Source organism: Acetobacter garciniae, assembly GCF_017377735.1.
Taxonomy (GTDB): Bacteria; Pseudomonadota; Alphaproteobacteria; order Acetobacterales; family Acetobacteraceae; genus Acetobacter; species Acetobacter garciniae.
The window spans coordinates 56,673-250,908 of sequence record NZ_JAFVMH010000005.1; the positions used below are offsets into that span (position 1 = coordinate 56,673).

179 protein-coding genes, 1 tRNA gene and 2 riboswitches (1 of these 182 running past the window's edge) are annotated in these 194,236 nt (G+C 62.4%); of the genes, 97 read left to right on the forward strand and 83 right to left on the reverse strand.

Features of this window, described 5'->3' with window-relative positions; translation table 11 throughout:
• Positions 1-204: the start of a LysR family transcriptional regulator gene (locus J2D77_RS10800; protein WP_207846307.1), read on the reverse strand. The gene continues 657 nt to the left of window position 1, outside the view; only the first 204 of its 861 coding nucleotides appear in the window; the start codon lies at positions 202-204; its stop codon lies off the left edge, out of view.
• A 75-nt stretch (positions 205-279) separates the two neighbouring features.
• On the opposite strand from J2D77_RS10800, the gene pdxA reads away from it, so the two are divergent.
• The 4 genes from pdxA to J2D77_RS10820 all read left to right on the forward strand — a co-directional run bounded on the left by pdxA (position 280) and on the right by J2D77_RS10820 (position 5,607).
• On the forward strand, positions 280-1,284 hold the full coding sequence (gene pdxA, locus J2D77_RS10805; RefSeq protein ID WP_207846308.1) for a 4-hydroxythreonine-4-phosphate dehydrogenase PdxA: 1,005 nt from the start codon (positions 280-282) through the stop codon (positions 1,282-1,284).
• Positions 1,281-1,961 (forward strand): 4-hydroxythreonine-4-phosphate dehydrogenase, encoded by a 681-nt coding sequence (locus tag J2D77_RS10810; protein WP_207846309.1) that lies wholly within the window; start codon positions 1,281-1,283, stop codon positions 1,959-1,961. The genes pdxA and J2D77_RS10810 overlap by 4 nt, the downstream gene beginning before the upstream one ends.
• Before the next feature lie 226 nt (positions 1,962-2,187).
• Positions 2,188-4,269: a ParB/RepB/Spo0J family partition protein gene (locus J2D77_RS10815; protein ID WP_207846310.1), complete on the forward strand. Its 2,082-nt coding sequence runs from the start codon at positions 2,188-2,190 to the stop codon at positions 4,267-4,269.
• A 135-nt stretch (positions 4,270-4,404) separates the two neighbouring features.
• Positions 4,405-5,607 carry a DUF932 domain-containing protein gene (locus tag J2D77_RS10820; protein ID WP_207846311.1) on the forward strand — a complete coding sequence of 401 codons (1,203 nt, stop codon included), beginning with the start codon at positions 4,405-4,407 and terminating at the stop codon, positions 5,605-5,607.
• Between the two features lie 77 nt (positions 5,608-5,684).
• Here the strand turns inward: J2D77_RS10820 and J2D77_RS10825 are convergent, their stop codons facing one another.
• Positions 5,685-5,960, reverse strand: a complete 276-nt coding sequence (locus tag J2D77_RS10825; RefSeq protein ID WP_062274564.1) for an HU family DNA-binding protein — start codon at positions 5,958-5,960, stop codon at positions 5,685-5,687.
• 92 nt (positions 5,961-6,052) lie between these two features.
• Here J2D77_RS10825 and J2D77_RS10830 point away from each other — a divergent pair, with 92 nt between their 5' ends.
• From J2D77_RS10830 to J2D77_RS10850, 5 genes are all read left to right on the forward strand, one after another.
• The gene (locus J2D77_RS10830; protein WP_207846312.1) at positions 6,053-7,132 is read left to right on the forward strand and encodes a DUF7146 domain-containing protein; all 1,080 of its coding nucleotides are present in this window, start codon (positions 6,053-6,055) and stop codon (positions 7,130-7,132) included.
• A gap of 318 nt (positions 7,133-7,450) precedes the next feature.
• Positions 7,451-8,386 carry a DUF2493 domain-containing protein gene (locus tag J2D77_RS10835; protein WP_207846313.1) on the forward strand — a complete coding sequence of 312 codons (936 nt, stop codon included), beginning with the start codon at positions 7,451-7,453 and terminating at the stop codon, positions 8,384-8,386.
• A gap of 535 nt (positions 8,387-8,921) precedes the next feature.
• Positions 8,922-9,137, forward strand: a complete 216-nt coding sequence (locus tag J2D77_RS10840; protein ID WP_207846314.1) for a hypothetical protein — start codon at positions 8,922-8,924, stop codon at positions 9,135-9,137.
• Between the two features lie 18 nt (positions 9,138-9,155).
• Positions 9,156-9,479: a DUF736 domain-containing protein gene (locus J2D77_RS10845; protein WP_207846315.1), complete on the forward strand. Its 324-nt coding sequence runs from the start codon at positions 9,156-9,158 to the stop codon at positions 9,477-9,479.
• A 343-nt stretch (positions 9,480-9,822) separates the two neighbouring features.
• Positions 9,823-9,978, forward strand: coding sequence for a hypothetical protein (locus tag J2D77_RS10850; RefSeq protein ID WP_207846316.1), 156 nt, complete (start codon positions 9,823-9,825; stop codon positions 9,976-9,978).
• Between the two features lie 27 nt (positions 9,979-10,005).
• On the opposite strand, the gene J2D77_RS10855 is transcribed toward J2D77_RS10850, so the two are convergent.
• Positions 10,006-10,239 (reverse strand): helix-turn-helix domain-containing protein, encoded by a 234-nt coding sequence (locus J2D77_RS10855; RefSeq protein ID WP_207846317.1) that lies wholly within the window; start codon positions 10,237-10,239, stop codon positions 10,006-10,008.
• Between the two features lie 270 nt (positions 10,240-10,509).
• On the opposite strand from J2D77_RS10855, the gene J2D77_RS17300 reads away from it, so the two are divergent.
• The 9 genes from J2D77_RS17300 to J2D77_RS10895 all read left to right on the forward strand — a co-directional run bounded on the left by J2D77_RS17300 (position 10,510) and on the right by J2D77_RS10895 (position 16,871).
• Entirely contained in the window at positions 10,510-10,716 is a 207-nt protein-coding gene (locus J2D77_RS17300) for a transcriptional regulator domain-containing protein (RefSeq protein ID WP_220556068.1), read from the forward strand.
• 58 nt (positions 10,717-10,774) lie between these two features.
• Positions 10,775-11,296 carry a DNA -binding domain-containing protein gene (locus J2D77_RS10860; protein ID WP_331000102.1) on the forward strand — a complete coding sequence of 174 codons (522 nt, stop codon included), beginning with the start codon at positions 10,775-10,777 and terminating at the stop codon, positions 11,294-11,296.
• A 96-nt stretch (positions 11,297-11,392) separates the two neighbouring features.
• Positions 11,393-11,689 carry a helix-turn-helix transcriptional regulator gene (locus tag J2D77_RS10865; protein WP_012553482.1) on the forward strand — a complete coding sequence of 99 codons (297 nt, stop codon included), beginning with the start codon at positions 11,393-11,395 and terminating at the stop codon, positions 11,687-11,689.
• A complete protein-coding gene (locus J2D77_RS10870) occupies positions 11,686-12,759 on the forward strand; it encodes a replication initiator protein A (protein ID WP_207846319.1) in 1,074 nt (357 codons plus the stop codon). Before J2D77_RS10865 ends, J2D77_RS10870 begins: the two co-directional genes overlap by 4 nt.
• Positions 12,756-13,244: a DUF2840 domain-containing protein gene (locus J2D77_RS10875; protein ID WP_207846320.1), complete on the forward strand. Its 489-nt coding sequence runs from the start codon at positions 12,756-12,758 to the stop codon at positions 13,242-13,244. Before J2D77_RS10870 ends, J2D77_RS10875 begins: the two co-directional genes overlap by 4 nt.
• Positions 13,241-13,870 carry a S26 family signal peptidase gene (locus J2D77_RS10880; protein WP_207846321.1) on the forward strand — a complete coding sequence of 210 codons (630 nt, stop codon included), beginning with the start codon at positions 13,241-13,243 and terminating at the stop codon, positions 13,868-13,870. The genes J2D77_RS10875 and J2D77_RS10880 overlap by 4 nt, the downstream gene beginning before the upstream one ends.
• 58 nt (positions 13,871-13,928) lie before the next feature.
• The gene (locus tag J2D77_RS10885; RefSeq protein ID WP_207846322.1) at positions 13,929-14,270 is read left to right on the forward strand and encodes a DUF736 domain-containing protein; all 342 of its coding nucleotides are present in this window, start codon (positions 13,929-13,931) and stop codon (positions 14,268-14,270) included.
• Positions 14,267-14,938, forward strand: a complete 672-nt coding sequence (locus J2D77_RS10890; RefSeq protein ID WP_207846323.1) for a lytic transglycosylase domain-containing protein — start codon at positions 14,267-14,269, stop codon at positions 14,936-14,938. Before J2D77_RS10885 ends, J2D77_RS10890 begins: the two co-directional genes overlap by 4 nt.
• Positions 14,939-15,131: 193 nt before the next feature.
• Positions 15,132-16,871 (forward strand): relaxase/mobilization nuclease domain-containing protein, encoded by a 1,740-nt coding sequence (locus tag J2D77_RS10895; protein WP_207846324.1) that lies wholly within the window; start codon positions 15,132-15,134, stop codon positions 16,869-16,871.
• 23 nt (positions 16,872-16,894) lie between these two features.
• On the opposite strand, the gene J2D77_RS10900 is transcribed toward J2D77_RS10895, so the two are convergent.
• The 3 genes from J2D77_RS10900 to J2D77_RS10910 form a co-directional block, all read right to left on the reverse strand.
• Positions 16,895-17,791: an abortive infection family protein gene (locus J2D77_RS10900; protein WP_110914335.1), complete on the reverse strand. Its 897-nt coding sequence runs from the start codon at positions 17,789-17,791 to the stop codon at positions 16,895-16,897.
• Positions 17,788-18,450: a hypothetical protein gene (locus J2D77_RS10905; protein WP_048851030.1), complete on the reverse strand. Its 663-nt coding sequence runs from the start codon at positions 18,448-18,450 to the stop codon at positions 17,788-17,790. The genes J2D77_RS10900 and J2D77_RS10905 overlap by 4 nt, the downstream gene beginning before the upstream one ends.
• 189 nt (positions 18,451-18,639) lie before the next feature.
• Positions 18,640-18,792 (reverse strand): hypothetical protein, encoded by a 153-nt coding sequence (locus J2D77_RS10910; RefSeq protein WP_007396835.1) that lies wholly within the window; start codon positions 18,790-18,792, stop codon positions 18,640-18,642.
• A gap of 172 nt (positions 18,793-18,964) precedes the next feature.
• Between J2D77_RS10910 and J2D77_RS10915 the strand changes: the two genes are divergently transcribed.
• The 12 genes from J2D77_RS10915 to J2D77_RS10970 all read left to right on the forward strand — a co-directional run bounded on the left by J2D77_RS10915 (position 18,965) and on the right by J2D77_RS10970 (position 30,911).
• A complete protein-coding gene (locus J2D77_RS10915; RefSeq protein WP_207846325.1) occupies positions 18,965-20,965 on the forward strand; it encodes a conjugal transfer protein TraG in 2,001 nt (666 codons plus the stop codon).
• A gap of 7 nt (positions 20,966-20,972) precedes the next feature.
• Positions 20,973-21,404 (forward strand): ribbon-helix-helix protein, CopG family, encoded by a 432-nt coding sequence (locus J2D77_RS10920; RefSeq protein ID WP_207846326.1) that lies wholly within the window; start codon positions 20,973-20,975, stop codon positions 21,402-21,404.
• A gap of 148 nt (positions 21,405-21,552) precedes the next feature.
• Complete coding sequence (gene trbB / locus J2D77_RS10925; RefSeq protein WP_207846327.1) at positions 21,553-22,530, forward strand: P-type conjugative transfer ATPase TrbB; 978 nt, start codon at positions 21,553-21,555, stop codon at positions 22,528-22,530.
• Entirely contained in the window at positions 22,527-22,859 is a 333-nt protein-coding gene (locus J2D77_RS10930) for a TrbC/VirB2 family protein (protein WP_207846328.1), read from the forward strand. The genes trbB and J2D77_RS10930 overlap by 4 nt, the downstream gene beginning before the upstream one ends.
• Positions 22,859-23,137, forward strand: coding sequence for a VirB3 family type IV secretion system protein (locus tag J2D77_RS10935; protein ID WP_007396829.1), 279 nt, complete (start codon positions 22,859-22,861; stop codon positions 23,135-23,137). Before J2D77_RS10930 ends, J2D77_RS10935 begins: the two co-directional genes overlap by 1 nt.
• 13 nt (positions 23,138-23,150) lie before the next feature.
• Positions 23,151-25,592: a conjugal transfer protein TrbE gene (trbE, locus tag J2D77_RS10940; RefSeq protein WP_007396828.1), complete on the forward strand. Its 2,442-nt coding sequence runs from the start codon at positions 23,151-23,153 to the stop codon at positions 25,590-25,592.
• Complete coding sequence (trbJ, locus tag J2D77_RS10945; protein ID WP_039998460.1) at positions 25,589-26,392, forward strand: P-type conjugative transfer protein TrbJ; 804 nt, start codon at positions 25,589-25,591, stop codon at positions 26,390-26,392. The genes trbE and trbJ overlap by 4 nt, the downstream gene beginning before the upstream one ends.
• A gap of 5 nt (positions 26,393-26,397) precedes the next feature.
• Complete coding sequence (gene trbL, locus J2D77_RS10950) at positions 26,398-27,822, forward strand: P-type conjugative transfer protein TrbL (protein ID WP_207846329.1); 1,425 nt, start codon at positions 26,398-26,400, stop codon at positions 27,820-27,822.
• A 5-nt stretch (positions 27,823-27,827) separates the two neighbouring features.
• Complete coding sequence (gene trbF, locus J2D77_RS10955; RefSeq protein ID WP_045543509.1) at positions 27,828-28,511, forward strand: conjugal transfer protein TrbF; 684 nt, start codon at positions 27,828-27,830, stop codon at positions 28,509-28,511.
• Positions 28,508-29,509 carry a P-type conjugative transfer protein TrbG gene (gene trbG / locus J2D77_RS10960; RefSeq protein WP_045543510.1) on the forward strand — a complete coding sequence of 334 codons (1,002 nt, stop codon included), beginning with the start codon at positions 28,508-28,510 and terminating at the stop codon, positions 29,507-29,509. Before trbF ends, trbG begins: the two co-directional genes overlap by 4 nt.
• A complete protein-coding gene (locus J2D77_RS10965; RefSeq protein ID WP_207846330.1) occupies positions 29,506-30,681 on the forward strand; it encodes a TrbI/VirB10 family protein in 1,176 nt (391 codons plus the stop codon). The genes trbG and J2D77_RS10965 overlap by 4 nt, the downstream gene beginning before the upstream one ends.
• A complete protein-coding gene (locus tag J2D77_RS10970; RefSeq protein ID WP_007396822.1) occupies positions 30,678-30,911 on the forward strand; it encodes a DUF2274 domain-containing protein in 234 nt (77 codons plus the stop codon). The genes J2D77_RS10965 and J2D77_RS10970 overlap by 4 nt, the downstream gene beginning before the upstream one ends.
• A gap of 2 nt (positions 30,912-30,913) precedes the next feature.
• Here J2D77_RS10970 and J2D77_RS10975 read toward each other — a convergent pair whose 3' ends face one another.
• The 3 genes from J2D77_RS10975 to J2D77_RS10985 form a co-directional block, all read right to left on the reverse strand.
• The gene (locus tag J2D77_RS10975) at positions 30,914-31,834 is read right to left on the reverse strand and encodes a LysR family transcriptional regulator (RefSeq protein WP_099347859.1); all 921 of its coding nucleotides are present in this window, start codon (positions 31,832-31,834) and stop codon (positions 30,914-30,916) included.
• Positions 31,835-31,997: 163 nt separating this feature from the next.
• A complete protein-coding gene (locus J2D77_RS10980) occupies positions 31,998-32,615 on the reverse strand; it encodes a hypothetical protein (protein WP_207846331.1) in 618 nt (205 codons plus the stop codon).
• On the reverse strand, positions 32,612-34,126 hold the full coding sequence (locus J2D77_RS10985) for an efflux transporter outer membrane subunit (RefSeq protein ID WP_230975727.1): 1,515 nt from the start codon (positions 34,124-34,126) through the stop codon (positions 32,612-32,614). The genes J2D77_RS10980 and J2D77_RS10985 overlap by 4 nt, the downstream gene beginning before the upstream one ends.
• A 118-nt stretch (positions 34,127-34,244) precedes the next feature.
• Here J2D77_RS10985 and J2D77_RS10990 point away from each other — a divergent pair, with 118 nt between their 5' ends.
• The 3 genes from J2D77_RS10990 (at position 34,245) to J2D77_RS11000 (ending at position 39,109) form a co-directional block, all read left to right on the forward strand.
• Positions 34,245-34,853 carry a TetR/AcrR family transcriptional regulator gene (locus tag J2D77_RS10990; RefSeq protein WP_007396818.1) on the forward strand — a complete coding sequence of 203 codons (609 nt, stop codon included), beginning with the start codon at positions 34,245-34,247 and terminating at the stop codon, positions 34,851-34,853.
• Positions 34,854-35,048: 195 nt separating this feature from the next.
• Complete coding sequence (locus J2D77_RS10995) at positions 35,049-36,047, forward strand: efflux RND transporter periplasmic adaptor subunit (RefSeq protein ID WP_207846333.1); 999 nt, start codon at positions 35,049-35,051, stop codon at positions 36,045-36,047.
• Positions 36,044-39,109: an efflux RND transporter permease subunit gene (locus J2D77_RS11000; protein WP_007396816.1), complete on the forward strand. Its 3,066-nt coding sequence runs from the start codon at positions 36,044-36,046 to the stop codon at positions 39,107-39,109. The genes J2D77_RS10995 and J2D77_RS11000 overlap by 4 nt, the downstream gene beginning before the upstream one ends.
• Before the next feature lie 78 nt (positions 39,110-39,187).
• Here J2D77_RS11000 and J2D77_RS11005 read toward each other — a convergent pair whose 3' ends face one another.
• Positions 39,188-39,793 (reverse strand): glutathione S-transferase family protein, encoded by a 606-nt coding sequence (locus J2D77_RS11005; RefSeq protein ID WP_207846464.1) that lies wholly within the window; start codon positions 39,791-39,793, stop codon positions 39,188-39,190.
• 110 nt (positions 39,794-39,903) lie between these two features.
• Here J2D77_RS11005 and J2D77_RS11010 point away from each other — a divergent pair, with 110 nt between their 5' ends.
• From J2D77_RS11010 to J2D77_RS11025, 4 genes are all read left to right on the forward strand, one after another.
• The gene (locus J2D77_RS11010; RefSeq protein ID WP_007396814.1) at positions 39,904-40,458 is read left to right on the forward strand and encodes a TetR/AcrR family transcriptional regulator; all 555 of its coding nucleotides are present in this window, start codon (positions 39,904-39,906) and stop codon (positions 40,456-40,458) included.
• Complete coding sequence (locus tag J2D77_RS11015; RefSeq protein WP_039998457.1) at positions 40,455-40,970, forward strand: GNAT family N-acetyltransferase; 516 nt, start codon at positions 40,455-40,457, stop codon at positions 40,968-40,970. Before J2D77_RS11010 ends, J2D77_RS11015 begins: the two co-directional genes overlap by 4 nt.
• Positions 40,970-41,971: a zinc-binding dehydrogenase gene (locus J2D77_RS11020; protein WP_207846334.1), complete on the forward strand. Its 1,002-nt coding sequence runs from the start codon at positions 40,970-40,972 to the stop codon at positions 41,969-41,971. The genes J2D77_RS11015 and J2D77_RS11020 overlap by 1 nt, the downstream gene beginning before the upstream one ends.
• A 344-nt stretch (positions 41,972-42,315) precedes the next feature.
• Positions 42,316-43,179 carry a hypothetical protein gene (locus J2D77_RS11025; RefSeq protein WP_207846335.1) on the forward strand — a complete coding sequence of 288 codons (864 nt, stop codon included), beginning with the start codon at positions 42,316-42,318 and terminating at the stop codon, positions 43,177-43,179.
• Positions 43,180-43,789: 610 nt separating this feature from the next.
• On the opposite strand, the gene J2D77_RS11030 is transcribed toward J2D77_RS11025, so the two are convergent.
• The 3 genes from J2D77_RS11030 to J2D77_RS11040 form a co-directional block, all read right to left on the reverse strand.
• Positions 43,790-45,334: a class I adenylate-forming enzyme family protein gene (locus J2D77_RS11030; RefSeq protein WP_207846336.1), complete on the reverse strand. Its 1,545-nt coding sequence runs from the start codon at positions 45,332-45,334 to the stop codon at positions 43,790-43,792.
• Between the two features lie 82 nt (positions 45,335-45,416).
• Positions 45,417-45,833, reverse strand: coding sequence for a PaaI family thioesterase (locus J2D77_RS11035; RefSeq protein WP_207846337.1), 417 nt, complete (start codon positions 45,831-45,833; stop codon positions 45,417-45,419).
• Complete coding sequence (locus tag J2D77_RS11040) at positions 45,830-46,843, reverse strand: quinone oxidoreductase family protein (protein WP_207846338.1); 1,014 nt, start codon at positions 46,841-46,843, stop codon at positions 45,830-45,832. The genes J2D77_RS11035 and J2D77_RS11040 overlap by 4 nt, the downstream gene beginning before the upstream one ends.
• A gap of 195 nt (positions 46,844-47,038) precedes the next feature.
• Between J2D77_RS11040 and J2D77_RS11045 the strand changes: the two genes are divergently transcribed.
• The 9 genes from J2D77_RS11045 (at position 47,039) to J2D77_RS11085 (ending at position 57,674) form a co-directional block, all read left to right on the forward strand.
• On the forward strand, positions 47,039-47,767 hold the full coding sequence (locus tag J2D77_RS11045; RefSeq protein ID WP_207846339.1) for a GntR family transcriptional regulator: 729 nt from the start codon (positions 47,039-47,041) through the stop codon (positions 47,765-47,767).
• A gap of 175 nt (positions 47,768-47,942) precedes the next feature.
• A complete protein-coding gene (locus tag J2D77_RS11050; protein WP_207846340.1) occupies positions 47,943-48,836 on the forward strand; it encodes a LysR family transcriptional regulator in 894 nt (297 codons plus the stop codon).
• A gap of 102 nt (positions 48,837-48,938) precedes the next feature.
• Positions 48,939-52,220 (forward strand): ABC transporter permease subunit, encoded by a 3,282-nt coding sequence (locus tag J2D77_RS11055; RefSeq protein ID WP_207846341.1) that lies wholly within the window; start codon positions 48,939-48,941, stop codon positions 52,218-52,220.
• A complete protein-coding gene (locus J2D77_RS11060; protein ID WP_207846342.1) occupies positions 52,217-52,984 on the forward strand; it encodes an ABC transporter ATP-binding protein in 768 nt (255 codons plus the stop codon). The genes J2D77_RS11055 and J2D77_RS11060 overlap by 4 nt, the downstream gene beginning before the upstream one ends.
• Positions 52,981-53,718 (forward strand): ABC transporter ATP-binding protein, encoded by a 738-nt coding sequence (locus J2D77_RS11065; protein ID WP_230975728.1) that lies wholly within the window; start codon positions 52,981-52,983, stop codon positions 53,716-53,718. The genes J2D77_RS11060 and J2D77_RS11065 overlap by 4 nt, the downstream gene beginning before the upstream one ends.
• The gene (locus J2D77_RS11070; protein ID WP_207846343.1) at positions 53,715-54,683 is read left to right on the forward strand and encodes an arginase family protein; all 969 of its coding nucleotides are present in this window, start codon (positions 53,715-53,717) and stop codon (positions 54,681-54,683) included. The genes J2D77_RS11065 and J2D77_RS11070 overlap by 4 nt, the downstream gene beginning before the upstream one ends.
• Positions 54,680-55,825 (forward strand): aromatic ring-hydroxylating oxygenase subunit alpha, encoded by a 1,146-nt coding sequence (locus tag J2D77_RS11075; protein WP_207846344.1) that lies wholly within the window; start codon positions 54,680-54,682, stop codon positions 55,823-55,825. The genes J2D77_RS11070 and J2D77_RS11075 overlap by 4 nt, the downstream gene beginning before the upstream one ends.
• Positions 55,822-56,814 carry an NAD(P)-dependent oxidoreductase gene (locus J2D77_RS11080; protein ID WP_207846345.1) on the forward strand — a complete coding sequence of 331 codons (993 nt, stop codon included), beginning with the start codon at positions 55,822-55,824 and terminating at the stop codon, positions 56,812-56,814. The genes J2D77_RS11075 and J2D77_RS11080 overlap by 4 nt, the downstream gene beginning before the upstream one ends.
• Positions 56,811-57,674 (forward strand): amidohydrolase family protein, encoded by an 864-nt coding sequence (locus J2D77_RS11085; RefSeq protein WP_207846346.1) that lies wholly within the window; start codon positions 56,811-56,813, stop codon positions 57,672-57,674. The genes J2D77_RS11080 and J2D77_RS11085 overlap by 4 nt, the downstream gene beginning before the upstream one ends.
• Before the next feature lie 89 nt (positions 57,675-57,763).
• Here J2D77_RS11085 and J2D77_RS11090 read toward each other — a convergent pair whose 3' ends face one another.
• Positions 57,764-58,657: a LysR family transcriptional regulator gene (locus tag J2D77_RS11090; RefSeq protein ID WP_207846347.1), complete on the reverse strand. Its 894-nt coding sequence runs from the start codon at positions 58,655-58,657 to the stop codon at positions 57,764-57,766.
• Between the two features lie 99 nt (positions 58,658-58,756).
• On the opposite strand from J2D77_RS11090, the gene J2D77_RS11095 reads away from it, so the two are divergent.
• Complete coding sequence (locus J2D77_RS11095; protein ID WP_207846348.1) at positions 58,757-59,698, forward strand: AEC family transporter; 942 nt, start codon at positions 58,757-58,759, stop codon at positions 59,696-59,698.
• A 94-nt stretch (positions 59,699-59,792) separates the two neighbouring features.
• Here J2D77_RS11095 and J2D77_RS11100 read toward each other — a convergent pair whose 3' ends face one another.
• Positions 59,793-60,701, reverse strand: a complete 909-nt coding sequence (locus J2D77_RS11100; protein WP_207846349.1) for a LysR family transcriptional regulator — start codon at positions 60,699-60,701, stop codon at positions 59,793-59,795.
• 101 nt (positions 60,702-60,802) lie between these two features.
• On the opposite strand from J2D77_RS11100, the gene J2D77_RS11105 reads away from it, so the two are divergent.
• The 3 genes from J2D77_RS11105 (at position 60,803) to J2D77_RS11115 (ending at position 62,749) form a co-directional block, all read left to right on the forward strand.
• A complete protein-coding gene (locus tag J2D77_RS11105) occupies positions 60,803-61,564 on the forward strand; it encodes an SDR family NAD(P)-dependent oxidoreductase (protein ID WP_207846350.1) in 762 nt (253 codons plus the stop codon).
• Between the two features lie 42 nt (positions 61,565-61,606).
• A riboswitch (cobalamin riboswitch) is annotated at positions 61,607-61,746 on the forward strand.
• 31 nt (positions 61,747-61,777) lie between these two features.
• Positions 61,778-61,999 (forward strand): CbtB domain-containing protein, encoded by a 222-nt coding sequence (locus tag J2D77_RS11110; protein WP_207846351.1) that lies wholly within the window; start codon positions 61,778-61,780, stop codon positions 61,997-61,999.
• A 15-nt stretch (positions 62,000-62,014) separates the two neighbouring features.
• On the forward strand, positions 62,015-62,749 hold the full coding sequence (locus J2D77_RS11115) for a CbtA family protein (protein ID WP_207846352.1): 735 nt from the start codon (positions 62,015-62,017) through the stop codon (positions 62,747-62,749).
• 21 nt (positions 62,750-62,770) lie between these two features.
• Here the strand turns inward: J2D77_RS11115 and J2D77_RS11120 are convergent, their stop codons facing one another.
• Genes J2D77_RS11120 through cbiE form a run of 9 tightly spaced genes read right to left on the reverse strand, consistent with a single transcriptional unit; the run spans position 62,771 to position 69,719 of the window.
• Entirely contained in the window at positions 62,771-63,316 is a 546-nt protein-coding gene (locus J2D77_RS11120; RefSeq protein ID WP_207846353.1) for a histidine phosphatase family protein, read from the reverse strand.
• Complete coding sequence (locus J2D77_RS11125; RefSeq protein ID WP_207846354.1) at positions 63,313-63,516, reverse strand: hypothetical protein; 204 nt, start codon at positions 63,514-63,516, stop codon at positions 63,313-63,315. Before J2D77_RS11125 ends, J2D77_RS11120 begins: the two co-directional genes overlap by 4 nt.
• On the reverse strand, positions 63,513-64,553 hold the full coding sequence (gene cobD / locus J2D77_RS11130) for a threonine-phosphate decarboxylase CobD (RefSeq protein ID WP_207846355.1): 1,041 nt from the start codon (positions 64,551-64,553) through the stop codon (positions 63,513-63,515). Before cobD ends, J2D77_RS11125 begins: the two co-directional genes overlap by 4 nt.
• A complete protein-coding gene (gene cobF / locus J2D77_RS11135) occupies positions 64,550-65,332 on the reverse strand; it encodes a precorrin-6A synthase (deacetylating) (protein ID WP_207846356.1) in 783 nt (260 codons plus the stop codon). The genes cobD and cobF overlap by 4 nt, the downstream gene beginning before the upstream one ends.
• The gene (cobA, locus tag J2D77_RS11140; protein WP_207846357.1) at positions 65,329-66,066 is read right to left on the reverse strand and encodes a uroporphyrinogen-III C-methyltransferase; all 738 of its coding nucleotides are present in this window, start codon (positions 66,064-66,066) and stop codon (positions 65,329-65,331) included. The genes cobF and cobA overlap by 4 nt, the downstream gene beginning before the upstream one ends.
• The gene (locus J2D77_RS11145; protein WP_207846358.1) at positions 66,063-67,373 is read right to left on the reverse strand and encodes a cobyrinate a,c-diamide synthase; all 1,311 of its coding nucleotides are present in this window, start codon (positions 67,371-67,373) and stop codon (positions 66,063-66,065) included. The genes cobA and J2D77_RS11145 overlap by 4 nt, the downstream gene beginning before the upstream one ends.
• Positions 67,370-68,152: a precorrin-4 C(11)-methyltransferase gene (cobM, locus tag J2D77_RS11150; protein ID WP_207846359.1), complete on the reverse strand. Its 783-nt coding sequence runs from the start codon at positions 68,150-68,152 to the stop codon at positions 67,370-67,372. The genes J2D77_RS11145 and cobM overlap by 4 nt, the downstream gene beginning before the upstream one ends.
• A complete protein-coding gene (locus tag J2D77_RS11155; RefSeq protein ID WP_230975730.1) occupies positions 68,149-68,544 on the reverse strand; it encodes a cobalamin biosynthesis protein in 396 nt (131 codons plus the stop codon). The genes cobM and J2D77_RS11155 overlap by 4 nt, the downstream gene beginning before the upstream one ends.
• Complete coding sequence (gene cbiE, locus J2D77_RS11160; protein ID WP_230975731.1) at positions 68,526-69,719, reverse strand: precorrin-6y C5,15-methyltransferase (decarboxylating) subunit CbiE; 1,194 nt, start codon at positions 69,717-69,719, stop codon at positions 68,526-68,528. Before cbiE ends, J2D77_RS11155 begins: the two co-directional genes overlap by 19 nt.
• 1 nt (position 69,720) lies before the next feature.
• Between cbiE and J2D77_RS11165 the strand changes: the two genes are divergently transcribed.
• Positions 69,721-70,482: a cobalt-precorrin-6A reductase gene (locus J2D77_RS11165; protein WP_207846361.1), complete on the forward strand. Its 762-nt coding sequence runs from the start codon at positions 69,721-69,723 to the stop codon at positions 70,480-70,482.
• Here J2D77_RS11165 and cobJ read toward each other — a convergent pair.
• From cobJ to J2D77_RS11200, 7 genes are read right to left on the reverse strand one after another with little or no spacing between them, the layout of a single operon-like run.
• Positions 70,458-71,192 (reverse strand): precorrin-3B C(17)-methyltransferase, encoded by a 735-nt coding sequence (gene cobJ, locus J2D77_RS11170; RefSeq protein WP_207846362.1) that lies wholly within the window; start codon positions 71,190-71,192, stop codon positions 70,458-70,460. The two genes, J2D77_RS11165 and cobJ, sit on opposite strands and share 25 nt — an antisense overlap.
• Positions 71,189-71,935: a precorrin-2 C(20)-methyltransferase gene (locus tag J2D77_RS11175; protein WP_207846363.1), complete on the reverse strand. Its 747-nt coding sequence runs from the start codon at positions 71,933-71,935 to the stop codon at positions 71,189-71,191. Before J2D77_RS11175 ends, cobJ begins: the two co-directional genes overlap by 4 nt.
• The gene (locus J2D77_RS11180; RefSeq protein ID WP_207846364.1) at positions 71,935-72,564 is read right to left on the reverse strand and encodes a precorrin-8X methylmutase; all 630 of its coding nucleotides are present in this window, start codon (positions 72,562-72,564) and stop codon (positions 71,935-71,937) included. Before J2D77_RS11180 ends, J2D77_RS11175 begins: the two co-directional genes overlap by 1 nt.
• Complete coding sequence (gene cobG, locus J2D77_RS11185) at positions 72,548-73,717, reverse strand: precorrin-3B synthase (RefSeq protein WP_207846365.1); 1,170 nt, start codon at positions 73,715-73,717, stop codon at positions 72,548-72,550. Before cobG ends, J2D77_RS11180 begins: the two co-directional genes overlap by 17 nt.
• Positions 73,714-76,953 carry a cobaltochelatase subunit CobN gene (cobN, locus tag J2D77_RS11190; protein WP_207846366.1) on the reverse strand — a complete coding sequence of 1,080 codons (3,240 nt, stop codon included), beginning with the start codon at positions 76,951-76,953 and terminating at the stop codon, positions 73,714-73,716. The genes cobG and cobN overlap by 4 nt, the downstream gene beginning before the upstream one ends.
• Positions 76,954-76,959: 6 nt before the next feature.
• On the reverse strand, positions 76,960-78,021 hold the full coding sequence (gene cobW / locus J2D77_RS11195; RefSeq protein ID WP_207846367.1) for a cobalamin biosynthesis protein CobW: 1,062 nt from the start codon (positions 78,019-78,021) through the stop codon (positions 76,960-76,962).
• A 1-nt stretch (position 78,022) separates the two neighbouring features.
• Complete coding sequence (locus tag J2D77_RS11200) at positions 78,023-78,379, reverse strand: DUF1636 family protein (RefSeq protein WP_207846368.1); 357 nt, start codon at positions 78,377-78,379, stop codon at positions 78,023-78,025.
• A gap of 106 nt (positions 78,380-78,485) precedes the next feature.
• Positions 78,486-78,710, reverse strand: a riboswitch (cobalamin riboswitch).
• Positions 78,711-78,745: 35 nt separating this feature from the next.
• Here J2D77_RS11200 and cobO point away from each other — a divergent pair.
• Positions 78,746-79,384, forward strand: coding sequence for a cob(I)yrinic acid a,c-diamide adenosyltransferase (cobO, locus tag J2D77_RS11205; protein WP_331000104.1), 639 nt, complete (start codon positions 78,746-78,748; stop codon positions 79,382-79,384).
• A 22-nt stretch (positions 79,385-79,406) separates the two neighbouring features.
• Positions 79,407-80,840 (forward strand): cobyric acid synthase, encoded by a 1,434-nt coding sequence (locus tag J2D77_RS11210; RefSeq protein WP_230975732.1) that lies wholly within the window; start codon positions 79,407-79,409, stop codon positions 80,838-80,840.
• A 37-nt stretch (positions 80,841-80,877) separates the two neighbouring features.
• Here the strand turns inward: J2D77_RS11210 and cbiB are convergent, their stop codons facing one another.
• On the reverse strand, positions 80,878-81,849 hold the full coding sequence (cbiB, locus tag J2D77_RS11215) for an adenosylcobinamide-phosphate synthase CbiB (protein ID WP_331000105.1): 972 nt from the start codon (positions 81,847-81,849) through the stop codon (positions 80,878-80,880).
• 333 nt (positions 81,850-82,182) lie between these two features.
• Here cbiB and J2D77_RS11220 point away from each other — a divergent pair, with 333 nt between their 5' ends.
• From J2D77_RS11220 to J2D77_RS11240, 5 genes are all read left to right on the forward strand, one after another.
• Positions 82,183-83,328, forward strand: coding sequence for an acetate/propionate family kinase (locus tag J2D77_RS11220; protein ID WP_230975733.1), 1,146 nt, complete (start codon positions 82,183-82,185; stop codon positions 83,326-83,328).
• Positions 83,329-83,366: 38 nt separating this feature from the next.
• A complete protein-coding gene (locus tag J2D77_RS11225; protein WP_207846372.1) occupies positions 83,367-85,784 on the forward strand; it encodes a phosphoketolase family protein in 2,418 nt (805 codons plus the stop codon).
• A 315-nt stretch (positions 85,785-86,099) separates the two neighbouring features.
• Complete coding sequence (locus tag J2D77_RS11230) at positions 86,100-89,291, forward strand: efflux RND transporter permease subunit (RefSeq protein ID WP_207846373.1); 3,192 nt, start codon at positions 86,100-86,102, stop codon at positions 89,289-89,291.
• Complete coding sequence (locus tag J2D77_RS11235; protein ID WP_207846374.1) at positions 89,284-90,456, forward strand: efflux RND transporter periplasmic adaptor subunit; 1,173 nt, start codon at positions 89,284-89,286, stop codon at positions 90,454-90,456. Before J2D77_RS11230 ends, J2D77_RS11235 begins: the two co-directional genes overlap by 8 nt.
• A complete protein-coding gene (locus J2D77_RS11240) occupies positions 90,446-91,846 on the forward strand; it encodes an efflux transporter outer membrane subunit (protein WP_207846375.1) in 1,401 nt (466 codons plus the stop codon). Before J2D77_RS11235 ends, J2D77_RS11240 begins: the two co-directional genes overlap by 11 nt.
• Before the next feature lie 21 nt (positions 91,847-91,867).
• On the opposite strand, the gene J2D77_RS11245 is transcribed toward J2D77_RS11240, so the two are convergent.
• The 24 genes from J2D77_RS11245 to J2D77_RS11360 form a co-directional block, all read right to left on the reverse strand.
• A complete protein-coding gene (locus tag J2D77_RS11245; RefSeq protein ID WP_207846376.1) occupies positions 91,868-92,389 on the reverse strand; it encodes a CBS domain-containing protein in 522 nt (173 codons plus the stop codon).
• A gap of 12 nt (positions 92,390-92,401) precedes the next feature.
• The gene (locus J2D77_RS11250) at positions 92,402-94,003 is read right to left on the reverse strand and encodes an NADH-quinone oxidoreductase subunit N (RefSeq protein ID WP_230975734.1); all 1,602 of its coding nucleotides are present in this window, start codon (positions 94,001-94,003) and stop codon (positions 92,402-92,404) included.
• Positions 94,000-95,508, reverse strand: coding sequence for a complex I subunit 4 family protein (locus J2D77_RS11255; RefSeq protein ID WP_207846377.1), 1,509 nt, complete (start codon positions 95,506-95,508; stop codon positions 94,000-94,002). The genes J2D77_RS11250 and J2D77_RS11255 overlap by 4 nt, the downstream gene beginning before the upstream one ends.
• Positions 95,505-97,469: an NADH-quinone oxidoreductase subunit L gene (gene nuoL, locus J2D77_RS11260; RefSeq protein WP_207846378.1), complete on the reverse strand. Its 1,965-nt coding sequence runs from the start codon at positions 97,467-97,469 to the stop codon at positions 95,505-95,507. The genes J2D77_RS11255 and nuoL overlap by 4 nt, the downstream gene beginning before the upstream one ends.
• Positions 97,470-97,474: 5 nt before the next feature.
• A complete protein-coding gene (nuoK, locus tag J2D77_RS11265) occupies positions 97,475-97,831 on the reverse strand; it encodes an NADH-quinone oxidoreductase subunit NuoK (RefSeq protein ID WP_207846379.1) in 357 nt (118 codons plus the stop codon).
• Between the two features lies 1 nt (position 97,832).
• Complete coding sequence (locus tag J2D77_RS11270) at positions 97,833-98,396, reverse strand: NADH-quinone oxidoreductase subunit J family protein (protein WP_207846380.1); 564 nt, start codon at positions 98,394-98,396, stop codon at positions 97,833-97,835.
• Between the two features lie 2 nt (positions 98,397-98,398).
• On the reverse strand, positions 98,399-98,911 hold the full coding sequence (gene nuoI, locus J2D77_RS11275) for an NADH-quinone oxidoreductase subunit NuoI (RefSeq protein ID WP_207846381.1): 513 nt from the start codon (positions 98,909-98,911) through the stop codon (positions 98,399-98,401).
• A gap of 28 nt (positions 98,912-98,939) precedes the next feature.
• The gene (gene nuoH / locus J2D77_RS11280) at positions 98,940-99,896 is read right to left on the reverse strand and encodes an NADH-quinone oxidoreductase subunit NuoH (RefSeq protein WP_207846382.1); all 957 of its coding nucleotides are present in this window, start codon (positions 99,894-99,896) and stop codon (positions 98,940-98,942) included.
• Positions 99,893-102,658 carry an NADH-quinone oxidoreductase subunit NuoG gene (gene nuoG / locus J2D77_RS11285; RefSeq protein ID WP_207846383.1) on the reverse strand — a complete coding sequence of 922 codons (2,766 nt, stop codon included), beginning with the start codon at positions 102,656-102,658 and terminating at the stop codon, positions 99,893-99,895. The genes nuoH and nuoG overlap by 4 nt, the downstream gene beginning before the upstream one ends.
• A gap of 28 nt (positions 102,659-102,686) precedes the next feature.
• Positions 102,687-103,982, reverse strand: a complete 1,296-nt coding sequence (nuoF, locus tag J2D77_RS11290; RefSeq protein ID WP_207846384.1) for an NADH-quinone oxidoreductase subunit NuoF — start codon at positions 103,980-103,982, stop codon at positions 102,687-102,689.
• A complete protein-coding gene (nuoE, locus tag J2D77_RS11295; protein WP_207846385.1) occupies positions 103,982-104,473 on the reverse strand; it encodes an NADH-quinone oxidoreductase subunit NuoE in 492 nt (163 codons plus the stop codon). The genes nuoF and nuoE overlap by 1 nt, the downstream gene beginning before the upstream one ends.
• Positions 104,460-106,229, reverse strand: coding sequence for an NADH-quinone oxidoreductase subunit C/D (gene nuoC, locus J2D77_RS11300; RefSeq protein ID WP_207846386.1), 1,770 nt, complete (start codon positions 106,227-106,229; stop codon positions 104,460-104,462). The genes nuoE and nuoC overlap by 14 nt, the downstream gene beginning before the upstream one ends.
• Positions 106,230-106,233: 4 nt before the next feature.
• Positions 106,234-106,869: an NADH-quinone oxidoreductase subunit B gene (locus J2D77_RS11305; protein ID WP_207846387.1), complete on the reverse strand. Its 636-nt coding sequence runs from the start codon at positions 106,867-106,869 to the stop codon at positions 106,234-106,236.
• Positions 106,866-107,291, reverse strand: coding sequence for an NADH-quinone oxidoreductase subunit A (locus J2D77_RS11310; RefSeq protein WP_207846388.1), 426 nt, complete (start codon positions 107,289-107,291; stop codon positions 106,866-106,868). Before J2D77_RS11310 ends, J2D77_RS11305 begins: the two co-directional genes overlap by 4 nt.
• Before the next feature lie 256 nt (positions 107,292-107,547).
• Complete coding sequence (locus tag J2D77_RS11315) at positions 107,548-108,702, reverse strand: alpha-hydroxy acid oxidase (RefSeq protein WP_207846389.1); 1,155 nt, start codon at positions 108,700-108,702, stop codon at positions 107,548-107,550.
• A gap of 297 nt (positions 108,703-108,999) precedes the next feature.
• Positions 109,000-109,584: a DedA family protein gene (locus J2D77_RS11320; RefSeq protein WP_230975735.1), complete on the reverse strand. Its 585-nt coding sequence runs from the start codon at positions 109,582-109,584 to the stop codon at positions 109,000-109,002.
• A 386-nt stretch (positions 109,585-109,970) separates the two neighbouring features.
• Positions 109,971-110,795: a sulfotransferase family 2 domain-containing protein gene (locus J2D77_RS11325; RefSeq protein WP_331000106.1), complete on the reverse strand. Its 825-nt coding sequence runs from the start codon at positions 110,793-110,795 to the stop codon at positions 109,971-109,973.
• A 120-nt stretch (positions 110,796-110,915) separates the two neighbouring features.
• The gene (locus tag J2D77_RS11330) at positions 110,916-111,368 is read right to left on the reverse strand and encodes a periplasmic heavy metal sensor (protein ID WP_207846392.1); all 453 of its coding nucleotides are present in this window, start codon (positions 111,366-111,368) and stop codon (positions 110,916-110,918) included.
• 5 nt (positions 111,369-111,373) lie between these two features.
• Positions 111,374-111,862, reverse strand: coding sequence for a hypothetical protein (locus J2D77_RS11335; protein ID WP_207846393.1), 489 nt, complete (start codon positions 111,860-111,862; stop codon positions 111,374-111,376).
• 12 nt (positions 111,863-111,874) lie between these two features.
• Positions 111,875-112,450, reverse strand: coding sequence for an RNA polymerase sigma factor (locus J2D77_RS11340; protein WP_230975736.1), 576 nt, complete (start codon positions 112,448-112,450; stop codon positions 111,875-111,877).
• Between the two features lie 230 nt (positions 112,451-112,680).
• Positions 112,681-113,409 carry a pirin family protein gene (locus J2D77_RS11345; RefSeq protein WP_207846395.1) on the reverse strand — a complete coding sequence of 243 codons (729 nt, stop codon included), beginning with the start codon at positions 113,407-113,409 and terminating at the stop codon, positions 112,681-112,683.
• 8 nt (positions 113,410-113,417) lie between these two features.
• Positions 113,418-114,956 carry an efflux transporter outer membrane subunit gene (locus J2D77_RS11350; RefSeq protein ID WP_207846396.1) on the reverse strand — a complete coding sequence of 513 codons (1,539 nt, stop codon included), beginning with the start codon at positions 114,954-114,956 and terminating at the stop codon, positions 113,418-113,420.
• On the reverse strand, positions 114,943-116,019 hold the full coding sequence (locus J2D77_RS11355; RefSeq protein ID WP_207846397.1) for an HlyD family secretion protein: 1,077 nt from the start codon (positions 116,017-116,019) through the stop codon (positions 114,943-114,945). Before J2D77_RS11355 ends, J2D77_RS11350 begins: the two co-directional genes overlap by 14 nt.
• 18 nt (positions 116,020-116,037) lie before the next feature.
• Positions 116,038-117,675, reverse strand: a complete 1,638-nt coding sequence (locus tag J2D77_RS11360) for an MFS transporter (RefSeq protein ID WP_207846398.1) — start codon at positions 117,673-117,675, stop codon at positions 116,038-116,040.
• Between the two features lie 118 nt (positions 117,676-117,793).
• On the opposite strand from J2D77_RS11360, the gene J2D77_RS11365 reads away from it, so the two are divergent.
• Complete coding sequence (locus J2D77_RS11365) at positions 117,794-118,726, forward strand: LysR family transcriptional regulator (protein ID WP_207846399.1); 933 nt, start codon at positions 117,794-117,796, stop codon at positions 118,724-118,726.
• A 288-nt stretch (positions 118,727-119,014) separates the two neighbouring features.
• Entirely contained in the window at positions 119,015-120,310 is a 1,296-nt protein-coding gene (locus J2D77_RS11370) for a PQQ-dependent sugar dehydrogenase (protein WP_230975747.1), read from the forward strand.
• An 80-nt stretch (positions 120,311-120,390) separates the two neighbouring features.
• On the opposite strand, the gene J2D77_RS11375 is transcribed toward J2D77_RS11370, so the two are convergent.
• Together J2D77_RS11375 and J2D77_RS11380 are read right to left on the reverse strand one after the other, a co-directional pair.
• Entirely contained in the window at positions 120,391-120,951 is a 561-nt protein-coding gene (locus tag J2D77_RS11375) for a GlcG/HbpS family heme-binding protein (RefSeq protein ID WP_230975737.1), read from the reverse strand.
• 105 nt (positions 120,952-121,056) lie between these two features.
• A complete protein-coding gene (locus J2D77_RS11380) occupies positions 121,057-122,544 on the reverse strand; it encodes a carbohydrate porin (RefSeq protein WP_207846401.1) in 1,488 nt (495 codons plus the stop codon).
• A gap of 820 nt (positions 122,545-123,364) precedes the next feature.
• On the opposite strand from J2D77_RS11380, the gene J2D77_RS11385 reads away from it, so the two are divergent.
• From J2D77_RS11385 to J2D77_RS11395, 3 genes are read left to right on the forward strand one after another with little or no spacing between them, the layout of a single operon-like run.
• Entirely contained in the window at positions 123,365-123,880 is a 516-nt protein-coding gene (locus J2D77_RS11385) for a sugar dehydrogenase complex small subunit (RefSeq protein ID WP_207846402.1), read from the forward strand.
• Positions 123,881-123,893: 13 nt separating this feature from the next.
• Positions 123,894-125,327 carry a cytochrome c gene (locus J2D77_RS11390; protein ID WP_207846403.1) on the forward strand — a complete coding sequence of 478 codons (1,434 nt, stop codon included), beginning with the start codon at positions 123,894-123,896 and terminating at the stop codon, positions 125,325-125,327.
• A 23-nt stretch (positions 125,328-125,350) separates the two neighbouring features.
• Entirely contained in the window at positions 125,351-126,985 is a 1,635-nt protein-coding gene (locus J2D77_RS11395; RefSeq protein WP_207846404.1) for a GMC family oxidoreductase, read from the forward strand.
• A 121-nt stretch (positions 126,986-127,106) separates the two neighbouring features.
• Here J2D77_RS11395 and J2D77_RS11400 read toward each other — a convergent pair whose 3' ends face one another.
• The 3 genes from J2D77_RS11400 to J2D77_RS11410 are packed head-to-tail and all read right to left on the reverse strand — an operon-like array spanning position 127,107 to position 131,192.
• On the reverse strand, positions 127,107-128,600 hold the full coding sequence (locus J2D77_RS11400; RefSeq protein WP_207846405.1) for a CoA-acylating methylmalonate-semialdehyde dehydrogenase: 1,494 nt from the start codon (positions 128,598-128,600) through the stop codon (positions 127,107-127,109).
• A 37-nt stretch (positions 128,601-128,637) separates the two neighbouring features.
• Entirely contained in the window at positions 128,638-130,014 is a 1,377-nt protein-coding gene (locus tag J2D77_RS11405) for an MFS transporter (RefSeq protein WP_207846406.1), read from the reverse strand.
• 20 nt (positions 130,015-130,034) lie between these two features.
• The gene (locus tag J2D77_RS11410) at positions 130,035-131,192 is read right to left on the reverse strand and encodes an iron-containing alcohol dehydrogenase (protein ID WP_207846407.1); all 1,158 of its coding nucleotides are present in this window, start codon (positions 131,190-131,192) and stop codon (positions 130,035-130,037) included.
• 188 nt (positions 131,193-131,380) lie between these two features.
• On the opposite strand from J2D77_RS11410, the gene J2D77_RS11415 reads away from it, so the two are divergent.
• The 16 genes from J2D77_RS11415 (at position 131,381) to panS (ending at position 149,939) form a co-directional block, all read left to right on the forward strand.
• Positions 131,381-132,340, forward strand: a complete 960-nt coding sequence (locus J2D77_RS11415) for a LysR family transcriptional regulator (RefSeq protein ID WP_207846408.1) — start codon at positions 131,381-131,383, stop codon at positions 132,338-132,340.
• A 335-nt stretch (positions 132,341-132,675) separates the two neighbouring features.
• Positions 132,676-133,782 (forward strand): efflux RND transporter periplasmic adaptor subunit, encoded by a 1,107-nt coding sequence (locus tag J2D77_RS11420; RefSeq protein ID WP_207846409.1) that lies wholly within the window; start codon positions 132,676-132,678, stop codon positions 133,780-133,782.
• Complete coding sequence (locus J2D77_RS11425) at positions 133,775-136,879, forward strand: efflux RND transporter permease subunit (RefSeq protein WP_207846410.1); 3,105 nt, start codon at positions 133,775-133,777, stop codon at positions 136,877-136,879. The genes J2D77_RS11420 and J2D77_RS11425 overlap by 8 nt, the downstream gene beginning before the upstream one ends.
• Before the next feature lie 197 nt (positions 136,880-137,076).
• Positions 137,077-137,937, forward strand: a complete 861-nt coding sequence (locus tag J2D77_RS11430; RefSeq protein WP_230975738.1) for an SDR family NAD(P)-dependent oxidoreductase — start codon at positions 137,077-137,079, stop codon at positions 137,935-137,937.
• Positions 137,938-138,186: 249 nt separating this feature from the next.
• Positions 138,187-138,846, forward strand: coding sequence for a GntR family transcriptional regulator (locus J2D77_RS11435; protein ID WP_207846411.1), 660 nt, complete (start codon positions 138,187-138,189; stop codon positions 138,844-138,846).
• A 191-nt stretch (positions 138,847-139,037) separates the two neighbouring features.
• Positions 139,038-140,213, forward strand: a complete 1,176-nt coding sequence (locus J2D77_RS11440; RefSeq protein ID WP_207846412.1) for an NAD(P)/FAD-dependent oxidoreductase — start codon at positions 139,038-139,040, stop codon at positions 140,211-140,213.
• A gap of 178 nt (positions 140,214-140,391) precedes the next feature.
• Entirely contained in the window at positions 140,392-141,036 is a 645-nt protein-coding gene (pxpB, locus tag J2D77_RS11445; RefSeq protein ID WP_207846413.1) for a 5-oxoprolinase subunit PxpB, read from the forward strand.
• 5 nt (positions 141,037-141,041) lie between these two features.
• Positions 141,042-142,046: a 5-oxoprolinase subunit C family protein gene (locus J2D77_RS11450; protein WP_207846414.1), complete on the forward strand. Its 1,005-nt coding sequence runs from the start codon at positions 141,042-141,044 to the stop codon at positions 142,044-142,046.
• 48 nt (positions 142,047-142,094) lie between these two features.
• Positions 142,095-142,868 carry a LamB/YcsF family protein gene (locus tag J2D77_RS11455; RefSeq protein ID WP_207846415.1) on the forward strand — a complete coding sequence of 258 codons (774 nt, stop codon included), beginning with the start codon at positions 142,095-142,097 and terminating at the stop codon, positions 142,866-142,868.
• 60 nt (positions 142,869-142,928) lie between these two features.
• Positions 142,929-143,411 carry an acetyl-CoA carboxylase biotin carboxyl carrier protein gene (locus J2D77_RS11460; RefSeq protein WP_207846416.1) on the forward strand — a complete coding sequence of 161 codons (483 nt, stop codon included), beginning with the start codon at positions 142,929-142,931 and terminating at the stop codon, positions 143,409-143,411.
• Positions 143,395-144,768: an acetyl-CoA carboxylase biotin carboxylase subunit gene (gene accC / locus J2D77_RS11465; protein ID WP_207846417.1), complete on the forward strand. Its 1,374-nt coding sequence runs from the start codon at positions 143,395-143,397 to the stop codon at positions 144,766-144,768. Before J2D77_RS11460 ends, accC begins: the two co-directional genes overlap by 17 nt.
• Positions 144,758-145,186: an acetyl-CoA carboxylase biotin carboxyl carrier protein subunit gene (locus J2D77_RS11470; protein WP_207846418.1), complete on the forward strand. Its 429-nt coding sequence runs from the start codon at positions 144,758-144,760 to the stop codon at positions 145,184-145,186. The genes accC and J2D77_RS11470 overlap by 11 nt, the downstream gene beginning before the upstream one ends.
• Positions 145,187-145,354: 168 nt before the next feature.
• Positions 145,355-146,095 (forward strand): NAD(P)H-dependent oxidoreductase, encoded by a 741-nt coding sequence (locus J2D77_RS11475; RefSeq protein ID WP_207846419.1) that lies wholly within the window; start codon positions 145,355-145,357, stop codon positions 146,093-146,095.
• A gap of 266 nt (positions 146,096-146,361) precedes the next feature.
• The gene (locus tag J2D77_RS11480) at positions 146,362-147,951 is read left to right on the forward strand and encodes a glycosyltransferase family 39 protein (RefSeq protein WP_207846420.1); all 1,590 of its coding nucleotides are present in this window, start codon (positions 146,362-146,364) and stop codon (positions 147,949-147,951) included.
• Between the two features lie 150 nt (positions 147,952-148,101).
• A complete protein-coding gene (locus tag J2D77_RS11485; protein WP_207846421.1) occupies positions 148,102-148,938 on the forward strand; it encodes a fumarylacetoacetate hydrolase family protein in 837 nt (278 codons plus the stop codon).
• Between the two features lie 86 nt (positions 148,939-149,024).
• A complete protein-coding gene (panS, locus tag J2D77_RS11490) occupies positions 149,025-149,939 on the forward strand; it encodes a ketopantoate/pantoate/pantothenate transporter PanS (RefSeq protein WP_207846422.1) in 915 nt (304 codons plus the stop codon).
• A 68-nt stretch (positions 149,940-150,007) separates the two neighbouring features.
• On the opposite strand, the gene J2D77_RS11495 is transcribed toward panS, so the two are convergent.
• Positions 150,008-150,709, reverse strand: a complete 702-nt coding sequence (locus tag J2D77_RS11495) for a pirin family protein (RefSeq protein ID WP_207846423.1) — start codon at positions 150,707-150,709, stop codon at positions 150,008-150,010.
• Positions 150,710-150,901: 192 nt separating this feature from the next.
• Here J2D77_RS11495 and J2D77_RS11500 point away from each other — a divergent pair, with 192 nt between their 5' ends.
• Entirely contained in the window at positions 150,902-151,843 is a 942-nt protein-coding gene (locus tag J2D77_RS11500) for a LysR family transcriptional regulator (protein WP_207846424.1), read from the forward strand.
• A 22-nt stretch (positions 151,844-151,865) separates the two neighbouring features.
• Here the strand turns inward: J2D77_RS11500 and wrbA are convergent, their stop codons facing one another.
• Positions 151,866-152,462 (reverse strand): NAD(P)H:quinone oxidoreductase, encoded by a 597-nt coding sequence (gene wrbA, locus J2D77_RS11505; protein WP_207846425.1) that lies wholly within the window; start codon positions 152,460-152,462, stop codon positions 151,866-151,868.
• Positions 152,463-152,904: 442 nt separating this feature from the next.
• Between wrbA and J2D77_RS11510 the strand changes: the two genes are divergently transcribed.
• The 6 genes from J2D77_RS11510 to J2D77_RS11535 all read left to right on the forward strand — a co-directional run bounded on the left by J2D77_RS11510 (position 152,905) and on the right by J2D77_RS11535 (position 159,464).
• Positions 152,905-153,606, forward strand: coding sequence for a helix-turn-helix domain-containing protein (locus J2D77_RS11510; protein ID WP_207846426.1), 702 nt, complete (start codon positions 152,905-152,907; stop codon positions 153,604-153,606).
• A gap of 104 nt (positions 153,607-153,710) precedes the next feature.
• Positions 153,711-154,610: a class II glutamine amidotransferase gene (locus J2D77_RS11515; protein ID WP_207846427.1), complete on the forward strand. Its 900-nt coding sequence runs from the start codon at positions 153,711-153,713 to the stop codon at positions 154,608-154,610.
• A gap of 15 nt (positions 154,611-154,625) precedes the next feature.
• Complete coding sequence (locus J2D77_RS11520; protein WP_207846428.1) at positions 154,626-155,303, forward strand: GltB/FmdC/FwdC-like GXGXG domain-containing protein; 678 nt, start codon at positions 154,626-154,628, stop codon at positions 155,301-155,303.
• Positions 155,304-155,310: 7 nt separating this feature from the next.
• Positions 155,311-156,648, forward strand: a complete 1,338-nt coding sequence (locus J2D77_RS11525) for an FMN-binding glutamate synthase family protein (protein ID WP_207846429.1) — start codon at positions 155,311-155,313, stop codon at positions 156,646-156,648.
• Between the two features lie 268 nt (positions 156,649-156,916).
• Entirely contained in the window at positions 156,917-158,236 is a 1,320-nt protein-coding gene (gene glnT, locus J2D77_RS11530; protein ID WP_207846430.1) for a type III glutamate--ammonia ligase, read from the forward strand.
• Between the two features lie 100 nt (positions 158,237-158,336).
• Complete coding sequence (locus J2D77_RS11535; RefSeq protein ID WP_207846431.1) at positions 158,337-159,464, forward strand: THUMP domain-containing class I SAM-dependent RNA methyltransferase; 1,128 nt, start codon at positions 158,337-158,339, stop codon at positions 159,462-159,464.
• Positions 159,465-159,585: 121 nt separating this feature from the next.
• Here J2D77_RS11535 and J2D77_RS11540 read toward each other — a convergent pair whose 3' ends face one another.
• On the reverse strand, positions 159,586-160,752 hold the full coding sequence (locus tag J2D77_RS11540; protein ID WP_207846432.1) for a hypothetical protein: 1,167 nt from the start codon (positions 160,750-160,752) through the stop codon (positions 159,586-159,588).
• A 230-nt stretch (positions 160,753-160,982) separates the two neighbouring features.
• Between J2D77_RS11540 and J2D77_RS11545 the strand changes: the two genes are divergently transcribed.
• Positions 160,983-162,269: a glycosyltransferase family 4 protein gene (locus J2D77_RS11545; RefSeq protein WP_207846433.1), complete on the forward strand. Its 1,287-nt coding sequence runs from the start codon at positions 160,983-160,985 to the stop codon at positions 162,267-162,269.
• On the forward strand, positions 162,266-163,459 hold the full coding sequence (locus tag J2D77_RS17530) for a glycosyltransferase (protein ID WP_207846434.1): 1,194 nt from the start codon (positions 162,266-162,268) through the stop codon (positions 163,457-163,459). Before J2D77_RS11545 ends, J2D77_RS17530 begins: the two co-directional genes overlap by 4 nt.
• 63 nt (positions 163,460-163,522) lie before the next feature.
• On the opposite strand, the gene J2D77_RS11555 is transcribed toward J2D77_RS17530, so the two are convergent.
• The 7 genes from J2D77_RS11555 to J2D77_RS11585 form a co-directional block, all read right to left on the reverse strand.
• Positions 163,523-164,743 carry an LptF/LptG family permease gene (locus J2D77_RS11555; RefSeq protein ID WP_207846435.1) on the reverse strand — a complete coding sequence of 407 codons (1,221 nt, stop codon included), beginning with the start codon at positions 164,741-164,743 and terminating at the stop codon, positions 163,523-163,525.
• A gap of 6 nt (positions 164,744-164,749) precedes the next feature.
• On the reverse strand, positions 164,750-166,021 hold the full coding sequence (locus tag J2D77_RS11560) for an LptF/LptG family permease (protein WP_207846436.1): 1,272 nt from the start codon (positions 166,019-166,021) through the stop codon (positions 164,750-164,752).
• Positions 166,021-166,737 carry an LPS export ABC transporter ATP-binding protein gene (lptB, locus tag J2D77_RS11565; RefSeq protein ID WP_207846437.1) on the reverse strand — a complete coding sequence of 239 codons (717 nt, stop codon included), beginning with the start codon at positions 166,735-166,737 and terminating at the stop codon, positions 166,021-166,023. The genes J2D77_RS11560 and lptB overlap by 1 nt, the downstream gene beginning before the upstream one ends.
• Positions 166,738-166,743: 6 nt before the next feature.
• The gene (locus J2D77_RS11570) at positions 166,744-167,898 is read right to left on the reverse strand and encodes a glycosyltransferase family 4 protein (protein ID WP_230975739.1); all 1,155 of its coding nucleotides are present in this window, start codon (positions 167,896-167,898) and stop codon (positions 166,744-166,746) included.
• A complete protein-coding gene (locus J2D77_RS11575) occupies positions 167,885-169,189 on the reverse strand; it encodes a glycosyltransferase (protein WP_207846438.1) in 1,305 nt (434 codons plus the stop codon). The genes J2D77_RS11570 and J2D77_RS11575 overlap by 14 nt, the downstream gene beginning before the upstream one ends.
• Before the next feature lie 665 nt (positions 169,190-169,854).
• Entirely contained in the window at positions 169,855-170,862 is a 1,008-nt protein-coding gene (locus tag J2D77_RS11580) for an alpha-E domain-containing protein (RefSeq protein WP_207846439.1), read from the reverse strand.
• A complete protein-coding gene (locus J2D77_RS11585) occupies positions 170,859-172,337 on the reverse strand; it encodes a circularly permuted type 2 ATP-grasp protein (RefSeq protein ID WP_207846440.1) in 1,479 nt (492 codons plus the stop codon). The genes J2D77_RS11580 and J2D77_RS11585 overlap by 4 nt, the downstream gene beginning before the upstream one ends.
• A 273-nt stretch (positions 172,338-172,610) precedes the next feature.
• On the opposite strand from J2D77_RS11585, the gene J2D77_RS11590 reads away from it, so the two are divergent.
• On the forward strand, positions 172,611-173,456 hold the full coding sequence (locus J2D77_RS11590) for a transglutaminase family protein (RefSeq protein ID WP_207846441.1): 846 nt from the start codon (positions 172,611-172,613) through the stop codon (positions 173,454-173,456).
• A gap of 78 nt (positions 173,457-173,534) precedes the next feature.
• A complete protein-coding gene (locus J2D77_RS11595) occupies positions 173,535-174,608 on the forward strand; it encodes a zinc-binding metallopeptidase family protein (protein WP_207846442.1) in 1,074 nt (357 codons plus the stop codon).
• Between the two features lie 30 nt (positions 174,609-174,638).
• On the opposite strand, the gene J2D77_RS11600 is transcribed toward J2D77_RS11595, so the two are convergent.
• Genes J2D77_RS11600 through J2D77_RS11610 form a run of 3 tightly spaced genes read right to left on the reverse strand, consistent with a single transcriptional unit; the run spans position 174,639 to position 178,273 of the window.
• Positions 174,639-175,613, reverse strand: coding sequence for an ABC transporter permease (locus J2D77_RS11600; protein ID WP_207846443.1), 975 nt, complete (start codon positions 175,611-175,613; stop codon positions 174,639-174,641).
• 9 nt (positions 175,614-175,622) lie between these two features.
• On the reverse strand, positions 175,623-176,642 hold the full coding sequence (locus tag J2D77_RS11605) for an ABC transporter permease (RefSeq protein ID WP_207846444.1): 1,020 nt from the start codon (positions 176,640-176,642) through the stop codon (positions 175,623-175,625).
• Positions 176,639-178,273: an ABC transporter substrate-binding protein gene (locus tag J2D77_RS11610; protein ID WP_207846445.1), complete on the reverse strand. Its 1,635-nt coding sequence runs from the start codon at positions 178,271-178,273 to the stop codon at positions 176,639-176,641. Before J2D77_RS11610 ends, J2D77_RS11605 begins: the two co-directional genes overlap by 4 nt.
• A 244-nt stretch (positions 178,274-178,517) precedes the next feature.
• On the opposite strand from J2D77_RS11610, the gene J2D77_RS11615 reads away from it, so the two are divergent.
• The 5 genes from J2D77_RS11615 (at position 178,518) to J2D77_RS11635 (ending at position 184,466) form a co-directional block, all read left to right on the forward strand.
• Positions 178,518-178,745: a hypothetical protein gene (locus J2D77_RS11615; RefSeq protein ID WP_207846446.1), complete on the forward strand. Its 228-nt coding sequence runs from the start codon at positions 178,518-178,520 to the stop codon at positions 178,743-178,745.
• A gap of 150 nt (positions 178,746-178,895) precedes the next feature.
• Positions 178,896-180,038 (forward strand): pyridoxal phosphate-dependent aminotransferase, encoded by a 1,143-nt coding sequence (locus J2D77_RS11620; protein WP_207846447.1) that lies wholly within the window; start codon positions 178,896-178,898, stop codon positions 180,036-180,038.
• A 135-nt stretch (positions 180,039-180,173) separates the two neighbouring features.
• Positions 180,174-181,652, forward strand: coding sequence for an IMP dehydrogenase (gene guaB / locus J2D77_RS11625; RefSeq protein WP_207846448.1), 1,479 nt, complete (start codon positions 180,174-180,176; stop codon positions 181,650-181,652).
• 9 nt (positions 181,653-181,661) lie between these two features.
• Complete coding sequence (locus tag J2D77_RS11630; protein ID WP_207846449.1) at positions 181,662-182,960, forward strand: RsmB/NOP family class I SAM-dependent RNA methyltransferase; 1,299 nt, start codon at positions 181,662-181,664, stop codon at positions 182,958-182,960.
• Between the two features lie 111 nt (positions 182,961-183,071).
• Positions 183,072-184,466 (forward strand): MFS transporter, encoded by a 1,395-nt coding sequence (locus tag J2D77_RS11635; protein ID WP_207846450.1) that lies wholly within the window; start codon positions 183,072-183,074, stop codon positions 184,464-184,466.
• Positions 184,467-184,503: 37 nt separating this feature from the next.
• Here the strand turns inward: J2D77_RS11635 and J2D77_RS11640 are convergent, their stop codons facing one another.
• Positions 184,504-185,028 carry a L,D-transpeptidase family protein gene (locus tag J2D77_RS11640; RefSeq protein ID WP_207846451.1) on the reverse strand — a complete coding sequence of 175 codons (525 nt, stop codon included), beginning with the start codon at positions 185,026-185,028 and terminating at the stop codon, positions 184,504-184,506.
• Positions 185,029-185,169: 141 nt separating this feature from the next.
• On the opposite strand from J2D77_RS11640, the gene J2D77_RS11645 reads away from it, so the two are divergent.
• Together J2D77_RS11645 and J2D77_RS11650 are read left to right on the forward strand one after the other, a co-directional pair.
• Entirely contained in the window at positions 185,170-185,883 is a 714-nt protein-coding gene (locus J2D77_RS11645) for a response regulator transcription factor (RefSeq protein WP_207846452.1), read from the forward strand.
• A 399-nt stretch (positions 185,884-186,282) separates the two neighbouring features.
• Positions 186,283-187,158 (forward strand): DMT family transporter, encoded by an 876-nt coding sequence (locus J2D77_RS11650; protein ID WP_207846453.1) that lies wholly within the window; start codon positions 186,283-186,285, stop codon positions 187,156-187,158.
• Between the two features lie 310 nt (positions 187,159-187,468).
• On the opposite strand, the gene J2D77_RS11655 is transcribed toward J2D77_RS11650, so the two are convergent.
• The 8 genes from J2D77_RS11655 to J2D77_RS11690 form a co-directional block, all read right to left on the reverse strand.
• Positions 187,469-187,543, reverse strand: a tRNA-Val gene (locus tag J2D77_RS11655).
• Positions 187,544-187,751: 208 nt separating this feature from the next.
• Complete coding sequence (gene trpS / locus J2D77_RS11660) at positions 187,752-188,747, reverse strand: tryptophan--tRNA ligase (protein ID WP_207846454.1); 996 nt, start codon at positions 188,745-188,747, stop codon at positions 187,752-187,754.
• A 14-nt stretch (positions 188,748-188,761) separates the two neighbouring features.
• The gene (locus J2D77_RS11665) at positions 188,762-189,253 is read right to left on the reverse strand and encodes a c-type cytochrome (RefSeq protein ID WP_207846455.1); all 492 of its coding nucleotides are present in this window, start codon (positions 189,251-189,253) and stop codon (positions 188,762-188,764) included.
• A complete protein-coding gene (locus tag J2D77_RS11670; protein WP_207846456.1) occupies positions 189,243-189,743 on the reverse strand; it encodes an FKBP-type peptidyl-prolyl cis-trans isomerase in 501 nt (166 codons plus the stop codon). Before J2D77_RS11670 ends, J2D77_RS11665 begins: the two co-directional genes overlap by 11 nt.
• A 48-nt stretch (positions 189,744-189,791) precedes the next feature.
• Positions 189,792-191,033 carry an argininosuccinate synthase gene (locus J2D77_RS11675; protein WP_207846457.1) on the reverse strand — a complete coding sequence of 414 codons (1,242 nt, stop codon included), beginning with the start codon at positions 191,031-191,033 and terminating at the stop codon, positions 189,792-189,794.
• Between the two features lie 115 nt (positions 191,034-191,148).
• Positions 191,149-192,369: a 23S rRNA (adenine(2503)-C(2))-methyltransferase RlmN gene (gene rlmN / locus J2D77_RS11680; RefSeq protein ID WP_207846458.1), complete on the reverse strand. Its 1,221-nt coding sequence runs from the start codon at positions 192,367-192,369 to the stop codon at positions 191,149-191,151.
• A 112-nt stretch (positions 192,370-192,481) separates the two neighbouring features.
• On the reverse strand, positions 192,482-193,072 hold the full coding sequence (locus J2D77_RS11685) for a hypothetical protein (RefSeq protein ID WP_207846459.1): 591 nt from the start codon (positions 193,070-193,072) through the stop codon (positions 192,482-192,484).
• Between the two features lie 284 nt (positions 193,073-193,356).
• Positions 193,357-194,094 carry a TlyA family RNA methyltransferase gene (locus tag J2D77_RS11690; protein WP_207846460.1) on the reverse strand — a complete coding sequence of 246 codons (738 nt, stop codon included), beginning with the start codon at positions 194,092-194,094 and terminating at the stop codon, positions 193,357-193,359.
• Positions 194,095-194,236 lie beyond the last annotated feature (142 nt).

Here is a 194,236-nt window from a genome sequence, read left to right on the forward strand (position 1 = left end):
TTCACCATCCCGGGTCGGCCGCACACCGCGGCCCTCGGGTTCCAGCAATTGCAATTTCAAGTTGGCAGCTAGTTTGGACACCCGGCGGCTGATTGCTCCATGCGTGAGAGTCAGTTCCGCGGCAGCTGCTCGCACGGAACCGAGGCGAACTACCGCTTCGAACGCACGCAGATCGTCCAGAGATGGGATGTCGGATCGCTTCATTGGTCAGTTTTTATCACCAGAACAGGTCAGTTTATATCGATTTTCCGTGGCCTCTGTTCCGTTATTGTCACCACCATGAGCGAAACACCTTCCTTCAATCACCAGCCGTTGGCGGTCACAATGGGCGATCCTGCCGGGATTGGCCCGGAAATCGTGGCCCGGATGTTTCTACGGCGACCGGCGCAACGGCGCTGGATCGTCGTCGGCGATCCTCTGGTGATGCGTCATGCGCTGGCCGGGCTCGATCCAGCGGCGCATGTGCGCCGGATCACAACATTGGCCGAAGCCCGCTTCGACGACGACGTGCTGTACGTCCTGGCGTCGTCGGAGTGTGAGTGCCTGCCGCCCGTGGGGCAGATCACCGTCGAAAGTGGCCGCGCAGCCTATGCGGCGATCCTCGCCGCGATCCAATTGGCGAAGAGCGGGACAGTAAGCGCCATCGTCACCGCACCGATCCACAAGGAGGCACTCGCTGCTGCCGGGCTGCACTCCCCCGGCCATACGGAAATTCTCGCCGAACAGGTAGGCGGTGTGAATGTCGCCATGATGCTGGCGAACGAGGACATCCGTGTCGTGCTGGTGACCATTCATTGTTCGCTGCGGGACGCAATCCAGCGTGCCGATTTCTCCGCGCAGATGGCGGCGATCCGCCTAGCCCACGCTGGTGCGCGGGCTCTGGGCATCGAACGACCGCGTGTCGCAGTGGCCGGTCTCAATCCCCATGCCGGAGAAAATGGTCTGTTCGGTCATGAGGAGGCGCACATCATCGCGCCCGCCATTGCGCAGGCGCGGAGCGAGGGCATTGATGCGTCTGGTCCGTGGCCAGGCGACACCGTGTTCATGCAGGCGCGCGAAAAGCGCTTTGATGTCGTGGTTGCGCAGTATCACGATCAGGGGCTGATCCCGGTGAAATATATGGGTCTGGCACAGGGTGTGAACATTACGCTCGGTCTGCCTTTCGTGCGTACGAGTCCCGACCACGGCACTGCTTTTGACATCGCGGGGCGCGGTATCGCCGATCCGTCCAGTCTGGAGGCTGCATTCGATTACGCTCTTCGCCTTACCGGAGCCACGGTATGACCCGCCCTGATTTCATCTTTATGCTAACCCATCACGACCGGACAGTGGAAAATGCGGCCGATCTGGTGGAAATCGTCCATGCCGCTGGCGTCCGTCATATAGGGTTCAAGGATATCGGACTTCCATTTGCGTCTCTCCAGATCCTGGCTGATACGATCAGGCAGTCAGGGGCGACGACCTATCTGGAAGTCGTCTCGCTCGATCGTGAAAGCGAGCTTCGCTCGGTGCAGGCCGGTATTGCTCTGGGTGTTGATTATCTGCTTGGTGGCACTCATGTCGATGATGCGCTGCGACTGCTGAAAGGCACGGATATCCGTTATTACCCTTTTCCAGGCCGGATTAGCGGGCACCCTAGCCATCTCGAAGGGACCGAGGGCGAAATCGTGCGCAGTGCGGTCGATCTTGCCTCCCGGCCCGGCGTGCATGGACTGGATTTGCTGGCTTACCGGTTTGCCGGAGACGTAATCAGCCTGATGCAGAGAGTCCGCGCCGCGGTGACGGACAAACGGATCATCATCGCAGGTTCAATCGATCGGGAGGAACGGATCGGGGCTGCGGTGTCAGCGGGTGCTGACGGTCTTACAGTCGGCACGGCGGCGTTCGACGGTGTGTTCCCGACATCTCATGATCTTAAGGGACAGATCGATTACGTCCAGATGATCCTGTCTCGCCTCTGACACATAGTTTGATTGCAAGAAGGATGGGTTCAAAAGGGAAAAAGACTAATGGGTCCAGATTCCCGCCATTACAGCCATTTTTTGTCGGAAAAGCGTGGAGGGATTGTTTTCGTGGAGGGACTGTTTTGATGTGTAGCCGTTAGAGTCAGAGAGCTGCGCGGATTTTCATGACGGGTTGAGAGGGTGGGAGAGAGTCTCCGGCCCGCCCGTCATGGAGTTTTCCGCCATGGCGATCGCTATTCCCAAAATCAGCCTGAGTTCGTCCCGTGACATCCCGTTCAACCGGCTCGTGCTGTCCCAGTCCAACGTGCGGCGCGTGAAGTCCGGCCTGTCGATCGAGGAACTGGCCCGCGACATCGAGCGCCGCGGACTGTTACAGAGTCTGAATGTCCGCCCCGTTCTCGACGATATCGGGGCCGAGACCGGTACCTATGAAGTGCCCGCCGGCGGTCGACGCTTCCGTGCCCTCGAACTGCTGGTGAAGCAGAAGAAACTGGCGAAGACGGCCCCCGTGCCCTGCGTTGTGCGCGAAGCCGGATCGGCCATTCTTGCCGAGGATGACTCTCTGGCCGAGAACGTCCAGCGGCTGGCCCTGCACCCGCTGGATCAGTTCCGAGCTTTTCGTGACATGCTGGAAAAAGGCATGTCCGAGGAGGAAATTGCCGCCGCGTTCTTTGTCGCACCCGCTGTGGTCAAACAGCGCCTGCGGCTGATGACCGTGTCGGACAGCCTGCTCAATATCTATGAACAGGATGGCATGCGGCTGGAACAGTTGATGGCCTTTTCCATCAGCGATGACCATGCCCGTCAGGAACAGGTCTGGGAGATCGTCGGCCAGAGCCATAACCGCGAGCCCTATGTCATCCGCCGCATGCTGACGGAAAAGACCGTGCGGGCTTCGGACGCCCGTGCCCGTTTCGTAGGGCTGGAGGCCTATATCGTAGCGGGTGGCCACGTCATGCGCGACCTGTTCGAGGCCGATGATGGAGGATGGCTGCAGGATCCCGCCATTCTGGACCGGCTGGTCATGGAAAAGCTGCATACAGCCGCAGAGGATATCCGTGCCGAAGGCTGGAAATGGGTTGAGACGGCCCTGTCTTTTCCATGGGGGCATACCCGGCAGTTCGCGGAAATCGATGGCACGGAAGTGCCACTGACCGAGGACGAAGCGGCCCGTCTCGAAGCTCTGCGTGCCGAGCAGGAAACCATAGAAGCCGAATACGCTCAGGCCGATGAATACCCTGACGAGGTCGATGCACGGCTGGGCGAGATCGAACAGGCCATTCTTACCCTGGAGGAACGGCCTCTGGCGTTCGATCCCGCTGACATGGCGCGGGCAGGCGCCTTCGTCAGCCTCGCCAGCGACGGCACATTGCAGGTGGAGCGGGGCTTCGTGCTGCCCGAGGACATGCCGACCGAGCCCGAAGAGACCGATGATGCCGACGGTGCCGATGGATACGATCATGCTGCGTATGATGGGCGGGATGAACGTCTTGCTGATGATGGCGGCGACGAGGGCGGGGAGGGCAACAGCATCGCTCATGACGTCGAGCCTGAAGAAGAAGACGGGATCAAGCCGCTGCCTGACCGGCTTCTCACCGAACTGACGGCCTGGCGCACGCTAGCCCTGCGGGATGCCTTTGCCAGCAATCCGCATATTGCCCTGACGGAACTGCTGCATACGCTGGTGCGTGATGTTTACTGGCAGACACCGGGGGCCGACTGCCTCGAAGCCTATGTCCGGGAAATTTCTTTGCCGGTCCATTCGCCCGACATGCCGGGCAGTGTTCCAGCCCATGCGCTGCGCCAGCGCAATGAGGGCTGGAAGCACGATCTACCTGAGGACGAGAACGCGCTGTGGCGCTGGATCGACGGGCTGGACGACACCAGCCGCATGGCATTGCTGGCGCACTGTCTGTCCTTCGGGGTTAATGCGCTTTTTGAGCGCATGCCGTCCTATGGAGCGGTGTCCCAGCGCAGCGTGACCGAACGTCTCAAACGGGCAGACCGTCTGGCATCGGCCCTCAGTCTCGATCTGGTCGAGGCGGGCTGGCAGCCGACCGTCGAGAACTATCTCGGCCGGGTGACCAAGGCGCGTATCCTGCAGGCGGTGCGGGAAGCACGCGGCGATGAGGCGGCTGACCGCATTGCCCACCTGAAAAAGCCCGACATGGCACGCGAGGCCGAGCGGCTGCTGGAAGGTTCGGGCTGGCTACCCGAAGCGTTGCGCACGATAGGGCGGCCAGATGACACATCTGCCGATATGACGGTAGCTGCTGAAGGCATCGAGGCCATTGCCGCCGAATAAAACGATGGATTTTGGAATTGTGAGACAGCGGCTTCCGGTGCCCGGAAGCCGCTTTTTCATGTCCGGCACCCCGGAAAGAGGAAGAGGGCGGCTTCGCCTTCTGTGCCGAATAACCGGCATAGAGGAGAGTTTTCCATGACCACGACCACCATCCTGCCCCCTGCGTCCCGTGGCGCCGCGTCCGGTGGCTTCCGGATCGATCCCTCCCGTGGCGGCCGCAATGCCCGCGTGTCTTCGGAGTGGTTCTCGCGCCCCGATGACGAGCGTTACCTGTCCCTGTCCGATTTGCACGCCGCCACACTTGCCCGTGCCGAGCGCGCCACGGCCCGCACGGTGGAAAGCCGTGCCATCCGCGTCGAGGCCAGCCGCGACAATGCCGAACGTCTCACCCTGACCGTGCCGGGGCAGAATGAGCCGATCGCACCCACACACTGGTCGTTCGGCCAGATGTGCAGCCTTGTCGGCGCACCCTCGTCCTACCTGCGCAATCTTCCAGCGCCACTCGCGGCGATCAACCTGCAGCATGGCCTGCTGTCGCATCGGGCTGAGCTGGTGAAAACGCTGGAAACCGAAGACGGGCGCGTCGAGCTGCGCGCCGTAACCGGTCCCGATTACGGCCGCATCTGGGACCACGAACTGGTGGGCGCGGTGCGCAAGATCGCGGGCGATGGTACGGGCGATACCAACTGGAAGGTGCCGGGTGTCATCGACTGGGCGACCATGACCCATAATCCGTACGTGGACATCACCAAGGAAACCACGACGCTCTATGCGTCAGACAGGGATGTGTTTCTGTTCCTTGTAGACGATACACACCCGATCGAGGCCGGACGCCTGCCCGATGGCGACCCCGATCTCTATTTCCGGGGTTTCTATGCCTGGAATTCGGAAGTCGGCAGCAAGAGCCTCGGCATTGCGTCGTTCTATCTGCGTGGAGTGTGCCAGAATCGCATGCTGTGGGGTGTGGAAAATTTCGAACAGATCACGATCCGGCATAGTAAGTTTGCCGCTTCGCGTTTCGTGCATCAGGCGACGCCAGCTCTGCGGAATTTCGTCACGGCCAGTCCGGCCTCGTTCATCTCGGGCATTCAGGCCTCACGTCGTGCTCTGGTGGCGAAGAACGATGATGATCGTGAAACGTTCCTGCGTCGTCGTGGGTTCTCGAAACCGGAAACCACGAAAATTATCGAAACGGTGCTGCACGAGGAAGGGCGCAAGCCCGAGAGCGTGTTCGACTTCGTGCAGGGCATTACCGCACTGGCACGGACGAAGACCAATCAGGACACACGGCTCGATCTGGAGGGAAGGGCGCGCAAGCTGATGGAGAAGGTCGGATGAAGCCGGTCATCAACAGAAACTGGCGCGATGGGGAAGGGGCGGCGGACGAGGTCCGCCGCCTTTCACCTGTCGGCAGGTCAGTCGTTCAGGCTGTCCTTGAGCGCCTTGGCGGGCGTGAAGGCCAGCTTGCGCGAGGCTGCAATCTGGATGGTCGCGCCCGTGGCCGGGTTGCGGCCTTCGCGGGCGGCGACTTCCCTGACCTTGAACTTGCCGAAGTTCGGCAGGGTGATTTCATCACCAGCTTTCGCAGCTTCGGTCATCGCCTCGATCAGGGCGTCCAGTACCTTGCGGGTATCGGTCTTGCTCGTGTCGGTGGTGGTGGCGATATGATCGACCAGATCGGCAATCTTCATGGGACTATCCTTCGTTCTCTGTCGGGCCGAAACCCGCTGCTCCTGCCGTTACGGGGGAATTATGGCGTCTTCAAGCCTGCCGGGAGGGTGCAATGACAGACATGCCGCCATGGGATGCCGCCGATCTGGCCCGCAGGCTGGCGGAGAACGCAGAAGCGGTGTGCCGTCATTACCTCTCCGCCGGGCGGCGGCACGGCGGTTACTGGCTGGTCGGCGACGTCCACAACACGCCGGGACGGTCGCTCTATGTCCGCCTGCATGGTGGTCTGGACGGACGTGGCCGTGCGGGAAAATGGACGGATGGCGCGACAGGGCAGCATGGCGATCTGCTCGACATCATCCGCGAAAGCCTCGGGCTGCTGGATTTTCGTGATGTCGCCGACGAGGCCCGACGCTTTCTCTGCCTGCCGCAACCACAGCCACGACCGGCCTCTGATCGCGGTCGTTCCGATGCGTTCGGGCATGACGCTTCCCCGCAGGCATCAGGAACCGCTGATGCGGCACGAAGGCTCTGGGCGATGTCCGGCCCGATGGCCGGCACGCTGGCGGAAATCTGGCTGCGCCATCGTGATCTTACCCGCCTGACGGACCTGTCCTCGCTGCGTTTTCACCCGGATTGCTACTACCGCACCGATGCTGACAGTCCAACGGAGACCTGGCCTGCCATGATCGCCGCCGTCACCGATCTCGAAGGCCGCGTGACCGGTGTGCATCGCACCTGGCTGGCGCGCGACGGACGCGGCAAGGCGCTTGTCGAAATACCGCGGCGGGCGATGGGCGACCTGCTCGGTAACGCCGTGCGTTTTGGCACGACATCCGACGTGCTGGCGGTAGGCGAGGGGATCGAGACGGTGCTCTCGCTCCACGAAGTCATGCCCGATCTGCCACTGGCCGCCTGTCTGTCCTCGGCGCATCTCGCCGCCATTATGTTTCCGCCCACGCTGCGCCGCCTTTACGTGCTGCGCGATGACGACCCCGCCGGAGACCATGCGGTAGCGGCCCTGATGGCCCGGACGCAGGAGGCCGGGATCGAGTGCCTCGTGCTGTCACCACGTCTGGCGGATTTCAACGATGATCTGCGCTATCTCGGGCGTGGGGCGATGCGGGCAATCCTGCATCCCCAGCTTGCCCCGCAGGACGTAGCGCGGTTCCTGCAACCCGTCGCGCATTGAGGCGGGCCGGGAAGGGGATGTGGGTCATCTTCTTTCCCTGCCGTGTGGGGCTGTCCTGTTTCCGGATGGGGCGCGCCCGCGGCCTTTCTGGAAGGGGAGCGGGCGTCAGCCATGCCGGGCCTGCAATGGCGGAGCCGGCTATTTTCCGCCGCGCGGGACTGCGTCCGCGCTTTGCATCGCGAAGCAAAATAGCCGGCTCCCTGCCATCCTCCACTGCGTTCCGGCCGCGCTCTGCGCGGTTCCGGCCCGGCCTTCGTCTGCCGCTTCCCGCCCCTGGAAAGGCCGCGAGGGGCGCGGCCAGAACCGGAGGACAGGCCCATGACCCGCACACAGGACGATTTCGAACCCGCACACGCCACCTCTTCCACCGCTCATGTGCTGGCCGAACTCCAGCTTTACGGTCACCGTCCTTTCGAGGACGAGCCGGACCCGAGGTCCTTGCCCGACGCCAGCCAGATTGAGGGCGCGGTCGCCGACATCTTCGATGCCCTGTCCGCCACGCTGACCGACACAAGGCTGGAACCCGATCTCGAACCGCTGCTCTGGTCCACGGTCAACGTCTTTCACCGCATGGTCGGGCAGGTGGAGCGCGATCTCGATCGCAACGAGGCGGCGCAGAAGCGCAGCCAGCAGGAACAGGATGGCAGCGAGATCCGTTCGGTGGAACTGGAACGCCTCATCGCCGAGGGACTGACCCTGCTGGAGCGACGCAACGCCTACGAGATATTCCGCGATCTGGCCTGCGACCAGTTTGAACGTCTGACCATGTCGCCCTGGCGGCCACGCTCCGGATCGCTGGTCAGTCGCAGCACCCTGACGGCGTCGATGATCGACAGCCGCGATTTCCTCAACGCCCGCCGCAAGGCCGAAACGGAGCTGCTCGTGCCTCCCGGGGCAAAGGTCGCGGTCACCGGCGGTCTCGATTTCGAGGACCATCACCTGATCTGGAACCGCCTCGACAAGGTGCGCGAGAAGCACCCCGACATGGTGCTGCTGCATGGCGGCTCGCCGAAGGGCGCGGAATTCATCGCCTCCCGCTGGGCCGATCATCGGGAGGTCGCGCAGATCGCCTTCAAGCCCGACTGGAACCGGCACGGCAAGGCCGCCCCGTTCCGGCGCAACGACGCCCTGCTGAAAGTCTTGCCCGTAGGGGTCATGGTGTTTCCGGGATCGGGCATTCAGGACAATCTGGCCGACAAGGCCAAACAGATGGGTATCCCGGTCTGGAGGTTCCGCAAGGACAGTGGCGCGTAAGCGCCATTGTCTCCTTTAACCACATCCCGGCAATGATGATCGCTACTCCCGATTTTTCGCATGGCTCCGATCGATCAGAACTTCCCGTCGGGCTCCCCGTTGCCCGCGCTGCCGGTTGAAGCAAACGGGATTGACCGCGCCCCGGAAGGCCCCGCCCGGAGAGATCGGGTGCGGAGTGTGACCCTTTTCCCCATTCCGGCTGCAGGGACGATGGATGAGGGAGCGGTGGTCCTCTTCCTCGCCGGTGAACAGGTCGAAACAGCCATGGCGAGGCCGGGAACGTCCAGCGGGCAACTGGCTGGCCAGCCTTCGTTGGAACGACGGGTCCAGAGGATGCGGCCCGAACCGTTCGCAGCAGGGACGCGGCAGTCGGGGGCGGGTGTCTGGCCGCGATCCGCGCCACCAGCATGGAAGACGGTCGCACCGGGCGAGCACGATATCCTCCTGTGTCGCACGGTCCCCACCTGTCGGACCGGTCATGTCGGCATCGTCTCTCCATTGGGCTGGCGGGTCCGCACACCATGGCCTCGGTCGGATGGCTGATCTAGCCGAAGACCGGCTACGCCTCGATCGGCTGGCCGCAACGGCGTTCCGGAACTTTCTTCCCCTGACGGCTGCGCCGTCATTCCTCGCGGGACAAGAAAGTTCCGGCCCTGCCGTCCTCCGCTGCGCTGCGGCCCTGAAGGGTGCTCTGCCGCTCGCCTCCGGCTGGTCGATCGCCATCGAGGCCACGGTGGTCGCGGCCCGATAACAGCATGGAGATACGACAATGGCTAACATCGGTTCCTTCAAGAAGGCGGGCGAAGGCTTCGAAGGCGAAATCGTCACCCTGGCCCTGCAGGCCCGCAACGTCCGTCTGGTGGCGGAAACCAACCGGGCCAACGACAACGCCCCCAACTACCGCGTCTACCTCGGACGGGTTGAACTCGGCGCCGCATGGACCCGCCGCTCCAGCGAAGGCCGCACCTATCTGAGCCTGAAGCTGGACGATCCCTCCTTCGCCGCCCCGATCTTCGCCAACCTGTTCACCGACGAGGAAGGGGAGGGCTACACCCTCATCTGGACCCGGCCCCGCAGCCGGAACGGGGAGTAAGCTCCCCACCACCAACCCCGCCCGGTCTCCCCGGGCGGGGCCTTCCGGGGCTTCTTTTCCCACGGGCTCTTCGGGGGCGCGGGCGGCAGCGCTGGTCGCCCGACGTGAGACGCAGGAGGAATAGGGGGCTTTCCCTCAGCCTTCCCATTGTACCATGCGCGAGGGCGAACCGCGTCAAGGACGCGTGGTCCCCCCAATTTTGCCCGACGCCCCCTTCGGGCACGCCGAACAAAATCGGCTCCCCCACGCGCCGGCGAGCCGGTCGCCTGCGGCGATCCCTGACCCGGTCCACCCCGGCATGAGCCGTCCGTCCTGTCTTCAAGAAACGTAAAGGAACAGGACGATGACCACACTACACGACCACATCCAGATGCTGCGCGCCGAACTGACCAGCTTTCACCTGAGCCGCCGCGAGCGGCAGCAGATCGAGCGCGAACTCAAAGAGGTGCTTGCCCGGCAGGGTAACGTCGAAGCAGACACGCCGACACCGCCCCATTGAGGGCGGATAGGGCAGAGTCAAGTATCCCTATTTCTGATCCTCAGCCGGAAGATGATTTTCATCCAGTAATGCTGCCGGTCGCACGCCCAGCGCCTGTGATGCGTGCCATAGCGAGAGAAGTGTCACGTTCTGGCGTCCGGTCTCGATCCAGCTGATATAGGCGCGGTCCACGCCCATCTGCTCTGCCAGGGCTTCCTGGCTGAGACCGGCGGCGCGTCGCAGGCGCCTCACGTTCGCGCCGAAAAGTCCTCGGATGTCCATCCGCAGGATAGGAACGATTTGTGTATTATCGCGCTACGTATTATAATACACGGAACACTCAACGCCTTTCCGTGTGATGCGTCACGGGCATCACGTGATGTCGCGCAAACAGACGTTTCCGGCCCGTCTGGCGTCAATATCCCCCCGATATAGAAATAATCCCGAACTTATAGGATATGTTCGGGATCACCTTCCTGAGTCTTGGGGACTACCCGTTCCGGTTCTGCACCGGATACTGGGTCGAATCCATGACATATCGGGGAGGGGGGTGTGCCGACAAATCGGCCGTGGGATGCTGTACCCTTTCGTCGCGCCTTCGCCGGGCTCGACCCTGCCGGTCTCGCCCAGGAATGGCTGCGGCATAATCCGGCCTATCGACACGATCATGCAGCAATAATTCGGATGGGCAAGGTTGACGCCGAGGCATGGCGCGCTTTTGCCCGTCGCTGGGGGTTGCGTTTTCCCTGTCGACCCTGATCTCCCTGCCTGGCTCGCCCCCGCGTTCTGGGATCCGGACATCGCGCCGGAGGTGGCCGTGCGTGGTGATGGGGGTGACATCCTGTCCCGCCTCGCGCCATACGCGCGGGCACGACATGACGGTCCCGATGGCATCCATCTCGTGCTGGACAGTGCGGCAGGCCCGCTGCGCATCGTCATTGTCGTCGATCGACAGCCCGACGCACCAGGAACCTGGTTCATCATCGATGACAGGCACCTCACGACCCGTCTGGCTTGCGTTGTGCGCTTCGGCCGCCTGCTTGCCGGTCAGACGCCCGGTCCTATTCCCTCTACGCTGCGCCTGAGTCCCCAGCAGAAACTGCGGCAGATTCGCATGCTCTGCATTGCCGAAGGCCGGCGCATGGGGGTGGCGGTCCGACGGATCGCGGCCGGCATCTACGGTGAGCATATCCTGCGCCTGTCCCGTAATGAATGGCGTGCCAGCTCATGGCACCGCGCCTTCTACCGCGATCTCGACAGTGCCGGTTTCTATCTGAACGGCGGCCATATCGCTCTCCTTCAGGGGCGGAAGCAGGGGGGTGACATTTTGGCGGCCTGAACTTTGTCATCCCTCCCCACAGCTCATTCTCCGGCAGCGTCCTCCCATGAGCCGCGACATCCCGCCAGCGGCCCGATACACCGGGAGAAAGACCCCATGCGTGTCCAGCCGACACTGCCACCGCGCTATCTGCGCACTCCGGACGCGGCCAATTTCGTTGGCCTGTCCATCCGCACCCTCGAAAAACACCGGAGTTGCGGTACCGGCCCGCTCTACCGCCAGCTTGGTGGCCGGATCGTCTATGCCGTGGAAGACCTCTGCGCCTGGGCCGACCTGAACGTCCGGCTGTCCACCGGGGATGGTGGCGGCATCCCGATGCCGTCCGATCCCCGCGCCTATATCATCCGCCTGCAGGCGAAGGCCCGCAAGGCGCAGCGGAGTGCCGGACGATGATGCCGGCCGCCGATAGCTGGCGTCAGCCCGACCGCCGCTTCATGGTCACGGGGTCGGCACGGCCCCGCGACATTCGTGATCTGATGGGGCGTCCGTTTTTCGCATTGGGAAAAACGCCGCGCCTTACCCCGATCGATTACCAGGCACGACATATCGCAGTCATGGTTCGGGCTGAAAATGCCGGTGGTATGGCGACCGTCTGGGACGTCGATGTTCTGATCTGGCTGACCGGGCAGATCGTCGATGCGCTGAACCATGGATTGTGGGTGTCACGCCATGTGCGCTTCACGCCCTGGCGTCTGTTTCAGGATCTGGGCTGGGCGACGGGCGCGCATGAGTATGATCGCCTCCATGGCGCGCTCGCGCGTCTGTCGGCGACAACAGTCATAACGAACATCCGCCAGGGCACTGACTGGAGGGAAAGACCGTTCACCTGGATCAGTGATGTCCGGATATCCCATGATGAGGGCGTGGCCCTGACGCTGCCGGACTGGCTGATGGAAGCCGCCTGCGATCGCTCACGCGTGCTGAGCGTTGATCCTGCTTATTTCTGCCTTCGTGGCGGTCTGGAGCGGTGGCTTTACCGCCTGGCGCGTCGGCATGCCGGGCGGCAGAAAGATGGATGGCGCTTCGATCTGGCGGAGTTGCACGCACGCTCAGGCAGTCTGACCCGGCGTCGCGATTTCATCGCGAAAATCCGCGCCATTGTCGTCAGCCAGATCATCCCCGGTTATGCGTTTCGCGTCATTTCTGGCGGAAAACTGGGGATTTTATGCGCTGTTCCAACGAGTCAATCCACCGATGGTATGGATAACGATGTGAAACATGTCGTTGGATCAACGGCGCATCATATCGTGGGAGCGGCGGCGGATTTATCGTGGGATCATTGGCGAAAATCGGCGCAACGTGTTGTTTTCAAAAGCGGAATCAGACCCGTAACTTATATAACTAATATAATAACTTATTATGTAGGGGATTTCGGTCTTTTCGCTCCCCTTCCGACAGCCCAGTCGGGGCATGGAGAAAAGGCTTGGGAAGCGGTCGCGGATCGTCTGGTCGGTGTCCCATGACCGCCCGCTCTTTCCGGTCGGACGACGCTGTGCTGACCACGGTCGAACTGACCTGGATCGAGAAGCGCATCGAACATTGGGTCCGCTTCGGTCACCCTGTCGAGGATCGCATTCTCGACCGTCGGCATAGGCTGATGAGCTTCTCGCCAGACAGCGTGTTCGCCTTCATCCGTTGGGCCGCGAACGATTTTGGTACGGTCGTGTCCTGCATCGACATCGTGCGCGCTGTTGGGGCTCAGGAAACCTGCCAGACGGTGCCCTTTGTGCGCCCCGGCGGCGAGAGCCTGCTGCGGCAGAGCGGCTGGCCGAAGGTAAGGCGCGTGCTGGAGGCCATCGACGGCGTGGAGGCGCTGGGAATTGATCCCGCCGCCGCCTGTCCCGATCACTGGCGACACCTGCATCACCGGCTCACGGCAGCGCAGGAGCCACGTCCCTATACGCGTGAACGGCACGAAGGATGGTTACGCCGGAGGGCCGCGTCATGACCCGGCGCGCATGGTTCTTCACCACGTATTTCGCCGTGCTCGGCGTGGGCGCCTCGCTGGCGTTTCATCCCGCGCCGCGCTGGGTCTGGAACGAGACGGCGAGCGTGCCGGTCGGGCTGTATCGCCTCCAGCCCACGGTTCCGGTCCGCGTCGGCGACATCGTCGCGCTCCGCCTGCCCGAGCGCGAGGCGACGCTGCTGGCGACACGCGGCTACCTGCCGTTCTGTGTGCCGCTGCTCAAGCCTGTGGCAGCACTGGCGGGGCAAAGTGTCTGCCGCATCGGCATCCACGTCACCATCGATGGTAAGGCGGCCGGTGACGCGAAACTCGTCGATCATCGGGGCCGCAAGCTGCCGGTCTGGCAGGGCTGCCAACGTCTCGAACCGGGGCAGGTTTTCGTCATGAACGCCGCTGTGCCAACCAGTCTGGACGGGCGGTATTTCGGTGTCCAGTCGATGGATACCGTCATCGGGCGTGCCGTGCCGGTTCATGTCCGCACGGGTGAGGCGGAGCAACCGCCCCCGCATTTCGATCTCCTCCCGGATCTGCGCGATCCGGTGCGGGAGCGGCCGCTTCTGGGACCGCCCATGATGCCCATGAAACAGAGCGAACCGCCGATCGAATGACGATCGTAAAGCACACGGATTTTCCATCATCCCTATCATTTCCGAAAGGATTTTTCTCATGAGTCAGATCGGATTTTTCACCCGCACCGCTGATGGTTTTGCCGGGCGTGTGCGCACCCTGTCTCTGGACGCCGAACTGACCTTCGTGCCAGCGGAAAACAATGGCACGGAGCATGCGCCGGATTATCGCATCCACTTTGGTGATGGAGAGTCCGGGCCAGAACTGGGCGCGGGATGGAAACGCACCGGGGAGCGTGCCGGCGAGTATGTGTCCGTCGTGCTCGATGATCCCAGTTTCACGCAGCCGATCCGGGCAACACTGTTTCAGGCCGGGCGCGGGGGACGTGAGTGGCAACTGGTGTGGCACCGCCCCGCAAAACGCCCGGGAGGTCGGGAATGAGGCGCCGGTTTTTCGTGTCCGCCGGCATGCTGGCCATGCTCTCGCTGACACTCTCGCCGGCCATCGTCTCGGCGCATGACTTCGATGACCTCGTGCGTCAGGCGGCGGAACGAAACGCGATCCCGTCAGCATGGGTGAGGGCCGTCCTCCATGCCGAAAGTGCCGGCGATCCGCATGCGGTTTCCGGTGCTGGTGCAATGGGTCTGATGCAGCTCATGCCGGGCACCTGGAAGGAGGTCCGACGCACGCTCAATCTGGGCGCCGATCCCTTCGATCCGCACGACAATATCGTGGCCGGAGCAGCCTATCTGCGATGGCTGCACGACCGCTATGGCGATGCGGGATTCCTTGCCGCCTACAACGCCGGTCCCGGTCGTTATGACGAGTATCTGGCGACCGGTCGGCCACTGCCAGGTGAGACGATTTCCTACGTGGAATTCGTCACACAGCTGATGAAAAACCGATCATCTGATCTCCATTTTCCCGTTTCTGTTTTGTCCTTTCCGGCTCGCTCCTGGGTGACGGCCGCGCTCTTCGTCTCTGGCTATCCCGATGCGTTTCGAGCACTCACTGCACGTCATGTCGCTGCTCCCGACAACCTCTTCGCAGGGCATGCCGGGGAGAGGTCCGGCATGGTCCCGCTGCGAGGATCGGATCAGGCCCAGTGAGGCGTGAGAACCCCGGAAAGCCAACAGAAAAGGGAGGGCTGGATAAAAGGCCGCACATCGCGGCTCGGTCGGGGTGGCTGTTTTCCGGGGTTTTTGAAGTCTTGTCGCGAGGTGCATGGATTTTCCGCACCTCGCGGCAAGGTATCATCTCTTTGATCCGGCGCGATCTTTCGCGCGGTGCAGGACATTTTTCATGAACGGAGACGAAGAATTCCGGGTTCGGCCGGGGCGCATCCGCTCCACCCGCGCCCGGCAGGCGCGGCCTTTCGTGACGCAGGTGCTGGCGTCCGTGCAGCGGGCCGGTGGCCGGGTGTCCCGCGCGGGGAAAATCAGTGCCGGGCGTCGCTCCAGTTTCGGGCGGGGCCGGGCCGCCGCTCATGCCGCCAATCGCCTGCTGTCCAGCCGTTCGCGGGGCGTCGTGATCAAGGCCCGTGTCGTACGGCACGCACCGCGCGCGACGCCGCTGGCAGCACACCTGCGGTATCTCCGTCGGGAGGGCGTGACGCGAGACGGGGAGGACGCGCGCCTGTTCGGCAAGGACAGCGACGATATCCGCGCCTCGGACTTCGCCGAACGCTGCGACGGCGATCGTCATCATTTCCGCTTCATCGTCTCGCCAGAGGATGCGCCGGAGATGTCGGACCTGCGGGCTTTTGCACGGGATCTGATGGGGCAGATGGAAACCGATCTTGACACGAAACTGGACTGGGCCGCTGTCGATCACTGGAACACGGCGCACCCCCATCTGCATGTCATCGTCCGGGGTGTGGCAGAGGATGGTTCCGACCTGGTGATCGCGCGTGATTATATCCGTGAAGGCATGCGTGCCCGGGCCCAGGATCTGGTGACGCTGGAACTCGGACCGCGCACGGATCATGATATCCACCAGGCGGTCGAGCGGCAGGTGAACGCCGACCGCTGGACTCAATTGGACCGTCAGCTTCAGAAGGACGCGGGGCAGGATGGCGTCATCGCTCTCGGGCGCGCGCCGGGCGAAACACTGGACGCCTTCGCGACGGTGAAACTGGGTCGCCTGCGCCGCCTGGAAACGATGGGGCTGGCGCATCGGGTCGGACCGGATCGCTGGCGGATGGACGAAAGTGCGGAGGCAACCCTGCGGGAGATCAGCGAGCGCAACGACATCATCAAACGGATCCACCGGGGGCTGGCGGAGCAGAAGATCGATCGTGCCGCGTCATCCTGGGTAATGGCCGCCGAGGATACCACCGATCCTGTCATCGGCCGGCTGGTCGATCGTGGCCTCGACGATGAGCTGCGCGGCACAGCTTATGCGGTCATCGACGGAATTGACGGACGCACGCATCATGTCCGCCTGCCGAACATCGAAGCCGCAGGTGATGGGGCAGTCGGTTCCATCGTGGAACTGCGACATTTCACCGACAAACGGGGACGTGACTGTGTCGCTCTGGCCGTGCGCTCGGACGTCACGCTGGAACGGCAGGTGATGGCGGATGGTGCCACCTGGCTCGATCGGCAGGCGACCGCGCGGGAGCCTCTTGCCCTGGCGTCCACCGGGTTCGGCGCCGATGTCAGAGAGGCGATGGAAAAGCGCACGGATCATCTGATGGAGCAGGGGCTGGCCAGTCGCGACGGCGGAAGCGTCCATTATGCCAGGAACCTGATCGCTACGCTGCGCCAGCGGGAACTGGAGACGCTGGGCCGGAGCCTCGCCAGGAAATCGGGGATGCCGTTCCGGCGGAGCGGGGAAGGCGATCCCGTCACGGGCACCTACCGCCAGCGTTTCAATCTGGCGTCGGGCCGGTTCGCCATGATCGACGACGGGCTGGGCTTCGAACTGGTGCCATGGTCGCCGTCGCTGGAAAAACAGCGCGGGCGGGAGGTGGCGGGCATCATGCGTGGCGATGGGGGGATTGACTGGTCGTTCGCGCGCAAGCGAGGACTCGGATTGTGATGGGCAAATCGGATGACTGATCTTCAGATTTGCTCAGCATGTTGGGGCAGGGCACGATGTTCCTGGCGTTCCCAGGTTTCGATCAGGAACAGTGCCAACGAACTCGCCGCATTGATGGCAAGCCGAGCAATCCGCGCGTCAATGCGCCGGAAACCTTTTTCGCGACCATGCGCATCTCCACCGTGCGTTCGTAATGCGCCAATGCCTTTGGCAACGGAGGTGAGACCACTGAGCGTCTGACGGATGTCCGCTTCTATTTCCGACGGGAGATCGGTACGCCCAGGAGATAGGCCAAGGGGTATCTGCACAGCGCGGATCAGCCCATCAATATCCTTTTTGGGCGGCAGTGGCAGGGCAAGTTCCACGAGGATCGAACGGCACACCGCCTCAATCAGGGAACAGGCCGCTGTAACCGCATCTTCCGGATCGCTTTCCAGATTGGGGAGAGCCCGTGCGATTTCCATCTGGACCGTGTCGAAATCCAGCGTGGCCACTTTCTTGATAAATGGTTCGACAATTCCGCCGGCTCCCTGACGCTCTGTCAGAACAGCCTTCCCGCCGACGATAACGACGGCCAACTGGTCAGCTCCAAGAGCCTTGTTGAGATGCTCGCGTACAGCGGTCGCTCTGTCAGGATGCTCCAGATAGGTGCGGGGGTCACAGACCTGTTCGATAATCCGGGTGAGATAGACCTCAGCGTTACCATCAGGGTGGTTGGCGACCCTGCGGAGGAAGTCAGTTGTGGCCGGAACGCGCGAACTCGCGCCAATACGCATGTCGAGGCCACAGTTGAGAAAGAACTGCTCGATTTGGGGGCCTGAGCGATAGACCCCGATTGGGGGTGTATTATCGTTTCCAGCACCACCCGTGATTGTGTCGACCAAGGCTTTGATGACAAACGGAGAGAACTTGTTGGTCATGGCTTCATCGCGAGCAGGGTGAGAACGGTCTGCTTTCGGTCCATCCAGGCGGCGGCCACCTGACTGCGCCATGCGATCATGTCATGGATCCGTTGATAATCATCGGCGATATTGCGAGTGAAGATTGGTTCGTGATGCGCGATCCGGTTCCTCAGACGTCGAATGATCTGGAGGTCCGCATAGGCCGCTGCCCGCAATTGCGGTATCGTTTGTCCTGATGGGGCTCCGGGGAAACAGTTACGCAAATGTGTGTTCCAGATGCGACTGTCCTGACCAGCAGTGAAAATGTTCTCCCAGAATGCAAACTTTAATTCGGCTATAATTTTGCCGGTGGTAGGCAGTATCGCGGCGCGAGCTTGAAGATCGATCGCCGGGTTATATCGTGCCCGCCCCTTCGGGCGAGGCAGGCTTCGGATGAAACCATTGTTCCATGGCCAGTTGGCACCATGGACGTGCTCAATCGCTTCAGCGATGCCATTGCGGACAGCAACCTCGCAGACCTGAAGCGGGATGATCAGCGCCGATGAAACGTCGAGATTCCACTCATAAAGCGCGAGAGCCTTTTCCCGGTCGTTGCCCATGGCTTGCAGGTATGTTGCAAAGCGTGGTGCGGAAATGACGACGGGCAGATCCTGTATCTCGGCCGGGGAGAAAGGCAATGAGGAGTTCCTGTAGGCACGATATTGACGGTGGCATCAGAGCCACGATATAAGAACGCAGCGGCTTTGAGAACGCGGGCTTATGCCCCCCCTCATCGTCCAAGGATATATTAAGGCCCGCCGAAAGGCGGGCCTTTTTCTTTATATTGCCCGTCAAGCGCCTTGGCCAGAGTGACTATGGCGGGCAGTTCAAAGCGTTGGAAATTCATCGCTCAGGAAGCCGTGCCCTGTGTGCAATGCGTTCACCGCATCAATCACATGGTCGAGCTTCCGCTGTTCCTCCGTGCATTGCTGATCGACGGTATCGTCAGACGGGGGGAAGAGGGGCGATGATCCGGTCATGGCTCGACTCCTTCCGGGGTTATTCTGCGCATGATGTGCGGGTTTGGCTGTAGTCCGCAACGTGCAAGTATTTCTTCGCTCCTGCCCGCTCCTGTACGACGGCCTCCAGTTCGCGCTTGCTTCCCGGAAAATCCCGGTTCTTCGCTGTCTCCCATGACAAGGGGAGGGATCGATGGACCAGCCGGGAACACGTATCCAGTGGGGACAGGCGCTCGTGGTCCTGTCCATGATCGTGCTGTCCTGGTGGACGGCCACTCAATGGACGGCCTGGGAACTGGCGTTCCAACCGGAACTCGGTCAACCGTGGTTCACGGTTCTGCATCGTTGGCCGGTCTACGCTCCGCCGCTTTTTTTCTGGTGGTGGTACGAGTTCGACGCCTACGCGCCGGCGGTCTTCGCGCGCGGCGCTTGGATCGCGGGCTCGGGCGGGGTGCTGGCTTTTGCGGCGGCGGTGGCGCTGTCCGTCCACCGCGCCCGCGAGGCGAAGCGCGCCGCGACCTATGGCTCCGCCCGCTGGGCCGAGGACGAGGAAATCCGCGCGGCCGGGTTGCTGGGCGAGGACGGCGTGGTGCTGGGGAAATACCGCCGGGCCTATCTCCGACACGATGGTCCCGAGCACGTCCTGACTTTCGCGCCGACGCGCACCGGCAAGGGTGTGGGCATGGTGATCCCCACGCTCCTGACCTGGCCGGGTTCGGCCATCATCCATGACATCAAGGGCGAGAACTGGCAGATTACCGCCGGTTTCCGTGCAACCTTCGGGCGGGTGCTGCTGTTCGACCCCACCAATCCGGTGTCCTCGGTCTACAACCCGCTGCTGGAGGTCCGGCGCGGGGCGTCGGAGGTTCGCGACGTGCAGAACATCGCCGACATCCTGGTCGATCCCGAAGGCTCGCTGGAGCGGCGCAACCATTGGGAAAAGACCTCCCACGCCCTGCTGGTCGGCGCGATCCTGCATGTGCTCTATGCCGAGGACGACAAGACGCTCGCCGGGGTGGCGAAATTCCTCTCCGACCCGAAGCGGTCGATCGAGGCGACCCTGTCCGCCATGATGCGGACATCGCATCTTGGGGAGGCGGGGCCACACCCCGTCGTGGCGTCGGCGGCGCGGGAATTGCTGAACAAGTCGGACAATGAGCGCTCCGGCGTGCTCTCGACCGCCATGTCGTTTCTCGGCCTCTACCGCGATCCGGTGGTGGCCACCGTGACCAGTCGTTGCGAATGGCGGATCGGCGATCTGCTGGAGGGCGACCAGCCTGTCTCCCTGTATTTCGTCATCCCGCCCTCGGATATCAGCCGCACCAAGCCACTGATCCGCCTGATCCTCAACCAGATTGGGCGGCGGTTGACGGAGGATCTGTCCGGTCGGGAGGGGCGGCGTCGCCTGCTGCTGATGCTCGACGAGTTTCCCGCCCTTGGACGTCTGGATTTCTTCGAGAGCGCGCTGGCCTTTATGGCGGGCTACGGGATTAAGGCATTCCTGATCGCGCAATCCCTCAACCAGATCGATAAGGCGTACGGTCAGAACAACAGCATTCTGGACAATTGTCATGTCCGGGTCAGTTTCGCCACCAACGATGAGCGCACCGCGAAGCGCGTGTCCGACGGTCTGGGTGTGGCCACCGAGATCCGGTCGCAGAAGAACTATGCCGGGCATCGGCTGTCGCCCTGGCTCGGACATCTCATGGTTTCACGGCAGGAAAGCGCGCGGCCCCTGATGACGGTGGGTGAGGTGATGCAGCTTCCGGCACGGGAGGAAGTGGTCATGGTGGCGGGATGTCCGCCGATCCGTGCGCGGAAGGCGCGGTATTTCCGGGATCGCCGTTTCGTCGAGCGCATCCTGCCGTCGCCCGATCCGGCGCAACTGCCACGGCCGGTCCGGCCTGATGACTGGAGTGGTCGTCCGTCTCCTGCCACCTCGCCACCGGAGCAGACGACGTCATCGGCAGCACCCGAACATCCTGACGATGCCAATAGTGATGAATCCCTCGGCACGGGACGGAAATGGTCGCGCGAGCATGATCCGGCGGAGGTGGGCAAGCACGGGCAACGCACAGTTCCCGATCTGTTTGGCGAGGAACCACCACCGGATCCGGAAGCACGAGACCGCGCCGACCTGACGCGGATTGCCCGGCAGGCCGGGCTCGACCGTGGCAACGATCTCGGGCTGTGAGGGCGTGATGAGGACATCCCCCAAGAAGGCGCGGCTGTCGGTCTATCTGGAACCGAAGCTGCTGGACGCCCTGACAGCCCATGCGGCGCGGCGCGATCTGTCCCTTTCCCTGGTGGCGGAAGCCGCCATCGCATCCTTCCTGTCGCCCGATGCCGATGAGCGGCGGGAGGCGGCAATGAGCCGCAGGCTGGACCGCCTTGACCGGCAGGTTGCCCGCATGGAGCGGGATCTCGGGATCAGCCTTGAGACGCTGGCTCTGTTTATCCGCTACTGGATGACGGTCAGCCCGGCCTTGCCGGAACCAGCGGCCGCTGCGGCACGGGCACAAGGGGCGGAACGGTATGAGGCGTTCGTGGCTGCCCTTGGCCGACGACTCAGCCGGGGGCCACTTTTCCGGCATGAAATCCCGGAGGATGTACCTCCCACATCGGAATCATGATGTCCGCAGCCAGCAAGTAAAAACCGCATCCGTTACGATCCTGTACGATCGCAGGAAAATGCTGTTGAAAACGGGAGAAAACAACACTCTCTAATGATCCCCGTCGTCGTCCGGAGAGGCCGGATGACCCAAACGGACGGGGATTCCCATGGCGGTTACACCGATTGAAAATGGTGCCCGACAACGTGGGATTTCCATGCTGCGTACGGCGATGGGACCGGCGATTGCAGCGCACATGGCAAATCCGGCCGTCGTCGAGGTCATGCTCAACCCCGATGGGCGGCTGTGGATCGACCGGCTGTCCGAGGGCCTGTCCGACACGGGCGACACTGTCACGCCCGCCGACGCCGAGCGCATCGTGCGTCTGGTCGCCCACCATGTCGGAGCCGAGGTGCATGACGGTGCGCCGCGTGTCTCGGCCGAACTCCCGACCGGTGAGCGGTTTGAGGGACTGCTGCCACCTGTGGTGACGGCTCCGTGCTTCGCGATCCGCAAGCCCGCCGTCGCGGTGTTCACCCTCGACGACTATGTCGAGGCCGGGATCATGACTGAGGGGCAAGCACATTTCCTGCGCCAGGCCGTTGCCGAGAGAAAGAACATCCTGGTCGCTGGCGGCACGTCCACCGGCAAGACCACGCTGGTCAACGCCCTGCTGGCCGAGGTCGCGAAAACCGACGACCGGGTCGTGCTGATCGAAGATACGCGCGAACTGCAATGTGCTGCGCCCAACCTTGTCTCGCTCCGTACGCGCGACGGCATCGTGACCCTGTCCGAACTGGTGCGCTCGGCCCTGCGCCTGCGGCCTGATCGTATCCCGATTGGTGAGGTGCGCGGTCCCGAGGCACTGGATCTGCTCAAGGCATGGGGCACAGGCCATCCCGGCGGCATCGGCACGCTGCATGCGGGCACCGCCATAGGTGCCCTGCACCGCATGGAGCAACTGATCCAGGAGATCGTCGTCACCGTACCCCGCGCGCTGATTGCAGAGACGATCGACGTGATCGCCGTCCTGTCTGGACGGGGCGTGCAGCGCCGGTTGTCCGAACTCGCCACGGTGGATGGGCTTGATCCCGCCACAGGCGCCTATCGCATCCATCCCTTCCAGCATCCGGGAGAACCTCAATGACCCATGCCATAATCCGCGTGCGTCGGCACGCGCCTGTCCTTTCCGCCATGCTGCTGCTGTCTATCGCATGGTGTTCCTCGGCCCTGGCGTCCGGGTCGGACATGCCGTGGGAGGAACCGCTCAACCAGATTCTGGAATCGGTGCAGGGACCGGTGGCGCGCATCGTGTCGGTGATCATCATCACCGTGACCGGCCTGACCCTGGCCTTTGGCGAAACATCCGGCGGCTTCCGTCGCCTGATCCAGATCGTCTTCGGCCTGTCCATCGCTTTTGCGGCCAGCTCGTTCTTTCTGTCGTTCTTCTCCTTCTCGGGTGGAGCACTGATCTGATGGCCGCCGGATATGACGATGACGCGGTGCCGGGTTTTCATGTCCCGGTGCATCGCTCCCTGACCGATCCGATCCTGCTGGGTGGCGCACCCCGTACGCTGGCGATCGCCAACGGTACGCTGGGGGCTGCGATCTCGCTGGGGCTGCGGCTCTGGCTGGTTGGAGCCGTGTTCTGGATCGTCGGGCACGGGCTCGCGGTCTGGGGTGCCAAACGCGATCCGCAGTTCGTCGAGGTGGGACGGCGACATCTCCGTTACCCCGCCTGGCTGCGGTCATAGGGAGGGCAGGGCGATGATGTCCCTTGGCGAATATCGCAACCGTGCTGCCCTCCTGTCGGATTTTCTCCCATGGGCCGCGCTCATGGAACAGGGTGTGGTCCTGAACAAGGACGGTTCATTCCAGCGCACGGCAAAAATTCGTGGTCCCGATCTGGACAGTGCCACACCAGCGGAACTGGTTGGAGTCACTGGCAGGCTGAACAATGCCCTGCGCCGTCTGGGCTCGGGCTGGGCGATGTTCGTCGAGGCGCAGCGCGTGCCCGCGACAGTATATCCCGACAGCGATTTTCCCGATGCGGCCAGCCAGATGGTCGATCTCGAACGTCATGAGCAGTTCGAGGATGAGGGCGTGCATTTCGAGAGCCAGTATTTCCTGACGCTGGTCTGGTTGCCGCCTGCGGAATCATCAGGCCGTGCCGAACGGTTTCTCTATGAGGGACGGGAGCGGGAGGGACCGGATCCGCATGGCATGCTCCATACGTTCGTGGACCGCACGGATCGGATGCTTGCCCTGCTGGACGGGTTCATGCCTGAAGCGGCATGGCTCAATGACGGCGAAACGCTAACGTATCTCCATTCCACCATTTCGACACGGAACCAGCGCGTCAGGGTGCCGGAAATTCCCATGCATCTGGATGCGCTGCTGGTGGACCAGCCGCTGTCGGGTGGTCTGGAGCCGAAGCTCGGCGATGCTTATCTGAAAACCCTGACCATTACCGGTTTCCCGTCACGGACCTTCCCCGGAATCCTGGATGACCTGAACCGGCTGGCGATGCCGTATCGCTGGTCCACTCGTGCCATCCTGCTCGACAAGACCGACGCCACGAAGGTGCTGACGAAAATCCGTCGCCAGTGGTTCGCAAAGCGCAAGAGCATTACGGCGATTGTCCGGGAGGTGATGACCAACGAGGCGTCGGTTCTCGTGGATAACGACGCCGCCAACAAGGCGGCGGATGCGGACCTTGCCTTGCAGTCCCTCGGTGCTGATGACGTCGGGCAGGCCTACATCACCGCCACGGTAACAGTCTGGGATGGTTCCGCTTCCATCGCTACAGAAAAGCTCCGTTTGGTCGAAAAGATCATCCAGGGCCGCGATTTCACCTGCATGGCGGAAAGCCTCAATGCGGTGGAAGCGTGGCTGGGTTCTTTGCCCGGTCATGTCTACGCCAATGTGCGCCAGCCACCTGTCTCGACGTTGAATCTTGCGCATATGATCCCGCTTTCCGCCGTGTGGGCGGGACCGGAGCAGGATGGGCATTTCAAGGCGGCACCTCTGTTCTACGGCAAAACGGCCGGTGCCACACCGTTTCGTTTCAGCCTCCACGTTGGTGATGTGGGTCACACGCTGATTGCAGGCCCGACAGGGGCCGGAAAGTCGGTGCTGCTGGCGCTGATGGCGCTCCAGTTCCGCCGCTATACAGGATCGCAGGTGTTCGCTTTCGATTTCGGTGGTTCGATGCGGGCCGCGACGCTGGCGATGGGCGGGGACTGGCACGATCTCGGCGGTGGCCTGACGGATGATGACGGCCACCCCGCCGTTTCGCTCCAGCCGCTGGCAGGGATTGATGATCCCGATGAACGCAAATGGGCTACCGAATGGCTGGGGCAGATCCTTGTCGGCGAGGGGGTGACGCTGACGCCGGACGTCAAAGCCCATCTCTGGTCGGCCCTGAATTCCCTCGCGTCATCGCCCGACCATGAACGCACGATCTCCGGTCTGGTGGCACTCCTCCAGTCCAACGTCCTGAAGCAGGCCCTGGCGCCCTACTGCCTTGGTGGTCCCTATGGCCGCCTGCTCGATGCAGACGCCGAGCGGCTGGGTGAAGCCGACGTGGTGGTGTTCGAGACCGAAGGTCTGATCGGTTCTGGCGCAGCCTCTTCCGTGTTGTCCTACCTGTTCCATCGCATCGAAGGCCGTCTGGATGGTCGCCCAACGCTGCTGGTCATCGACGAGGGCTGGCTGGTGCTGGATGACGGGGATTTCGCCGGCCAGCTACGGGAGTGGCTGAAAACCCTGCGCAAGAAGAATGCGTCGGTGATTTTCGCGACCCAATCCCTGTCCGACATCGCCAACAGTCCGATCGCGCCAGCAGTGGTGGAAAGCTGCCCGACGCGGATCTTCCTGCCGAACGAGCGGGCGATCGAGCCGCAGATCGCCACGATCTATCGGGATTTCGGGCTGAACGAGCGGCAGATCGCCATCATCGCCCGTGCGGCCTCGAAGCGGGAGTATTACTGTCAGGCCCAGCGTGGCAACCGTCTGTTCGAACTGGGGCTCGGGCCGGTAGCACTCGCCCTGTGCGCGGCATCCGGCAAGGACGACCACAAGCTGATCGACGCGGTGCTGGCGGAGCATGGACGGAATGGTTTTCTCCCCGCGTGGTTCGAGGCGCGTGGCGTCATGTGGGCGGCAGATCTGTTGCGCGATGATCGTGGACCAGAGGGCGTGCCATGATTGAAAAATCTTTCCGGCTTTGGGCTGAATTTTTCGGTCGTGCGAGCGAAAAACATTTCCGACGAGGTGTCCTTTTTACCTCTGCAATGCTGGCGGTTGGCGGGACATTCTCTCCCTTGCATCCGGCCCATGCCCAGTGGGCGGTGTATGACGGTGCAAACCACGTCGAGAACGTGCTGATCGCGGCCCGGACCCTCCAGCAGATCGACAACCAGATCACGTCCCTCGCCAATCAGGCGCAGATGCTGGTCAACCAGGGGCGCAATCTCGCGAGCCTGCCACTTTCGACATTGTCGACCCTGCAATCAACGATTTCGCAGACGACGGCACTGCTCGCGCAGGCGCAGAACATCGCCTACAGCGTGCAGTCGGTCGAGCAGCAGTATCAGCAGGCGTACACGTCCGTCTCGGCCGGCATGTCTGACGGCGCCCTGTTCAGCCAGGCACAGACGCGGTGGCAGAATTCCGTCGGCGGGTTTGAGGACGCCCTGAAATTGCAGGCGCGGGTGGTAGGAAACATCCCGAGCGATAGTTCGGCCATGACGCAACTGGTTTCCGCCAGCCAGACTTCCACCGGGGCGTTACAGGCCGCGCAGGCGGGCAATCAGCTTCTGGCCCTGCAATCCCGGCAACTGTCCGACATCCAGGCGGAACTGGCCGCGAACGGGCGTGCCATGGCCCTGCAACAGTCGCGCGATGCCGCGACAGAAGCAGAAAGTGACGCGCAGTATCAGCATTTCTCGCAGCATGACGCCTACGTGCCGGGCACGGTGTCCATGTTCGGCGGCAGTGGGAACTGACGGTCATGGCCACGAACGATGTCGGTGTTATCGACACTTTCCTCAATACCTTCACGACCACGATCGACAGTGGCTTCGGCCTTCTGAAAGGAAATGTCATCTCACTGGCGGGGTCATTATCCGTGCTGGACGTCGCCCTTGCCGGACTGTTCTGGGCCTGGGCGGCTGATGAGGACATCATCCAGCGTCTGGTGAAGAAGACGCTGTATATCGGGTTCTTCGCGTTCCTGATCAACAATTTCGACCATCTTGCGAAGGTGGTGTTCGACAGTTTCGCCGCCATGGGTCTCAGGGCCGGTGGCGGAAGTCTGCCACTTTCGGATTTCCTCCATCCCGGCCGACTGGCCGCGACGGGGTTCGATGCGGCCCAGCCGCTGCTGGAGTCCGTTCATAATCTTCTCGGCCCTGTCGCATTTTTCAAAAACTTCATCCAGATTTTTGTGCTGTGCCTGTCCTGGTTGATCGTGCTGGCAGCGTTCTTCATCCTGGCCGTGCAGCTTTTCGTGGCCCTGATCGAGTTCAAGTTGACCAGCCTCGCTGGTTTCGTGCTGATCCCGTTCGCCCTGTTCAACCGGACGGCGTTTCTGGCCGAGAAGGTGCTGGGCAATGTTGTGTCGTCGGGCGTGAAGGTGATGGTGCTGGCGGTGATCTCCGGCATCGCGTCCGTCCTGTTCCGGCAGTTCAACACCTCCTATGGCGACGCGGTTCCCACGATTGGCCAGGCGGTCTCGGTCGTGCTGGCGTCGGTGTCGATCGTCGGTCTGTCCATCTATGGCGGCAGCATCGCCAACGGGCTGATCTCCGGTGCCCCCCAGCTTGGGGCTGGCGCGGCCGTAGGGACCGGCATGGCCGTCGGTGCCATGGGCGCTGCGGCTGTTGCGGGTGTCGGGGCTGTCGCATCCGGTGGCGCCGCAGCCCTCGGCGCCACGGCTGCCGCCGCACGGGGAGGGGCCGCGATCGCCGGGGCTGCCACGTCCGCCTATTCGGCGGGAGCCGCAGGCGCGTCTGGCGGCGCGGGCAGCATGGCCGCCGGGATCGGAGGCATGGGCCGGGCCGTCGGCGGGAACGTCGCGAATGCCGTCAAAGGGGCGGCATCACGTGCCGGTTCATCCCTCAAAGAAAGCTACGCCGCCGGTGGACGCTGGGCCGCGCGCGGGATGGGCGGTGGAGAGGGTGACGAAACCGGTGGCAGCGGGCCGTCTCCATCGGGTGGGGGTGGTCCAGCTGGTGGCGGCGGCCCCTCGGGAGGTGGCCCTGCCGGTGATGGTCCATCTGGTGGAGATGGTGGCGGTTCTGGTGAACCGCCCCGCTGGGCTCAGAAGATGAAGCGTCGCAATGCCGCCGCCCATGCCGCCGAGGCCGCCCACATCATCCGCTCGGCCGACGGCGGCGGTGGCTCGGCGTCCATTGATCTCTCGGAAAAGGAATGAGGACGATGTTCCGTCGCTCCACCACCCGCTACGGGACCACGCCCGAACCCGTGACGCCCTATCAGAAAGCAGCGCAGGTTTGGGACGAACGGATCGGTTCCGCCCGCGTCCAGGCAAGAAACTGGCGGCTGATGACGTTCGGATCGCTCTTTCTCTCGGCAGGGCTCGGGGCCGGGCTGGTCTGGCAGTCCGCGCGCGGCACCATCACGCCGTGGGTGGTGCAGGTGGACCGGCTGGGGCAGGCGCAGGTCGTGGCCCCCGCGACAGCGGGCTATATGCCCGCCGATCCGCAGATCGCCTGGTATCTGGCGCAGTTCGTCCACGACGTGCGCGCCCTGTCGTCGGACCCTGTGGTAGTCCGGCAGAACTGGCTGCGGTCCTATGATTTCACCACCACGTCGGGCGCGCAGGCGCTGAACGATTATGCCCGCCTCAACGATCCGTTCTCGCGGATCGGGCACGAGCAGGTCGAGGTGGATATCGCCTCGGTGATCCGGGCCTCGCCCGGCAGCTTTCGTGTGGCCTGGAGCGAGCGCCATTACCGCGACGGCGCTTTTGTTGGCACCGAGCGCTGGACCGCCATCGTCTCGGTCGTCCTGCGCACGCCGCGTGACGCCGATCATCTGCGGAAAAATCCTCTGGGTATCTACGTCTCCGCCATCAACTGGTCGAAGGAGCTGGGCCAATGATCCGTCGTGCTCTTCGTTTCCTCCCGCTGTTTGTCCTGCCTCTTGCAGGCTGCGCGCAGCATTACCACCCGCCGATCATCCGCTACGATGATGCCGCTCAGGCCCTGCGCCAGCCCGATCCGCCGAAGCCGGTGCAGGTCGTGGAGGTTCCAAAAATCCTTCCCCTGCCGGGCCAGCTCAAGCCGCTGCCGCCACGACGCACGGCCCATCCGGTGCCCGAAGTCGCCGACCCGACCGTGCGCGTGACGCAGGCCAATCTGGCGGCGCGTATCCAGCCGACGCGGGCCGGTTATGTGAACGCGGTGCAGGTCTATCCCTATTCTGCCGGCGCGCTCTATCAGGTCTATGCCTCGCCCGGTGAGATCACCGATATCATGCTCCAGCAGGGTGAAAAGCTGGTCGGCACCGGGCCGGTGGCCGCTGGCGATACCGTGCGCTGGATCATCGGCGATACCGAGAGCGGGGCGGGGGCCACGAAGCGCATCCATATCCTGGTCAAGCCGACCCGGCCGGACCTGGCTACCAACCTGATCGTCAATACGGATCGGCGCACCTATCTCGCCGAACTGCGCTCCACGCCGGTGACGTATATGGCGTCGGTATCGTGGGACTATCCCGAGGATGATTTGATCGCCCTGCACCGGCAAAACGATGCGGCCGATGACATTGCTCCTGTGGACGTGGGTTTGGATCTCGACGCGCTGAATTTCCGTTACGCCATCCAGCCGGTGAAAGGCGCCACACCGCCCTGGTTACCCAGCCGGGCTTTCGATGATGGGCATAAGGTCTATATCGCTTTCCCATCCGGGATCGGGCAGGGGGAACTGCCCCCGCTCTTTGTGCTGGGGGCCGATGGCGGGCCGGAACTGGTCAATTACCGGGTGCGGCAGAACTGGATGATCGTGGATCGCCTGTTTGCCGCCGCCGAACTGCGGCTGGGCGACAAGCATTCCGAGCAACGGGTGCGCATCGTCCGTACCGACGGACGGCGGACATGACCGGGCAGGCGCCGACAGTGGGCGAAAATCCCGCAGGTGCTGCAACGCCGCCGCCCGATCTGCGTCTGCGGGCCGATCGGCCGCGCGTGGTGCGTCTGTCGCGCACCGTGGTCTGGTCGCTGGGCGGGGTCGGCATGGTCGCGGTGGCCTTCGCGCTGGGTTACGCCCTTCAGGCCAGCCATAGGCCGCCGTCCACGTCGGCCACACAGGATACCGATGTCCGTCCCTCGGCCGACGGGCTGGCGGGGCTGCCCTCCGATTATATCGGCAAGGACGTGCCGAAACTCGGGCCAGCGTTGCCCGGTGATCTCGGGCGCGCCATCCTGCATGCGCAAGGGCAGGGGAAGGCGGCCTCCGGTACCGAAGACCCCCGCGCCGCGCAGGAGGCCGAGGCGGCGATCGCCAGCCGGCTGTTCGTGCAGACGGGGGAGCGCGACCGTGCCAGTGACCAGGCGATGCCACCCGTGCCGGGCGCTCCTGCCTCTCAGGGGCGGGCGTCCACCACGGACGGACCACAGGCTGGAAACATTGCCTTCCTGGAAGGGCAGCCGGATCGCGCGACAACCAGCCCCGATCGCATCATGCCGCTGGTCTCGCCCTATATCCTTCAGGCGGGCACGGTGATCGCTGGCGCGCTGAACACGAAAATCAGCTCCGACCTGCCGGGCCAGATTACCAGCCATGTGACCCAGAACGTCTATGACAGCCCGACCGGGCGCTATCTTCTGATCCCGCAGGGGAGCACGCTGTTTGGGGCCTATAACAGCAGCGTCTCCTTCGGGCAGCAGCGCACCCAGATTATCTGGACCCGGCTGATTTTCCCGAATGGCGAAAGCCTGGTGCTGGAAAAGCTGCCCGGCGGCGACGCCATTGGCCAGTCCGGCCTGTCCGACGAGGTGAACAGTCACTGGGGGCAGTTGTTCAAAGCCGCCCTGGCCACGACCCTGCTCAGCGTGGGCTCCGAAGCCGGGACGTCATGGAACGAGAACAACCTGATGCAGGCGATCCGTTCTGGCGCCAGCAACGGGTTTTCCATGGTCGGTAACCGGCTGATCGATCGCAGTCTGAACGTCCAGCCCACCCTGACCGATCGGCCGGGGCTGCCCTTTACCGTTCTGGTCGGGCACGACCTGCTACTCAAACCCTACCGGGATCAAGGACATATACGATGACGGACCTGAAAATCCGGGAACTTCCCGATGAGAAACCGGTCAGAATGACCGTGGCGCTACCCGCCGACCTCCATCGTGACCTGCTTGCCTATGCGGCACTTCTTTCCGGCAACGATGGGGCGATGGACCCGGCCCGGCTGGTCGCGCCCATGCTTCGGCAGTTCATGATGTCGGACAAGGGATTCGCCAGGGCGCGGAGGCAGGCAAAAGCAGCATCGTCGGAAAAGTAGCCTCACGGCCACGGCTGATGGGCTTCGATATATCGGGCGAAGCTCTGGGCGCAGGGATTCTCATTGTCGGGCCGCCAGACAATGCCGAATTCCAGATGGGAGGAACCGCCTGCGTCACGGATTTCCATGATCGCGATGTCGTGGCCATGCTGATCGCGGATCAGCGGCAGCCACGAGGCCGGAAGTAGCGCGATGCCTTCCTTGTTCTGGACGAGTGCGACAACCCGATTGCTGCCGATATCATGATGACGGATTCTGGGATGGATATCGGTTTCACCGAGTTTTCGCCGGATAAGTTCCTTGAAATCATGACCGGCATTATCACGTCCGATCAGGAATGTTTCATGACGCAGATCTTGCCATGAGATTTCCCGTCGTGTCGCCAGAGGGTGATCGGTGGAGAGCGCCGCCACGATGCGGTCGCTCCAAAGGGGCATGACGCGCAGGACTGGCGTCAGATTGCGACGTGTGACGACCGCGAAATCGATCTGTCCGCGCTGGAGCCGACGCACCAGTCTCTTGCCTGTGCCCTCGGAATAGCGAAAGATGATATCGGGATGCGTAGCACGGAACTCCGCCGTGAAGGCCGAGAGGCGTCCAGGCAGGACGCAGGTCTGGATGCCGATGGAGATCTGGCCATTCTCGCCCTTGCCCGTCCGCCGAGCGCGGGCGTTCATGCCAGCCACGTTATCCAGGATCATCTGGGTCCAGAGGATAAATTCTTCACCGAAGGCTGTCGGGGTAGCACCGGCCGGGGAGCGGGTGAACAGCCTGACATTCAGCCGCTCTTCGAGGTTGTGCAGGGAGCGGCTGACGGCCGATTGCCGGGTGTTCAGGAAACGTGCCGCGCCGTGGATACTGCCTTGCTCGGCGATTGCCCGCACGCATAGGAGTTGCCACAGATCGAACGGTGGGCGCCGCATGGCCCGTCACACCATCTTGCCACGGCATGGTTTCAAAACCGTATTGTCCGTTAATTGTATAAAACGAGCATAGATGGGCAGAATAAACATGGCAGTTTTATCCTGTGATTGGGTATTGTTACGCCTCCGAAAACATAGCTAAATAAAATGACGCTGATAAAACTCATCTTGCGGAGACATTAATGTCTCCGCCCTGTTCAGAAATTTTCTTGATGTGATTTAGCATTCGTAGCCGTAAAATACCACTTACCCACCGGATGCATATCCAATAGGGAAGAAATAGCCGCTTTGTTTTTCTATCTGTGCATTTTATTCGCGTTTCTGTAGTTAGGAGGCACTCGCCTTTTGTAATTGACGTTACCATAATTGATACAAACACTTTATAGAAACCGGGCCGAGTAAAATGGATAAAATCAGAGGGGGATCGCATCACAGGAGATGTATTCGAAGAATCGAATGTGCCTAAAAGGCCGCGTATGATTTCTTTGGAGGGAATTTCGCGAAGGACGATAAAATCTTCAAAATCAAACATATCCGTTGCATCAAATGCTTTCAGACGTCGCGCCGGAAAGCGTAGCGAAAGGAAGAAACGGATAAGAGGGTCGTCCCTCAGCTTGAATGCCAAAGCGATTTTGAACAATGAGTTCTGATCGCTTCTGACCTTGATTGCATGTTGTTCTTTGAAATCATATTCAGGCGACACTTGATCGAGATCGGATGACGTTGTGAGAGTTTCGCCGCGCCGGATAAGAACATTCATGATGCGATCGGTAATATTCACGACTGCCAGCCTCCCCCAAGTGCGCGAAAGCATTCAACTGCGGCGCGATCCTCTTCTGCCCGCATGGATGCCAGTCGATCCTGCGCGTTCAATAAGGTGATGTTTGCTTGAAGGGCATCATTTAGAGCCAGAGTGCCCGCTGTATAGGACTGCCATGTGAGAGCCGCAGCATGGTGCAACGCTTCAACATTATGCATTTGTGACGCGATCGCTTGCCGTGTCTGGGAAAGATGAAAGAATGCATCTTCTACATCTTCTGCTGCGCGTAACATGGTGGCCTGATAGCTGGCGAGCGCCTCTGCGTAACTACCACGAGCACGGGAGACATCGCTGGATATTTTTCCGAAATCGAAAATGCGCCATCGTAATGCTCCTGTCGCAGTCGGCTGGAATCCAGGCGCAGTGAATAGCTGTTGCGGGCTCATACTTTCGAAACCCAGCGCGCCCTGAAGAGATATTTTTGGATAATAATTTGCCAGAGCCTCGCCGATGCGGGCGTTGCTTGCTGCCAGTCTTCTTTCCGAGGCGATAACATCGGGCCGACGCCGGAGAACTTCCAGAGGCTGCGCATTCGCGGATGGTGCGGGAACAGCGGGTAATTCAGCATAAATCCTGAGTTCTACAGCGTATGTTCCGGGCTGTGTTCCCATCAGGACATCAAGTCGGTTTGACTGCGTTTCCTCATCTTTTTCTATATCGATCATGTTTTGCCGGGCGGCCTCGACGACTACTGTAGCAGAGGACAATTCCCGGTCGTCGGCAACATTTCGACTGCGACGCTGCCGGATAAGGTCCATCATCTTCTGGTTGGAGGTGAAAACATCCCTGGCTATGCGTAGCCGGGCCTGATCGCCCCGGATGCGGAGGTATGTATCGGCAGCCTCGGCCGCGAGGCTCAGTCTCGTACCATCACCTTCTGCCTCAGCAGCCTGAAACTCATCCCGTGCGGCTTCGTGTGCTCTTCTCAAACCGCCGGCGATGTCCAGTTCCCAACTTGCCACCCCACCGACGTTGTACTCGCGATAATCCCGATTGAAGTGTGGAATTTCCCGAACAATATGACCGATGAGTCCTTCTTCGGACAATCTTGTCGCCGAAACCTGAGGGGAAAAATCGAGAGTTGGTAACATCTGTGCGGCTGCTGAGCGCGCGATTGCCCGTCCCTGAAGCACTCTCGCATAGGCTGCCTTCAGATCAAGATTCTGGGTAAGCACTCGGGACTCAATTTTATCGAGTTCTGTATCATGAAATGATTTCCACCAAGAAACCGCGTTCTCCGAGGAAGATATCGAGAACGCTGTTTTGCTGACATTGTGGAACGGGATAAGCGATATTTGTGGTGTCCGATAGTTCGGACCGACAGCGCATGCCGTCAGGCATGACATCACTGCGGCGAATACCGACTGTCGAATAATGGCTGCGGCGGGGCGGCGTCTCGCCCCTGGGTAAATAAGGCAACGCGTTCCTTCCTTCAGGGTACGGTTCTGAATCACCTGGGGAACCTCTGTCATGAATTGGTGCAGCCGTATGGAGTGTGGCGTATGACGTGTTCCATAAATCGTCACTCATTGTCAACGTGAGTAGCTCAACGTATGAATTAAGTGTTCCCTTTTTCGACGTGAGGTTCGGATGCAGTCAGCAGGCAAAGGTCAGAGAGGCCCGATAGACCATGAGCGGCGGGAGCAGATTCTCGATGCCGCCAATGAGCATTTCCGCCACTATGGATACAAGAAAACGACTGTCGCTGACCTTGCCAAGGCGATCGGTCTCTCGACTGCATATATCTACAAGTTCTTTGATTCCAAACGGGCTATCGGCGAAGAGATCTGTCGCCAGTGTCACGAGCGGGTGATGGCGGACGTCAAGGATGCCATGGGCTCCGGCAAACCAGCGTCGGAGAGGCTTCGCCTCATCTTTCTGACCCTTGCCCGTGACGGAATCGACCTTCTGTTCAATGACCGGAAAATGCACGACATTGTGCTCGCGGCTCTGGAAGAAGGCTGGTCGACGGCCGCCGACTTCGACGCGGAATTGCTGTCACACGTCAGATCGGTGATTGCCGATGGCAGGGACGCAGGAGAGTTTGAGCGCAAGACTCCACTAGAAGAAGCCTGCCGTGGAGTGGTCCTTGCACTCCAGCCTGTCAGACATCCCGTGCTTCTCGAGTTTAATCATAATACCCTTATTGAGGATGCCTCTCTCCTGGCCGGCCTGGTGCTGAGGAGCCTTTCAGTATAGAATTAACAAGTGACGAATTGACAATATCATCACTCGCGGCGAAGATGGCTCCCACGATGTATCGAGGGAGCAATTTGAATGCCGCCAAGAAGACGGTTTTTCGGGAAGTGGCTGGGCATATTGCTCCTCATGCCCGTAGTTGGTTGCAATAGGCATACGCCGTCAGATCCGCGCACGGCTCCGCGTGCCGTCCTTGTGATTGTTCCCGGCAGCACGACCTTTTCGTCCCCGATATATCCCGCTGTCGTCGCGGCACGCGTGCAGCCCACGCTTGCCTTTCGTGTTGCGGGGAAAATAGTTTCCCGGAAGGTCGACGAGGGTCAGGTCGTACATCGCGGTGATGTACTGATGACCCTCGACAGAACCGATCTTGCGCATGACGTGACCAGCCAGAGCGCTAATGCGGCATCGTTGCGTGCGGCCTGGGAGAATGCAGCGGCTGACGAACGTCGTTATCGGGGTCTGGATCAGACGGGCGCCGTGTCGAAGTCTTTCTACGATGGAATACGCAGTCGTGCCGAAAGTCTCCACGCACAACTCATGGCGGCGGACGCCAATCGCAGGATCGCGACTGACCGGGACGACTATACGGTTTTGAGGGCCGACCATGACGGTACGGTGCTTTCCGTTTTTGCCGAGGCCGGTAATGTTGTATCGGCAGGCCAACAGGTCCTGACCTTCGCATCAGCCGGTCCTCTGGAGGCGTCGGTTGATCTCCCCGAAGACATGAATCTTCCTATCGGCTCTTCAGCGATCGTTTCAGATGCAAAGAGCGATCAGATCATCACGCGCGCCGCGTCGCTCCGCCAGATCGCCGCTATTGAAGATACTGCAACGAGAACGGTGAACGCACGGTACATCATCCCGAATTTTCCGACGAACTTACGGATCGGACAGACGCTCACTGTTACGCTGACATCGTCACTGTCCGACGATATGGTCGTTCCTCTTTCTGCTCTTTTCGATATGGGAAGCGCACCGGGCGTATGGATCATCGAACCATCTAACAAGAAGGTCGCGTTTCACCCGGTGCCTCTCCGGCGTGTTGAAGGCAGCGCGGCTGTTATAATGCCCGATCAGAGAATGCGCGACCTGCGTGCTTCCGGCGAATTACAGGTGGTCGCTGCTGGTGTCCATGACCTCCATGCGGGGGAAGTTGTGACGATCGCGCCTGACCAGGCGCAGATGCAATGAAGGCGTTCAATCTCTCGGCATGGGCGGTTAGGGAACAGGCGATCACGCTGTTCCTGATCGTCGCGCTCGCCCTATCCGGTGCCTATGCTTTCTTTGCACTCGGCCGTGCAGAGGAACCAAGTTTTACCGTCAAGACGCTGACAGCCACTGTTCTATGGCCAGGCGCTACAGCAGAGGAGGTACAGGATCTGGTTGCCGATCCGCTGGAAAAGCGCTTGCAGGAGCTGACCTGGTATGACCGGGTGGAAACAATGGCACGCCCCGGCATGGCGGTCATGATGCTCACCCTCAAGGACAATACACCTCCATCTGCCGTGCCGGAGGAGTTCTATCAGGCGAGGAAGAAACTGGGGGACAGCGCGCATGTGCTTCCACGAGGTGCTATTGGCCCCTTCGTCAACGACGAATATTCCGACGTGGTCTTCACGGTTTATACCCTTGAAGGCAGGGATGTTCCGCTCTTCTTGGTGACCCGTGCTGCGGAGACCGTGAGAGAGAAGCTTCTGCATGTGCCAGGGGTCCAAAAAGTAGCGATTGTCGGGGAGCAGCCGGAGCGGCTGTATATCGATCTCTCACACTCGAAGCTGGCGGAACTCGGCCTGAGCGTAACGGACGTTATCCAGACGCTTCAGGAACGGAATGATGTTGTAGATGGGGGTTTTGTCGAAACCAGTGCCAGTCGGATTTATGTTCGTACGCGGCAACCACTGTCGCGACCGGACATTATCGGAAACACAACGATCAGTGTGGGGGGCCGGACTGTTCGACTGGGTGATATCGCGGCGGTCCACACAGGTTATGAGGAACCACCGGATTTTCTGACCCGTCATAACAACCAGTCCAGCCTGGTTCTCAATGTTGTCATGCGGCCTGGCTGGAATGGCCTGAAGCTCGGTGCTGCGCTGTCTCATGCTGAAGATGGGATCAACCGGAGCCTGCCGGTCGGGATTACGCTCACGCGGATCGTTAATCAGGCGCAAAATATTCACGCGGCCGTCGGCGAGTTCATGTTGAAATTCTTCGTGGCGTTGAGCGTCGTCATGTTGGTCAGCTTTATCAGCCTCGGCTTTCGTGTGGGTCTCGTTGTGGCAGCTGCCGTGCCTCTGACGCTGGCAATCGTCATGATCCTCATGCTTGTAACGGGGCGCGCGCTCGATCGGATCACGCTTGGCGCCCTGATCATCTCACTTGGACTTCTTGTCGATGACGCGATCATTGCTATTGAAATGATGGTCGTGAAGCTTGAGGAGGGCATGAACCGTATTGCGGCCGCGTCCTACGCATGGTCTCACACGGCGGCACCGATGCTCGCGGGAACACTCGTGACGATCATTGGTTTTACACCTATCGGTTTTGCACAATCAGCCGCAGGTGAATACGCAGGAAACATCTTCTGGATCGTCGCGTTCGCTCTCATCACGTCATGGTTTGTCGCCGTTATTTTTACGCCTTATCTGGGTGTCAAATTTCTGCCTGATCTCCGGGCAGCACATGCGCAGCCACCGTATCAATCCGCACGGTATGAGCGTTTCAGGCGGCTGGTCCGCAGCGTAATAACTCATAATAAGGCCGTCTGTGCAGGCGTGGTCTGCCTGTTCGTGCTGGCGTTTGTCGGTATGGGATTTGTGCGGCAGCAGTTTTTTCCCAGTTCGGATCGACCGGAGCTGCTGGCAGAAGTAATAATGCCGAAAGGAGCACCCATCGAAAGCACGGCCGAAGCAGCAAGGAAAGTCAGTGACTGGCTACAGAAGCAGCCTGAAACTCTCAGCGTCACAAGCTATATCGGTGGGGGCGCTCCCCGGTTCTTTCTGGCGTATAATCCGGAACTGCCTGATCCGGCATTTGCAAAAATCGTTATTATGACCGCAAACGCGAAGCAGAGAGACAGGCTGCGCGATAGCTTGCGCCAGGAAGTCGCGAAGGGCCTGGCGCCAGAGGCCAGGGTGCGTGCGACCGAGTTCGTCTTTGGTCCTTATACGCATTTTCCGATCATGTACCGCGTCATGGGGCCGGACGCCCAAACAGTAAGTCATATCGCTCAGCAGGTCAGCGATATTGTCCGGGCCGATCCCGAGACGCGGCAGGTGAATACCGACTGGGGAGAAAAACAGCCATCCCTGCATTTCGTGATGAATCAGAGCAGGCTGGCGCAGTTGAGTCTCTCACCTGACACTGTCTCGCGTCAAACCCGATTTATGTTGCAGGGCATAAGCGCGGCCCAGGCTACCAAGGATATTCGGTCGGTTGATCTGATCGTGCGCTCCGACGGCCAGTCTCGTGCAGACCCGGCCCGGCTTCTCGATCAGGATATCATTGCCGGTGACGGCCGTCGTATCCCGCTGCGGCAGATCGGCATGCTGGAATATCGCAGCGAAGAGCCTGTTCTGTGGCGGCGAGATCGCATTCCGACGATGACCGTGCAGGCGGATATCAATGATCAGCTTCAGCCGCCCGAGGTCGCCGCGCGACTGGACAAAGTGCTGCAGCCTTTGCGAACGACCCTTCCAGAAGGGTATCGTATTGAAACGGGAGGTAATACCGAAGAGTCCGCGAAGGCCAACGCAGCAATGGCACCGATTTTTCCGATCATGATTCTGCTCATGCTCGGGGTTATCGTTGTCGAAACCCGATCTCTATCGGCGATGACGATGGTCTTTCTGACGGCACCTCTCGGCCTCATCGGAATGGTTCCCACGCTTCTCCTGTTTCACCAGCCCTTCGGGTTTAATGCGATCCTTGGCCTCATCGGTCTTTCAGGCATCCTGATGCGCAATACGCTGATTCTGATTGGTCAGATCCACACTAATCTGGCAGACGGCATGGAGTTTTCCGATGCAGTTGTCGAAGCCACGGTACAACGGGCACGCCCTGTCATCCTGACGGCCCTGGCGGCAGTCCTGGCATTCATTCCACTGACTGAGTCGATTTTTTGGGGAGCACTGGCATTTACTCTGATTGGCGGAACTGCCGCCGGTACCGTGCTGACACTCCTTTTTCTGCCAGCATTATATACTCTCTGGCCGAGGAAGTCATTGGGGACGATTCATGCCGAACATGGCTGATATTTCCCGCTTAGATCTTTGCTTTCTGCACATATTGCTGTGATATGACCTCAAAACGGCAGGAACTGCCTTCATGTCTCAGCAATCTCCGTAGAGACCCGGTACGGGGATAAAACCCGGTAGATCGCGGACGCGATCGAGCCAGCGCATAAGAGCCGGGTAGGGGGTAAGGCTGATACCGCCTTCGGGTGCTAGTGCAAGGTAGGGAAAGAGAGCGCAGTCGGCAATTGTAGGCCGGCGGAGCGCAAACCAGTCCTGTGTCTCGACATGCGCATTAAGCACCGGCAGGAGTTTGTCGGTCCAGTGCATGGCAGTGCCCATATCGAGGGGATCACCGAATTTGTGGATCAGACGGGCGGCGTTCGGGCCATTGCGTACCTCGCTCGACGCCACTGAAAGCCATTGTGTGATGGTGGCTTGTGACATGGCGTCTTCAGGCCACCAAGCGCGGTTCGCCAGCCGGGCGGCAAGGTAAACCAGGATGGCCTGGGAGTCCCGAAGTGTGAAGTCACCATCCACCAGAACCGGGACTTCCCCGAACGGGTTCAGTTTCCGGAAATCCGGATCATGGTTCTCACCCGATGCGAGATCGACAGGAACAAGGTCCAGCTTCGTGTTGGTAAGGGCCGCGAAAAGTCGGATCTTGTAGCAGTTTCCGGAGGCGTCCAGATCATAGAGAAGCATCACGGAGTGTCCTGTGGTTGGAAATTAAGAGGGCAGGAGGCGGACAGGACTTGCCCGGCAGCACCATGCGCCCTACTGTGACGAACGACTGTTCGTGAGTCAAAGGCGAAATGAGAGAACCCGTTCCTATCCACCAGATCGTTGTCGAAGCCCGCGAACTGTTTCGCGAATATGGCTACGAAGGGGCATCCATGCGCGATCTGGCCGATCGCGTGGGTCTGCGTCCGCAAAGCCTCTACACGCGCTTTCCGTCGAAGGAATCGCTGGTGCCAGCAGTGCTGGCCCTGACTCTCGACGATACGCTGGTCGATCTTCCGGATCCAGCGGGGGACTGGCGTGCTGCCTGGCGGATGCTGATCGGGAGGATCGCGGAGACGTTCGAGGCACGAGGGCGCTGCGTGGGATTGCATCTCGCGTATGGCGTGACGGCGCAGACACCGGACGCTCGGGACGCGGTGCGGACGTTTTTCGCACGATTGCGCGATGCGATGGCCGGGATTCTGGACGCCGGGGAAGTTTCTGAACCGGTATCCGTCGCGACGGATACACTCGCGCAACTCGAAGGGGCAACGCTCTGGATCACGACCGAGGGCGACATGGAACCGCTCCGGCATGCTGTGGAACGTGCCCTGTGTATTGGTGATCGGGAAGGGAGACCACTGTGATCGAAACCAAAAGATTGTGTCTCTCGCTTCATCAGATGACGGATTTCCACGATCTACATACGATGTGGAGCGATCCGGATGTCGTTCGACACATCAGCTGTGTTCCATCGTCGGAACAGGAGTGCTGGTTTCGCCTTCTTCGCTATCGGGGCCTGTGGGATCTTCTGGGTTATGGATACTGGTGTGTCCGCACGAAAGCGGATGGGCGCTATGTCGGCGATGTCGGCTTCGCCGATTGGAAGCGCGATATCGAGCCATCTCTGGACGCTGCGCCGGAAGCCGGCTGGGTTCTGGCGCGCTGGGCGCATGGCAAGGGATTTGCGACCGAAGCCCTTCAGGCTGCATTGGCATGGATGGACGGGCGCGGCGTGGATCGCACGGTCTGTATCATCGCACCGGAACACGCGACGTCGTGCAGGGTCGCGGAGAAATGCGGATATTTTCTGAAAGGCAGCGCTTGTTTCCGAGCGGAGCAGACGCTGCTTTTACAGCGCAAGAGGGACGATCGGTGATGGACGCTTCCGTAACGACATACCGTGCCTGGAGCTGGCACGCGCCGGGCGAGCCCGAACAGCTTCAACTGGTGGACCGGGCCTTCGTGTCTCCAGGACCGGGTGAGATCGTCGTGCGGAATACCATGATCGCGCTCAATCCCGTTGACTGGAAAGTCATTGCCGCCAGTCCCGACGGATGGAGGCCGGGGCATGTGCCGGGCGTGGACGGTGTCGGAATCATCGCGGAGGTCGGCGACGGCGTGAGTATCCCCCTGGGAACGCGGATCGCATATCATCAGGGGATCGGCAAACCGGGTAGCTTCGCGGAATATACGATCGTGGATGCCGATTGTGCGCTCGTTATTCCCGACGGTGTCAGCGACGAGAGCGCCGCCGGAATTCCGTGTCCGGGGCTGACGGCGTGGCAGGCGCTCGCCAAGGTACCGGATATGCCGAACCGGGATGTACTGGTGACCGGGGCTGGCGGCGCTGTGTCGCTGATCCTGGTGCAACTGGCATTGCGTCGGAACTGGCGTGTCTGGGCGACCGCGTCGCCGGCTCATCACAAACGGCTGCTTGCGTTGGGCGTTGCCGGTACGTTCGATTATCGCGATGAGCGCTGGCGTGCGCAATTGACCGTAGCACTCGGGCCGCGCCGCCTCTTTGCTGTATTCGACACCACGAGCGGGGCGTATGCACGCGGTCTGGCGCCACTGGTGGGGTATAACGGACATCTGGTCTGCATTCAGGATCGGCTGGAATCACCGCCTCTGCCGCCGTTCACGACGGCGCTGTCCCTGCATGAAGTCGCGCTGAACAGCGCGCACGGCCATGCGACGGCGGAGAACTGGCGGGAGTGGCGCCAGGCCGGAGCGCAGTTGCTCGACGCTGTGCGGATTGGTGCCCTCGGTCTCCAGCCGCATATAGTCACCGCGTTCGATGACCTGCCGGCAAGCCTCTCCGCCCTGAAGCACGGGCGCATCAAGGGGAAAAAGATTCTCGTGCGCATTGAGGCTTGAAGCCGTAATACCAGCGTGCCCGTGCCCTCAGTGACGCGCGCGAGTAGAGTTTCCAAACTGTGTGATGACTGACTTCGGGCTGTCAGGGGTTTCGAAGCGTAGACTAATGGCAGCAACGGGTGGGGAACGGATGGTCGGCTCGTCTCTAGAATGGTCAAAAATCTGACATTCGCGATTAATACGCCAGAAAGACATATGGGAATCCATAGGCTCTAACTCAAAACTGAAGGTATATTTAGCATTAAGGGTAGCAGAAACACTACCCTATATAGCCGTTCCGTTGCACAACACTTGACTCTAGCGTGCCCGCATAGACTGTGGCTACCATATTTTGGGATGAAATTATGTTGATAGAAAGTGCGTTTTCAATGTTGCCTGAATTTGTTGCTGGGTTTGGCTTTCAAAAAGTAAAAAGAGAAGCAAACGCAACAGCAAATTTTTCTTTTTCATTACTCAATGCACTACATGCGAAAAACATTTTAGATCCAATACAAAAAATACAAATGGAACATAGTTATCAAACAAGTAAAGTTCCACTTCCCGCAACTGGAGCAAACAGGCATTGTGATATTTTTCTTGATTATGGTGGTTCAAAAATTGGTACCAAAGCACTTGAAAATTATGGCTGGAGGTATCGAAACTTTGTTGAGGCTAAATTTCTTAAATATTACAAAAAAACGAAATCAGGTCAGGATACTACGGTTTCAAAAAATAGCGCTGAAGTAATTGCTGATCTTCTTCGTCTCGTTGCGCTAGTTCCTGAACCACAAGCTTATTTAAATGCACCAGTGGCAAAGACAGCGACTGCCCGTTATTTTCTTGTCCTTTCCGACAACAACCCATCCATATTTATAAATAAACATCTTAAAGATCTTCATGCTGAATTTAAAAATCCCACACACACGAGCAATATTCACATAGATCTAAGCACGAAAAAAGCATCGAAACTATCAGAAAACACTGGGACCAATTTTAAAAATATTGACTTTTTAATTGAAAGAACAAAATGTTTTGTTCATTATCCATTAGATGAAAATTCACCAAATGCCATTTGGATGCTTTTATTACGGATAGATGCTGCAAAAATAACATTAAATACTCCGCGTGGTGCAATCTGGTTTCGTATAAAAGATAATCGAGAAATCGAACAGTCCCGGCCAGATGCATACAAAGACATACGGGATTTTATTGCAACAAATATAAAGTAATATATTTTACGTATTCAACATTCTAAATATTATTTCCACCCATGTCTCGATATTCATATAATTCCCGGTTAAACACAATGGAAACCACAGCGATATTATCTTCGCAATAACTGCGGGAGCCGAGGGCGAACCGGGGCCTCGCACAGCACGGTGGCCGTGGGCACGCCGTCGCGCAGTATCTCGCCTTTCGGCCCCCTCACGACAGGACAGATAACAGCGCAGACCACATTGGGGACAAGCGCACGGACATGGTGTCTCGTGCATAATTTTTATCGGTCGTAACAGCTTCCGACCCGAGGCCGCTTTTCGACTACGGAACAGGAGGCGAAACCGTCCGCTATGAGGGCGGAAGCGGACATAGTTCTGGATGCATAAGCTTTACGCTTTATGAGGGTAGGGGGCATTTATTCAGTAAGAGGTCATGCGTGTGCCGAAAAAAGTTCATTAAAACAGCCTATTAATCCCGCTTTGCTCTCAACTTGCGGTTGCCGCAAGCTGAGAAGCAATCCTGCCCCCGCAACCAAAATCCACAAACAAAATCAATACCTTAAAAGGCCGCGCAAGCGGCCTTTTGGCGTTCTACACCCACAACTGGAATCATATGGGAAGCTCAAGACCATCCGGCGGAGGTTTCCAGTTCTTTTGCTTGGGCAGTCAGCCGATTGCGATCCACTTTATTGGTTCCGGCCCAGGGGAGTTCCGTGACGAACTTGATCCGGCGTGGATGTTGATATGCTGGCCCGTGTTCGAGGGCATACTGTTTGATTTCAGCAACAGACAGGCTTGCGCCCGGATGCAGGACAAGAAATGCGACGGGAACCTGGCTGCGTTCCTCATCGGGGAGGGGTACGACTGCTGCCTGCTGGATAAGGGGATGGGATTCCAGCATCTTCTCAATATCGCCGGGATAGATATTCTCACCCGAGCAGTTGAACATGTCATCCGCGCGGCCAACGAAGAAAAAGAAACCGTTTTCGTCCCGGCGCACTATATCGCCGCTATTGTACCACCCGTCATGCAGAACCTTGACCGTACGGTCCGGCAGGTTATGATAGCCTTGCATGACTGCGGGATTGCGCATTTCCAGCACGCCATGGTCGGGGCCTGGTCCATCCACCAGCCTGACCTCCGCTGTGGGGAGCGGATAGCCGATGGAAAGATGTGGCGTGGGCAGTCCGTCTGGATGCGGGCCAAATACCGCAGGGCCGGCCTCTGTCGTGCCATATCCAAACGTGATCGCGACGTTGGGGAATGTTTCCTGTATTCGTTGCAGCAGGCCGCGCGTCATGGGGGCTGAGGCAAGCGTCATCCGGTGAATGGAAGACAAGTCGCTTGCGGCCAATAAATCCGCTTCTTTTATGACGCGCGCGAGCATTGTCGGAACGGCGCTGACCCAGGTTATGCGGTAGCGGGCGAGGGCGTCGATATAGGCTCGCGCGTCGAAACCTGCCTGCAAGACAACCAGACCATGGGTTGCGAACGTCACCTTGGCAACGAACAGTCCGTTCATGTGGAACAAGGGCTGGGCCAGCAACACACGTTCGGGCTGGTTGCGCCCGGCGTTGCTCAACATGTCCAGCGCCCAGAGCTGGCCTGTATGGCTAAGCCGTACACCCTTGGGCCGTCCTGTGGAGCCGGAAGTGTAGAGCATCTGCCCCGTTTCTTCCGGTGTTGGTACGACCGGATCAAATTCCGCGGGTTGGATAGACGCCATCCAGCCTTCGGGCCCGGTATCGTCGAAATCGACGCTCGGAATTGCTGGGGGTACCAGGGTGCAGTGCGGATCGTCGGTGAACGCCAGCACCACGCCTGCATCGCTGAGGACGTAATCGATTGCCTCCCCCGCCAGCTTTATATTGACCGGAACCACCACCATCCCGGCACGCAGAATGCCGAAATAGGCGATCAGGAATTCTGCCCGGTTCATGGACAGGATTGCGACCGGGTCACCACGTCGCAATCCTCGGTTTACCAGATACTGTGCGACACCATTGGTCAGGCCATCCAATTCGGCGTAGGTGTACGAACGGGGGTGGGAGCCGGCACCCAGATCGATGATTGCAAGTGCTTCAGCATCGCGGGCAGGGTCTGCAATATCCCCGAGATTCCGCCACGTTTGTTGGGATTGCGGTATGGTATCGATCGTTCGGTTCATGGACTGATACTCCCGATGGTCTGGATAATTGTTGATTTGTCGCAAGGCGCGCACGCCGGAAGGGTGATCCGCCCGCAGGATGTCAGGTGCCCATGGCGTAGCTGCCCCGACCAATGGCAACGAGCCTGTCCTGTTCGTCGAACACGTCGACATCCGCGATGCCGACGCTACGTCCCTGCCGCCTGACCCGCGCTACGGCTATGAGAGCCGTATCGATGGCGGGTCGCAGGTAATCGACGCGGAAATTGATCGTCGGCAGCGCGCGGCCGACCAGCATGCCAAGCGCGAAGTCCCCCGCGGTGTCGATCACTGCGGCGATTGGACCACCGTGCCACTGCCCGGTGCCCGCCATGCGCGCGAATTCGGCACGCATGGGACACCGCAGGATTACCTCTCCCTTTTCGAGATCGCAGGACATGACCTGCATGCCGGCAAAATGGATAAAAGGGGACGCATCGAGGATCTCCTGGATATTCGCGGCCGAAAGAGGTTCGGTCATGGCGTGACCACCACCTTGCCAATGACCTTGCGGTCTTCAAGCTGCGCCAGCGCCTGAATGCCCTCGTCCAGCGTATAGGTCCGGTCGATCACGGCCTTCAGCTTGCCGCTACCCACGAGTGCGAGCAGGGTATCGATGTCTTCGCGTTCCCATGCGTTCGAGCCGCGAATCTGCAATTCGAACGTCCAGATGTAACGCAGGTCATCTTCCACCGCGAAGCCGGCCGTGGCGCCGCAGGTAAGCTGCCGCCCACCCAGACGCAGGGTGCGCAATGATTTCTTCCAGGTATCGCCGCCGGTGAAGTTCACCACGACATCAACACCCCCACCTGCCACGCCGCGCATGCGTGCCGCCTTGCCGTGTCGTTCCTGGACGGCTTTGACGATATCGGTCTCTGTATAAAGGATGATTTCATCAGCCCCCAGGGCGCGCAGCCGCTCGCCTTTCTCCGGGGTGCCTGCACATGCGATGACATGACAGCCTGCAAGTTTTGCAAGCTGCACGCAGCAGATCCCGACACCGCCACTGGCACCGAGGATCAGCACCTTCTCCCCCGCCTTGACCTGCCCGATCGTGTACATCATGCGCAATGCGGTGCCATAGGCCACCGGCAATGCCGCGGCCTGTTCGAAAGAGATATTCTCGGGCAGGCGAATGAGCTGGTGCGCCTTGGCACGGCAGAGTTCCGCCATGCCGCCATGCTGGGTTTCGCCCATCAATCCGCCCTCGACCCGGTTGATCGGGTCAACCAGGACGCGATCGCCCACCGCCCAGCCCGTGACACCGTCGCCAATCGCTACCAGTTCGCCGGCGACATCCAGCCCCATGATGCAGGGCATCGGCAGTTTGATCCCGGGCATGCCGCGACGGGTGAAGATGTCATGATAGTTCAACGATGTCGCGCGGACACGAAGGACGACTTCGCCTTCGCCGGGGGTGGGATCCGGAAAATCTCTTTCCAGATGCAGTTTTTCCATTCCGCCATGCTCATGCAACACCAAGGCTTTCATCAAACATCCTCGTCTTCTTGAAAATTCATTCAGGAGTGCGCGTCGCAGCCCGTATGTATCCTATATGACCAATGTAGGGTGCTTACAAGGCGGATATGGAAACATTAGATGGTGAATGTGTGGTTGCCAGGGGGCTGGCGTGTATCCGCATGTCTGCTTGCGGGCAGGGCATTTATCCGCTAAATTGAAAGACCTATGGACAATCATAAAATCATGCCCGAACTCGTCCGGTTGCCGACCACGCAGGGGGAACGCCAAAGCGACAAGGTTTTCGATATCCTGCAAAAAGCGATTACGCGATGCGAATTGCCGCCCGGAGAAATCGTTTCTGAACCGCAGTTGGAACAGAACTACGGATTTGGGCGTGTTCCGCTGCGGCTTGCAATGGACCGGCTTGTGCAACTGGGCCTGGTCAAGCCGTTGCACCGGCGTGGATACGAGGTAGCCCCCATCACGCTGAGCGATGTCCGCCATACGTTTGAACTGCGCCTGATGGTGGAACCCCCGACAACACGCATGGCTACGGGAAAAGTCGATATCGCGGCGCTGCGGGCATTGGGGCCGGAAGAGACCGAGCTTGCAACCCCCACGGACCCGGCGACGCAGGAGCGCGTGATCGAGCGGAACCGCAACTTTCATCTGCTGATCGCGGAAGCCGCAGGCAACCCGAAGGTCGTGACCCTGCTCGGTCATGTGCTGAGCGATATCGACAGGGTTTATTATTTCGGCCTGTTGACCGATTCACGCTTTCTGGACATGCGCGACGATCATTGCAAGCTGATCGAGGCTCTGGCAGCGAACGATGGCGCGAAGGCGGAAAAGATCAGCCGCAAGCACATTGAAACCGGATATGCGATTGTAGTTGACGCCATTGTCAATAGTTCGAGCCTGAGCCGTACCACGGTTCAGGTCATGCGCTCGTAGGACGCCCGACCGGGCGGAAGGCTTGTGCATAATCTGCTTGGTGCTGCCGCGCCTACCCGAATGTCCGCTTTCCGCACGCATTGCCCAAGGACTTGGCAAGGCCTGAACTTGCTGCCAGTTTTTCCACACCTCTCGGGCAATGGGGGGCCGGGCACTTCTTCCTGATCGGTGGGCAATGGATACGAGACATCTCGAAGCGTTCCGGGCGGTATATGAAAACGGCTCGATGAGTGCCGCGGCCGCCGTGCTTCGTAAATCGCAGCCTGCAATCAGCAATCTCATCGCCCGGCTGGAGGATGAAATCGGCGTCAAGCTGTTTCGGCGCACGCGCAGCCGGCTTGAACCCACACCGGAAGCGGCAACGTTCTTTGCCGTCATTACCCGCACGCTCGATGCGATGGAAACGGTTATCTCGGTCTCAAGCAACCTCAAGGGGCTTTCTTCCGCGACCTTGCAGATCGCCAGCCCGCCGGGCCTTGCGACCTATGTGCTTCCTCCCGTCATTGCCGAGGTACTGACGGCCCATAGCGGTGCCACGGCGCGTTTCATTACCCGCTCATCCTACGCTGTGCGCGATCTCGGCCTTATCGGCGCTTTTGACGTGGGGTTCGCAGAACTGCCGATCGATATTCATGTGGCGTCGCTGGAAGTGTTCGAACTGACCTGCCTGTGCGTGATGCGTGCGGACCATCCCCTCGCGCGCGAGACAATGATAACGCCGCAAAAGCTGGATTCGGCGCCCTTCATCACCCTGTTTCCCGAACACATCACCCATGTGGCCATGGCCGAAGCCTTCTTTGCGGCGAAGGCGCGCTGGAACGTCATTGCGGAGGCCGAATTCTTCGGAACGGCCTGTACACTGGTCCAGCAGCTTGGTGCCGTAACCGTGGTCGATCCGCTTACGGCACGGTCGTTCGCGCCTGCGGGGCTGGTCGCTATTCCGTTCGAGCCGAAAATTCCATACCGGTTTGGCATGTTCCAGCCCAATGCGCGGCCCCCATCCCGGATAGGGCTGGATTTCATGGCGCGTTTCCGCGTTGCGATGGAGCGTGTGAACGCGGGTCTATAACCCAGAGTTATAGAGTTGCCCATAATTCCTGTTTGACCAATCTCTGTCTCGGGGCCGTAATGAACCACGTGCTTCAGCGACGGTGGGCAGGCAGGATAGTCGATGTCGATATTCACAAAAACGACCGAAGGGATCGGCATCGTCCTGCTCTGGATCGCCCTTGTGCTGGCCCCCGTCAGGGCTGTGGCGAAGGACACGATCACGATCGGTTTTACCGCCGCACTGTCCGGGGATTCCGCGGCCTTCGGGCTGAATATCCGCAAAGGTCTCGAACTCGCCGTCGAAGACCTGAACCGCAGGGGCGATCATACCTACAGGCTGGTTTCGATGGACGATCGGGGCGAGGCGCGTGAAGGGGCGCTGATCGCCCAGCGCTTCTGCTCGGACCCGACGGTCGATGTGGTGATGGGCTATTCCTCCGCCTCGATAGCCCTTGCCGCGGCACCCATTCTCGATGGCTGCAAGCTGCCGGTCATTGCCTCTGCGGCGACCAGCCCCGCACTTTCGAATATCAGCCCATATTTCCACCGCAACGTGCTGACAGACACGGTGCAGGGCGGGATGATGGGGCAGTATGCCGCCAGGACACTCGGGCTTTCGCGCATCTATGTGCTGAACCAGCAGGACGATTACGGGATCGGTGTTGCGCGCGCCTTCTCCGATGGTGCGCAAAAGGCTGGCGCACAGGTGCTGGGCACGGAATCCTACCTTGTCGGCACAAGAGATTTCCGCACGATGCTGACCCGCGTGCGCATGGCCCGGCCGGATGCGATCTTTATCGGCGGTTACTATACCGAGGCCGCGGGGATCGCCAGGCAGGCCCGCGCGCTCGGCATTCAGGCGCGCTTTCTCTCGACCGACGGCGCGCTCAATACCGAGTTGATGAAGCTTGGCCATGGCGCGGTGGAAGGCATGGTCCTTTATGGCATGTTCGACCCATCCGCCGCCGCGCCCGAGACGGCGCAGTTCGTGCGCGCCTATCGCGCCGCCCATGGTGAGGATCCGGGCGCGTGGTCGGCCCTGGGCTACGATGCCGGCAAGACGCTGGAGGCCGCCGTACGGCTTGCCGCGCAGAATGGGCAGGTGACGCGCGAAAGCCTGAACGCGGCCTTCGCCCAGGTGAAAGCGGTGCCCGGTGCAACCGGCCCGACAACCTTCCAGCCCAGCGGCGACAGGGACGGGGTGCTGCATTTCTTTGCCGTAGACCACGGGCGTTTTGTCTCGCTGGCGGGTGGGGTGGCGCCGCTGGCTCAGCCCCAAGGCGCGTATCCGGCAAAACAGGGTGCGGGGCCGGTGGGTGATACGATCGCCTATTTCGGCCAGCTTCTTGCCAATGCTGTCGTGCTGGGGGCGATCTATGCGCTGACCGCCGTTGCGTTCACGCTGGTTTATGGCGTGGTACGGCTGGTAAATTTCGCGTTCGGCGAGTTGTTCATGCTCGGCGCCTTCGTGACGGTCTCGCTCATGCTGTCCAGGATTCAACTGGTCGGCTTCACGCTGCCCATGCCGGCCCTGCCATTCCTGCTGGCGGCCCTGCTCGCCGTTCCCGTGACGGCGGCCCTTGGCGTGGCGGTCGAGCGCATTGCCTATCGCCCGTTGCGCCGTGCACCGCGTCTGGCGCCACTCATCACCTCCATCGCCGTTTCGATCCTGCTGCAAAGCCTTGCGCAGACCGTGTGGGGCGCGGAGGAACTGCGTTTCCCCGATTTTGCGCTCTCGTCCCTGCCGCCGCTTGTGCTGTTCGGCACCATCTATTTCAGCGTCATGGATCTTGTGGTCATCGGGGCTGCGGTGGCGGCCATGCTGATGCTTGCCCTGTTCATCTCCCGCTCCCGGCTGGGCCGGGCCATGCGCGCCACGGCCGAAGACCAGACGGCGGCACAGCTTGTGGGGATTCCCGTTGACCGGGTGATCGCGGCCGCCTTTGCCATCGGTTCCGGCTTTGCCGCACTTTCGGGCCTGCTCTATGCCCAGACTTATGGTTTCGCCCATTTCAGCATGGGGTTCGCGCCGGGGCTGAAGGCGCTTATTGCCGCGGTCCTGGGTGGTATTGGTTCCTTGCCGGGGGCGGCCCTGGGTGGGCTGGTGCTGGCCGTTGCCGAAACGATCGCAGGCGGCGTGCTGCCCGATGGTGCCGCCTGGAAGGATGCGGTCGGTTTTGTGCTGCTGGTCCTGCTGCTGCTTTTTCGCCCGCAGGGGCTGCTTGGCCGGCGCGAGATGAACACCGCCGGGCGCGGAAGCCTGCTGGACGGAACGGGGGTGGCATTCGGGCCGGTGGCGCGCAGAATCTTCGCCCGGGTCGATGCCGGCATGGCCCGGATCGGCCACAACCCGCGCGGCCTGGCATTGGGCGCCCTGGCCGTTGCTGTCTTGCTGGGGCTGGGCCTGTCTTCGGATTACTGGCTGACCTGCCTGACCATGATCGTGCTTTACGGAACACTGGCCAGCGGGCTGAACCTGATCGTCGGCTTTGCCGGCCTGCTCGATCTCGGTTTTGTGGCATTCTGGGCGGTGGGTTCGTATTTCACCGCCATCCTTTTCGTCTCCGTCCTGGAACATGCGATGGGTGCGGCCCCGAGGCAGATCTGGTGGCTCTTCTATCTCGACCTGCCATTGGGCGGCCTGCTTGCGGCGGGGCTTGCCGTGCTACTGGGCACGCCCACGCTGCGCCTGCGGGGCGATTATCTTGCCATCATGACACTGGGCTTCGGTGAGCTTGTGCGGATCGTGGCCACGAACTGGATCGGGCTGACGAACGGTCCGATGGGTATTCGCGGCATTCCTGCGCCCGCTTTGTTCGGCATGCCGCTTGCTTCCGCCCGGGCGCAGTTCCTGGCGGCCCTGGTCCTGGCGATTATGGTCGTCTTCGTGCTGACACGGCTGGTGCGTTCGTATATCGGCCGCGCCTGGGTCGCCATTCGCGAAGATGAAGACGCCGCCGCGGGCATGGGCATACCCGTGGCGCGCTACAAGCTGTACGCCTATGCCACCAGCGGCTTCATCGGCGGGATCACGGGTGTCTTTTACGCCCATACCCAGCATTACATCAGCCCGCTGAACTTCGACCTGTTCGAGAACATCCTGCTGCTGATGCTGATCGTGCTTGGCGGGATCGGCACCTTTGCCGGGCCTTTCGTGGGCTCCGTGATCTGGTTCCTTTTTCTCCAGTTCAGCCTGGGCATTCCCTTCGTCCAGAACCATCCGGAAACGCGGTTCGCGCTGCTGGGCGTGGTCCTGATCCTGCTGGTGCTGTTCCGCCCGCAGGGCCTGGCTGCGGGGCTGCGGGTGGCACTGATCCTGCCCGGGCTTGGCAGGGAACGGCCCGCATCCGCCGCACCGCTTGCCACGCCCGCTACCGCAGCCAGCACGGAGACAGGCGCATGAGCGCGATCCTGCATGCATGCGGGCTGAAGGTCCGTTTCGGTGGGCTGGAGGCAATCGGCGGGGTGGATCTGTGCGTGCGGGCTGGGGCCATCCACGGGCTGATCGGCCCAAATGGTGCGGGCAAGACGACGCTGCTCAATGCGCTGAGCGGCTTTGTGCGCCTTGCCGCGGGCCAGTTGCGGTTCAACGGACATGAGATCGCGGGCAGGCGGCCGGATGCGATTGCAGCACTCGGCCTGTCCCGCACCTTCCAGAACATCCGCCTTTTCGGCGCCATGACGGTGCTGGAAAGCCTGCTGGTGGGCGCGCATCGCCAGTTCGACATGGGGGCAGGGGCCATTGTGCTGGGTTCGGCCCGCTCGAAAGTGGCGGAGCGGGCCATGATCGGGCGTGCCCATATGCTGCTCGACTTCGTGGGGCTTGGCGCGGATACGGCGGCACGCGTGGCCACCACGCTGTCCTACGGCCAGCAGAGGCGGGTGGAAATCGCACGGGCCCTGATGTCCTCCCCCCAACTGGTGCTGCTCGATGAACCGCTGGCGGGGATGAACGCGCTTGAAAAACAGGAGATCGCAACCCTTGTGCGCAGTGTCCGGGCGCAGGGAACAACATTGCTGCTGATTGAGCATGACATGCAGATCGTGCGCGACCTGTGCGACCACCTGACCGTGCTGGACCACGGAAAGCGCCTTGCCGATGGCCCCCCGCGTGACGTGCTGGCCGATCCGGCCGTGCAGGCCGCCTATCTGGGGCGTGGCCGATGACCGTGCTGCACGACAGTACCGCACCGCTGCTCGACGTGCGCGGGTTGAGCGTATCCTACGGCCCTATCCGGGCTGTGCACGGTATCGATTTCACGGTCGAGCGTGGAACGGTCGTCTCACTCGTCGGGGGTAACGGGGCTGGCAAGTCCACGACGCTGATGGCGATTTCGGGCATCCTGCCCATGGACACAGGCACCGTCCGGTTCGGGGGCGAGGATATTACCAGCCTGCGGCCGGAACTGCGCGTGCGGCGCGGGATCGCGCATGTGCCCGAAGGCCGCCGCGTCTTTGCGGGCATGAGCGTGCGCGAAAACCTGGTCCTTGGTGCCTACTGCCGCCATGACCGGGCGGAGATCGCCAGCGATCTGGATCGGCTGACTGCGCTTTTTCCCGTTCTGGGCAGGCGCATGAACCAGATGGCGGGCACGCTTTCGGGTGGCCAGCAGCAGATGGTCGCCATCGCGCGGGGGCTGATGTCGCGGCCTTCGCTTCTGATCATGGACGAACCGACGATGGGGCTTGCGCCCCAGATGATCGATCTCGTTCTCGACACGGTCAGCGATATCCGTGCGCAGGGCATTACCGTGCTGCTTGTCGAACAGAACGCGGTGGAGGCGCTGCGCCTGTCCGACCGTGTCTACGTGATGCGGCTGGGGCGCATCGTCCATTGCGGTGCGGGTGCGGATATCGATTCCGACCAGTTGAAAGCCTTTTACATGGGAGTTGATGCATGACGGACTCTAATTATTCCGCCCAGCCTGCCGCGCAGGCGCGCATGCGCCAGGGCACGTTCCTTGGGGTGCCGCCTGCAACGCGGGCGACGACCGGGCAGATCGCGATCATGGGCCTGCCTTTCGATTGCGGGACGCATGCCACGCGCATCGGCTCGCGCCAGGGCCCGGCAGCGTTCCGCGCCATGTCCAGCGAGGTGCGCCCGCTCTATCCCCCACTGGCGGATGCCGACCCGCGCGAGGGCCGGCGCGTGGTCGATCTGGGCGACGTGGATGTGGTTGCTTCCGATATCGGCCCGTCCATGGCGGCGATGGAAGCAGCAGTAGCAGAGGTGGTGAACGCCGATGCCGTGCCGCTTTGCGTGGGTGGGGATGGCACCGTCACGTTGCCGGTCCTGCGGGCGCTGGCCAGGCGTTATCCCGACCTTACGCTTATCCATATCGACGCGCATACGGATTCCTATCCGGGTGAGAGCCTGAACACGTCCACCACCTTTACCCTTGCTGCGCTGGAAGGGCTGGTCGATACGAAGCATTCCTTCCATATCGGCGCACGCGGCACGATGTCGGTTGCCGGGGCCTATGACCATACGCGCTCGCTGGGCTTTCGGATGATCACGGGGGATGAAGTGCGCAAGCGCGGGGCAGAGGCCATAGCCGCCGAGATCTGCCAGACGATCGGCGCGCGCCCGGTGCATCTGTCCTTCGACATGGATTATTTCGATCCTTCCGCAGCACCGGGTGTGGCCACACCGACCTGGGGCGGCCCACCCGTGGCGGAGGTGTTCGACCTGCTGCACGGCCTGAACGGCCTGGATTTCGTGGGGGTCGATATCAACACGCTCAGCCCGCCGCACGATACGCAGGGCATGGCGGCGATGCTCGCGGGCCATGTCGCGGTGATCGCCATGCATCTTGTCCAGCTTGGCCAGGCAGCACACCACCCTAACGGAGGGCCCCGCCTGTGAACACCGTGCCGTTCGAGCCGAAACCCTATCACTGGAGCGGGCCGCCGCCGGGTGAGGCGATGAGCGCGCCGCCGCGCTTTTACACCGATCCTGCGATTTTCGAGGCCGAAAAGACGCATATCCATCTCAAGACCTGGTTCTTCGCGGGCCGTGTGGATGAAATTCCCGCAGCGGGGGACTACAAGAGTATCGAGACGGTCGGTGGCCCGGTGCTGCTGGTGCGCGACGAAAAGGGCGTGCCGCGCGCTTTCGCCAATGTCTGCCGCCATCGCTCTTCCACCCTGCTCGATGGATGTGGCCACGCGCGTAGCATCCTGTGCCCCTATCACGCCTGGAGCTACCGGCTGGATGGCGCGCTCATGGGGGCGCCGGGCATGAACGACGCGCCGAATTTCGAAAAGTCGAAATTCGGCCTGACCCCGATCCGCCTGGAAGTCTGGGACGGCGCGATCTTCCTGAACTACGATACCGCCGCCCCGGACCTGCGCAGCTATCTGGGCAATATGCCGGACCTGCTGGGCAGCCACCGCATGGGCGATATGGTCAAGGTATGGGATATCCAGATCGAAATCGGGGCCAACTGGAAGCTCGTGCTCGAAAACGCGATGGAAACCTACCATACCGGCATGGTGCATAGTGAAACGATCGGCGCCCAGCGTTCCATAAGCTTTCCCACGCAGGGCGAATGGCACTGCATACAGGTCCTGTCCGACCGGTCCATTGCGGTGCTGGGCGATACAGAGGCTTTCCCCATGATCGAGGGGCTTTCGGAACAGGCAGGCAAGGGGGCGTTTTTCACGGTTATCGAGCCCACGACACAGTTCGCCTTCGCGCAGGACTGCATGTGGTGGCTGGCTGTGCGACCGCTCGCGGTCGATCGGTCCCTGCTTTCGATCGGCGGCGCCTTTCCGCGGCATTTTCTGGACCTGCCGGATTTCGAACGCCGGGCCGCACCCTATTTCAGCCGGTGGGAAGCCGTGGCGAAGGAGGATGTGGGTATTCTTGAAAAACAGCAGGCCGGGCTGTCTTCCGCCCTGGCGCGCCCAGGGCCCCTCTGCTGGCGTGACGACAAGGTCCTGGCCCTGAACCAGTGGATCAGAAGTCGCCTGCCGTCCGATATTCTTGATGAGGTTATAGCATGATGCGTGTTCTTCTTACCCATAACCGGGACCTGCTCAAGCATTTCTACGGCGAACGTGCCGTGCGTGCCCTCAAGGCGCTCCCGATCGAGCTGGTCATGAACGACAGCGACGAACCCCTGACGGGTGATGCGCTGGTCAAGGCGGCGGAAGGCTGCCAGGTCGTTATTTCCGACCGTCTGGCGGCGGGCCCGCGCGCGGTGATGGAGCAGTTGAAGGATGTAAAGCTGTTCACGCGCTGCGCCGTGGACATGCGCAACATCGATGTGGATGCGGCATCGGATGCGGGCATCCTGGTCTGTAACTGCGGCTCTGGCTATGCGGACGCGGTGGCTGAACATGCCCTGGCCCTCATGCTCGATCTGGCCCGGAACATCACCCATGATGCGGAGCGCTATCACGCGGGGCAGGCCACCCATCCGATGGTGTTCGGTCGCCAGCTTGCCGGGGCCCATGTGGGCGTGATCGGCTATGGGTCGATCGGTCGGCGTATCGTCGAACTGGCGCTGGCCTTCAAGATGAAGGTCTCGGTATATGACCCCTACGCCCGGATCGACAACGGCGCCATAAACCCGGTCGGGCTGGACGAGGTACTGGGAACGCCCGATTTCGTTGTCTGCGCCGCCTATGCCACGCCCCAGACCAATCGGATGATGAATGCCGAAGCATTCGCGAAAATGCGCGCGGATGCCTTTTTCATCAACATATCGCGCGGTATTCTGGTCGATGAGGATGCGCTGGAACATGCCCTGACCAACGGGATTATCGCCGGGGCGGGGCTTGACGTGGGGGATGGCCCGGACCAGCAGCCTTCCCTGCGTCTGGCGCGGCTGCCCAATGTTGTGGCAACCCCGCATTCAGCCGCGCTGATGATCGAGCCGTCGGAGTTCCAGGCCATGGAAACGGTCGAACAGGTCAAGGCGATGCTGGCTGGCAAGCTGCCCATCCATGCGAAAAATCCGCACCGGGTGCGGGGGCTGTTCGAAGCATGAACGGGCTGATCCCTGCGCGCAAACCCGCGTTCCGACCGCCTGCCGGGGCATGTGACTGCCATATGCATATCTACGGGCCGACGGATATCTATCCGCCCGCGCCGGGCTCGCCTTTTCCGCCGGTCAAGGGTGGGGACATCGCCACTTATCTGGAGTTGCGCAAGGTCCTGGGGCTGACCCGTGCGGTGGTGGTCCAGCCATCCGTCTACGGGTTCGACAACAGCGCCACGCTGGATGCCATGGCGGTGATGGGGGACGATGCGCGCGGTGTTGCCGTTGTCCCGCCGGATGTGAGCGATGCCGAACTCGAACGCCTGACGGGGCTGGGCATCCGTGGCATCCGGTTTTTCATGATCGGCGGCGGCGTGCTGGGCTGGGACGACCTGGAACGCCTGGCCGCCCGGACCGCAGCATTCGGATGGCATGTGCAGATGCAGATGGACGGCCGCCACCTGCATGAGGAAGAGGCGCGCCTGGCCGCACTGCCGGGCTCGCTCGTCATTGACCATAACGGCAAGTTCCTTGAACCTGTCAGCCCCGATCATGAAGGGTTCTGCGCGCTCAGGCGGTTGATCGATCGGGGGCGCACCTGGGTGAAGACCTCCGGTGTTTATGAAACATCGCGCGTCGGCGCACCCGATTACGCCGATGTCGCGGTCCTTGCGCGCACGCTGATCGAAACCGTGCCCGATCGCTGCCTGTTCGCAACGAACTGGCCGCACCCTTCCAAACCGAACGCGCTTCCCGACGATGCCCGGTTGCTGGATCTTTTCGCGGGCTGGTGCGGGGATGAAAAGACCGCCGCGACAATCATGGTCGATAACCCGGCCACGGTCTACGGTTTCGCACCATTGCCCTGACCGAGCGTCTTTTTGTGGAACCGCGTGCAAGCCTTCCGGGCGTCATGCCGGTTCCGCAAAGGAATTTGCACGGCATATTGCAGAATATTTCATATGCTTTTTGAAGCATGCTGTATCGCCTTGCCGATCTGCATGAAGGTCGAAACCGCCGGGTTTTTCGAGACGATCGGCGCACACAGGACAACATCCAGTTGGGGTGGGTCGGTCAGGGTACCTGACGTAAGGCCCGCACCCAGCCCGGCACAGAGCGATTCAGGGATCAGTGCTATACCCAGCCCCTTTGCGACAAGCTGGATGATCGTGTGTTGCAGGCGGGGTTCGAACACGACATTCGGCACAATCCCTTTGGCGGAAAAGTAACTGTTGATCGCGGACCGCAGGGCAGGTGCCGTTGCGACGGGTGTTGCAATGATCTTCTCCGCGCGGAGTGCGGCAGGTCCGATCTGCGCGGCCCCGGCGAGAGGATGGTCCGCCCTCATGATGATGCGCAGGCGTTCCCGGGTCAGCAAAACTGTCTGCAAATGCGGCGTATATCCGCAACCGAATGTCACGGCGGCATCCAGTGTGCCACCTACCAGCATCTCGTCGATCTCGGTGGGGGTGCGTTCGTCAAGAACAAGGCGGACATCCGGTCTGGCTTCCGAATAAAGCTGCACCAGTTGGGGCACGACACTATGGGCGGCGTGCATCATGAAACCGAAGCGTAGTTCGCCCTTCATGCCGCTTGCCACCAGCCGCACGTCACGGCAGGCATCCTCGAACTGCGCAAGCACGGTGCGGCAGTCTTTCATGAAATGTTCGCCGGCCGGGGTCAGGGCCACATTGCGCGAGTTTCTTTCAAACAGCTTCACGCCCAGCATGCGCTCGATCATGGCAATCTGCCGGCTGAACGGCGGCTGGCTCATGCTCATCCGTTCGGCCGCCCGACCGAAATGGAGGGTTTCGGCAAGAGCCATGAAGATGTGCATATGCCGTGTGTCCATTTGATACCTTAAAAGTATTGATCATGCACCATTTGAGCATTGGATTATATCGATAGCGTGCAGTAGCGTCACGCTTTTTGCGGATTCCCGAGACATTTGATGTTCACTAACCTTCTGATCGTTCTACCGATTTTTGCCCTTATTCTGACAGGATGGATCGCCCGCAAATCGGGTGCGCTGGGCCCCAACGCCACGCGGGAAGTCAACCGGCTGGTGGTTTATCTCGCGCTGCCGGCGGTGCTGTTCGACATCGTGGCGAACGCAAAAATGTCCGATCTGTGGGAGCCTGGCTTCATTCTGGCCTTCACCATCGGCTGTTTTGTCGTATTCGCAGCAACCCTGTGGTGGCGGTTGTCTTCCGGGCTTCATCTGGCCGATGCCGCCATCGACGGACTGAACGCAAGCTATGCCAATACAGGGTTTGTCGGTTTCCCGCTTGTTCTGTCGCTTGTCGGTGATCGCGGCATGGCGCCAACGCTTATCGCGACCATCGTGACGGTCTGTGTGCTGTTCATGGTCGCCATCGTCCTGATCGAGGCCGGGCTGCAAACCGAAGCCCGGCGGCGCGATATCGTGGCAAAAACCCTGTTCTCTCTGGTCAAGAACCCGTTGCTGGTCGCACCGGCACTGGGTGCCATGGTCATGATATCGGGCGGTCACCTGCCGGGGCCGGTCCATGTCTTCCTCAAGCTTCTCGGGGGGGCGGCTTCCCCCTGCGCCCTGATAGCCCTTGGCCTGTTCCTTGCCGGGAATTCTGCCGGGGCCACACCTGTTCGCCCATCGACCGCCGCCATTCTTGTGGGCCTGAAGCTGGTCGCCCAGCCTTTGGTGACGTGGATCATCGCCGCACCCGTGCTGCATCTGCCACCTGCGACGACACATATTGTCGTGCTTCTTGCCGCCCTCCCGACAGGGACGGGATCTTTCATGCTGGCGGAATTCTACGACCGTGAGGCAGCCCTTACCGGCCGGGCCGTCCTGGCATCCACCGTGTTCTCGATTGCCACGATCTCGCTCTATCTCGCATTTTCACACGCGTAAGGACATTTATCGGCACAGGGCGGCATGCCAGTCCGGTGAGCCGACGCGGCATGGGGACCGGCCATGCCCATGACCACCTGATGCCGCGTCAGTGCTATAGCTCGGGCGCACCGGATTGCAGCCGGGGGCCGATCAGGTCCACCAGCCAGTCCACGAACACCCGCACGCGTGCGGAAAGCTGCCGGTTGCTCGGATAAAGTACTGAAAGTGGGGTGGGCGTGGGTAGAAAATCGGGCAGGACTTCGATCAGCGTGCCGTTCGCCAGATCCTGTGCAAAACCATAACGCGGCGCCTGGGCCAGCCCAAAGCCCAGCCTGGCTGCGGCGGCACTCATATCCGCACCACTCACCAGCAGGCGTGCGGGCAGCGAGACCTCGATGACCTCCTCACCACGCGTAAATTCCAGCGGCAGTGCCTGTCCGGTGCGTGATGACACGAAGCCGATCATCTGGTGGCCTTCAAGCTCGTCAGGCGTGGCTGGTGTTCCGTGCCGTGCCAGGTAGTCCGGGCTGGCGACGGTTACCTCGTCCATAACGCCCAAGGGCCGGACGATCATGTCGCTATCGGGCAGCCTGCCGGCCCGCACGACACAATCCACCCCTTCGCGCACCAGATCGACGAACCGCTCGCCTTCGCCAAGGTGAACCGTCAGTGCCGGATGCCGTGCCAGAAAGTCGGGCAGGGCGGGCAGCACGATCATGCGCGCCATGCGGCCGACCACGTCGGCGCGCAACAGGCCTGCAACGGCACCGCTCGCGCTCCGGTCGGCGTCCTCCAGATCGGCAAGGATCGCCACACAGCGGCGATAATAGGCAGCCCCTTCCACGGTTGGCTGCACATGGCGGGTCGAACGGTGCAGCAGCCTTGTGCCGAGCCGGTGCTCCAGCGCCTTGATCGCGGCGGTTGCGACCGGGCGGGAGACGCCGCAGGCGGCCGCAGCGGCGCTGAAGCTGCCGCGATCGACAATGCGAACGAAGAGATCGAGAGTGGCAAGTCTGTCCATGCGATTATTCCATGACGCAAAACAATGCTGATGGAAATAGCGCCCTTATCGAACAGCCGAGGGTGTGATCAAGATAGGCCCATCATCAGATGGAGAAACCAATGCCTGAATCGAACACCATTGCCATTGTCACCGGTGGAAGCCGCGGACTTGGCCGCGCAACCGTGGAGGCGCTTGCCCGTCGCGGCGTCTCGTCCATCTTCACCTATCACACCAACACATCCGCAGCCGATGAGGTGGTTGAGAATGTCCAGAGCAGCGGCGCCCGCGCGGTGGCGTTGCCACTCGACACCGGCGATACGCATGCCTTTCCTGCCTTTGCCGACGAAGTCCGGCGCGTGCTGCGCGACTGGGGGGCAGAGCGGTTCAATTACCTGGTCAACATGGCGGGCACGTCCCATAGCGGGCAGTTCGGTGCGGTGACGGAGGAGGATTTCGACGCCGCCTACCGTGTCCATGCCAAAGGTCCGTTTTTCCTTACACAGACCCTGCTGCCGCTGATCGCGGATGGTGGCCGGATCGTGAACATCTCCTCCGGCCTGACGCGCTTTGCCTATCCCGGCTGGATTGCCTATGCGGCCATGAAGGGCGCTGTGGAGGTCATGACGCGTTACATGGCCAAGGAACTCGGCCCGCGCGGTATCGCCGTCAACACGGTGGCACCGGGTGCAATCCAGACAGATTTTTCAGGTGGGCTGGTGCGGGACAACCCCGATGTCGCCCGCCATATCGCGGAAGCAACAGCACTGGGGCGTCCCGGCCTTCCGGACGATATCGGCCCGATGATCGCATCGCTCCTGTCCGAGGATAATCGCTGGGTCAACGCGCAGAGGATCGAGGTTTCCGGCGGTCAGGCCATCTGAATACCCCCCATCAGTCCTTAAGCGACTGATGGGCCGCCTGGCCGGCTTTGCAAACACGCCCGCAGCGTGTAGTCTGGCACTATCAGGGAAGTCGGTGAAATGCCGACGCGGTCGCGCCACTGTAATTCCGCCACGCCATGCGTTGCGGTAAGCCAGACCCCTGAATTGCTTTTTGTCCCAATCCGGAACGCGATTTTCCGAGCGGAGCGTGTCATGAACTACAGTTTTTCCCACTCCATTCCCGTAGCGCCAGCACGGCCCGATGCCATTCCCCTGCGCGCGCTTGTGCCCTGGGCGGTCTTCGGCCTGATCCTGTCGGCGCTGCTGCTTTATTTCGTAGGGGCCGAGCAGGGGGCTGTGTCGCTGGTTTCGGGCCATGCGGTTCATGAATTCGTCCATGACGGGCGGCATCTTCTGGGTTTTCCCTGCCACTAGGCGGGAATTTCCTTCATGGCTGGCCGCCTTCTGGCACGTGGCATGATCGCGGGCGTTCTTGCCGCGTGTCTTGCGTTCGTCTTTGCCCGCGTGTTCGGAGAACCGCAGGTTGATCTGGCCATCGCCTTCGAAGCGGCACGCAATGCCGCTGCAGGCATGGCACCCGAACCCGAAATCGTCAGCCGTTCCATGCAGGCATCGTTCGGTCTTTTGACTGCGGCGGTCATGTATGGTGCTGCCTATGGCGGGGTTTTCGCCATTGTGTTCGCCCTGGCCTACGGGCGGGTGGGGCGGCTTTCTGCCCGCGCGCTGGCATTGTTGCTGGCGGGGGCGGGTTTTTTAACCTTTGTGTTGATCCCGGATCTGAAATATCCGCCCAACCCGCCATCCGTGGGGCTGCCCGCCACGATCGGCCTGCGCACGGCGACGTATTTCGAAATGATCGTGCTGTCGGTATGCGTGATGGCGGTGTCCGTTCTGGCAGGGCAACGGCTGGTCCAGCAGTTGGGGCGATGGAACGGCATAGTCTGCGCGGCGGGGCTGTTCGTGGTGCTGACCGCGCTGGTGCAGTGCGGCCTGCCCGATATCAGCGAAGTGCCGGAAGATTTCCCCGCTGTTGTGCTCTGGCGATTTCGTGAAGCAGCCATCGGCATGCAGATCGTCTTGTGGGGCGCCCTGGGGCTGATCTTCGGGCCGCTGGCGGAAACGGCCCTTGCGTCGTCAGGGTCTAGGCGACACCGCCTCGGCTGAGGGCCGCGAAATATGCAGGCGTCAGCCCAGTGGCACGCCTATGGCCGAAACCCGCCAGCCCCCATGGCGGGACATGGCGCTGCGGCTTGCAGGCATGACGTCCAGATGCCGGGTCATCTCCACCCCGCCACCCAGGGCGCGGATCAGCAGCATTCTGACAACCGCCGGGCGGGCAATGACGACAAGGCTTTCCGCGCCATCGGGCAGGTGGTCCAGCCAGCCGCCAATACGCTCGAACGCCGCGCGCATGCTTTCGCCATCGGGCGGGGCGAAATCCGGGTCCTCCACCCAGCGTCGTACAGCGTCAGGCGAAAGATCGCGCAGGTTGTATCCATGCCATTGCCCATGATCGCGTTCGCTCAGATCGGGCGCGATGGTCATGCCCAAGTCGGCGCAGGACCGCGCCAGCGCCGGCCCGATCTCCGGTGCGGCGATAATCGGTCCATTTGGGCCGACGGTGCGGAGCCAGGCCGCAATGGGTGCATCGTCGCTGGCCGTATTGCGCGGCGGGATGGTGCCGCGCCTTGCGTCACCCGGCAGGGTGGAGGCGATGCAGGAAAGCTTCATTCCGCGCTGTCTCTGCCCAGGTCTTTATGGTTGCGGATATGTTTTTCCAGGCAGTGCGGGCACAGGCAACCCGACAGGCCGCCCGTTGGAACCGGCACTTCATGCGGCACGGCCATGCACCAGCAGGTGGCGGAGGCCGTGCAGGCCGTGGGGGTGCCGCAGGCCGTACAAAGGGTTGCCCCATCATCATGGCCGGTCATGGGTTTTCCCCGCGCCAGACATGCAGCGCCTGAGCAAGGCGCGCCCAGCCATGCTCATCACCGGGCAGGCCAAGGCGCAGGGCGTCGGGCAATGCTTCGAACCGCCGGGTGATAATCCCGTGGCGGCAGAGATGGGCCCATAATTCCTGCGCGCCTTCGGTGCGGAGCAGGGTGAAGAGCCGGGCCTGGCCTTCATGATACAGGCCTGATGCTGCCAGCAGGCCGTTCAGGCGGTTTTTTGCGCGGCAGGCGGCCAGACGGGCCTGTTCCAGCCAGCGTGTATCCAGCAAGGCCTGCCGACCGGCGGCAAGGGCAACGGTGCTGACGGGCCATGCGCCAAGCAGGTTGCGTGTTCGCGCCACTAACGCGGGCGACGCCACAAGAAACCCAAGCCTTACGCCCGGCAGGCCATAAGTCTTGCCGAAGGAGCGCAGGACAATCAGGCCCGGATGGGGCAGGGCCGGTATCAGGCTCTGCCCGTCGAAATCGGCATAAGCTTCATCCACGATCAGGTGGTTCCCGTGCGATGCACAGCGTTCGGCAAGCTCGCGCAGGACGGAGTGGGGGATCATGCGCCCGTCCGGGTTATTGGGGTTGCATACGATACACACAGTGCCCGGCACCCTTGCCCGGCGCAGAAGGTCCTGAAGATCGGGGGTGTTCCACACGTCTGCGCCCGCTTGCCGCCATGCGGTTGCGTGCCCCGAATAGGTCGGCCCCAGGATGCAGGCACATGAGGCGGAAACGATACGCGGCAGCAGGGAAATCAGGCTCTGGCTGCCCGGTCCGCTCGCGATCATGTCCGGGTGGGCGGCGTTGTACGCTGCCGCCGCTGCTACGCGCAGGTCGTCTTCCTCATCCGCTTCGGGGAGCCTGGTCAACGCCCCCAGGGACGGCATTTCCAGCGGATAGGCCTGCGGGTTGATACCGGTGGACAGGTCTATAAACGGGCGGGGGGCATGGGGAAAAAGGCGCATGATCGCACGCACCTGTCCGCCATGCGCTTCGGGCCGATCCATTGCCTGCATTATCGTCATGCGTTGTCGTCCTCCTCCGTCATGCTGCCCACATGCCGCCGGAGCAGATAAATGTCCATGATCCAGCCATGGCGGGCCCGGGCCTCGGCCCGGGTGGCGATAATGCGCGGCCCGGTCTGCGCCAGTGGGCCGCAGAGCAGGATCTGCTCGGGCATGCCGACATACGCCCCCCAGTGGATCGTAACACCCTCCGTGGGGATATGCTGGAACGAACAGTCGCCATCGAGCATGACCACGACGGTATCCGTGCCGGGCGGCCAGCCATGCTCGCGCAACTGGCGCCCGGTCGTGACCATAAACGGCGCGCCGATGTCGTTGAGTGCAATGGTATGGGCGGCGGCCAGCATGTTCAGCGACATGATACCGGGAATACTGCGTACGGTTGCGGGGGCGGGGCGCAGCCGCTCGGCAATGCGCAGGGTGCTGTCATACAGGGCGGGATCGCCCCAGACCAGCAGCGCCACCGTGCCGCCCCGGGGCAGGTTGGCACGGATCGCATCTGCCCAGGCCCGGGCGACAGCATCATGCCAGCGTGCGACACCGCTGCGGTAATCGGGGTCGGTGCTGTCGCGCACGGGCATGTCGAATTCCACAATGCGGGTGGCCGCGTTTGTCAGAACCCGCGCGCAGATAGCGCGGCGCAGTTCAGCCAGCTCCGCCTTGTTCGCGCCCTTGCGTGGTATCAGGATCAGCTCCGCGGCATTGAGTTCGCGAACGGCCTGAAGGGTCAGATGCTCGGGATTTCCCGTGCCGATGCCCACCATTACCAGATCGATCATGGGTATGCGCCCTCTCGCGGGTTGCCCAAGGCACCGTAGAGGATCAGCGCAGGTGTGCTGGTATCATGGGTGGCCAGCATGCCCGCCAGTTCGGCGACCGTGCTGCGCACAAGCCGCTGTTCGGGGCGGCTGACCGCTTCGGCCAGCAGGGCGGGCGTGCCGGGGGGTAGTCCGGCGGCGAACAGAAGGGCCGCAAGCCGGGGGAAGGTGCGCTTGCCCATGAACACGACGGTTGTTGCCGCAGGGTCGGCCAAGGCTGCCATGTTCAAATCTTCAGGCAGGTCGCCCGTGACATCGTGACCGGTCACGAACTGGAGCCGCCGGGCGGTCTGGCGGCGGGTGAGGGGAATGCCAGCCGCCGCGGCCGCTGCGCAGGCCGAAGGCACGCCGGGGATGATCTCATAGCCGATGCCAGCCGCGTTCAGGGCGCTGATTTCTTCCTCCAGCCGGCCGAAAATACCGCCATCGCCCGATTTCAGGCGGACGATCCGTGCGCCTGTTTTCGCGTAATCGACCAGCAACCGGCTGATGCTGTCCTGCCGGGGCGAAGGGCGCCCCGCGCGCTTGCCAACGCTGACCAGGTCGGCTTCGGCACGGGCATGGGCAAGGATCGGCCCGGAAGACAGGTCGTCGAACAATATGGCGTCGGCGGCCCGCAGCCGCGCCACGGCCTTGAGCGTGAGCAGTTCCGGATCACCCGGCCCGGAGGATACGAAGGAGACAAAGCCGTTCATGATGCTGGTGCGATCAGGTGGAAGAAAGTGCCGGTGGCCAGCCCCCGCCGTGACCCGGCCTCGGGCACCGCAGCGCCATTGGCGTCGAATGTCTGCGCCAGGGCGTCATCAGGCTGGCTGGCGATGGTGGCATAGTGGAATTCATGCCCGCGCAGCCGACTGCCTGCCGCGTAGCCGGGTATGGGGGCCAGAAGTGTGGCCAGCCGGTAGCCCAGATGCATCCGCCGTGTGGCGAACGAGGTTTCAAGCCCCAGCAGGCCGGCCATGGCGTGGCGTGTTCCTTCCGGGTCGATCAGCCCCGCACCCATGGCCATGTAGCCACCGCATTCGCCATGCACCGGCTTGCTTGCGGCAAAGTGGCGCAACCCGCTGCGAAAACGCGTGGCGGCGGCCAGCCTGCCGGCATGCAGTTCAGGGTAGCCGCCGGGAAGCCAGCAGGCATCCGCACCTGGGTCGGGCGCTTCGTCTGCAAGGGGGGAGAACGGCACGATTTCCGCCCCTGCCGCGCGCCATCCTTCGATCAGATGCGGGTAGATGAACGAAAAAGCCGCATCGCGCGCCAGCGCCACCCGGTTGCCCGGCGGGGCGAGCGCAATCGGCCGGGCCTGCGCGCATACCGTGCCAGCAGCCAGCATCGTCACCGCATCCAGATCGACATGGGCTGCGATAAAGGTGCCAAGTTCGTCCAGCACGGCTGCCAGATGCGGCTGCTCCTCGGCCTGAACAAGGCCCAGATGCCGTTCGGGCAGGGCTATCGTCTGGCGTCGGGGGAGTGCTCCCAGCACCCGCAGCCCCGCTTGCGCCATGCCCGCGCGGATCAGCGCCTCATGGCGGGGGCTGGCCACCCGGTTGAGAATGACACCCCCGAGCCTGACCGTGGCAGAGAATGTCGCGAAACCCTGGGCAATGGCGGCGGCGGACTGGGCCTGTCCGGATACATCCAGCACCAGCACGACGGGCCAGCCGGTCAGGGCCGCAAGGTCGGCGCTTGCGCCGTTGCCTGCTTCACCCGCCGTGGCCACGCCATCGAACAGGCCCATCGAGCCCTCGGCGATCATCAGTTCGGCATCCGCGTGGGTGCCGATAAGCCCCGCGATCCGCTCGGCCGACATGGCCCATGTGTCCAGATTGGCCGAAGAGCGACCGGATGCGGCTTTATGAAATGCCGGGTCGATATAATCCGGCCCGTTCTTGAAGGGCTGCACCGCAACGCCGCGTGCACGCAGGGCGGCAAGCAGCCCAAGGGTGAGCATGGTCTTGCCCGCCCCCGACGCCGGGGCGGAGACGATAAGGCCGGGGGTGCTCATTTTACCTCGGGAAAGCGCGGGGTGGTGCCTAGGGGGCGGAAACGGCGGTCGTAATCCCCGGCATAAAGGCGGCTTTCTTCGAACGCCGTGGCCCCGATCGTGCGGCCGACCAGAATCAGCGCCGTACGTTCCATCTCGGTGGCCAGTGCGGTTTCCAGCGTGGCCAGCGTTGCGCGCACGATGCGCTGGTCCGGCCAGCTTGCGCGCCACACCACCGCTACCGGGCAGTCAGCACCGTAATGGGGGGCCAGTTCGGCCAGGACGTGATCCAGCACATGGATCGACAGATGAATGGCCAATGTCGCACCGGTTGCAGCGAAGGCGGCCAGGGTCTCGCCCGGCGGCATGGAGGTGGCCCGGCCGGAAACACGTGTCAGCACGACTGACTGGGCAACGCCCGGCAGGGTCAGTTCGGTGCCCAGTGCGGCGGCCGCGGCGGCAAAGGACGGCACGCCGGGTGTGATGTCATAGGGAATATCCAGCGCGCGCAGGCGGCGCAGTTGCTCCCCCATGGCGGACCACACCGACAGGTCGCCCGAATGCAGCCGCGCGACATCGTGCCCCGCCGCGTGGGCCGCTATAATTTCGGCCATGATCGCATCAAGTGACAGGGGAGCGGTGTTGATGATCCGTGCCCCCGGCGGGCAGTATTCCAGCAACGCCGCGGGCACCAGAGATCCGGCATAGAGGCAGACCGGGCTTGCCGCAATCAGGTCGCGCCCCCGCAGGGTGATCAGATCGGGCGCACCCGGCCCGGCACCGATGAAGTGAACGGTCATCGTGTGTTTCCTTGTGTATTGCCTTGCGCAATCGCGGCAACGGCCATCCCGTCGGCGGACACCGCACGCGGGGCGAGCAGATGCCCGCCCTCTCCAATCGCGGCCAGTGCCGCTGCTTCGGCAATGCTGCCGGTGCCGAAACCTGCCATGATGCGGGGCGATCGGGTCAGGGTGCGGAAACGCGCCAGCAATGCGGGCTCCAGCGCGTGGACGGGCAGGCCGAGTTCTTCAGCCAGGGCCAGGAATGCCGGGGCCGTGGCCTTGTGCGTGAGTGTCGCCAGCGCATCGAGCCCCACGACCCCGCCCGCTGCCACCAATGCGGCGCGCAGCGATGCGGTGGTGGCGGCCTGACGGAAGCCGAACCCCGCGACCTTCATCGTGTCACGCTCCATTGCACGATCGGGCGTGCGGGGCACCATCCGCGCATGGACCCCAGCGGGGCAGCGCTCGCCAGTTCGATGCGCAGCAGATCACCCCCTTTTTGCCCGTGCCAGAGGCCCAGCAGGGCTTCGGTTTCCAGTGTGACGGCATTGGCGACAATCCGTGCACCGGGCCGCAGCACGGTCCATAAATGCTCCAGCATGGCCGCATTGGCGCCCCCGCCGATAAAAACGGCATCCGCGTCGGGCAGGTCGGCCAAAGCCGCCGGGGCCTCGCCCTCCATGACCCGCAGGCGGTGCTCCAGGCCCAGCGCAGTTGCGTTGGCATGGATAGTCGCCGCACGGTCGGCGCGGATCTCGATTGCAAAAGCCTCGCCGCCGGCCAGGCACCATTCCGCCGAAATCGATCCCGATCCGGCCCCGATATCCCATAAAATCTCGCCAGGGCGCGGGGCCAGGGCAGACAGGCTCAGCGCCCTGACGGGCCGCCTGGTTATCTGCCCGTCATGGACGAAGGTGCTATCGGGCAGGCCCGATGCCCTGCTCAGCCCCGGCGGGCCGGACAGGGTGATGCCAACTGCAACGGGTGCGGCCACATCCGTGAAGGCGAAATCCGCCGCGATAACGCTGCGAATACGTTCACGCGGGCCGCCCAATGCCTCCATGACATGGAGGGTGGAGGCCCCGTAGCCCCGGCCCACCAGCCATTGCGCCAGGCTGCGGGGGGCATCGCCGTCTCGCAGCAGGCAGATCGCGCGGATATCGGGCCCCAACAGGGGCACCAGTCTTTCGAAGGGGGCTGCGTGCAACCCTAGGCAGGTGACCTGTTCAAGCCGCCAGCCCAGCCGGTTCGCTGCCCGCGAAAAAGTGGAGAGTGCAGGCTGGGCGATCCATTCGCCCGGTTCCAGCCGGGCCGCAAGGCTGCTCCCCGCCCCGAACCAGAACGGATCGCCCGATGCCAGCACCACCACCCGGCGCCCGCGTTCGGCCAGTACGGGTTCGAGCGAGAACGGCACCGGCCAGGGGCGGCCCTTTTCCCCCGCATGGACCAGTGCAAGATGGCGCGGGCCGCCGAAAATGACATCGGCCTGCGTCAGCGCGGCGTGGCCTGCGGCCGACAAACCTGCCATACCGTCCTCACCGATACCGATGATCGTAAGCCACGGATCAGGCCGGGAGTGGAGCAAGATGCGCATCCTTCTGCTGGGCGGCACGACCGAAGCCAGCCAGATGGCCCGTGTTCTGGCGGATGCCGGGATGGACGCCGTTTTTTCCTATGCGGGCCGCACCGGCTCTCCCGCGCCGCAGCCTTTGCCGGTCCGTATTGGCGGGTTCGGGGGGGCGGAGGGGCTTGCGGCCTATCTGCGCACGGCACGGATCACCCACGTGATCGACGCCACCCATCCCTTTGCCGCCCGCATGAGCCACAACGCGGTGCGGGCCTGCAAGGCCGTGGGCATTCCCCTGCTCGCGTTCGAGCGCGCACCTTGGCTGCCAGCAAGGGGTGATTGCTGGCATGCCGTGCCCGATATGGCGGGGGCGGTCGCAGCCCTGCCGGCAGCGCCCGCGCGGGTATTCCTTGCAATCGGGCGGCAATCGGTCGCGGCTTTTGCTGCCTGCCCGCAGCATGACTACCTGCTGCGGCTGGTCGATCCACCCGGCACGGCCCTGCCGTTGCCCCGCGCAAATGTGGTTATCGCGCGCGGCCCGTTCACGCGCGAAGGGGATCTCGCCCTCATGCGCGCACACGGCATTACCCATGTCGTGGCGAAGAATGCGGGTGGGGTGGGGGCCCGAGCCAAGCTGGATGCCGCACGCATGCTGGGGGTGCCGGTGATCATGATCGACCGGCCACCCATACCGCCACGCCCCGTTGCCCGGGACACGGGCGAGGTCATGGCCTGGCTTGAAGGCAGTGTGCCGCGTCATAGGGCGTGCCTGGGCGTGTAGACATATGGCCCGACCCGCCGTGTCGCGGCATTGCCGAGCAGGACCACGGTTCGCATGTCGGCCATGTCTGCCCGTGCTTCGGCCAGTGTCGTTACGACCAGTCTTTCATCGGGCGTTGTCACGGCATGGGCGAAGATAATCAGCCGCTCCGCCCCGCATTCCGCGCGCAGGATATCCAGCGCGCGGGCCAGTTGGTGCGGGCGGCTGGCCGAGCGGGGGTTGTAGAACGCCATGGCGAAATCCGCCCGGGCGGCAAGGCGCAGCCTTCGTTCGATTACCTCCCACGGCTTCAGGTTATCCGACAGGTTGATGATGCAGAAATCATGGCCCAGCGGTGCGCCCGCCCGGGCTGCTGCTGCCAGCATGGCGGTAATACCCGGCAGGATACGAATATCGACATGGGCAAGATGGGGGGCCTGTTCCGCTGCCTCGAACACGGCCGAGGCCATGGCGAACACCCCCGGATCGCCCGATGAGACGACAACAACCCGGCACCCCGCCGCCGCCAGTTCCAGCGCATGGGTGGCGCGCGCCAGTTCCACGCGATTATCCGTGGCATGCAGCCTCAGTCCCGCCCGCCCGGGAATGCGCGCGACATAGGGAGTGTAGCCGATCACGTCGGTCGCGTCGGCAAGGGCTGCCGTGACTTCGGGCGTGATCAGCGCTGCATCGCCCGGGCCCAGACCGGCGACGACCAGTGTGCCGGTCATGCTTCCTCTCCCCCGCAGGCTTCGGGGCGGCGGCCCTGCCCATGCACCAGAACGATCGCGAAATAGGGGCAGTCTTCGTCCCCCGCTTCGGCAAGGCGAATGACCCGCTGGCCGGGCATGGTGCCGCGTTCCACCAGCCAGGCATCCTCCAGCCGGCCGGCGCTGCCCAGGGCGCGGCGCACCTTGGGCAGGTTCCTGCCCGTCTTCATGACCACCAGCGCATCGGCCGCACGCATATGCCGCGCCAGTTCGGCCTCCTGCATCGTGCCGGTCAGGATGGTGAGCACATCGTCACCCCAGGTAATGGGAATGCCCGTAGCGTTCCAGCAGCCGGTCATGCCGGTAATGCCGGGCACGATGTCCATCTCCACCCGGCCCTGAAGGCGCGCATGCAGATGCATGAAGGAGCCGTAGAAGAACGGATCGCCCTCGCACAGCACCACCACGTCATGCGTTCGGGCCAGATCGACCAGGCGGTTCGCCCAGTCATCGTAAAACCGGGCCAGCATGTCCCGGTAGGCGGGGCTGTTGACCGGCAGTTCGGTGGTGACGGGATATTCCATCGGATATTCGGTGGCGTCGGGGGCCAGCATTCCCGCCACGATCCGCCGTGCCTGCCCGCCACGCCCGGCCTTGCGGAAATAGGCCACATGGCGGGCCGTGCGGATCAGCCGGTCGGCGCGCACGCTGATCAGTTCGGGATCGCCGGGGCCCAGCCCGGTGCAGATGATCTTGCCGGGCATTATTCGCTCCGGCTGGCCAGCGCATTGATCGCGGCGACCGTCATTGCCGAGCCCCCCAGCCGCCCCAGAACGCTCAGTGCGGGGGCGGGCAGGGACTGCATCAGCGCGGCCTTTGATTCGGCGGCTCCCACAAAGCCGACCGGGCAGCCGATGATTGCGGCGGGTTTCGGGCAGGTGGCGTCTTCAAGCATGGTGAGCAGGTGGAACAGGGCGGTGGGCGCGTTGCCGATGGCCACCACGGCACCACGCAGATAGGGCCGCCACAGTTCAAGGGCCGCAGCCGAACGGGTGGTACCGCGCTCGCGCGCCAGATCGGTCACGCAGGGGTCGTTCAGCGTGCAGATCACGTCATTGTCGGCGGGCAGGCGCGCGCGGGTAATGCCTTCGCTGACCATGCGCGCATCGCACAGGATCGGGGCCCCGCCCTCCAATGCCGCGCGGGCCGTGACCGCCATGCCGGGTGAAAAGGCGATATGCCGTTCAAGACCCACCATCCCCGCCGCATGGATCATCCTGACCGCCACGATCTCCTCCTCCGGGGTGAAACGGGCCAGTTCGGCTTCCGCCCGGATAATGGCGAAGGACTGGCGGTATATGGCCGCACCATCGGTTTCATACAGATAAGGCATCAGGATTTTCCATCAGCATCGTGGGGGAAGCCAGTATTCGTTCGACCGGAAGGAGAGGGGCGATGGGCGCGGCCTTGGCGTTGCCATTCCGGACAAGGCCAAAGCCATGGGCTTGCGCGACCAGGCTCAGCCACGCCCGCTGCGGCTGTGCGCAGCCTTTCGCGCAGCCTGACACATGCAGCACCCTGCCTTTGGGAACATGCGGGGCCAGGGCCCGTGCGAGCGGGCGCGTGGGTTGGTGGGCCTGGGCGCAGTCGGGCAGGCCGGGGCAGGCGACAACCCGCAGCAGCGGATCCTCCGCATGCGTGATGATATCGTCCAGATCCGGTGCGCCAGCCTGCCCTTCAAGCAGCAGCATGCGCCATGGCGTGACGCGCAGGGGGGCGATGTTCGCCAGCGCGAACAGCGTACGTGCCCGCATCTGCCCGAAAGGGAGGCCGATCATGAACCCTGCGGCCGATGGGCCGGGAACCGGGCCCGGCTGCGTGCAGCGTGGTGCGGCATCAACGCCGGTAAAGATGGCGGGCAGCGCCGCCCCCGCTTGCAGACAGGCCTGCATGCGCCCATGCCCCCCGCTGGCTGCGAACCAGCGCGCAAGCTCAAGTGCTACGGGGATTGCGGTTTCCGGCGTGACCCGCGCGCCACTGCTCGTCCCATCGGCCCGGCAGAGCAGGGCCCCGGAGGGATCGCGTTCAAGTCGGATATCGGCGGAAACATCGCGCAGCACGGGGCGTGTGCCCGTATCGACCGCAAAGCCGAATTTGGCGGGCAGGTCGGGCGTGGGCCCGTCCAGCAGGGCGTTCTCCAGGCGTGCGGTCAATTCCACCGTGCCGTCGCCGCCCTGCCAGAAAGGGGTTGTAACGATATTGCGCAGCCCTTCAGCTTCCGGCGTCGGGTCGATAAGGCCCAGTGCCGCAAGGCCGGTAACAAGGGGGGCGTGGGTCGCAGGCGTGACGCCGCGAAGCTGGATATTGCCCCGTGTGGACAACTCGATCATCCCGTTGCCATGCCAGTCGGCCAGACGGGTGATGCCTGCGGCCTGCTCGCGGCTCAGCCGTCCGCCGCGTGGGCGGATACGCACCAGCAGCCCGTCGCCCGATGGCATGGGCCGCCACGCACCCGGGCACCAGCCCTTGACCAGCGGCGCGGTCATGGTGCGTCCCGCAGGCTGGCGGCGATGGCGTTGCGGCGGGTGGTCCACAGCTTTGCGGCATCGAGTGCGCGGAAACGATTGTGCAGGGCAGCCAGGGCGGCGGGGTTCTCGCGCGCCATGAAGGCCACCACGTCGTCACGGCCCAGCGTGGCGTCGTAATAGATGTCGAACAGATGGGCCGGTATATCGCGCGTCAGATGCGCGAATGCGGCAAGGTTGTCGAGTGTCGCGGTAATTTCCGCAGCACCGCGAAAGCCATGGCGCATCATGCCGCGCGCCCAGTCCGGGTTGCCCGCACGGGCGCGAACCACACGGGCAATTTCTTCGCGCAGGCTGCGCGCATGCGGGGCTTCGGGCCGGGTGGCGTCTATGTGATAAAGGGCGGGGGCCGGTGCGCCGATATGGGCAATGGCGGCGGCGGGCCCGGCCTCGTGCGCTGCATAATCGGGTGAGAGCAGCAGGTCGGTTTCGGGTAAGTCCTGCACATGCGCGATACTGTCGGCGGTGCGAAGCCGGGCTTCCAGCGCGCCCCGGTCGCGCCTGATGTCACCTTCCGCTCCGATCGTCCATTCCGAAGCACTGAGCCAGGCCTGCCCTGCCGTATCCCGCCCCTGCTGGCTGTAATCTTCCAGCGCCGCCCCCATGCCAATGCCGTAATGGCCGGGCTGGGGGCCGAAAACCCGTGGTCCACGCATATGATAGGGGTTTTCTTCCGCCGGTTCATGCCGATCGGCCAGGGCTGCGGCGGCGGCTTCGAACATCTGCGCCAGGGTGGGAAAAACATCGCGGAACAGGCCCGATACCCGCAACGTCACATCTATGCGCGGGCGGCCCAGCAAGGCGGGGGGCAGGATTTCGAAACCGCAGACGCGTTCGGATTCCCCATCCCATTGCGGGGCAACCCCTGCCAGATGCAGGGCCATGGCGAATTCCTCACCCGCCGTGCGCATGGTGGCCGATCCCCACAGATCGATGATCAGGCCGCGCGGCCACTCGCCGTGGTCCTGCAAATGACGGCGCAGCAGTTCCTCGGCCAGGCGTACGCCCTGCCCGTGGGCAACCCGGCTCGGCACGGCGCGGGGATCGACCGCGTAGAGATTGCGCCCCGTCGGCAGCACGTCGGCCCGGCCACGCAGGGGCGAACCCGCGGGCCCGGGCGGGACATGCCGGCCGGATAGTGCTGTCAACAGGCCTTCACGCTCGCCCGCACCCTGGCCGTATATATGCAGCCCGTCACCGAACTGGCTTTCCTTGATATCGCAGACAAAGCGGTCGATCCGCACAATGGCCTCGGCCGCACTTGTGTCCTGCCCAATGCCCAGATCCTGCTCGACCCCGGCGGCCCGGGCCTCGGCACGGATTGCGCCGATCAGGCGGGTGCGGCGGCCGGGGTCAAGGCCCTCGGCAGTGGAGTATTCATCCAGCAGTTGCTCCAGCCGCAGCATTTCCCTGGGTACCGCGCTGCGGCGTTGCGGCGGGGGCAGATGCCCCAGCGTGACCGCGCCAATCCGGCGCTTGGCCTGCGCGGCCTCCCCCGGATCGTTCACGATGAATGGATATATAACGGGCGTGCCGCCCAACAGCGCATCGGGCCAGCAGGTGGCGGACAGGGCAACCGCCTTGCCGGGCAGCCATTCCAGCGTGCCATGTGCGCCGACATGCACCAGCCCGTGAAACTGCTGCGTCCTGAGCCACAGATAAAAGGCGACATAGCCGTGGCGCGGCGTGCCGGACAGGTCATGGTAATCGGCCTCGCGCTGGTCTGGCGTGCCGCGTTCGGGCTGCAAGGCGACCAGAACCGCCCCGCACCGGATTGCGGGAAAATGGAATGCACCATCGCGCACGGTCGGATCGCTCGCCGGATCGCCCCATGCGTCGTGCAACGCTTTGCGCAATTCGGGCGCCAGGCTGGCAAGGGCAGCGCGATAGGACGCCAGCGGCCAGCTTTGCCGACTGTTCAGCAATGCCTCGGCCAAAGGCCGGTCGGGGGGCGGGACAGCATAGCCCGCCCGGCCCAGATCGGTCAGGATCGCATCGGTCGAGGCCAGCCCGTCCAGCCCTACGGCATGGGCCATCTGGTCGGGGCGGCCGGGATAGGTCGAGAGGATAACCGCCAGTTTGCGTTGCGGCGCTGGTGTGGCGTCCAGGCGGTGCCATGCGGCCACCCGGTCCGCCACGGCCGTAATGCGCCCCCCGTCCGCCCGGTGCATCAGCCGCGAAAACTGCAATGCCGGGTCACGCTCCTCCGCCGATTTGAAGCTGACCACACCCGCGAAGACGCGCCCGTCCACCTCAGGCAGGACGACATGCATGGCCAGGTCAGCGGGGGAGAGACCCCGTTCTGATTCCGCCCAGTCATTTCGCCGCGCCGTGGACAGGGCGACCTGAAATACCGGGCAGGCGGTCGCGTCGAGCGGGGAAGTGCCGTCTTCCCCCCTGGCGGAGAACGCGGTGGCGTTGATCACGACGGACGCATCGGCCTCGCGCAGGGCCGTGCGAACCCAGCGCGCCGCATCCGGGGCCTTGAGCGATGGCGCGAACAGCCCTGCGGCGCGAAAGCCGCGTTCACGCATGGCGCGGATCAGCGCATCGATCGGATCGGTATCCGCCGCTGTCAGATAGGCGCGGTAGAAGGTGATCACGGCCAGCGGCGCATCGCCCTGCGGTGCGGCACCGATCGGGCCTGTATCCGGGTCGTACCAGCCCTGTTCGGGAATGGTTTTCAACCCGATGACGGGGGTCGCATTCAGCCCGGACGCCAGGGCCAGTTGCGCCAGCGCGGCCCGTGCCGCCACCGCGCCACCGCCGTCGCACAGGGCGGCAAGCCGTTGCAGCGTTGATTCCGGCACGGTGGACAGGGCGGCAAGCTTTGGGTCTTCTCGCCCGTCGGCCGGCAGCACGGCAAGTGCGATACCCTTTTGGCGCGCCAGATCTTCCACCTGTGTCAGCCCGTAGGCCCAGTAGCCCACGCCGCCGATCAGCCGGATCAGGATACCTTTTGCATGGGCCAGTGTGGCTTCCACATAGGTATCGACCGAGAGCGGATGCCCCAGTGCCGCCAGATTGGCCAGGCGCAGGCCGGGCAGCGTGCCCCCGGCCCCGTGCCACCCCGCAGCAAACGCGCCAAGGTCGCTGTCGGAAAAGGACAGCACGACCAGTTCGGCCGGGCTCTGGCCCAGGTCGACCGGTGTCTGTGTCCCTTCCAGACCGTGGCTTTCGCGGAAGATGACATGCATGGCAGCCTATCCCCGCGGCGCTACCTGGCCTGCCAGCGCGGCATGGATGGCCGTTGCATCGATATGGTCGTGTTCGGCAATGACTACCAGCCGGGTCTGGCGCGGCTGGGTGCCCCAGGGGCGGTCGTACTGGGTGCGCACCCGCTCCCCCACGGCCTGAAGCAGCAGGCGCATCGGTTTGCCCCTGATGGCGACATAGCCTTTCACGCGCAGGATATGCTGTTCGCGGGCAAGCGTGCGGATTGCCGCAACCAGCCTGTCAGGGTCCGCGATTTCGGGCAGGTCTATGACCATGCTGTCGAAATCTTCATGCTCGTGCTCGTCATGCCCGTCATGATGCGACGGGCGGGCGGCAAGGTCGTCTTCCGCCGCAGCCCCCAGCCCGAGCACGATCTGCGGGTCGATCACGCCGTCGCGCATGGGCAGGACCGGCAGGGGGCGGGGCGCGATTTCGGTAACGATGGTGCGCGCATGCTCAAGCCCGGCTTTGTTCACCAGGTCGGTCTTGGACAGCAGCACGATATCCGCACAGGAAAGCTGGTCCTCGAACACTTCGGCCAGCGGTGTGTCGTGATCCAGGCTGTCATCGGCCAGGCGCTGCGCGTCCACCGCCCCCGGATCGGAGGCGAAGCGCCCTTGCGCCACGGCTTCGGCATCGGCCAGGGTGATGACGCCGTCCACCGTGATGCGTGAGCGGATACTTGGCCAGTCAAAGGCCTTGAGCAGCGGCTTGGGCAACGCCAGGCCCGATGTTTCGATCAGGATGTGCTCGGGCCGCTGGGGCAGGGCCATCAGCCGTTCGACGGTGGGGATGAAATCGTCCGCCACGGTGCAGCAGATGCAGCCATTGGCCAGTTCCACAATGTTTTCCGCCGGGCAGTTTTCATCCGCGCAGGATTTGAGAATATCACCATCCACCCCCAGCGTGCCGAATTCATTGACCAGCACCGCCAGGCGTCGCCCCTGCGGGTTGGCCATGAGATGGCGGATGAGTGTCGTCTTGCCAGCGCCCAGAAAGCCGGTGATGACCGTGACGGGAATTTTGTCCAGATCGGTGCGGATGGTCATGTCAGCGCTCCTGCGGGGGGAGGCGCGCAAGGCTCTGCCTGCGGAAAATCTGCGGGCGTTCGCGCCAGGGCACCAGCCCGTCGGTGGTGGCGGCATAGGCGGCGGCCCCTTCAATAATGGGGGTCACGTCATCCACGCCCAGGCGGCCGTAGACATAGCTCCAGCAACCGGGTGCACTCAGGGCGACAGCACAGCCATTGGAGCACGCGGACAGGCATTCCACGGGGGCAATGGCAACGCCTTCGGGCGGCGGTGCCGACATAAGCGCTGCATAGAGGCGCGCACCCGCTACGGGCTTTCCCTCCACGGGCGTTTCACCCGCGCGGCAGGTCGTACAGACGAAAAGTGTCGCGTTCATATCCCCAGGCCCTGTTCCGCAACTGGGGTACCCGCGGCCAGACTCCTGTGCCGCAGATGGGGGGCAGGCAGGAGCGTACAGCCGGTCGCAGCGCACCCCGGCTGCCCGTTGTCTCTGTCTGCTGGCAGGTCTCCCGGCTCGCGGATTCAGGGTTTCCCCAACGATCGCTCCCCTTCCCGACAATGCGTCAGTGGCATGGGCGATCTATCCGGTGACGGTCGCGGGGGCGGCTGTGCCTGGGGCTGCCCCTGCGGGCGGGCTCCATCACATTCCCTCTTAGCCGCTCCATAGATTGGGTCTATAGAACGGAACCAACTCACCTGCTGTTGCGGCAACGCGCCCCGCATGTCAAGCGAAGGAGCTATTGTGACCCCTGCTGCCGATTGCCATGGAACCGGACCGGATGACGCCGTTCGCCATGCCGAAAAAATGGCCCGCAAAAAGGCCGCGCGCGACAGGATCATGGAGTCCAAGCAGGCCGACAAGGGGCTGGTGATCGTCCATACCGGGGCGGGGAAGGGGAAATCGTCTTCGGGGTTTGGCATGATCCTGCGCTGCATCGCCCATGGCATGCCCTGTGCCGTGGTCCAGTTCATCAAGGGAGCGTGGGATACGGGGGAGCGGCGCCTGATCGAGGCGAATTTTGCCGATCTGTGCCAGTTCCATGCAATGGGCGAGGGCTTTACGTGGGAAACGCAGGACAAGGCGCGCGATATCGCCGCTGCGCGCAAGGGGTGGGAAAAAGCCAGGGAGCTTATCCGCAACCCCGATATCCGCATGGTGCTGCTGGACGAGATCAATATCGCCCTGCGCTATGATTATCTCGACATAGGTGAGGTGCTGGACTTTCTGCGCGCGGAAAAACCGCCTCTGACCCATGTCGTGCTGACCGGGCGCAACGCAAGGCCGGAACTGATCGAATACGCCGATCTGGTGACGGAGATGACATTGGTCAAACACCCCTTTCGTGCCGGGATCAAGGCGCAGGCCGGTGTCGAATTCTAGGGGGCGGACAATGCGCGCCCTGATGATACAGGGCACCGGCTCGAATGTGGGCAAGTCGCTGCTGGTGGCGGGGTTGTGCCGCGCGGCCCTGCGGCGCGGGCTGTCGGTCGCACCGTTCAAGCCGCAGAACATGTCGAACAATGCGGCCGTAACCGAGGACGGCGGAGAGATCGGCCGCGCGCAGGCGCTCCAGGCTCTGGCCTGTGGCCGCGTGCCCCATACGGACATGAACCCCGTCCTGCTCAAGCCGGAATCCGATACCGGCGCGCAGGTGATCGTGCAGGGGCGATGTGTGGCCACGACGCGGGCGCGCGACTATGCCCGGCTCAAGCCGCGACTGCTGGCCTCCGTTCTGGAAAGTTTCGCACGGCTGCGGCAGGGGGCGGATATTGTCATTGTCGAAGGCGCAGGCAGCCCGGCCGAGGTCAATCTGCGGGCGGGCGATATCGCCAATATGGGGTTCGCGCGGGCGGCGGATGTGCCGGTCGTCCTTGTAGGGGATATCGATCGGGGCGGCGTGATTGCCCAGATCGTGGGAACACAGGTCGTGCTGGACAGGGCTGACGCCGCGCAGATATCAGGGTTCCTGATCAACCGTTTTCGCGGCGATCCGTCGCTGTTTGACGATGGCTATGCCCTGATCGGGCAGCGTACCGGCTGGCGCGGCTTCGGCGTGGTGCCCTATTTTGCCGATGCGGCATTCCTGCCTGCGGAAGATGCGATAGACCTGCGCCAGATGGGTGGCGCGGGCGGGTTGCGGGTGGCGGTGCCGGTTCTCTCCCGTATCGCCAATTTCGATGATCTTGATCCCCTGGCACAGGAACCCGCTGTCTCGCTGCGCATGATCGGCCCCGGGCAGGCCATTCCCGGCGATACAGACCTGGTCATTCTGCCGGGCACCAAGTCGACTATCGCGGACCTGGCCTGGCTGCGCGCCCAGGGGTGGGATGTGGATATCCAGGCCCATGTGCGGCGTGGCGGTCATGTGCTGGGCCTATGCGGCGGCTACCAGATGCTGGGCCGAACCATCAGCGATCCGCAGGGGCTGGAGGGCGCGCGGGGCGATGTTCCCGGCCTGGGTCTGCTCGACCTTGTCACGACCATGAAGCCGAACAAGCGTCTCTCCCGCGTGGAGGGGGGGCATGCGGCCAGTGGCATGGGGCTGACGGGGTATGAAATCCATATCGGCGAGACCACGGGCCCGGCCCGTTCCCGCCCGTTTGCCCATGTCGCGGGGGTGCCGGAAGGCGCGGTGTCCCCCAACGGGCGTATCATGGGCACCTACCTGCACGGTATCTTCGCGGGCGATGCCTTTCGCGGGGCGTTTCTGCGCCAGCTTGGGGCCGCTCCCTCGGCCCTGGCCTATGGTGAGAGGGTAGAGACGGTTCTCGATGCATTGGCCGACCACCTTGAAGCCCATTGCGATGTGGCGGGGCTGCTGGCTTTGGCACGATAGGAAGGTGGAAAAGGCGACCCAAAACTTTTACCCGGATCTATCCGCCCAGCAGGATGATGAAGGCCATGACGGCTGCCAGCATCACCATGGCCCGGCGGTACAGGGCCAGCCCCCGGGCAAGGTCGCGGGGTTGCGGGTCCGGTGCTTCGCCGTTGAGCCACGGTTCCTCGGCCACCCGCCCCGCATAGGTCCGGGGCCCGGAAAGGCGAATGCCCAGTGCTCCGGCAAAGGCGGATTCCGGCCAACCTGCATTGGGTGAGCGGTGCGCATGCGCGTCGCGCAGCATGATCCGTAGCACTGCCGCGGGGCGGGGAGAGGCAAGGGCGAACAGCAGGCCGGTCAGCCGCGCGGGAACAAGATTGGCCACATCGTCGATCCGGGCGGCCGCCCAGCCAAAGGCCTCGTGACGGGGGGTGCGATGGCCGATCATGGAATCCATCGTGTTGATTGCCTTGTAGGCGGCAATGCCGGGCAGGCCCAGCAGCATGCCCCATATCAACGGGGCGACGATACCGTCGGATGTGTTTTCGGCAAGGCTTTCCGCCGCTGCCCGGGCGATACCGGGCCCGTCCAGCAAGTCCGGGTTGCGGCCGACGATCATCGAGACCGCCCGGCGCGCACCGGCAAGATCACCCACGGCCAGCGGTCTGGCGACGGCAGCGACATGATCGTGCAGTGAGCGTGCAGCCACAAGCGGCCACGCGAGGATACCGGTCAGGATCACACCCGCCCGATTGTCGGGCAGCAGGTGGGATATCGCGAATGCCAGTCCCACCGTCAGGGCGATGACGGCCCCGGCAAGGACGATACCGGCCAAGCGGCGCGAGCCATAGGAAATATCCGCGCGGTTGAGCCGTCGATCGCCCGCATCGATCAGCGCGCCCAGCCATGTCACCGGATGGCCGATGCGTGCGTACAGCGCGTTCGGCCAGCCGAATGCGGCGTCCAGCATCAGCGCGATCAGCATGGCCGCCGTTGTCGCGCCAGTCAGCATGAGTGGGGCCGGCAAGTGCGGGCCTGATATGCGGCTGTTCGTCGTTTGCTCTGCAGAGTGCCGCCCATTCCAGACCTTTTCTCTCGCTCGTCTTGTCAGTCCGTGCCGCGTGGGCGGCCTTGCGGAACTTAACCCTATGCCACCGGTTATGAACATAACCCGGTAATCATGTCGTCAGATAGACAGGATGACGCGTGAACGCTCCATCGCCGCATAGCGCGCAAGCCATGGCGGGGCCGAGATATGAAACCGCTCCTGCCTGCCTTCGCCGGAATATCTCCGGACTCTGCAACGGAGCTTGCGCCCGTATCAGGCGGGATACTGGTTCTGAATGCGGGTTCATCCGGCATGAAGTTTGCCGTGTTTGCCGCCGGAGGTGCCAAGGCTGAGCGGCTGGTCCGGGGTGAGGTCGAATGTCTTGGCGAACGGCCCCGTCTGCAGGCGCGCGATCCGCAGGGGCGGGTGCTGATGGAGCGCGAATTCACCCTGACCCCGCCTGAGGAAATACGGGCCAGCGCCGTGCAGATCCTGATGGACTGGCTGGATACGCATGCGGATATCGGCGACATACGCGCTGTCGGTCATCGGGTCGTGCATGGCGGGCCGGATTTCGCCCGGCCTGTACTCATCGATGACGCCACGCTCATGCGTCTTGAAGACCTGACACCCCTGGCCCCCATGCACCAGCCCGCTTGCCTTGCCCCGGTGCATGCGTTGCGCCGGGCGCGGCCCGCTTTGCCACAGGTCGCGTGTTTCGACACGGCTTTTCACCGCACCATGCCCGCTGTGGCCCAGATGCTCCCCCTTCCGCATCGCTATGGCGCCAAAGGCATCCGACGCTACGGGTTCCACGGTCTTTCCTACGAACATATCGCACGCAGCCTGAACCAGCCCGATCGCGACTGGCCAGGTGCCCGGATCGTGGCGGCCCATATCGGCAATGGGGCCAGCCTGTGCGCGCTGCACCATGGGGTCAGCATGGACACGACCATGGGGTTTTCGGTGCTGGACGGGCTGGTCATGGGCACGCGCAGCGGCACAATCGACCCAGGCGTGCTGCTTTACATGCTGAACGAGGAACGCCTCACCCCGACCGAGGTGGAAGATATCCTGTACCATCGGGCGGGACTTCTGGGGGTGTCGGGGCGTTCTGGGGATATGCGCGTTCTGCGTGCGCATATGCACGATCCGGCCGTGCGCATGGCACTGGATCTTGCGGTTTATCGTTTTGCACAGCAGGTAGGGGCCATGGTCGCGGTTCTCGATGGCGTGGACGGGATCGTTTTCACCGGCGGGATCGGGGAACATGACGCGGCCTTCCGGCGTGATGTCTGTACCCGGCTTGCCTGGCTGGGTGTCGCACTGGATGGCGCCGCCAATGAAACGCACCGCCCGCTGGTTTCAACGCCCGACAGCGCGGTGCAGGTGCATGTCATCGCCGCGGACGAGGAAGCATCCATCCACCGGCATGTTCTTGCCTGTATCGCGCAATGACGCCATGCCAGGGCGTGGCGGGATCGAGGTTTTCAGTCATGACCCTATCAGCACAGCGACTTTCCGAACACCAGCTCGCCCTTTTCAATAAATGGTGGCAGGCCGCGAACTATCTGTCCGTGGCGCAGATCTACCTGCTGGCCAATCCGCTCCTGCGCCAGAAGCTGAAGCTGGAGCACACGAAGCCGCGCCTGCTGGGCCATTGGGGCACCACGCCGGGGCTGAATTTCATTTACCTGCATCTCAACCGGATTATTCGCGAACGGGCCAGAAGTATTCTGTTCATCGCAGGGCCGGGCCACGGGGCGCCGGGGGTGGTGGCCAGCACGTATCTTGAAGGCACCTATACCGAGTATTTTCCCGACGTCACGCAGGATCTTGAAGGTCTGGCCCGACTGGTCAAGCAGTTTTCCTTTCCCGGCGGTATTCCAAGCCATGCGGCCCCGACCACGCCCGGTGCCATCCACGAAGGGGGCGAACTGGGCTATTCGCTTTCGCATGCTTATGGCGCGGTCTTCGATAATCCGGAACTGGTCGCCGCCTGCGTGATCGGGGATGGCGAGGCCGAAACAGGGCCGCTGGCGGCAGCGTGGCATAGCAACAAGTTCCTCAACCCCGCGACCGATGGCGCGGTTCTGCCCATTTTGCACCTGAACGGCTACAAGATCGCCAACCCCACGGTTCTGGCCCGTATTCCCTCCGCCGAACTGCTCAGCCTGTTTCGGGGCTACGGCTACGCCCCCATCCTGGTGGAAGGGCACGAGCCCGACCCCATGCACCAGGCCATGGCGGCCGCCATGGATGAGGCATTCGATGCCATTGCCGCCATCCAGCAAAAGGCCCGCCGGAACGGGCCCCTTCCACGCCCGACATGGCCCATGATCATCCTGCGCAGCCCCAAGGGGTGGACCGGCCCCAAGACGGTGGACGGCCTGCGGACAGAGGATTACTGGCGTTCCCATCAGGTTCCGTTCTGCGACCTGACAAAGCCCGCCCATCTGGCCCTGCTGGAGGACTGGCTGCGCAGTTACGAACCGGAAACCCTGTTTGACGAAAACGGAACATTGCGGGGCGATATCCGGGCCCTGGCCCCCGTGGGTGATCTGCGCATGAGTGCCAACCCGCATGCGAATGGCGGCGTGTTGAAGCGACCGCTGCGCCTGCCGGACATTGCCGCGCATGCGGTGCAGGTCACGGCACCCGGGGCGGTGGCCGCCGAAAGCACGCGCATTCTGGGAACATGGCTGCGCGATGTCATGCGCGACAATCTTGCCAGCCGCAATTTCCGGATCTGGTCGCCCGATGAGAACAATTCCAACCGCCTCGACGCCGTGCTTGATGTCACGCAACGGGCCTGGGTGGCCGAAACTTATGAGTATGACGACCATCTTTCGCCCGATGGGCATGTCATGGAAATTCTGAGCGAGCATACCTGCCAGGGATGGCTGGAAGGTTATCTGCTGACAGGGCGGCACGGTTTCTTCTCATGCTACGAGGCATTCGTTCCCATTGTGGATTCAATGGTCAACCAGCACGCAAAATGGCTGAAAACCGCCAGGGAAGTGCCGTGGCGGCGGCCTATTGCCTCGCTCAACTACCTTCTGACATCGCATGTCTGGCGGCAGGATCATAACGGCTTCAGCCATCAGGACCCGGGCTTTATCGACCATGTCATCAACAAGAAAGCCGATATCGCGCGTGTTTACCTGCCGCCTGATGCGAACACGCTGCTCTGTGTCGCAAGACACTGCCTTGAAAGCTGGAACAGGATCAATGTCATTGTGGCGGGCAAGCAGCCCGAACCGCAATGGCTGGGCATGGATGCCGCTATCAGGCACTGCAAGCAGGGGATCGGCATATGGGAATGGGCCAGCAGCGACAAGGGGAGCGAGCCAGACCTGGTCATGGCCTGCGCAGGCGACGTGCCGACCATGGAAACGCTCGCCGCCGTCTCGATCCTGCGCTGCCATGTGCCGCACGTGAAAATTCGCGTGGTCAATGTGGTGGACCTGCTCACGCTGGCATCGCAGGACCAGCATCCCCACGGGCTGGAAGATCCCGCCTTCGACAGCCTTTTCACCATAGGCACGCCGGTAATCTTCGCCTTCCACGGCTATCCGCAGCTTGTTCACAAGCTGATCTACAAGCGGGCAAACGCGATGAACTTCCACGTACACGGTTTTCAGGAAGAAGGCACGACCACGACACCTTTCGACATGACGGTGCTCAACCATCTGGATCGGTACCATCTGGTGCTCAATGCCATCCGCCAGGTGCCGACACTTGCCGCCCGGGCCGCCTATGCCGCCCAGGCCATGCGCGACAAGCTTGTGGAACACAGACGCTACGTGGACACATACGGGCAGGACATGCCCGAAATCCGCGACTGGACATGGACCCCCATGGGCGATGCACCCGCTGAAGCCGCCCCACCCGATCGCCATCCCATACAGTAGGTCCCGCACCATAACGGTGCACTTTCATATCTCCCGAAGAAGGCAAGCCCCCGGCAGGCTTGGACCGTGGGCCTGAATAGGGCCCTGTCAGCGCTTTTTAAGCGGGGCCTGTCAGCCGATTGCCCGTCTGGTGCGTTAAGGAGAAATCCGGCCGGGAAATGCGTTCTCCAGCCCGGCCCGTCAGGGATCACGATCATGACAATGCGCCGCGTCTTCGGGAGTCCAGTCCACCGTGTTCCGGTCTTTGCCCCCATAAGAGGGCATGCGGGGCTTATGACTGCCGCGCGCCCTGCCTGCGCGCATTAGTCGGCACACATGAACGCGATTGTTCGTCTCGCGCTGGCCCGTCCCTATACGTTTGTGGTGATGGCGCTCCTGATTGCCATTGTCGGCGTGCTGAGCGCCATCCGCACGCCTGAGGATATCTTTCCTGATATCGGCATACCCGTCATTGCCGTGGCGTGGACCTACAGCAACCTTTCGCCGCAGGACATGTCAGGGCGGATCGAACTGCCCTTCCAGCGCGTGCTGACCACGACCGTGAACAATATCGAACATATCGAAGGCCAGTCCCTGACGGGGATCGGGGTTACAAAAATCTTCTTTCAGCCGGGCACGGATATCCGTATCGCCAATGCGCAGGTGACAGCCATTGCCCAGACCTTGCTGCGCCAGTTGCCCCAGGGCACCACGCCACCGCTTATCCTGAATTACAATGCCTCCACCGTGCCCATCGTCCAGCTTGCGCTGTCGGGCGAAGGCATGACCGAACAGCAGCTTTACGACTACGGCTTCAACTTCATCCGCAACCGCCTGGTGACGGTGCCGGGGGCGGCCATTCCCTTTCCCTATGGCGGGCGGGTGCGCCAGATCCAGATGGATCTCGACCCGGCCAAGCTGCAATCGCACGGCGTATCGGCCCTGGATGTGGGCAGCACCCTTGCCAGCCAGACACAGATAACCCCTGCGGGTTTCGTCAAGATCGGCGAATACCAGTATAATTTCCGGCTGAACAACGCGCCGCTTTCTGTCGAACTGCTGAACATGCTGCCCGTGCGCACGATCAATGGCGCGGTCGTGCGCGTGCGCGATGTCGCCCATGTGCGCGACGGCTCCACGCCGCAGCAGAACGTGGTTCATGTGGATGGCCAGCGTTCCGCCCTCATGACCGTGCTGAAATCGGGGGCGACCTCCACCATCGCCATTGTGGAAGGGGTCAAGGCGATGATCCCCGATGCCACCCGTGGCCTGCCCAGACAGCTTAAACTCAAGCCCGTCAATGACCAGTCGCTTTTCGTCAGGGCGGCGGTAGACGGGGTGATGCGCGAAGGGGCGATTGCGGCGGGGCTGACCAGCCTGATGATCCTGCTGTTCCTGGGGTCGTGGCGGTCCACGCTGATCGTGGCGACCTCCATCCCGCTTTCGGTCATGGGGGCGATTGCGGCCCTTTCCACCCTGGGGGAGACGCTGAACGTCATGACCCTGGGTGGGCTGGCGCTGGCCGTGGGTATTCTGGTGGATGAGGCGACGGTCACGATCGAGAATATCGAACGTCACCTGGAAATGGGCAAGGATGTCCAGGCCGCCATTATCGACGGGTCGGGAGAGATCATCGTTCCGGCTTTTCTCTCGCTCGTATGTATCTGCATCGTGTTCGTGCCGATGTTCTACCTGCCCGGCGTGGCCGGCTTCCTGTTCGTGCCGATGGCGCTGTCGGTCATGCTTGCCATGGCGATGTCCTTTATCCTGTCGCGCACGCTGGTTCCCACCATGGCCATGTTCCTGCTGCACCCGCATGACGACGGGGCAAAACAGCCGAAGGAGACTATCTTCACGCGTTTCCAGAAAGGGTTTCAGCGGCGTTTCGAAGCCCTGCGCGACCGGTACACGGACTTACTGCAAAGCGTGCTGGAGCGTCGCGGCTGGTTCGTTGCGGGGTTCCTGTGTTTTGCCGCACTGAGCATGGGCCTGCTGCCTTTCCTGGGGCGTAACTTCTTTCCCCAGGTCGATGCGGGAACGATGACACTGCATGTGCGCGGCCCCACCGGCATGCGGATCGAGGAAACATCGTCCCTGTTCCAGCGCATAGAAAAACAGATCCGCCAACGGGTGCCGGCGGATGAGATTGAATCCATTGCCGATAATATCGGCCTGCCCACAAGTGCGATCAATACGGCCTATAACGCCTCGGGCACGATCGGGCCGCAGGATGGGGACATTCTGGTCGCCCTCAAGCCAAACCACCATCCGACCGAACGCTACGTACGCGTCCTGCGTGCCGAATTGCCAAGACAGTTCCCCGAAGCAGGTTTTGCCTTCCTGCCATCGGATATTACCAGCCAGATCCTGAATTTCGGCGCACCCGCACCGATCGACATCCAGGTATCCGGGCCAAACCCCGATGAAACCCGACAGTTCGCCGAACGGATATTGCGCGCGATACGCCCGATAGACGGGCTGGTCGATGCGCGGATCCAGCAGCCAGGCCATTATCCCGAACTGCGGTTCGACGCCGATCGCACCCGTATCAACCAGCTTGGCCTGAGCGAAGGCGATGTCACCACCAGTATCGCGACCTCGATTGCCGGCACGGTGCAGACCGCGCCCCTGTACTGGCTGGACCCGCACAGCATGGTCACGTACCCCATTGCGGTGCAGATGCCCGAATACCGGATCAGTTCGCTGGCCGATATTATCGGCCTGCCGGTCACGGGGGCCTCCACCTCGCAACTCCAGGTGCTGGGGGCGCTGGGCACGATCAGCCGGGGCACGACATCGCCCGTCGAGGCACAATATAATATCCGCCCATTGATCGATGTTTTCGCGGGAAGCGACGGGCGTGACCTGGGTGCGATTGCAGCGGACGTGCAGGCGGCGCTCAGGCACCTTGAGCACGACCGGCCCGATACGGTGACGGTTACATTGCGCGGGCAGTACCAGGCCATGTCCACCGCCTTTTCGGGCATGGGGTTCGGCCTGCTGGGCGCGATCGTGCTGATCTATCTGCTGATCGTCATCAATTTCCAGAGCTGGACCGATCCGTGCATTGTCGTCCTTGCCTTGCCGGGTGCGCTGGCGGGCATATGCTGGATGCTGTTTGCAACCCAGACCCCGCTTTCCGTTCCTGCATTGACGGGGGCGATCATGTGCATGGGGGTGGGGACCGCTAATTCCATTCTGGTCATCACCTTCTGCCGCGAACAACTGGCCGAACATGGCGATGCCCTGCGCGCGGCGGTGACAGCGGGCACCACCCGGTTGCGGCCGGTCATCATGACGGCGCTGGCCATGATCATAGGCATGCTGCCCATGGCGCTGGGGCTGGGGGAAGGGGGGGAGCAGAACGCGCCGCTGGGGCGTGCGGTCATTGGCGGGCTGATATTCGCGACCTGTGCTTCGCTGTTTTTTGTGCCCGCGTTATTTGCCATTATCTACGACCGCCGTGCGCGCCGGGCTGCAAACGGGGCTGCCAATGGGGCTGCGAACCGGGCAGGTGCCCATGGCTGAAACCGACCCCGCGCCACAGGCCACGCATAAACCGCGCCTGCGATGGATCGTCCTGATCGGTGCGGGTGTTTTCGGGGTTATTCTCATCGCGGGAACGATTGCGCGCATTCATGGCCGCCACCGTCTACATGCCGAAAATGTCGCGGCCCTGGTGCCGAGCGTGACCGTTGTGCATCCTGGCGGGCAGGCGGTCGATACGCTGGTTTTGCCCGGTATACTCCAGGCGTGGTACAGCGCGCCGGTCTATGCGCGGACCAACGGCTACCTGCGGCAATGGTATGTCGATATTGGACAGAAGGTGCAGGCTGGCCAGCTTCTGGCCCAGATCGACACGCCCGATGTCGATCTCCAGCTTGCCGCGGCAAGGGCGGCACTGGGCACCCGGACCGCCCAGCGCGACCTGGCCCGCATCACCTCGCGCCGCTGGGACCGCCTGAATGCGCAGAATGCCGTATCCCAGCAGGAAACGGACGAACGCCGCGGCAACCTTGCCGCCAGCGAGGCCACGCGGCATGAAGCGGCGGCCGATGTCGAACGGCTTGAAACGCTCTCGGCCTTCAAGCTCATCCTTGCCCCCTTCGCCGGGGTGGTGACCAGCCGTGCGACCGATATCGGCGCGCTGATCGTGGCTGGCACTGCCACCACGCAGCCGCTTTTCACGGTATCGGACGTAACCCGCCTGCGGCTTTACGTGCGTGTGCCCCAGGCCTATGCCGCGCGCATGCAGGACGGTTTTGCCGCCCGTTTCACGGTGCCGGATTATCCGAACCGCCAGTTCGAGTCACGCCTGATCCATTCGGCCGATGCCGTTGACTCCCAGTCGGGCACCATGCTGGTCCAGCTTGTCTACGATAACGCACAGAACCTGCTCAAGCCCGGGGCCTATGCCCAGATCGCCTTTACCTTCCACGGTCCTGTACCGCAGGCCCCGCCACCCGTGCGCATTCCCGCCAGCGCCCTGCTGTTCCGCCGGGATGGCACGACCGTGGCGCTGGTGGACGAGCACGATCATGTCGTGATCCAGCCTGTCTCGATCATGGTCGATTTCGGGACGGAACTGGAAGTGACGGGGCTTGACGCCCAAAGCCGCGTCATAAACAACCCGCCGGACGATATTGCCCAGGGGGATCCGGTCAAGCCGCGCGAGGATGGACATGGTTCCTGAATGGCGCAGGGGCGGGGTCATGCTCCTTGTCTGCCTGTTCTGCGGGTGCGATCTGGCGCCGCGTTACGTCAGGCCCACGCTTGACGGCGTTCCCGCCACGTTCAGGGAAACCGGGCCCTGGACACCCGCCCAACCGGCCGAAACCCAGCCGCGCGGGGCGTGGTGGGCGGTCATGGGCGACGATGAACTGAACCGGCTGGAAGATCGGATCGAACAGGGCAGCCCGCAACTGGCCGCCGCCGTGGCCCGCTACGACCAGGCGCGTGCGCTGGTGCGGCGCGCACGCGCCGAGTTCTTTCCCCAGATCGACGCCACCGCCAGTGCGCAGCGTGAACGCGCCCTTTTTACCACCACCGGCAATTATTACGACTACCGGGAATACGCATCGGGCGGCGCCATTTCGTGGGAGCCCGATATCTGGGGGCGTATCCGCAATCTCGTCAGGGCCGCGCGGGCGAACGCGCAGGCCAGTGCGGCCGATCTGGCATCGGTCAGGCTCAGCCTCCAGGCCGAACTGGGGGAAGATTATTTTCAGCTCCGCGGGCTGGATGCGCGGATCGCCCTGCTGCAAAGAACGGTGGCGGCCTATACGGCAGCCTTCGACCTGACGACAAAGCGCTTTGTCGGCGGGGTGGCGAACGAACTGGATGTGGGGCGTGCGCAGACCCAGTTGACCACAACCCAGTCGCAGCTGGAGCAGCAGCGGGCGGACCGGGCCCTGGTCGAGCACGCCATTGCCGTGCTGATCGGGGAACAGCCCTCCATCTTTGCCATAGCACCTTCAGGTGACCTGCCGCCGGTGCCGGTCATTCCTGTCGCGGCACCATCTTCCCTGCTGGAACGCAGGCCCGACGTGGCCTCCGCTGAACGGCATATGGCCGCCGCCAATGCCCGGATCGGCGTTGCACGGGCGGCGTTTTTTCCCAACATTACGCTCAGTGCCACAGGTGGCTCCGAAACCACGATCGGCGCCCTGGCCGCGGCCGGCACGGGTGTGTGGGCCCTTGGTCCGGCCATGGCCACGCTGGCCCTGTTCGATGGCGGCCGGCGCTTTGCCAACCTGGCCGTAGCCCATGCCGCCTATGCGGAAGCCGCAGCCAATTACCGCCAGACGGCGCTGAACGCCTTTCGCGAGGTGGAGGACCAGCTGGCCCTGCTGAACCATCTGGCGGATGCCGCGACCCGGCAGGATGCAGCCGTGGCAGCCGCCACCCGCACCGATCGTCTGGCAGGGGTGCAATACCGCGAAGGTGCGGTGGACTACCTTCAGGTCGTTATTGCCCAGACGGCCGAATTGCAGGCGCGCGAGGATATGATCACCCTGAACACCCGCCGCCTGATGAGCGGGATCGACCTTGTCAGGGCCATGGGCGGTGGGTGGCGGAAATAACGCGAGCGGGCGATAGTTCACTCATACGCCGAAGTTTTGCAGCGGGGCCGAACCACTCTCGCACTGGATGGATGGCACGTCTTCATGGGGCAGGACGGCGGCATGGCCGTTGCCGGTCACGTAAGCCTGTAATTCCCGCGCTTCTTCCTCCGCCGTGGCAGCACGGAGCTTGACCACGTCGCCAATGCTGACCAGCCCCACCAGCTTGCCATCTTCGAGCACCGGCATATGCCGGGCGCGGAAAGTGGTCATGCGGCAGGCCACGTCATAAAGACTGTCATCGGGTGTGGCGGTGGGCACGTCGGTCGACATGATGTCTTTGACAAAAAGCGTGGACAGGCCCGCGCCATGTTCCGATACCGCGCGGACAATGGTTTTTTCCGACACAAGGCCGACAAGCTTTCCCTGCGCGTCTACAACGGGCGCGCCACCGATATTGTTGTGCACCAGTATATCGGCCAGGGTCGTGACCAGATCGTCTTCCCTGACCGTAATGACCATGCGCCCTTTCTGGGCCAGAATATGAAAAACACGGGAGGACATGGCGAAAATCCTTTACATGCTTTCAGGCGTGAGCCGTTGGGTCGGCACGGCGGCGGGCGGGGGCCCCGGCTGATAGGCGGGAAAAAGCGGGTGGATGATAAAGGCGGGAAACAACCCTCCGACAACCACTATCATGCTCAGAACGATGATCAGCGCCGTCAGTTCCGGCGATGCGCCGGGCCCGCGGCGTATCGCCGGAAGGGAGGGGGGCACCATCATCAGGCGAATGATGTTCAGGTAATAATACAGCCCCATGATACTGCCCGCGACCAGGACAAGCAGGAGCAGCCCGCGATGGTGATCCATACCGGTTGCCATGATCTCGAATTTTGCAAAAAAGCCGATACCGGGCGGAATACCCGCAAGCGAGAGCAGCATGAGCGCCATGGCGGTTGCCAGGAACGGGCGCGAAAAGAACAGCCCCTTCCAGTCCAGTATTGTCGTGCCGTCTGTGCCGTCCGGCGTGGCGAAGGCATTGATGGCGGCAAATACCCCCAGCGTGCTGGCGGTATAGGCGGCCAGATAGGCGCCAAGCGTGCCGGGTTGCAGCGGGCCGGGGGAATAGAAGGCAATCAGCAGGTAGCCCATATGCGCGATGGAGGAACACGCCATCAGGCGTGTCAGGCTGGTCTGGCGCAACGCCAGCAGGTTCCCGACCAGAATCGTCAGCACGATCACGCCATACAGCAGGGTATCGAGGAATGGCGGGGCATGCCCCATGCTGAAATAGCGGACAAGGGAAGAAAATATCGCTATTTTTGAGACAACCGCCATGAAGGCGGCAACAGGCACGGGTGCCCCCTGCATGACATCGGGCAGCCACATATGAAAGGGTACTGCCGAAAGTTTGAAGAACATGCCGGCAAGGATCATGACCGTCGCCGCCATGGCCACCAGAGGGGGTATGCCATTTCCCGCAACAGGCAGGCCAAAGCGCAACGAGCCCGTGGCAGCATAGGCCAGGCCGATGCCAAAAAGCAGGATGGCGGAGGAAACACCCGAAAGGATCAGGTATTTCATGGCAGCTTCACATGCCTGCATGGCATGGCCCTGTCGGTAGGCGATAAGCCCGGGCAGGGATATGCCCAATATTTCCAGCCCCAGAAAGAACGGCATGAAATTGGCAGCATACACCATGGCGAAGGCCCCCAATGTGCCCAGCAGCACAAGCAGGGAATATTCATCGCCAATGGATGTGCTATCGAGGGTGCCACTGGATGCGCCTGCCGGTGTGGCGTTGAGTGTGGCATTGGGTGCACCGATGGACGGATCAGTGCGCGGGTCAGTCCTCATGCCAATGTGCGGGCCGGTGCCTGTATCCGCCCGGGGGCCGCTCATGTCCCGCCAGGACATGAGCAGAATGCACAGGGCCGAAAACCCCACCAGTCCGGCGGTATAGACAGCCCAGCGGTCCTGAAGGAAGAGGGCCGCCCCATCCACGGGGGCGGCACCGATATGGGAACCCACGCTGACAAGGGCCAGCAGCAGCGTCACCAGCCCGATGGACAGGTTGCGCCGGATCGAGCGCCGCCAGGCGATACTGCCCAGCATGATCGCGATCCCGCAGGAAAGCAGGGGTAGCGGGGTAGGCAGGAACAGGTCATGCATGATCATGGCGCGTTGCTCCTTGTGGCAGCCCCTGCGGCAACCGGCAGGGGGGAAGGGGTGGAAAATGTCATGAAAGGCTGGGGGTACAGGCCCAGCACGACCAGGAACGCCATGATACACGCGAAAACCACCATCTGCCGGGCGCCGAAATCCGCCCCGGCTATGGGTTCGGGGCGGGGGGCTGCCAGGAAGATGCTGTTGACCATCCGCAGGGAATAAACGCTGGCCAGAACCAGCCCGATAGCGGCCAGCGCCCCCATCAACGGGCTGACAGGCCAGATCGCCAGCAGGACAAGGAATTCCCCCGCGAAATTGCCCAGACCCGGCATGCCGAGCGAGGCCACGGCAAAAAACAGCCCCGTTCCCGACAGCCGGGGCATGACCCGCCACAATCCGCCAATGACCTGCATGTCGCGCGTGTGCATGCGCTCCCCAATGGCGCCCGCAATCAGGAACAAGGCCCCTGTGCCCAGCCCGTGGGCCAGCATCTGGATCACCGCCCCCTGCACGCCCATGGAAGAACCACTGAAAATGCCCAGCAGCACAAAGCCCATATGGCTGATACTGCTATAGGCGATCAGCCGTTTGAGATCGCGCTGGTTACACGACAGCCATGCCCCGTACAGAATGCCCGCAATCCCCAGCCCCATGGCAATCGGGGCAAGGCGGGCCGCGGCATCGGGAAAAAGCATGACATTGAAACGGATCATGCCATAGCCGCCGGTCTTGAGCAGGATCCCCGCCAGCAGGACGCTGGCCGCCGTAGGGGCCTGGGTATGGGCATCAGGCAGCCAGACATGCAGCGGCACGGCGGGCAGCTTGACCGCGAAGGCGATGAAAAACCCCGTCATGAGCACCATGGAGGACATCGGGGGCAAAGGCGTTGCGGCCAGGGTGAAATAATCGAAGGTCAGCACGCCCGTTACGCGATAATGCGCGATGACAAGCCCAAGGATCGACAGCAGCATGATCAGCCCGCTGCCCTGGGTGAAGACAAGGAACTTCATGGCTGCGTATTGCCTGTTCTCGTGCCCCCATACCGCGATCAGGACAAACATGGGCACCAGCATCAGTTCCCAGAAGAAAAAGAACAGGAAAAGATCGGTGGCGAGAAATGTCCCGATAATACCGCCAAGCGTTGCCAGCAGAAGGCAGTGAAACACCCCGGCATGGTACGTGACCTGGCGGGTCGCAACCCCCACGCAGGCCAGCGACAGGACAAGGGACAGCCAGATCAGCGCAAGGGAAAGACCGTCCATGTCCAGGCGGACCGCAATCCCCAGCGGTGGCACCCAGGGCCGGTAAAAATGCGCCAGCCATGGGCCCGCAGGCGTGGGGTGTCTGAATGTGACCAGCGCAAGCAAGGCCGTTTCCAGAACAAGGGTCAGCATGCTCATGCGCCACGCCCCGTCGCGCAGCCGTAGCGCAGCACCCAGACGGGGATGATCCAGCACCCAGGCCAGCCCGCCACCCAGAACAGGCAGGAGCACAAGTGCGGCAAGAGGGCTCATGGCAGCACCATTGTCGCCAGGGCCGCGCAAAGCCCTGCGGCGATCCATGCCGCATACCAGCGCACCCGGCCGTCCTGCATGCGGCCCAGAAGAATGCTGCCCTCCCTTGTCAGCATGACCGTTCTGCCAGCCACCAGCCCGATCATGCCGCGTCGGGCAAGTTCGAGCCGGTCGCTGGCAAGGCGGGTCAGCCGGCCGGTCCGGCCAAGGCAGTAAGCCGCAACATCGTGCCGCACGAACCACAGCAGCACGCGCAAGGGGCGCACGAACACAAGCCCGTACAGCGCATCCGTCGCGCGCGGAGTACTGCCCGCCAGCGGGATAATGCTGGCCTGCCCCGGCATTTCGCGCATGATGCGGGGCGTTCTGCCCCACAACACCCATGCCGCCAGAAGGCCGGAAAGGGGGGCCAGTGCGCCTGCCAGCACCAGCCAGGCTGGTTCATGCGCCTGCGGGGGCGAGAGGCCGAGAAATGCGGTGAAAAGGTGGATGGGGGCCAGTGTGTCCGGCATTTCGACCATGCCGCCGAACACGGACATTACGGCAAGACAGGCTAGCGGTATGCCCATGCCGGCCGGTGTTCGCCCGGTTGGGTCGGTTCTGGAATCCCCCTCGAAAACCACGAAAACGGCGCGGAAAATATAAAGTGCCGTCAGGAACGCACCCAGCAGGCCCAGCCCCCACAGGACAGGCCCTGCGGGTATGTCATGGCCCGCCAGCATGAATCGTGCCGGCCAGAGCCCCGACAGGATCATTTCCTTGCTGTAGAACCCCGCACCCACCAGCGGCAGTCCCGCAAGGGCGGATGCCCCAGCCACGAAAGCGGCCGTCACACCCGGCATGGCCCGGCCCAGCCCATTCATGCGGAAAATATCCTGCTCGTGCCCTGCGCGCAGGATGATGCTGCCCGCGGCCAGAAAGAGCAGCGCCTTGAAGAAGGCATGCGTCATCAGGTGGAACAGCGCCCCCTGCCATATCCCGCACCCCAGGGCGAGATACATGTAGCCAAGCTGGCTTATGGTGGACCAGGCCAGAATGCGTTTCAGGTCCGATTGAACAAGCGCCGTGCAGGCCGCCATGAGCAGCGTAAGCACCCCCATGACCGCGACCAGCGCCTGCACGGCCGGTGCCAGCGCGAACAGCCCGTGCAGGCGCGCCAGCAGGTAGACCCCCGCCGTGACCATGGTCGCGGCATGGATAAGGGCGGACGTGGGCGTCGGCCCCGCCATGGCGTCGGGCAGCCAGGCCTGGAACGGGATCTGGGCTGACTTGGCAAAGGCCGCCACCACCATGCACAAGGTCGCGGCATTGACGACCATGTGTGAAACCTGGCCGCTTTCCGCCGCCCCCACTTCGGATGCAATGCGTAGCGACCCGGTTGCCGTGGCCAGCAGCAGCAGGGCGCACAGAAAGGCGACATCGCCTATGCGGGTCAGGTAGAAGGCCTTGCGGGCCGCTGCCGTATTGGCCGGATTATCGTGCCAGAAGCCGATAAGCAGGTAGGAACACAGCCCGACACCTTCCCACCCAATGAACAGGCAGAGCAGGTCGGACGCCAGAACCAGCACCAGCATGGCGGCCACGAACAGCGTCATGCAGGCGAAAAAACGCGCAAGGGCCGGGTCGGTGCGCATGTAGCTCATGGCATAGATATGGATCAGCCCGCCCACGATCGTGACCACCAGGATCATGAGCAGGGATATCCGGTCCAGCATGAAGGCGATATGGGCTGAAAACCCGCCTGCGCGCATCCAGGTCCACAGATCGACGTGCAGGACCTCCGTTACGGGCCGGGCCAGCAGCCAGGCTGCCAGAATCACGCAGCACAGGGCGGAAAGCCCCACGCCGCCGCAGGCCACCACGCCAACCCCGCGCGTGGACAGATGCCGTGCGCAGGTGAACAGGATGATGGACGCCACAAGCGGGCACAGGACAGCCAGAGGGATAAGGAACGCCGCCATGATCGCTATCCTTGCAACAGGTTGTTGCTGTCGCCGTCCAGGGTGGGACGTCCACGGGCATGCAGGCACAGGATGATGGCAAGCCCCACCGCTGTCTCCACTGCGGCCAGGGCGAGGATCATCAGGAACATGACCTGCCCCGCTGCGTCGTGCCAGCGCGCTCCTGCCGCCACGAAGACCAGGGCCGCCGCATTGAGCATGATATCGAGCGACATCAGCATGAACATGAGGTTGCGCCGCGCCAGCACGCCCGCCAGCCCGATGCAGAACAGCACTGCTGCCAGCACCAGGCTTTCATTGAAGGACAGGGCAGGGGCCCACAGAGCCTGCGAGGCCACGGGCGGGGGGGGAAGGGGCGGCATGTCAGCGCTCCTCCGCGCGGCGGCGGCCGATGTGAAAAGCCGAGACAAGGCCCGCCAGCAGCAGGAACGACACCAGTTCCACCATCAGCACATAGGGGCCGAACAGGCTCAGCCCGACATCGTGCACGCCCAGGCGAAACAGGGGGGGCGCCGGGGGGAGGGGTGTCTCGGTGGCGGGCCCGGCGAATGGCGGGGGCAGCGGAGCCAGCAGGGATGGCAGGGCGTAGAGCAGTTCAGCGCATAAAAGGGCCGCAAGCAGGGCAGGACCCAGCCAGGCACGCGGGCGCATCCATTCGCTTTCCCGCGCGCTGTCGGCCTGGCCCAGATTGAGCATCATCACCACGAAAACGAACAGCACCATGATCGCCCCCGCATAGATGATCACTTCCAGGGCCGCGGCGAAGGGGGCCCCCAGCAGCGCCAGCACCACGGCCAGGGCAAGCAGCGTCACCACCAGGTAAAGCACCGCATGCACCACCACCTTGCGTGTGATGACCATCATGGCCCCCACAAGCGTGGTTGCGGCACAAAGAAGGCCCAGGGCGTGCGGGATCGGGGCGTGCATGGCTAGGGCAGCAGCGAATGCAGGTCGACCGGCGGGCGTTCGCGTTCGGACGCGCCACGATCCTTGCCGGGAATGGGAATACCCGTGACATGGTAGAAGCTGTAATCGGGATATTTGCCGACACCGCTTATCAGCAGGTCTTCCTTTTCATAAACCAGGTTGGGCCGGGCGTATTCGCTCATCTCGAAATCGGGGGTGAGCTGTATGGCGTAGGTGGGGCATGCTTCCTCGCAGAACCCGCAGAAGATGCAGCGGGAGAAATTGATGCGGAAATATTGCGGATACCACCGCCCGTCCGCTTCGGTTTTCTGCAGGCTTATGCAGTCCACGGGGCAGGCCACCGCGCACAGGTTGCATGCCACGCAGCGTTCCGCCCCGTCAGGATCGCGCGAGAGAATGATCCGCCCCCGATAGCGCGGGGGCAGGTAGGGCTGTTGTTCGGGGTACTGCACGGTCGCACGCCGGTGAAAGCTGTGCAGGAACGTCAGGAACACGGTGCGCAAGGTATCGAGCATGGGACAACATGCCTTTGCATGGGGCGCGCTAGGGCGTGGCGCGCAGCATCAGGACGGTCGCGGTAGCCATGACATTGAGCAGCGAAAGCGGGAGCAGGACCTTCCAGCCCAGCGCCATCAACTGGTCGTAACGCAGCCGGGGCAGGGCTGCGCGCAACAGGATGAAAAATACCACCACCACCCCTGTCTTGAGTGCGAACCACAATGCAGGTGCCAGCCACGGCCCGCGCCAGCCGCCCAGGTACAGCGTGGCGATGAGGGCCGAGATAAGGACGATCCCCGCATATTCGGCAATGAAGAACATGCCGAACTTCATGCCGGAATATTCGGTATGAAAGCCCGCCCCCAGTTCGTTCTCCCCTTCGGGCAGGTCGAAGGGCAGGCGGTGCGTCTCCGCCAGCCCCGCCAGAAGGAACACGCAAAACCCCAGACCCTGCGGGACGATGAACCACAGCCCCGCCTGGGCACTGACAATGGTCCGCAGGTTGAAAGACCCTGCCAACATGACAACGCCCAGCAGGGAAAGCCCCATGAAGACTTCGTAGCTGATCATCTGGGCGGCGGCACGCATGCCGCCCAGCAACGCGTATTTGCTGTTGGACGCCCAGCCCGCCAGCACGACCGCGTAGACCCCAAGCCCCATCATGCCCAGAATGAACAACAGCCCGACATTAAGGTTCCCCGCGATCCATAGCGTATCGGTCAGCGGAATGACCCCAAAGGACAGCAGCACCGTCATCATGCCGATAACGGGGGCAAGGATGAAGACAGAGCGGTCGGCAAAGGGGGGAATCCAGTCCTGCTTGAACAGGATCTTGGTGCCGTCGGCCACCGGCTGGAACAGCCCGCCCGGGCCCACGCGATTAGGTCCGTGGCGGTCCTGCCACAGGCCCAGCAGCCGCCGTTCCACCCATGTCAGCACGGTGGCAAGGCCAAGCAGGGCAAAGGGGCCAAGCACGACAAGGGCGAGGGAGGCGCGCGTCATGACGGTTCGCCCGTGCCATGGGGCCCCTCCAGCCGGGCGCGGACGGGAAAGCGAAAGGCGCGCATCACCCGGTGGGTGGGGCACAGCACCACGCCTTCGGGCAGGCCCGCCAACGGCGATACCGGCAGGCTGTGCGGCCTGTCATCCAGGTGCAGTATGGCTCTATCGAACGCGGCCATGCGTGGTGCTGCGCGCAGCATTGGGGGTGCTGCACGGGCCGCTACGGGGGGCGAGAGCATGCTCAGCTCCTCGCTGCCGAACAGGCATGGCTGGGGCAGGACCAGCACCGTATGATCGGCGGCAGGTGTAAAGGGGGGCGGAATGTCGGTGCTGTAGGGGTAGGCGCGTGCCTCGCCATCGTCCGAGGGGGGGAACAGGCGCACGCCCGCCGCACCACCACGCAGCCTGCCGCCGATTTCCTGCTGGAACCGGTTGAGTGCCTGCACCGAATTCCACGACGGCACCTGATAGCCGGGAACAAGGGGGGCTGGCATGTCGGGCCCGTAGGCCCCCTCCATCGAACTGCTGAAAGGCGTGTCCGGGCTTGCGGGCGGTGGCCGGTCATGCACGCTGATATGCGAACGGATGACGGTGCGCCCGCTCGCACGGTAGGTCTGGCTGCGCAGTTTCTGCCCGTTCATGCGGTAATCGGCCCCCGGGGCCGCGCTGGCAGCCCCGGCCAGCGCGGGAAAGGCCAGGGCCAGATCCGCCAGCACATCGTCCAGATCCTGCCAGTCGGTCAGGTGCCACGCGGTATGGGGCAGGTCAGCCGGGCTGGTTGCATTATGCTCGGCACCGCTTTCCATGCTGCGGGCCAGGGCCTGCACCCAGCGCCAGCTTTCCTGAATGGGGGCTGCGGGGAAAACTACCTGGAAAAAACGTTGTGCCCTGCCTTCAAGGTTGACCAGCGTGCCGCTGCATTCGCTGAAGGTCGTGGCGGGCAGCACAAGGTCGGCCTGGCGGCACAACGGTGTTGCGGTATGGTCTATCACCACGATATTGGGCACCAGCGCCACAAGTTCCGCCACGTCCGAGGGGGGCAGGCGGCGGGTGATGTCGTTCTCCACAATCACCAATGTGGTCAACTCTCCCGCGCGGGCCATCTCCAGCATGGCTTCCAGCGACACGCCGCCCAGCATGGCCAGCCCCATACTGTTGCATTCGGGCACGATCAGCGACAGGCCGGGCCGGGGCACCCTGCGGGCCAAGGCCGCGGCAATGCTGGCGGCGGCCTGCATGAGGGCGGGCGCGCCATACTGCATGCCCGAGACGACAAGGGGAGCCTGTGCCGCCATAAGGGCTGTGGCGACACGCTGGGCCAGCGCCGCGTCTGCCTCTGTCAGATCCGCGACCGCGGGTGCTGCGGGGTCGATCAGGTGCGCGATGGCAAAGCCAAGCCGTGCGATATCGTCGGGCACGGCCCGCACGCTTTGTGCCGCGACCGTGTCCAGATCGGTGGGGGCGGGGGTGATGACAAACAGGCCCGAGGGGCTTTGCGCCCCCAATGTGCGCACAGCACCGTCCATCCAGCGGGGAACCCTGGCCGCATCCGCATCATGGAACGACGCCTGACGCACGGACTGGCGCAGGGACAGGCCAAGGCGGGGCGCTGTGGCGCAGACATCCTCACCCAGCACCAGCACGGCATCGGCGCTTTCCATGTCGTGCAGGGTGGGAAGGGCGCCAGGGTGCTTTGCCAGCAGGGTATGGGCCAGTTGCACGCAGTCCTGTTCGAGCTGCGTCTGCCCGGTTGAAAAACGGGCCTCCCCCACCAGGGCGCGCAGGCTGAAACAGCTTTCCAGTGCCGCGCGGGGGGAGGCAATGCCGCCAACCGTGCCCTGGGCCGCCATGCGCGTGAAATGTTCGAGTGCTTCCGTCAGGGGAAGTGCGACCTGCTGCCCGGCCATGAGGCACAGGGGCGTGCGGATACGGGTTGGCGCATTGACGAACCCATGCCCGAACCGCCCCCGGTCGCACAATACGTAGCGGTTGATATCCGCATGATAGCGGTTGAGAACCCGGCGCAGGGTTTCCTCCCGCGCGTTGACGATGGTGTTGCAGCCCACCGCGCAATGCACACATACCGAAGGTGCTCCGCGCATGTCCCATTTGCGGCTGTAGGTGGCCGAAAAAGGCTTGTCGGTAAACACGCCGGTGGGGCAGATTTCCGCCAGGTTGCCGCTGAAGGCGTTTTGCAGCACGCCGTCTTCCGCCCGGCCGAAATAGACATGATCATGGGATGCAAAGGCTGCCAGGTCGTCACCCCCCGCATAGTCGCGGTAGAACCGCACGCAGCGATAACAGGCAATGCAGCGGTTCATCTCATGCTTGACGAACGGGCCAAGGTCCTGGTTGCGGTGGGTGCGCTTGGTAAAGCGGTAGCGGCGCAGGTTATGGCCGGACATGACGGTCATGTCCTGCAGGTGGCATTCCCCCCCTTCCTCGCAGACCGGGCAGTCATGCGGGTGGTTGACCATCAGCCACTCGATCACGCCTGCACGAAAATCCCGTGCCTCGGCATCGTCGATCGAGATCAGGGCGTTATCGCTCACCGGTGTCATGCAGGCCATCACGATACGCCCGGCCTTGTCGTCGGGCCCGCTGAACTGCCTGATGGCGCATTGGCGGCAGGCCCCCACGGCCCCCAGTTCGGGATGCCAGCAGAAATAGGGCAGGTTTTCCCCCGCTTCCAGGCAGGCTTGCAACAGGTTGATGCCGGTGCGGGTGGGGCAGTCCCTGCCATCTATGCGAATGCTGGTCATGATCCGGGCCTCCCCCCTGTGGCTGCGGTCAGGCGGCGTGCCGCTGGGGGCAGCGGCACTGGGCGATATGGTCGGCAAAATCGTCGGCAAACAGTTTCAGCCCGCTGGCCAGTGGCGCCATCGCACCGGGCGCATGGGCGCAGAAGGTCCGGCCCGGCGCACCCAGCATGCGGGCATGGCGGCCAAGCTGGTCCATGTCCTCCTGCGTGCCCGTGCCCTCCTCGATCGCGTCGAGCAGGCGTTCCACCCAGGGCAGCCCGTCGCGGCAGGGAGTGCACCAGCCACAGGATTCCTGGGCGAAGAAATGTTCCAGATTGCGGATCATGCCGATGGGGCAGGTCTGGTCGTCCAGCACAATGGCCATGCCGGTGCCAAGGCGGCTGCCCGCCTTTTCCACCGACGCGTAATCCATGGCGACATCCAGCGCCGATGCGTCGAGAAAGGCGGTGGACGCCCCACCCGGCAGCAGGGCGCGCAGCCTGTAGCCCGGCCGCATGCCGCCGGCATGCTCCTCTATAATCTGGCGCAGCGGGGTGCCCATGGGCAGTTCCCACGCACCGGGCCGGGCCACCCGCCCGCTTGCCCCGTAGATCTTGGTGCCACCGTCATCCCCCAGGCCGAGGGCTGCGAACCACTCCGCCCCGTTGGCGATGATAGGGGGCAGGTTGCACAGTGTTTCGACATTGTTCACCACGCTGGGCGCCCCCCACAACCCGCCGGTCTGCGGGAAAGGCGGCTTGCTGCGCGGGGTTGCGCGCCGTCCTTCCAGGGTGGTGAGCAGGGCGGTTTCTTCCCCGCAGATGTAACGCCCGGCACTGGAATGGACGTGGATATCGAAGCTGAAGGCAGAGCCCAGAATATTGGGCCCCAGCCAGCCAAGCTGCCGGGCCTGCCCAATGGCATGTTCCAGGCGCTGGCAGGCCAGATGGTATTCCCCGCGCAGGAAAATAATGCCGTGCCCCGCCTGCACGGCATAGGCGGCCAGGATCATGCCTTCGACAAGCTGAAGGGGGTTGCCCTCCATCAGCCAGCGGTCCTTGAAGGTGCCGGGTTCCATTTCATCGGCATTGGCAATCAGGTATTTGCGCCGCTCGGATGCCGGTTCTTTCGGCACAAAGCTCCATTTCTGCCCGGTGCCGAAGCCGGCACCACCCCGCCCGCGCAGTTTCGAGCGGGTCACGATATCCGTGACATCGGCAGGGCTCAGCGTGCCCAGCGCCTTGCGGGTGGCCTGCCAGCCGCCGCCGCGTTCATACGCCGTACAGTCCGGCGGACCGGTGACGGGGTCTATCATGGCGGTCAGGGGGCGTTGGGCGGCGGACATCACGGCTGCTCCTTCAGGCCCGGGATCAGCCGGTCCAGGGCGGGGATATCCACATCGCCATGCAGCGTGTCGTCCACCAGCATGGCGGGCGCGTGGTCGCAATGGCCGATGCAGACCGTGGGCAGCAGTGTGATGGCGTTATCGGCCGTGGTTTCCCCCTGGCGGATGGCCAGAACGCGGCCCAGATGCGCGCATAAAGGGTCGCGCCCCATGATCCAGCACGAAACGCTGTCGCACAGTAAAATGACATGCCGCCCCACGGGTTTGCGGAACAGCAGGTTGAAATAGGTGGCAATGCCGTCCAGGTCGTCCATCGACATGCCCAGCAGTTCCGCGACCGCGCGCAGATGCGGGGTGCTGATCCACCCGAAATGCCGCTGCACCGCCTTGAGCGCGGCAATGCTGGCCCCGCGCGGGTAAGGCTCCGCCGCCGCCAGGGCGCGGATTTCCGCCTCAAGGGCTGCGGGCAGGGTTTCTTCAGCGGTCGACATCGGCCATCACGAAATCGATGCTGCCCAGGATCGCGATCAGATCCGCGATCATGATGCCGGGGCAGAGTTGCGGGATCATCTGCAAATGCGCAAAGGACGGCGTGCGGATGCGTGTGCGGTAGGAGGTCGTGCCCCCATCGCTGATGAGGCTGTAGGCGTTCACGCCTTTCGTTGCCTCGATACAGCAGCGGGCTTCCCCCGGCGGGATGACCGGCCCCCAGCTGACACTGAGGAAATGGTGGATCAGCGTTTCGATGTCGTGCATCGTGCGCGCCTTGGGGGGCGGGGTTGTCAGCGGATGGTCGGCCTTGACGGGGCCTGCGGGCATGTTGTCCACGCATTGGCGGATAATGCGCAGGCTCTGGCGTATTTCCGCGACATGAACGGCCACGCGGTCGTAACAGTCCCCGCATTCCCCGGTGGGAATGTCGAAATCAAGCTGGTCGTACCCGCCATAGGGGGCATGCCTGCGGTAATCCCACGCCAGCCCGGTGGCGCGCAGGCCCGGGCCGGTGACACCCCATTCCACCGCGTCCGATGTGGTATAGGCCCCGACCCCTTTTGTCCGGGCGCGAAAAATGGGGTTGCGCATGACCATGGCATCGTATTCATCCAGCCGGGCGGGCAGATCGTCGATGAAGGCGCGCACCAGCCTGTCCCAGCCATTGGGCAGGTCCATGGCCACCCCGCCAATGCGGAACCAGGCCGGGTGCATGCGAAAGCCGCAGATCGCCTCGATCAGGCTGAACACGCGTTCGCGGTCGGTAAACATGTAGAACACGGGGGAAAGCTGCCCCACATCCTGCGCCATGGTCCCATAGAAGACGAGATGGCTGGCAATGCGGAACAGTTCCGCCAGCATGATGCGGATCATCTGCGCGCGTGGCGGCACGGTAATGCCCGCCAGCGTTTCGACCGCCATCACGTAGGGAAAGTTGTTCATGACCCCGCCCAGGTAATCCACCCGGTCGGTATAGGGGATGTAGGTATGCCAGGACTGGCGCTCCCCCATTTTTTCCGCCCCACGGTGGTGGAAGCCGATATCGGGCACGGCATCGACGATCCGTTCCCCTTCCAGTTGCAGCACGATACGAAAAACACCATGCACGCTCGGATGATTTGGCCCGAGATTGAGGAACAGGAAGTCGCTGTGTTCGCTGTGCCGCTTCATGCCCCATACCGACGGGTCGAAGCGCATGGCCTCCTGCTCTGCCTGTTCATGGTCTTCGGTCAGGCTGTAGGGGGGCATTTCGGTGGCGCGGGCGTGGTGGTCGCGCCGCAGGGGGTGGCCGGTCCAGGTGGGGGGGGTCAGGATCCGGCGCAGGAAGGGGTGCCTGTCGAAGCGGATGCCGAACAGGTCCCAGACCTCGCGCTCGTACCAGTTGGCGTTGGGCCACAGGTCGCAGATGCTGGGAAGTGCCGGGTCATGGGCGGGAAGGGCGACCTTGATACGCACCTCATCCTCGCGCCGGCTGAGCGAGAGCAGATGATACACAACGGTAAATGCCCCCTCCGGCTGCCCGTCGCGGTGGGTGCGTTCGCGCTCATCTATCGCGGTCAGGTCGAACAGCATGAGCAACGACCCGGCCCGCGCCTTCAGGCTGGCAAGGACAGGGCGCAGGCTGGCGGGGGAAATCCACAGGCAGGCCACATCATCGGCCGTGACCTGTGTGGCCAGCAGGCCGCCGGGGGGCAGGGGGGCTGCTATCGTATCGGCAAGGGTGGGTGGGGGTTCGGGCACCAGGGCAAGGGGCATGGCATCAGACCCCGTCGGGGGAGCGCAGGTCGTGTACGCTCCGGCGCTGGGCGCGCTTTTCATCGCGCAGGCTGGGGGGTGTTACGGGCACCACGCCCTGCGGGCCCATCATCCAGCTTAACGGCCGCCTGCACGCGCCAATGGATTTTTGCAGCAGCATCAGCCCTTCAAGCAGGGCTTCCGGCCGGGGAGGGCATCCGGGCACATACACATCCACGGGCAGGAAGCTGTCCACGCCCTGCACCACGCTGTAAATGTCATACATTCCACCGGAATTGGCGCATGATCCCATGGAAATCACCCATCGGGGTTCGAGCATCTGATCGTAAAGATGCTGGATAACCGGGGCCATTTTGACAAAGACCGTGCCCGAGATCACGATCAGGTCCGCCTCACGCGGGGTGGCGCGCAGCACTTCGGAGCCAAAGCGCGCAATATCGAACCGGCTTGTAAAGGCGGTGGCCATTTCCACATAGCAGCAGGACAGGCCGAAATTCAGCGGCCACAGGGAATTCTTCTGCCCCCAGGCCACAAAATCCTGCAACCGGCCCATGACCAGGTTGCGCCGGATGGTGTCGGTAAAGCTCCCTGCGTCAGGCTGGGTCGTGTCCTGGGTGGGGGTGGAAAGGGACCAGGTCATGTCGCATGCCCCCCTGTCCTGTCCGCGGGCTGATGAACCGGCGGCCGCGGCCCCCAGTCCAGCGCCCCAACCCGCCACAGATAGACCAGCGAGAGAGCCAGAAACAGAATAAAGACCATGGCTGCGCAGTAACCAACCCAGCCGGATTCCGTAACGACTGTGCCCCAGGTGAATAAAATTGCCGTTTCAACATCGAATACGACAAAAAAAAGCGCCACCAGATAATATTGGACAGGCAGGCGCACATGCGCGGACCCGGTCGGCACCATGCCCGATTCAAAGGGCATGGACAGCGCACGCCCCATGGCCGCCCCCCGTCGCCGCGTGCCGGTTATGGCCGACAGGCCCAGCATGCAGGCCAGAAGCCCGCCAAGGATAAGCGCGTATAAAAGCAGCGGATAAAGGCCAGGCATGTTTTCCATGGCAGGAACTTCCGTTTCTGTTCGTTTTATTATGAACGGAGACGTTATTTTCAGTATAGGCTGTCCTTCTGGACAGAAACTGCCCTGGCTCCCGCCTGAACAGGGACGGCTGGCACATTGCCCCAGCCGATGCTAAAGCACTGCACGACACTCTGCTTCCTATACGCCGCGCGCAGGCAGAAGTTCCGGTTGGCGGAGATTTTGAAAAGGGCCGGGGTGTGGTCCTTCACTTTGCGGGCCAATAAAACCCGGCCGCTCAGCCCTGGCGACGAAAGCGTATATGCGCGCGGGTGATTTCGCGACAGGAGCGCGCACCCAGCATGGCCATGTCCCGGTCGATTTCCGCTTTCAGGAGCCCGATCGCGTGGGATACGCCAGCCTCCCCCCCAAGGGCCGCGGCATAATTGAACGGACGGCCCACAAAGACAAAGGCAGCGCCCAGGGCTAAGGCCTTGAGAATATGGCTGCCCCGGCGAAAGCCGCTGTCGATCATGACCGGCAGCGTGGTGGCGGCAACGATATCGGGCAGGATGCGAAGGGGTGCGATAGCGCCATCCAACTGGCGCCCCCCGTGGTTGGAGACGATGATCGCATCCACCCCGTTATCCTGCGCAAGACGCGCGTCACTGGGGTGGAGGATCCCCTTGATAATGAGCGGGCCTTTCCAAATCTGGCGGATATGGCGGATATGCGCCCAGTTGAAGTGGTCGCGGGCCGTAAAGTCGCGCAATACGTGCGAGGACAGGATGGGTGCGCCGCGTTCGGCAAACGAATTCTCGAAATGGGGCATGCCATGGTGCAACAGGGTGCGGCCAAAAGTACCAGCCAGCCAGCGCGGGTGGCTGATCCCGTCCATGGCCAGGCGCAGGCTGGGCCGCAGGGGGGTGGAAAAGCCCGTGCGTATATTGTTCTCACGATTGGCCGCCACCGGAATATCGACGGTCACAACAAGTTCGTGGAATCCCGCCTTGCGCGCGCGGTCCAATAGCGCGTCGATCCGTGCGGTCTCCCCCGGCAGGTAGGCCTGGAACCACGTTCCGGGTGCTGCGGCTATCACCTCTTCCATGGGGATGAGGGATGATCCGCTCAACACCATGGGGATCTCGGCTTTGCGCGCCGCCACGGCCTGCACGATATCGCCCCGATAGGCCGAAAGGGCTGAAAGCCCCATGGGGGCGATACCGAACGGTGCGGCATAGGTCCTGCCCAGCAGCGTTGTCTGCTGGGTTCTGGCGGAAACATCCATCAGGACCTGGGGGATCAGGTCCAGGTCGGAAAACGCATCCTCATTCGCGGTGGAGGACAGATTGTCTTCAGCCGCCCCCGCAACATAGCCAAAAACGGGGCGGGGCAGTTTCTTGCGCGCCGCGCGCTCAAAGTCCTTCAGGGCGAGAAACGAGGCAAGTTTCATGGTCCGCTCACCTTCAAGGCGTCACCAAAAAACAGATGACCCGCCCCACACGATCAGAATAGCTCCTTCGTAGGGCCTTGCCCGGACGTTGTCAGAACATATTTTGTTGAGAAGGATAATCGGGGTAACGCCCGACGCGCTTCAGGCCATAAGCCTGCCCGCAACCGGGAGCCTGTGTGTTTCTATGGCCGGGGCCGTGCCATGCTGTAACGGCAGGGCATAGCCCGGTCGGCATGGGCTGTCAGGCGGGGCAGAACCCGCTCACTCCATATGGACCGGCCGTTTGAATGCCGGCTTTCAGGCGCCGGGCGAGGCCTGGGTGCCATTGGCCTGTGCCTGCTGCCGGGCGGCTTGCAGGGCCTGTTTGGTCAGTCTTTTTTCGTTCTTCTTCAAAAACGCGCCGGTGGCGATCAAGCCGATCACGGTGGCGACCCCGATCGCTATTCCGGCCGGGCCCGATACCTGCGAAATACGCCGGCCCAGCATGTAGGTGCCCAGCGCATAACCGCCCGCCCAGCACGTTCCCCCCAGCGCGTTGAAGATCATGAATTCCGGCCAGCGCATGCGGCATGCCCCCGCAAGCACCGCCACAAAGACACGAACGACCGAGACAAACCGCCCCACAAAGACGATCGCATTGCCATGGCGGCTGAACAGATACTGGCCCAGGATCAGCCGGTCATGGGTCAGGCCCACACGCGGCCCATAGGTTTGCAGGAGCGGAAAGCCCACGCGCCGTCCGATCAGAAAGCCGAAATTATCGCCGATGATCGCCCCGGCGATTGCTGCCAGCGCCACCCCCTGAATGGCAAGATGGTGCGTTTTCAGGCAATATAGTGAGGCGGTGATGATACAGGCTTCAGCCGGGACGGGCAGACCCATGCTTTCCATCATGACTATCAGGGTTACGATGCCATAGCCGTAATGCTGAAGCAGATGATCAAGGTGGTGAAGCAGCGGTTAACGTCCTCATCTATGCACATGCGGCACAACTGCCCCTTTATGGGGCGGATGGCAGAATGGAGCAATGTGCACGGCGGGGAAAGGTGCCCTGCCTGCATGGCTGCCTTTCTGCCTGTCCTGTCCGTGATGCAGGGCATTCCGCATACGGCCCGGGGCGGGCAGGGGCTGTTAGGTATGGCGCGTTATCCCCAATGGCCGCAGCATGGGGCCGCACTGAAAGCGTAATGGAACAGGGCTGCGGGTTTGTGCGGCTGTTCAGCCCCCGCTGTGCTGCTCTATTCCGGGTACGGGTTGCTTGGGGAAAATCAGGCCAGGTGCTGTCGCAGCGCTTCGTCGCTGGCGTAGAATTTCAGGATCCGGGCCCGCTGTTGGTCGGTCACCCGAAAGGTCCGGCGGTCCGTTTTGTTGATGACGGGAATTGTCTGGTGCACCAGCGCTGGAATGGAGGCGGATATCTTGTCCATGCGGGAAATGTCGATCAGGAAATCCACATCGATCGCCCCGTATTTATCGCATATATACCACGATTGCGGCCGAAAGACGTGGTCCAGCTTGTAATAGCTCCCGGCATTTTCCAGCATGTCGAGCGCGGCATCGATATTTTTCAGGGCCATGTGTTTTTTCTGGAACGCCGGGCTGATCTTGACTTCCGCCGTGCCACCCTTGCGGGCAAAGTCATAGGCGGACAGAAAACGGTCGACCGGATCACGCCAGATCGCAAAACGGACGATCTGATCCGAGAACAGTTCCCGCGCCACATGCCGGTAATAACGCACACTCTCATGCCGCATGGATTCCCCATATAGCAGCCTGCTGATGGATGTACCGGCATTTTTGGGAACGTGAATGAACAGCGTCTGGGCTGTCTTTATTTTTTGCAGGCGAAGACATCGCCTTTTTCCAAGCGGAAGGGAAACGCCCCGCTCTGCCGCACGTTCATGTACATCCCGGAATTCCTGAATGCCCAGCATCCGGCTTGCAAGCGATTTCAGCACCGTTACGGGCAGGCCCTGTGCTTTCGCACCTTTTACGGGCAGATGGGAATCTGCGCCCCGCAAGCCCGATAACGGACGGGCCCCGAAGTCGGGCGATACAAGATTTTGGTCTGCCTTGGTGTATAGCATGGTCATCCTTGTGACAGGGACAGGCCTGCGCTCCGGCGCAAAGGCGAGATAAGAAAAAATGACGAGGGAACAACGAGCCGTCCTGCTCCGGATCTCTGTGCCGCCACCTTGGGCGGGCACGGAAGATCAGGGTCCATGCGGGCGGCGGTGTGAAATGAGATGCGCCACCGAGCGCCTGCCCTGCGGGGTCATCTGGTTCATGGCGTCAACCAGCGCATTGTTGAAGCCACCGACAAAGGAATCCCACGCCGCCTGCCTGCGCAGCATGGCGGCATGCACCGCGCCCGCGTCGAAATTCGGGTCGAGCAGCAGGCGATTGAGGTCATCCTGCGCGCTCATCAGTTCCTCACGCGCCTGGGTATAGCGCGATCCTTCCTGCTGCATCATGGTCTGGAAGATTTGTGCATCCGCGGGCGACAGGCGGGAGCCCACATGTTGGAACATATGCGTCATGACCCCGAAAGGCGGTGGCCCGTCCGGGTGATGTTCGAAATGATGGCCTATGTTGAGTGCGACAAAAAACAGGTTCAGAAGAACGGACAGGACAAAAAGCCCGCGCCAGATGCTCGATATTTTCAAGAATTTTACCATGTGCCGCCTACCAGGGCAGAAGTGAGCAGGGAACTGAACAGGTCGGCCGATGTGCTGGTGGTGGGTTTCCACCCTAGCCAGAACCCGCTTATGGCGGCGGCCCCGGCCCCCAGGGCTATAACTCCCCAGCGCAGGGTGGCGCGCCGCCTTGCCGAGCCCACCCGGGCAAGCAGACGCGACAGGGTCCACCACGCGGAACGTGCCTGCTGTTTGTGGGAGATTTTTTCCCCCACGATCAGGCTCAGCCGCATGACGGCGGCATCGGGCTTTTCAAGCTCGGTCTGCTGGTCGTAAAGCGCCTGGTCCGCCGCAAAGGCACCGGAAAGCAGGGTATCGACCTCCTGCTGGGCGGCAAGCAGCGCGCGCGCCTGCGGGGATGACGCCAGCAGGGCCGCCGCTTTCTCACGCTCGGCTTCAGGCCACCGCGACAGGGACGCCCCGTAGGTTTCGGCCAGGATCTTGAAGCGTTCATGACTGAACATGGGACTGTTTCCTTACCGGCTGCTGTCTGGTTTCAGCCGCGTGCGCAAAAAGGCCCGGCCCCGGGCCAGCAGGCGTTCCACCGCCTTTTTGGACAGGCCAAGGCGGCGGGCAGTCTCGGCCCCCGACAGGCCTTCGTCATAAACCAGTGAAAGGGCTGCCTGCTGGCGGACGGGCAGGGCATGCAGGGCTTGCAGCAGGGCGTGGCGCTGTTCGCGGGTTTCGATCTGGCGGTCGGCTATGGGGCTGTCATCGGCCCTGTCGAAATCCGCGGGCAGCGGGGTTGTGCGCAGGGTTTGTGCGCGGCGATGCTGGTCGAGGCTGAGATTGACGATAATGCGGTAAAGCCAGGTGGTGAACTGTGCACGGGATGGGTCGAAATGTCTTGCATGTGTCCAGGCTTTTACAAAGGCGTCCTGAACGATATCCTCCGCCGCTTCTAAAGTGTCCGTGAAACGGGCTGCCGTTCTCAGGGCGTAGGCCCCATGGCGCAGGACAATCAGCCTGAAGGCGTCCTGGTCGCCAGAGCCGGACCATTCAAGAAGTTGCTCATCCGATGCCGCGCTATAGCGTCGGACCTGATCCGCCATGGGCCGCTCCCTTGTCTGCTGTCCACAAGGCGTCGCATACTTCACAAACTGGTTTGCAATCGTATAACTGGGAAACTGTTCGGCCATTGTTCACATACTGTGCTTGGTATCACAGACTGATACGCACAGGCAGGCCCAATCCCCCGCGCCCGGCGGGCACAAAATATCTCCCCGCCGGAATGCGTATTTTCCGGCTGGCGCAAAAGAGCCGGGAGGGAGTGCAGGGCTGCCTACAGGGGCGCATCCACCAGCAGGACGACCGATGTCTCCCGCGCGATGGCGACAAGGCTGGTCTCGTTTTCCAATGCTGCGGCGTCACCCTTGGCCAGCAGCGCATCCCCCAGGCTGACCTGGCCGGAGACCACCACAAGGTAGAGCGCACGCCCCGGCGTGGTGCTGTAGGCCGCCCCTTCATTCTGCACGATCTCGGCATGCAGCAGCCGGGCGCGGGCCCGCAGGGTAAGCGGGGCTCCATCCGTTACGGTTTGGGTTTCTTCCGGGTCGTCTTCGGGAAAACCCGATGCCACGATCCTGAACCCGCTATTATCCGCTTGCGCGGGGGCGGGCCTGACTTCCTGCGTGGGTTCCCCCCCTTCCGTATCGGGCAAAACCCAGAACTGGAAGAAGGTTGTATCCGCACGCGCATGCCAGTCCAGCGAACGGCAGCCCCCGGCGGTGCTGACGGCATGCAGCCCGCCGCCCTGGATCGCCTCGTCCGGCAGGCCTTCGACCGATGTTGTCAGCACGCCGTGTTCCACCCAGGTCAGGATATCCATCTCCTGTTCGGCGCCGAGCGTATAATGCTGCCCTGCGGGAATATGTCCCGCATTGACCACGCGCAGCCGCCCTTCATGCTCGTGTCCGGGCTCGATACTGGTGGCGAAGGAAAAATAGCAGTCCAGTTCGACCGGGCCAGACTGGATGACACCTCGCGTTGCGGCGCGCCGGATGCTGATCATGTCTGGTCCTATCCCCGTTTGGGCTGGGTTGTGGGGTAAAGACGTTCCCACCCGCCGCCAAGGGCGCGATACACATGGGTGAGGGAGCCCGCAACACTGGTGGTGGCATCCACCAGCGCATTCTGCGATGCAAGAAGCGCGTTCTGCATGGTCAGCACGTTCAGGAAGTCGGACGCCCCCTGCACATACTGGGCCTGGGCGGTCTGCACGGCAATTTCGTTCTCATGCACGGCTTCGGCCAGCCGGTCGCGCTGGTTCTGGGCGGCCGTAAAATCGGCCAGCGCGTCATCGATTTCCTGCCACGCCTTCAATACCGTGCGCTGGAACATGACCGCGGCTTCCTGCTGCTGGGCCTTGCGCAGGTGCAGTTGCCCCGTCAGCCGTCCGCCCTCAAAAATCGGCAGGGTGGCGGTGGGGCCAAAGCCGTACTGGCGGGACGCCCACGAACCCAGGCCGCTGAACTGCAGCGCCTGCACGTCCAGGCTGCCGGACAGGGTAATGCGCGGGAAGAAATCGGCCACAGCCACGCCAATGCTGGCGGTGGCGGCATGCAGTCTGTCGGCCGCCATGCGGATATCGGGCCGCCGTTCCGCAAGTTCGGATGGCAGGCCCACGGGCACGCTTGGCGGGGTGGGCGGAATGGCGGCGGGCTTGCCCAGTTCGGCGTCCAGCGCGCCGGGTTCACGCGCGACCAGAAAGCTCAGCGCGTTCAGCAGGTGGACTTCCTGGCTTTTAAGCGGGGCAAGGCGGGATTCGAAGTCGTGCAACTGGCCGGTGGAATCCGCCACGTCCAGCCGGGTGGCGGCACCCTGTTCAAAACGCAGGGTCGTCAGCCGCACGCTATGGCGCGCGATGTCGATATTATGTTCCACAATGCCGATATGCGACTGCACCCCGCGTAGCGCGATATAATCCTGGGCTGTCTCGGCCATCAGCGAGACCAGGATATCGCGGCGCATATCCTCGGTTTCCTGCATGGCGGCGGTGGCGGCTTCCACCTGGCGGCGCACATGGCCCCACAGATCCACCTCCCACGATGCGCTCATGCCATATTGCGGCAGGTTGAAGGACGGGTTGCCCACGCTGCCGGGCAATGCGGTCGGGCCAAAGCCCTGCGTGCCGCTGGCGATGGAGCCCGCGGGTTCGCGTTCCATGACGCCAAGCAGGCCAAGAATACCGTTGGTGCTGGCGCGTTCGCGTGCGTAGGAGGCATTGGCCTCGGCGTGGGGAAACTGCGCGGCACTGGCAATGCGCCGTTCGGCCGTGCTTTCGGCCAGCCGCAGGGAGGCGGCCTTGAGGTCGAGATTGGCGCAGGCCACGTCCTGCTCCAGCCGGGACAGGATGGGATCGTGAAACACGTTCCACCATGCCGGATCGCTTGAAGCCGTGACAGGCCGGCTGGCCTCGGGCGGCAGGGTCTGGCGCCACGCGGCGGGCGCCTTGACCTGCGGCTTGTGAAAATCGGGCCCGACGGTGCAGGCGGCAAGGGCCAGAACCGGCAGGGCCAGGAACGCCCTGGAGCGTTGCAAGCGGTTACTGCCAGACATAACGCGCATCCCCGGCATGGGCCCCTTCCGGCGTGGAGGCTGTGTCGATGCTGACTTCCACCGACATGCCAACGCGCACCTTCTCGGCCAGGGGCTGGCCTGCATCGAATGTCAGCTTGACGGGAATACGCTGCACCACCTTTGTAAAGTTGCCGGTGGCGTTGTCGGGCTGGATGGGCGCGAAGGCAACGCCCGTCGCCGGGGCCAGGGAGTCCACATGCGCCTTGAGCGGATGGCCGGGAAAGGTATCGACCCAGACCGTGGCACGCTGGCCGGTCTGCACCTTTGTCAGTTGGGTTTCCTGGAAATTGGCCAGGATATAGGCGGCCTGGGTGGGAACCACGGCCAGAATCCCCGTGCCGGGATGCACATAGGCCCCCACGCGCACGCCGCGTTCGCCCACCGTGCCATCCACCGGGGCGGGAATGGTGCAGTAGGACAGGTTGAGTTCGGCCTGCTTGGCATTGCCCTGTGCGCGGGCCAGCGCACCACGGGCATGTTCGAGCTGGCCCTTGAGCACCTCCACCTGGCGGATCGCCGCATCGACCCCGGCCTGATCGCGCGCCATGGCGGCGGCCACTTCCTTTTCGCGCGATTCCGATGCCTGTTTCTGCTCCACAGTGCCAGCGCCACCGGTGGAAAGGGTCCGATACCGTGCGGCGTTCTGGTGGGCAAAGAGCAGGTCGGCCTCATCCGCCTGCACGGCCGCGCGCGCCTGGGCGATGATGGCGTCCTGGCGGGCCAGTTCCGCCTCCAGGTTGGCGACATCGCCCTGGGCCGCCAGCAGGTTGCCACGGGCGACCTCCAGGGCCGCGCGGTAGTCGTCATCCTCAATATGGGCCAGTTCTTCCCCCGTGTGCACGCGTTCGTTGTCCTGCGCGTCCACCCGGTCGATGCGGCCCGCCACCTTGGGGGCGACGGTCGTGAAATCCGCCGTGACATAGGCGTCGTTCGTGTACTGGTCCACGCCGTTGCCGTTGATCAGGCGGGTTCCGCCCCATGCCACAAGGGCCAGGGCCGCGGCGGTGCAACCGGCGTAAAGAAGAGGCTTTCGATAAATCATGGAGCGTGCATTCCGGGTTCAGCGTGCGGGTACGGTGGGGGAGGGGGCTCGGGGCGGGTAGACGCGGTGCGGCAACACGAGGTTGAGGATCGCGTAGCCGATGCAGACCCAGACCAGCACGAAATAGATATCGGCCAGCGCGAGCACGAGCGATTGTTCATGAACATAGGTATGGAAGACCTGCAGCGCGTTGCGGGCCACATGCCCGCCATCGGGCGATGTTCCGGCAAGCTGCTGCGTAATCGGGTCCCCCATGCCCGCAAGGGCGGTCTGGTGCGTGCCGTGGTGGTCCAGCAGCATGGTGGAATGGTATTGTTCGCGGCGGCGTGAAAAAGCCGAGAACAGTGCGAAGGCCACGGCATTGGCCAGCCCCTTGAGCATGTTCACCATGCCCGAAATGAACGGCCCGTCGGCCGGCCCCATGGCCAGGGTCGCCAGCATGAGCGTGGGGATGACCGTCATGGGCTGGCCGAAAATCTGGAGAATTTGCAGCGGGTAGAAATTGTCGCGCACCCAGTCGGGTGTCAGCCACGTGCCAAGCCAGGCGGCGGCGGCCAGGCACAGCATGCCCCCGGCCAGCACGAACCGGCAGTCCACCTTGCGGCTGTTGCAGATCGCAGCAATCAGGGGAAGCATCACAAGCTGGGGCAATGCCACGACAAGGGAGACCGGGGCCGCCTGGATGGGCCGATAGCCCCGCACGGCCTGGAGATATGTGCCGGGAATATCGGCCATGAGCGCGCATATGGCCAGAATGCCCACAAGCGAGAGAAGGGAGGCCTGGATATTGCGCGACTGCCAGTACTGGATGCGGAAATACGGGCTGGGGTGAAAGGCTTCGTTGACGACGAACACCACGAACGCCGCCCCGCCCCACAGGGTCAGGTCCGTAATGACGGGCGAGCGGAACCAGTCCAGCCTGTCGCCCTGATAAAGGACGATCACCAGCGAACAGATGGCGGGCAGGCCCACCACAAGGCCCAGCCAGTTGAATTTCTCGAAACGTTCGAAATGCATGGGGTCGCGCGGCAGGCCATAGGCCAGCATGGCGACGGCCAGCGCGGCCATGGGAATGATCTCCCAGTACAGCCAGTGCCAGCCCACGTGCTCGAACCAGAACGCCTCCAGCGGCAGGCCCAGGTTGGGGCCGAAGGTCGCGCTCATGGCGTAGCCGCCAATACCGAACACCCGGATTTCGGGCGGGAGGTATTTGAGCATGACGGTCATGAGCACGGGCGGCAGGCAGCCAGCCGTAAGCCCCTGGAAGGCGCGCAGGATGCACAGCGATGTCACGTCGGGCATGAACGGGGCGGGAATGGCCAGCATGGCCATGGCCGCGGTCATGAACATGGAAAAGCGATAGATCGAGAACGTCATGTAGAACCATGGCGTAAAGGCCATGGCCGCGATGTTAAACGCTTCGTAGATCGCGATCAGCCAGGTGCCTTCGTCGTGGCCGATATGCATGGCCCCACGTATGTCGGACAGCCCGATTTCGGTCACATGCTCGTTGAACCCCGCAATATGCACGGCCAGCAGCATGCCAAGGCAGCCAATGACCGTCCGCACGCCAAAGGGCGGAATATAGGACGGAACAGGGGGGGAGGCATGAATAACCGGGGTCACATCCGCCTGTGGGGCAACAGCACTTGTCATGCCGCTATGTTCAAAAAAACAGGGACGCTGAAAACCCTCATTCCTGACAAACAACGATTTCACTTTCTGGAACCATAAAGGTTGGCTCCTGCAATCAATGATGTCTAAAAATGGAGGAATGAGACGTTACGACCTTGATTTGCTGCGCTACCTCCAGGTGCTGGTGGAGGAGGAAAGCGTATCCGCCGCCGCCCGGCGCATGCAGGTGAGCGAACCGGCCATGAGCCGCCAGCTTGCCAAGCTGCGCAAGGTTTTCGCCGACCCCATTCTGGTCCAGTCGGGGCGACGGATGACTGCGTCGTCCTTCGCGATCAATATCCTGACCCGTGTGCAGGACACGGTGCGCGCCGCCGACAGCCTGGTCGAAACCCAGGCCCTGGCCGATCTGGCCAATATGGCGCCCCGCTTCACCATCCGCGCCAATGACCTGATTGTGTCGTCCCTGGGCTTGCCGCTCCTGCGCACGCTGCGCCAGGGCTGCCCGAAATGCGAGATCGTTTTCGCGCCCGAGGTGGATGACCCCGCATCCGATCCGCTGCGCTATAACAGCATCGACCTGTATATCGGGGCGACGATGGATGCCCTCAAGCCAGAAATCCGCCGTCAGACCCTGTTTCGCGATATCATGCATGGGCTGGTGCGCCAGGGACACCCCATTCTGGCCCAGCCGGTCACGCCGCAAAGCATGGTGCTGTACGAATATATCAGCGTCTCACGCCGGGGGCGTGCGCGCGGGCCGATCGACTGGGCCCTGCGCGACCACCACGGGCTGGAGCGGCGGATCGCGATGGTGGTGCCCACCTACCACGCCATGGTCGAAAGCATGTGCCATACGGATCTTATCCTCCCGCTTCCGGGCATCGTGCTCGATCATATTTCCATGGAGGCGCTGGGCCTTACGACCTTCGAATTCCCGCTCTCCCTGCCCAGGATCGAATCGTTCCAGGCCTGGCACCCCCGTCAGGATACGGACCCCGTCCACAGATGGCTGCGGGAGACGCTGTTCCAGGTCTCCAAGCAGGTATTCGCAGGCAAGACGCCCGGCCCCTGACCGTCCTGTGCACATGCTGCGGCCCAATAACGGCTGCACGCTGCAACGCTTTGGGGTGCATGACCGAGCGACCATTGGGGGCCAAGGTGATTTTTTTGTGGCAGGCTGTGTGGAAGTCCCGGATTTTATAATGTTTTTGTCGGAACATTGCCGGGTGCGCGGCGTTTGACGCCTTGAGCGCTGGCGTGGAACAGGGCTGATGTGTGGGCAGGGGCGGCGGCAGGAAGGGCGAGGGCGGACATGGCACGGAATGCGTTGGTTTTTGTGGCGATACTGGCAAGTGTGGGCATGGCGTGCGTGGTGTTCTGGAATGTGGTGGCGCGGCCCGAATACGCGACCCTGACCGTGATGGAGGGAATGGGCCCGCACCCGAAACTGCCCCAACCCGATGAAACCCTGATGCCGACAGTCAACATCGCCCGCCCGGTGGGCTGGCAGGCCGGGCAGACGCCCGTTGCCGCACCGGGGTTGAGTGTTACGGCCTTTGCGAACGAACTGGACCATCCGCGTTGGCTCTATCGCCTGCCCAATGGCGATATTCTGGTGGCCGAAAGCAATTCGCCCGGCACGGACGTGCCCACACTCAAGACAAAAATTGCCGGACTTATCATGAGCCGTGCGGGAGCAGGCGTGCCCAGCCCGGACCGCATCGTTCTTTTAAGGGATGCGAATGGTGATGGAAAAGCGGAAATCCGTTCGGTCTTTCTGGAAAAATTGCATTCGCCCTTCGGCATGGCCCTGATCGGGCAGGATCTGTATGTCGCCAATACGGATGCGATCCTGCGGTTTACCTATCACGATGGCGACCTGCGGATTACCCAGCCCGGGGTCAAGGTTGTGGACCTGCCTTCGGGCTACAACCATCACTGGACAAAAAATATCCTGCCCAGCCCCGATGGGCGCGCCCTTTATGTCACGGTGGGGTCGAACAGCAATGTCGGTGAAAACGGCATGGCGGTGGAGGAAGATCGCGCACGGATCGACCGCCTGGACCTTGCCACGGGTAAGCTCGCCCCCTTTGCAACCGGGCTGCGCAACCCCAATGGCCTGGCATGGGAACCGCAGACCGGGGCCTTGTGGGTGGTCGTGAACGAGCGTGATGAAATCGGCAGCGACCTTGTGCCCGACTATATTACGGCGGTGAAGGAAGGGGCCTTTTACGGCTGGCCCTACAGCTATTACGGCCAGCATGTCGATGCGCGCGCGCAGCCCCCGCAACCCGACCTGGTGGCCAAGGCTGTGGTGCCGGATTACGCGGTGGGCCCGCATACCGCCTCTTTGGGGATAGCGTTTTCACAGGGGGCCGACGCCCTGCCCGATACGTGGCGGCACGGGCTTTTCGTGGCCCAGCATGGTTCGTGGAACCGCAGGCCCAAGAGCGGTTACAAGGTGATTTACGTTCCCTTCGAGAACGGACAGCCTGCGGGCCTGCCGCGTGATGTGCTGACCGGCTTTCTGGCCGCGGGTGAGGAACATGTCTATGGGCGGCCGGTCGATGTTCTGCTCGCCCGGGATGGCGCACTTCTGGTCACGGACGATGTGGGCAAAACCGTCTGGCGCGTGAGTAGTGCCGAGCAGCCCTGAGCGCCCTGGCGTGGTTGCAGGCACAAGCCCGCCAGCCACGCCATGGAATGGCGGCGGCTGGCGTGCCGGGCGGGCTTCGCTTACTGGCCGGATTTCAGGCTGGTGGTGACCGCCTGCTGTGCCAGTCTGGCATCCGTTTCGCCCTCGCCCCCGCTCAGGCCCAGCGCGCCAAGCAGCTTGCCCTTCACCACGATCGGGTAGCCGCCCCCCGCGGGCAGCGTGTCGGGCAGGGTGGCGATCATGTAGTTGCCCGCATTCAGGGCATGTTCCATATCCGCCGTGGGGCGCAGGTAGTTCACCGCCGTCTTGGCCTTGAGCATTGCAAGCTTGGTGCTGCCAAGCTGCGTGTTGTCCATTTTCTCGAACGCCACCAGATTGCCGCCGGCATCGACAATGGCAATGGCAACATGGGCGTGGGCCGCATTGGCGGCCTGTTTCGCCTGTTCAATGAAGGCGAGCGACGTTTTCAGGTCCAGGGCCTGAATATCCGCAGCCCGGGCAGGCTGTGCAACCGCCAGGCCCGCCAGCAGGGCGCAGGTGCTCGCCAGCCCCAGGGCTGCACGCGGCGCTGTCAGTCCCCGTGACGACAAGGCGCTGGTGCGCCGGGCAAGGGATGAAAGGCTGCGGAAGAGAAAGGTCATGATATATCCACCGTTGTTGCATGATGTGTCATATCCGGGTGCCCGGTAGGGGCACTGTGGCGCGGGCATGCACAAGGCAGGGTTCGCGCGCACCGGGGCAGCATGTCAGAAATTGGTCGTGAACTGCCCCCCGAGGATTGCGATATCCTTGAAAGTTGTTGTCGCTCCGGGATGTTGCAGGAACTGGAAATCGGCCTGGAGATTGGTGGCGGGGGCGAGGTTGAAGCTGTAGAAGGCTTCGTACATGTTCTCCCACCGCTGCACGCCGTAAACAGGGCCCCACTGGTTGGACAGGTAGGGCAGGCCAAGGGCGCGTGAGGATTCCTGCTGCTGCTGGAGCGTGTGGCTCATATCCACATGCTGGAACAAAATGCCCGCGGAATCGTTGGGGCGGCTCCACGGCGTGCCGCTATCCACAAAGCCCACCCATTCACGGTCGCGCATGGCCACCTCGTTCCCCTGGGCGTAGGCGGCACCCCCTTCGATCATCAGGCCGTTCATCAGGCCGGGGCCGTTGCGCACCAGCATCTGGTTGAACATGAGCCAGGCGACACTCATGCCCGCTTCGTAACGGCGGGGCAGGCCGGTTGCCTGGAAGGAATTGCCGTTGATGTCCTGGTACAGGTTGGGATAGCGCGAATTGTCGTACCAATAGCCGATCTTGTAGTTGCCGCGCAGCTTGTCCTTGCCGAATTCGGGCATCCAGCCGATTTCGAACTGCGAGGAAATCTTGCCAAGCCCGCTCTGCGCCCATGCCCAGCCGGAAATGCCGCCATTGTAGGAATGCGGGCTGACGGCGAAAACGCCGCCCATGATATAGGTCTGCTCCGTCGGGCGGAAACGCAGCACGCCGCCCAGATTGCCCGAAGGCCAGTCACGCCCGCCCGGATTGTACTTGCCGGGCGCGAAGTTGCTGCACACGGACACGTTCATGAAAAAACACGCCGTATAGTCGTAGGCGAAGAAGCTCCCCGTAGGGATATAGCCCAGCGAGAGGATGATGCGTTTGTTGAGAAACGCCTTGTCCATGTAAAGCTCGACAAGATGGGCGACCACATTGCCACGCGCGCCGTAGATCTGCTCGGGGTTGGTGATGGAATCACCCAGCGTGTAGCTGAAGCTTCGGCCATGCCCGTTGATGACGAGCATATGCGTCCACATGCCGTCTATGCCGGCAAGGCGCTGCCAGTCGATATCAAGCTCCCCCGCCACCTGGCCTGCCAGCACGTTCGCACGTGTCCGGCCCCCGGTGATATTGCCCATGAATTCCTCATTGAGGGAAAAATTCAGGAAAATCCCGTGCTTGAGCAGCCATGGCTGCATGCCATGCCAGTCACCGAACAGATGCGGCCCGCCCGCCAGGGTGGGGATAATGGGGCCGACATTGAATTCCCCCACATTATCCATCGGATACGCGGTGGGTTCGTAGGTGGGGGTGGGCGGTGTGGTATGGACCTCAAGCGTATCCTTGCTGGGGGATGTCTGGGCAAGGGCCTGGGCGTGGCAAAATAATACCAGGCAGGAAAAGAGAGTGGACCATATGGCACTTTTCAAGAAATAACGTGAATGGTTCCATGTAGTGTGTCGAGCCATTGGAGTCCTATAGAAAACGTCAGAATTTTATAATGTAAATTCACTGCTGCGGTCGTTGAAAAGCGAATGATCAGCGAATTCTGCTTATGCCTTTATGCGGGAAGGACTTGGATTCTGTGTTCCAGAAAGTCCTGAATGCCTTGCCAGCGTTCTGCCATGGCCTGGATATCCGTACGGTGCAGGCACCTTCTGGGTGACGGTGCGGGTCATTGCAGGGAATCCCGTACAGAAAAATGAACAAGGAAAAATGTAACGTATCGATTCTGTCATGCGTTCCCCAGTCGAATAATGCGTTACGGATTATAATATCCAGTTAAAAAATTTTTTAGAAGTTTTTATTCGACCTAAAACCAAAATAAAATACAACGATCACATTTCGTTATATTGGTTATAGATTTGGCAAATCAAGAATTATACTGTGTTGACAGCACTAAACTGGCGGCGGGATGGTGGTAACTACCTTATGGAATAAAATTAATGCAACTTTTTTTATCTGACTGTTTTAGTAATCGAGGATTTGAGTGAAATATTAAACGCAGAACGTATTTGTTATGACAGTTTAATACATAAAATTTATGAATTGACGCGATTGATCGGTTTTTATCAAAAAAAAGTTACAATTTCATTCAGGTGTCTGCGGTTATGGTGCCCCGTCTTCACACAGTTCGATGGCGGCGCGGATTTTGGATATTTTTTCTAAAATTTCCTGTTTTTAAAATAGGTTTTGCGTATTTCGGTATCGTAATGACTAACGCTTGATAAGTTCGGGAATGATATGGAAAACACTGAAGGACGGAAAGGACTGCATCCAGGCAGCCGCATGGTGTCTCGTCGCAGTCTGCTGATGGTGTCTGGCGCCGTGGGCCTTGGGGCGTTTGCGGCATCGTTCCGGCCTGCGGTGGCCCGGGCCGCTGTCGGCGCGGCTGAAGGGCAGAGCGCACAGTTCCTGGCTTTTTCGCGCTTCGCCACAGGCCACGCCAACCTGGACCCGCTTGTGGGGCGTTCCCTGCTGGCGGCCTTGCAGGCGCAGAATGCGGGATTTGGCGCGCAACTGGCGGCCCTGGCCAAGACCGTGGCCGATACCACCCCGGCCGATGTCGAGGCGCTGGAGGCGGCCCTGCGCGGCACCCCGCTGCACGACACGCTGCTGCTGATCATTCGCGGCTGGTATTCGGGCGTGATCGAGGAAGGCACGCAGGCCAAGGTCTATGCATTTGAAAACGCGCTGATGTACCAGCCCGCGCGCGATGTGGTGGTGATACCGACCTACGCGCATAACGGCCCGAATTACTGGGTCGCCGAACCTGCTCCGATCGAGCAGATGCCACAATTCTAAACTGGGCCGAACCATGAAAAAATCTGTCTCGAAAGCCGGAGCCTCTCTTCGGCATTTCCTGCTGGCGGCTCCGTTGGCCCTGCTGGGGCCTTCTTTCGCCCATGCGCAGGCACCCATGAGCAGGGGCCATTACCTTGCCATCGCCTCGGACTGCGCGGCCTGCCATACCAACGGGCGCGATGGCGCCTACCTTGCGGGCGGCTATGCCATCCAGTCCCCCATGGGGGCGATCTATTCCACGAATATCACGCCGTCCAAGCAATTTGGTATCGGCAATTATTCGCTTGAGGAGTTCGCGCAGGCGGTTCGCCATGGCGTGCGCCGTGATGGCGCGCAGCTTTACCCGGCCATGCCCTATGGTTCGTTCAGCCTGCTGACGGATGCCGATATCGCGGCCCTGTATGATTATTTCATGCATGAGGTGCCGCCTCTCGACCAGCCATCGCCCAAGACCAGCCTGCCATTTCCGTTCTCGGTCCGCGCAAGCCTGTGGGGCTGGAAACTGGCGAACAGTATTGTCCAGTCCCCCTATGTGGCCGATCCCAGGCACGACGCGCAGTGGAACCGCGGCAAATATCTGACCGATGGGCCCGCCCATTGCGGTGAATGCCATACGCCCAGGAACCTGTCGCTGGCGCCCAAGGCATCCGCCTATCTGGCGGGGGCGGATATCGGGTCGTGGCGGGCACCCAATATCACCAGTGATCCGGTGGCGGGTATCGGGGCCTGGTCCGCGCAGGAATTGCAGGAATACCTGCAAACCGGCAAGACGGTACACGCCCGGGCCGCCGGCCCCATGGCAGAGGCGGTGGAACACAGCTTCCAGTATCTGTCGCCTGCCGATATGGCCGCCATCGTGGCCTATCTGAGAACCGTGCCCCCCATTGCCGAACCCGGGGTAACCGCACCCAATTTCAGCCATGGCGGCACACCGGCCCCCTTCGATTACGGTGCGGCCAATGCCCGGCGCGACCAGAGCCTTCTGGCCAGCACGGCCTCGGGCGCGGTGCTGTATGAAGCCGTGTGTGCAAGCTGCCACCATTCGGATGGCAAGGGCACGGCGGATGGCTATTATCCGTCCCTGGTCGGCAACACCACAACCGGGCAGCGCAATCCGAACGATCTGATCGCCAGCATCCTGTTCGGGGTCGATCGCAGCGTGAACGGGCACCAGGTGCTCATGCCCGGCTTTGACGGGAATTCACTGGTTCAGCAGCTTGATGACCAGCAGATCGCCTCCATCGCCAATTACGTGCTGACCCATTTCGGCAATGCGCAGGCATCGGTCACGCCCAAGGCGGTCGCCATGGTCCGTGCGGGCAGTTCGCAGGTGCCCATTGCCAAGCTGGCCGATCCCAAGGTGCTGGCAGCCCTTGTCCTTGCGGGTCTCGTGGTGCTGGGCGCTCTCGTCCTGGCGATCCGTTTTGCCATCAAATCCAGACGCTAAGCCGAAAACAGGAGAAATTACTTATGGCACAAGATACGCAGACGGCGGATGTCGTCATCGTTGGCGCTGGTATTTGCGGGTCCATGCTGGCGCACAAGCTCGCGCGCAACGGGTTGTCGGTCATCCTGCTGGACGCGGGACCGCATCGCGACCGCGACCAGATTGTCGAAAACTGGCGCAACATGCCGCCCCACAACAAGTCGGAATACGACTATGCAACGCCTTATCCCTCCGTTCCGTGGGCGCCGCATACGAACTATTTTCCCGATAACGGGTATCTGATCGTCAAGGGCCCCGATGCCAGCGCCTACCGGCAGGGCATTATCAAGGGCGTGGGCGGCACGACCTGGCACTGGGCCGGATCGAGCTGGCGCTACCTGCCCAACGATTTCCGGCTGAAATCGACTTATGGCGTTGGGCGCGATTACGCCGTGAGCTATGACGAAATCGAGCCGTACTATTACGCGGCCGAGCTTGAAATGGGCGTGAAAGGCCCGAACGGGCAGGAGATCATACCCTCTGCACCGCGTAAAAACCCCTGGCCCATGGATTCCATGCCGTTCGGCCCGGGTGACCGGCTGTTCACGGATATCGTCAAGCCGATGGGCTATGACAATACGCCCGTGCCCCAGGCCCGCAACAGCCGCCCGTACGATGGCCGTCCGCAATGCGTGGGCAACAATAACTGCATGCCCATCTGCCCGATCGGGGCGATGTATCACGGTGTGTACGGTGCGTGGAAAGCAGAACGGCACGGCGCCAAGATCATCGCCAATGCGGTTGTCTATTCGATCGAGACCGACGGCAAGAACAACATCGTCGCCATGAACTACTACGACCCGGACAAAGGGTCGCACCGTGTTGTCGCCCGGACATTCGTGATCGCGGCCAACGGGATCGAAACACCCAAACTGCTGCTGCTGGCCGCCAATGACCGCAACCCCAACGGCATTGCCAATTCGTCCGACCAGGTCGGGCGCAACATGATGGACCATCCGGGTATCGGCATGAGCTTCCAGTCCGCCGAGCCTGTCTGGGCGGGTGGGGGCTCGGTGCAGATGAGTTCCATCACCAATTTCCGCGATGGCGATTTCCGGTCGGAATATGCGGCAATCCAGATCGGCTACAACAATACCGCCCAGAATTCCCGCGCGGGCATGAAAGCCCTGTCCATGGGGCTGGTCGGCAAGAAGCTGGATGACGAAATCCGCCGCCGCACGGCCCATGGGGTGGATATCTACGCCAACCATGAAGTGCTGCCCCACCCCGACAACCGGCTGGTTCTTTCCAAGGAACACAAGGACGCGCTGGGCATTCCCCACCCCGAGGTGACGTATGACGTGGGCGAGTATGTGCGCAAGTCGGCCGTGCTTTCACGCCAGCATCTGATGAAGATCGCCAAGGCCATGGGCGGGACGGAAATTGAAATGTCGTCCTTCTTCACGCCCAACAACCATATTACGGGCGGCACCATGATGGGGCATGACCCCAAGGATTCCGTTGTCGATAGCTGGTTGAGAACCCATGACCACCCCAACCTGTTCCTGGCGACGGGTGGCGCCATGGCGGCATCGGGGACCGTGAACTCCACCCTGACAATGGCCGCACTCTCGCTCCGCGCGGGGGATGCCATTCTGGGTGATCTCAAACACGGTTAATTTTCCTCAAAGTCTCTGAACGGGCGATTGATCGCCGGTTCCTGCTTCATGCGTAAATGGCGCGGCCCCTGTGGGGTCGCGCCATTTCTGTTGTCCGCAAGGCTACGGGCCGGTCGCGAGGTTAGCCAAGTGTCGGCATGACAAATTCAGCACCCTGGCGAATGCCCTGTGGCCAGCGTGTGGTGACGGCCTTCAGGCGTGTGTAGAACCGCACCCCTTCGGGGCCGTGCATATGATGGTCCCCGAACAGGGAGTCCTTCCACCCGCCGAAGGAATGGAACGCCATGGGCACGGGAATGGGCACGTTCACACCGACCATGCCAGCCTTGACGGCATGGGTGAAGGTGCGTGCCGTATCGCCATCGCGCGTGAAAATGGCGGCACCGTTGCCGTAAGGGCTTTCATTGACCAGCTTGAGCGCCGTTTCAAAATCCGGCGCGCGCATGACACCCAGCACGGGGCCAAAAATTTCCTCTTGGTATATCTGCATGTCGGGGGTTACGGCGTCGAACAGCGTTCCGCCGATAAAAAAGCCCTTTTCATGACCGGGTACTGCAAGCTCGCGCCCATCCACGACCAGTGCCGCACCCTGCTGCTCGCCGGAGGTGACAAGATCGCTCACGCGCGCCTTGTGCTGCGCGGTGACAAGGGGCCCCATTTCGTTGCTGTCATCCGTACCGTTGCCGATCCGCAGGCTGCGCACCCGTTCGGCCAGGGCCTTTATCAGCGGATCGGCAACCGGGCCGACCGCCACCGCGACCGAAATGGCCATGCAGCGTTCCCCGGCTGATCCATAGGCTGCGCCCAGCAGCGCATCGACCGTTTTTTCAAGATCGCAGTCAGGCATGACAATGGCATGGTTCTTGGCCCCGCCCAGAGCCTGCACGCGCTTGCCGTAGGCCGTGCCGGTGGCATAGACGTGCTTGGCAATGGGGGTGGACCCGACGAAACTGACAGCCTGGATCGCGGGATGTTCGAGAATGGCGTTGACCATGTCCTTGTCGCCCTGCACGACCTGGAACACCCCGTCGGGCAGGCCCGCTTCCTTGAAGATATCGGCCAGGATGACGGAAGCCGACGGATCCCGTTCCGAAGGCTTGAGAATGAAGCAGTTACCCGTGGCAATGGCCATGGGCGCCATCCACAGCGGCACCATGACCGGGAAATTGAATGGTGTAATCCCTGCCACAATGCCCAGAGGCTGGCGCACGGTATAGGCGTCGATCCCGCGGCTGACCTGTTCTGTATATTCGCCTTTCAGGATTTCGGGCGCCGCCGTTGCGAACTCCACCACTTCCAGCCCGCGTGTGACCTCGCCCCTGGCGTCGGAATGGATCTTGCCGTGTTCGGCGGTAATGGCCGCGGCCAGTTCATCGGCGCGTGTTTCCAGCAGGTCACGGACCCGAAAGAGAATACGCGCACGCGTCAGGGCCGGGGTGCTGGCCCAGATGGGGGCCACTTTCCGTGCGGCGCTAATGGCTGCTTCAAGATCCGCCTGGGTGCCAAGGGCGACCTGCGCGCTGACAGCGCCCGTGGCGGGGTTGAATACGTCCGAACGGCGGGTGCCAACTCCTGGGGTGTGGGCGCCGCCAATAACGTGGGGAATGATTTTCATTAGTCTTGTCCTTGAATGATCTGATTGCGATGCGTGTTCAGGCGGCCTGGTCCGGCTCGGCCATGAGGCCGTTATGCGAAAGGGACGAGGCCTGGCGTTTTTCGCCGCTGCCCTGCGGGAGTGTTTCAGGCACGCAGGCCCAGGTGACGACAAAGCCCACGGCGCAGACCGCAACAGGGTAGAGCAGGCCAGCAAAGACATTGCCGGTCCGGCTGACGAGGCTCAGGCTGATAAGGGGCAGAAAACCGCCGAATATGCCGTTGCCGATATGGTAGGGAATGGAAATGGACGTGTAGCGGACATGGGCGGGAAAACTTTCGACAATGAACGCGCCGTAAGGGCCGTAAATGAGGGCGGCTATGACGACGAGTGCGAAAATCGTGAAAGTGACAGGCAGGAACGCGATCCCGTCGGGATGGACGGCGGAGCGCAGCAGCATGAACAGGGGCAGGTAAAGCACGACGGCCGCAGCCATGCCTAGAAGTGACAGGCGCTTGCGACCGATCCGGTCGGACAGCGCGCCGAAGATGACAAAGAACGGCAGGCCCAGGAAAGCCCCGGCGGCCACGGCCAGGGTCGCGGGCAGGAAGGCGACCTTGAGCACGCTTTGCAGGAAATACAGCGCGTAGAACTGGGCGGTATAGAACGTGACAGCCTGCGCGCAGGCCACGCCGAACAGGAACATGACAATCCGGCGCGCATTGCCCGGTATGGCGAATGTATCCTTTATGGGAGAGGCCGAAAGCTGGCTGTTTTCCTGCATTTCCACAAAGACGGGGGATTCGTGCAGCCGCAGGCGGATGCGGAATGACACCGCGACAAGGACGACGGAAATCAGGAAGGGCAGGCGCCAGCCCCAGTCCCCGAATGCCGCTTCGCCCAAAGTGACGCGCAGCCCGATGACCATGCCCAGCGAAAGGATAAACCCGCCAGACGCCATGGCCTGGATGTAGCTGGCCCATTTGCCCCGTTCATGCGGGGGCGAATGTTCCGTGACATAGGTCGCGGCCCCGCCATATTCGCCCCCCAGGGCCAGGCCCTGGACAATGCGCAGCGTCACCAGCAGCACGGGGGCAAGGTACCCGGCCGTGGCGAAGGTGGGCAGGATACCGATCGCGGCGGTGGAACACCCCATGATCAGCAGCGTGGTCAGGAATGTCACCTTGCGGCCGAACCGGTCGCCCAGATGGCCGAAGATAAGGCTGCCCAGTGGGCGCACGGCAAAGCCGGTGGCAAAGGTCGCGACACTGATCAGGGTTGCCGCAACGCCTTCACCCGGCGGGTAGAACAGCTTGGCGAAAAAGATCGCAAGGCTGCCATAAAGGAAGAAGTCGTACCATTCGATAATGGTGCCGACACTGGAGGCGAAGACAAGACCGTGCATGGAGCGGGTCTGTGCAGGTGTGGTGGCCATGGTCGTTCCCTCCCTTCCTTTCAGGCCCAGACACGGCAGTAGAGTTCCACGATCTCTGATGCCGTCGGGACACGCGGATTATTGGCGGGGGAGCCGGAGGCAAGTGCCTGCTCGGCCATGAGAGGCAGAAGATTGTCCCAGCGTTTTGCATCCAGCCCGAACCCCTTGGGGCTGGGCACGCCAATTTCGGCATTGCGTTCGCGCAGGGCTTTGACAAGGGCCGTTCCCGCCGCATCGTCGGAGAGGTTTTCATCCGCAATGCCCATGGCGCGTGCACATACCGCGTAGCGTGCGGGGCTGCCCGACAGCGACCACGCCGTGATTTCGGGCAGCAGCATGGCGTTGGACAGCCCGTGCGGCACATGAAAATGCGCGCCGATCGGTCGGCTCATGCCATGGACAAGGGCGACAGAGGCGTTGGAAAACGCCATGCCCGCCTCGAACGCGCCCTGCATGACCTCGGCCCGCGCCGTGTGGTTGCCGGGGTCAGCGCAGGCCGTGGGCAAACAGGCCCAGATGCGTTTCATGGCCGTCAGGGCCAGTGCGTCCGTGAACGGGCTGGCGCGGCGCGATACATAGGCTTCCAGCGCATGGGTCAGCGCGTCCGTTCCCGTGTCGGCGGTCAGGCGGCGGGGCATGGACAGGGTGAGTTCGTAATCGACAATGGCAATGCGCGGCTGGTAGGCGATGCCCATGCACAGCATTTTCTCATCCGTCGTCTCATCGGTGATGACGGTCACGCGCGTGGCTTCCGAGCCGGTACCAGCCGTGGTAGGAATGGCGATAACGGGCAGGCCGGGCACGTCCTGCACATGGGGCACTTTCAGGGCGGCGGGGGTGGTGTCGTGCACCGCCAGCACCGCGACCATCTTGGCGGTATCGATCGGGCTGCCACCACCCAGGCCGATAACGCAATCGTGTTTGCCCTCGCGCAGGGCGGCAAGCGCGGTGTTGACGCAGGCGACCGTGGGGTCTGGAACGGTGCCGGTAAAAGCGCGCAGTTCAACACCACTTTCGCGCAGGATGACCCTGACGCGTTCAAGCGTGCCCGATGCCGCCATGAACGGATCGGTGATCAGGAACGGGCGGGACAGGCCGGCCTGGCGCAGTGCGGTCGGCAATTCGTTCAGGGCGCCGCCGCCAAGGCGTACAAAAGGCGGGAGAACTAGGGCAGTCATGAGCATCCCCTTTTCGGTTCCGGCTCAGAGGCGGCTTTAAGGGCGTTGGGCCCCGCCGCTTCTTGGTTGTTGACGTTTTTCGCGATAGCGCGGTGCCCCCCACGCGAAAATTAGGATTTTTCGCCCATCCTATGTGCAAATATGCACAGGCAACGCGCCATTCGGGTGGGTTGGAAAAGGATGCGGGCATGACAAGGCGGGGGCTGGACTGGCGGGACTTGCAGTATTTTCTGGCCGTGGCGCGCGGGGGATCGCTCTCGGTTGCCGCCCGCGCGCTGAACGTGGACCACGCAACGGTCGGGCGGCATATCCAGTCGCTTGAGGACGCGACGGGCACGATCCTGTTCGAGCGGCACCTGCGGGGCTACGCCCTTACACGACAAGGTGAACGCCTGCTGGCGCGGGTCGAAGCCATGGAGCACGAGGCGAAGGGAGTCGAAGCCGGGGGCGAGGGCGGGCTGTCCGGCACGGTGCGGATCAGCGCGCTGGAAGGCTTTGCCAATTTCTTTCTCGCCCCGCGGATCGGGGCGCTTCTCGCGACCAACCCCGCCCTTACGGTCGAAATGGTGACGATCCAGCAGATCGTCTCGCTCTCGCGCCGCCAGGCGGATATCGCCGTCACCCTGACCCTGCCCAGCGGAAACCGGTTCGTGGCCGAAAAGCTCACGGATTACCGCCTGTTCATTTACGCCAGCCCCGATTATCTGGTCCGGCATAAACCCGTACGCACCCCGGCCGACCTGTCGCACCATATGTTTGCAGGGTATGTGGACGAACTGCTGTTCACGCGCGGGCTGGATTACCTGGAAGGGCTGGGGATCGGCCAGCAGCTTGTCAGGATCCAGAATTCCTCCATCCAGGCGCAGATGGCGGCCGTGGCGGCCGGGCTGTGTCTGGGGGTGCTGCCAGCCTTTGTGGCGGAGTCCAGGCCCGGTCTGGTGCGCGTGCTGCCGCTGAGCATGAACCTGACCCGCACGTACTGGCTCATCACCCGTGCGGATGAAAGCCGCACCTCGCGTATCCGGCATCTGTCAGGGGTGCTGCGCCAGGAGGTGGAGCGCGCCCAGCCCATGTTCCTTCCGCTGCCCGAACCCGCAGCGCCCGCAAGGCCGGACAACGGGGCGGGGAAGGGGCCCGCTGTCGCGTAATCGCGCGTCTCATGCCCAGGCGGGATACCTGCCGGCGTTATGACGATCTGGCGTTTTGGCGTGCGGGGGCATAAGTTTGCACAGGCGGGATGATCTCTTTTATCGTCGTGGCCCGGGTTCGCCTGTGTGACATTATAGAGGTGCTATTGATATTCCCGCCGTGGACGACTAGGCCATACGACACTGTGGGCCACCCGACGGAGCGGCGGGTTTTTCCACGGCCAGAACACCTGCGAACAGATCTGCCCTTTTTGATTCCACTTTCCTGTCGACAAAAAATAACAGTTTCGAGTCAAATACTTATGAAACGTAAGAGATATGGATGGGCGCGCCCGGTGTGGGTTTTCTCCGCACTGGCGGCATTGGGCATGATGTCGGCTGGCCAGGTGCGGGGTGCGGACTCGCCCACCATCCATCGCGATGCGAATGGCGACCTGACGGTCGACCCCAATTCCCCCGTCATCCCGCGCCTGAAGGTGGAAGCCGTGACCGCGCAGGCGCGGCCGCAGGATATCGATGCGCCGGGGCAGGTCGTGGCGGAGCCCGCGCGCAGCATCAACCTGCTGGCGCCCTTGACCGGCCGCATCGCGCGGCTGGATGTCGCGCCCGGTGATGCGGTCAGGCGTGGGCAGTTGCTGGCGTTGATCGCATCGGGCGACATGGCGCAGGCCTGCACGGATGAAGAAAAGGCCCGCTCCGCCCTCGCGCTGGCCGAAAAGCAGTTCAAGCGGGGCCAGAGCGTTCTTGGCGTGGGTGGGGCCGCCGTCAAGGATCTGGAAAGTTCGCGTGCCGCCTATGAACAGGCACAGGCGGAATACCAGCGCACCACGGAACGGCTTGCGGCACTGGGCCAGGACGACAGCACCGCTTCCGGGTCGCAGACGGGTTGTTTCATTCCCCTTGTCGCACCCATCGATGGTGTCATCGGCACCGTGGCCACCGCCGTGGGCACCAATGTGACCGATCCCACCGCTGTGCTGATGACGCTGGTGGATACGAGCAAGGTCTGGATCGTGGGGGACGTGGCCGAAGACCAGAGCCCGCTTCTGCACGCCGGCATGGAAGCGCATGCGACCCTGCCCGCCGTGCCCGATGTGGTGCTGGGCGGCGCATTGGGTGGGCTGCCCCCCACCATACAGGGCGATACGCGCCGCCTTGGCGTGCATTTCGAGGTGGCCAATCCCAGCGGTGTCCTGCGCCCGGGCATGTATGCGCATGTTACCATTGCCGTGCCCAGGCCACCGGAAATTATCGTGCCGCAGACGGCATTGCTGATGAACAACGACGCCACGACCGTGTTCGTGGAAGTCAGGCCCAATGTGTTCAGGCGGCGTGTGGTCGATATCGTTTATGACGACGGGGCCGACAGCCATGTTCTGGACGGTCTTTCCGTCGGGGAACGTGTCGTGACACAGGGCGCGGTGCTCCTGAACGATGATTAACAAGATTATCGGCTTTTGCCTGCGCAACAGGCGTATTGTGTTTACGGCCATGGCCATGCTCGCCTGTTTCGGCGCGCTGGCTTGGCGTGAAATCTCCGTTGAAGCCTATCCCGATCTGGGATCGGTGAATGTGGTCGTCACCACACAGGTGTCCGGTCTTGCGGCCGAGGAGGTCGAACAGCAGATAACGACCCCGCTTGAACGCCAGTTGGCCAGTGTTCCAGGGCTGATCGACAGCCGGTCGAGCAGTACGTTCGGCCTGTCTCTGATCACGCTCATTTTCAAGGACGGCACGGACGTCTACTTCGCGCGCGACCGCGTAACCCAGCAGATCGGCCAGGTCGTCAACCTGCCGTCCGGGGCCATGCCCGTGCTGGGACCGGTCACCGGCCCGGCGGGGGAGGTGTACCGTTATACGTTACAGTCGGACAAGCTGAACCTGATGCAGCTTTCCGATATTCAGAACTGGGTCGTCATTCCGGACCTGATGCAAATTCCCGGTGTGGTGTCGGTCAGCAATTTCGGCGGTTTCACCAAGGAATACCAGCTTCTGCTCGATCCCGATGCGCTCAATAAATACAATATCGGCATCAATGACGTGCTGAATGCGCTGCGCAACAACAACCTCAACGCCGGGGGCGACCGCGTTACGCGGGGCGATCAGTCCTATATCGTGCGTGGGGTCGGCATGATCCATACGCTGGGCGAAATGGGCGAGATCGGTGTGGCCCAGCATGACGGCCAGCCGGTGCGCATCCGCGATCTGGGGCAGATGCAGTTCGGCCACCAGGTGCGCCAGGGCATTCTGGGGCTGGATAACAATGCCGACACGCTTGAAGGCATTATCGCAATCCAGAACGGCCAGAACCCGTCGCAGGTGCTGGCGGCGCTGCATGCCCGGGTCAATGAACTGCAAAAACAGCTTGCCCCCCAGGGCGTGCGGATCGTCCCATATATCGACCGTGACAATCTGGTGCACGCCACGACCGAAAAAGTCGCCCATACGGTTCTCGAAGGGATGGGGCTGGTCTTTGTGGTGCTGGTGGTGTTCCTGGGCAGCCCGCGCAGCGCGATTGTCGCTGCCGTGACCATTCCACTTTCCCTGGCCACGCTGTTCGTCATCATGACCGCGCTGGACATGCCGGCCAATCTGTTCTCGCTGGGGGCGATCGACTTCGGGGTGATTGTCGATGGCGCGATCGTCGTGACCGAGGCGATCCTGCGCCTGCGCGAAGCCCAGCCGAATGAAGTCCTGACCGTGGGCGATATCCTCGAAGTCACGGAAACGATGGGCAAGGCGATTTTTTTCGCAACCCTTATCATTATCGTGGCCTACGGACCCCTGTTCGCCTTCGAAGGGGCTGCGGGAAAACTGTTCCGGCCCATGGCGTTCACGGTCAGCTTCGCACTGCTGGGCGCGCTGTTATGTGCGATCACGCTTGTTCCGTCCCTGGCCTTTCTGGCCTTGCGCAAGCCGCACAGGCTTTATCACAACAAGCCGCTGGACTGGTTGCACCATGTCTATCACCGGGGGCTGGATTACAGCCTTGGCCGACCGCTGCTGGCCTATGGCGCGGGGGTCGTGGCCTTTATCCTGATCGGCTATCTGGGGGCGACCGCGGGGCGGGAATTCCTGCCCGACCTGGATGAAGGGGCGTTGTGGATCCAGGTCCAGCTTCCATCGGGCCTGTCGCTGGAAAAAGCGAGCGACATCGCGGACGAGATCAGGGCGGCCATTCGCTCCTTCCCCGAGACAAGCTATGCCGTGACCCAGCTTGGCCGCAGCGATTCCGGCACGGACCCCTGGACACCGTCGCATATCGAGGTGCCGGTGGGGCTCAAACCCTATAGCGAATGGGCGCGGGGGGAGACAAAGCGCCAGTTCGTTGCCAGGCTGAGTGCCCGGCTGAGCCAGATACCGGGTATCAGCTTCGGTATCAGCCAGCCTATCGCCGACAACATGAACGATCTTGTTGGGGGCGCGCATTCTCCCCTGGTCCTGCGTGTTTATGGCGATGATCTGCGCGAACTGCGCCGGATCGGCACGCAGATCGTGTCCGTGCTGCGCAGGGTGCCCGGCACGGCGGCGGCCTCCATCTTCCAGGAGCCGGAAATTCCGGAACTGGATGTCACGCTCGACCGCATGGCCGCAGCGCGTTACGGCTTTAGTGCGACGGATATCATGGCCGTGGTCCAGAACATGATCGGGGATGCGCCAGTGTCTTCCATCTATGTGGGTAACCGCGTCTATAACATGACGGTGCATATCCCGCGCGCCATCAACAGCAATCTGGATATCATCCGCCATTTCCCGCTTACCGCCCCTTCGGGCGCGCGGATTCCGCTGGGTGCCGTCGCCCATGTCACGCTGCGGACGGGCGAAGGCACGATCGCGCATGAGCGCAACCACCGCCAGCTTACGATCCGCCTCGATAACGGGCAGAGGCCGCTTTCCCAATACCTGGCGGATGCGCAACAGAGCATTGCAGCCCATGTCCATTACGACCCGACCGTCTACCGCCTGGAATGGGCCGGCACGTTCGAGCAGGCCCAGCGTGCGGAATCGCGCCTGACCGTTGCACTGGGCGTGATGTTCGCCATCATGCTGGTGCTGCTGTTCTTCCAGTTCGGGGCCATGCGCCAGGCGGTGCTGGTCCTGATTGTCGTGCCCATGGCCACATTGGGCGGGCTGATCGCATTGCATGTGCGTGGCGAGACCCTGAATATCGCAACGGCCGTAGGGTTCATCGCCCTGTTCGGTGTCGCTATCCAGAATGGCATTATCATGGTTTCCAACTTCAACCGCCTGCGGGCGGAGGGCGAACCCCTGCGCGCGGCGGTGCTGGACGGGGCAGGCCAGCGTTTCCGCCCCGTGCTGATGACCGCGACCGTTGCCAGCGTGGGCATGCTGCCCGCGGCCCTGGCCACGGGGATCGGCACGGATGTGCAGCGTGGCCTTGCGACCGTGGTTGTCGGCGGGTTGGGTATTGCAACCCTTCTGACATTGTTCATTCTGCCGACCTATTATTACGAAATGGAAGCCCGGCGCGAAAAACGCCGCAGGCAGGCCGCCGAGGCCGCAAGCAACCAGACCTGACGGACAGGCCGGGGGGAGCCGCCTTGCTGGTCGAGCAGGTGGGCCCCGGGCTGTTTTTTCGGGGCCTGAAAATGCTGCGCTTGTCCGAACCCTGTGGAGGGCGCCGCTCAATCCCCCCGTTCCGATCGGGTTTCTCGTCAGGCTCGCGCGGCTGGTTTTGCGTGCAGCATGCGGCAGGCCATGCCAGCGCATGCTGAATGATGCAGAACCGCAACGAGGGCATTGCGGTGGCCGCGATTGTCGGATATTGTATCCAATATAGTGAGGATGCGGAGAAAGAGATCATGAAGCATAAAGACAAGGTCGTTCTGGTCACGGGTGCGGCTCAGGGGCTGGGCTTTGCCTGCGCGAAGCGCTTTTACGACGATGGCGCCAAGGTGGTGCTGGTCGATATCCAGGCTGATCTGGTTCGTGAAAAGGCGGAGCTTCTGGGTGACCGCGCGACATGGATGGTCGCTGATTTTTCCGAAATCTCGCGCGATATGGCCCGGAAGGTGATCGAGAAGGCCGTCAGCCATTTTGGCGGGCTGGATATTCTCGTCAACAATGCCGGCATTATCCATATGGAAGAATTCGTCGATTTTTCCGAGGAGGCCTTCGATCGCGTCCAGCGCGTCAATCTCAAGGCACCGTTCCTGCTCGGGCAGGCGGCGGCGAAAGTCATGATCGATCAGGGCCGTGGCGGTTCCATTATCAACATGTCGTCCATCAATGCGCTGCTGGCCATTCCCAATTCGGTGGCTTATGCCGTCTCCAAGGGCGGGCTCAAGCAGTTGACGGCGGTCATGGCCGTGGGGCTGATCCCGCATGGCATTCGTGTCAACGCCATCGGGCCGGGCACCATCCTGACCGAACTGGCCCAGGCGGTCATGGCCAATGACAGCCAGCGCAAGACCATCATGTCCCGCACGCCCGCCGGGCGGTGTGGTCAGCCTTCCGAAGTGGCGAGTGTCGCCTCCTTCCTGGCCAGTGACGATGCATCCTATATCGTCGGGCAGACCATCTACCCCGATGGCGGCCGCCTGGTCCTGAACTATACGGTCCCTGTCGAGGAGTGATGCCGGGGCTTCGGGCCGCATGCGCCGCGGCCCGAAGCGTGCCTGAAACGGCCCATTTCGCGCATCTTGGGGCGGCGGGGGCTGATGTATGGCGGACTTGCCTGCCCTGGGCGGGGTGCCAGCGCCAGTCGGTTTGTCGGTGGTCAGTGTCTCGACGGCGCTGGTTGTGGCGCAGCAAGGGAAGACCTGCGATGGGTGTCGGGCAGCCGGTCTATAACGTCATTTCATCCTGACGGAGCAGTATCTGGCATGGCCGGGGTTGTGAAGAAAAAGACGATTTCATCGCAGGTGGCGGATATTCTTCGGCAGAAGATCCTGTCCGGCGAATATGAAGCGAACACGGCCATAAGGCAGGAACATATCGCGGCTGAACTGGGTGTCAGCCGCATACCCGTTCGCGAAGCCCTGCATCAGCTCTATTCCGAAGGCTTTGTCGAACTGATTTCCCATAAGGGAGCCGTCGTCTCTTCGGTTTCGCTTGAAGAAATACTCGAACTTTACGAACTGCGCGCGAGAATTGAAACTTGGCTGATCGCCCTGGCCATTCCCCGCATGACCGAAGCCGATTTTGCCAAGGCCGAGGCCGCCGCGCGGGAATTCGGGTCCTGGGGGGCGGAGGATGATTATTCCTACGAGCATAACTGGAATTTTCACGCAGCCCTTTACGCGGCCTCGGGCCGGAAGACGACGATCGAGATGGTGGGGAAAATCCACCTGCAGATCGAACGCTACGAACGGATGATGGTCTCGCTGACCGGCCTGCAGGCCAAGTCGGACCGCGAACACTGGCAGCTTATGGAATTCTGCCGCAGGCAGGATACGGATGCGGCTGTCGCCCTCCTGGAGAAGCATATTCTCGACGGCGGGCAGATCCTGATCGAACGTCTCAAGGCAATTCGTGACGGGTAAAAGGTTTTTTCAGGAACGGTCCAAGGCTTGCTGGCCTACGGGTGCGGCACGCGTGGCAAGGCTGTGCCCCATGACCGGGTCGGTGGACGGGGTGCGGTGGGGCTGGCCAGTTTAGCCGAATGAACAGGGATTTAGGGTGGCGGAGCCCACGGGTTCATGCACGTGCAACGCCAGGAAGACAGGAGTGGTAAGTGGCGGGATCGAAAACAGGGACAGTCCTTATTGCCGGTGGTGCCATCATGGGCAGTTTCATCGCGTATTTTTTGAAAAAACAGGGGTTTGCGGGCGAGATCACCGTATTGGAGGCCGATCCGACCTATGTGCGTTCGTCAACGGCGTTGTCCGCGGCATCGATCCGCACCCAGTTCGGCTGTCCCGTCAATGTGCACATGAGCCTGTTCGGGGCTGACCTGTTTCGCAATATCCGTAGTGAATTCGGGCCGGATGCCGATATCGGGTTTGTCGAGAAAGGCTATCTTATCATCGGGCCCGAAGGTTCGCAGGACGAACGGCGGGCAGGGGTTGCCATGCAGAACGGGGAAGGGGCGGATATCGTGGCTCTGACACCGGATGAGGCCCAACGCCGTTTTGCCTGGCTGAATGTGGAAGACATAGGTATCGCAACCTTCGGCCTGAAGAACGAAGGCTGGTTCGATGCCTGGTCCCTGCTGCAACTGGTGCGCAAGGCCGCGATCGGGATGGGTGTTACGTACCGGCAGGCACAGGTCGATACGGTTGAAGTGCATGGCGGCCGCGCCACGGGCATGCGGCTGGCAACGGGGGAGTTGCTTGCTGCGGACTGGTGCATCAACGCGGCCGGCCCGAAGGCGGCCCATATCGTGCGCGACCTGGCGCCTGCCTTGCCGGTCGAGCCGCGCAAGCGCACGGTTTTTTCCATCAAGGCCCCGCTCGATGCGGCTGATTTTCCCATGCTGTTCGATGCGTCCGGCGCATGGATACGCCCCGAAGGGCAGGGGTTTATCTGCGGTATCGCCCCACCCGAACATAATGACCCGGACGCCACGGGGGATTTCGAACCCGCGTATGACCTGCTTGAAGACGTGGTCTGGCCCGCACTGGCCCAACGGGTTCCCGCCCTGGAGCGGTTGCGGGTGGAACGGTCATGGGCCGGGCATTACGAGATCAATACACTCGACCACAATGCCGTGATCGGCCCGCATGACGAAATCCCGAATCTTCTGTTTGCTAATGGTTTTTCGGGGCATGGGGTCATGCATGCCCCTGCCGCCGGGCGGGCCATTGCCGAACATGTCCTGACCGGCGCTTACCAGAGCCTGGACCTGAGCCCGCTGGGGTTTGGCAGGATCCGTTCGCGCACACCCTTGCATGAAACGGTTGTCTACTAGGCGCGATCGCAACGCGCGCGTGCCTGCGCCGGGGGCAGGCACATTGCGTCTTGTGCGATACCCTCCACAATATGATTTTGTGGTGATTGATTCGTGGGCGAAACTTCCCCGGACTGGTTTGCCGGCCGGGTTTGGAAATATCGGGCGCAGAGACCATGGGGCAAAGGCAGGGTAGCGGATGTTGAAACTTTCCATGGCCGGGTCGGAGGCAATTCTGGTGGATGCGGCGTCAGGCGCGTTCGACCAGGCGATCCAGCAGCGGATCTGGGCGTTCGCGAAGAAAATGCGCGGCATTGACGGGATAGAACAGGTCGTGCCGGGTGTTAACAACGTGCTGGTCGTTTTCGACTCCCTGCATGTGTCGGGGGAGGCGGTGGAAGCGCTCATTCGCAAGGAATGGGCCGGGGCCGGGCTTGAAACGCCATCCGCCAAGGTGGTGGATGTGCCGGTTCATTACGGTGGGGCATTGGGCGAGGACCTGGCCAGCGTGGCGCAGGAAAGCGGGCTTTCGGTAGCGGAGGTCATTGCCCGGCACAGTGGCGCGGATTATTCCGTCGCCGCCGTGGGGGCCATGCCGGGCTTCGTCTATCTAACCGGGCTGGACCCTGCTTTGGCCGTGCGCAGGCGTAATACCCCGCGGCTGAGCGTTCCCAAGGGCGCGGTAGTGATCGGGGGCGGGCATGCGGGTATCATGCCCTGTACCGCACCCTCTGGCTGGCATATCCTGGGCATGACGGATATCGATCTGTTTTCGCTCGAACGGGCTGATCCGCTTTTGCTCCACCCAGGCGATGTCGTGCGCTTCCATCCGGTGGAAGGATGAGCACCATGCAACGCAACAGCCAGGACGGGGCGCTGGAAATTCTGGCAAGCAGCACCCTGAACAGCATCCAGGACCAGGGGCGGCGCCATTCGCTGACATTGGGGGTTTCCGTCGGCGGGGCGATGGACCGTTTTGCCCTGTCGGCGGGGAACGCCCTGATCGGCAACGATCTGTCCCTTGCGGGGATCGAAGTCGTCTTTTTCCCCTTCCGCCTGAAATTCCATGCCGACACCGTTTTCGCCCTCACAGGGGCCGATACGGGCGCGAATCTGGATGGCAGCCCCATACCCGCCTGGTGGGCCGTGCCCGCCAGGGCGGGGCAGGTTCTTTCGCTGGGCGCACCGCGCGTGGGCGCACGCGCCTATATTGCCGTGACAGGCGGGATCGACGTGCCGGTCGTGCTGGGTTCCCGCGCGACGGATCAAAAAGGTGGCTTTGGCGGCATTGGCGGGCGGGGCCTGCAACGCGGGGACAGGCTGCCCCTTGGTGCGCCCACTTTGGGTTCGATCACGGGCAACCCAAAGGCTTTTCCGCAGGCCGGGCTGGGGGCTGCGATACAATGGCCCGAAGTGCGGGCGGATGCGCACACAACCGTACGTGTCCTGCCCGCGGCCGAATGGGACCGGTTCGCGCCCGAAGTGCAGGAGCAGTTCCTGTCCGTGCCCTGGCAGGTCAGTGCCGATGCCAACCGTGTAGGCTACCGGCTGAGCGGGCCCGAACTGGTGGCCCTGTGCCAGGACAGCCTGATGTCGCATGGTATTGTGCCCGGCACGATCCAGGTGCCATCGTCCGGGCAGCCTATCGTGCAACTGGCTGATGCCAATACCTGTGGCGGATACCCCAAGATCGCAACGGTGATCGAAGCCGACCAGCGTCTTCTGGCCCAGACACGGGTGGGCGGGCAGGTCCGCTTCGTGCTGGCCACCCGCGCGCAGGCACAGGCGGCCCTTAGGGCCCAGCATGATGATCTTCTGGCTCTTTCGCGCGCTCTCGGCACCGTTACGGCCTGATACGAAAAAACCGATACTACTTTATTTCGCCCTGCAAGGATGACAAACATGACACAGACCGGCCAACACGAAGTGGATCTGAATGCCGACCTGGGAGAAGGGTTCGGCTGCTACAAGATCGGCGATGACGATGCCATGCTCTCGATTGTGACATCGGCCAACGTCGCCTGCGGGTTCCATGCGGGAGATCCCGAGATCATGGCCGCGACTTTTCGCAAGGCAAAGGAACTGGGCGTGCGGATTGGCGCGCATCCCGGTTTTCCAGATCTGTGGGGGTTCGGGCGGCGTGTCATGCCGTTTTCACCGGCGGAAATCGAACGGCTTGTCGCCTATCAGGTCGGGGCCGCCATGGGCATGGCCGCCTATAGCGGGGAAAGCCTGCGCTACGTCAAGCCCCATGGTTCGTTGGGGAACCTGACCGAAAGCAACACCGACATTGCGGAGGCCGTCGCGCGCGCCATTCACGCAGTAGACCCGAAGCTTCCCGTTCTGGCGATTGCCGGCGGACAGCTCGATCTTTGCGCGCGTGCTCGGAACATGACAGTGTTTTCGGAAATTTTTGCAGATCGCGGCTATACGGAAGAAGGCCGCCTTGTCTCAAGAAAGCTGCCCGGAGCCCTGATCCACGACCCGGAATATGCGGCGGCCCGCGCGGTGCGGATGGTGCAGACCGGGGCGGTGGAAACGCTGTCAGGCGCCATGGTGCCGGTCAGGATCGATTCAATCTGCGTGCACGGCGATAATGCCCATTCGGTCGAGGTGGCCCGCCGGGTGCGCGAAGCGCTGGTTGCCGCCGGTATCGCCGTGCGCGCCTTTTGCTAAGGCATGTCCAACCGCCCCAAGCCCCCGCAAGGGATGGACAGGGATAGACAGGGGTAGACCATGAATCTCGACTTGCTGGATGCCTTGATGGCGCTGATGGCCGAACACGGGATCGAGGAACTCGATCATACCGAGAACGGTGTCAGGGTGCATCTGAAGCGGGCGGCCCAGGCCGATCCCCAACAGGGTGTGCTGGCTGCCCGCCCTGCGCCCGCGCTGCACGCCAACGTGCCTGTGGCGGCCGCACCGGCCGCGACCGCCGAAGTATCGCAAAACCGCGCACCCGCTCAGGAGGAGATTACAGCCCCCATGGTCGGGGTCTTCTACCTGGCTCCGGCCCCCGATGCGCCGCCTTTCGTCAAAGAAGGCGATGTGGTGGCCGAAGGGGCTGCGCTGTACATTCTGGAAGTCATGAAGACACTGAACCGGGTCGTGGCTGAATTTGCCTGCCGTATCGTGCGGATTGCGGCAAAAAACGGCGAAATGGTCGAGGCCGGAACGCCCCTGTTCGTTGTGGAGCGTATCAATGACGCTGACATTTGACACTGTCCTTATCGCCAACCGGGGCGAGGTCGCGTTGCGCATTGCGCGTGCGTGCAAGGTGCTGGGCCTGGCTTCTGTCGGCCTTTACGCGGAAGGGGACGATGCCCAGCGTCATCTGGCGCTGGTGGACAGGGCAATCTGCATCGGCCCGGCTGCACCCGGCAAGAGCTACCTCGACAAGGAACGGGTGCTGCGTGCCGCCCGTCTTACGGGTGCCCAGGCCATTCATCCGGGCTATGGTTTCCTGTCCGAGAACGCGGCATTCGCCCAGGCTGTGGCCGAAGCGGGGCTGACCCTGATCGGGCCGCCGGCCGCCATTATCCGCGCCATGGGCGACAAGATCGAAGCCCGTCGCCAGATGATGGCCGCAGGCGTGCCCTGCCTGCCCGGAACCGAAGGTGCGCTGCCCGAGGACATGGCGCAGGCCCATGCATTATGCGAGGCGGTGGGTTATCCGCTGATCGTCAAGGCATCGGGCGGGGGCGGCGGGCGCGGGATGAGGGTTGTCAACTCTCCCGCCGAACTGGACTCTGCCATCCAGACCGCGCGGCAGGAGGCGGTTCACGCTTTCGCCAATGGTGACCTTTATGCCGAACGGTTCCTGACAACACCACGCCATATCGAAATCCAGGTCCTGGCGGACCAGATGGGGCATGCGCTCTGGCTTAGCGATCGGGACTGTTCCGTCCAGCGCAGGCACCAGAAACTGGTGGAGGAAGCCCCGGCCCACGGCATATCGCGCGCGGCAGTGGCGGAGCTTGGGCAACACTGCGTAGCGGCCTGCCAGCGCATGGGCTATGTGGGGGCGGGAACATTCGAATTCCTTTATGAAGACGGCAGGTTTTATTTCATTGAAATGAACACGCGCCTTCAGGTCGAACATCCCGTAACGGAAATGGTGACCGGGATCGATATCGTGGCCGAGCAGATCCGGGTGGCCGGCGGGTTGCCACTTTCGATCAGCCAGGACCAGATCACGCTGGACGGGCATTCCATCGAATGCCGGATCAATGCCGAGGATCCGCAAAAATTCATTCCCAGCCCGGGTAAAATCACCCGCTGGCGTCCGCCCGGCGGGCCTGGCGTGCGGGTGGAAAGCCATTTGTACGAGGGGTATACGATCCCGCCGTCCTATGACTCGCTCATTGCAAAACTTGTTGTCCATGGCGCGACGCGGGCCGATGCGATCGCGCGCATGAAGGCGGCTTTGGGCGAAATGGAAATTGGTGGCGTTCTGACGACAATCCCGTTGCATCAACGCCTGATGGATGAAAGTGCTTTCAAAAGTGCTGATATTTCCGTGCATTATCTGGAAAAACTTCTAAGCCGGGATGATGGGGGCAGCAATGGGCAGTAACCATGCCGTAACGGATCGCGTTGCCCGTCTGCGCGATATCGTTGCCAGAATGCGCCAGGGCGGGATGGCCCTGCTGGATTATGACGATGGCCAGACACGGCTTTTGCTGCGCCTGGCGCCAGAACCGGGTGCGCAAAACGCGGTTTCGGCACCGCTACCCCCGCCTGCCCAGCCGGCGAGTGCGGCTGTGCCCAGCCCGGATCTGGGTGTGTTCCACGCCACCCACCCGCCTGCAAGCGGCAAGGGCATGGCGGTTGGTGACAAAGTCAGTGCAGGGCAGATCATGGCGTTTGTCGAAGTGGGGCCGATCGTCCTGCCTGTTGTCGCCCCGGCTGGCGGGCAGATTGGCACCATCAACGCGGTTGAAGGGCAGAGTGTCGGCTATCATGAAGTGCTGTTCGAGATCGCACCTGCCTGATCTGTACCGGTGATGGCAGCATCCATATTGGTGCGCGATCAGGGGAAGGTATATGAGTTTGCAAAATTCTTCGGCAGCGCAGGAAAAGTCGCAAGGTAGCGAAAAACCACCGTCGGCGGGGCCTGTCTCGCGCTCGCGGGTGCCGAGATTCGCTATTAGGAAAATGCCATGAATGTTCTGATCGTATACGCGCATCCCGAACCCAAATCCTATAACGGCGCCATGAAGGATATTGCGGTGCGGACCCTGTTGGAACAGGGGCACGTGGTTACGGTCAGTGACCTGTATGCCATGAATTTTTCTCCTGTTCTGGGTGTGGGCGATTTCCCTGAAGGCTTGCAGGACCCGTCGTGCCTGAATCTTGCGAAGGAACAGACCTATGCGTATGAGGCGGGCACCCTGTCGGCGGATATTCGCGCCGAACAGGAAAAGCTGCGCCAGGCGGATCTGGTTATTTTCCAGTTCCCGATCTGGTGGTTTGGTATGCCCGCGATCATGAAAGGCTGGGCCGATCGTGTCTTTGCGCGGGGCTTTGCCTATAGTGCCGGGCGCAAATACGATACGGGCCTGTTCAGGGGCAAGACGGCCATGGTGGCCGCAACGACCGGCACATCGGCCGATACCTATGCGCCGGACGGCATCGATGGGGATATTTTAAGCGTTCTGTGGCCGGTGCATAATGGCCTGCTGCGCTATACCGGTTTTGACGTGATCTCGCCTTTCATTGCCTACATGCCCGGGCGGATGACGGAGCACATGCGGACCGCCAGGCTGGAGGAATACCGCCAGCGCCTGCAAAATCTGGACAGGACGCCACGTCTTTTCTTCCATCCCGCAGCGGATTACGGGCCGAATGAACGCCTGTTGCCCGGGGTTCTGGCGCGCTCGGGTATTCAGCGCAACGTCTGAACGGTGCCGCCCGACGGGCCTGCCAAGGGAGTTGCAGGATACCGGCTAACCGCGCCCGTGCGGGGGAGGGCGCGGTTTTATGTTTACATCTCATAAAGCCTTGCGTATCATTGCGCCCGTTTTCTAACGCCTTGAATATATGGCTTTTTTAGCGCCATGCGGGCTGCTGTCCCTTGTTTACCAAGGGCGGGGTGCCTGCCGGAATGGAGGGCGCGGACCCTTCTGGTTTGAATATCAGTCATTTTCAGGATCATAAGGGCTTTTTGATGTCCGTGGTAAAGAGCGAACGTACGGAGCGTATAGGCGCGCTCTACCGTGAACCGGCAGGTTTTTTCGATTTCGCGGCGTTTACGGCGGCCCGCCCCACAAAGGCTGCAATCCTGGCTGTTTTTGTAGGTTTTATTGCTGTCTGGACCTTTTTCTACACGGTTACGGAAGCCCCGGTCCCCATCAAGCACGACATGACAGAGGCCTATGCCTGGGGGCAGGAATTCCAGTTCGGGTACCATCAGCACCCGCCATTCTGGGCGTGGCTATGCGGAATCTGGTTCAAGACTTTCCCCACGACACCGCTTTTTTTCGCGGCTCTCAGCGCTACCAATGCGGCTGTCGGCCTGCTGGGTGTCTGGTATCTTCTGGGGTGTCTGGTCTCTGGCCCGCGGCGTGTCGCAGCCTGGGCGTTACTGCTACTGACCCCGCTTTATACATTCTACGCCTATAAATTTGATGCCAATATCATTTTTCTCTCGGTATGGCCCTGGACGCTTTTTTTCTTTTTCCGCTCCGTCTCGCGGCCCGGCCTGTCATCGGCACTTGGCCTGGGCATTATGGTGGGGTTTGGCCTGTTGTCCAAATATTACGTGCTGCTGCCTCTGGCCGGGTGCGTGGGCGCGGCGCTGGTCGCCGCACCGGGGCGGCAATGGCTGGCTTCGCGCTGGCCATGGGTGTCGGCAGTTGTGGCCTTGCTCACTTTCGCGCCGCACCTGCTGTGGCTGGCGCAGAACCAGGCTCCGCCGTTGCATTATCTGGGCAGCAAGCTGGGTGCTCCCTGGCACGAGGTCTGGCACCGGGCCCTGCGGGCAGGGGGTGGGCTGTGCGGCATGATGCTGGGTGTTGTGGGGGTTGTCGCAGGCGTAGCGGTAATGGGGCGTGCCCTTTCGGCTTCGCCCGCGCAGGCCCAGCCCCCTGCTGCCGAGCCGGCAGTTCTGTCGCCTGATCAGTGGCGCATGGTCGCGGTGGTGACCCTGACCCCGGTTATCCTGACCGAGCTATCGGCCCTGATGCTGAAAACCGTCGTGATGGATGAAATGATGATCGGGGTGGTGCCGCTGGCACCGCTGCTGGTCATGCAGGCTTTTCCCCACTGCCCGACCCGCCTTCTGGCCAAAGTCAGCGTATATGGCGCGGCTCTGCTCAGTCTTGGCGCGGTGGCGGCGGCCCCGGCCTATGCGTATTGGCGTGTGGCGCACCAGCAGAGATGGCTCAAGCAGGCGCCGGTCGAAGAAATCGTGCTGGAAGCCACGGCTTTGTGGCAGCGCCATGTTCCGGCCCCGCTGACCTATGTCAGCGGATCCTTTACCATGGAAAACGGGGCGGCGTTCTACAGCCCGGCGCATCCGCACAGTTTTGTCGGGCATGATTTCAACCAGGCCTTATGGGTGACGCCCGAACGCATTCGTGACCACGGGCTGCTGTCCATCTGCGTTGCGGACGACCTGATTTGCCTGCAAAATGCCGCCCGGTTCGCGACCGCGCAAACGCTCCGCGTGCCGGTGACCCTGTCGCATCGCTTTCTCGGCTACAGCGCCAATCCTGTTGCCTATATCGTGGTTATTACACCCCCGCTTGCCCGATAGGCACGATATTCCGCGTCATGGGGCGGGGGATTATGGCCCGGTGCCCGGCCGTGCTATGAAGGGTATGGGCGTATGCTGGCCTGATCGCAGCGGCGACCCTGACCTGGCCGTTGGTGCCAGGTGTGTTCTTTCAGCCAGGAATCCTTGGAGATGAAACTGTGTCGTTTTGGCAAGGACGGGGCGGAACGTGCCGGGCTGGTCGATGCCCAGGGTGTTCTGCGCAGCCTTGAAGGCCATGTGGCCGATATCACCCCCGACAAACTTGCCCCCGAACATCTGGCCCGACTGGCAGGTCTTGACCCGGCAAGCCTGCCTGTCGTGGCAGGGCCTGTCCGTTACGGGGTGCCGGTTGCCGGTATTGGCAAATATATCTGCATCGGCCTGAATTACCGCGACCACGCACAGGAAGCCGGGCTGGCCATCCCGCCCGAGCCGATCATTTTTCTCAAGGCGATCAGCGCATTATGCGGCCCGGACGACGGTATTCTTCCCCCTGTGGGATCAACCCGCCTGGATTGGGAGGTTGAACTGGCCGTGATCATCGGATCGCGCGCCAGCAACGTGGCGGAGGATGCGGCACCGGAGCATGTGGCGGGTTATTGTGTTGCCAACGATGTGTCCGAACGTGCTTTTCAGATGCAGTCCAGCCAGTGGGACAAGGGCAAGGGTTGCGACACGTTCGGCCCGCTGGGCCCATGGCTCGTAACCCGGGACGAGGTCCCCGACCCGCAGAACCTCGGCCTGTGGCTGGATGTCAACGGGCGGCGGATGCAGGCGGGCAACACGTGCAACATGATTTTTCCGGTGGCGGAGATCGTCTCCTATGTCAGCCGCTACATGACGCTGCTGCCGGGCGACGTTATCGCCACCGGCACGCCGCCGGGTGTCGGCATGGGCATGCGGCCGCCTGTCTACCTGCAAGCGGGCGATGTGGTGGAACTCGGGATTGACGGGCTGGGCCGACAAAGGCAAATCGTCGCGGGCTAGATGCCCGTTCGGCACAGCTGTTTCAATCACCCCTGTTCGGTGCGCCTGCGCGAGCACCGTTCCGGCCCGTTGCATGAAGATCGCGCATGATAACCCGTCTGTTCCCGTTCTGGGCCATTGTTGTTTCCGCCCTGGCCGTATTCTGGCCCGCACCGTTCCTGCGGATCACGCCCGCCGTCACGTTTTTGCTGGCGTTTATCATGTTCACCATGGGGGTCACGCTGACACCGGGCGATTTCGGGCGGATTGCGCGCAGGCCATGGCCCGTTCTGGCCGGGGTGGGGCTGCATTATCTGGTCATGCCGCTGGCGGCGTGGCTGATCGCCCATGCGCTGCACATGTCCCCCGACCTTGCGACTGGCATGGTGCTTGTGGGCTGTGTCGCCAGCGGCACGGCGTCCAATGTCATGATCTATCTGGCGCGGGGGGATGTCGCCCTTTCGGTCAGCATCAGCATGCTGTCTACCCTGGTGGGTATTGTGGCCACACCGCTTCTGACACGGCTGTATGTGTCCGCCGGGGTGGCGGTCGATAGCTGGGGGCTGTTTCGCAGTATCGTGACAATGGTCGCCCTGCCGGTGCTGGGCGGAGTTGTCGTCAATACGCTGTGCCACCGTGCCGTGCGCCGGGTGGAACCCGCCTTGCCCTTGGTGGCCATGGTCTCGATCCTGAGCATTATCGCCTGTATCGTGGCCGGGGTGGGCCCGTCTTTGGCATCGGCCGGGCCTGTCGTCCTGCTTGGCGTGGTCGCCCATAACGCGCTGGGGCTTCTGGGCGGGTATTGGGGCGGGCGCGCTCTGGGGTTTGACGAGGCCGTGTGCCGCACGCTGGCCCTTGAGGTCGGCATGCAGAATTCAGGCCTGGCCGCCACATTGGGGCGGCTTTATTTCTCACCCCTGGCGGCCCTGCCGGGCGCTGTCTTTTCCATCTGGCATAATATTTCCGGCTCCGCCCTTGCCGCCTTATGGGCCGGACGGCCCGCGAAAACGCGCAGGCCCTAGCCCGCAGACCGCGTGGCCCGGCCCCGCGTTCGCGCAACGCAGGGCCGGGCCGGCAAAGGCAGCGCGGTTCAAGGCGCGGTATCCACCAGGACGATTTCACTGTCCTCCAGCGCGGTGATTTTGAGGACATCCACATCGGAAATCGCGACACCGTCGCGCTCGTTCACGGTTTGCCCGTCAATCTCAACGCGGCCCCGGGCCATTACCAGATAGCCCAGCCGGTCTGCCCCCAGGGCGTAGTCGGTGCTCTGCCCCTTGTTCAGCGTTGCACCCAGTACCCGTGCATCCGCATGGATCGGCAGGGCGTCGCCATCGTCCTTCCGGCCCGAGGCCAGGGCCACGAAACGCCCGGCCCGCTCACCCTTGGGGAACATCCGGCTGCCCCAGGACGGCGCATGGCCGCCGCGGTTGGGCATGATCCAGATCTGGAAAAGCCGGGTGGTGCTGTCTTCCAGGTTATGCTCGGCATGGCGTATGCCCGTTCCAGCCGACATGACCTGCACATCCCCCGCTTCCGTCCGGCCCGTATTGCCCAGGCTGTCCTGGTGGGTAATCGCACCTTCACGGATATAGGTGATGATTTCCATGTCCCGGTGCGGATGCGCGCCAAAGCCGGTGCCCGGGGCAATCGCATCGTCGTTCCAGACGCGCAGTGCGCCCCAATGCATGCGATCGGGGTCGTGGTAGTCCGCGAACGAGAAGTGATGCCTTGCATCCAGCCAGCCATGATCCGCGTGGCCGAGTTTTTCAAAGGGGCGAATTTCAATCATTGTCGTGTCTTTCTGTCCTGGATTGCGTTTGTCTTCAGGCAGACCATATCGCGTCGGCCATAATGTTTTAAATGGAAATAAACGAAATGCTTTGTTTCCATTTAGTGTGTTATACCTTGAAGGCAGGGCTGTGGCCCCCATGTGGTTATGGGGTTGCAAACCGCAGCCAGCGTTTGTTTGTGGAGTTGCGCGATGCGCCTGCCTGATTTTGAAGCATGGGCGATTTTTGCCAAGGTCGCGGAGCAGGGGTCGTTCTCCCGCGCGGCGGAGGCGGTTCAACTCTCCAAACCCACAATCTCCAAGGCGGTCGGGCGTCTGGAACGTGCGTTGGGCGTGGCCCTGTTCAACCGCAATTCCCGCCAGTTGTCGCTGACCGAAACCGGGCGCGCCCTGCTGGGCCACGCAAACCGGATCCTGGCCGAAGCGGAGGCCGCGGAAAGCGAGGCCAAGGGCGGCACGCTCAAGCCGTCGGGGCTGATCCGCGTGGCCGCCCCCATGACGTTTGGCATACGCCATTTCTCGCCGGTCCTTCCGGGGTTTTTGGAACGCTACCCCGATGTGGATATTACCGTCGATTTCAGTGACGCAATCATCGACCTTGTGGCCGAAGGCTATGACCTGGCCCTGCGTATCGCATCGCTGGCGGATTCCGCCCTGCGCGCGCGGCGTCTTTGCCCGGTGCGCCTTCTGCTTGTGGCAACGCCTGCCTATCTGGACGGGATCGGGCGGCCCCGGCACCCGCGTGATCTGCAAAGCAGGAAAGGCTTTGTCTACACCAACACCTCTGCCCCCGGCATGGTGCGGTTGAAACATGAACCAACGGGCAAGGATTTCGTGCTTTCACAGGCATCGCGCCTGCGCGCCAACAATGCCGAGGCTTTCCTGCCCGCGCTGGAGGCGGGGCTGGGGTTTGGCCTGTTCCCTGAATTCATGGTCTCCGAAGGCCTGCGCTCGGGCTTGCTGGAACGCATCTTGCCGCAGTGGGAGGCCCCGCCCGTGGCCCTGTATATCGTAACCCCGGCCAGTTCCCTGCGCCCTGTCAGGGTCAGCGCTTTTCTCGATTATCTGGTCAAGGCGTTCGAGCACCCGCCATGGTGCGACACCGAGCCCGAAACGATACCCGCCCCGGCCTGAAACGCGCGGGGCGGGGCTGTCATCAGGCCAGTTTAAGGGCCAGTTGGGCCACGCGCGCGCCCAGGAACCTTGCCCCATCAAGCTCGTTCGCGCTGGGGTTGCGGGCGCCATCGCCGCCCGCAATCGTGGTGGCCCCGTAAGGCGACCCGCCCGTGACCTCATCCAGCCGTGTCTGGCCCTGGAAGGTATAGGGCAGTCCCGCGATCAGCATGCCATGGTGCAGCAGATTGGTGATGAGGGAGAACAGGGTGGTTTCCTGCCCACCATGCTGCGTGGCGGTGGAGGTAAAGGCCGCGCCGATCTTGCCAACCAGGGCTCCCTTGGCCCACAGCCCGCCGGTCTGGTCCCAGAAATTGGCCATCTGCGCGGGTATGCGGCCATAGCGGGTGGGTGCCCCCACGATAATGGCGTCATAATCGGGCAGTTCGGCGGTTGTCGCAATCGGTGCGGCCTGATCGGTCTTGAAATGATGCGCCTGCGCGACAGAGTCGGGCACAAGTTCGGGCACGCGCTTGACCTCCACGGCAACACCTTCGGCACGCGCGCCTTCGGCAATGGCGTGGGCCATGATTTCGAGGTGACCGTAGCTGGAATAATACAGAACAAGGATTTTCGTCATGTCTTCAGTCCTTCCCAAAAAATACCCGTGATCCACGCCGGTGTTTTTTCCGATCCCCAGCGGAGCCATTGTGGATCCGGGCGGTTCCTGACTGGATATCGGAGGTGGAGGCGCGTAAGAACAGAAACTTCATAAACACTCCATTTCCGATTTTTGCCTTGATCCCTGCATTCCCATGCGCCCCGGGGTTTGCGACAGGTCGGACCGTCTGGGTCACGGACGCTCCTGTGGTAAGACGTTCCAGAACGGATGAAGTCGCCAATACGTGCCCCGATCGGGTGTGGCCATGGGTGTCCCGATGGGGGCCTGCTGTTCACCATCCCTGCGAAAAGCCGGTATTGAAGGTCTGCCTGTGGTGGGCCAGACTGTTAAACACCCGTAACAGGTGCCGGTTTGCACGCGCAGGCCATGGCTTGGTCCAGAACAAGGAGACACAGACCCCATGCGACCCAGCAAGCGTATCGTGGCCGCCCGGAATGAAACCGCCCGAACGGGGGCCAGCCGCAATGCGGCGGCCAGGCAGACCGAAGACCTGGCGACCGGATCGCTGGCCAGCCCGGCGCGTGAACTCACCTTGGAAGAATCGCTGGGGGCCCAGGTCCGCCAGCTTCGTCGCCGGGCCGAACTGACGGGGGGCGACCTGGCAGCAGCGGCGGGTATTTCGCTGGGTATGCTCTCAAAAATCGAAAACGGGCAGATCTCGCCCTCGTTGGCGACCTTGCAGGCGGTCTGTCGGGCGTTGTCCGTGCCGCTCAGCCAGCTTTTCGCAACGGCCGAGGAACAGCATGACTGCTCTTTCGTCAAGACCGGGCAGGGTGTGGCGATCGAACGCCGCGGCACCAAGGCGGGCCACCATTACAGGCTGCTGGGCCATCTGCTGAGCGGGCCCGTGGTCATGGAACCGTATCTGATCACGCTGGATGAAGACGCCCAGCCTTATACGAGCTTTCGGCATCAGGGCGTGGAACTGCTGTACATGCTCACCGGGCGGGTGGCGTACCGCCACGGGGAAGAAATTTATGAAATGGGACCGGGTGACACGCTGATGTTCGACAGCCAGGCGCCGCACGGCCCCGAAAAGCTGATCGAAACCCCCATGACCTATCTGTCGATCATCGTTTATCCGCGCCAGGTCGAGGGGTGAGGATATTTTCCTTTCAGGAAATTTTTATTCTTTTGTGTTGACATGACGGCGATGTCGCTTATTGGATAGGGGAAGGAACTCAAGCACTTTCGGGGAGTGATGCGATGTGCGGCATCGTTGGATTGTTTCTCAAGAACCCGGCCTTGCAGCCTGAGCTTGGCCTGCTGACCTCGCGCATGCTCAGGACCATGACCGAACGCGGCCCCGACAGTGCGGGGTTCGCGGTTTATAACGCCCTGGCGGCGGGCCAGCGCAAGATGACGGTGCGCGGCATCACGCCCGAAACGCAGGGCCCGTTCGAAGCCGGTTTTCTCGAACTCGTGGGCGGCACCGGCACGCTGCTCCAGCGGCATGACCATGTGGTGCTGACCTATGCCGGCGTGCATGAAGCAGCGCTAAGGGCCTATGTGCGCGACTTTGGCGCGGGCATTGCCTTTGCGGCAAGTGGCGAAGGGATCGAACTGTACAAGGGTGTGGGGCTGCCCGAACATGTGGCGACCCGCTTCGGCCTTGAAGGCATGGGGGGCACGCATGCCATCGGGCACACCCGCATGGCCACTGAATCGGCCGTGACCATTGCCGGGGCGCACCCGTTCTCCACCGGGCCGGACCAGTGCCTGGTGCATAACGGTTCGCTTTCCAACCACAACACGCTGCGGCGCCAGCTTGTGCGCGAAGGGCTCAGCTTCGAGACCGAGAACGATTCGGAAGTGGCGGCGGGCTACCTGTCATGGCGCCTTTCGCGCGGTGAAAAGCTGGATGAGGCGCTCAAGGCGTCGATCGACGATCTGGATGGGTTCTACACCTTTGTCGTGGGCACGCGCGACGGCTTTGCGGTGCTGCGCGACCCGGTGGCCTGCAAGCCCGCTGTCCTGGCCGAAACCGATGACTACGTGGCCTTTGCCTCGGAATATCGTGCCTTTGCCGAACTGCCGGGCATTGCCAATGCGCAGGTGTTCGAGCCCGAGCCCCAGCGTGTCTACCACTGGGATCATGCAGCGTAAGGCGGAGAGCGGATAATGCAGATTATCGACATGAACACGACCGACCTGCGCGCGCTGAACACCGCGTTGCAGGCGGGTGAGGCAGGCAGTGCGTGGAGCGTGCATAACCCCGCCGGGCGGCACGCGCTGGCCGTGGGCCTGATGGAGGACATGACCGTCACCATCGATGGCCATGCCGGGTATTATGCGGCGGGCATGAACCAGAAGGCGCAGGTCACGATCAACGGCAATGCGGGCCAGGGCGTTGCCGAGAACATGATGAGTGGCGCGGTTCACGTGAAAGGCAACGCCAGTTCCAGTGCGGGGGCCACGGCCCAGGGCGGCCTTCTGGTGATCGAAGGGGATGCAGGGGCGCGCTGCGGCATTTCCATGAAAGGCGTGGATATCGTCGTGCGGGGCTCCGTGGGGCATATGAGCGCGTTCATGGGCCAAAGCGGCAACCTGGTCGTGTGCGGTGACGCGGGCGAGGCACTGGGAGATTCCCTGTACGAGACACGGATTTTCGTGCGCGGCACGGTCAAGGGCCTGGGTGCGGACTGCGAGGAACAGCCCATGACCGAACAGGATCGCACCATTCTGGCCGGGCTGCTGGAACGCGCCGGCGTGACCGATTGCACACCCGCGGATTTCCGCCGCTATGGATCTGCGCGCACGCTCTATCACTTCCACGTCGACAACGCATCGGCATACTGAGGCAGTCATGACGGACCACAATCACGATTTCACCAAGACCGAGCCCCGGTTTTCCGCCACGTTCGACCCGTTCACCATCTCGCAGATCCAGCGCGCGGCCGCCACGGGCATTTACGATATCCGTGGGGGCGGGACCAAGCGCAAGCTGCCCCATTTCGACGACCTGCTGTTTCTGGGGGCCTCGGTCTCGCGCTATCCGCTCGAAGGCTACCGCGAACGCTGCGGCACCGATGTGGTGCTGGGCACGCGCTTTGCCAAAAAGCCCATTCATCTTAAAACGCCGGTGACGATCGCGGGCATGTCCTTTGGCGCGCTGTCGGCCCAGGCCAAGGAAGCGCTGGGCCGTGGGGCCAGTGCCGTAGGCACGTCCACCACCACAGGCGATGGCGGCATGACGCCGGAAGAACGCGGCCATTCCTCCACCCTCGTGTACCAGTACCTGCCCTCGCGCTATGGCATGAACCCTGATGACCTGCGCCGGGCGGATGCGATCGAGGTGGTGATCGGCCAGGGGGCCAAGCCCGGTGGTGGTGGCATGCTGCTGGGGCAGAAGATTTCCGCCCGCGTGGCCAAGATGCGCGACCTGCCAGAAGGGATCGACCAGCGTTCGGCCTGCCGCCACCCCGACTGGACGGGCCCTGACGATCTGGAGATCAAGATCGAGGAACTGCGCGAAATCACCAACTGGGAAAAGCCAATTTACGTCAAGGTAGGGGCCAGCCGCCCGTATTACGATATTTCCCTGGCGGTGAAGGCCGGGGCGGATGTGGTGGTGCTCGACGGCATGCAGGGTGGCACCGCCGCCACGCAGGAAGTGTTCATCGAACATGTAGGCCTGCCCATTCTGGCGGCCATTCGCCCGGCGGTGCAGGCGTTGCAGGATCTGGGGCTGCACCGCAAGGTGCAGTTGATCGTCTCGGGCGGGATCCGCACTGGGGCCGATGTGGCCAAGGCGCTGGCCCTGGGGGCGGATGCGGTTGCCATCGGCACGGCCGCACTCATCGCCCTGGGGGACCAGAACCCCGAACTGGCGGCGGAATACGCCAAGCTTGGCTCGGTCCCCGGCGCGTATGACGACTGGCAGGACGGGCGCGACCCGGCCGGCATCACCACGCAGGACCCTGCCCTGGCGGCGCGGCTGGACCCCATCATGGGTGGGCGGCGCATTGCCAACTACCTGTCGGTGCTGACGATGGAGGCGCAGACCATCGCGCGCGCCTGCGGCAAGAGCCACGTGCACAACCTCGAACCCGAGGATCTTGTGGCCCTGACGCTGGAAGCCGCAGCCATGACCCGCCTGCCGCTGGCGGGCACGGACTGGTACCCCGGCAAGGCCGGTTTTTAAAACCCCAGGCGGGACCACGCCTAAGGACGGGTCGCGACCGGGCAAACCTGTTGCGGCCCCGGGTGCCCGGGGGCTGCGGGTAGCCGACGAATGACTGCCGGGCGGCATTTTCGGGTGCCGCCTGTGGTGGCCGCTGTCGGTCGGCAGGGTGAAGGCCGGCTTTGCTTGCGGCCTGCCCCGTGGCGCGCGGGCGTTCTCCGGCTTCCACCAGCCTGTCTTTGGGGCGGTTTGACGCGCATGACGCGATGCAAGGAATGGACACGTAGCGATGGCTGACGCTCAACAGGATTGTCGCGATCTGGAAACACTGGCCCGTGAGCAGGGGATCCGGTATTTTCTCATCTCTTTCATAGACCTTTCGGGGGCGCAGCGCGCCAAGCTTGTGCCCGCAACGGCCATTGCCGCCATGCAGCGCAACGGGGCGGGGTTTGCGGGCTTTGCCGCCGCCTTCGACTTTTCCCCCGCCGACCCGGACCTGCTGGCCATACCCGACCCGTCGGGGCTGATGCGCCTGCCCTGGAAGCCCGATGTGGCCTGGCTGCCTTCCGATCTGAAAATGCGCACTGACTACGTGGAACAGGGCCCGCGCAATACGCTGCGGCGGCTGATCGCACGTGCACAGGGTCTGGGGCTGACTGTCAAGACCGGGGTGGAGTGCGAGTTCTTCCTGGTCAACCCTGACGGCGAACAGGTGGGGGACGCGCTGGATAACGGCTCCAAGCCCTGTTACGACGCCTCCGCCCTGATGCGGCGCTACGACGTGATTGCCGAACTGTGCGACGCCATGCAGGGGCTGGGGTGGGAGCCATACCAGAACGACCATGAGGACGCGAACGGCCAGTTCGAAATGAACTGGAAATATGCCGATGCCCTGGTGACGGCGGACCGGCATGTGTTCTTCAAGTTCATGGCGCGCGCCATTGCCGAAAAGCACGGCCTGCGGGCGACCTTCATGCCCAAGCCGTTCATGCACCTGACTGGCACCGGCTGCCATGCGCATATCTCGCTGTGGCAGGGGAAGACCAATGTCTGCCACGACGCGTCGGACCCGCTGGCACTGTCCGAACAGGGCTATCACTTCGTGGGCGGGCTGATCCATAACGCGCAGGCCCTGTGCGCGATCCTGAACCCTACCGTAAACTCGTACAAGCGCATCAACGCGCCGCGTACGGTCTCCGGCGCGACATGGGCGCCCAATATGGTGACCTACGCGGGCGACAACCGTACGCATATGATCCGCGTGCCGGGCGGCGGCCGGTTCGAGATGCGGCTGCCCGACGGGGCGGCCAACCCCTATCTGCTCCAGGCCGCATTGCTGGCCGCCGGGCTGGACGGGATCGAGAACAGGCGTGATCCCGGGCCGTGGCAGGATATCAACATGTATACCCAGGCCCACCTGGCGCAGGACGCACCGCGCCTGCCGCTGAACCTGCTGGACGCCCTGCGTGCACTGGACGGTTCCGCCACCCTGCGCGCCATGCTGGGTGACGGGCTTGTCGATCCTTATGTCCAGATCAAGACAGCGGAATGGAACGCCCATTGCGCCCATCTTTCCGCGTGGGAAAAACACCAGACTCTCGACTGCTGAACGGGCGGGCGGCGTATCGCTCGCAGCATGATGGCAGGCAGCAGGTGGCTGGCGCAGGATAAGAGTTGCTGCGGGTGGCACTTCCTGCCATGCAGGCGTCATGGAGCAAGACAGGGATTTCGAGATTTTTCTGGCCACCGTCCCGGGGCTGGAGCCGGTGCTGTATGATGAAATACGGCTCAAGGGGTTCAAAAGCCCGGCGGTAACGCCGGGCGGGGTCACCATCAGGGGCGGCTGGCCCGAGGTCTGGCGCGCCAATTTATGGGTGCGGGGGGCCAGCAAGGTCCTTGCACGGCTAAAGACCTTCCGCGTCGTGCATCTGGCGCAACTGGACCGGCTGGCCCGCCAGATGGCCTGGGGCGAAATCCTGCGTGCGGATGTGCCGTTCCGGGTCGAAGCGGTCTGCGCGGGCTCGCGCATCTACCATGCCGGGGCCGCCGCCGAGCGTATCACCACCGCCATCAGCGAAACATTGGGTGCGACCGCGGCCCCCGATGCGCAGGTGGTCGTCATGGCCCGCATAGAGCGCAATAGCTGCACGATCAGTATCGACACATCGGGCGACCTGCTGCACCGGCGCGGCTACAAGCAGGCAGTGAACCGTGCCCCCATGCGCGAGACCATGGCCGCCCTGTTCCTGCGGCAATGCGGTTATGACGGGTCCGAGCCCGTCCTGGACCCCATGTGCGGTTCCGGCACCTTCGTGATCGAGGCGGCCGAAATAGCGGCCCGCCTGAACCCGGGCCGGTCCCGGCACTTCGCCTTCGAACTTTTTGCGAATTTCGACGCCGCCGCCTGGCAGCGCATGCGCGACGTGAAAAGCCAGCGCATACCCTCCGCCCGGTTTTATGGCAGCGACCGCGATGCCGGGGCCGTCAGCATGAGCGAGGCCAATGCACAGCGCGCCGGGGTAGGCGATTATACCGAATTCCATTGCAGGACGATCAGCGAGCTTACGCCCCCTGCCGGGCCTGCGGGGCTTGTTATCGTCAACCCGCCTTACGGCACGCGCATTGGCGAGAGAGATGCGCTTTTTCCGCTATACCGCGCACTTGGGCAGGTGCTTCTCAAGCGTTTTACGGGCTGGCGGGCAGGGCTTGTCACTGCCGATACGGCCCTGGCGCATGCGACCGAGCTTCCATTCCTGCCCAACACCGCGCCGGTTCCCCATGGCGGCCTGCGTGTCTCGCTTTTTCAGACCGGGCCTTTACCCCAGCCGCCGGCGTGAGCACAGATTACGCAAGAACCGGGGTTCCCAAGCTGTTTCAAAAGTCAGTCGGGTCGGTCTGAGCGGCTCTTTTCGGGCCGGATTATCTCCTGCCGCGGTTGCTGGTTTTTTCCCGCACGTTTCAGGGAAGTGGCGGCAGAGGACGTTTACGCTGACGGCTGGCCCCGTAATGGGCGATAAGCCAGGGCAGCCCGACAAGCAGGCAATCCAGAATTTGCTGGAGGGTGGCCATGACCACAAGGGTTGCGGCAAGGGCCGCCTGCGAAATCGCCAGACCCTTGGCGGCACCGAACCCCACGCCCAGAAAAAGCAGGTCCTTGCCCGGCAGGAGCGGAATACGCGTAATGAGCAGGCGCAGAGTAATGAGGTCGAAGCACAAGGCGAGATCAGCCACCGCACCCGAGAAAAAAAGTGCGAACATTTCCAACCCGAAGGTGGCGGCGCTTCGGCCCAGATGCACGATAAAAGTCAGTGACATGTCCTGCCGGGACAGGCGTGTCGCCAGCCGACCGCCGCCGATCAGCACCAGTGCGGGCACAAGCGGGAGTGCAAGCAGGGCCGCTGTCTTCCAACTCGCGTACGCTTTGACCGTGCTGTAAACCGCGTTGTGCGTCAGAAAGAGAAGAAGAACAGCACATAAGACCACGACAAAACCCGCAGCACCCGAAAGCAGGGCGGAATCCTTGACCACGTGGAAGAGCGTATTTTTGGTCAGGGCAAGATTGTTTTTGGCCCATAAGTAAAAATAGGACTCGCCTGAATATTCGAAAAAGGAATTATTCAGGATTCTTTTCCTGAAAAAGATCGTGGTTGGAATTTTTTTATCGGATTTGATCAGATTGCTGAAAATCATTCTCTCTGAAAAAGGGAGAATAACAAACAGCATAGCTTCCAAAGCATAGAAGACAGGGTTTGTCGGCAGGGCGTGAAGAATATTTCTCCATCCTGTTTTGGAAAGACTATAGGCGATCATCGTCAGGAAAATAATCGGGAACAGCCAGCGCAGGACTTGCAGGGCAAGCTGGGCGAATTTTTTTATGCCGGATTTTGTGCGGGCCTGCGGAACCGGATCATCTTCCATCACGCTATCACTAACAGCGCTATGGCGTTCGGCCTGGCGTGGCAAAACGGTTTTTATGGGGGCAGGTGTCGCGTTGTCCGGCAAGGGCCCCACCTGTTGCGGTGTAGAACGGGAAGAACACGATAACATATCGCCACCTTTTAGCGCGTGGCAGGAGCGCAGTAAACCATGTCGAAAAATGAACTGTAAAGAAAATATAAAAAACACCGAGGGCTTTTTATTTTATAACCAGGGATATTGATGGGAACCGATCATAATAAATGGCGAAATTTCAGGAACCGCAGAAAAAGGGGTGTCACTGTTATTCAATAAAGACAGGTGTTGCGTCATGAGCACCAGGGCGGGCATGCAAAAGACAGATCGGCGGGCACCCCGCGCTGCATGGTTCAGCCAGATTATGACGGATTTCAGAAATTCGTGATGCAGGTGGGGATCAAATGCGGTTGACGAACCATGAAGCGGCTGCTTACCCGGCGGGGACGATTTCTCAGGCGTATACGCAGCGCAGCGCCTTTGAATTTACGTTCTCATGGTCCCTGGCGCAGTCCCTGCGCGAGGTGCCGCCCAGCAAAATCATGCAGATGAACCGCCCGCTGCGCGTGGCCATTGTTGCCAGTTCCTATAACTATATTCGTGACGGTGTTGCCTTTACGCTTAACCGGCTGGTCGCCTACCTGGAAAAAGCCGGGGTGGAGGTCCGCGTCTTCGCGCCGGTCGCGAAGGTACCCGCGTTCAGGCATAACGGGGTGATCGTTCCCGTTCCATCCATTCCCTTGCCCTGCCGGTCCGATTACAGGCTGGCCTTCAGCCTGCCCCGGGCTGAAATCGAAGCGTTCCAGCCCGATATCATGCATGTGGCGCTTGCCCCCGACTGGCTCGGCTTTTCAGCCCTGCGCCTGGCCCGCAAGCTGGGAACACCGCTGGTGGCGTCCTACCATACCCGGTACGAGACATATCTCGAACATTATGGCTTTGCGGTCGGCTTTAAAAAATTCATGACATGGTATCTTAATTTCTATTATGCCTCCTGCCGTGAAGTCTATGTCCCCACCCAGTCGATGATCGACACCCTGCTGGGTGCGGGGTTGGAGAATAATTTTGTCCTCTGGCAGCGCGGGGTCGATGCCGAACTGTTCAGCCCGGCCAAAAGATCCGATGCCTGGCGGCGCACGCTGGGGATTGGCGCGGATGAGGTCGTCGTGCTGTTTGTCTCGCGCCTGGTGCGTGAAAAGCAGGTTACGACGCTGGCCGCCACCCTGCGCCGCCTCAAGCAGCAGGGCGTGGCCTTCAGGAGCATCATCGTGGGGGACGGGCCGGAACGCCAGGCATTGGAGCGCGACTGCCCCGATACGCTCTTTACAGGAACCTTGCAGGGCGAAGAGCTGGCCCGCGCCTATGCATCGGCCGATATATTCCTCTTTCCAAGCGATACGGAAACATTCGGCAACGTCACGCTGGAAGCCATGGCGTCGGGCTTGCCGTGCGTATGCGCCAATGCCACGGGCAGCCGTTCCCTGGTCGTGGACGGGGTAACGGGCTTTTTGGCGGAATCGCGGAATGTGGAGGCATTTGCCACATCTGTGAAAGACCTGATCGAAAAAACCGACCTGCGCCGCAGCATGAGCCGGGCCGCGCGCGAAAGAAGCCTGACATTCTCGTGGGACGCGTCGATGGGCTTGCTGCTTGAACGCTACAAGGCGTTGGTGAGCGAGCATGCCGCGTGAAAATAGCGGATATATCGGAATTCTATTCGCCAACAGGTGGGGGTGTCAGAACGTATGTGGATGAAAAATTCCACGCCGCAGCACGCCATGGGCATACGATCGTCCTGATCGCCCCCGGGCCGGAGGACAGGGTTGAGCACCGTGATGGCGGCAAGCTCGTCTGGGTCAAAAGCCCGGTACTTCCCATGGACAGCAACTATCGCATGTTCTGGAAGGCCGCCCCGATCTGGCAGGTGCTCGATGCCGAACGGCCCGATATTGTCGAGGGATCCTCGCCATGGAGGGGGGGCTGGCTTGCTGCCACATGGCCGGGGGCGGCCCCGCGTGTACTGTTCATGCATGCCGACCCTGTGGCGGTTTATCCGCAGACCCTGCTGGGCAATATTCTACCAGCAGCCACCATAGATCGGCTTTTTGGCTGGTTCTGGGCCTATCTGCGGCACCTGAACCGCCATTTTGACGGCTGTGTGGTGGCGGGTCGGTGGCTGGCCGAACGCTTTTCCCGCCACGGGCTTGAGCGTATCAGCGTTGTGCCATTCGGCGTGGGTGTCAATGCGTTCGACCCGTCCTGGCGGGATGAGAGCCTGCGGGCCACCATGCTTGAGGCCTGCGGGCTGGACCGGCATGCCAGCCTGCTGGTTACGGTAGGGCGGCACCACCCGGAAAAACGTCTGGGGCTGTTGATGCGGGCTGTAGGCCGTGCCCAGAAAAGCCGCAGGATCGGGCTTTACGTGATAGGGGACGGGCTGATGCACCGGCAGGTTCAGGCCCAGGCCGCGCGTATGGAACATGTCCATGTGGCGGGGCATGTGGGAGACAGGCAGGTGCTGGCGCGCATGATGGCAAGTGCCGATGCGCTTTTGCACGGATCGACGGCGGAAACCTTCGGCTTTGTAGTGGCCGAGGCATTATGCGCGGGCACGCCCCTGATCGTGCCCAGGGCCGGTGGCGCGGGCGATCTGGCGGCAGATGCTTATGCGGAAACCTATGAACCAGGCAACGCGTCGGCGGCGGCTGCGGCCATTATCCGTCTGCTGGCGCGTGAACGCGGCCCCATGTCCGATGCAGCACGGGCAGCGGGCGTGGGGCTGGGGGACATGGACCAGCATTTTACGCGGCTGTTTACGCACTATGAACAAATTGTCCGAAATGCCGGGCCCTTGTCCCGCGCGGGCCCTGGCCCGGTTTGACGGTGCGGGGAACAATGCGCGACAGGGTTCGTGCAGCCTGCGTGCCCCATTACCCCTCCCTTGTCAGCGACCACGCTCCCCGCGCCAGTGGATCAGCACGACTGAGACCAGAAGGGTTCCGGGCACCAGGGTCGCGGCCAGCCATGCGGGCAATGTTCCGGTCTGGCCCAGCAGCAGGCAGGCCCGGGTTGCGGCATGGGCTGCGTACCCCCACGCAATAACTCCCCCTGTGGCAATGGCGGATGCGCCATAGGCCAGCCGTGTCGCGCATAGCGTGCTGGCAAGCATGGCCATGGCGCCGGGCAGTATCAGGGTGGCGAGCAGCATGGCCATGCGGGTGCGGTACGGTGCGGCGTCGTAGCCGTTTTGGGTGTGGCTGGCCAGGCTTTGCAGTGTGGCAAGCGGCAGGTACTGCGCTTCCATACCGTAGACACTCAGCCACAAGGGGTCGAGCGTAAGGGTTATGGCATAGGGCGGGGTGGGGATAAGGCGTGTCTGCTCGGGTGGCATGGGCCGGGCTGCGCGCGTATCCGCCGGGCGTGCGTCGTGCCAGACCTGCGGGTTCTCCAGTTGCCACAGGCCGGTCTCCGGCACGCGAATGGCGGCGTCCGCCTTGTCGATTTCGGTCAGGAGCGACGCCGCATCGAAGCGAAAAAGCAGGAGCGTGCGCAGGGATGCCGGTGGCCCAAAGGCGATGGAGGCGGAAAGAACGCCCTGGGGTGTCTGCATCCAGACCGGGTTGCTCGGCTTCGTACGGTCAAGGCGCTGGGCATCGCGGCCTGTTTTCTGGCGCATCTGTTCCGCCATGGAAACCGGGCCCAGATAGCCGTCCATCACGAACGTCGCCGGCCCCAGCAGCAGGCCCAGAAGCACGGCCGGGAAAAGACTTTTGAGGGGAGAGCGCCCGGTATTGGCGATAAAGAGCCGCTCGCCCGAGCGTGTCTGCGCGATTTCGACCAGGCAGACCGCAAGGAACGTCGCAAAAGGGATAAGCGGGGCCAGCAGGCCGGGAATACGCAAGGTGGTGAAATAGACGATATTGCGCCACGCCGGCGCGGAACCGGAGGCCATGACCATGTCGATCTGCGGCCACAGATCGATCGTTTCCGCAATGGCCAGCAGAACGGCTGCGATCATCATCAGGCTGCGCAGGTAGCCCGCCAGGATATGGCGCGTATACAGCCCGAACGGGGCAAGCCGAACAGGGTTGATCGGCGCCCCACCCGGCGTGGGCGCATGTATCGGTGCCGTGTTCGGGGGCGCTGAAAATGGCGCGATCGTCATGGGCCGTTATGCCCGAAGCAGCTGTGGCAGGAGAAGGCGGCTGATCCCCAGCCGCAATGCCGCCAGCAGGAGCCCTTGCAGCGTTGCGGTCAAAAGCAGCAGCAGCACAAGTTCCGCACCCAGCCCGGATGGTGCCACCGCCCTGATAAGGGACTCCGTTCCGACATTGAAGGCCAGCAGGGCCATGCAACTGGCCGGCAGCGCTATGGAGCGATTGCGTTGCGTGGTCTGGCTGAGTGCAGCCAGCGCCACCAGCGGGGCCAGAAGGCAGAGCAGCCCGCGCGACAGTCTTTCCCCCAGCAGGCGCACAACCAGCACGGGTGAAGGTTCGTTCGCCTGCGTGGCATGGTGTGCAAGGAGAACAAGCAGTTCGGGCAGTGTCAGTTCGTTTTCCTGCTCCCAACGGGGGGGAAAGGGCAGGATGTCGTCAAGGGGAATGATCTTGTCGGCCGTGTCCGCGTAAAATGTCATCTGTTCATCGTCGCGCAGGTTTGGGAAAGTGCCCTGGCCAGGTGTGGATGCGGATACTGCGCCCTCAACGGAGAAGATATGGGATGTCATCTGTGCCACGCTGACACCGAACAGATTTTCAGGGGCGGAGCCCGTGGTGCGTACGCTTCCCGACTGAACGACGCGAAAATGCGTGGGGTCGAGTGGTTCGTAGACAAACAGATTCCTGCGTGTCATCGGTGCGGTCGATATTGTGGCTGGCGGGTCTTTCTGCGGGCTTTCCTGCGGGATAAAGGCCACGCGGTTCCCCACGAAAACAAGCTGGCTCTGGCCTGTTGCAGTGATGAGGTTGCGATAGGCGGCATCGAACAGCACGGCACGCTGCGCATAAAGTGCGAGCGGATTGACCACGCCGGAGGCTGCGAGCGACAGCAGCAGGGCAGCCACCGCCAGGACAATGGGCGGAAGAATAAAGGACCGGGGTGCCAGCCCGCAGGCGCTCAGCACCAGGAGTTCGCGATTTTCGCGCATGGTCAGCGCCGTGCGGTAGACGGCCACGATCATGGCCAAAGGCAGCGCGAAATCCAGGATCTGCGGGCCGGTCAGCAGGAAGATAAGGCCCGCATCGAACAGGTTGGCGTGATGGCTGATGACATCGCGGAAAATCATGGGGAAGCGTTCGGCCAGGAAAATCGCTTCCACCAGAAGCAGCGTGGCCCCGGCCTGCCACAGGACCGAGCGCATGAACTGGCGAACGCATAACTGCCTCAACCAGCCATGCGGCGTCGCAGGAAGGGATGGGGGCGGGCCGTTGGGGACAGACGCCATCACAGCACCACCCTGCCGCCCAGATAAGCCTGCTGCACATCGGGGTTATCGACCAGATCCTCCGGCGTGCCCTGTGCCAGAACGCTGCCCGCTTCCACCACATAGGCGCGGTCGACCAGGCGCAGCAGATCAACAGCACTATGGTCGGTAATGAGAACGGACATGCCCCTGTCCGCCAGGTCGCGCAGCAATGCCGCCACGGTGCCGATATTGCGTGGATCGACCCCGGCAAATGGTTCGTCGAACAGGGCAATGACAGGTGCGCAGGCAACGCAGACGGCAATTTCGCACCGGCGCCTTTGCCCGCCCGACAGCGTGCCGATGCGGTTGTGGCATACGTCGGTCAGTTCGAAATCAGCCAGCAGGGACGCGATATGGCGTTGTCTTTCCGACCTGCCTGCCATGCGCGTTTCCAGAACCATGCCCAGCGCATCCGCCACACTGAGCGAACGCGGCAGGAAGGAGCCCTGGGGCAGATAGGCCAGCCCGTGGCGCGCCCTGTGGTGGAACGGCATGGATGTGGCGTCGATCCCGTTGAGGAAAATCTGCCCGGAATCAGGTGCCATGATGCCGGTCAGCATCTTGAACGTCGTGGATTTTCCCGCGCCATTGGGGCCAAGCAGGCCCACGATTTCACCTTCTCCCACATGCAGGCTTATATTTTCGACAATCCGCATGCCGTCGAAGGATTTGACAAGATTGCGGGCCGTGAGCATGGGCGTTCAGCCTCGCCCCGCGGCCCTGCTGCCGCTTAACGCGGCATAGGCGGCAGCGTAGGCCGTGCACATGGCAGCGATCCCGCATTCCTGTTCGATAAAGGCACGGGCTTGCAGGCCCAGCGTATGGACCGGGGCTGCACGGGCCTGCCGCATGGCGGCAACCAGCCCTTCCAGCCGTTGCTCGGGCACCAGCCAGCCGGTTTGGCCGTCACGCACGATTTCAGGAATTCCCCCGCCCGAGAACGCAATGACAGGGCGCGCGGATGCCATGGCTTCAAGCACCGACAGGCCAAGCGGTTCATCGCGCGAGGTATTGAGGCTGACATGGCTGGCGGCATAGGCATCGCCGGGGTCCGAGGTGTAGCCCGTAAAACGAATGCGATGTGAAACACCAAGCGTGATCGCCAGCGCTTCCAGTTTTTTGCGCAGGCTGCCGTCGCCTGCGATGATAAGACGGCAGTCGGGAAGCTGCGCAAGGGCCCGAACGGCAAGATCGGGCTGTTTCCAGGCTTCCAGTCGGCAGACAAGGCTGAACGTGAACGGAGTATCCGCCGGAAACGCGCGCGGGCCAAAGCGTTTTTCATCCACCCCATTGCGGATAACCCGCAGCCTCGGTGCCATCTCGGGCGCATGGGCCGACACGAAGTCGCGCACATAGTTGCTGACGCAGATAATGCTGTCCGTTCGGCGCAGGGCCCGGCGGCGACCCAGCGCGCAGCTTGGGTCGGTGTAGTGGTGCACGCCATGTTCCGTCCGCAGCACCGGCAAACCAAGCCGCTGCGCCGCCCGCACACCCAGGATATGGGAGGCATAGGTATGCACATGGACCAGATCGGCCTGTTCCGTCCTTAGAACGTTCTCAAGCCAGCGGACATCCCGCGGGCCGAAGGCGCGCCACAGATAGGCCAGCGGATGCAGATGGATCGGCCCGCGGTCGGCAACGCGCACCCCGGCCCCCATGATCAGCGCGCGCAGCTTTGGATTGGGCGTCATGAGGGCAATGCTGTGTCGTGCGCCGCTGAGCACGGGGCGTGTCGTAAGATCCAGCAAAAGGCGCTCCGCCCCGCCGATATCCCCCGCAACCACGACATGCACGACATTGGGCGGGCGAACCGCCGCGACCTGGCCTGGCATTTCGGGCAACTTATTGCGGGCCATGCTGTTCACGGGCGTCGTGGGCTACCAGGCGCAGCAACTGGGCCTGAAGCAGGCTGGCATGGCGTCGGGCTTCGAACTCTTCCATCACCCGGCGGCGGGCGGCCTGTCCGTGGCGTTGCCGCAGGTCAGGGTCGTGGAAATAATCCAGGCAGGCCTGGGCCATGCCGCCAATATCCGGCGGGTGGCCCGGCAGCAGCCGACCCTGTTCATGGTCGCGGACCATTTCGCCAATACCACCGACATCGAAGGCGATCACGGGCTTGTTCAGGGCCATGGCTTCCATGACCGCGCGGGGCAGGGGGTCGGGGTAGATACTGGGGATGAGTGCGACATCGAATTCTGCCACATAAGGGGCGACCTCCGCCCGGAATCCTATGAAATGAACGGCGTCGTCCACGCCCAGTTCGCGCGCCAGGGCACGGCATTGGGCTAGATGGTCCTCTGGCATGTCTTCGGGCGTATCGCCCAGCACCACAAAATGACAGCGCGGGCGTTGGGCAGTATCCAGCTGGTCGAGCATGAGACGGGCCGCGCGGATCAGTTCGATAAACCCCTTGTGGCGCACGATCCGGCCATGGGCCCCGAAAATGACGCTGTCATCTCCAAGGCCCAGTTCGGCGCGCAGGCAGGGCGTGCGGGCCGTTGCGTCAAAGGCTTGCAGGTCGAGCGCGTCGTGGCAGATCTGCACCTTTTGCGGGCAGGAGGAAAACTGGCCTGACACCGCGCGCGACACACACAGAATGGCCCGAACACGGGAGCCGGCGGCAAGAGCGCGGTGCAAAGGCCGAATGACGGACGGCACGCAGGGGTAAAAGACATGCCATATCGCGGGCACCCGCGTGGCGGCAGCGACAATGCCCCCGATCAGGGTGGCTACGGTGCCGTTGCAAAAGATCAGATCATAGCGTTCAGCACGGACATGGCGCGCAAGGCGTGCCAGCCCCGTTGCCGCGCGCACGATATTGACCACGCCACGCCAGAGGCGAAGCGGGGCAGGGGCTGTAAAGTCGCGCCGGGCCATGCTTCTGGACCAGGGCTGCAAAAGATTTTCGATCAGTGCCGGTTCGATAATCACCCGCTCGGCGGCGCGATGCCTGCGCACTTCCCGGCTGACCACATCCTCACGCGGCAGCAGGACAGTGCGGTGGATCTTGGCGGGGTCGAGAAATTTCAGCAGGCAGACAAGCGTATGGCCGGGCCCGCCATTTCTGGCCGTGTCGTTGATGAAGAGAATTCTGGTGTGCGAGAAAGGCGCCGTGTCTGTCCGGGTGCTGGCCTGGGGGTGGGTCATCGGCAGGGATCAGCCCGGCATTGGGCCAGGTTGTCCAGGGCAGGGTGATGGGACCAGCCGGGTTTCAGATGGGGCAAGGATGTTTCCGCCTGCGATCTTGGTCAATGGGTGACGGGCCATGGGCAGTAAAGATGTGCGACGCCCATTTTTAAGGGCGGAGCAGGGGGTGTGGCAATGGGTGCGGGATTTCCTCCGGGGCCGATAAAGAACGCTGTGGGCAGATAATAATTTCCCGCTCCCATGCGCGCTTTTTGGGCGGAATAGCGCAGTTTACAAAGGGTTTGCGCGTTCATGGGCAAGGCAAGGGTGCCCATTGCGGCTGGCAAAAGGTTGCCTCGCCCCACATTCTGTCATCAAAAATTCTTCTTATTGCAGACGCTCGGCAAATGGCTTCGCCCCGGCACCCTGATGAAGCCGTCCCTGCTGTAACATGCGCGCGTGGATGGTGCGCAGCGGCCAAGCGGGCTGACAGGTGTGCATTATCGGCCCGCGGGTTGCGCCATGCCTTGCCCCTGGGCGCACAAGGGCGGCCTGTCACGTCGTGGGCTGCGCTTTATCCCTGCGCCTGTAGCCAGGCGGCGAGGTGAGTATGCTTCAAAGAATACTGCCAACCCGACAGGCGCCAGCGTTTTTAACGGGCGAGACAGCCTGAAACGGGTGCTGGATTATTCCTGCCTTTGAAGCTGCGCCCCATGGGCCCCCACAGGTGGCTGCGGCCAGAAGGTGGTGGCGATGGCGGCCTGGATCTGGGTAAGCTGGCGCTGTATCCAGTTCATGTAGTCATGCAGCCCGCGACTGATGATGTCCTCGGCGGTCTGGTCGCTCAGGGTTGCGCGCAGTTCGTCCAGGCATTCCTGAAGGGGCGCGCACAGGTCGCGCAGCCCTGCGTGATTGGCCAGAAATGTCAGTGTCTCGTCAACCAGGCGGAGATTGCCCGCAAGGGAGCGCGGAAAGCTCTCGTTTTTAAGAAGAAAGCCGACGATATTGGATGGTGTCACGGCAACCGGCCGCAGACGCCTGAACGCATGGTAGGCTGCCGCCGATCGCAGCACGGACGTCCATTGCGTGATGTCGATTTCCGAGCCGGGGCGTTCTTCACGCGGCAGCAGCATATGGTAGCGGATATCGACCAGGCGGGTAATCTGGTCGCACCGTTCCAGGTGCTTGCCCAGACGGTAAAAAAGCCATGCCTGATCGTGGTAGAGCGTGCCTTCGGCAATGCCGTAATGGGTCTGGCATTCCTGGCGGATATGCGTGCACACGGCCGAAAGGTTGTTCAGCTTCGCGCGGCCCGCATCCAGGTCGAGCAGCCAGCGGGTAAAGACATTCAGGTGCGTCCACATTTCAGTGGAGACAAGCGGGCGCACGGCCCGGGCATTATCGCGAATGGCCACGGCCATGGACACGATGGAACCGGGGTTGGCATGCTCGGTAATGTAGAAGGAAACCGCATCAGCCGGGTCGTTGGCCGGATGGAGCTGGGTGAAAAGCTCCTCGTCCGAATTGATGCTGATAATGGAATCCCACGCTGTCTGGCCTTCGCCGTCGCGCACGAAGGTTTCCGTCACTTCCAGCAGGCGGGCGAGGTTTTCCATCCGCTCCATGTAGCGTGCCAGCCACATGATGCATTCGGCGTAACGGGAAAGCAGGGAATTGAATGTAAAATCCGTCATGATGCCATGACCCAGGTATCCTTGGAGCCACCCCCCTGGGAGGAATTGACAACCAGGGAGCCCTTGCGCAACGCCACGCGCGACAGCCCCCCGGGCAGCACCCAGACCGCACGCCCGGTCAGGGCGAAGGGGCGCAGGTCCACATGCCGGGCTTCGACCCCATCAGGGCACAGGGTCGGGGTTACCGACAGGCCGATGACCGGCTGGCTGATGTAGTTTGCAGGGTTTTCGAGCAGCTTGTGCCGGAAATCCTCAAGCTCCGCCGCCGTGGCGTGCGGGCCGATGATCAGCCCGTACCCACCGGATTCCCCCACGGGTTTGACAACCAGCTTGTCCAGGTTGGCCAGCGTGTAGGCCAGGCCTTCGGGTTCGGCGCAGATATGGGTGTCAACGCTTTCCAGAATGGGGTCTTCGCCCAGATAGTAGCGGATAATGCGCGGCATATACGCGTAAACGGCCTTGTCGTCGGCAACCCCCGTGCCCAGCGCGTTCGCCAGTGTCACGTTCCCACGCCGATACGCCTCGATCAGGCCGGGCACGCCCAGCAGGCTGTCGGGGTTGAATACGAGCGGATCCAGGAATTCATCATTCAGGCGACGGTAGATGGCATGCACGGGCCGGGGCCCGGTGACCGTGCGCATGAACACCCGGTGGTTGTCCACAAACAGGTCCTTGCCCTCCACCAGGGGCACGCCCATCTCGCGTGAGAGAAAAACATGCTCGAAATAGGCGGAATTATAAATGCCGGGCGAGAGCAGGACCACTTGCGGGTCCACAACGCCTTCGGGGGCGACCTCGCATAAGGTCTGGTGCAGGCGGGGGCCGTATTCCTCTACCGAGCGGATGGGCAGGCCGGATGCCAGGTCGGGCATGAGCCGGAGCATCATATGCCGGTTTTCAATGACATAGGACACGCCCGAAGGGGTGCGGGCATTGTCTTCAAGGATAAGAAAGCGCCCGTCGCGGTCGCGGATCAGGTCGGTGCCGCTGACATGCACGTAAACGCCGCCGGGCACTTTCAGGCCGATCATGGCAGCGCAGTAATTGGGGTTGTTCAGCACCAGTTCTGCGGGAATGATCCCGTCACGCAGGACTTTGCGGTCATGGTAGATGTCGTGCAAAAACAGGTTCAGCGCGGCGATCCGCTGCTGCACGCCGCGTTCGATATGGTCCCATTCCTGCGCGGTGATTACACGCGGAATGGCGTCGAATGGCAGGATACGATCGATCGCCTCGCGGTTGGAATAGACGGTGAAGGTAATGCCCATGCGGTAAAGCTGCGCTTCGGCGGCGGTGGTGCGGCGGCGCAGTTCTTCAAGGTCGAGCGATGCCAGCCGGTTGCGCACGGATTGCACGGCCGCGGGCACAGGCCCTTGCCGGTTCATCAGTTCGCAAAAGAAATCAGGAATCCGGTAGTTGTCCAGCAGGCCGGAAAACTGTGTCGAAGAGGGAGCATGCAGCGTGGCATCACTCATATTGGGCCTCCCTTCTGAGCAGTCCGGCTGATAAGGCAGCGGGAAACCGCGCCGGCCAGATTGTTGCGTTGGTGTATTAACGGGAGCAGGAATTCCGCTCTTTGCCAAGAGGAAAAAAATCAAAGACTTTTTTGCAGTTCCATGACATGGGGACGCTTGCATGCGGGCCTGATGCTGATATGGTTTTTCGCCAGAACTGTGCCAGCGGGCAGGCTATCGGGTCAGGGTGTGATGGGCTCGGCATAAAAGGCGAAAGGGCAGGGCCGTTTTTTGATGAGTTCGCACATTACGCTGGTCCACCGAACCTGCTACGAATATGACAGGCCCGTTTCCATGGGGCCGCAGATCATCCGCCTCCGGCCCATGCCTGACAGCAGAACGCCTGTGCTGTCCTACATGCTCAAGATCGAACCGCGTGGTTGCAATCTCGGCTGGCAACTCGACCAGCACGGGAATGAAACCGCCTGTGTCAGCTTTGGCGGGCAGGTCACGCATTTCGATATCGAGGTCAGCCTGGTGGCCGATATCGCCCCCTATGATCCGCTGGCGAACCTGATGGACAATGCCGAAGGGACAGGCGATGCCGGGGTTGACTGCGCATATTCCCGCCAACTGCCCCTGGGGGCGGATGCGCTGGCTTTTCTCCGCGAATGGCAGGATGGCACGCCCACGGATGCGGTGCCCCGGCTGATCTCGCTCAACAAGGCCATTACCGCGCGCGTGCGCTACGAACGGCGGATGGAGCCGGGTGTGCTGTCCGCGCAGGACATCCTGCGCCATGGCTGCGGGTCCTGCCGCGACAGCGCCTGGTTCCTGGTCGCACTGGCGCGGCATATGGGCTATCGCGCCCGTTTCGTGTCCGGCTACCTGGTCCAGAGTGCACGCACGGCGGGGGAGGAGGAAGTCCTGACGGGTGACCTGCACGCCTGGGCGCAGGTGTGCCTGCCCGGCAAGGGCTGGATCGGGTTCGATACGACATCGGGCATGCTGGCGGGGGAAGGGCATATTCCCCTGGCTGCGGCGGCGACACCAGAAGATGCGGCACCCGTTTCAGGCCTGCTGGACCGGTGCGAGGCGCGTTTCAATGTCTCCATGCAGGTGCAGCGCCTGTACGCCTGAGGGGCGGGACAGGCAGGAAAATACGCACGGCTTGGCCGGGGTTGCGCGGTCAGGGGTTGCAAGAAGGGCAATGACATCATGAGGCGGTTTAGCTGTCAGTCCTGCGGTCAACTGCTGTCTTTCGAAAATACCGTTTGCGGGCAATGCAATTCCATTCTGGGTTTTCTGCCCGAGCTTGTGGATATGTCGGCACTGGTTGCCGTGGGCGACGGGTCATGGCGGCCCCTGGCCCCGCTTGCCCATGGCAGGCCGCGCATGTTCTGCGCCAATAATGCCTACGATGTCTGCAACTGGCTGGTTTCCGACAGCACGCCGCAGGGCTGTTTCTGTTTTGCCTGCCAGTTCAACCGCATGATCCCCAACCTCGATACGCCGGGCAACCTGGAGCGCTGGCGCAAGCTCGAGGTTGCCAAGCACCGGCTGTGCTACACGATCCTGCGCCTGAAACTGCCGGTCCGCACCCGGCTGCAGGACCCCTTGCACGGCCTGGCCTTCGACTTTCTGGACGACCCGGCCGATGGATCGTCCACCGTCATAACCGGGCATAGTGACGGGATCATCACCATCGCCACGCGCGAGGCGGATGACGCCTACCGTGAAAGCATGCGGGTCGAACTGGGCGAATATTACCGCACGTTGCTGGGGCATTTCCGGCATGAAATCGGCCATTACTACTGGAACGTGCTGATCCGCGACGGGGGCAGGCTGGACGCGTGCCGGGCGGTGTTCGGGGATGAAAGGCAGGATTATCAGTCCGCCCTGGCGACCCATTACAACCGTGCCCTTGTCGATAACTGGCGGGATGATTTTGTCAGCCTGTATGCGACGTCCCACCCGTGGGAGGATTTTGCCGAAACCTGGGCCCATTACTTCCATATCGTCTCCACACTCGAGACAGCCCTGTCCTATGAGTTGAGTGCGGGCCCCGCCGTGCATGGAGAAGCCCTGTCGGCGCTGCATGGTGACCCCTGCACCCAGATGTCGTTCGAGAATATCATCAACGCCTGGGTGCCGCTGACCTATGTCGTGAACGGCCTGAACCGCTCCATGGGACTGTCGGATTTCTATCCCTTCGTGCTGACCAGGGGCGTCCGGGCCAAGCTTGGCTTTATCCATGACGTCATAAGGGACGCGCAGAAAAAGGGGTTCTGAACCCATGCTGGTTTGGGGCGCAGGCCCCGGTCAGCGTGCTTCGCGCACCCGGGGGTCAAGCAGGATATAGAGCATATCCACGACCGCATTGGCGACGACCACAAAAACCGCCGAATACATAACGGTTGCCATGATCAGGGGCAGGTCCATGTTGTTGAGCGCCTGATAGGTCAGGCGGCCCACGCCGGGCAGGCCGAACACGACTTCGGTCAGCAGCGCGCCGCCGCCCACAAGCTGGGCGAAATCCATGCCGAACAGGGATACGAATGTGATCATGGCCGTGCGCAGCCCGTGGCGCAGGAGAATACGGCTGGGCGAAAGCCCCTTGGCGCGGGCCGTGCGCATGAAGTCTTCCTCGCTCAGCGCGACAAGATCGGCCCGCAGGACACGGCTGTAAATGCCGATGAACATGACCGCCAGGGCAAACCAGGGAATAACCAGCGCCTTGAACCAGCCCAACGGGCTTTCGGCAAAGGGAATATAACCGAGCCCCGGCACCCAGGAGAACAGCCAGGTATCGTGGTAGCGGTTCTGGGTGATCATGTTCGCGACCTGCCCCAGCCAGAAGACGGGGATCGAAATCCCCACCAGCCCCAGCATCATCACCGAGCGGTCGACCCATGTATCCTTCATGGCGGCGGCCAGCACCCCCATGCCTATGGAGCCCACGACCCAGATAATGGCGGCCCCGCAGACAAGTGACGCCGTAATGGGCGCGGCCTTGACGATTTCGGGCACAACCAGTTCGCCCCGGTTCGCGTAGGAGGCAAGATCGCGCGTGATGAAAAGCTTTTTCATCATGATCGCGTATTGCACGGTTATCGGCCGGTCGAACCCGTATTCCCTGCGCACTTTTTCAATCGTCTGGGGGGCCGCGTTACGCCCGGCGATACGGGCCGTGGGATCGGCCCCTGGTGTTGCGAAGAATACGGCGAAAACCAGCACCGAAATACCGAACAGCACGAACAGCGTCTGGCCCAGCCTGTGCAGGAGCGATGTCAGCATGGGCCGGTCCTATCCTGCGTCACGGCGGCTGGTTTCGCGCACATCCAGCGCGTCGCGCAGCCCGTCGCCCAGAATGTTCAGCGCAAGCACGACTGCAACAATGGCAAGCCCCGGTGCGATGGAAGCCATGGGCCGGGTATAGATCAGGCCTTCCCCATCCTGGATGATCGTGCCCCATGACGCGGCCGGGGCCTGCACGCCTATGGACAGGAACGACAGCGCACTTTCGGCCAGCAGGGCCATGGCCATGATAAGCGGGCCCAGCACCACCAGCGTGGTGGTGATGTTGGGCAGGATATCGAACAGGACAATGCGCCAGCGGGGCACGCCCAGCCCGCGTGCGGCGGTCACGAATTCCGCATGCCGCAATGTTATGACCCGCCCGCGTATGGGGCGTGCGGCGTAAGGCACGTAAACCAGCGCGATAATGGTAATGGGAATGAGCAGGTTGTTCGCCTCGATCACGAACGGGCCGATCTGCAAGCCGGAATTGACGGTCACGATCGAGAGCGAGATCGCGAACAGATAGACCGGCACCGCCCACATGATATCCATCAGCCGCGACAGCACGGTATCGACCAGCCCGCCCATGAACCCGGCGATAATCCCCACCATGGCGGCAACCACCAGGCACAGAACGGTCGCGCAAGACGAAATAAGCAGCGAATTGCGGCCGCCATAAAGCAGGCGTGCCGCAATGTCGCGCCCCTGGCTGTCCGCACCCAGCAGGTAGGTGCGCTGCCATGTGGGGCCGATGGGGCTGAGCCCCAGATGCAGCGGGTTGTCGTTGGGCTGCATGATATCGACCTCCTGCCCGCCCAGCACGACGGTGCCCGCCACGTTGGAGACGAACGGGTCGGTTCGCGCGACGTTATGGGCGTAGAACGGCGCAAGCAGGCAGGCCATGGTAATGAGCGCAAGGGCCATCAGGGCCGTCATGGCCGACGGGTTCCGCCCGAGGCTGCGCAGGGCAACCCGCCAGGGACCGGGTGAGGCACGACTGCCCGATTGCGCGGAAGATACGTTCATTGGACCTGAAGCTGTGAAAGCAGGATTTCGTCGTTCAGCGTTACGATGACGTTGCGCACGCGTTTTGACAACAGCACGACACGCCGCGTCTGCACCATGGGAACAGCCGGGGCCTGTTCCATCAGGGCGCGATCGACCTGTGCCCAGGCATGCTCGCTTGCCGCCCGGTCGGTCAGCGACAGGTCCGAGGCGTGGTCCATCAGCCCGTCGATCTCGCGGTTGCAGAAGCCCGCCATGTTGGGGGAATTGTCCGAGCCGGGATGAAAGCTGTCGCACGAGAAAAGCGTGTTCAGGAAACTGGAGGCCGAAGGGTAGTCGGCATTCCACCCGCCGAGCGAGATCTGCACATGGTTGTTGGTGTTCTGCACGAAGGTGAAATGGATGGCCGAACTGATGAAATGCACCGACGCCTTGTAGCCCAGCGCGTCCAACGTGCCGCGCAGTTCATCGGCCACCGTGCCCGATCGCCGGTCGGATGGCACGACAATAACCACCTTCTCCCCCGCCGTGCCACTTTCACGCACCAGTTCGCGCGCCCGCTCCATATCGGGCTTTTGCCATGTTGTGGCGGGGTGTTGGGGGGAAGCCCCCCTGGTGTAAAAGCAGAACGGTTCGTAGCCGGGCGTGCCTTCGGGCAGGAGCTGGCAGAGAGGGGCCGAAATGGCGGGCCCGCCGCCGTAAATGGCCATGGCGTGCCGGTTGATGGCGTAATTGAGGGCCTGGCGCACCTTGAGCGAGTTGAAGGGCGGCTCGTTCACATTCAGCATCGCGAAGTAATAGAGCAACAGCCGGTAGATATGCACCTGGCCCGTATAGCGGCTGCCGACCTCACCCAGGCGGTCCAGCGGCACGTTGTCGTACATCCAGTCCGCCTGCCCACTTTCCACGGCCGAGACCTCCGATTCCGAATCAAGCCCGAAGGTGATCTCGATCCGGTCCGGGTAGCCCGCGGGCTGCGCGTCATGCGCCCATTCGTGGAAATAGGCATTGCGTTCAAGCCGCATGCCGGTTGTCGCGTCGAAATGCGTGATGCGGTACGGACCGGTGCCGGGTGGCGGTATGTCGCCCATGTCATGGGGTGGGGTATCGGCGGGCAGGATAACGCTGTGTATCCAGGCCAGATGATCCAGAAATTCCGGGTCGGGCCTGCGCAGGTGGAAGGTAATGCTCCGCTTTTGCGCGTCGGTTTCCATGCCGCCTTCCAGCGTGCAGGTCTCAGGCTTTTTCAGGCACAGATCGGCACCGATGATACGGCTGTAATACGGCCCCGCCGTGGGGCTGCCGACCTTGAACATGCGCCTGAACGAGGCCGCGACATCGTCCACCCCGACCGGGCGGCCATCGGAAAAATGCAAGCCTTCGCGCAGGGTCAGCCGGTATGTCAGCCCGCCATCCTCGGGCATGGGCACGGCTTGCGCCAGGTTGGCGATAACCGGCTGCGCGTCGGGTCCGGCAAATTTCGGATAGGTCAGCAGCGTGTCGTAGACCGGTGTTTCCATGGATTTGGTCAACGCCAGATAGGCGACCTGGGGGTCCAGCGTGCCGGTGGACGCACCCGCCAGAACGCGCAGCGTGCCACCCACCCGCCGTGGGTCCTGCGCTGCACTGGCTGATGATTGGGCGGGTGGCATTGTCTGTGCGCGGGCCGCGCTGTTTGGCTGAAATGGCGCATAAAATATCAGCACACAAAAAAACAGGGGGCACTTGCGGATCATGCCCCCGTTATGCCGCGCATTGCCGTCGCACTCAAACAGGAAAAATCGTCCGCTGTCCCGTTTGGAAAAATGCCGCCGCATGCTGTCATAAAACCATAATGCCCGCCTGAAAGGTTTTTCGCTACAGTGCGGCTGCCTACAACAAGGAGAGGTAAAGGACATGAGCGTCCAGCCCGAAAGCCACCAGCCGCAGGCCTTTTCACTCCCCACCGCGTTGCCCAACTGGCGCGATGCCGTCAGGGAACGCTGGCGTGCGACGTTGTTGCAGGTTCTCGAACACCCGCATGAGCATCCGGTGAACCTGCTCGCAGGCCGGAAGAAGCCCCTTACACGGGACATCTCCCGCCGTCATGCCCAAACCCTGGCGGAGTCCGCAAAAACGCCCTGAACCCCCGGGCGGGGCGGTGTAAAACCGGGGCGGCGTAAAAAAGCGCATCCCGGGCACTGATGGCGCATGCCAGAAAACCGGGTGCTGCGTCTGGTTCGGGAAAGGTGGTGGCTGTAGAAGGAACCCCGTTTTTCACGATGTGGTCTCCCCATGACAGTTCCTGCCATCGACTCGTTCCACGCCCTGTCCATCGGCGCACTTGCCCATCGTCTTGAGCAGCAGGGGCGCTCGGTCATTCATCTGGAATTCGGCCAGCCTTCCACACCGGCCCCGAAAGGGGCGATAGCCCGCGCGCACCACGTGCTGGACACCGACCCGATGGGGTATTGGGAAAGCGAGCCCCTGAAAGAGCGGATCGCAGCCCATTACGCCACCACTTACGGGGTATCGGTCGCGCCTGAGCGGATCGTGCTCACCTGTGGGGCTTCGGCCGCGCTGGTGCTGGCGTTTTCAAGCTGTTTCGGCCCTGGCGCGCGCGTGGCGCTGGCCCGCCCAGGTTATGTCGCCTATCGCAACACGCTGCGTGCCCTGCATATCGAACCGGTGGAACTGGCCTGTGGTCCGGCCGAGCGCTTCCAGCTTTCCGCGGCCCGTATTGCAGCCCTGGACCCAGCCCCGGCGGGGGTGCTGGTGGCAAGCCCGGCCAACCCCACGGGCACCGTCCTTTCTGGCCCCGAACTGCATGATATTGCCCGGATCTGCCGCGAACGGCGCATTACGCTTGTGTCTGACGAGATCTATCATGGCCTGACCTATGGCGAACCCGCCCATAGCATGTTGGAATATGACCCAGATGCAATCATCATCAACAGTTTTTCCAAATACTATTCCATGGCCCCGTGGCGGCTGGGCTGGCTGGTGGTGCCCGAAATGCGGGTCGATGCCGCGCGGGCCCGCATGGGCAACATGTTCCTGCCGCCATCGGCCTTGAGCCAGCATGCGGCCCTGGCGGCGTTCGACTGCCAGGACGAACTTCAGGGCCATCTGGCCACCTACCGGAAGAATCGGGACCTGTTTCTGCAAGCCCTCGCGCCACTGGGGCTCAACCACATCGCCCCGCCCGATGGCGCGTTTTACATCTATGCCGATATCGGACATCTGAGCGATGACAGCCTGGAGTTCTGCCGTGAACTCCTGCTCGACACCGGGGTGGCGACAGCCCCGGGCCTGGATTTCGATCCTGTCGAGGGCGGGCATTTCATTCGGTTCAGCTTTGCGGCTTCGACCGAGCGGGTGACCGAGGCACTGGCGCGCATGATCCCGTGGTTTGCGGCCCGGCCGCGCATAAAGTGATAAAAACCCGAAGCAGGTCTTGCGTTCGGGCCTGCAACCTCATATGAGGAAGCGCCAATGGTCGGGTGACCTGCGGCAATGCTTTTGCTACCGGGTAGACCCGCCTTGTTGTCTCTCATCAAGGATGCCCGCTGCATGACTTCCTCCCCGTACAGCCGTGTTACTGAAGCTCTGGCGTTCGACGATGTCCTGGTCGTGCCGGCGGCGTCCGATGTCGTGCCCAGCCAGACGACCGTGCGCACACGCCTGACCCGGTCCATCGAACTGAACATACCCCTCGTTTCCGCCGCCATGGACACGGTGACGGAAGACCAGATGGCCATCTCCATGGCCCAGCAGGGCGGGCTGGGGGTCATTCATAAAAACCTCTCGCCCGAAGATCAGGCCGAGCATGTGCGCCGCGTCAAGCGCTTTGAATCGGGCATGGTGGTCAACCCCGTGACCGTGGGGCCTGACCAGACCCTGGCCGAAGTCCGCCATATCATGAGCCGCCACGGCATAAGCGGCCTGCCGGTTGTCGAACCGGGCACGCAGAAGCTGGTCGGTATTCTCACCAACCGCGATGTCCGCTTCGCGGTGGACAACAACCAGCGCGTGTCCGAACTGATGACGCGCGACAGGCTGGTAACGGTCACCAACGGCGTGGACGCCGATACGGCGCGCCAGCTCCTGCACAAGCACAGGATCGAAAAACTGCTGGTGGTGGATGATGAAGGCCGTTGTATCGGCATTGTCACCGTCAAGGACATGGACAAGGCCGTGGCCCATCCGCTGGCCATCAAGGACGCGATGGGCCGCCTGCGTTGTGCTGCCGCAACCGGTGTGGGTGAAGACGGGTTCAACCGGGCGAGGCTGCTGATCGACGCCGGGGTGGATGTGCTGGTGGTCGATACCGCCCATGGCCATTCCGCAGGCGTTCTCGTCGCGGTCGAGCGGTTGAAGGCGCTTGATCCTTCCATCCAGATCGTGGCGGGCAATGTCGCAACGCCCGAGGCCGCGCAGGCCCTTGCGGGTGCCGGGGCCGATTGCGTCAAGATCGGTATCGGGCCGGGCTCTATCTGCACCACGCGCATCGTGGCCGGTGTTGGCGTGCCGCAGTTCTCCGCCGTGCTGGAAACGGCGCAGGCATGCCGCGAACTGGGTATTCCCTGCGTGGCCGATGGCGGCATTCGCACCTCCGGCGATATCGTCAAGGCGATTGGTGCCGGGGCCGACGTGGTCATGATCGGCTCCCTGCTGGCCGGGACGGAGGAGGCACCGGGCGAGGTGTTCCTCTATCAGGGGCGGTCCTACAAATCCTACCGTGGCATGGGCAGCCTTGGGGCCATGGCCCGCGGTTCGGCCGATCGGTATTTCCAGCAGGAAGTCAAGGACACGCTCAAGCTGGTGCCCGAAGGGATCGAAGGCCGTGTGCCCTACAAGGGCAGCATGGCCGCGGTCATCCACCAGTTGGTGGGCGGGCTTAAGGCAGGCATGGGCTATACCGGCTCGCGCGAAATCCACGATCTACAGACCCGCGCGCATTTCCGCCGTATTACGGGTGCGGGCTTGCGCGAAAGCCATGTGCATGACGTGTCCATCACGCGTGAAGCACCGAATTACCGCCAGGACTGATACGAACTTATGACCCCTACCGCCAGGCTTGCCGCCAGTATCGACCTTCTGGCAGCCATGAAAGCCGCGCCGCGCAAACCGGCCGATGCCATCGCCAATAATTTCTTCCGCGAAAGGCGTTATGTCGGCGGGGGCGACCGGCGCGCCATTTCCAGCCTGGTATGGGATGTCATGCGTGGCTGGCGCCGCCTGACATGGTGGATCGAACAGGGCGGGCTGAAGGCTACGCCCCGCATGCTGGTGGGTGCGCGCCTTCTGTTTGATGCAACCCCCATGACCAACCTTGCCGCCATGTATGCGGAAGGTCGTTTTGCAGCAGGTGCCCTGATCGGGCGCGAACAGGCGTGCCTGAGCGCGCTTGTGGGCAAGACGCTGGACGATCCGGCCATGCCAAGGGCTGTCAGGCTGGAAGTGCCCGACTGGCTGCTGCCCCGGCTTGAGGAAACATTCGGCGAAAACCTGGAGGAGGAGTTGCATGCTCTCTCCACCCCCGCACCGCTGGATTTGCGCGTGAATATCCTGCGCGCCACAAGGGCCGAGGTCAGGACCGCCCTGTCGCGCGAGGGCTTCCATGCCGAGGAAACCTCTCTTTCGCCCTGGGGCCTGCGGCTGGAAGAGCGCCTGCCGATCATGGGCAGCGTGCCGTTCAAGGACGGGCGGGTGGAAATCCAGGACGAAGGCAGTCAACTGGTCGCGGCGATGACGGGGGCGGGCCCCAATATGCGGGTGCTGGATTACTGCGCCGGGGCGGGTGGTAAAACCCTGGCCATGGCCATGATGATGGAAAATCGTGGCCATGTCGTGGCCTGCGACGTGTCCGAACCCCGGCTGGAAGGGGCTGTCAAACGCCTGCGCCGTGCGGGTGTCCACAATGTGGAGCGGCACCTGCTGAGCGCGGGCGATAAATGGGCCAAGCGCCGCGCGGGCTCGTTCGACCGCGTTCTGGTCGATGCCCCGTGCAGCGGCACGGGCACCTGGCGGCGCAACCCGGATGCGCGCGTGCGCACCACCCAGATCGACCTGGAAGAACTGCTTGAAAAACAGGCGGCCATTCTGGATACGGCGTCTGCCCTCGTGCGCCCGGGTGGGCGCCTGATTTATGCAACCTGTTCCCTGCTGAAGGCCGAAAATACCGATCAGGTGAACCAGTTTCTGGCCCGACACCCGGATTTCAGGCTTGTCGCCGCGGAATCCGACGCCTTGCCCGCATCCCTGCGCCACGAAAGCATGATCAGCCTGACACCGGCCCGCCACGGCACGGATGGTTTCTTTGCAGCCGTCATGGAACGGGCCGCGCCCGAGGCCTGAAAGCCGAAGGTGTGGCACCGGCACGGTTGGTAGCGTGTTTGTCAAGTCTGTGGCGCGCGTGAATCCTGTAAGGCAGAGCAACATGCCTAACACCCGGCCTATGGACTTCGTATGAACCCGCTAGACGCCCAAACCCTTTCCCCCACGCGGCGGCGCTTGGTCATGCTGTGCGCGGTTCTGGGCATTGTGCTGGCTGGGCTGGATGGGGCCATTGCCAATATAGCGCTCCCCACCATCGCGCGTACCATGCATTGCAGCGATATGCTGAGTGTATGGATCGTGAACGGCTATCAGGTGGCGGTGGCGGTCAGTCTTCTGCCTGCCGCCGCTTTCAGCGAAATACTCGGGCTCAAGCGCGTTTATGCGTTCGGTCTGGCGTTGTTCACCTTGGCATCCCTGGCCTGCGCGCTTTCGGGTTCCATCGGGGTTCTTATCGTGGCCCGTGTCGTCCAGGGTGTGGGCGGGGCCTGCATGGCGGCATTAAGCGGTGCCTTGGTGCGTGCGATCTATCCAAGGTCGATGCTGCACAGTTCCTACGCCATTATCGCCCTGGCGGTGGCTATTTCCGCCGCTGTCGGGCCCACCCTGGCGGCCCTGGTGCTGGCGGTTGCGTCATGGCCGTGGCTGTTTCTCATCAACGTGCCGATCGGGCTGCTGGCCGTGCCCTTGTTCCTGCGTGTGGCACCGCATACCCCCGCTTTTGACTCCAATACCGCGCCGCGGGACAGAATTCTGTTCGACTGGCGGGGCACGGCGCTGAATGCGGGTGCCTTCGGGGCCGGCGTGCTGGGGGTAGACGCGCTGGGGCAGGGCAACACGCTTCTGGGTATCGTGGAAATGGGAGTAGGCGGGGCAAGTACGCTTGCGTTCTACCGGCAGCAGCGTGGGCGAAAGGCGCCCATGCTGCCGCTCGACCTGCTGGCCATTCCTCTGTTCTCGCTTTCGATTCTGACATCCATCTGCGCTTATGCCGCGCAGATTCTGGCCTATGTGGCGCTTCCGTTCCTGTTCCAGTCCGTCATGCATTATTCAACGGTCATGACGGGCCTGCTGGTCACGCCCTGGCCGCTTTTCGTGGCGTTTGCAGCCCCGCTTGCGGGCAAGCTGGCTGCGCGGTACCCCGCAGCGCTTCTCAGCAGCGTGGGGCTGGCCATCCTGGCCTTCGGGCTGCTCATGCTCAGCATCATGCCAGCTCATCCTGAAATACCCGATATCGTCTGGCGCATGGGCATATGCGGCATCGGGTTCGGCTTTTATCAGACCCCCAATAACCTGACGGTCATGACATCCGGCCCGTCCACACGCAGTGGTGCCGCCTCGGGCATGCTGGCGGTGGCGCGCACCACCGGCTGGTCACTGGGGTCGGCACTGGTTGCGCTGATATTCGGGCTGGCAGGGGGGAGCCATGGGGCGACCGCCTGCCTTGAACTCGGGGTGGTTTTCGCGCTCTGTGGTGCCTGCCTGAGCGTTACGCGCCGGGTTGTAAGGCAGGACAGCAAGGCCTGAGGGCGAGACGTGCGTTCGCTGCCCGGCCTGGCGCGTATCAGAGCGACGTGCCGGGTGGGTGGATTGTCATGGCATTGGCGCCTTCGGCCAGCACGGTGCGCAGATCCTGTTCCGCAAGGGCCACGCAGCCTTCGGTGGGTGAGCGGTCGGGGCGTTGCAGATGCATGAAGATAGCCGAACCGGCACCGGGCCGGGGCGGTGCGTCGTTGTAACCCACGATCACAACCAGGTCATAAACATGATCGTCGCGCCACAGCAGTTCGTGGCGCGCCGAACAGGGCAGGGTCACATGCCGGTTGTAATCGGCACTGGCGGGGTCATCGCACCAGCCATCCGTGGGGGCCAGGGGTATGATCGGCAGAACCGTGCGGGGCCTGCTGATACGATCGGCCCGGTAATACACGGTTCTGAGCGCGAAAGTGCCGATGGGCGTGCACAGGTCGCCTTCGCGCTTGGCCGGGCTGATCCCGTTGCGACCGATAATCGCCCTCATGATTTTGTGTCCGCAATGCAGTTGTGCGTCGCCACCACTGTTTGCAGAGCAGCAGACATGTATCATCATCGCTAATCTTGCCCCTGTTTATGGCTTTCTCGTGTTGATCACGTATCATGCGGCCCTATTGGAGCCGAGGCGATTCGTGGCATGGTAAGACGAACAGGTCAGGCGGCCGCTTATTATGGCTGACACAAGGAGATGGACCCCATGACGGGTGCGCGCCCTATTTTGGTTGTTGATGATGATCAGGTAATCCGCAAGACATTGGCGGAGCAGCTTCAGCTTGAAAGCGAATTTCAGGTCATGGAAGCCGCAACCCTGGCAGAAGCCCGGGAAAAGATGAAAGGGCCGGATGCGCGGTGTGACGCCATTCTCCTGGACGTGACATTGCCCGACGGCGATGGCCGCGATTTCTGCGCCGAACTGCGCAAGGCGGGCCTGCGCATGCCCGTCATCATGCTGACCGGCTCCGATGATGAGGCGGATATCGTGCGGGGGCTGGATGCCGGGGCGAATGATTACGTCGCCAAGCCGTTCAGGATCGCTGAACTCCTGGCCCGTTTGCGTGCCCAGCTTCGGCTGTTCGAAAACAGCGAAGACGCGGTGTTTTCCATCGGGCCATATACGTTCCGCCCTTCGGCCAAGCTGCTGCAGGAACCCGCAAGGAACCGGCGTATCAGGCTGACGGAAAAGGAAACCGCTATCCTGAAGTTCCTGTACCGTGCCGGCACGCGCCCGGTGCCGCGTCAGGTGCTGCTGAACGAGGTCTGGGGCTACAACGCGGCGGTCACCACCCACACGCTCGAAACCCATATCTACCGCCTGCGCCAGAAGATCGAACCCGATCCCGCCCACGCGTCCCTGCTGGTGACGGAAGGGGGCGGCTACCGCCTTAATCCCGAACCGACCGCGCTGGCCTGACAGCGTCGGCCGGGAGCATAGTACAGGGCGTTCCACCGGGCAGGGGGCTTACCACCTTTGTCCGGTGTTTTCCTGCTCCCTGATTTCATATTCCATCCACAGCGTTATCCACCAAGGCATCCGCAGAATCTGTGGATAAGGGCCTGTCGCCGCGCGAACGGGCTGCGGCTGAGCAGATGCGCGCGGGCCTGACGACGAATTTTACCCCCACCCACGCAATCCGCGCGTTCAAATACGCCCGGTCCCCATGAAAATTTAGCGCCACCGATTGTTGCGGCACGCTTTCACGCGGTGGCGGACATGCGGCGTGCATGAGGTTGTCCCAAAATCCGTGGGCTGGTGCCTGATCCGCTCTTTTGTTACAGGTATGCAACAATTGCGTTGCCGAAAGAATGCCCGATGAAGTCAATGCGCTACGTTATCATGAGTTTCGAATGCGCCCTGTTCTGGGCCACGACGGGCATTTTCATCCGGGGTATTCATGGCATTGCCGGGATCGATATCGTCTGGCTGCGATTTTTCTTATGCTCGGTGTTCTCGGTCTTTTATCTTAAAAAATTCCTCGCATCCGTCAGGCGGGATATCGTTATTTTTCCCTCTCTCCTGATGTCGGGATATTATATCTGCGCGACAGTATCGTTTATGTATATTCCGATTGCGATAGCGACATTGCTGGTGTCCCTGTCGCCGGCGGTGCCAATTCTCTTTAATGTCTGCAAATATAAAACGATCCATCTCAATGAAATTGCCAGTTTCTGCCTGATCGGGATCGGTATCACGCTTTTTCTCTGGAGAGGCGATGCGCATCATGCGGGCATGGGAATGCCTTTTCTCATCGGGCTGGTCCTGGCCCTTTCCGCGGCCTGTGTGCGGGGCGTGTTTTCCATCCTGATATGGGAAAAAGGCGTAAAGGGGCATGCCATTGAGGGGACGCTCATAAACACCGCAACATTTGTCTACGGGTTTATCCTGACCACGCCGCATATGGTGTTTGCCTATCACGCCTCAATGTTGACGTACCAGAACATGATTGCGGCAGTCCTGCTGGCTTTTGTCTCCACCTATCTGCCGACAAGCCTGAATACCAGGGCCTCCGTAAAGGTCAGCCCGTTCGTGCACCAGGCCGTAGGCATGGTAACGCCCGTCCTGGCGGGTATCATGGCGTGGCTGGCGCTGGGCGAGAAAATGTCGGGCCGCGAAATGATCGGGTGCTGCGTTGTCCTGGCCGGCTTGGCGCTGGTTCTACGCGCCCGCCCGTTGCCGAAAAGCGCATAGTCCGCGCAGGATAAAATCAGCCCCGTGTCGCGCAAGGTCCAAGCTGACTGGCAGGTTTGTCCCTCAATTCAGCATCACGCGCGTAGCGGTCTCCCGGCACGCTCTGTGCCTCGGTCAAGGGGCTGCCTTGCGCATAGAGGTGGGGCGGGCCTGAGGGGAGGGGCCGGGCATTTGCGCCGCAAGCGGTGCACGGATTATGCATCGAACGCCGTCTTGCAAAGCAAGGATACTTGCAAAAACCAATCAGGAATAATCAGGGGAGAAAGGCAACCGGAGGACCATGAAATCCTTGGAGAACCAAGGAAAACCATGGTGGGTGCGACAGGGATTGAACCTGTGACCCCCGCCGTGTGAAGGCGATGCTCTACCGCTGAGCTACGCACCCGGTTGGTGGAGATGCTAATACCCCGCGCCTATCCGCTTGGCAAGAGGGGACGTTCATTAAATTTAAAAAGACCGTCCCACCCACGCGATGTCGGTAAAAACACCGGGTCGATCGTTGGAAGGGTCCTGACCAATGCGCCGCACAGACAATAAAAAAGGCAGGGGATAAGCCCTGCCTTTGGTAAGATCGCGGTCCTGAACCGGGCGTTCTATCGCAGAAAACCCACCAGCTTTTCGGCCTCGGACACAATCGGTTCGGCTATGGCCTGTGCGCGTTGTGCGCCATGGCGCAAGGTGTGCAGAAGATGGGTCTCATCCTTGAGCAGGCGCGACGTTTCCTGCCCGATCGGGGCTATGGCGTTCACCACCACTTCTGTCAGCGCGTTCTTGAAGGGGCCGAAACCCTGGCCCTTATGGGTGTCGAGCACCTGCTGGATGCTCATATCCGCAAGCGCTGCATAGATCGCGACAAGGTTCCTGGCTTCGGGACGGGATTCGAGCCCGGCCGGATCATCGGGCAGGACATCGGCATCGGTCTTGGCGCGGCGGATTTTCTGAGCGATCGTGTCGGCGTCGTCCGTCAGTTCAATGCGGCTCTGGGCGGACGGATCGGATTTGGACATTTTCTTGGTGCCATCACGCAGGCTCATGACCCGGGCGGCAGCCGGCGGGATCAATGCCTCCACAGCGGGGAAGAATTCCACCCCGTAATCGTGGTTGAACTTCTGGGCGACGTCGTTCGTCAGTTCCAGATGCTGCTTCTGGTCTTCGCCCACGGGCACCCTGGTGGCCTTGTAGGCCAGGATATCCGCTGCCATCAGGTTGGGGTAGACATACAGGCCGGATGAATGGTTTTCGCGGTCCTTGCCGGCCTTGTCCTTGAACTGCGTCATGCGGTTGAGCCAGCCCAGACGGGTAACGCAGTTGAAAATCCAGGCCAGGCGGGCGTGGGCCGACACCGCGGACTGGTTGAAGAGAATATGACGCGACGCATCGATACCCGAAGCCAGCAGAATGGCCGCCTGGGTCAGCGTATGGCGACGCAGTTCCTCCGGTTCCTGCCAGACGGTGATGGCGTGCATGTCCACCAGGCAGAAAATGCATTCATGACCGGACTGAAGATTGACCCAGTTGCGGATGGCCCCAAGGTAATTACCCAGTTGCGGAACGCCCGAGGGCTGAATGCCAGAGAAAATACGTTGCATGATGATCTCGAAAGTCAGGGAATAGGGTGAAGGCGGTCCAGGTTTTCGCGCTCGGTGGCGATCTTGCCCGCCGACTGTCGAACGGCGCGTGCCTGCGCAATGTCCGCTGCCGTGATCTCGGGCGCGGGTGTCGTCTGGCCGCGCTGGGAAAGCCAGGTCAGGATAGCGGCGACATCCTCATCCGGCAGGTAGCGGAAGGGTGGCATTTCCGCATTGAAGCGCATGCCGTTGGCCGTAATCGGCCCGCTGACACCGTTCATGAGCACATCGGCCAGGTAATGTCGGCCTTCGGCGGTGGACGCAATGCGGTCCAGGCGGCCGACAAGCGGGGGCACTTCCCCCGGCATGCCGTCCCCGCCATGATGACAGATACCGCAATTGCTTCCGTACAGGGTCTTGGGGCTTTTGCGTGAGCAGCCACCCAGAACCAGCACGCTGAAAACAGCCAGCGCATATCCGGCATTCCGCCAGAAGGGGAAGGCCGTGTGCGGGGCGTCAGCCCTCATGCGCGTGCTCGACCCCCAGAAGCTGGATGCGGAAAATCAGCGGGCTGTCGACGGGGATAATGCCCATGGTCTTGTGCCCATAGCCCAGTTCCGGCGGGACATAGAGCATCCAGGTATCGCCCACATGCATCAGGGGCAGCGCTTCCATCCAGCCTTTGACAAGGCCGTCCAGGGGCATTTGCATGTAGGCGCCATTGCCATGCTGGTCGGAGGCATCGAAAATCGAGCCGTCGGGCAGGCGGCCTTCGTAAATGATCATCATCCCGTCGCCCCGCCGTGGCTGTTCGCCATCCTTGGGGCCGGATTCCAGAACCTTGTAGGCCAGGCCGTCCTTGAGAACCGTAACACCCGGCTGCGAACGCAGCTTTTCCATTTCCTGTGCGGGCGTAAGCTCGGCTTCTGCCTCTTCCTTGTGACCGCCGCACGCCATCAATGAAAGCGTCAGGCTGGCCACAAATGCGCGGGAGATAAGCGAAAAACGACGGACCATGGTCTTTTTGGCTCCTTTTGCCTCAGGATGTAACAAACACGGGGCGTGTTACAGCGTGCCGCCGCGACGGCCGATCTGCGCGCCCAGTCGCAGGCGCAGGGCGTTCAGCTTGATAAAGCCCTGTGCATCTTCCTGGTTATACGCGCCTTCGTCGTCCTCGAACGTGACCACGCGGGTATCGTACAGGCTATTGGGGCTTTCGCGACCGACGCAGATGACATTGCCCTTGTAAAGCTTGAGCCGGACACGGCCGCTGACCGAATGCTGCGATGCATCGATCAGGGCCTGGAGCATCCGCCGCTCGGGCGAGAACCACAGGCCGTTATAGATGATGGACGCGTAACGCGGCATCAGGCTGTCCTTGAGGTGCATGGCTTCGCGGTCCAACGTGATGGATTCGATGCTGCGATGCGCCGCCAGAAGGATGGTGCCGCCGGGGGTTTCATAAATCCCGCGCGACTTCATGCCGACAAAGCGGTTTTCCACCAGGTCCAGGCGGCCGATGCCATTGGCCTTGCCCAGCTCGTTCAGGCGGGTCAGCAAGGTTGCGGGGGACAGCGCTTCGCCATTGATGGCGACCGGATCGCCACTGACGAAATCGATGGTGATTTCGGTGGCCTTGTCGGGCGCCATTTCCGGCGCGATGGTGCGCTGGAACACGATTTCCTCCGGCGGGACGGCCGGATCTTCGAGCATTTTGCCTTCAGAGGAAGAGTGCAGGAGGTTCGCATCGACCGAGAAAGGCGCTTCACCCCGCTTGTCCCGTGCGATGGGGATCTGGTTTTCCTCGGCAAAGGAAAGCAGGCGCGTGCGCGATGTCAGGTCCCATTCCCGCCAGGGGGCAATGACCGTGATGTCGGGCTTGAGGGCGTAATAGGCCAGTTCGAAACGCACCTGGTCATTGCCCTTGCCGGTTGCGCCATGGGCAACGGCGTCGGCCCCGACGGCTTCGGCAATTTCGATCTGGCGCTGGGCGATCAGCGGGCGGGCGATGGAGGTGCCCAGCAGGTACTGGCCTTCATACAGGGTGTTGGCGCGGAACATGGGAAAGACGAAGTCCTTCACGAATGTCTCACGCAGATCTTCGACAAAGATTTCCTTGACGCCGAAAAGCTCCGCCTTCTTGCGGGCCGGACCCAGTTCCTCGCCCTGGCCCAGATCGGCGGTAAAGGTAACGACCTCGCAGCCATAGGTTTTCTGGAGCCAGCGTAGGATAACGGACGTATCGAGCCCGCCGGAATAGGCAAGGACAACTTTCTTGACGTCTTTTTTGGCGGAAGTCGCGCCCATATGGAAGATCTCCTGGTCAAACTTGAAGACTGCTGGCCTCTCTCCTAACATTGCAAGGAGCCGGGAACCAGAGCGCTTTGGCGTCGGGACTGGTGGATTGGCTGAAAAATCCGGCTCAGCCCTGGTTTTCGCTGGCGCGCGCGCGTTCGCTGGCTGTCTTGAGCTGCCCGCATGCGGCCAGGATATCCCGCCCGCGCGGTGCGCGGATGGGGGAAGCAAAGCCTGCATTCATGATGATGTCGGCAAAACGCGCCTGCTGTTCGCGCGTGGAGGGGCGATAGGCGCTGCCCGGCCAGGGGTTGAAGGGAATAAGGTTCACCTTGGCGGGTATGCCGGCAATCAGGCGCACCAGTTCACGGGCATCGGCCTCGCTATCGTTGATGCCGCGCAGCATGATGTATTCGAACGTGATCCGGCGTGCGTTGCTGGCTGCGGGGTAACGGCGGCAGGCGGCAAGGACCTCCTCGATCGGGTATTTGCGGTTCAGCGGCACGATCTCATCGCGCAGGTCGTTGCGCACGGCATGGAGCGACACCGCAAGGTTGATCCCAAGCTCATCTCCGCACCGGTCCATGAGCGGAACCACGCCTGAAGTGGACAGCGTGATCCGGCGGCGAGAAAGCCCGATTCCCTCCCCATCCATGATGATCTTCATGGCCTTGGCGATGTTCTCGTAGTTGTAAAGCGGCTCGCCCATGCCCATCAGGACGATGGTGGAAAGCAGGCGCGGCGTCTCGCCCTTGGGGCTGGGCCATTCCCCATAGGAATCGCGCGCGGCCATGAACTGGCCGACAATTTCAGACGCGGCCAGATTGCGCACGAGCTTTTGCGTGCCGGTGTGGCAGAAGGTGCAGGACAGCGTGCAGCCCACCTGCGAAGAAATACACACAGCACCGCGATCTTCCCGCCGGTCGGGAATATAGACGGTTTCGGCTTCCTGCCCGTCACGAAAGCGGAAGAGAAACTTGCGTGTCTCGTCGCTGGATGTCTGGACGGTCGCCGCTTCCGGACGGCTGATGACAAAGCGTTCGGCCAGCTTTTGCTGGAGCGGCCGGGCAATGCTGCTCATGCGCTCGAAATCGGTAACGCCCTGATGGTAGATCCAGTGCCAGAGCTGTTTGGTGCGGAAAGGCTTTTCGCCGATCTCGACCAGCAGGTCCGTCAGTTCCTCACGCGACAGGCCCACCAGGTCGCGCCGCCCGTCCGCCATGACACCGGTGGGCGGGCTGAACAAGGCAGCCTTGGCCAGGATACGTGCCCGCTCCTCGGCATTCAGCGCCATGATGGCGTCTGCGCTGGAGGACGGAACGGAAGAGGGCGACACAACAGGCGGCATGACAGACAACGTGTAAGGGGAAGAAGGGGGCCTCTATAACAAGAAAAAGGGGAGGCTGATACACGCCTCTGCCGTTGTCCGCGCTTTTATGGCGCAAATACCGCCCGTATTTTCAGGGGGTGGAGGGGGCATCCTGCTTTTTGAGTGCTGTGCGCAGCCACGGGGCCATGGTGACCTTGGACAGGTCGATATTGTCCAGGATCATGCCGATGGTCTGGGCGGAATACGCATCAGGCTTGGTATCGGCGGAGATGGGAAAGCCCGGGCGGGCGATTTCCAATGTCATGGCGGGTTCGGCAGCCGGGTCCGGTGCACCGGTAGCACTGACGGGATTAAGTCCGTCCGGCTGGATCGTGGCGGTAACGGACAGGGTGTTGCGTTCGGGATGCTGGCCAAAATACAGGTAAGCATAGGTCGCCGCCGCTGACAGGACATCTGTCAGGGTCATCCGGTAGGGGTTGCTCTGCGATGCGTCATGCACGTGCAAAGCTGCGGGGTCCGCCTGAATGCTCAGCGTGCCAGCCTGCGCGTCATCCTTCAGGACAAGGCCGTCCTGTTCGTAGTCGCTCAGCAGGCTGCCATCCACTTCCGGCGCCGATACGGCGGGGCGGCTGGAAGACGGGTGGGAAACAGGTGCTGCATGTGCGACGTGAAGGGCGCTGGCAAGAAAACCGGCGCCAAGCACAGCGGCGAGCTTACTCATGATATGGTCGATCCCTCGGGTTATTGCTTTTTGTCCAAGCTCTATACTCTCGCAAAAGTGTGGCAAAAAATGAGCAAAACTGCCATGCGAAAAGCGGGATACGACTTGAAAATATTATTTAAGTCTGCTTAGCAGTCACGCGCGCGCAAAGGCTGGTGCCAGTTCCATGCACGAAAAACTGCATGGAAGGTCAGGGATGAAGGATAGCGGCGGCTGTCAGCCCGGCAACAGGCTGCTCAAGCTGAACCGTTCAAACCGGTCCACGCACTACGTGCAGAGCCTTTTCAGTCGTGCCGCGCTGCAATCAGGAATTCCCGGTTGCCTTCGGGGCCGGTGATCGGGCTGGGCTCGACCCCCAGAACCTGCCAGCCGGGCAGGGCGGACCACCATGCGTGGATGGTTGCGCACACGGCGTCATGCACCGCGGGATCGCGCACCACGCCTTTGGCCCCGATCTGATCACGTCCGGCTTCGAATTGCGGTTTGATCAGCGCTACAGCCCATGCCCCCGGTGCTGCCAGGCTCAGCGCCGCAGGCAGGACGGTTCTCAGGCCGATAAAGCTTGCATCGCACACGATTGCTTCGGGGGCCTGCGCAATAAGGGCTGTATCGAGATAGCGGGCGTTGCATTTTTCCAGCACGCTCACGCGTGGGTCGGAGCGGAGCTTCCAGGCCAGTTGGCCATGCCCCACATCCACCGCATAGACCGCGCGCGCGCCATGCGTCAGCAGTACATCGGTAAAGCCGCCGGTCGATGCCCCGACATCAAGGCCAATACGCCCCTCGGGGGAGAGGTCGAAATGCTCCAGTGCATGAGCAAGCTTGCACCCCCCGCGGGAAACCCACGGGTGGTCCTGCCCGCGCACGTCCAGCGGGGTATCTTCGGCTATCTGGTCGCCCGCCTTGGCTATGCGTTTCTCGCCCGAAAACACGAGCCCTGCCATGATCAGGGCCTGTGCCTTGCTGCGGCTTTCAACCAGCCCCCGGTCGACAAGCAACTGGTCTGCGCGGCGGCGGGCCATGGATCAGGCCGTCTGTTCCGTCAGGTTCACGCCCAGCGCGTTAAGTGCGGTAGCGACGATATGGGGGGCGTTGAGGCCTGCCTCGTCATATTGCGCGGGCTGCGAATTATGGTCGATGAACCTGTCTGGCAGGGTCATGGGG

Coding starts and splice junctions, on each gene's coding strand:
- pdxA (WP_207846308.1), top strand. CDS start 280: ATGAGCGAAACACCTTCCTTCAATCACCAGCCGTTGGCGGTCACAATG.
- J2D77_RS10810 (WP_207846309.1), top strand. CDS start 1,281: ATGACCCGCCCTGATTTCATCTTTATGCTAACCCATCACGACCGGACA.
- J2D77_RS10815 (WP_207846310.1), top strand. CDS start 2,188: ATGGCGATCGCTATTCCCAAAATCAGCCTGAGTTCGTCCCGTGACATC.
- J2D77_RS10820 (WP_207846311.1), top strand. CDS start 4,405: ATGACCACGACCACCATCCTGCCCCCTGCGTCCCGTGGCGCCGCGTCC.
- J2D77_RS10825 (WP_062274564.1), bottom strand. CDS start 5,960: ATGAAGATTGCCGATCTGGTCGATCATATCGCCACCACCACCGACACG.
- J2D77_RS10830 (WP_207846312.1), top strand. CDS start 6,053: ATGACAGACATGCCGCCATGGGATGCCGCCGATCTGGCCCGCAGGCTG.
- J2D77_RS10835 (WP_207846313.1), top strand. CDS start 7,451: ATGACCCGCACACAGGACGATTTCGAACCCGCACACGCCACCTCTTCC.
- J2D77_RS10840 (WP_207846314.1), top strand. CDS start 8,922: ATGGCTGATCTAGCCGAAGACCGGCTACGCCTCGATCGGCTGGCCGCA.
- J2D77_RS10845 (WP_207846315.1), top strand. CDS start 9,156: ATGGCTAACATCGGTTCCTTCAAGAAGGCGGGCGAAGGCTTCGAAGGC.
- J2D77_RS10850 (WP_207846316.1), top strand. CDS start 9,823: ATGACCACACTACACGACCACATCCAGATGCTGCGCGCCGAACTGACC.
- J2D77_RS10855 (WP_207846317.1), bottom strand. CDS start 10,239: ATGGACATCCGAGGACTTTTCGGCGCGAACGTGAGGCGCCTGCGACGC.
- J2D77_RS10865 (WP_012553482.1), top strand. CDS start 11,393: ATGCGTGTCCAGCCGACACTGCCACCGCGCTATCTGCGCACTCCGGAC.
- J2D77_RS10870 (WP_207846319.1), top strand. CDS start 11,686: ATGATGCCGGCCGCCGATAGCTGGCGTCAGCCCGACCGCCGCTTCATG.
- J2D77_RS10875 (WP_207846320.1), top strand. CDS start 12,756: ATGACCGCCCGCTCTTTCCGGTCGGACGACGCTGTGCTGACCACGGTC.
- J2D77_RS10880 (WP_207846321.1), top strand. CDS start 13,241: ATGACCCGGCGCGCATGGTTCTTCACCACGTATTTCGCCGTGCTCGGC.
- J2D77_RS10885 (WP_207846322.1), top strand. CDS start 13,929: ATGAGTCAGATCGGATTTTTCACCCGCACCGCTGATGGTTTTGCCGGG.
- J2D77_RS10890 (WP_207846323.1), top strand. CDS start 14,267: ATGAGGCGCCGGTTTTTCGTGTCCGCCGGCATGCTGGCCATGCTCTCG.
- J2D77_RS10895 (WP_207846324.1), top strand. CDS start 15,132: ATGAACGGAGACGAAGAATTCCGGGTTCGGCCGGGGCGCATCCGCTCC.
- J2D77_RS10900 (WP_110914335.1), bottom strand. CDS start 17,791: ATGACCAACAAGTTCTCTCCGTTTGTCATCAAAGCCTTGGTCGACACA.
- J2D77_RS10910 (WP_007396835.1), bottom strand. CDS start 18,792: ATGACCGGATCATCGCCCCTCTTCCCCCCGTCTGACGATACCGTCGAT.
- J2D77_RS10915 (WP_207846325.1), top strand. CDS start 18,965: ATGGACCAGCCGGGAACACGTATCCAGTGGGGACAGGCGCTCGTGGTC.
- J2D77_RS10920 (WP_207846326.1), top strand. CDS start 20,973: ATGAGGACATCCCCCAAGAAGGCGCGGCTGTCGGTCTATCTGGAACCG.
- trbB (WP_207846327.1), top strand. CDS start 21,553: ATGGCGGTTACACCGATTGAAAATGGTGCCCGACAACGTGGGATTTCC.
- J2D77_RS10930 (WP_207846328.1), top strand. CDS start 22,527: ATGACCCATGCCATAATCCGCGTGCGTCGGCACGCGCCTGTCCTTTCC.
- J2D77_RS10935 (WP_007396829.1), top strand. CDS start 22,859: ATGGCCGCCGGATATGACGATGACGCGGTGCCGGGTTTTCATGTCCCG.
- trbE (WP_007396828.1), top strand. CDS start 23,151: ATGATGTCCCTTGGCGAATATCGCAACCGTGCTGCCCTCCTGTCGGAT.
- trbJ (WP_039998460.1), top strand. CDS start 25,589: ATGATTGAAAAATCTTTCCGGCTTTGGGCTGAATTTTTCGGTCGTGCG.
- trbL (WP_207846329.1), top strand. CDS start 26,398: ATGGCCACGAACGATGTCGGTGTTATCGACACTTTCCTCAATACCTTC.
- trbF (WP_045543509.1), top strand. CDS start 27,828: ATGTTCCGTCGCTCCACCACCCGCTACGGGACCACGCCCGAACCCGTG.
- trbG (WP_045543510.1), top strand. CDS start 28,508: ATGATCCGTCGTGCTCTTCGTTTCCTCCCGCTGTTTGTCCTGCCTCTT.
- J2D77_RS10965 (WP_207846330.1), top strand. CDS start 29,506: ATGACCGGGCAGGCGCCGACAGTGGGCGAAAATCCCGCAGGTGCTGCA.
- J2D77_RS10970 (WP_007396822.1), top strand. CDS start 30,678: ATGACGGACCTGAAAATCCGGGAACTTCCCGATGAGAAACCGGTCAGA.
- J2D77_RS10975 (WP_099347859.1), bottom strand. CDS start 31,834: ATGCGGCGCCCACCGTTCGATCTGTGGCAACTCCTATGCGTGCGGGCA.
- J2D77_RS10985 (WP_230975727.1), bottom strand. CDS start 34,126: ATGACAGAGGTTCCCCAGGTGATTCAGAACCGTACCCTGAAGGAAGGA.
- J2D77_RS10990 (WP_007396818.1), top strand. CDS start 34,245: ATGCAGTCAGCAGGCAAAGGTCAGAGAGGCCCGATAGACCATGAGCGG.
- J2D77_RS11000 (WP_007396816.1), top strand. CDS start 36,044: ATGAAGGCGTTCAATCTCTCGGCATGGGCGGTTAGGGAACAGGCGATC.
- J2D77_RS11005 (WP_207846464.1), bottom strand. CDS start 39,793: ATGCTTCTCTATGATCTGGACGCCTCCGGAAACTGCTACAAGATCCGA.
- J2D77_RS11010 (WP_007396814.1), top strand. CDS start 39,904: ATGAGAGAACCCGTTCCTATCCACCAGATCGTTGTCGAAGCCCGCGAA.
- J2D77_RS11020 (WP_207846334.1), top strand. CDS start 40,970: ATGGACGCTTCCGTAACGACATACCGTGCCTGGAGCTGGCACGCGCCG.
- J2D77_RS11025 (WP_207846335.1), top strand. CDS start 42,316: ATGTTGATAGAAAGTGCGTTTTCAATGTTGCCTGAATTTGTTGCTGGG.
- J2D77_RS11030 (WP_207846336.1), bottom strand. CDS start 45,334: ATGAACCGAACGATCGATACCATACCGCAATCCCAACAAACGTGGCGG.
- J2D77_RS11035 (WP_207846337.1), bottom strand. CDS start 45,833: ATGACCGAACCTCTTTCGGCCGCGAATATCCAGGAGATCCTCGATGCG.
- J2D77_RS11040 (WP_207846338.1), bottom strand. CDS start 46,843: ATGAAAGCCTTGGTGTTGCATGAGCATGGCGGAATGGAAAAACTGCAT.
- J2D77_RS11045 (WP_207846339.1), top strand. CDS start 47,039: ATGGACAATCATAAAATCATGCCCGAACTCGTCCGGTTGCCGACCACG.
- J2D77_RS11050 (WP_207846340.1), top strand. CDS start 47,943: ATGGATACGAGACATCTCGAAGCGTTCCGGGCGGTATATGAAAACGGC.
- J2D77_RS11055 (WP_207846341.1), top strand. CDS start 48,939: ATGTCGATATTCACAAAAACGACCGAAGGGATCGGCATCGTCCTGCTC.
- J2D77_RS11060 (WP_207846342.1), top strand. CDS start 52,217: ATGAGCGCGATCCTGCATGCATGCGGGCTGAAGGTCCGTTTCGGTGGG.
- J2D77_RS11065 (WP_230975728.1), top strand. CDS start 52,981: ATGACCGTGCTGCACGACAGTACCGCACCGCTGCTCGACGTGCGCGGG.
- J2D77_RS11070 (WP_207846343.1), top strand. CDS start 53,715: ATGACGGACTCTAATTATTCCGCCCAGCCTGCCGCGCAGGCGCGCATG.
- J2D77_RS11080 (WP_207846345.1), top strand. CDS start 55,822: ATGATGCGTGTTCTTCTTACCCATAACCGGGACCTGCTCAAGCATTTC.
- J2D77_RS11085 (WP_207846346.1), top strand. CDS start 56,811: ATGAACGGGCTGATCCCTGCGCGCAAACCCGCGTTCCGACCGCCTGCC.
- J2D77_RS11090 (WP_207846347.1), bottom strand. CDS start 58,657: ATGGACACACGGCATATGCACATCTTCATGGCTCTTGCCGAAACCCTC.
- J2D77_RS11095 (WP_207846348.1), top strand. CDS start 58,757: ATGTTCACTAACCTTCTGATCGTTCTACCGATTTTTGCCCTTATTCTG.
- J2D77_RS11100 (WP_207846349.1), bottom strand. CDS start 60,701: ATGGACAGACTTGCCACTCTCGATCTCTTCGTTCGCATTGTCGATCGC.
- J2D77_RS11105 (WP_207846350.1), top strand. CDS start 60,803: ATGCCTGAATCGAACACCATTGCCATTGTCACCGGTGGAAGCCGCGGA.
- J2D77_RS11110 (WP_207846351.1), top strand. CDS start 61,778: ATGAACTACAGTTTTTCCCACTCCATTCCCGTAGCGCCAGCACGGCCC.
- J2D77_RS11115 (WP_207846352.1), top strand. CDS start 62,015: ATGGCTGGCCGCCTTCTGGCACGTGGCATGATCGCGGGCGTTCTTGCC.
- J2D77_RS11120 (WP_207846353.1), bottom strand. CDS start 63,316: ATGAAGCTTTCCTGCATCGCCTCCACCCTGCCGGGTGACGCAAGGCGC.
- J2D77_RS11125 (WP_207846354.1), bottom strand. CDS start 63,516: ATGACCGGCCATGATGATGGGGCAACCCTTTGTACGGCCTGCGGCACC.
- cobD (WP_207846355.1), bottom strand. CDS start 64,553: ATGACGATAATGCAGGCAATGGATCGGCCCGAAGCGCATGGCGGACAG.
- cobF (WP_207846356.1), bottom strand. CDS start 65,332: ATGATCGATCTGGTAATGGTGGGCATCGGCACGGGAAATCCCGAGCAT.
- cobA (WP_207846357.1), bottom strand. CDS start 66,066: ATGAACGGCTTTGTCTCCTTCGTATCCTCCGGGCCGGGTGATCCGGAA.
- J2D77_RS11145 (WP_207846358.1), bottom strand. CDS start 67,373: ATGAGCACCCCCGGCCTTATCGTCTCCGCCCCGGCGTCGGGGGCGGGC.
- cobM (WP_207846359.1), bottom strand. CDS start 68,152: ATGACCGTTCACTTCATCGGTGCCGGGCCGGGTGCGCCCGATCTGATC.
- J2D77_RS11155 (WP_230975730.1), bottom strand. CDS start 68,544: ATGGAGCGTGACACGATGAAGGTCGCGGGGTTCGGCTTCCGTCAGGCC.
- J2D77_RS11165 (WP_207846361.1), top strand. CDS start 69,721: ATGCGCATCCTTCTGCTGGGCGGCACGACCGAAGCCAGCCAGATGGCC.
- cobJ (WP_207846362.1), bottom strand. CDS start 71,192: ATGACCGGCACACTGGTCGTCGCCGGTCTGGGCCCGGGCGATGCAGCG.
- J2D77_RS11175 (WP_207846363.1), bottom strand. CDS start 71,935: ATGCCCGGCAAGATCATCTGCACCGGGCTGGGCCCCGGCGATCCCGAA.
- J2D77_RS11180 (WP_207846364.1), bottom strand. CDS start 72,564: ATGCCTTATCTGTATGAAACCGATGGTGCGGCCATATACCGCCAGTCC.
- cobG (WP_207846365.1), bottom strand. CDS start 73,717: ATGACCGCGCCGCTGGTCAAGGGCTGGTGCCCGGGTGCGTGGCGGCCC.
- cobN (WP_207846366.1), bottom strand. CDS start 76,953: ATGCATGTCATCTTCCGCGAAAGCCACGGTCTGGAAGGGACACAGACA.
- cobW (WP_207846367.1), bottom strand. CDS start 78,021: ATGACCATCCGCACCGATCTGGACAAAATTCCCGTCACGGTCATCACC.
- J2D77_RS11200 (WP_207846368.1), bottom strand. CDS start 78,379: ATGAACGCGACACTTTTCGTCTGTACGACCTGCCGCGCGGGTGAAACG.
- J2D77_RS11210 (WP_230975732.1), top strand. CDS start 79,407: ATGATACAGGGCACCGGCTCGAATGTGGGCAAGTCGCTGCTGGTGGCG.
- J2D77_RS11220 (WP_230975733.1), top strand. CDS start 82,183: ATGAAGTTTGCCGTGTTTGCCGCCGGAGGTGCCAAGGCTGAGCGGCTG.
- J2D77_RS11225 (WP_207846372.1), top strand. CDS start 83,367: ATGACCCTATCAGCACAGCGACTTTCCGAACACCAGCTCGCCCTTTTC.
- J2D77_RS11230 (WP_207846373.1), top strand. CDS start 86,100: ATGAACGCGATTGTTCGTCTCGCGCTGGCCCGTCCCTATACGTTTGTG.
- J2D77_RS11235 (WP_207846374.1), top strand. CDS start 89,284: ATGGCTGAAACCGACCCCGCGCCACAGGCCACGCATAAACCGCGCCTG.
- J2D77_RS11240 (WP_207846375.1), top strand. CDS start 90,446: ATGGTTCCTGAATGGCGCAGGGGCGGGGTCATGCTCCTTGTCTGCCTG.
- J2D77_RS11245 (WP_207846376.1), bottom strand. CDS start 92,389: ATGTCCTCCCGTGTTTTTCATATTCTGGCCCAGAAAGGGCGCATGGTC.
- J2D77_RS11250 (WP_230975734.1), bottom strand. CDS start 94,003: ATGATCATGCATGACCTGTTCCTGCCTACCCCGCTACCCCTGCTTTCC.
- J2D77_RS11255 (WP_207846377.1), bottom strand. CDS start 95,508: ATGAGCCCTCTTGCCGCACTTGTGCTCCTGCCTGTTCTGGGTGGCGGG.
- nuoL (WP_207846378.1), bottom strand. CDS start 97,469: ATGGCGGCGTTCCTTATCCCTCTGGCTGTCCTGTGCCCGCTTGTGGCG.
- nuoK (WP_207846379.1), bottom strand. CDS start 97,831: ATGCCGCCCCTTCCCCCCCCGCCCGTGGCCTCGCAGGCTCTGTGGGCC.
- J2D77_RS11270 (WP_207846380.1), bottom strand. CDS start 98,396: ATGCACGCCCCGATCCCGCACGCCCTGGGCCTTCTTTGTGCCGCAACC.
- nuoI (WP_207846381.1), bottom strand. CDS start 98,911: ATGCTCGATACCTTGCGCACCGTGTTCCTGACGTTCCTGCACAGCTTT.
- nuoH (WP_207846382.1), bottom strand. CDS start 99,896: ATGACGCGCGCCTCCCTCGCCCTTGTCGTGCTTGGCCCCTTTGCCCTG.
- nuoG (WP_207846383.1), bottom strand. CDS start 102,658: ATGACCAGCATTCGCATAGATGGCAGGGACTGCCCCACCCGCACCGGC.
- nuoF (WP_207846384.1), bottom strand. CDS start 103,982: ATGTCCGCCGCCCAACGCCCCCTGACCGCCATGATAGACCCCGTCACC.
- nuoE (WP_207846385.1), bottom strand. CDS start 104,473: ATGTCGACCGCTGAAGAAACCCTGCCCGCAGCCCTTGAGGCGGAAATC.
- nuoC (WP_207846386.1), bottom strand. CDS start 106,229: ATGCCCCTTGCCCTGGTGCCCGAACCCCCACCCACCCTTGCCGATACG.
- J2D77_RS11305 (WP_207846387.1), bottom strand. CDS start 106,869: ATGACCTGGTCCCTTTCCACCCCCACCCAGGACACGACCCAGCCTGAC.
- J2D77_RS11310 (WP_207846388.1), bottom strand. CDS start 107,291: ATGGAAAACATGCCTGGCCTTTATCCGCTGCTTTTATACGCGCTTATC.
- J2D77_RS11315 (WP_207846389.1), bottom strand. CDS start 108,702: ATGAAACTTGCCTCGTTTCTCGCCCTGAAGGACTTTGAGCGCGCGGCG.
- J2D77_RS11320 (WP_230975735.1), bottom strand. CDS start 109,584: ATGGGTCTGCCCGTCCCGGCTGAAGCCTGTATCATCACCGCCTCACTA.
- J2D77_RS11325 (WP_331000106.1), bottom strand. CDS start 110,795: ATGACCATGCTATACACCAAGGCAGACCAAAATCTTGTATCGCCCGAC.
- J2D77_RS11335 (WP_207846393.1), bottom strand. CDS start 111,862: ATGTTCAGTCATGAACGCTTCAAGATCCTGGCCGAAACCTACGGGGCG.
- J2D77_RS11340 (WP_230975736.1), bottom strand. CDS start 112,450: ATGGCGGATCAGGTCCGACGCTATAGCGCGGCATCGGATGAGCAACTT.
- J2D77_RS11345 (WP_207846395.1), bottom strand. CDS start 113,409: ATGATCAGCATCCGGCGCGCCGCAACGCGAGGTGTCATCCAGTCTGGC.
- J2D77_RS11350 (WP_207846396.1), bottom strand. CDS start 114,956: ATGTCTGGCAGTAACCGCTTGCAACGCTCCAGGGCGTTCCTGGCCCTG.
- J2D77_RS11355 (WP_207846397.1), bottom strand. CDS start 116,019: ATGATTTATCGAAAGCCTCTTCTTTACGCCGGTTGCACCGCCGCGGCC.
- J2D77_RS11360 (WP_207846398.1), bottom strand. CDS start 117,675: ATGACAAGTGCTGTTGCCCCACAGGCGGATGTGACCCCGGTTATTCAT.
- J2D77_RS11365 (WP_207846399.1), top strand. CDS start 117,794: ATGAGACGTTACGACCTTGATTTGCTGCGCTACCTCCAGGTGCTGGTG.
- J2D77_RS11370 (WP_230975747.1), top strand. CDS start 119,015: ATGGCGTGCGTGGTGTTCTGGAATGTGGTGGCGCGGCCCGAATACGCG.
- J2D77_RS11375 (WP_230975737.1), bottom strand. CDS start 120,951: ATGACCTTTCTCTTCCGCAGCCTTTCATCCCTTGCCCGGCGCACCAGC.
- J2D77_RS11380 (WP_207846401.1), bottom strand. CDS start 122,544: ATGGCTCGACACACTACATGGAACCATTCACGTTATTTCTTGAAAAGT.
- J2D77_RS11385 (WP_207846402.1), top strand. CDS start 123,365: ATGGTGTCTCGTCGCAGTCTGCTGATGGTGTCTGGCGCCGTGGGCCTT.
- J2D77_RS11390 (WP_207846403.1), top strand. CDS start 123,894: ATGAAAAAATCTGTCTCGAAAGCCGGAGCCTCTCTTCGGCATTTCCTG.
- J2D77_RS11395 (WP_207846404.1), top strand. CDS start 125,351: ATGGCACAAGATACGCAGACGGCGGATGTCGTCATCGTTGGCGCTGGT.
- J2D77_RS11400 (WP_207846405.1), bottom strand. CDS start 128,600: ATGAAAATCATTCCCCACGTTATTGGCGGCGCCCACACCCCAGGAGTT.
- J2D77_RS11405 (WP_207846406.1), bottom strand. CDS start 130,014: ATGGCCACCACACCTGCACAGACCCGCTCCATGCACGGTCTTGTCTTC.
- J2D77_RS11410 (WP_207846407.1), bottom strand. CDS start 131,192: ATGACTGCCCTAGTTCTCCCGCCTTTTGTACGCCTTGGCGGCGGCGCC.
- J2D77_RS11415 (WP_207846408.1), top strand. CDS start 131,381: ATGACAAGGCGGGGGCTGGACTGGCGGGACTTGCAGTATTTTCTGGCC.
- J2D77_RS11425 (WP_207846410.1), top strand. CDS start 133,775: ATGATTAACAAGATTATCGGCTTTTGCCTGCGCAACAGGCGTATTGTG.
- J2D77_RS11430 (WP_230975738.1), top strand. CDS start 137,077: ATGATGCAGAACCGCAACGAGGGCATTGCGGTGGCCGCGATTGTCGGA.
- J2D77_RS11435 (WP_207846411.1), top strand. CDS start 138,187: ATGGCCGGGGTTGTGAAGAAAAAGACGATTTCATCGCAGGTGGCGGAT.
- pxpB (WP_207846413.1), top strand. CDS start 140,392: ATGTTGAAACTTTCCATGGCCGGGTCGGAGGCAATTCTGGTGGATGCG.
- J2D77_RS11450 (WP_207846414.1), top strand. CDS start 141,042: ATGCAACGCAACAGCCAGGACGGGGCGCTGGAAATTCTGGCAAGCAGC.
- J2D77_RS11455 (WP_207846415.1), top strand. CDS start 142,095: ATGACACAGACCGGCCAACACGAAGTGGATCTGAATGCCGACCTGGGA.
- J2D77_RS11460 (WP_207846416.1), top strand. CDS start 142,929: ATGAATCTCGACTTGCTGGATGCCTTGATGGCGCTGATGGCCGAACAC.
- accC (WP_207846417.1), top strand. CDS start 143,395: ATGACGCTGACATTTGACACTGTCCTTATCGCCAACCGGGGCGAGGTC.
- J2D77_RS11470 (WP_207846418.1), top strand. CDS start 144,758: ATGGGCAGTAACCATGCCGTAACGGATCGCGTTGCCCGTCTGCGCGAT.
- J2D77_RS11475 (WP_207846419.1), top strand. CDS start 145,355: ATGAATGTTCTGATCGTATACGCGCATCCCGAACCCAAATCCTATAAC.
- J2D77_RS11480 (WP_207846420.1), top strand. CDS start 146,362: ATGTCCGTGGTAAAGAGCGAACGTACGGAGCGTATAGGCGCGCTCTAC.
- J2D77_RS11485 (WP_207846421.1), top strand. CDS start 148,102: ATGAAACTGTGTCGTTTTGGCAAGGACGGGGCGGAACGTGCCGGGCTG.
- panS (WP_207846422.1), top strand. CDS start 149,025: ATGATAACCCGTCTGTTCCCGTTCTGGGCCATTGTTGTTTCCGCCCTG.
- J2D77_RS11495 (WP_207846423.1), bottom strand. CDS start 150,709: ATGATTGAAATTCGCCCCTTTGAAAAACTCGGCCACGCGGATCATGGC.
- J2D77_RS11500 (WP_207846424.1), top strand. CDS start 150,902: ATGCGCCTGCCTGATTTTGAAGCATGGGCGATTTTTGCCAAGGTCGCG.
- wrbA (WP_207846425.1), bottom strand. CDS start 152,462: ATGACGAAAATCCTTGTTCTGTATTATTCCAGCTACGGTCACCTCGAA.
- J2D77_RS11510 (WP_207846426.1), top strand. CDS start 152,905: ATGCGACCCAGCAAGCGTATCGTGGCCGCCCGGAATGAAACCGCCCGA.
- J2D77_RS11515 (WP_207846427.1), top strand. CDS start 153,711: ATGTGCGGCATCGTTGGATTGTTTCTCAAGAACCCGGCCTTGCAGCCT.
- J2D77_RS11520 (WP_207846428.1), top strand. CDS start 154,626: ATGCAGATTATCGACATGAACACGACCGACCTGCGCGCGCTGAACACC.
- J2D77_RS11525 (WP_207846429.1), top strand. CDS start 155,311: ATGACGGACCACAATCACGATTTCACCAAGACCGAGCCCCGGTTTTCC.
- glnT (WP_207846430.1), top strand. CDS start 156,917: ATGGCTGACGCTCAACAGGATTGTCGCGATCTGGAAACACTGGCCCGT.
- J2D77_RS11535 (WP_207846431.1), top strand. CDS start 158,337: ATGGAGCAAGACAGGGATTTCGAGATTTTTCTGGCCACCGTCCCGGGG.
- J2D77_RS11545 (WP_207846433.1), top strand. CDS start 160,983: ATGCGGTTGACGAACCATGAAGCGGCTGCTTACCCGGCGGGGACGATT.
- J2D77_RS11555 (WP_207846435.1), bottom strand. CDS start 164,743: ATGACGATCGCGCCATTTTCAGCGCCCCCGAACACGGCACCGATACAT.
- J2D77_RS11560 (WP_207846436.1), bottom strand. CDS start 166,021: ATGGCGTCTGTCCCCAACGGCCCGCCCCCATCCCTTCCTGCGACGCCG.
- lptB (WP_207846437.1), bottom strand. CDS start 166,737: ATGCTCACGGCCCGCAATCTTGTCAAATCCTTCGACGGCATGCGGATT.
- J2D77_RS11570 (WP_230975739.1), bottom strand. CDS start 167,898: ATGGCCCGCAATAAGTTGCCCGAAATGCCAGGCCAGGTCGCGGCGGTT.
- J2D77_RS11575 (WP_207846438.1), bottom strand. CDS start 169,189: ATGACCCACCCCCAGGCCAGCACCCGGACAGACACGGCGCCTTTCTCG.
- J2D77_RS11580 (WP_207846439.1), bottom strand. CDS start 170,862: ATGACGGATTTTACATTCAATTCCCTGCTTTCCCGTTACGCCGAATGC.
- J2D77_RS11585 (WP_207846440.1), bottom strand. CDS start 172,337: ATGAGTGATGCCACGCTGCATGCTCCCTCTTCGACACAGTTTTCCGGC.
- J2D77_RS11590 (WP_207846441.1), top strand. CDS start 172,611: ATGAGTTCGCACATTACGCTGGTCCACCGAACCTGCTACGAATATGAC.
- J2D77_RS11595 (WP_207846442.1), top strand. CDS start 173,535: ATGAGGCGGTTTAGCTGTCAGTCCTGCGGTCAACTGCTGTCTTTCGAA.
- J2D77_RS11600 (WP_207846443.1), bottom strand. CDS start 175,613: ATGCTGACATCGCTCCTGCACAGGCTGGGCCAGACGCTGTTCGTGCTG.
- J2D77_RS11605 (WP_207846444.1), bottom strand. CDS start 176,642: ATGAACGTATCTTCCGCGCAATCGGGCAGTCGTGCCTCACCCGGTCCC.
- J2D77_RS11610 (WP_207846445.1), bottom strand. CDS start 178,273: ATGCCACCCGCCCAATCATCAGCCAGTGCAGCGCAGGACCCACGGCGG.
- J2D77_RS11615 (WP_207846446.1), top strand. CDS start 178,518: ATGAGCGTCCAGCCCGAAAGCCACCAGCCGCAGGCCTTTTCACTCCCC.
- J2D77_RS11620 (WP_207846447.1), top strand. CDS start 178,896: ATGACAGTTCCTGCCATCGACTCGTTCCACGCCCTGTCCATCGGCGCA.
- guaB (WP_207846448.1), top strand. CDS start 180,174: ATGACTTCCTCCCCGTACAGCCGTGTTACTGAAGCTCTGGCGTTCGAC.
- J2D77_RS11630 (WP_207846449.1), top strand. CDS start 181,662: ATGACCCCTACCGCCAGGCTTGCCGCCAGTATCGACCTTCTGGCAGCC.
- J2D77_RS11635 (WP_207846450.1), top strand. CDS start 183,072: ATGAACCCGCTAGACGCCCAAACCCTTTCCCCCACGCGGCGGCGCTTG.
- J2D77_RS11640 (WP_207846451.1), bottom strand. CDS start 185,028: ATGATGATACATGTCTGCTGCTCTGCAAACAGTGGTGGCGACGCACAA.
- J2D77_RS11645 (WP_207846452.1), top strand. CDS start 185,170: ATGACGGGTGCGCGCCCTATTTTGGTTGTTGATGATGATCAGGTAATC.
- J2D77_RS11650 (WP_207846453.1), top strand. CDS start 186,283: ATGAAGTCAATGCGCTACGTTATCATGAGTTTCGAATGCGCCCTGTTC.
- trpS (WP_207846454.1), bottom strand. CDS start 188,747: ATGCAACGTATTTTCTCTGGCATTCAGCCCTCGGGCGTTCCGCAACTG.
- J2D77_RS11665 (WP_207846455.1), bottom strand. CDS start 189,253: ATGAGGGCTGACGCCCCGCACACGGCCTTCCCCTTCTGGCGGAATGCC.
- J2D77_RS11670 (WP_207846456.1), bottom strand. CDS start 189,743: ATGGTCCGTCGTTTTTCGCTTATCTCCCGCGCATTTGTGGCCAGCCTG.
- J2D77_RS11675 (WP_207846457.1), bottom strand. CDS start 191,033: ATGGGCGCGACTTCCGCCAAAAAAGACGTCAAGAAAGTTGTCCTTGCC.
- rlmN (WP_207846458.1), bottom strand. CDS start 192,369: ATGCCGCCTGTTGTGTCGCCCTCTTCCGTTCCGTCCTCCAGCGCAGAC.
- J2D77_RS11685 (WP_207846459.1), bottom strand. CDS start 193,072: ATGAGTAAGCTCGCCGCTGTGCTTGGCGCCGGTTTTCTTGCCAGCGCC.
- J2D77_RS11690 (WP_207846460.1), bottom strand. CDS start 194,094: ATGGCCCGCCGCCGCGCAGACCAGTTGCTTGTCGACCGGGGGCTGGTT.